202 protein-coding genes, 2 tRNA genes, 3 pseudogenes and 1 riboswitch (2 of these 208 only partly in view) are annotated in these 228,457 nt (G+C 72.0%); of the genes and pseudogenes, 114 read left to right on the forward strand and 93 right to left on the reverse strand.

Annotated elements, in window-relative coordinates; all coding sequences use genetic code 11:
- Nucleotides 1–1,580 carry the 3' portion of a hypothetical protein gene (locus ACZ79I_RS25845; protein ID WP_471499853.1) on the forward strand. The gene continues 808 nt to the left of window position 1, outside the view, so 1,580 of the gene's 2,388 nt are visible here — the last part of the coding sequence; the start codon falls outside the window, past its left edge; its stop codon occupies nt 1,578–1,580.
- Nucleotides 1,581–1,836: 256 nt separating this feature from the next.
- On the opposite strand, the gene ACZ79I_RS25850 is transcribed toward ACZ79I_RS25845, so the two are convergent.
- Complete coding sequence (locus tag ACZ79I_RS25850; protein ID WP_471499854.1) at nt 1,837–2,322, reverse strand: carboxymuconolactone decarboxylase family protein; 486 nt, start codon at nt 2,320–2,322, stop codon at nt 1,837–1,839.
- Between the two features lie 169 nt (nt 2,323–2,491).
- On the opposite strand from ACZ79I_RS25850, the gene ACZ79I_RS25855 reads away from it, so the two are divergent.
- Nucleotides 2,492–3,433 (forward strand): RNA polymerase sigma-70 factor, encoded by a 942-nt coding sequence (locus ACZ79I_RS25855; protein WP_471499855.1) that lies wholly within the window; start codon nt 2,492–2,494, stop codon nt 3,431–3,433.
- 281 nt (nt 3,434–3,714) lie between these two features.
- Here ACZ79I_RS25855 and ACZ79I_RS25860 read toward each other — a convergent pair whose 3' ends face one another.
- Complete coding sequence (locus ACZ79I_RS25860; protein ID WP_471499856.1) at nt 3,715–3,927, reverse strand: YgaP family membrane protein; 213 nt, start codon at nt 3,925–3,927, stop codon at nt 3,715–3,717.
- Nucleotides 3,928–4,153: 226 nt separating this feature from the next.
- On the opposite strand from ACZ79I_RS25860, the gene ACZ79I_RS25865 reads away from it, so the two are divergent.
- From ACZ79I_RS25865 to ACZ79I_RS25885, 5 genes are all read left to right on the forward strand, one after another.
- Nucleotides 4,154–5,389 carry a PAS domain-containing protein gene (locus ACZ79I_RS25865; protein ID WP_471499857.1) on the forward strand — a complete coding sequence of 412 codons (1,236 nt, stop codon included), beginning with the start codon at nt 4,154–4,156 and terminating at the stop codon, nt 5,387–5,389.
- Nucleotides 5,390–5,732: 343 nt separating this feature from the next.
- On the forward strand, nt 5,733–7,562 hold the full coding sequence (locus tag ACZ79I_RS25870; RefSeq protein ID WP_471499858.1) for an ABC transporter ATP-binding protein: 1,830 nt from the start codon (nt 5,733–5,735) through the stop codon (nt 7,560–7,562).
- Nucleotides 7,559–8,395, forward strand: coding sequence for a serine/threonine-protein kinase (locus ACZ79I_RS25875; protein ID WP_471499859.1), 837 nt, complete (start codon nt 7,559–7,561; stop codon nt 8,393–8,395). Before ACZ79I_RS25870 ends, ACZ79I_RS25875 begins: the two co-directional genes overlap by 4 nt.
- A 99-nt stretch (nt 8,396–8,494) precedes the next feature.
- Nucleotides 8,495–11,263, forward strand: a complete 2,769-nt coding sequence (locus tag ACZ79I_RS25880; protein WP_471499860.1) for a SpoIIE family protein phosphatase — start codon at nt 8,495–8,497, stop codon at nt 11,261–11,263.
- Nucleotides 11,264–11,478: 215 nt separating this feature from the next.
- Entirely contained in the window at nt 11,479–12,618 is a 1,140-nt protein-coding gene (locus tag ACZ79I_RS25885; RefSeq protein WP_471499861.1) for an ABC transporter substrate-binding protein, read from the forward strand.
- A 7-nt stretch (nt 12,619–12,625) separates the two neighbouring features.
- Here the strand turns inward: ACZ79I_RS25885 and ACZ79I_RS25890 are convergent, their stop codons facing one another.
- The 31 genes and pseudogenes from ACZ79I_RS25890 to ACZ79I_RS26040 all read right to left on the reverse strand — a co-directional run bounded on the left by ACZ79I_RS25890 (nt 12,626) and on the right by ACZ79I_RS26040 (nt 46,362).
- Nucleotides 12,626–13,858 (reverse strand): XdhC family protein, encoded by a 1,233-nt coding sequence (locus ACZ79I_RS25890; protein ID WP_471499862.1) that lies wholly within the window; start codon nt 13,856–13,858, stop codon nt 12,626–12,628.
- A 294-nt stretch (nt 13,859–14,152) separates the two neighbouring features.
- Nucleotides 14,153–15,328 (reverse strand): annotated as a pseudogene (locus ACZ79I_RS25895) (IS701 family transposase); the annotation flags it as partial.
- A 374-nt stretch (nt 15,329–15,702) separates the two neighbouring features.
- Entirely contained in the window at nt 15,703–16,362 is a 660-nt protein-coding gene (locus ACZ79I_RS25900; protein WP_471499863.1) for a TMEM175 family protein, read from the reverse strand.
- Between the two features lie 127 nt (nt 16,363–16,489).
- The gene (locus ACZ79I_RS25905) at nt 16,490–16,831 is read right to left on the reverse strand and encodes a nuclear transport factor 2 family protein (RefSeq protein ID WP_471499864.1); all 342 of its coding nucleotides are present in this window, start codon (nt 16,829–16,831) and stop codon (nt 16,490–16,492) included.
- A gap of 28 nt (nt 16,832–16,859) precedes the next feature.
- Nucleotides 16,860–17,294, reverse strand: coding sequence for a sensor histidine kinase (locus ACZ79I_RS25910; protein ID WP_471499865.1), 435 nt, complete (start codon nt 17,292–17,294; stop codon nt 16,860–16,862).
- On the reverse strand, nt 17,228–18,340 hold the full coding sequence (locus ACZ79I_RS25915) for a Crp/Fnr family transcriptional regulator (protein WP_471499866.1): 1,113 nt from the start codon (nt 18,338–18,340) through the stop codon (nt 17,228–17,230). The genes ACZ79I_RS25910 and ACZ79I_RS25915 overlap by 67 nt, the downstream gene beginning before the upstream one ends.
- Entirely contained in the window at nt 18,337–19,632 is a 1,296-nt protein-coding gene (locus ACZ79I_RS25920) for an MFS transporter (protein ID WP_471499867.1), read from the reverse strand. The genes ACZ79I_RS25915 and ACZ79I_RS25920 overlap by 4 nt, the downstream gene beginning before the upstream one ends.
- Nucleotides 19,629–21,581 carry a 1,4-alpha-glucan branching protein GlgB gene (gene glgB, locus ACZ79I_RS25925; protein ID WP_471499868.1) on the reverse strand — a complete coding sequence of 651 codons (1,953 nt, stop codon included), beginning with the start codon at nt 21,579–21,581 and terminating at the stop codon, nt 19,629–19,631. Before glgB ends, ACZ79I_RS25920 begins: the two co-directional genes overlap by 4 nt.
- Nucleotides 21,578–24,070: an alpha-1,4-glucan--maltose-1-phosphate maltosyltransferase gene (locus ACZ79I_RS25930; RefSeq protein ID WP_471499869.1), complete on the reverse strand. Its 2,493-nt coding sequence runs from the start codon at nt 24,068–24,070 to the stop codon at nt 21,578–21,580. The genes glgB and ACZ79I_RS25930 overlap by 4 nt, the downstream gene beginning before the upstream one ends.
- A gap of 99 nt (nt 24,071–24,169) precedes the next feature.
- The gene (locus tag ACZ79I_RS25935; protein WP_471499870.1) at nt 24,170–25,012 is read right to left on the reverse strand and encodes an FAD binding domain-containing protein; all 843 of its coding nucleotides are present in this window, start codon (nt 25,010–25,012) and stop codon (nt 24,170–24,172) included.
- Nucleotides 25,009–27,417: a xanthine dehydrogenase family protein molybdopterin-binding subunit gene (locus ACZ79I_RS25940; RefSeq protein ID WP_471499872.1), complete on the reverse strand. Its 2,409-nt coding sequence runs from the start codon at nt 27,415–27,417 to the stop codon at nt 25,009–25,011. Before ACZ79I_RS25940 ends, ACZ79I_RS25935 begins: the two co-directional genes overlap by 4 nt.
- A gap of 7 nt (nt 27,418–27,424) precedes the next feature.
- Entirely contained in the window at nt 27,425–27,934 is a 510-nt protein-coding gene (locus tag ACZ79I_RS25945) for a (2Fe-2S)-binding protein (protein ID WP_471499874.1), read from the reverse strand.
- Between the two features lie 33 nt (nt 27,935–27,967).
- Nucleotides 27,968–28,591, reverse strand: a complete 624-nt coding sequence (locus tag ACZ79I_RS25950; RefSeq protein ID WP_471499876.1) for an NADPH-dependent F420 reductase — start codon at nt 28,589–28,591, stop codon at nt 27,968–27,970.
- Nucleotides 28,592–28,848: 257 nt separating this feature from the next.
- Nucleotides 28,849–30,333 (reverse strand): aldehyde dehydrogenase family protein, encoded by a 1,485-nt coding sequence (locus tag ACZ79I_RS25955; RefSeq protein ID WP_471499878.1) that lies wholly within the window; start codon nt 30,331–30,333, stop codon nt 28,849–28,851.
- Nucleotides 30,334–30,474: 141 nt separating this feature from the next.
- Complete coding sequence (locus tag ACZ79I_RS25960) at nt 30,475–31,215, reverse strand: type 1 glutamine amidotransferase domain-containing protein (protein WP_471499880.1); 741 nt, start codon at nt 31,213–31,215, stop codon at nt 30,475–30,477.
- A gap of 179 nt (nt 31,216–31,394) precedes the next feature.
- Entirely contained in the window at nt 31,395–32,711 is a 1,317-nt protein-coding gene (locus ACZ79I_RS25965; RefSeq protein ID WP_471499882.1) for a sugar phosphate nucleotidyltransferase, read from the reverse strand.
- Between the two features lie 36 nt (nt 32,712–32,747).
- Nucleotides 32,748–33,497 (reverse strand): MinD/ParA family ATP-binding protein, encoded by a 750-nt coding sequence (locus ACZ79I_RS25970; protein ID WP_471499884.1) that lies wholly within the window; start codon nt 33,495–33,497, stop codon nt 32,748–32,750.
- Nucleotides 33,497–34,750 (reverse strand): PP2C family protein-serine/threonine phosphatase, encoded by a 1,254-nt coding sequence (locus ACZ79I_RS25975; protein ID WP_471499886.1) that lies wholly within the window; start codon nt 34,748–34,750, stop codon nt 33,497–33,499. The genes ACZ79I_RS25970 and ACZ79I_RS25975 overlap by 1 nt, the downstream gene beginning before the upstream one ends.
- A 10-nt stretch (nt 34,751–34,760) precedes the next feature.
- The gene (locus ACZ79I_RS25980; protein ID WP_471499888.1) at nt 34,761–35,210 is read right to left on the reverse strand and encodes an ATP-binding protein; all 450 of its coding nucleotides are present in this window, start codon (nt 35,208–35,210) and stop codon (nt 34,761–34,763) included.
- The gene (locus tag ACZ79I_RS25985; protein ID WP_471499890.1) at nt 35,203–35,514 is read right to left on the reverse strand and encodes an STAS domain-containing protein; all 312 of its coding nucleotides are present in this window, start codon (nt 35,512–35,514) and stop codon (nt 35,203–35,205) included. The genes ACZ79I_RS25980 and ACZ79I_RS25985 overlap by 8 nt, the downstream gene beginning before the upstream one ends.
- A 1-nt stretch (nt 35,515) precedes the next feature.
- Complete coding sequence (gene glgX, locus ACZ79I_RS25990) at nt 35,516–37,660, reverse strand: glycogen debranching protein GlgX (protein WP_471499892.1); 2,145 nt, start codon at nt 37,658–37,660, stop codon at nt 35,516–35,518.
- Entirely contained in the window at nt 37,657–38,001 is a 345-nt protein-coding gene (locus tag ACZ79I_RS25995) for an STAS domain-containing protein (protein ID WP_471499894.1), read from the reverse strand. Before ACZ79I_RS25995 ends, glgX begins: the two co-directional genes overlap by 4 nt.
- Complete coding sequence (locus ACZ79I_RS26000) at nt 37,998–39,833, reverse strand: AGE family epimerase/isomerase (RefSeq protein ID WP_471499896.1); 1,836 nt, start codon at nt 39,831–39,833, stop codon at nt 37,998–38,000. Before ACZ79I_RS26000 ends, ACZ79I_RS25995 begins: the two co-directional genes overlap by 4 nt.
- Nucleotides 39,826–40,257, reverse strand: a complete 432-nt coding sequence (locus ACZ79I_RS26005) for a VOC family protein (RefSeq protein ID WP_471499898.1) — start codon at nt 40,255–40,257, stop codon at nt 39,826–39,828. The genes ACZ79I_RS26000 and ACZ79I_RS26005 overlap by 8 nt, the downstream gene beginning before the upstream one ends.
- Nucleotides 40,257–40,871, reverse strand: coding sequence for a DJ-1/PfpI family protein (locus ACZ79I_RS26010; RefSeq protein ID WP_471499900.1), 615 nt, complete (start codon nt 40,869–40,871; stop codon nt 40,257–40,259). The genes ACZ79I_RS26005 and ACZ79I_RS26010 overlap by 1 nt, the downstream gene beginning before the upstream one ends.
- On the reverse strand, nt 40,864–42,465 hold the full coding sequence (locus tag ACZ79I_RS26015) for a GMC family oxidoreductase (protein WP_471499902.1): 1,602 nt from the start codon (nt 42,463–42,465) through the stop codon (nt 40,864–40,866). Before ACZ79I_RS26015 ends, ACZ79I_RS26010 begins: the two co-directional genes overlap by 8 nt.
- Nucleotides 42,466–42,476: 11 nt before the next feature.
- Nucleotides 42,477–42,857, reverse strand: a complete 381-nt coding sequence (locus ACZ79I_RS26020) for a nuclear transport factor 2 family protein (protein WP_471499904.1) — start codon at nt 42,855–42,857, stop codon at nt 42,477–42,479.
- 33 nt (nt 42,858–42,890) lie between these two features.
- A complete protein-coding gene (locus ACZ79I_RS26025) occupies nt 42,891–43,346 on the reverse strand; it encodes a nuclear transport factor 2 family protein (RefSeq protein WP_471499906.1) in 456 nt (151 codons plus the stop codon).
- A gap of 19 nt (nt 43,347–43,365) precedes the next feature.
- On the reverse strand, nt 43,366–43,809 hold the full coding sequence (locus ACZ79I_RS26030) for a nuclear transport factor 2 family protein (RefSeq protein WP_471499908.1): 444 nt from the start codon (nt 43,807–43,809) through the stop codon (nt 43,366–43,368).
- 37 nt (nt 43,810–43,846) lie between these two features.
- The gene (locus ACZ79I_RS26035) at nt 43,847–45,493 is read right to left on the reverse strand and encodes a thiamine pyrophosphate-binding protein (RefSeq protein ID WP_471499909.1); all 1,647 of its coding nucleotides are present in this window, start codon (nt 45,491–45,493) and stop codon (nt 43,847–43,849) included.
- Nucleotides 45,494–45,537: 44 nt separating this feature from the next.
- Nucleotides 45,538–46,362 (reverse strand): type 1 glutamine amidotransferase domain-containing protein, encoded by an 825-nt coding sequence (locus ACZ79I_RS26040; protein WP_471499911.1) that lies wholly within the window; start codon nt 46,360–46,362, stop codon nt 45,538–45,540.
- 293 nt (nt 46,363–46,655) lie between these two features.
- On the opposite strand from ACZ79I_RS26040, the gene ACZ79I_RS26045 reads away from it, so the two are divergent.
- From ACZ79I_RS26045 to ACZ79I_RS26075, 7 genes are all read left to right on the forward strand, one after another.
- Complete coding sequence (locus ACZ79I_RS26045) at nt 46,656–46,922, forward strand: UBP-type zinc finger domain-containing protein (protein ID WP_381092406.1); 267 nt, start codon at nt 46,656–46,658, stop codon at nt 46,920–46,922.
- Nucleotides 46,919–48,697, forward strand: coding sequence for an FAD-dependent oxidoreductase (locus ACZ79I_RS26050; protein ID WP_471499913.1), 1,779 nt, complete (start codon nt 46,919–46,921; stop codon nt 48,695–48,697). The genes ACZ79I_RS26045 and ACZ79I_RS26050 overlap by 4 nt, the downstream gene beginning before the upstream one ends.
- Before the next feature lie 141 nt (nt 48,698–48,838).
- Nucleotides 48,839–49,405 (forward strand): hypothetical protein, encoded by a 567-nt coding sequence (locus tag ACZ79I_RS26055; protein WP_471499915.1) that lies wholly within the window; start codon nt 48,839–48,841, stop codon nt 49,403–49,405.
- A gap of 183 nt (nt 49,406–49,588) precedes the next feature.
- Complete coding sequence (locus ACZ79I_RS26060; protein ID WP_471499917.1) at nt 49,589–49,924, forward strand: putative quinol monooxygenase; 336 nt, start codon at nt 49,589–49,591, stop codon at nt 49,922–49,924.
- Nucleotides 49,921–50,430, forward strand: a complete 510-nt coding sequence (locus ACZ79I_RS26065; RefSeq protein WP_471499919.1) for a group II truncated hemoglobin — start codon at nt 49,921–49,923, stop codon at nt 50,428–50,430. Before ACZ79I_RS26060 ends, ACZ79I_RS26065 begins: the two co-directional genes overlap by 4 nt.
- A 343-nt stretch (nt 50,431–50,773) precedes the next feature.
- Complete coding sequence (locus ACZ79I_RS26070) at nt 50,774–51,940, forward strand: PP2C family protein-serine/threonine phosphatase (protein WP_471499921.1); 1,167 nt, start codon at nt 50,774–50,776, stop codon at nt 51,938–51,940.
- A 143-nt stretch (nt 51,941–52,083) separates the two neighbouring features.
- Nucleotides 52,084–52,365: a hypothetical protein gene (locus ACZ79I_RS26075; protein ID WP_471499923.1), complete on the forward strand. Its 282-nt coding sequence runs from the start codon at nt 52,084–52,086 to the stop codon at nt 52,363–52,365.
- A gap of 36 nt (nt 52,366–52,401) precedes the next feature.
- On the opposite strand, the gene ACZ79I_RS26080 is transcribed toward ACZ79I_RS26075, so the two are convergent.
- Nucleotides 52,402–53,667 (reverse strand): baeRF2 domain-containing protein, encoded by a 1,266-nt coding sequence (locus ACZ79I_RS26080; RefSeq protein ID WP_471499925.1) that lies wholly within the window; start codon nt 53,665–53,667, stop codon nt 52,402–52,404.
- A gap of 95 nt (nt 53,668–53,762) precedes the next feature.
- On the opposite strand from ACZ79I_RS26080, the gene ACZ79I_RS26085 reads away from it, so the two are divergent.
- The gene (locus tag ACZ79I_RS26085; protein ID WP_381082474.1) at nt 53,763–53,990 is read left to right on the forward strand and encodes a DUF1918 domain-containing protein; all 228 of its coding nucleotides are present in this window, start codon (nt 53,763–53,765) and stop codon (nt 53,988–53,990) included.
- Nucleotides 53,987–54,211, forward strand: a complete 225-nt coding sequence (locus ACZ79I_RS26090; RefSeq protein WP_471499927.1) for a hypothetical protein — start codon at nt 53,987–53,989, stop codon at nt 54,209–54,211. The genes ACZ79I_RS26085 and ACZ79I_RS26090 overlap by 4 nt, the downstream gene beginning before the upstream one ends.
- A 29-nt stretch (nt 54,212–54,240) precedes the next feature.
- Here ACZ79I_RS26090 and ACZ79I_RS26095 read toward each other — a convergent pair whose 3' ends face one another.
- Nucleotides 54,241–54,666 (reverse strand): CBS domain-containing protein, encoded by a 426-nt coding sequence (locus ACZ79I_RS26095; protein ID WP_471499929.1) that lies wholly within the window; start codon nt 54,664–54,666, stop codon nt 54,241–54,243.
- A 303-nt stretch (nt 54,667–54,969) separates the two neighbouring features.
- On the opposite strand from ACZ79I_RS26095, the gene ACZ79I_RS26100 reads away from it, so the two are divergent.
- The 3 genes from ACZ79I_RS26100 (at nt 54,970) to ACZ79I_RS26110 (ending at nt 57,499) form a co-directional block, all read left to right on the forward strand.
- Nucleotides 54,970–55,362 carry an archease gene (locus tag ACZ79I_RS26100; RefSeq protein ID WP_471499931.1) on the forward strand — a complete coding sequence of 131 codons (393 nt, stop codon included), beginning with the start codon at nt 54,970–54,972 and terminating at the stop codon, nt 55,360–55,362.
- A 248-nt stretch (nt 55,363–55,610) separates the two neighbouring features.
- A complete protein-coding gene (locus ACZ79I_RS26105) occupies nt 55,611–56,042 on the forward strand; it encodes a DUF2267 domain-containing protein (protein ID WP_471499933.1) in 432 nt (143 codons plus the stop codon).
- 32 nt (nt 56,043–56,074) lie between these two features.
- Nucleotides 56,075–57,499: an RtcB family protein gene (locus ACZ79I_RS26110; RefSeq protein WP_471499935.1), complete on the forward strand. Its 1,425-nt coding sequence runs from the start codon at nt 56,075–56,077 to the stop codon at nt 57,497–57,499.
- Between the two features lie 39 nt (nt 57,500–57,538).
- Here the strand turns inward: ACZ79I_RS26110 and ACZ79I_RS26115 are convergent, their stop codons facing one another.
- The gene (locus ACZ79I_RS26115; protein ID WP_471499937.1) at nt 57,539–58,516 is read right to left on the reverse strand and encodes an SMP-30/gluconolactonase/LRE family protein; all 978 of its coding nucleotides are present in this window, start codon (nt 58,514–58,516) and stop codon (nt 57,539–57,541) included.
- A 146-nt stretch (nt 58,517–58,662) separates the two neighbouring features.
- On the opposite strand from ACZ79I_RS26115, the gene ACZ79I_RS26120 reads away from it, so the two are divergent.
- Nucleotides 58,663–59,103, forward strand: coding sequence for a MarR family winged helix-turn-helix transcriptional regulator (locus tag ACZ79I_RS26120; RefSeq protein ID WP_471499939.1), 441 nt, complete (start codon nt 58,663–58,665; stop codon nt 59,101–59,103).
- A gap of 6 nt (nt 59,104–59,109) precedes the next feature.
- Here the strand turns inward: ACZ79I_RS26120 and ACZ79I_RS26125 are convergent, their stop codons facing one another.
- Entirely contained in the window at nt 59,110–60,249 is a 1,140-nt protein-coding gene (locus ACZ79I_RS26125) for a threonine synthase (protein WP_471499941.1), read from the reverse strand.
- Between the two features lie 167 nt (nt 60,250–60,416).
- Between ACZ79I_RS26125 and ACZ79I_RS26130 the strand changes: the two genes are divergently transcribed.
- Entirely contained in the window at nt 60,417–61,991 is a 1,575-nt protein-coding gene (locus tag ACZ79I_RS26130) for a S8 family serine peptidase (protein WP_471499943.1), read from the forward strand.
- Nucleotides 61,992–62,022: 31 nt separating this feature from the next.
- Here ACZ79I_RS26130 and ACZ79I_RS26135 read toward each other — a convergent pair whose 3' ends face one another.
- Nucleotides 62,023–62,154, reverse strand: coding sequence for a hypothetical protein (locus ACZ79I_RS26135; RefSeq protein WP_471499945.1), 132 nt, complete (start codon nt 62,152–62,154; stop codon nt 62,023–62,025).
- Nucleotides 62,155–62,236: 82 nt separating this feature from the next.
- Here ACZ79I_RS26135 and ACZ79I_RS26140 point away from each other — a divergent pair, with 82 nt between their 5' ends.
- The 6 genes from ACZ79I_RS26140 to ACZ79I_RS26165 all read left to right on the forward strand — a co-directional run bounded on the left by ACZ79I_RS26140 (nt 62,237) and on the right by ACZ79I_RS26165 (nt 69,028).
- Nucleotides 62,237–63,409, forward strand: coding sequence for a DUF4190 domain-containing protein (locus ACZ79I_RS26140; protein ID WP_471499947.1), 1,173 nt, complete (start codon nt 62,237–62,239; stop codon nt 63,407–63,409).
- Between the two features lie 147 nt (nt 63,410–63,556).
- On the forward strand, nt 63,557–64,309 hold the full coding sequence (locus ACZ79I_RS26145; RefSeq protein ID WP_471499949.1) for a GntR family transcriptional regulator: 753 nt from the start codon (nt 63,557–63,559) through the stop codon (nt 64,307–64,309).
- Between the two features lie 387 nt (nt 64,310–64,696).
- Nucleotides 64,697–64,879 carry an SPOR domain-containing protein gene (locus ACZ79I_RS26150; RefSeq protein ID WP_471499951.1) on the forward strand — a complete coding sequence of 61 codons (183 nt, stop codon included), beginning with the start codon at nt 64,697–64,699 and terminating at the stop codon, nt 64,877–64,879.
- A 52-nt stretch (nt 64,880–64,931) separates the two neighbouring features.
- Nucleotides 64,932–65,327, forward strand: coding sequence for a (deoxy)nucleoside triphosphate pyrophosphohydrolase (locus tag ACZ79I_RS26155; RefSeq protein ID WP_471499953.1), 396 nt, complete (start codon nt 64,932–64,934; stop codon nt 65,325–65,327).
- A 324-nt stretch (nt 65,328–65,651) separates the two neighbouring features.
- Complete coding sequence (locus tag ACZ79I_RS26160; protein ID WP_471499955.1) at nt 65,652–66,083, forward strand: ATP-binding protein; 432 nt, start codon at nt 65,652–65,654, stop codon at nt 66,081–66,083.
- 305 nt (nt 66,084–66,388) lie between these two features.
- Nucleotides 66,389–69,028, forward strand: coding sequence for a SpoIIE family protein phosphatase (locus ACZ79I_RS26165; RefSeq protein WP_471499957.1), 2,640 nt, complete (start codon nt 66,389–66,391; stop codon nt 69,026–69,028).
- Here the strand turns inward: ACZ79I_RS26165 and ACZ79I_RS26170 are convergent.
- Complete coding sequence (locus tag ACZ79I_RS26170; protein WP_471499959.1) at nt 68,991–70,691, reverse strand: TPM domain-containing protein; 1,701 nt, start codon at nt 70,689–70,691, stop codon at nt 68,991–68,993. The genes ACZ79I_RS26165 and ACZ79I_RS26170 overlap by 38 nt on opposite strands.
- Before the next feature lie 140 nt (nt 70,692–70,831).
- Between ACZ79I_RS26170 and ACZ79I_RS26175 the strand changes: the two genes are divergently transcribed.
- Both ACZ79I_RS26175 and ACZ79I_RS26180 read left to right on the forward strand, forming a co-directional pair.
- Nucleotides 70,832–71,134 carry a hypothetical protein gene (locus ACZ79I_RS26175; protein ID WP_471499961.1) on the forward strand — a complete coding sequence of 101 codons (303 nt, stop codon included), beginning with the start codon at nt 70,832–70,834 and terminating at the stop codon, nt 71,132–71,134.
- Nucleotides 71,131–72,126: a phosphotransferase gene (locus tag ACZ79I_RS26180; RefSeq protein WP_471499962.1), complete on the forward strand. Its 996-nt coding sequence runs from the start codon at nt 71,131–71,133 to the stop codon at nt 72,124–72,126. Before ACZ79I_RS26175 ends, ACZ79I_RS26180 begins: the two co-directional genes overlap by 4 nt.
- Here ACZ79I_RS26180 and ACZ79I_RS26185 read toward each other — a convergent pair.
- The 4 genes from ACZ79I_RS26185 to ACZ79I_RS26200 all read right to left on the reverse strand — a co-directional run bounded on the left by ACZ79I_RS26185 (nt 72,101) and on the right by ACZ79I_RS26200 (nt 76,028).
- Entirely contained in the window at nt 72,101–72,877 is a 777-nt protein-coding gene (locus tag ACZ79I_RS26185) for a succinate dehydrogenase/fumarate reductase iron-sulfur subunit (protein ID WP_471499964.1), read from the reverse strand. The two genes, ACZ79I_RS26180 and ACZ79I_RS26185, sit on opposite strands and share 26 nt — an antisense overlap.
- Nucleotides 72,874–74,814, reverse strand: coding sequence for a fumarate reductase/succinate dehydrogenase flavoprotein subunit (locus ACZ79I_RS26190; protein WP_471499966.1), 1,941 nt, complete (start codon nt 74,812–74,814; stop codon nt 72,874–72,876). Before ACZ79I_RS26190 ends, ACZ79I_RS26185 begins: the two co-directional genes overlap by 4 nt.
- Nucleotides 74,814–75,650, reverse strand: a complete 837-nt coding sequence (locus ACZ79I_RS26195) for a hypothetical protein (RefSeq protein ID WP_471499968.1) — start codon at nt 75,648–75,650, stop codon at nt 74,814–74,816. The genes ACZ79I_RS26190 and ACZ79I_RS26195 overlap by 1 nt, the downstream gene beginning before the upstream one ends.
- Before the next feature lie 87 nt (nt 75,651–75,737).
- The gene (locus ACZ79I_RS26200; protein WP_471499970.1) at nt 75,738–76,028 is read right to left on the reverse strand and encodes a hypothetical protein; all 291 of its coding nucleotides are present in this window, start codon (nt 76,026–76,028) and stop codon (nt 75,738–75,740) included.
- A 362-nt stretch (nt 76,029–76,390) separates the two neighbouring features.
- Between ACZ79I_RS26200 and ACZ79I_RS26205 the strand changes: the two genes are divergently transcribed.
- From ACZ79I_RS26205 to ACZ79I_RS26235, 7 genes are all read left to right on the forward strand, one after another.
- On the forward strand, nt 76,391–78,487 hold the full coding sequence (locus ACZ79I_RS26205; RefSeq protein WP_471499971.1) for an ABC transporter family substrate-binding protein: 2,097 nt from the start codon (nt 76,391–76,393) through the stop codon (nt 78,485–78,487).
- 330 nt (nt 78,488–78,817) lie between these two features.
- Entirely contained in the window at nt 78,818–80,725 is a 1,908-nt protein-coding gene (typA, locus tag ACZ79I_RS26210) for a translational GTPase TypA (protein WP_471505220.1), read from the forward strand.
- A 637-nt stretch (nt 80,726–81,362) separates the two neighbouring features.
- Nucleotides 81,363–82,394 (forward strand): ABC transporter permease, encoded by a 1,032-nt coding sequence (locus ACZ79I_RS26215; protein WP_471499973.1) that lies wholly within the window; start codon nt 81,363–81,365, stop codon nt 82,392–82,394.
- A 137-nt stretch (nt 82,395–82,531) separates the two neighbouring features.
- The gene (locus ACZ79I_RS26220; protein WP_471499975.1) at nt 82,532–84,337 is read left to right on the forward strand and encodes an ABC transporter substrate-binding protein; all 1,806 of its coding nucleotides are present in this window, start codon (nt 82,532–82,534) and stop codon (nt 84,335–84,337) included.
- Nucleotides 84,338–84,431: 94 nt separating this feature from the next.
- A complete protein-coding gene (locus ACZ79I_RS26225; RefSeq protein WP_471499976.1) occupies nt 84,432–85,412 on the forward strand; it encodes an ABC transporter permease in 981 nt (326 codons plus the stop codon).
- A gap of 9 nt (nt 85,413–85,421) precedes the next feature.
- Complete coding sequence (locus ACZ79I_RS26230; protein ID WP_471499978.1) at nt 85,422–86,483, forward strand: ABC transporter ATP-binding protein; 1,062 nt, start codon at nt 85,422–85,424, stop codon at nt 86,481–86,483.
- Nucleotides 86,484–86,496: 13 nt separating this feature from the next.
- Complete coding sequence (locus ACZ79I_RS26235; protein ID WP_471499980.1) at nt 86,497–87,642, forward strand: ABC transporter ATP-binding protein; 1,146 nt, start codon at nt 86,497–86,499, stop codon at nt 87,640–87,642.
- Here the strand turns inward: ACZ79I_RS26235 and ACZ79I_RS26240 are convergent.
- Nucleotides 87,639–88,385, reverse strand: a complete 747-nt coding sequence (locus ACZ79I_RS26240) for a class I SAM-dependent methyltransferase (RefSeq protein ID WP_471499982.1) — start codon at nt 88,383–88,385, stop codon at nt 87,639–87,641. The genes ACZ79I_RS26235 and ACZ79I_RS26240 overlap by 4 nt on opposite strands.
- Nucleotides 88,386–88,532: 147 nt before the next feature.
- On the opposite strand from ACZ79I_RS26240, the gene ACZ79I_RS26245 reads away from it, so the two are divergent.
- From ACZ79I_RS26245 to ACZ79I_RS26255, 3 genes are all read left to right on the forward strand, one after another.
- Nucleotides 88,533–89,045, forward strand: a complete 513-nt coding sequence (locus ACZ79I_RS26245; RefSeq protein ID WP_471499984.1) for a DinB family protein — start codon at nt 88,533–88,535, stop codon at nt 89,043–89,045.
- 7 nt (nt 89,046–89,052) lie between these two features.
- Nucleotides 89,053–89,445: a VOC family protein gene (locus ACZ79I_RS26250; RefSeq protein ID WP_471499986.1), complete on the forward strand. Its 393-nt coding sequence runs from the start codon at nt 89,053–89,055 to the stop codon at nt 89,443–89,445.
- A 195-nt stretch (nt 89,446–89,640) separates the two neighbouring features.
- The gene (locus ACZ79I_RS26255; protein ID WP_471499988.1) at nt 89,641–90,156 is read left to right on the forward strand and encodes a hypothetical protein; all 516 of its coding nucleotides are present in this window, start codon (nt 89,641–89,643) and stop codon (nt 90,154–90,156) included.
- A 379-nt stretch (nt 90,157–90,535) separates the two neighbouring features.
- Here the strand turns inward: ACZ79I_RS26255 and ACZ79I_RS26260 are convergent, their stop codons facing one another.
- From ACZ79I_RS26260 to ACZ79I_RS26280, 5 genes are all read right to left on the reverse strand, one after another.
- On the reverse strand, nt 90,536–91,582 hold the full coding sequence (locus ACZ79I_RS26260) for an ABC transporter ATP-binding protein (RefSeq protein WP_471499990.1): 1,047 nt from the start codon (nt 91,580–91,582) through the stop codon (nt 90,536–90,538).
- 26 nt (nt 91,583–91,608) lie between these two features.
- Complete coding sequence (locus ACZ79I_RS26265) at nt 91,609–92,646, reverse strand: ABC transporter ATP-binding protein (protein WP_471499992.1); 1,038 nt, start codon at nt 92,644–92,646, stop codon at nt 91,609–91,611.
- A 45-nt stretch (nt 92,647–92,691) separates the two neighbouring features.
- Nucleotides 92,692–93,672: an ABC transporter permease gene (locus ACZ79I_RS26270; RefSeq protein ID WP_471499994.1), complete on the reverse strand. Its 981-nt coding sequence runs from the start codon at nt 93,670–93,672 to the stop codon at nt 92,692–92,694.
- Between the two features lie 99 nt (nt 93,673–93,771).
- On the reverse strand, nt 93,772–95,532 hold the full coding sequence (locus ACZ79I_RS26275) for an ABC transporter substrate-binding protein (RefSeq protein WP_471499996.1): 1,761 nt from the start codon (nt 95,530–95,532) through the stop codon (nt 93,772–93,774).
- Between the two features lie 91 nt (nt 95,533–95,623).
- Nucleotides 95,624–96,613: an ABC transporter permease gene (locus ACZ79I_RS26280; RefSeq protein ID WP_471499998.1), complete on the reverse strand. Its 990-nt coding sequence runs from the start codon at nt 96,611–96,613 to the stop codon at nt 95,624–95,626.
- A 528-nt stretch (nt 96,614–97,141) separates the two neighbouring features.
- Here ACZ79I_RS26280 and ACZ79I_RS26285 point away from each other — a divergent pair.
- Genes ACZ79I_RS26285 through ACZ79I_RS26305 form a run of 5 tightly spaced genes read left to right on the forward strand, consistent with a single transcriptional unit; the run spans nt 97,142 to nt 102,761 of the window.
- Entirely contained in the window at nt 97,142–98,764 is a 1,623-nt protein-coding gene (locus ACZ79I_RS26285) for a peptide ABC transporter substrate-binding protein (protein ID WP_471500000.1), read from the forward strand.
- A gap of 33 nt (nt 98,765–98,797) precedes the next feature.
- Nucleotides 98,798–99,721: an ABC transporter permease gene (locus tag ACZ79I_RS26290; protein WP_471500002.1), complete on the forward strand. Its 924-nt coding sequence runs from the start codon at nt 98,798–98,800 to the stop codon at nt 99,719–99,721.
- Complete coding sequence (locus ACZ79I_RS26295; protein ID WP_471500004.1) at nt 99,714–100,721, forward strand: ABC transporter permease; 1,008 nt, start codon at nt 99,714–99,716, stop codon at nt 100,719–100,721. Before ACZ79I_RS26290 ends, ACZ79I_RS26295 begins: the two co-directional genes overlap by 8 nt.
- 5 nt (nt 100,722–100,726) lie before the next feature.
- Nucleotides 100,727–101,707, forward strand: a complete 981-nt coding sequence (locus tag ACZ79I_RS26300; protein WP_471500006.1) for an ABC transporter ATP-binding protein — start codon at nt 100,727–100,729, stop codon at nt 101,705–101,707.
- A complete protein-coding gene (locus ACZ79I_RS26305; RefSeq protein WP_471500008.1) occupies nt 101,694–102,761 on the forward strand; it encodes an ABC transporter ATP-binding protein in 1,068 nt (355 codons plus the stop codon). The genes ACZ79I_RS26300 and ACZ79I_RS26305 overlap by 14 nt, the downstream gene beginning before the upstream one ends.
- Nucleotides 102,762–102,937: 176 nt before the next feature.
- Here the strand turns inward: ACZ79I_RS26305 and ACZ79I_RS26310 are convergent, their stop codons facing one another.
- Nucleotides 102,938–105,058 carry a S9 family peptidase gene (locus ACZ79I_RS26310; RefSeq protein ID WP_471500010.1) on the reverse strand — a complete coding sequence of 707 codons (2,121 nt, stop codon included), beginning with the start codon at nt 105,056–105,058 and terminating at the stop codon, nt 102,938–102,940.
- 204 nt (nt 105,059–105,262) lie between these two features.
- Between ACZ79I_RS26310 and ACZ79I_RS26315 the strand changes: the two genes are divergently transcribed.
- The 7 genes and pseudogenes from ACZ79I_RS26315 (at nt 105,263) to ACZ79I_RS26345 (ending at nt 112,139) form a co-directional block, all read left to right on the forward strand.
- A complete protein-coding gene (locus ACZ79I_RS26315; RefSeq protein WP_471500012.1) occupies nt 105,263–105,457 on the forward strand; it encodes a hypothetical protein in 195 nt (64 codons plus the stop codon).
- Nucleotides 105,458–105,507: 50 nt separating this feature from the next.
- The gene (gene mshB / locus ACZ79I_RS26320; protein WP_471500014.1) at nt 105,508–106,431 is read left to right on the forward strand and encodes an N-acetyl-1-D-myo-inositol-2-amino-2-deoxy-alpha-D-glucopyranoside deacetylase; all 924 of its coding nucleotides are present in this window, start codon (nt 105,508–105,510) and stop codon (nt 106,429–106,431) included.
- Entirely contained in the window at nt 106,428–106,847 is a 420-nt protein-coding gene (locus ACZ79I_RS26325) for a DUF6113 family protein (RefSeq protein WP_471500016.1), read from the forward strand. Before mshB ends, ACZ79I_RS26325 begins: the two co-directional genes overlap by 4 nt.
- 226 nt (nt 106,848–107,073) lie before the next feature.
- Nucleotides 107,074–109,248 (forward strand): hypothetical protein, encoded by a 2,175-nt coding sequence (locus tag ACZ79I_RS26330; RefSeq protein ID WP_471500018.1) that lies wholly within the window; start codon nt 107,074–107,076, stop codon nt 109,246–109,248.
- A 206-nt stretch (nt 109,249–109,454) separates the two neighbouring features.
- Nucleotides 109,455–109,927, forward strand: a pseudogene (locus ACZ79I_RS26335) (ATP-binding cassette domain-containing protein); the annotation flags it as partial.
- 365 nt (nt 109,928–110,292) lie between these two features.
- The gene (locus tag ACZ79I_RS26340; RefSeq protein WP_471505223.1) at nt 110,293–111,528 is read left to right on the forward strand and encodes a sensor histidine kinase; all 1,236 of its coding nucleotides are present in this window, start codon (nt 110,293–110,295) and stop codon (nt 111,526–111,528) included.
- The gene (locus tag ACZ79I_RS26345; RefSeq protein ID WP_471500020.1) at nt 111,525–112,139 is read left to right on the forward strand and encodes a response regulator transcription factor; all 615 of its coding nucleotides are present in this window, start codon (nt 111,525–111,527) and stop codon (nt 112,137–112,139) included. Before ACZ79I_RS26340 ends, ACZ79I_RS26345 begins: the two co-directional genes overlap by 4 nt.
- Nucleotides 112,140–112,467: 328 nt before the next feature.
- Here ACZ79I_RS26345 and ACZ79I_RS26350 read toward each other — a convergent pair whose 3' ends face one another.
- A complete protein-coding gene (locus tag ACZ79I_RS26350; RefSeq protein WP_471500022.1) occupies nt 112,468–113,319 on the reverse strand; it encodes a transglutaminase-like and tetratricopeptide repeat-containing protein in 852 nt (283 codons plus the stop codon).
- Between the two features lie 17 nt (nt 113,320–113,336).
- Complete coding sequence (locus tag ACZ79I_RS26355; RefSeq protein ID WP_471500024.1) at nt 113,337–114,386, reverse strand: GNAT family N-acetyltransferase; 1,050 nt, start codon at nt 114,384–114,386, stop codon at nt 113,337–113,339.
- 140 nt (nt 114,387–114,526) lie between these two features.
- Here ACZ79I_RS26355 and fdxA point away from each other — a divergent pair, with 140 nt between their 5' ends.
- Together fdxA and ACZ79I_RS26365 are read left to right on the forward strand one after the other, a co-directional pair.
- Nucleotides 114,527–114,847 carry a ferredoxin gene (fdxA, locus tag ACZ79I_RS26360; RefSeq protein ID WP_043443616.1) on the forward strand — a complete coding sequence of 107 codons (321 nt, stop codon included), beginning with the start codon at nt 114,527–114,529 and terminating at the stop codon, nt 114,845–114,847.
- Nucleotides 114,848–114,968: 121 nt separating this feature from the next.
- A complete protein-coding gene (locus tag ACZ79I_RS26365) occupies nt 114,969–116,060 on the forward strand; it encodes a bifunctional succinyldiaminopimelate transaminase/glutamate-prephenate aminotransferase (protein WP_471500026.1) in 1,092 nt (363 codons plus the stop codon).
- A gap of 64 nt (nt 116,061–116,124) precedes the next feature.
- On the opposite strand, the gene ACZ79I_RS26370 is transcribed toward ACZ79I_RS26365, so the two are convergent.
- Together ACZ79I_RS26370 and ACZ79I_RS26375 are read right to left on the reverse strand one after the other, a co-directional pair.
- The gene (locus ACZ79I_RS26370) at nt 116,125–116,589 is read right to left on the reverse strand and encodes an ATP-binding protein (protein ID WP_471500028.1); all 465 of its coding nucleotides are present in this window, start codon (nt 116,587–116,589) and stop codon (nt 116,125–116,127) included.
- Between the two features lie 387 nt (nt 116,590–116,976).
- A complete protein-coding gene (locus ACZ79I_RS26375) occupies nt 116,977–117,933 on the reverse strand; it encodes a heavy metal transporter (protein WP_471500030.1) in 957 nt (318 codons plus the stop codon).
- Nucleotides 117,934–118,028: 95 nt separating this feature from the next.
- Between ACZ79I_RS26375 and dapE the strand changes: the two genes are divergently transcribed.
- Complete coding sequence (dapE, locus tag ACZ79I_RS26380; protein ID WP_471500032.1) at nt 118,029–119,108, forward strand: succinyl-diaminopimelate desuccinylase; 1,080 nt, start codon at nt 118,029–118,031, stop codon at nt 119,106–119,108.
- 113 nt (nt 119,109–119,221) lie between these two features.
- Nucleotides 119,222–119,992: an LOG family protein gene (locus ACZ79I_RS26385; protein ID WP_471500034.1), complete on the forward strand. Its 771-nt coding sequence runs from the start codon at nt 119,222–119,224 to the stop codon at nt 119,990–119,992.
- 67 nt (nt 119,993–120,059) lie between these two features.
- Here ACZ79I_RS26385 and folP read toward each other — a convergent pair whose 3' ends face one another.
- Nucleotides 120,060–120,920: a dihydropteroate synthase gene (folP, locus tag ACZ79I_RS26390; RefSeq protein WP_471500036.1), complete on the reverse strand. Its 861-nt coding sequence runs from the start codon at nt 120,918–120,920 to the stop codon at nt 120,060–120,062.
- A gap of 148 nt (nt 120,921–121,068) precedes the next feature.
- Between folP and ACZ79I_RS26395 the strand changes: the two genes are divergently transcribed.
- Nucleotides 121,069–121,416, forward strand: coding sequence for a DivIVA domain-containing protein (locus tag ACZ79I_RS26395; RefSeq protein ID WP_471500038.1), 348 nt, complete (start codon nt 121,069–121,071; stop codon nt 121,414–121,416).
- On the forward strand, nt 121,413–122,006 hold the full coding sequence (locus tag ACZ79I_RS26400; protein WP_471500040.1) for a DNA-3-methyladenine glycosylase I: 594 nt from the start codon (nt 121,413–121,415) through the stop codon (nt 122,004–122,006). The genes ACZ79I_RS26395 and ACZ79I_RS26400 overlap by 4 nt, the downstream gene beginning before the upstream one ends.
- Before the next feature lie 88 nt (nt 122,007–122,094).
- On the opposite strand, the gene chcB is transcribed toward ACZ79I_RS26400, so the two are convergent.
- Nucleotides 122,095–122,898 (reverse strand): 2-cyclohexenylcarbonyl CoA isomerase, encoded by an 804-nt coding sequence (chcB, locus tag ACZ79I_RS26405; protein ID WP_471500042.1) that lies wholly within the window; start codon nt 122,896–122,898, stop codon nt 122,095–122,097.
- A gap of 378 nt (nt 122,899–123,276) precedes the next feature.
- On the opposite strand from chcB, the gene ACZ79I_RS26410 reads away from it, so the two are divergent.
- On the forward strand, nt 123,277–123,444 hold the full coding sequence (locus ACZ79I_RS26410) for a DUF3117 domain-containing protein (RefSeq protein ID WP_003966491.1): 168 nt from the start codon (nt 123,277–123,279) through the stop codon (nt 123,442–123,444).
- 105 nt (nt 123,445–123,549) lie between these two features.
- Here ACZ79I_RS26410 and ACZ79I_RS26415 read toward each other — a convergent pair whose 3' ends face one another.
- A complete protein-coding gene (locus tag ACZ79I_RS26415; RefSeq protein WP_471500044.1) occupies nt 123,550–124,344 on the reverse strand; it encodes an O-methyltransferase in 795 nt (264 codons plus the stop codon).
- Between the two features lie 129 nt (nt 124,345–124,473).
- Here ACZ79I_RS26415 and sigE point away from each other — a divergent pair, with 129 nt between their 5' ends.
- The 5 genes from sigE (at nt 124,474) to ACZ79I_RS26440 (ending at nt 129,610) form a co-directional block, all read left to right on the forward strand.
- Nucleotides 124,474–125,172, forward strand: a complete 699-nt coding sequence (gene sigE, locus ACZ79I_RS26420) for an RNA polymerase sigma factor SigE (RefSeq protein ID WP_381091534.1) — start codon at nt 124,474–124,476, stop codon at nt 125,170–125,172.
- Nucleotides 125,169–126,164 carry an anti-sigma factor family protein gene (locus ACZ79I_RS26425; protein ID WP_471500046.1) on the forward strand — a complete coding sequence of 332 codons (996 nt, stop codon included), beginning with the start codon at nt 125,169–125,171 and terminating at the stop codon, nt 126,162–126,164. Before sigE ends, ACZ79I_RS26425 begins: the two co-directional genes overlap by 4 nt.
- Before the next feature lie 136 nt (nt 126,165–126,300).
- Entirely contained in the window at nt 126,301–128,121 is a 1,821-nt protein-coding gene (locus ACZ79I_RS26430; protein ID WP_471500048.1) for a S1C family serine protease, read from the forward strand.
- Nucleotides 128,122–128,320: 199 nt separating this feature from the next.
- Nucleotides 128,321–128,764, forward strand: coding sequence for a sec-independent translocase (locus ACZ79I_RS26435; protein WP_471500050.1), 444 nt, complete (start codon nt 128,321–128,323; stop codon nt 128,762–128,764).
- Nucleotides 128,765–128,953: 189 nt separating this feature from the next.
- Nucleotides 128,954–129,610, forward strand: coding sequence for a hypothetical protein (locus tag ACZ79I_RS26440; RefSeq protein WP_471500052.1), 657 nt, complete (start codon nt 128,954–128,956; stop codon nt 129,608–129,610).
- Nucleotides 129,611–129,695: 85 nt separating this feature from the next.
- Here ACZ79I_RS26440 and ACZ79I_RS26445 read toward each other — a convergent pair whose 3' ends face one another.
- From ACZ79I_RS26445 to ACZ79I_RS26455, 3 genes are read right to left on the reverse strand one after another with little or no spacing between them, the layout of a single operon-like run.
- Entirely contained in the window at nt 129,696–130,829 is a 1,134-nt protein-coding gene (locus ACZ79I_RS26445) for an Mrp/NBP35 family ATP-binding protein (protein WP_471500054.1), read from the reverse strand.
- 43 nt (nt 130,830–130,872) lie between these two features.
- Nucleotides 130,873–131,487, reverse strand: coding sequence for a DUF1003 domain-containing protein (locus ACZ79I_RS26450; protein WP_471500056.1), 615 nt, complete (start codon nt 131,485–131,487; stop codon nt 130,873–130,875).
- Nucleotides 131,477–132,805, reverse strand: coding sequence for a magnesium transporter MgtE N-terminal domain-containing protein (locus ACZ79I_RS26455; protein WP_471500058.1), 1,329 nt, complete (start codon nt 132,803–132,805; stop codon nt 131,477–131,479). The genes ACZ79I_RS26450 and ACZ79I_RS26455 overlap by 11 nt, the downstream gene beginning before the upstream one ends.
- A gap of 173 nt (nt 132,806–132,978) precedes the next feature.
- Between ACZ79I_RS26455 and ACZ79I_RS26460 the strand changes: the two genes are divergently transcribed.
- Nucleotides 132,979–133,734 (forward strand): hypothetical protein, encoded by a 756-nt coding sequence (locus tag ACZ79I_RS26460; protein WP_471500060.1) that lies wholly within the window; start codon nt 132,979–132,981, stop codon nt 133,732–133,734.
- Between the two features lie 172 nt (nt 133,735–133,906).
- On the opposite strand, the gene ACZ79I_RS26465 is transcribed toward ACZ79I_RS26460, so the two are convergent.
- Both ACZ79I_RS26465 and ACZ79I_RS26470 read right to left on the reverse strand, forming a co-directional pair.
- On the reverse strand, nt 133,907–134,431 hold the full coding sequence (locus tag ACZ79I_RS26465; protein ID WP_471500062.1) for a hypothetical protein: 525 nt from the start codon (nt 134,429–134,431) through the stop codon (nt 133,907–133,909).
- A 22-nt stretch (nt 134,432–134,453) separates the two neighbouring features.
- Nucleotides 134,454–135,569, reverse strand: coding sequence for a magnesium and cobalt transport protein CorA (locus tag ACZ79I_RS26470; RefSeq protein WP_471500064.1), 1,116 nt, complete (start codon nt 135,567–135,569; stop codon nt 134,454–134,456).
- Between the two features lie 524 nt (nt 135,570–136,093).
- Here ACZ79I_RS26470 and ACZ79I_RS26475 point away from each other — a divergent pair.
- Entirely contained in the window at nt 136,094–136,678 is a 585-nt protein-coding gene (locus ACZ79I_RS26475) for a suppressor of fused domain protein (protein WP_471500066.1), read from the forward strand.
- 167 nt (nt 136,679–136,845) lie between these two features.
- Here the strand turns inward: ACZ79I_RS26475 and ACZ79I_RS26480 are convergent.
- A pseudogene (locus ACZ79I_RS26480) lies at nt 136,846–137,412 on the reverse strand (MFS transporter); the annotation flags it as partial.
- A gap of 239 nt (nt 137,413–137,651) precedes the next feature.
- Between ACZ79I_RS26480 and ACZ79I_RS26485 the strand changes: the two are divergent.
- The 3 genes from ACZ79I_RS26485 (at nt 137,652) to ACZ79I_RS26495 (ending at nt 140,054) form a co-directional block, all read left to right on the forward strand.
- Nucleotides 137,652–138,293 (forward strand): DUF6758 family protein, encoded by a 642-nt coding sequence (locus tag ACZ79I_RS26485; RefSeq protein ID WP_388368615.1) that lies wholly within the window; start codon nt 137,652–137,654, stop codon nt 138,291–138,293.
- 118 nt (nt 138,294–138,411) lie between these two features.
- A complete protein-coding gene (locus ACZ79I_RS26490; RefSeq protein ID WP_471500068.1) occupies nt 138,412–139,281 on the forward strand; it encodes a PHP domain-containing protein in 870 nt (289 codons plus the stop codon).
- 167 nt (nt 139,282–139,448) lie between these two features.
- Entirely contained in the window at nt 139,449–140,054 is a 606-nt protein-coding gene (locus ACZ79I_RS26495; RefSeq protein ID WP_471505228.1) for a MarC family protein, read from the forward strand.
- 90 nt (nt 140,055–140,144) lie between these two features.
- On the opposite strand, the gene ACZ79I_RS26500 is transcribed toward ACZ79I_RS26495, so the two are convergent.
- Nucleotides 140,145–140,297, reverse strand: coding sequence for a hypothetical protein (locus ACZ79I_RS26500; protein ID WP_471500070.1), 153 nt, complete (start codon nt 140,295–140,297; stop codon nt 140,145–140,147).
- Between the two features lie 246 nt (nt 140,298–140,543).
- On the opposite strand from ACZ79I_RS26500, the gene ACZ79I_RS26505 reads away from it, so the two are divergent.
- Nucleotides 140,544–141,440, forward strand: a complete 897-nt coding sequence (locus tag ACZ79I_RS26505; protein WP_471500071.1) for an NYN domain-containing protein — start codon at nt 140,544–140,546, stop codon at nt 141,438–141,440.
- Nucleotides 141,441–141,480: 40 nt separating this feature from the next.
- Here ACZ79I_RS26505 and ACZ79I_RS26510 read toward each other — a convergent pair whose 3' ends face one another.
- Entirely contained in the window at nt 141,481–142,347 is an 867-nt protein-coding gene (locus ACZ79I_RS26510; RefSeq protein ID WP_471500073.1) for an alpha/beta fold hydrolase, read from the reverse strand.
- Nucleotides 142,348–142,497: 150 nt separating this feature from the next.
- Entirely contained in the window at nt 142,498–144,894 is a 2,397-nt protein-coding gene (locus ACZ79I_RS26515) for a DEAD/DEAH box helicase (RefSeq protein ID WP_471500075.1), read from the reverse strand.
- A gap of 327 nt (nt 144,895–145,221) precedes the next feature.
- On the opposite strand from ACZ79I_RS26515, the gene ACZ79I_RS26520 reads away from it, so the two are divergent.
- A complete protein-coding gene (locus ACZ79I_RS26520) occupies nt 145,222–145,959 on the forward strand; it encodes a ferritin-like fold-containing protein (protein WP_471500077.1) in 738 nt (245 codons plus the stop codon).
- 182 nt (nt 145,960–146,141) lie between these two features.
- Here ACZ79I_RS26520 and ACZ79I_RS26525 read toward each other — a convergent pair whose 3' ends face one another.
- From ACZ79I_RS26525 to ACZ79I_RS26540, 4 genes are all read right to left on the reverse strand, one after another.
- Nucleotides 146,142–146,411 (reverse strand): hypothetical protein, encoded by a 270-nt coding sequence (locus ACZ79I_RS26525; protein ID WP_471500079.1) that lies wholly within the window; start codon nt 146,409–146,411, stop codon nt 146,142–146,144.
- A gap of 322 nt (nt 146,412–146,733) precedes the next feature.
- On the reverse strand, nt 146,734–146,961 hold the full coding sequence (locus ACZ79I_RS26530) for a DUF3107 domain-containing protein (RefSeq protein WP_381084851.1): 228 nt from the start codon (nt 146,959–146,961) through the stop codon (nt 146,734–146,736).
- A 199-nt stretch (nt 146,962–147,160) separates the two neighbouring features.
- Nucleotides 147,161–147,805, reverse strand: a complete 645-nt coding sequence (locus ACZ79I_RS26535; protein ID WP_471500081.1) for a TetR/AcrR family transcriptional regulator — start codon at nt 147,803–147,805, stop codon at nt 147,161–147,163.
- 268 nt (nt 147,806–148,073) lie between these two features.
- Nucleotides 148,074–148,295 (reverse strand): hypothetical protein, encoded by a 222-nt coding sequence (locus ACZ79I_RS26540; protein WP_471500083.1) that lies wholly within the window; start codon nt 148,293–148,295, stop codon nt 148,074–148,076.
- A 247-nt stretch (nt 148,296–148,542) separates the two neighbouring features.
- On the opposite strand from ACZ79I_RS26540, the gene ACZ79I_RS26545 reads away from it, so the two are divergent.
- The 7 genes from ACZ79I_RS26545 (at nt 148,543) to moeZ (ending at nt 157,610) form a co-directional block, all read left to right on the forward strand.
- A complete protein-coding gene (locus ACZ79I_RS26545) occupies nt 148,543–149,616 on the forward strand; it encodes an alpha/beta fold hydrolase (protein WP_471500085.1) in 1,074 nt (357 codons plus the stop codon).
- A gap of 8 nt (nt 149,617–149,624) precedes the next feature.
- The gene (locus ACZ79I_RS26550) at nt 149,625–151,328 is read left to right on the forward strand and encodes a DUF3152 domain-containing protein (protein ID WP_471500087.1); all 1,704 of its coding nucleotides are present in this window, start codon (nt 149,625–149,627) and stop codon (nt 151,326–151,328) included.
- A gap of 256 nt (nt 151,329–151,584) precedes the next feature.
- On the forward strand, nt 151,585–153,315 hold the full coding sequence (locus ACZ79I_RS26555; protein WP_471500089.1) for a DUF3492 domain-containing protein: 1,731 nt from the start codon (nt 151,585–151,587) through the stop codon (nt 153,313–153,315).
- On the forward strand, nt 153,312–154,484 hold the full coding sequence (locus ACZ79I_RS26560) for a hypothetical protein (protein ID WP_471500091.1): 1,173 nt from the start codon (nt 153,312–153,314) through the stop codon (nt 154,482–154,484). The genes ACZ79I_RS26555 and ACZ79I_RS26560 overlap by 4 nt, the downstream gene beginning before the upstream one ends.
- Nucleotides 154,485–154,671: 187 nt before the next feature.
- Entirely contained in the window at nt 154,672–155,631 is a 960-nt protein-coding gene (locus ACZ79I_RS26565; protein WP_471500093.1) for an NAD-dependent epimerase/dehydratase family protein, read from the forward strand.
- Entirely contained in the window at nt 155,619–156,368 is a 750-nt protein-coding gene (locus tag ACZ79I_RS26570; RefSeq protein WP_471500095.1) for a spherulation-specific family 4 protein, read from the forward strand. Before ACZ79I_RS26565 ends, ACZ79I_RS26570 begins: the two co-directional genes overlap by 13 nt.
- A gap of 63 nt (nt 156,369–156,431) precedes the next feature.
- Complete coding sequence (moeZ, locus tag ACZ79I_RS26575; protein ID WP_471500097.1) at nt 156,432–157,610, forward strand: adenylyltransferase/sulfurtransferase MoeZ; 1,179 nt, start codon at nt 156,432–156,434, stop codon at nt 157,608–157,610.
- Between the two features lie 71 nt (nt 157,611–157,681).
- Here moeZ and ACZ79I_RS26580 read toward each other — a convergent pair whose 3' ends face one another.
- From ACZ79I_RS26580 to ACZ79I_RS26590, 3 genes are all read right to left on the reverse strand, one after another.
- On the reverse strand, nt 157,682–159,211 hold the full coding sequence (locus ACZ79I_RS26580; protein ID WP_471500099.1) for an alpha/beta hydrolase: 1,530 nt from the start codon (nt 159,209–159,211) through the stop codon (nt 157,682–157,684).
- Between the two features lie 137 nt (nt 159,212–159,348).
- The gene (locus tag ACZ79I_RS26585) at nt 159,349–160,905 is read right to left on the reverse strand and encodes an alpha/beta hydrolase (protein WP_471500101.1); all 1,557 of its coding nucleotides are present in this window, start codon (nt 160,903–160,905) and stop codon (nt 159,349–159,351) included.
- A 279-nt stretch (nt 160,906–161,184) separates the two neighbouring features.
- Nucleotides 161,185–164,130 carry a lysylphosphatidylglycerol synthase domain-containing protein gene (locus ACZ79I_RS26590; RefSeq protein ID WP_471500103.1) on the reverse strand — a complete coding sequence of 982 codons (2,946 nt, stop codon included), beginning with the start codon at nt 164,128–164,130 and terminating at the stop codon, nt 161,185–161,187.
- 185 nt (nt 164,131–164,315) lie between these two features.
- Between ACZ79I_RS26590 and ACZ79I_RS26595 the strand changes: the two genes are divergently transcribed.
- From ACZ79I_RS26595 to nudC, 5 genes are all read left to right on the forward strand, one after another.
- The gene (locus ACZ79I_RS26595) at nt 164,316–164,681 is read left to right on the forward strand and encodes an MGMT family protein (RefSeq protein ID WP_471500105.1); all 366 of its coding nucleotides are present in this window, start codon (nt 164,316–164,318) and stop codon (nt 164,679–164,681) included.
- A gap of 314 nt (nt 164,682–164,995) precedes the next feature.
- Nucleotides 164,996–168,631, forward strand: coding sequence for an ATP-dependent helicase (locus ACZ79I_RS26600; protein ID WP_471500107.1), 3,636 nt, complete (start codon nt 164,996–164,998; stop codon nt 168,629–168,631).
- Nucleotides 168,632–168,738: 107 nt separating this feature from the next.
- The gene (locus ACZ79I_RS26605; protein WP_471500109.1) at nt 168,739–172,434 is read left to right on the forward strand and encodes an ATP-dependent helicase; all 3,696 of its coding nucleotides are present in this window, start codon (nt 168,739–168,741) and stop codon (nt 172,432–172,434) included.
- 10 nt (nt 172,435–172,444) lie between these two features.
- Nucleotides 172,445–173,848 (forward strand): dipeptidase, encoded by a 1,404-nt coding sequence (locus ACZ79I_RS26610; RefSeq protein ID WP_471500111.1) that lies wholly within the window; start codon nt 172,445–172,447, stop codon nt 173,846–173,848.
- Between the two features lie 164 nt (nt 173,849–174,012).
- Nucleotides 174,013–174,957, forward strand: coding sequence for an NAD(+) diphosphatase (gene nudC, locus ACZ79I_RS26615; RefSeq protein ID WP_471500113.1), 945 nt, complete (start codon nt 174,013–174,015; stop codon nt 174,955–174,957).
- Between the two features lie 87 nt (nt 174,958–175,044).
- Here the strand turns inward: nudC and ACZ79I_RS26620 are convergent, their stop codons facing one another.
- Nucleotides 175,045–175,287 (reverse strand): mycoredoxin, encoded by a 243-nt coding sequence (locus ACZ79I_RS26620; protein WP_471500115.1) that lies wholly within the window; start codon nt 175,285–175,287, stop codon nt 175,045–175,047.
- A 199-nt stretch (nt 175,288–175,486) separates the two neighbouring features.
- On the opposite strand from ACZ79I_RS26620, the gene ACZ79I_RS26625 reads away from it, so the two are divergent.
- The 4 genes from ACZ79I_RS26625 (at nt 175,487) to ACZ79I_RS26640 (ending at nt 179,042) form a co-directional block, all read left to right on the forward strand.
- Nucleotides 175,487–177,691, forward strand: a complete 2,205-nt coding sequence (locus ACZ79I_RS26625) for an ATP-dependent DNA helicase UvrD2 (RefSeq protein ID WP_471500117.1) — start codon at nt 175,487–175,489, stop codon at nt 177,689–177,691.
- Nucleotides 177,692–177,857: 166 nt separating this feature from the next.
- The gene (locus tag ACZ79I_RS26630; protein ID WP_471500119.1) at nt 177,858–178,178 is read left to right on the forward strand and encodes a hypothetical protein; all 321 of its coding nucleotides are present in this window, start codon (nt 177,858–177,860) and stop codon (nt 178,176–178,178) included.
- A gap of 175 nt (nt 178,179–178,353) precedes the next feature.
- The gene (locus tag ACZ79I_RS26635) at nt 178,354–178,722 is read left to right on the forward strand and encodes a WhiB family transcriptional regulator (RefSeq protein ID WP_471500121.1); all 369 of its coding nucleotides are present in this window, start codon (nt 178,354–178,356) and stop codon (nt 178,720–178,722) included.
- On the forward strand, nt 178,719–179,042 hold the full coding sequence (locus ACZ79I_RS26640; RefSeq protein ID WP_471500123.1) for a hypothetical protein: 324 nt from the start codon (nt 178,719–178,721) through the stop codon (nt 179,040–179,042). The genes ACZ79I_RS26635 and ACZ79I_RS26640 overlap by 4 nt, the downstream gene beginning before the upstream one ends.
- A gap of 113 nt (nt 179,043–179,155) precedes the next feature.
- Here the strand turns inward: ACZ79I_RS26640 and ACZ79I_RS26645 are convergent, their stop codons facing one another.
- Together ACZ79I_RS26645 and ACZ79I_RS26650 are read right to left on the reverse strand one after the other, a co-directional pair.
- Nucleotides 179,156–180,517 carry an ABC1 kinase family protein gene (locus ACZ79I_RS26645; protein WP_471500125.1) on the reverse strand — a complete coding sequence of 454 codons (1,362 nt, stop codon included), beginning with the start codon at nt 180,515–180,517 and terminating at the stop codon, nt 179,156–179,158.
- Nucleotides 180,510–181,733 carry a TOMM precursor leader peptide-binding protein gene (locus tag ACZ79I_RS26650; protein ID WP_471500127.1) on the reverse strand — a complete coding sequence of 408 codons (1,224 nt, stop codon included), beginning with the start codon at nt 181,731–181,733 and terminating at the stop codon, nt 180,510–180,512. The genes ACZ79I_RS26645 and ACZ79I_RS26650 overlap by 8 nt, the downstream gene beginning before the upstream one ends.
- 214 nt (nt 181,734–181,947) lie before the next feature.
- Between ACZ79I_RS26650 and ACZ79I_RS26655 the strand changes: the two genes are divergently transcribed.
- The 4 genes from ACZ79I_RS26655 (at nt 181,948) to ACZ79I_RS26670 (ending at nt 185,941) form a co-directional block, all read left to right on the forward strand.
- Nucleotides 181,948–182,544, forward strand: a complete 597-nt coding sequence (locus tag ACZ79I_RS26655) for a M48 metallopeptidase family protein (RefSeq protein WP_471500129.1) — start codon at nt 181,948–181,950, stop codon at nt 182,542–182,544.
- Nucleotides 182,545–182,794: 250 nt separating this feature from the next.
- Nucleotides 182,795–184,477, forward strand: a complete 1,683-nt coding sequence (locus tag ACZ79I_RS26660; protein WP_471500131.1) for a TerD family protein — start codon at nt 182,795–182,797, stop codon at nt 184,475–184,477.
- Between the two features lie 11 nt (nt 184,478–184,488).
- On the forward strand, nt 184,489–185,169 hold the full coding sequence (locus ACZ79I_RS26665; protein ID WP_471500133.1) for an AIM24 family protein: 681 nt from the start codon (nt 184,489–184,491) through the stop codon (nt 185,167–185,169).
- Nucleotides 185,170–185,185: 16 nt separating this feature from the next.
- Nucleotides 185,186–185,941 (forward strand): AIM24 family protein, encoded by a 756-nt coding sequence (locus tag ACZ79I_RS26670; protein WP_471500135.1) that lies wholly within the window; start codon nt 185,186–185,188, stop codon nt 185,939–185,941.
- A gap of 135 nt (nt 185,942–186,076) precedes the next feature.
- Here the strand turns inward: ACZ79I_RS26670 and ACZ79I_RS26675 are convergent, their stop codons facing one another.
- Nucleotides 186,077–186,598 (reverse strand): NUDIX hydrolase, encoded by a 522-nt coding sequence (locus ACZ79I_RS26675; protein WP_471500137.1) that lies wholly within the window; start codon nt 186,596–186,598, stop codon nt 186,077–186,079.
- Nucleotides 186,595–188,028 carry a zinc-dependent metalloprotease gene (locus tag ACZ79I_RS26680; RefSeq protein ID WP_471500139.1) on the reverse strand — a complete coding sequence of 478 codons (1,434 nt, stop codon included), beginning with the start codon at nt 188,026–188,028 and terminating at the stop codon, nt 186,595–186,597. The genes ACZ79I_RS26675 and ACZ79I_RS26680 overlap by 4 nt, the downstream gene beginning before the upstream one ends.
- A gap of 190 nt (nt 188,029–188,218) precedes the next feature.
- On the opposite strand from ACZ79I_RS26680, the gene ACZ79I_RS26685 reads away from it, so the two are divergent.
- From ACZ79I_RS26685 to ACZ79I_RS26700, 4 genes are all read left to right on the forward strand, one after another.
- A complete protein-coding gene (locus tag ACZ79I_RS26685) occupies nt 188,219–189,382 on the forward strand; it encodes an SDR family oxidoreductase (RefSeq protein WP_471500141.1) in 1,164 nt (387 codons plus the stop codon).
- A 272-nt stretch (nt 189,383–189,654) separates the two neighbouring features.
- Complete coding sequence (locus tag ACZ79I_RS26690) at nt 189,655–190,116, forward strand: molybdenum cofactor biosynthesis protein MoaE (protein WP_471500143.1); 462 nt, start codon at nt 189,655–189,657, stop codon at nt 190,114–190,116.
- Between the two features lie 160 nt (nt 190,117–190,276).
- Nucleotides 190,277–190,441: a hypothetical protein gene (locus ACZ79I_RS26695; RefSeq protein ID WP_471500145.1), complete on the forward strand. Its 165-nt coding sequence runs from the start codon at nt 190,277–190,279 to the stop codon at nt 190,439–190,441.
- An 82-nt stretch (nt 190,442–190,523) separates the two neighbouring features.
- Nucleotides 190,524–191,621 (forward strand): YlbL family protein, encoded by a 1,098-nt coding sequence (locus ACZ79I_RS26700; protein ID WP_471500147.1) that lies wholly within the window; start codon nt 190,524–190,526, stop codon nt 191,619–191,621.
- A 133-nt stretch (nt 191,622–191,754) separates the two neighbouring features.
- Here the strand turns inward: ACZ79I_RS26700 and ACZ79I_RS26705 are convergent, their stop codons facing one another.
- Complete coding sequence (locus tag ACZ79I_RS26705; protein ID WP_471500149.1) at nt 191,755–192,297, reverse strand: PPA1309 family protein; 543 nt, start codon at nt 192,295–192,297, stop codon at nt 191,755–191,757.
- A 164-nt stretch (nt 192,298–192,461) separates the two neighbouring features.
- On the opposite strand from ACZ79I_RS26705, the gene ACZ79I_RS26710 reads away from it, so the two are divergent.
- The 4 genes from ACZ79I_RS26710 (at nt 192,462) to ACZ79I_RS26725 (ending at nt 197,772) form a co-directional block, all read left to right on the forward strand.
- Nucleotides 192,462–195,446, forward strand: coding sequence for a UPF0182 family membrane protein (locus ACZ79I_RS26710; protein ID WP_471505231.1), 2,985 nt, complete (start codon nt 192,462–192,464; stop codon nt 195,444–195,446).
- 43 nt (nt 195,447–195,489) lie between these two features.
- Nucleotides 195,490–195,563: transfer RNA gene (locus tag ACZ79I_RS26715), tRNA-Met, on the forward strand.
- A 228-nt stretch (nt 195,564–195,791) separates the two neighbouring features.
- Nucleotides 195,792–197,609: a tetratricopeptide repeat protein gene (locus ACZ79I_RS26720; protein ID WP_471500151.1), complete on the forward strand. Its 1,818-nt coding sequence runs from the start codon at nt 195,792–195,794 to the stop codon at nt 197,607–197,609.
- 89 nt (nt 197,610–197,698) lie between these two features.
- Nucleotides 197,699–197,772 (forward strand) — tRNA-Met (locus ACZ79I_RS26725).
- 206 nt (nt 197,773–197,978) lie between these two features.
- Here ACZ79I_RS26725 and ACZ79I_RS26730 read toward each other — a convergent pair.
- The 3 genes from ACZ79I_RS26730 to hisN all read right to left on the reverse strand — a co-directional run bounded on the left by ACZ79I_RS26730 (nt 197,979) and on the right by hisN (nt 200,038).
- Entirely contained in the window at nt 197,979–198,395 is a 417-nt protein-coding gene (locus ACZ79I_RS26730; RefSeq protein ID WP_471500153.1) for a Fur family transcriptional regulator, read from the reverse strand.
- Nucleotides 198,396–198,564: 169 nt separating this feature from the next.
- Nucleotides 198,565–198,969: a CBS domain-containing protein gene (locus ACZ79I_RS26735; protein ID WP_471500155.1), complete on the reverse strand. Its 405-nt coding sequence runs from the start codon at nt 198,967–198,969 to the stop codon at nt 198,565–198,567.
- Nucleotides 198,970–199,237: 268 nt separating this feature from the next.
- On the reverse strand, nt 199,238–200,038 hold the full coding sequence (gene hisN / locus ACZ79I_RS26740) for a histidinol-phosphatase (RefSeq protein WP_471500157.1): 801 nt from the start codon (nt 200,036–200,038) through the stop codon (nt 199,238–199,240).
- A gap of 203 nt (nt 200,039–200,241) precedes the next feature.
- Here hisN and ACZ79I_RS26745 point away from each other — a divergent pair, with 203 nt between their 5' ends.
- On the forward strand, nt 200,242–200,850 hold the full coding sequence (locus tag ACZ79I_RS26745; protein WP_471500159.1) for a TetR/AcrR family transcriptional regulator: 609 nt from the start codon (nt 200,242–200,244) through the stop codon (nt 200,848–200,850).
- A 164-nt stretch (nt 200,851–201,014) separates the two neighbouring features.
- On the opposite strand, the gene ACZ79I_RS26750 is transcribed toward ACZ79I_RS26745, so the two are convergent.
- The 4 genes from ACZ79I_RS26750 to ACZ79I_RS26765 form a co-directional block, all read right to left on the reverse strand.
- Nucleotides 201,015–201,338 (reverse strand): DMT family transporter, encoded by a 324-nt coding sequence (locus ACZ79I_RS26750; RefSeq protein WP_381079519.1) that lies wholly within the window; start codon nt 201,336–201,338, stop codon nt 201,015–201,017.
- 103 nt (nt 201,339–201,441) lie between these two features.
- Entirely contained in the window at nt 201,442–202,452 is a 1,011-nt protein-coding gene (rsgA, locus tag ACZ79I_RS26755; RefSeq protein WP_471500161.1) for a ribosome small subunit-dependent GTPase A, read from the reverse strand.
- A 16-nt stretch (nt 202,453–202,468) separates the two neighbouring features.
- Nucleotides 202,469–203,785 (reverse strand): 3-phosphoshikimate 1-carboxyvinyltransferase, encoded by a 1,317-nt coding sequence (gene aroA, locus ACZ79I_RS26760; protein WP_471500163.1) that lies wholly within the window; start codon nt 203,783–203,785, stop codon nt 202,469–202,471.
- Between the two features lie 233 nt (nt 203,786–204,018).
- Complete coding sequence (locus tag ACZ79I_RS26765) at nt 204,019–204,747, reverse strand: M50 family metallopeptidase (protein ID WP_471500165.1); 729 nt, start codon at nt 204,745–204,747, stop codon at nt 204,019–204,021.
- Nucleotides 204,748–204,793: 46 nt separating this feature from the next.
- Here ACZ79I_RS26765 and ACZ79I_RS26770 point away from each other — a divergent pair, with 46 nt between their 5' ends.
- The 10 genes from ACZ79I_RS26770 (at nt 204,794) to ACZ79I_RS26815 (ending at nt 215,164) form a co-directional block, all read left to right on the forward strand.
- Nucleotides 204,794–205,609, forward strand: coding sequence for an SOS response-associated peptidase (locus ACZ79I_RS26770; RefSeq protein ID WP_471500167.1), 816 nt, complete (start codon nt 204,794–204,796; stop codon nt 205,607–205,609).
- Between the two features lies 1 nt (nt 205,610).
- Nucleotides 205,611–206,255: an alpha/beta hydrolase family protein gene (locus tag ACZ79I_RS26775; protein ID WP_471500169.1), complete on the forward strand. Its 645-nt coding sequence runs from the start codon at nt 205,611–205,613 to the stop codon at nt 206,253–206,255.
- A 309-nt stretch (nt 206,256–206,564) separates the two neighbouring features.
- Nucleotides 206,565–207,248, forward strand: coding sequence for an RNA polymerase sigma factor SigR (gene sigR / locus ACZ79I_RS26780; protein ID WP_471505233.1), 684 nt, complete (start codon nt 206,565–206,567; stop codon nt 207,246–207,248).
- Nucleotides 207,245–207,547, forward strand: a complete 303-nt coding sequence (gene rsrA / locus ACZ79I_RS26785) for a mycothiol system anti-sigma-R factor (protein ID WP_381079509.1) — start codon at nt 207,245–207,247, stop codon at nt 207,545–207,547. Before sigR ends, rsrA begins: the two co-directional genes overlap by 4 nt.
- Before the next feature lie 195 nt (nt 207,548–207,742).
- A complete protein-coding gene (locus ACZ79I_RS26790) occupies nt 207,743–209,197 on the forward strand; it encodes an HD-GYP domain-containing protein (RefSeq protein WP_471500171.1) in 1,455 nt (484 codons plus the stop codon).
- Nucleotides 209,194–210,474, forward strand: a complete 1,281-nt coding sequence (locus ACZ79I_RS26795; RefSeq protein WP_471500173.1) for an HD-GYP domain-containing protein — start codon at nt 209,194–209,196, stop codon at nt 210,472–210,474. The genes ACZ79I_RS26790 and ACZ79I_RS26795 overlap by 4 nt, the downstream gene beginning before the upstream one ends.
- A gap of 177 nt (nt 210,475–210,651) precedes the next feature.
- On the forward strand, nt 210,652–211,632 hold the full coding sequence (locus tag ACZ79I_RS26800) for a tetratricopeptide repeat protein (protein WP_381079503.1): 981 nt from the start codon (nt 210,652–210,654) through the stop codon (nt 211,630–211,632).
- A gap of 97 nt (nt 211,633–211,729) precedes the next feature.
- Nucleotides 211,730–212,380, forward strand: a complete 651-nt coding sequence (gene def, locus ACZ79I_RS26805; protein ID WP_471500175.1) for a peptide deformylase — start codon at nt 211,730–211,732, stop codon at nt 212,378–212,380.
- A 328-nt stretch (nt 212,381–212,708) separates the two neighbouring features.
- On the forward strand, nt 212,709–213,764 hold the full coding sequence (cyc1, locus tag ACZ79I_RS26810) for an epi-isozizaene synthase (RefSeq protein ID WP_471500177.1): 1,056 nt from the start codon (nt 212,709–212,711) through the stop codon (nt 213,762–213,764).
- Nucleotides 213,761–215,164, forward strand: a complete 1,404-nt coding sequence (locus ACZ79I_RS26815) for a bifunctional albaflavenone monooxygenase/terpene synthase (protein WP_471500179.1) — start codon at nt 213,761–213,763, stop codon at nt 215,162–215,164. The genes cyc1 and ACZ79I_RS26815 overlap by 4 nt, the downstream gene beginning before the upstream one ends.
- A 15-nt stretch (nt 215,165–215,179) precedes the next feature.
- Here ACZ79I_RS26815 and ACZ79I_RS26820 read toward each other — a convergent pair whose 3' ends face one another.
- Nucleotides 215,180–216,142: a GlxA family transcriptional regulator gene (locus ACZ79I_RS26820; protein WP_471500181.1), complete on the reverse strand. Its 963-nt coding sequence runs from the start codon at nt 216,140–216,142 to the stop codon at nt 215,180–215,182.
- Nucleotides 216,143–216,235: 93 nt separating this feature from the next.
- Here ACZ79I_RS26820 and ACZ79I_RS26825 point away from each other — a divergent pair, with 93 nt between their 5' ends.
- Nucleotides 216,236–216,490: a hypothetical protein gene (locus ACZ79I_RS26825; protein ID WP_471500183.1), complete on the forward strand. Its 255-nt coding sequence runs from the start codon at nt 216,236–216,238 to the stop codon at nt 216,488–216,490.
- Here the strand turns inward: ACZ79I_RS26825 and ACZ79I_RS26830 are convergent.
- The 6 genes from ACZ79I_RS26830 to ACZ79I_RS26855 form a co-directional block, all read right to left on the reverse strand.
- Nucleotides 216,403–217,428 carry a ribonucleotide-diphosphate reductase subunit beta gene (locus tag ACZ79I_RS26830; protein WP_471500185.1) on the reverse strand — a complete coding sequence of 342 codons (1,026 nt, stop codon included), beginning with the start codon at nt 217,426–217,428 and terminating at the stop codon, nt 216,403–216,405. The two genes, ACZ79I_RS26825 and ACZ79I_RS26830, sit on opposite strands and share 88 nt — an antisense overlap.
- Nucleotides 217,428–219,827 (reverse strand): ribonucleoside-diphosphate reductase subunit alpha, encoded by a 2,400-nt coding sequence (locus tag ACZ79I_RS26835; RefSeq protein ID WP_471500187.1) that lies wholly within the window; start codon nt 219,825–219,827, stop codon nt 217,428–217,430. The genes ACZ79I_RS26830 and ACZ79I_RS26835 overlap by 1 nt, the downstream gene beginning before the upstream one ends.
- A gap of 132 nt (nt 219,828–219,959) precedes the next feature.
- Nucleotides 219,960–220,071, reverse strand: a riboswitch (adenosylcobalamin-variant (AdoCbl-variant) riboswitch).
- A 75-nt stretch (nt 220,072–220,146) separates the two neighbouring features.
- A complete protein-coding gene (locus ACZ79I_RS26840) occupies nt 220,147–220,671 on the reverse strand; it encodes a GNAT family N-acetyltransferase (RefSeq protein WP_471500189.1) in 525 nt (174 codons plus the stop codon).
- Between the two features lie 72 nt (nt 220,672–220,743).
- Nucleotides 220,744–222,372, reverse strand: coding sequence for a monocarboxylate uptake permease MctP (mctP, locus tag ACZ79I_RS26845; protein ID WP_471500191.1), 1,629 nt, complete (start codon nt 222,370–222,372; stop codon nt 220,744–220,746).
- A complete protein-coding gene (locus tag ACZ79I_RS26850) occupies nt 222,369–222,635 on the reverse strand; it encodes a DUF3311 domain-containing protein (RefSeq protein ID WP_471500193.1) in 267 nt (88 codons plus the stop codon). Before ACZ79I_RS26850 ends, mctP begins: the two co-directional genes overlap by 4 nt.
- A 287-nt stretch (nt 222,636–222,922) precedes the next feature.
- Nucleotides 222,923–223,687: a GntR family transcriptional regulator gene (locus tag ACZ79I_RS26855; RefSeq protein ID WP_471500195.1), complete on the reverse strand. Its 765-nt coding sequence runs from the start codon at nt 223,685–223,687 to the stop codon at nt 222,923–222,925.
- A gap of 429 nt (nt 223,688–224,116) precedes the next feature.
- Between ACZ79I_RS26855 and ACZ79I_RS26860 the strand changes: the two genes are divergently transcribed.
- The 4 genes from ACZ79I_RS26860 to ACZ79I_RS26875 all read left to right on the forward strand — a co-directional run.
- Nucleotides 224,117–225,397: an extracellular solute-binding protein gene (locus tag ACZ79I_RS26860; protein WP_471500197.1), complete on the forward strand. Its 1,281-nt coding sequence runs from the start codon at nt 224,117–224,119 to the stop codon at nt 225,395–225,397.
- Nucleotides 225,398–225,472: 75 nt separating this feature from the next.
- Nucleotides 225,473–226,459 (forward strand): carbohydrate ABC transporter permease, encoded by a 987-nt coding sequence (locus tag ACZ79I_RS26865; protein WP_471500199.1) that lies wholly within the window; start codon nt 225,473–225,475, stop codon nt 226,457–226,459.
- Nucleotides 226,456–227,316, forward strand: a complete 861-nt coding sequence (locus ACZ79I_RS26870) for a carbohydrate ABC transporter permease (protein ID WP_471500201.1) — start codon at nt 226,456–226,458, stop codon at nt 227,314–227,316. Before ACZ79I_RS26865 ends, ACZ79I_RS26870 begins: the two co-directional genes overlap by 4 nt.
- A gap of 9 nt (nt 227,317–227,325) precedes the next feature.
- Nucleotides 227,326–228,457 carry the 5' portion of a glycoside hydrolase family 3 protein gene (locus ACZ79I_RS26875; RefSeq protein WP_471500203.1) on the forward strand. Its footprint extends 362 nt past the window's final position, so only the first 1,132 of its 1,494 coding nucleotides appear in the window; the start codon lies at nt 227,326–227,328; the stop codon falls past the right edge of the window.

Here is a 228,457-nt window from a genome sequence, read left to right on the forward strand (position 1 = left end):
TGGCCGACACCTACGGCGTGGACGGCCAAGGGCGGCCCCGCGTGACCGCCTACGAGCACCGCTCCACCAGCGTTCCCCGCTACACCCCGGTCAAGGGCGTCACGAGGAGCGACCCGAACTTCTCCGTCGGCGGCAACCGCATGGCCGGAGGCGCCTCCCGGACGATCGACCAGTCCCCGCCCACCCCGAAGGACCTGGCCGAACGTCTGAAGCGCCTCGGCGCCGACGGGCCCCGCGGCGTCGGCGTACGCGGCCCCGGCGGCGTGGACTTCACCACCCTCGACCTCGCCTATGTCGGCAGGCCCGTCAAGGGCCAGGGCCTGCCGTACGCCTTCTCCGCCGACAGCGTGCAGGACGAAAGCCCCGACTACGGGTGGGGAGGCAAGGCCAAGGCGCGGCTCATCTCCGACAGCTTCTTCGCCTGGCTCGCCCTGACGCCGGACAAGTTCTGGGTCAACCTGAACCCCGACCAGCCCGACAAGATCATGGACAAGGAGTTCGGGAAGACCGACGCCGGACGTGTCCTGCTCCAGGCCGACCTTCAGATGAAGCACGACTACGCGCGTGACATGGACCCGCGCCAGGGCGTCGGCAAGCGGTTCTGGGACGCCGCGCAGGCCGCGGGTCTGCCCTGCTCGCCCTCGATCCGACTGTGGATCGTGCCCAAGCAGGCCAAGGTCCGTGCCGACGACGACGGCCTCTACATCCTCGACGCGCCCCTGAAGGTCAACATCGCTCATCTGGTCGTCGAGCACCCCAACCCCAACGGGAAGTGCGACCTCACCGAAGACCAGGAGAAGACCGGCGAGGCCCTCGTCAGGCAGTACGTCGTCCCCGACATCGAGAAGAAGATCGACAGCGGCCCCGGCTACGCCGACCTGCGCCGCGTCTACAGCGCCCGTGTCGCCGCCGAGTACGTCCGCCAGGAGGACGCCCGGAAGGCCACCGACTACCGGTCGGTCATCAACAGCGACGACATCGCCCGGTGGCCCCTTCGCGCACCCAACCGGTCGTGGACGCCGAAGCAGACATGGGACGACTACATGACGTCCTACACCAAGGGCGACTACTCCTACCCGTGCGAGTACGCCGGTCAGCAGAAGACGTGCGTCATGGGCGGGGTCGACTTCTCCAAGGCCCCGAAGCGCAACGTCTCCCGCGTCGAGTTCCAGGCGCAGCACCCACGCCTGAAGACGTCGACCAAGACCGCCGTCCAGGCCCAGACCGACAGCGCCGACACCTCCACGGGACCCGACAGGATCGCCAGGACCGTCCTTCTCGGCGGTGGCGACCAGACCCAGTCCGGTGGCGGCGGCAGCACGCCGACCCCCACCCCCAGCCCCACCCACACCGGCGGAGGAAAGCCGACCGGCCACCCCTCCACCCCCGCACCCGGCCCCTCCGCCCAGCCCACCGGCGGGGGCCGGCCCGGCACACCGCCCGGTGAACCGGGTGGCGACCTCGCCCACACCGGTTCCGGCCTCCCGGTCGGCCTGATCATCGGCATCGCCGCCGCGATCATCGCCGTCGGCGGAGCACTGGTGTGGTGGATGCGCCGCCACAGGACCACCGCACGGTGACCTGACGGAACGCAGGCCCACGGCCCCGTACCCGGAACCCGCCGGGTACGGGGCCGTGGACCGTGCCGGCGCGGTCCGCACCGACGGCGCGACGGTGGCCGTGAAACTGCTGTTCGACGCGGGCGGCCGGGAAAACCGCCCGTGTCCGGGTGAACCGCCCCGGTGGCGCCGGCACTTGGTGGCTGCGCAGGCACGTCCGGTCCGGGCTTCGGCGCCGGGCGGGAGGGTCCCGGGCCGGGGCGGATGCGTCCGCCGGTCAGGTGAGCGCGGCGGCGAACGCGCCGGGCTCGTAGGAGCCTCCCTTCTGGTGCACGATCACGGCGAGCCGGTTGGCCGCGTTGATCAGCGCGACTAGGGAGACCAGCGCCGCGATCTGGTCGTCGTCGTAGTGCTCGCGTACCAGGGCCCAGGTCTCGTCGGACACGCCGTCGTGGGCGTCGGCGAGCCGGGTGCCCTCTTCCGCGAGCGCCAGCGCGGCCCGCTCGGCCTCGGTGAACACGGTGGACTCGCGCCAGGCGGCGACCAGGTTGAGCCGGACCGCGGTCTCACCGGCGGTCGCGGCCTCCTTGGTGTGCATGTCGATGCACCAGCCGCAGCCGTTGATCTGGCTGGCGCGCAGCGACACCAGCTCCTGCGTGGACCGGGGCAGCGGTGACTGGTGGATCACCAGGCCCGCGTTGGCGAACCGCTTGGCGAACCTGGCGGCGATCTCGTTGTCGAACAGGTCGAATCGGGCGTCCATGACGTCGTCCTCACTCGTGGTTTCGCACTGGACGACCACGAGATGCCGGGGCCGCGCCCGTTGTGACGGGACGGCCGTGTGACGTGCGCCACCGCTCATGGCTGTCACAGAGCGGCGGGGACCGGCGTCTTGTGCGCGTGACATCGTCGAGAGCGGACAGGAGCAGCCCGTGAAGAGCCGGCGCAGCGATCGCACAGAGGACACGGCCGGGCGGCCCGCCGACGGCGCACGCACGGACGCCGCCACCGAGGCGTTCGTGCTGCACCGCAACCTGCTGTTCACCGTCGCCTACGAGATGCTCGGCTCGGCCGCCGACGCGGAGGACGCTTTGCAGGAGACCTGGTTGCGGTGGGCGAGTGTCGATCTCGGCACGGTGCGGGACCAGCGTGCGTACCTGGTCCGGATCACCACGCGCCAGGCGCTGGGACGGCTGCGTGCGCTCGGCCGCCGCAAGGAGTCCTACGTCGGTTCCTGGCTGCCCGAGCCGTTGCTGACCACGCCGGACGTGGCTGAGGACGTGGAGCTGGCCGACAGCGTCTCGATGGCGATGCTGCTGGTGCTGGAGACGCTCACGCCCGTCGAGCGGGCGGTGTTCGTGCTGCGCGACGTGTTCGGCCTCGGGTACGACGAGATCTCCGAAGCCGTCGACAAGAGCCCGGCCGCGGTGCGCCAGATCGCACACCGGGCGAGGGCACACGTCGCGGCGCGCCGGCCGCGCGGGGCCGTGTCCCCGGGTGAGACCCGGGACGCGCTCGATGCGTTCCGGCGGGCGGTCGAAACGGGTGACCTGCAGGGCCTGCTCGACGTCCTCGCGCCGGACGTCGTCCTCCTGGGCGACGGCGGCGGAGTCAAGCAGGCCGTCCTGCGGCCCGTCGTGGGGGCCGGCAAGGTGGCCCGCCTGCTGGCCGCCGGGCTGGGCAGGGCCGGTGCCGCGGCGTCCCTGCGCACGGCTCAGGTCAACGGCCATCCGGCCCTGATCGTCCGGCTGGACGGCGCGCTCGACACGGTGGTGGCGGTGCGCATCGACGACGGCCTCATCACCGGGCTCTACGCCGTGCGCAACCCCGAGAAACTGTCGCACATGCGGCAGGAGACGACCCTGCGCCGCTGACACCGGGCCCGGCGAGTGCCTGACCCGGGTCTACGGCGCCGCGGGCACCGGGAGCTGCGCGGACCCGACCGCGTCGTGGACGGTCCGGAGTGCGTCGGGCCGCGGGTTCCCGCTCGTTTGCCGGCAGACCGGCCGGTGCCTGAGCGCGAACACGCTGGCTGGGCCACCTTCGTGGGCGGCGTGATCGAGCCGCCCCCTGCCGACGCCGGACGCCCAGCGGCGGTACCGCCGCTGGGCGCGAGCCGGTGTGTCGAGGTGTGTTCGGCCCGGTGGTGTGGGGCTCAGCGTCCGGCGCGCAGGGCCTTGCCCGAGACGGGCCGGCCCGCCAGCCCCGCGACCAGGCAGACGTCCAGGATGGCCGTCGCCAGCGGAAGCAGGCCCACCACGGCCAGGACCCACCAGGTCCCGCCCAGCGTGGCGCCGATGACGATGAAGGCCACACCCAGGATTGCCCGCACGGCGCGGCCGTTCTGGCTGCCGAGGAAATTCAGCATGCTCGTCTCACTCTCCCTGTCACAACGGGCGTCGGATCCCCCTCGGCCCCCGGAAGCACTGGCCGCAGCCGCTCCATCAGCCTCGTGGGACACGGTTCCTCCTCGGCGGGGGTGCACGACAGGGGCCGGACGGCCCCACCCCGGGGACTTCGGTCCCGAACGCGCCGGTCGTCGCCCGGCCCGTCTCCTGGTTGATTGCGTACGGGCCCGGGGCGACTCTGGAGTGATGGAGGAGCACCCCGTCGCGCCGCTGGCCGTGGCGGACGCGCGGGGGTGTGTCGTGGCGTGGAGCGCCGCCGCGGCCCTGCTCGTCCGCCGTGATGCCACGGAGGCCGTCGGCCGCTCGGCCGCCGATCTGCCGGGGGTGCCGGCCGACTGGCCGGCCGGCCCGGACGAGTGGCACGGCAGGGCCGAGCTCCGGAACCGGGACGGCCGCCGTCTGCGGGTTCCGGTCGCGGCCTGTCGATGCACGGGCGGCGACCGCGCCGGACCGCTGTGGCTGCTGCTCCGGGAGCGCGAGGAGGGGCTCGCGGCGGAGCGGGCGCTGGCCGGCTGGGTCCTGACCGGGTGCCCCGTGGGCGTGACGGTCTACGACACCCGCCTGCGCTTCGTGCGGCAGAACGAGACGATGCGGCGGATCACCGGCGTCCCGGACGAGGAACGGGCCGGGCAGGCCCTGTCCGCCGTCCTGAGTGGGACCGATGTCTCGGAGTGGGAGGCGCGGATGCGCCGGGTGCCGGAGACGGGGCGGGCGGAGGAGGGTGTCCTCGTCCGCGGGCGCACCAAGGGCGATCCCGCTCACGACCGGTGCTTCACCGCCTCCGCCTCGCCGCTGCGCGACCGGGCCGGCGGGGTGATCGGCCTGTGCGCCACGGTGATCGACTCGACCGAGCACTACGGCGCCCGGGAGCGGCTGGCCCTGCTGAACGAGGCCGGCACCTGCATCGGCAGCACCTTGGACGTGATGCGCACCGGACAGGAACTGGCCGATCTGGCGGTGCCCCGGCTCGCCGACGTCGTGAGCGTCGACCTGGTGGAGGCGCCGCTCAGCGGCGAGGAGCCGCCGCCGGGACCGGTCACGGGGGCCGTGGTGCGCCAGGTGGCGCACCGCTCCGTCCGGGAGGGCGAGCCGGAGGCCGTGGTCAGGATCGGCGACGTCGACGTCGTCACGGCGAACTCGGCACAGGCCCGCTGCCTGGCGACGGGGAGTTCCGGGCTGTACCGGACCAAGTCCGAGGCGGGAATCTCGACGCCGACCAGGTCGTCACCTGGGACGTGCCCGCCGTCCCCGAGGCGGTGTCCGGAGCCCGTGCGCCGGGCCCGGGTGTTCGGCGAGGGAGGCCGCGGCCTGCTGCTCGTCGCACAGCTCAGCCGGCGTTGGGGCACCCGGCAGACTCCGGGCGGCAAGGTCATCTGGTGCGAGCAGGCGCTCCCCGACTCCTCGGCGTGGACCCGCGGCTGACATACCGTCAGTTCGGTTGGCCGTGACACCGCCGGCCGCCGGACCCCGGCGCTCCCGCACGGAGCGCGGACCTCGGCGTGAAGGAATAAAATGGATCAAAACGCATCCCCGCAAGGCGAAACCGTCATGGAGGAGGGAACGAGATGTCGCTCTTCGGGCACCTGGCTCCTGCCATGGGCAACAACAAGCGCAACACGAACACGACGCGGAGAGGAACGAACACCGACCACCACAGAGGCGATCGCCACACCGACACCAGGTCGGATCACCGGTGACACCGGCGCCTCCGGGCCCGGAGGGCCCGGAGGACCGGCCGGTTCCCGGCCGTCCAGGGGCCCGGGGCGTGCGATCCGCCGTGCGGCGGCTCCTCACCGTCGTCGAGGGGACGGACGAACAGATCGTCGCCGCCGCGCCCCCGGTGCCGCCACGGGAGGTGTTCCGCCGCTTCTGGCCCTACACCCGCGGCGGGCGGCGCTGGCTGCTGCTCATCCTGGCCTTCTGCGTGATCGGCCCCGCCGTCGACGCGGCCCAGATCTGGCTGTTCAAAGTGGTGGTGGACGACGTCCTCGTCCCGCGCGACCTGGGCCCCTTCCTGCCGATCGCGGCACTGTACGTGGGGCTGAGCCTGGCGTCGGGCCTTCTGTCGTTCGCCGATGACGTGACGACCACCTGGGTCGGCGAGCGCTTCCTGCTCTCCCTGCGGTCGGACGTGTTCCGGCACGTCCAGGGCCTCCCACTCGGCTTCTTCGAGCGGCGACGGCTGGGCGACGTGCTCTCCCGGGTCACCGGTGACGTCGACACCGTGGAGACGTTCCTGCTCTCGGGGGTGTCCCGGGCCCTCTGGTACGCCATGCGACTCGGCGTCTTCCTGGGCCTGCTGTTCTATCTGAGCTGGGAACTGACGCTCTACGCCCTCGTCGTCGTGCCCCTGTTCTGGTGGGCGGCCCGGCACTTCGCCCGGCTCGCCAGGACCGCGTCCCGGGAACGCCGTCGGCGCAGCGGCGCGGTCAGCGCGGTCGCCGAGGAGGCGCTCGGCAACGTCGTCCTCGTGCAGGCGTACAACCAACAGGAGTGGGAGCACCGCCGGTTCCACCGGGAGAACCTCGGGCGCTACCGCGCCACCATGGCCTCGGCCAGGATCCGGGCCGTGTTCGGGCCGCTGGTCGACTTCATCGAGGTGGCCGGAGCCCTGTCGGTCCTGGGCCTGGGCACCTGGGAACTCACGCGGGGCCGCCTCACCCTCGGCGGACTGCTGGTCTTCGTGGGCCTGCTGAGCAAGCTCTACAGCCCGATCCGTGGCATCTCCCGCCTGAACAACACCTTCTACTCGGCGTCCGCCTCCGCGGAGCGCATCATCGAACTGCTCGACCAGCGCCCCCAGGTGAGCGAACCCGCCGCCGTCGTGCCGCTGGAACGCGCCTGCGGCGAGGTGGAGTTCGACGGGATCGGCTTCACCTATCCGGACAGCGACCGGCCCGCGCTGTGCGAGGTGTCGTTCCGCGTGTCGCCCGGTCAGGTCCTGGCGGTGGCCGGCGCCAGCGGAGCGGGGAAGACCACCGCCGTGAAACTGCTGCTGCGCTTCTACGACCCGGCGCGCGGCGCCGTCCGGCTGGACGGCACGGACCTGAGGGAACTGCGGCCGGCCGATGTCCGTGCCAACGTGGCCGTGGTGCTCCAGGAAACGCTCGTCCTGCACGGCACGGTGCGGGAGAACATCCTCTACGGCCGTCCCGGCGCGAGCGAGGACGAGATGATCGCGGCGGCCCGGGCCGCGGACGCGCACGACTTCGTCACCCGCCTCCCGGACGGCTACGACACCGTCGTGGGCCAGCGCGGCCGACTGCTGTCCGGCGGCCAGCGCCAGCGTCTGGCGATCGCCCGGGCCATGATCCGCGACGCGCCCGTACTCGTCCTCGACGAGCCGACCACCGGGCTTGACGCCGAGTCGGCCCGGCGCGTCATGGAGCCACTGCGCCGGCTGATGACCGGACGCACCACGATCGTCATCTCCCACAACCTGCTCACGGTCCGGGACGCCACCGAGATCCTGGTGCTGGATCACGGCCGGGTCGTGGAGCGCGGCACACACGACGATCTGCTCGCGCGGGGCGCCGCCTACGCCCGGCTGCACGCCGTCACGGCCCGGGCACCCGCGGTGGAGGCCGTCCCATGAGCCGGCCGCGCCCGAGGGCGGCTTCGGCCGAGCCCCTGCCTCCGGGGCCGGCCCCCGCCCCCGGCTACGAAGTCCTGGCGCACCTCGCGCGGACCGGCTGGCTCGACCTGTACGACGCATGGAGCCATGAGCGCGAGTGCCGGTGCGTGGTCAAGGTGCTGCGCCCGGACCGCCGCCACGAACGGCGGCTGCGGGAACGGCTGCTGCGCGAGGGCCGCTGGCTCCAGTCGTTCACCCACCCGCACCTGGTCCGCGCCTACGAGACCGTCGAGGCCCCCGAGCCGCTGGTGGTCCTGGAGACGCTGGCCGGAGAGACCGTCGCGCACCTCATCGACCGCCTGCGGCACCGGCTGTCCGCCACCGACCTGGCGTTCCTCGGCCTGCACCTGTGCTCCGCACTGCACTACCTGCACGGCCGCGGCCTGCTGCACCTGGATGTGAAGCCGTCCAATGTCGTCGTCGACTGCCGGCGCGCCAAACTGCTCGACCTCAGCGTGGCCCGTCCGCCTGGCCCCGCGAACGCCGGAATCGGCACGCCCCGCTACCTCGCCCCCGAGCAGGCGCGGGGCGGGACGCTCTCCGCCGCCGCGGACGTGTGGGGCCTGGGCGCCACCCTGTACGAGGCCGCCACCGGCGACATCCCCTTCCCCGCCGGCGACCACCGGTACCCCCAGCTGAAGGACCGCGCCCCGCTCGTCCGCACCCGACGCCGTCTGCCGGGCGGGCTCGCCGCCGTCATCGACGCCTGCCTCGAACCCGACCCGGCCGCCCGGCCGACGATCGGCCGCCTCGCCGAGACCTTCGACGCGCTGCTGCCCTCGCGCCGCCGGTGAGCGCCCCGCCGGTGAGCGCCCGCCGGTGAGCCTCCCGAGCGCCGCGGGCCGGCCGTGGCCGTCTCGTGGTCGGCGTCCCAGAAGCGATAGAAATAGAGCATGAGGGGAGTTTCGGGTCAATTCGGGCGCCCGGTGTCCGGTGCGCCCAGGGAGACCCGGTGGCGCCTGCGGTCCCTGCGGTCCCTGCTGAGCGTGCGCACCCTCGCCGGCCAGGTCTTCCTGCTGCAGCTGGCGGTCGTGGCGCTGATCGTCGCCGCGGCGCTGGTGGCTCTCGTGGTGCAGGCCCGGCGCGACACCATGGCGGACGCCCGCAGCAGGACGCTCGCCGCGGCGGAGACGTTCGCGAACGCCCCGGGGATCGTGGCGGCACTGCGCGGCCCCGATCCGAGCGCCGTGCTGCAGCCGCACGCCGAGGCCGCCCGGAAGGCCGCGGGCGTCGACGCCGTCATCGTGTACGCGCTGGACGGGATCACCCTCACCCACAGCGACCCGCGGCAGATCGGCAAGCACGTCATCGGCCCCTACGCGGAGGCGGCGGCCGGCAAGGCGTTCACCAGGACCTTCACGGGCACCCTGGGGCTTTCCGTGGTCTCGGCGGTCCCCGTCAAGGACAGCGGCGGCTCGGTCGTCGCCGTCGTCTCCGCCCCCGTGCGGGTCGAGAGGGTGCAGCACCGGCTGGACCGGCAGCTGCCCGTCCTGTTCGGCGGCGCGGCCGGGGCGCTCGTCATCGCCGCGGGCGGGGCCGGTCTGGTGAGCCGCCGGTTGCGACGGCAGACCCATGGCCTGGGCCCCGCCGAGATGACCCGGATGTACGAGCACCACGACGCGGTTCTGCACGCCGTGCGCGAAGGGGTGCTGATCGTCGGCGGCGACGGCCGGCTGCTGCTGGCCAACGACGAGGCGCGACGGCTGCTGGACCTTCCGGCGGACGCGGAGCACCGCCATGTCACCGCTCTGGGGCTGGAGGACGCCCTCGCCGGGCTGCTGGCCTCCGGCCGCCCTGCCACGGACGAGGTCCATCTGGCGGGCGACCGGCTCCTGGCGGTCAACAAGCGGCTCACCGCACCGCACGGGCCCCGCGGCAGCGTGGTGACGCTACGGGACACCACCGAGCTGCGGGCCCTTTCCGGCCGGGCCGAGGGAGCGCGGGAACGGCTGAAACTGCTCTACGACGCCGGGGTGCGGATCGGCACCACGCTTGATGTGCGGCGCACGGCCGGGGAACTGGCGGAGGTGGCGGTGCCCCGGTTCGCCGATGTCGTCACCGTCGAGCTGCTGGACCCGGTGCTGCACGGTGAGGAGTCCCTCGGCGCGAGCGCCGGGATGCGCCTGGCCGCCCTCGCCGGTCCCGGCGAGGGTCCGCTCCTCCACCCCGTCGGCGAGTTGATCCGCTCCGTCACCCCCCACCCCGTCGGTGCCGGGACGGCCGAGGGCGGGGCCGTCCTGGTGAAGGACCTGCGCACCGCCGACGGGCTGGGGGACCAGGACCCCGAACGGGCCCGGCGCATCCTGGACCACGGTTACCGCTCCCTGCTGGCGGTGCCGCTGCGGGCGCGCGGAGTGGTCCTGGGGACGGCGGCCTTCTGGCGGACGGACCCCTCCCCGCCGTTCGAGGGCGAGGACGTGTCCTTCGCCGAGGAGCTGGCCGCCCGCGCGGCGGTGTGCGTCGACAACGCCCGCCGCTACACCCGCGAACACACCATGGCCGTCACGCTGCAGCACAGCCTGCTGCCGCGCGGGCTGCCCGAGCAGAGCGCCCTGGAGGTGGCCTACCGCTATCTGCCCGCGCAGGCCGGGGTGGGCGGCGACTGGTTCGACGTCATCCCGCTGTCCGGGGCCCGGGTGGCGCTGGTGGTCGGAGACGTCGTCGGTCACGGCCTGCACGCGGCGGCGACCATGGGCCGGCTGCGCACCGCCGTGCACAACTTCGCCGGTCTGGACATGCCGCTGGAGGAGCTGCTGACCCGGCTGGACGAACTGGTGGACCAGATCGACGCCGACGAGGCCGCCGTGGGGGAGGACGGCCACGGGATCACCGGCGCCACCTGCCTGTACGCCGTCTACGACCCCGCCTCCGGCCGGCTGGCCGTCGCCACCGCGGGCCATCCGGGACCGGCGCTGGTCCGTCCCGACGGGACCGTGGACTTCCCGCCGGTGCCCGTGTCCCCGCCCCTGGGACTGGGCGTCGGCCTGCCCGTGGAGAGCGCCGAGCTGACCGTGCCCGAGGGCTCCCGGCTGGTGCTGTACACCGACGGCCTGATCGAGGACCGCCACCGGGACCCGGACGCCGGTCTGGCGGCCCTGCGCGATGCCCTGACCGGGCCCGACCGCGCCCCGGAGGCCACCTGCGCGGCAGTGATGGAGGCCATGCTGTCCGACCGGCCCCGGGACGACATCGCGCTGCTGGTGGCCCGCACCCGCCGGCTCGACCCCGCGCACATCGCCGAGTGGCAGGTGCCCAGGGAGCCCGCGGCGGTGGCCCCGGTGCGCGGGGCCTGCGCCCGCCGGCTGACGGAGTGGGGCCTGGAGCAGAACGCCTTCACCGCCGAACTCATCCTCAGCGAGCTGATCACCAACGCCATCCGCTACGGCGCGGAGCCCATCGCGGTGCGGCTGATCCGCGACCGTACGCTGATCTTCGAGGTCTGCGACGGCAGCAGCACCTCCCCGCGGCTGCGCCGGGCGGGCGTCACCGACGAGGGCGGCCGCGGACTCTTCCTGGTCGCCCAGTTCGCCGAACGCTGGGGCACCCGGTACACGCCCAACGGAAAGGTCATCTGGGCCGAGCAGCCCCTCCACGAGGGTGCCGCGCCGTCGGTGGAGGCGCTCGGCGAGATCCTGCTCGGGGGCGACGGCACGGCACTGTGAAGGGCACATGCGGGGGATCGCACCGGTAAAGGCGCAGCTCGCGGGCTCCCTGGGGTGGCTCCCATGATCGGGGCGGACGGGTACGCTGGCCTCGACGACCACGTCGTCGACGCAGGAAGCGCAGGAAGCGCAGGAAGCGCAGGAGGCCAGGAGGCCAGGAGGCACAGCGGAGGGCTGACCGCCCTCCTCCCACCACCCCACTCCCTGGAGTCGTCGTGACCGCACCGCGTGCCCGAGCAGCGGCCGTCGCCGGCTGCCTCGCCCTCACGGCACTGGGCGCGAACGCCTGCGAGAGCCCCTCGCCCGCCAGGCCCGAGAAGCCGTCGGTGGCCACCTCCGCCCGGAACGCGGGAGGCATGGGCGCGCTGATCGCCGCGGCGAAGCGGGAAGGCATGCTCAGGGCGATCGCGCTCCCGCGTGACTGGGCCAACTACGGCGGCCTCATCGACGGCTTCCAGAAGAAGTACGGGATCAAGGTCACGGTCGACGATCCGCTGGCCCACAGCGAGGACGAGCTCGACACCGTACGCAGGAGCGGGAAGCGGCCCACGGCACCCGACGTGATCGACGTGGGGGACACGTTCGCGCGGGCCGGGGCCCGGCAGGGGCTGCTCGCGCCCTACCGGGTCGCCGACTTCGACTCGATCCCCGGCGGCCAGAAGGACCGGAAGGCCCGCTGGGTCAACAACTACGGGGGCTACATCTCCATCGGCTGCGACGCCAACCGCGTCCGGCCCTGTCCCGAGACCTTCGCCGATCTGCTGAAGCCCGGCTACAAGGGCAAGGTCGCACTCGAGGGCGACCCGACCCGGTCGAACTCCGCCTTCGCCGCCGTCTATGCCGCCGCGCTCGCCACCGGCGGGTCGTTCGACGACATCCGGCCCGGTCTCGACTTCTTCGCCGAGCTGAAGAAGCGCGGCAACTTCAACCCCGTCGCCTCCAGCGCCGCGGCGGTCGCGGACGGCCGGACGCCGATCTCCGTCAACTGGGACTACCTCAACCTCGGCTACGCCGACCGGCTCCGCGGCGACGGTGTGAACTGGCACGTGGCGATCCCCTTCGACGGCAGCTTCGCCCAGTACTACGCGCAGGCGGTCAACAAGAACGCCCCCCACCCGGCGGCCGCCCGCCTGTGGCAGGAGTACCTCTTCGGCGTGGAGGGCCAGAACCTCCGGCTGTACGGCTACGCCCGCCCGGTGCTCATGGACGTGATGAAGAGGGACGGCACCCTCGACGAGGCCGCCGCCGCGCAGCTGCCGACGGTCGAGGGAACGCCGCGGTTCCCCACGGACGCACAGCTGGAGAAGGCGAAGGAGACGGTCGCCCGGGGATGGGCGAAGGCCGTCTCCGGCTGACGGGGCCTCAGGTCAGGAGACCGGCCGGGAGGCTCGTCGGTGCCGTCGGTGCCGTCGGTGCCGTCGGTGCCGTCGGTGCCGTCGGTTCCGTCCGCGGCGTCGGCCGCGCGGGCGGCGTGCGGTGGATCGGGGTCCCGGTGGCCGACAGCGGGACGCCCGTGCCGCTGTGCCGCACCGCCACGATCTCCGCGGCGATGGAGAGCGCCGTCTCCTGAGGGGTTCTCGCCCCCAGATCGAGGCCGATGGGGGAGCGCAGCCGGGCGAGGGCCTCCTCGGGGACGCCCGTCTCCCGCAGGCGCGCCAGGCGGTCGTGATGGGTGCGCCGGGAGCCCATGGCGCCGACGTAGCCCACCGGAAGGCGCAGCGCCAGGTCGAGCAGGGGCACGTCGAACTTCGGGTCGTGGGTCAGCACGCACAACGCCGTGCGCCCGTCGAGCCGGCCCGCCCGCGCCTCCGCGTCGAGGTACCGGTGCGGCCAGTCCACCACGGTCTCGTCCGCGTCCGGGAACCGTGCCGCCGTGGTGAACACGGGACGGGCGTCGCACACGGTGACGCGGAAGCCCAGGAACCGTCCGGCGTGCACCAGAGCGGCGGCGAAGTCGACGGCGCCGAAGACGAGCATCCTGGGCGGCGCCGCCGCGGACTCGACGAACAGCGTCACCGGCTCGCCGCACAGCCCGCCCTCGCTGCCCACGCGCACGGTCGCCGTGCGCCCCTGCGCGAGCAGGACCGCCGCCTCCGCCGCGGCCGTGGTGTCGAGCGCGGCGGTGCCCTGCAGGGCACCCTCGTACGTCCCGTCGGCACGCACGGCCAGAGCACCGCGGCCGGGCAGACCGGCGGGCCCCTCCACCACGCGGACCACCGCCGTGGTGCGTCCGTGCGCCACGGCGTCGAGCGCGGCCGACAGCGCGGCGCGGGAGGCGTCCGCGCGCCGCACCGGCACGACGAGGACGTCGAGCACACCGCCGCAGGTGAGCCCCACGGCGAAGGCGTCGTCGTCGCTGTAGCCGAAGCGCTGCAGCACCGGTACGCCGGTCTCCAGCACCTCCTGGCACAGGTCGTACACGGCGCCCTCGACGCAGCCGCCCGAGACGCTGCCGAGGGCCGCGCCCGTCTCGTCCACGGCCAGCGCCGCACCGGGGAACCGGGGGGCGCTGCCGGCCACCGCCACCACGGTGGCGAGCGCGAAGTCCCGCTTCCGCAGGCACCACTCGCGCAGCTCGGACGCTATGTCCAGCATGGTTCCACCTGACCTTCGGGTGAGATCCGGACCGGCTGGGGCTCAGGGGGTGAACTCGTGCTGCAGGGGCATCCGGATGACGGCGGTCGAGGCGGGCCCGGTCAGCGGGCCCGTCCGTTCCAGCCGCCCCGGCTGCCGCTCCCGCCCGGACCGGTGGGCCTCGTCGACTCTTTCCCCGTCGATCGCGCCGACTCCCCCCGCGCCGACGCGTCCGGGCCTGCGCAGCCTCCCGGCGCCGCCGACCCGCGCGGACGCGCCGTCGACGGGGGTCTGCGTGCCGTTGACCCGTGTCGCCGGATGGGGTGACGTCCGGGCCCTGGAGGCGAGCAGCGTGGCCGCATGGGCCACGCTGGCGAGGGTCATGTGGTGGTGCCAGCCCCGGAAGGACCGGCCCTCGAAGTCGCGGATGCCCACCGCCTCGCACACCTCGTCGAAGTCGAGTGCCACCCGGTCCGTCAGCTTCGCCAGCAGGAACAGCTGGGCCAGCGGCATGTCCTGGATGTTGGTGGTCCAGAACTCGGACGGCAGCGGATTCGCCGCCCCGGCCCAGGCCCCGAAGAGCACCAGCGGCTGGGCCGAGGCGGCCGTCCGGTCCTCGCCCGGCGTCGCGTACACGGCCGCCGCCGCGAGGGGCGTGACGGCGCCGTCGGCCCGGCCGTGCCTCGGCCACTCGACCAGACGCCGCTGTGAACGCAGCGAGTCGATCAGCTCGCGTGCGGACGTCGTGTACAGGGCGGGCTTGTGGCTTCCCGGGGTGGCCAGCGCGACGGGCAGCGACCCGTCGACCTTCAGCACGAAGGGGATGCCGTACAGCATGAACGTCTCCATCGTCTGCGGCAGGTCCGCGTTGGAGACCTCCATGACGACCGGACGCCGCTGCAACTGCCAGGCCTCCGCCATGCGCAGCACCGTGTGGACGGCGTCCTGCGCCGGTGTCCGCGACCGCGCGGTGTCCGGGATGCCGGCCCTGCGCCGGCGCAGCAGCTCCGACGTCCAGGGACCCGGCAGGGTCAGGCTCCACTCGACGGGGAAGCCGGCCTCGCTGGAGGCGAGCCAGACTCCGGTGGCCTGCTGGCAGTTGGCCATGCGGCCGAGCTGGGGAACGAACTGCCGGCCCACGCCGACCGACCGGTCCCCGGCCTTCTCGATGATCACGGGCTGGACCACCCAGGCCAGGGGCCGCTGCACGCTGCGTTCGAGGTGCTGGGCCAGCGAGCGGCGCACCGGCGTCCAATCCCAGGGGGACTTGCTGATGAACTGCTGCAGACTCTGCTCGACCGAACCCGCGTCCACGCCGGCGATATTCCGGATCGTTTTTTTACCCGCCGTTGACACAAGGCCGTTCAGATAGACCCGGGCCCACCTTCTCTGATCCCGCCTGGGTAATGATTCGAAGAACAGGGAAATCATCTCGTCCAGGAGCGCGGAGAGTTCTCTGGTCGAGTTTATCCGGAGCGTATCGCTCGGCATGTACGCCTCCCCCGCTAACGGCTTGATTGGTTACCCTACTTGACCAAATGCCACGGCTGTAGGCCGCTGCATATACTTCATGAGGTCACCCGTATCGTCCGGTTTTCACCCATCTCGTAAGAGGTTCATAACTGAACTACTTACGGAGGCCGGAAACGGCCCGGGGTCGCCGTGCGATCTTTCCGGGCGCGGCCGACCAGCGGTGATGCGGGTGCGGGTCGGATATGCGCGGCCCGGGAACTGCCCGGGATCTCGCGGGAATCGGTGCCCTGCCGCCGGGCGCACCGGCGCGTGCGGCGGGAAGCGGAACGGCCGCATCGCGTCAACGCGTCCGAAGACGTTCGGCGATGGCCGGAAAGGCGTCGTTGACGGAATCAGCGCGCGGTGGTCACGCGTTCCTCCGCTTCCTCTTCCGTCTCGTCTTCGCCGTCGTTGACCAGCGGGATGGGGATCTGGTTCGCCGCGTAGTACAGGGCGATGAGGCCATGGGCCGCCAGGGTCAGCGGGGCGGAGAAGAAGGAGAGCGCGAGAGCGCAGGGGTAGGCGATGCAGCCGAGGCCGAAGCGCAGCCGGGTGGCGCGCGCGCCGTCCCTGTCGACGTGGTCGTGGAAGAGGTGGCCGACGTGGGTGATGTACCACCAGAAGCCCAGGAACGCGGCGGCGTACACGACGGTGAGGGAGCTGTACAGGATCGCCGCGACCTTCGCCGACTCGGGATCCCTCAGGTGGTCGGCGAGGACGGCGGTGGTCCAGGGAATCACCGACACCACCATCAACACCATGAGATTCAGAAAGAGAAGAGGCCGGCTCACTCTTTTCAGATGGCCGAAAATCGTGTGGTGATTGACCCACATGACGCCGATGACGAGAAAGCTCACCACGTAGGCGGCGTAATGCGGCCATTGCTCGGCAAGTCCGTGCCAGAGGTGCGACCCTTCATCCTCGGGAACCTTGATCTCCAGGATGAGAATGGTGATGACGATGGCGAAAACACCGTCGCTGAACGCCTCGACCCGCCCGGTTTCCTTTTCCACGCCTTCCCCCTGGGTTTCTCGTGGAGTCGCCGACATGCACGGAGAGGCCCGCCGAAGCCTCCCCGTGCACGGTACCGGAGACGGTTGACTCTGTTGCCGGATCCGGGCAGGTGCCGAATCCGGTGGATCAGCTTCCGAATCCGGCCGTCTGCCGCCAGATACGGCCGTCCTTCACGACCAGCGTGCCGAACGCGTGCTCCGGCTCGCCGTTCAGATTCATGATCGCGCGGTAGAAGATGGTGTCGTCGGTCTCGACGTACTCCTGGAGTTCCACCAGGGCCGGCTTCAGCGTGAGATATCCGGTGAAGGTCTCCCGCACCGCCTCGATGCCCTCCGAGACACCCTCGAAGCGGAGCAGCACCGCGTCGTCGGTGTAGTTCTTCATGACCGCGTCGATGTCGAGCGCGGCCAGCGCCTCCATCTGGCGCTGGAAGACCGGGTGCAGCGTGGAGAGGTCGTATGTGGACATGGCTGACTCCTGTTCGGTGGTGGGCTGTTCACTCTTCAGGACGTGCACAGGCGACACCGTCGGTGGTGCCGCCCAGCGGAAGCCGGACGATCATGCGGGTGTCGCCCGGCACGGAGCGTGTGGTGATCGAGCCGCGATGGCGCTGGGTCACGATCCGGTAGCTGAGGTGCAGGCCGAGACCGGTCCCCTTGCCCACGTCCTTCGTGGTGTAGAAGGGCTCGAAGATGCGGGGCAGCGCCTTGGCCGGGATGCCGTGGCCGGTGTCCGCGACCTCGACCACCAGGCAACCGCCCTCGGCATGGGCGCGCAGTGTGAGCGTGCCCGCGCCGTCCATGGCGTCGACGGCGTTGTCGACGAGGTTCGTCCAGACCTGGTTGAGCTCGCTGGGGTAGCCCCTCAGCGGCGGCAGGCCCGGGGCGTACTCGCGGACGATCTGCACCCGGCCCAGCTTGGACCGCAGCATGGTGAGGGTGTTGTCGATGCCCTCGGTGACCGGGAACAGCTGCTCGGGGGCCCGGTCGAGGTTGGCGTAGTCGCGGGTGGCCGCGACGAGCTGGGAGATCCGGGGTCCGGCCGCGCGCAGTTCCGCGGTGAGCGCGCGGGTCTCCAGGACGGCCGCCAGATGGTCCAGGGCGGCCGGCAGGGCCTTTTCCCCGACCGCCGCCAGACGTTCGCCCAGCCAGTCGAGGTCCAGGCCCAGGTCGGCGATGCCCGCCGCGAGCGCGTCGGGGCGCCGGCGCCCGCCCGGTCGGCCCAGTCGCCGATCTCGTCCTCGGTGTCGGCCTGGTCGAGCGGGTCGATGCCGGTGGGCGGCGGCACGTCGTCCAGGTCGGCGATCAGGCGGTCGAAGGCGGCGCGTTCCCCGGGGTCCGCCGCGGCGCCCCAGTCCTGTGCGCCGGCGGTGAGGCGTTCGACGGCGGTGCCGAGTTCCTGGGCGGCGCGGGCCACCGCCGCCGCGGGGTTGTTGAGCTCATGGGCGAGCCCCGCGGCCAGTGTGCCCAGCGCCTCCACGGTCGCGCGGTTGCGCGCCTGCACCTCGGAGGACTTGATGCGCCACGCGAGCACCGGCAGCAGCACGGCGGCGACGCCCTGGCAGCGGGCGACCATCTCGAAGAACACCGCCTTGGGGTAGGCCAGCACGGTGGTCGCGCCGCTCGCGGCGACGGTCGCCACGTACCCGCCCTCGGTGAGCAGCGGCAGCTCCCCGGTGAAGCGGTGCGCGGCGGAGGGCTTGTCGTCGTGCTGCTCGGCCGGGTCGTCGTGGGTGGAGTGACGGGTCAGGACCTCCTCGCGGCCGTCGACGACCTTGGTGACGACGAGGCCGCCGTCCAGGAGGACGTAGAAGTGGGTCGCCTCGTCGCCGTCGTGGAAGAGGACCTCGCCGTCCTTGTACGCGGTGGGGTGCGACACCGAGGTGAGCCAGTCCAGCTGGTCCTCGGTGAGACCGGCGAAGATCTCCAGGGAGCGCAGGGCCGCGCGCAGTTTTCCACTCCGTGCGGATGCCGTCATGGTGTCCTCCGTTCCGGCGCGGGAGACGGCGCGCCGTCCGCCGGCGCGTCCCCCGCGGCGCCGTGCGCCGTGCGCCGCGCCAGCAGCACCGCACCCGTCAGCGCGAGCGCGCACAGGGCGGCCACGGCGGCCATGAAGCCGACGGAGGTGGCGCGCAGCCCGTAGGCGTTGCTCAGCATCCCGGCGAGCACGGCGGGCACGCTCATCGCGAGATAGCCGAACACATAGACGACGGCGGTGAGTTCGCCGCGCCCCTGCGGGGCCGCGAGCGCCATGAGCGCGCGGATGGCGCCGAGGAAGGCCGCGCCCCAGCCGCTGCCCAGCGCGGCCGTGGCGACGAGGAACAAGGCCGCCGAGCCGGCGCCGAGGGAGAGCAGCACCAGACCGAGGCCCGTGATCATCGCGATGAGCCCGAACACCGCCGTGGGCAGGGGACGCGCCCTGCCGAGCAGCAGCTGCGTGACGGTGGCCGCCCACGCGAGCAGACCGACCGTCGCCCCGCCCACCAGGTAGTTGGTGCTCCCCAGCAGGAGCAGGACGAGCTTCGGGCCGAGCGAGAGGTAGAAGCCGCCGACGGACCACACGGCGACGACGGTGAGCACCAGGACCAGGAACCGGCGTCGCACGGCGGCCGGGACGCGGACCCGGTGCGGTGCGAAGCGCGTCGGCCCGCCGGCCCCGGGCGCGGTCTCGGGCAGCCACGGCAGACAGGCCAGGGCGGCGGCGAAGGCACCGGTCAGCACGAGGAAGGTGAGGGACAGGGGAGCGGGCGCGTACTCCACCAGCAGTCCGGCGCCCAGCGCGCCGAGGCCGATGCCGACGGGCGGCCCCACGCTGTTGACCAGGGCCCCGAGCGCGGGCCGGGAGGCCGGGGCGAGTTCGAGCAGCGCGGCGCCCGTCGCGCCGGTGGCGAGCCCCACCCCGAGGCCCTGGACCACGCGGGCGACCAGCAGCCAGGCCAGGCCCTGGGCGCCCGCGAACAGCACCATGGACACGATCACGAGGACCAGCGACACCATGAGGACGGGCCGGCGCCCCAGGGTGTCGGAGAGCGCCCCGAAGAGCAGCAGCGCGATCAGCACGGTGACGGCGTAGACGCCGTACACCACCGTGATCGTGCCGGCGGACAGACGCCACTTCTCCTGGTAGAGGACGTAGAGCGCGGAGGGCGCGGAGGACGAGAACATCAGCAGCACCAGCACGGTGCCGACCAGCAGGAAACCGGCGCGGCCCGCGGACCGTACGGCTTCCCGGCCGGGTGCGCGGGCGGCGGTTCGAGGCGGTGAGGTCACCGTGGGAACTCCTCGGTACGCGGGGCCAGCCAGAGACCCGCCAGCGGTGGCACGACCACTCGGGCGTGCGCGGGCAGACCCCGGCTGGGGACGGGTACGGCACGCACGGTGCCGAGGTTGCCAGCACCACTGCCGCCGTAGCAGCGGGCGTCGGTGTTGAGGACTTCGCTCCATGCGCCGGCGCGCGGCAGGGCCAGGGTGAAGCCCTCGTGCACGACCGGGCTGAAGTTGAACACCCCCACGAACGGGGTGCCGTCGTCGTCGTAGCGGATGCAGGACAGGACGTTGCGCGGGGCGTCGTCCGGGTCGATCCAGCGGAATCCGCCCGGGTCGCCGTCGCGCCGCCACAGTGCGGGGTGGGCGCGGTAACCGGTGTTCAGGTCGCGGACCAGCCGCAGCATGCCGCGGTGCAGCACGCCCTCGGGGTGGGCGTCGCCGAGGACGTCCCAGGCGAGCCCGGCATCGTGCCACCATTCATCCGGCTGGGCGAACTCCTGCCCCATGAACAGCAGTTGCTTGCCGGGGTGGGTCCACATGAAGGCGAGATACGCCCGTAGCTGCGCGAACTTCCGCCACCGGTCGGCGCCGTGCATCTTGGTGAGCAGACTGCCCTTGAGGTGGACGACCTCGTCGTGGCTGAGCGCGAGGACGTAGTTCTCGGCGTAGGCGTACATCATCGCGAACGTCATGCGGTGGTGGTGGTACTGCCGGTCGACCGGGTCCTCGGCGAGATAGGCGAGGGTGTCGTGCATCCAGCCCATGTTCCACTTCAGGTCGAACCCGAGACCGCCGTCCGCGGTGGGCCGGGTGACGCCCTCCCACGCGGTGGACTCCTCGGCGACGGTCACCGCTCCCGGCACGCACGTGTGCACCGTGTCGTTGAGTTCGCGCAGGAACGCGATCGCGTCGAGGTTCTCCCGGCCGCCGTGCGCGTTGGGCGTCCAGTCGCCGGGGCCCCGCGAGTAGTCGAGGTAGAGCATGGAGGCGACGGCGTCCACGCGCAGCCCGTCGAGGTGGAACTCCTGCAGCCAGTACAGGGCGTTGGCGATGAGGAAGCCGCGGACCTCCGGGCGTCCGTAGTCGAATTCGAGCGTGCCCCAGTCGGGATGCTCGGCACGGCGCGGGTCGGGGTGTTCGTACAGCGGGCCGCCGTCGAAGCGGGCCAGCGCCCACGCGTCCTTCGGGAAGTGCGCGGGCACCCAGTCGAGGAGGACGCCGATGCCGGCCCGGTGCAGCGCGTCGACGAGACACCTGAAGTCGTCGGGGGAGCCGAGCCGTGCCGTCGGCGCGTAGTACGAGGTGATCTGGTAGCCCCAGGAGCCCCCGAAGGGGTGCTCGGCGACGGGCAGCAGCTCGACGTGCGTGAACCCCAGGTCCCGGACGTAGCCGGGGAGTTCCTCGGCGAGCCGCCGGTAGCCGAGGCCCTGCCGCCAGGAACCGGCGTGCATCTCGTACACGGCCATCGGCCGGCGATGGGCGGCTTCCCCGCGCCGCCGAAGCCACTCCCGGTCGCCCCATTCGTACGACGGGGTGTGCACCAGCGAGGCGGTCCCGGGCGGCGGCTGCGCGGCCCGCGCGAAGGGGTCGGCCTTGCGCCGGGTGTGCCCGTCGGCGCCGTCGACCTCGTACTGGTACGGGCACCCGTCCGGCACCGCGGGCACATGCAGCTCCCATACGCCGCTGTCCCCGACCCGGCGCATCGCGTGGGCGGCGCCGTGCCACCGGTTGAACGGGCCCACCACGCGCACCCCCCGGGCGTTCGGCGCCCACACCGCGAAGGTGACGCCGTCGCCCCTGCGGTGGGCGCCGAGCACCTGCCACAGCCGGCGGTGGCGGCCCTCGGCCAGCAGGTGCAGGTCCAGTTCGCCGACGAGGGGAGCGGGACGCGGGGGCGGGCCGGACACCGCGCGGCCCCCGTGCGCGGGGGTGTCCGGCACGGCCGTCGTCATCGGGCCACCGCCATCCCCGGCAGGCCCGGCCGCCCGGGGGAGGCCGCCCGGCGGATCGTCAGGATCCGCGCCACCCGGGCGCGCGGGTCGAGCCGGACCTCGTTGACGCGACCCCAGCGGTACCGTCCGCCGCCGAGGGCGTCGTGGACCATGAACGTCTCCGCGGGGCGCAGCCCCAGCGCCTCGGTGTCCAGGGTGATGCGGGCCCGCTGGGCGTGGTGCGGGTCGAGGGTGAGGACGACCAGCACGGTGTCCTCGCCGTCCGCGGTGACGACCCGCTTCGAGAAGCAGATCACCTGGTCGTTGTCGGTGGTGTGGAAGCGGAGGTTGCGCAGCCGGCGCAGCGCCGGGTGGCGGCGGCGCAGCCGGTTGAGCCGGGTGACCAGCGGTGCGATGCTGCGTCCCGCCGCTTCGGCGGCGGCGTGGTCACGGGGCCGGTACTGGTACTTCTCCGAGTCCTTGTACTCCTCGCTGCCGGGCGCCGCCGGTTCCGCCTCCAGAAGTTCGAATCCGGAGTAGACGCCCCACGTGGGGGAGGCCGTCGCGGCCAGCACGGCGCGGATCTCGAAGGCGGCGCGGCCGCCGGTGACCAGGTGGCCCGGGAGGATGTCGGGCGTGTTGACGAAGAGGTTCGGCCGCAGGTAGTCGGCGGCGGGACTGCCGTCGAGCCCGGCAAGTTCGCCCAGATAGCCCTCGACCTCCCCCTTCGTGGTGCGCCAGGTGAAGTAGGTGTACGACTGGTGGAAGCCGATCCGCGCGAGGCTGTGCAGCAGGGGCGGCCGGGTGAACGCCTCGGACAGGAAGAGCACGTCGGGGTCGGCGGCCCGGACGTCGGCGAGCAGCCGTTCCCAGAAGAACAGCGGCTTCGTGTGCGGGTTGTCGACGCGGAAGATGCGCACGCCCTGGTCCATCCAGTGCCGCAGCACCCGCAGGCACTCCCGGTGGATGCCCTCGGGGTCGGTCTCGAAGCTGATCGGGTAGATGTCCTGGTACTGCTTGGGCGGGTTCTCGGCGAAGGCGATGCTGCCGTCCGGACGGTGCGCGAACCACTCGGGGTGCTCCGTCGTCCAGGGGTGGTCGGGCGAGCACTGGAGCGCGAAGTCGAGGGCGATCTCGAGACCGAGGGCGCGTGCCCTGGCGACGAAGGCGCGGAAGTCGGCGAGGGTGCCCAGGCCGGGGTGGACGGCGTCGTGCCCGCCGTCGGACGAGCCGATCGCCCAGGGCGAGCCGGGATCGTGGGGTCCGGCGGTCAGCGTGTTGCCGGGGCCCTTGCGATGGGTGGTGCCGATGGGGTGGATCGGCGGCAGGTACACCACGTCGAAGCCCATGGCGGCGATCGCGTCCAGCCGCTCGGCCGCCGTGCGGAACGTGCCCGACCGCATCACCCCGTCGACGACGCGGGCACCCTCCGAGCGGGGGAAGAACTCGTACCAGGAACCGAACAGGGCCCGCTCCCGGTCGACCTGGAGCCGCAGGGCGGGGCCGCGTGTGAGGTGGTCCCGCAACGGGTGCCGGGCGAGGGCGCCGGCGGCCCAGGGACTCGTCGCCTCGGCCAGCCGCTCGGCGGCCGGGCGCGAGGAGTCCCGCAGGATGTCCGCGAGCTTGAGGTAGACGTCCCAGCGGTCGTCGCCCGGGTCGAACCCCCGGCGCCGCCCACGAGCCGCCCCCCGCCCGGACGGGACCCCGGCCGCACGCCCCGGCCCGCCGGTGGGGGCGGGACCGGTGGCCGGGCCGGGCGGCGCGGGCGTGTCGGGCGTGCCGCTGATCGCGACGGCGCGCTGCGGTCCGGGCGCGACGGCGCGCTGCGGTTCGGGCGTGGTGGCGCGCTGCGGTTCGGAGGCCGTGGTGGGTTGCGGTTCGGAGGCCGTGGTGGGTTGCGGTCCGGGCGCGGTGGTGGGGGCGCGGCCGGGCGGCACCGGCGTGCCCGGGGGCGCGTCGCTCGCGGCCGCTTCGGCGGGGCCGCTCGCGCGGCCGTGCGGCGGGGCGGTGGCGTCCTGCCGTGGGGTGCGTGCCCGCCGACCGGTGACGGAGCCGTCCGGCGGGAGCGCCGCCGCTGCCCGTTCCAGCAGCAACGCGCCCTCCAGCAGGGTGACTTCGGGCTCCACACCCGCCTCCACCTTGGCGCGGGCCGCGCGCAGCCACGTCGCCAGCGGGTCCGTCCATGCCTCGACCCGGTAGGTCCAGACGCCCTCGGCCTCCGGGGTGACGCTCGCGGTGAAGCGGTCGGTGCCGCGCACCGCCTCCGCCATGGGGGCCCGGTGCACCCGGCGACCCTTCCCGCGGGGGCCCGGTCCGCTCAGCACGACCTCGGCGGCGAGGATGTCGTGTCCCTCCTTGAACACGGTCGCCGCGACCTCGACGGTCTCCCCGGCCACCGCTCTGGCGGCCCGGGTACCCCCCTCCACCTGCGGGCGTATATCGGTGACCGCGATCCGGCCGATGCCGGACCGTGCGGACGGCTTCCGGGACGTGCCGGATGCGTGGCTCACCACTGTCGTGCCCCCCGTTCGTCTCGCCGCGGTGATCGGTACGTGGTGGCCCCGGTGGACCGGGCCGGACCGGCCGGTCCACCGGGGCGGGTGCCGGGATCAGCCGGCGGTCGCCCCGGCCAGGGCGCGCGCCGTGAGCACCCCGGCCAGGTGGCCCAGGTACTCGGCCGAGGCGCCCCGGCCGGGGACGAAGAGGTCCCCCGGCTGGGCGCGGAACGCGGCCAGCACCTCGTCGGTGCGGGCGGTGCCGCCCGTCAGCGACTCCTCGACCCCCGTCAGGCGCATGGCGCGCGCCGTGGCGCCGGTGACCGCGATCCGCAGGCCGGCCGCGGTGCCGTCGCGGCCCCGGGTCACCCGTACCGCCACCGCGCACAGCGGATAGCGGGAGGCGCGGTCGGTGGCCCGCTCGAAGACCTCGGCCTCGTCGGGCCCCTTCGGAGGCAGCTCGACGGAGGTGAGGAGGGTGTCCTCGGGCAGGCCCTGCCGCGCGTAGTCGCCGGCCGTCAGGGTGCGCTGTCCGCCGTGCCGGGCGACGTGCAGCGTCGCCTCGGCGGCGAGCACGGCGACGGGCAGGTCGGTGGCGCTCCCGGTCGCGGCGAGATTGCCGCCGAGGGTGCCGAGGTTGCGTACCTGCGGGTCGCCCCCCGCACGGGCCGCCGCGGCGAGGGCGGGCGCATGAGCGCGGACGAGCGGGTCCGCGGCGAGCTCCGCGAGCGTCGTGAGGGCGCCGACGGCGAGCCCTCCCCCGGCGGTACGGCGGATGCCGCGCAGGGCGGCGATGCCGCGGATGTCCACGAGCCGGGCCGCGGTGCCCTCGCCCGTCTTCAGATCGACCAGGAGGGACTGCCCGCCCGCCAGGGCGCGGCTGCCCGGCGCCGCGAGCAGGGCCGTGGCCTCCCCGAGTGTCGTGGGCCTGACGTAGTCGAAGTCGGTGAGGATCACTGGGCTGCTCCTGACGTCCCGTTCAGCGCGCGCCACACCTTCTCCGGCGTGATCGGCATGTCGATGTGCCGTACGCCCAGGTCGGACAGCGCGTCGACGACGGCGTTGGCGACCGCGGCCGCCGGCGGCACGGTGGCGATCTCGCCCGCGCCCTTGGCGCCGAGCGGATTGTGCGGGCTGGGTGTGACGGTCCTGCCGAGCCGGAAGAACGGCACGTCGGCGGCGCGCGGCAGGGCGTACGTACGGAGGTCCTTGGTGAGCAGGCGGCCGTCCTCGGCGTACTCGGCGGCCTCCATCAGGACCTGGCCGAGACCGTGGACGATGCTGCCCTCGATCTGGCCCTGCACGATCTTCGGGTTGCCGATGTTGCCCGCGTCGTCGACGGCCGTGTAGCTCACCACCGCGGTCTCACCGGTGAGTTCGTCGACCTCGACCACCGCGACGTGCGTGCCGAACGGGTAGTTGAAGTCCGGCGGGTCGAAGTGGGTCGTCTCGTCGAGGGCCGGCTCGATCCCGGGCGGCAGGTTCCAGCCGTACCACAGGGCCATGGCCAGGTCGGAGAACGACTTCCCGTTCTCCTCGTCGCCCTCGACGAACACCTTGCCGTCGGCGTAGACGACCTTGTCCTCGGAGACCTGGAACATCGCCGCCGCGGCCCTGCGCATCTTGTCCTTGATCTTCTGCGCGGTGAGCACGATCGCGGGTCCGGCCATGCTGTAGGAGCGGCTGCCGTAGGTGCCCTGGCCGTAGGGCGCCTTGAGCGTGTCGCCCTCCAGGACCTGCACGGTGGCCGGGTCGATCCCGAACTGGTCGGCGGTGACCTGTGCGAAGACCGTCCGGTGGCTCTGGCCGGTGGAGGCGGAGCCGACCGTGACGGTGACCTCGCCGGTCGGGTGGACCCGGATGTTGGCGCTCTCCCAGGTGCCGCCGAGCATGCCCTCCTGCGACATACGGGTCGAGGGGCCCACGCCGCAGACGGCGACATAGGTGGCGATGCCGACGCCGAGCCGCTTGCCGCGCCGGCGCGCCTCGGCCCGGCGCGTGTCGAGGTCGTCGTATCCGGCGAGCCGGAGTGCCTTGTCGAAGTTCTCGGGGTAGTTCCCCGAGTCGTAGGTCCAGCCGAGGCCGTTGTCGTACGGGAACCTGTCGGCCGGCACCAGGTTCCTGCGGCGCACCGCGGCCGGGTCCATACCGATCTCTCGGGCGTACCGGTCGACCAGCCGCTCCATGAGGAACGCCGCCTCGGCGCGGCCGCTGCCCCGCTGGGCGCCGAGCGGCACGGTGTTGGTGAACGCCGCGTACACCTCGCAGAACGCGGCGCCGATCTCGTACATACCGGTGATGCTGCGGCCCATCAGCGCGGTGGCGACGCCCGGGCCGATGGTCGACGGGTAGGCGCCCAGATTGGCGTAGCTGGTGCAGCGGACGGCGGTGATACGGCCGTCGCGGGTGCCGGCGATGACGGCGTGCTGGCGGTGGTCGCGGCCCTGAACGGTGGAGTTCATCAGCCCGGTGCGGGTGTCCACCCACCTCACCGGGCGCCGAAGCGCCTTGGACAGCAGCAGCACGAGCGGCATGTCGGGGTAGAGGTACCCCTTGGTGCCGAAGCTGCCGCCGACCGTCGGGGCGATGACGCGGAGCTTGGTGAAGGGGATGCCGAGGACCAGCGCGGCCAGCAGGAAGCGGTGGTTGTGCGGGCCCTGCGTGGAGGCGTAGAGCGTGTACTCGCCGGTGGCGGCGTCGTAGTGGCCGACGGCGCCGCGGGGCTCCAGTGGGCTGTTGATGGTGCGCTGGTTGACCAGGTCGAGCTCCACGACGACCTCGGCCTCGGCGATGGCGCGGTCGGTGCGCTCCTTGTCGCCGCACGTCCAGTACGCGTTGAGGTTCTTCGGTACGGCCTCGTGCAGTTGCGGGGCGCCGTCCTCGAGGGCGTGGTCGGCGCGGGTGACCACGGGCAGCGGCTCGTAGTCGACGACGATGGCCGCGGCCGCCGCGGCCGCCTGCTTCGGGGTCTCGGCCACCACGACGGCGATCGGGTCGCCCACGTGCCGCACGACGTCGCCGGACAGCACCGGGCGGGCGCCCGGCAGGCCGTACGGGTGCGGCGGGAAGTGGCTCTCGACGCCGCCGGGTATCCAGATGCACGGCAGCGGCATGACGTCGGGGAAGTCGGCGGCGGTGGCGACCTTCAGGACACCGGGCATGGCCTCGGCCGCCGCGGTGTCGATGCCCCTGATGCGGGCGTGCGCCTGGTCGCTGCCGAGGATGGTCATGTGCGCCATGCCGGGCAGCCGCACGTCCCCGATGAAGGCGGCCTCGCCGCGCAGCAGCTGCCCGTCCTCGCGGATGTCGAGCGGTGTACCGAGGAGGCCACCGGTGACGGAACGTTCCTCCGCTGTGGTCATGAGGTGATCACTCCTTCGCCGCCCGGCCGGCGGGCTCGGCCTGCTCTTCATCGGTCGGGGCGCCGGCGCAGGCGCGCCGCACTCCGCGGACCACGCCCTGGTAGCCGGTGCACCGGCACAGGTTGCCGGTGAGCCATTCACGGATCTCGGTCTCGGTGGGAGCGGCGCCGCCGTCTCCGACGAGTTCGCCGAGGGCCATGACCATGCCCGGGGTGCAGAAGCCGCACTGGGTGCCGTGTTCGGCCCGCAGCGCCTCCTGAAGGTCCGTCAGCCCGCCGTCGGGGCTGATTCCCTCGATCGTGGTGACATCGGAGTCGGCGGCCTGCACGGTCAGCAGCAGACAGCTCTTGACGGACCTGCCGTCGAGCCGGACGACGCACGTGCCGCACTGGCCGGTGTCGCAGCCGACCTTGGTGCCGGTCAGCCCGAGGCCGTCCCTGAGCCGCTCCACGAGGAGCTCACCGGGCTCGGCGTCGACTTCGTGCGGCGCCCCGTTCACATTGAGGGATACCTTCATGACCACGCCCTATTCCGACCTTCAATTGGTCTTTCAGAATCCGAGGACAGCATGGGCCTGCCGTTCGGTGAGCGGTTTGTTGAAGAGCGGTCCGCCGGGCTGCTGAAGCAGTCCACCGGTGTGCAGCGAACCCGTGTCGAGCGATGCGAATCCCAATTCGGAAATCATTCCGGAGACCTTCTTCTTGGCTTCCGGGTCGTCACCCGCGACATAGTGCGCCAGCCGGTCCCCGGCGCCGGCGGCGGTACGTCCCGCGGTTGCGAGCGTTGCGAAGTGCATGGTGTTGAGGGACTTCACGAGACGCGCCCCGGGGTACCACCCGGCGACCAGCTCGCTGGACCCACGGCCCCCCAGATCCAGCGGCCGGCCACCGTCGGCGAACGCGTTCATGGCGTCCACCAGGACCTTTCCATCCAGCGACGCCGGGGCCAGCAGGGTGCGGGCGCTGCCGAAGGGGACCATCAGGACCACCACTCCGGTCTCCCGCGCCACCTCGGCCGGGGTGCCCGCAGCCGCCGCGGGACCGAGTTCGTCCAGCAGGGGGGCCAGCCGGTCAGGGCCGCTCGCGTTCGCGACGCGCACCTCGTGCCCGGCGGCCACGAGCAGCCTCGCCAGCGTGGCGCCGATACGGCCGGCACCGATGACACCCGTCTTCATTCGGACAGCACCTCACTTGACTCGCGCATTGTGAAAGGTTGACGAAGTCTTAGTGCGGCGTGCCGCCGGCACCGTATGCCTGAATTCCTTTGGCCAACACATAATCGCGGAAGAATTGCGGTCCAAACCAGCATCACCGGGGATTTCGGCCACACTTGGTCAAGTCTGAAAGTACTTGGTGAAGTCCACCACGGAGGGCATGCCGGTGTGCCCCCGGCCGAAGCACGCGACGGGGGCACGGGGCGATGTGCTCGCCCTCAGTCCATGCCGATCCAGACCGACTTCGTCTGGGTGTAGCTCTCCAGGGACTCCGGGCCGCACTCACGGCCGAAGCCGGACGCCAGATAGCCGCCGTACGGGACGGCGGGATCGTACTGGTTGTAGCAGTTGACCCAGACCGTGCCCGCGTTGATCCGCGCCGCCACACGGTGCGCCCGGCGCAGATCGCGGGTGTGGACGCCGGCGGCCAGGCCGTAGGCGCTGTCGTTGGCGATCCGCACGGCCTCCTCCTCGGTGTCGAAGGGGATGACGCTCAGGACCGGGCCGAAGATCTCCTCCTGGGCGATCCGCATGCCGTTGTCGACACCGGTGAAGATCGTCGGCGGGAAGTACAGCCCGTCGGCCGGCAGGCCCCCGGGCGCGAACGGCTCGCCCCCGGTGCGGAGCACGGCACCCTCCTTCCGCCCCAGCTCCACGTACGAGCAGACCTTCTCGAACTGGCCGCGGTGGGCGAGCGGTCCGAAGAGGGTCCCGGGGTCGCGGGGGTCACCGGGCCGTAGGGCCGCGGCGCGTGCGACGAGCCGCTCCACCATCCGGTCGTGGACCGGGCGGTGCAGCAGCAGGCGGGAGCCGGCGGTGCAGATCTCGCCCTTGTTGTAGAAGATGCCGAAGAACGCCAGGTCCTCGGCCGCGTCCAGGTCGGCGTCCTCGAAGACGATGTTGGCGGACTTGCCGCCCAGCTCCATCGTGACCTTCTTCAGGGTCCCGGCGGCCCGGCGGATGATGCCCTGGCCCACGGCGGTGGAGCCGGTGAACGCGATCTTGTCGACTCCGGGGTGGGCGACGAGCGCCTCGCCGAGTTCGACGCCCGGCCCGGTGACGACGTTGAGGACCCCGTCGGGGACCCCGGCCTCCTGGAACAGTTCCGCGATCTTCAGTGCGGTCAGCGGTGTCGCCGGGGACGGCTTGTGCACGACCGTGTTGCCGGCCGCGAGCGCCGGCGCGATCTTGGTCATGGACAGCAGCAGCGGGAAGTTGAACGGTGTGATCGCGGCGACGACGCCCAGCGGCTCCCGCAGCGTGTAGGCCAGCTGCCCGCCGGCCGGGGACCGCGTGCCGCCGTCCACCCGGGTGGCCGCTCCGGCGTAGTAGTGCATCAGCCGGGCGGCCATCGGGACGTCGACCGTGCTGGAAAAGGCGAACGGTTTACCCATGTCCACCGTTTCCAGCAGGGCGATCTCGTCGTTGTCGCGCTCGATCAACTCCCCGACCCGGTGGAGCAGCCGAGCCCGTTCGTGGTCGGCCAGCCGGCGCCAGGGCCCGTCCTCGTACGCGGTGCGCGCGGCCTTGACCGCGGCATCGGCGTCCTGGTCGCCGGCCTGGGCGATGGGCATGATCTCCCGGCCGTCCACGGGGGAGAGGGTCGGTTCGGTACGGCCGTCACGGGCCGCCGTCCATGTGCCGTCGATGAAGAGCTTCCCGGGGTGGGCCAGGGGAGTGTCGCTGAGAACGAGCGTGCTCATGGTTCCCTTCCGGTGGGGGACGGACGGATCGGGTGGCCTAGGCCGGCGCGGCGATGGCCCGTGCGGTCCGGCAGCGCCCCGAAGGGGCGCGACCGGCCATGCCGCACCCGCGGACGGCGTACCGGACTTCCGGCGAGGCGCTCACGCGGCGCCGAGCTGCTTCAGGAAGGTCTCGGCGAGCGCCCTGGAGGAATAAGGGTTCTGACCTGTCGTCAGGTTTCGGTCCACCACGACGTGCGAGTCCCAGATCACCTCGGCCTTCTCGTAGCGGGCCCCGAGCCGGGTCAGCTCCACCTCCAGGACGAACGGCAGCCGTCCGGCCATGTTCGTGACCAGTTCCTCCGCGTGCGAGAACGCGGTCATCCGGTAGCCCTCGAAGGGCCAGCGGCCCTCGCCGTCGCGCAGGGCGAGGAGGGAGGTGTGGCCGTGGCAGACGGTCGCCAGCGGCTTGTTGCCCGCCAGCCACCAGCGGATGATCTGCGCCAGCTCGTCCGACTTGGGCAGGTCGCCGATGGCGCCGTGACCGCCGCTGACGTACAGGCCGTCGTAGCCGGCGATGTCCCGCTCGGTGAGGCTCTCCAGCGCCAGCGGCTTCTTCAGTTGCGGCGTGCTCTCGATGACCTCGACGTACTCGGCGGCGTTCGCCGCGTCGTGGTCCTCGGAGCCCTGCGGGCGGACCCACTGCAGGAACTGCGGGTCGATGCTGGTCTGGTCGACGGTCGGGGCCTTGCCGCCGATGGTGGCGACGTCCACGACGTGCCCGGCGGCCTTGAAGATCTGGTAGGGGACGACGAACTCCTCGGCCCAGAAACCGGAAGGGTGCTCCTCCCCGTCCAGGAGATGAAGCGTGGCCTTGGCCGTCATGACGACGAGTATCCTCATGGCTGTTCTCTCCTCCGTGAATTCCGGTGGGTGCTGCCCGGTCCGGCATTTTCGATGTGACCACGCCGTACCGGTCTTTTCGAGCGTCTTTGCGCAGACGCCCGATACTTCGTCAGGTGCGTTTCCGTGTTCCGCTCTTCAAACACGCGGATTCCGGCCCGGTAATCCGGTGTGCCCGTTCACAGGCACCGCAGCAGGTCGCGCACGCCGGACAGACTGGCGCCCCGCGGGATGCCGTCGCCGATCTCCAGCCGCGGGAAGACGCTCACGCCGCGCAGCCGGGTGCCCGGCCGCACCCGTACCTCGTCGCCGAGCGCGCAGTAGTCGTCCAGGACGACGGGCCGCGGGAGCGTGGAGCGCACGTCGACCATGGAGCCGAGGATCACATCGGTGAGGCGGGCGCCGGGCCCGACGATGCTGTGGTCGCCGCACGCGACCCCGCGCAGGGTGCTCTGCTCGCCGATGTCGACGCCGTCGCCGATGTCGGACTCGACGAGCATCACTCCGGGCCCGATCTCCACATCGCGCCCGATTCGCACCCCGGGGCCGATCCGGACGCTGCCGTCCTCGATCTTCTCCGCCAGGGTCCGCCCGCTGACCTGGTCCTTCATCTCCAGGCTGGAGGGGTGGACGCGGTGGCCGCCGCCGGGCCCGGCCGGCCGGCCGAGCTGCTCGCTCAGCCGGGGATACCGGTCCAGGAGCACGTCCTTGAGGGTCTCCAGGTAGTCCCGGGGACTGCCCAGGTCGCCGAAGCGCGCGATCGGATGGGCCAGCACCCGGTGCCCCCGCCGCACCAGGTACGGCAGCAGATCGCCGCCCCAGTCGAGTTGCCGCCGGGCGAGCGCGGCCAGGTCCGGCTCACGGGCGGCCATGCGCAGCCGGTCGCAGTCGATCAGGTACATCCCGGCGTTGGTGTGCACCGGATCGCCTGCGCTGCCCCAGGTCAGTGACCGGATGACGGCGAGGCTCGGCTTCTCCAGGAAGCCGCCGACCTGGTTGCCCGGTCCCAGTTCGAGCACCCCGTACTTGCCCGCGGCCTCCGCTCCGGGGCGCGGCACGGTGGCGACGGTGACATCGGCCCGGGCCGCGCGGTGGGCGCGGACCATGGCGCCGAGGTCGAAGTCGAACAGCGAGTCGGTGGGGAAGACCAGGGCCAGACCGGTCAGGTCCCAGTAGTCGAGGCAGCGCAGGGTGGCCTCGCCGCTGCCGGTGTTCTCGTGGTCGAACCGGGTCCTGGAGTAGCGCACGGTGATGCCGTGCCGCTCCCCGTGGGCCAGGATCCCCTTCGTCTGGGCCCGGTTCTCGCGGCCGTTGGCGACGACGTAGTACCGGTGCACCCCCTGGCTCCGCAGTGAGGTCACGGCCCATTCGATGAGCGGCTGACCGGCCACCTGCATGACCGCCTTGCTGCGGAGATAGTCGGGGGAGTTGAGGGTGATCGGCCGGGCCCGTACGCCCTTGCCGCCGGCCAGGGCAATTGCCGCTATTGATTCCATCTGCTTCCCTGTTTTCTCGCTCTCCTGCGCTTCCTTTTATCCCGCCGGGGTCTTCCGGGCGGGCGGAACGAGCACGGAAATGATCTTCCGGAATTCCGTCACCAGGGGATGACCGGGGTGGGCCCGGGCGAATATCCGCTCACCTCCGAGTGCCGCGAGCCGTGCGACGTACGGCAGAATTCCGGCCGTGGCCGCGCCGTAGGCGCCCTCGGCCCGCACCCGCACGGCGGAGGCGTCGACGCCCTCGGGGGCCATGCTGACCACCAGGGCGCGACGGCAGGCGAGTTGTCCGGCGAGCCGGGCGATCTCGTCGGCTCCCGCCAGGTCCATGCGGTCGGCCCGCACGACGATCACCAGCAGGTCCGCGCTCGCCATGGCGGTGACCGTCTCGTTGTTCAGCCCCGCGTGCGTGTCCAGCAGCAGGACGTCCAGGTCGTAGCCGGCCGCCAGCCGGTCGAACGCCTCGGGCAGCAGGCCCACGTCGTATCCGGTCGCCATGATCTCGGCGAGCGAGGAGGGTGATGTGCGGGCGGGGACCAGATAGAGGCCCTCCGGGCCCACCCGGTGCGCCGCGTCCTCGATCTCGCAGCGCCCGAGCAGATAGTCGGTCAGCGAGCACTCCCCGGGCCCCAGCCCGAACAGGACGTCCAGCGTCGGCGACTGGATGTCCGTGTCGACGAGGGCGACACGCCGCCCCTCGGCGGCGAGCAGCAGCGCCATGTTGGCGAGCATCGTCGACTTGCCGGTGCCTCCCCGGTGCGAGTACATCACGACGGTGCGCGCCATCACGCCACCGCCGCGGTGGCAGCGGGCGGCCCGGTGCGCGGGCGGTGCAGGGCGAGCATCGTGACGTCGTCGTGCTGCTCACCGTCGCCGGTGTGCGCACGCACGGCGCCGTCCAGGCGCTCCAGTACGTCCCGGCCGCGCGGCGCGGGGCCGGACAGCAGCCGCAGCATGCGGTCCTCGCCGAGGAACCGGCCCTGCGGGCAGCGGGCCTCGGGCACCCCGTCGGTGTAGACGAACAGCGTGTCGCCCGGGTCGAGCTGGGCGTACCCGAGGGCGTAGGAACATCCCGGCAGGACGCCCACGGCCGGGCCCGTGACCTCCAGCGGGGTCGGCGCACCGCCGTCCGCGTCGAGCAGCAGCGGCGGGTTGTGGCCGCCGTTGACGTAGACGAGGCTGCCGGTGGCCGGGTCGAGGACGCTGAAGAACAGGGTGGCGAAGTATCCCTGGCGCAGATGGTTGCGGGTGAGGTAGCCGTTGGTGGCGGTGACCGCGTTCAGCAGCGGGGTGGCGCCGACCACGGGAATGGCGGCGGGTTCGGCGGCCAGTGAGGAGCCGACGGCGACCAGGTGCTGCAGACCGCTGTTCTCGGCGGTGTGCCGCAGCAGACTGCGGATCAGCGCCATGAACAGCGCCGAACCCACGCCCTTGTCGCACACGTCGGCCACGACGATGGCCAGCCGCCTGCGGTGCACCAGCTCGAACACGTCGTAGAAGTCGCCGGAGACCTGGCGGGCGGGCCGGAACGTCACGTCGATCTCCCAGCCCTCGGGCACCGGGAGCGCGTCGGGCAGGAAGCCCGCCTGGATCTCCCGTCCGATCTCCAGCTCCCGCTCGTAGCGGATGAGTTCGGCGCGGGCGCCGGCCTCCTCGACGGTGCGGCCGAGCTCGGCGCGCTCCGAGCACCTGGTCAGCCGGGCGCCCACCAGGGCGGGCAGGAACGGCGGCACCAGGTAGTCGTGTCCGGCCCGCACATGGGGCTCCAGGGCCTCGAAGCCCTGTGCCGCGTACACGACGACGACCGGCCTCGCACCGCGTCCGCGCAGCCGGCGCACCACGTCCTGCACCGCCGCGGGCTCGCTCAGGGCCGGGGCCAGGAGCACGTCGGCCGTGGGCAGCGCGGTGGCGGGCTCGCTTCTGAGCTGGGCGAACGTCCGACGGGTCACAGTGGCGGCCACGTCGTCCAGGGCGGCGAGCAGGGCCGGGGGCGCGGGCGGGCGCTCGTCGACGACGAGCAGCACCGTCGAGATGGGCATGGGGCGTCTCCTAGGGGCATGTGAGCCCGGTTCGGATCGCGAGCGTGCTGATGTTCCGGCGGCCGCGACGGTCGTAGGCGAACTCGTCCACGCTGGTGAGCGCCAGGTGGATGCCGAGTCCGCCGACGCGCCGTCGTTCGAGCGGCACGTCCGGGGTGGGCGCGAGGAGGCCGTCGCGCGGGTCGAAGGGCGGCGCGGTGTCCTCGATGCGTACCCACACCCGGCCGTCGCCGGCGCCTGAGCTCACGACGATCTCGCCCGCCGCCCCGCCGTATCCGTGCACCACGACGTTGGTGGCGAGCTCGTCCACGGCGAGCCGCAGCCGGTAGACCGCGGAGTCGGTCAGGTGTGCCCGCCGCGCCAGGGCCACGACGTACTCGGCGATGTCGCCGAGCGCGGCCAGCGTGGCGGGCACCCGTAACCCGGGTGCCCGCTCGGCCAGTCGGGACCCCTCACTCATCGGCCAGCGCAATGCTGCGGTCCAGGCCGGCGGTCCGGATCGTGCGGGCGACGGGCTCGCTGGCGCCGACCACCCGGATGCTCACGCCGTCGGCGACCTTCTGCTGGGCGAAGACCAGCGAGCGCAGCCCGGCGCTGGCCATGTAGCCGACCTCGTGCATCCGGATCTCCACGGTCGCGGTGCCGTGTTCGGCGGCCTTCTCGATGGTCTGGTGGAATTCGGGTGCCGTACGGGCGTCCAGTTCCCCGGAGAGCTCGATCACCGAGATGTCGCCGTCGACGGACAGGGATACGGAAAGCGGCATGTCAGGCTCCTTGGCTGAGGGACGAGGGGGCGCGCCCGACGAGGACCACGACCGAGCGCGGCTGCATGAGATAGCTGCCGGGGTTCTGCAGTGCGGGCTCTGCGCCCAGCGGGTGCAGATCGTGGGGCGCCGCGGCCCCGGTGTCGGCGGACAGGTGCCAGGCGCGCCCGCCGGGCAGGCCGGGCAGCTGCAGTTCGTGGGCCTCCCAGTGGGCGTTCATGGCGACGTAGACGACGTCCTCGTCGCCGGGGCCGCTGCGCATCACGGCGAGCAGCCGGCTCTCGTCCGACCAGTCCGGCTCCCAGGCACGTGTGCCGTGCCAGCTGATGTCGGGAAGCCCGGTGGTGGCCACCGCCATGCCGGTGGCGTGCTGGGTGGTGCGCAGTTCGGGGTGCGCCGCCCGGAAGGCGATCAGGGCCTTGGTGAAGCGGAGCAGCTCGGCGTTGGTCTGCGTCAGGTCCCAGTTCATCCAGGACAGTTCGCTGTCCTGGCAGTAGGTGTTGTTGTTGCCCTGCTGGGTGCGGCCGATCTCGTCGCCGGCGAGGATCATCGGCACGCCCTGGCTGGTGAGCAGGATCGCCAGCGCGTTCTTCATCTGGCGCATGCGCAGCGCGTTGATCTCCGGGTCGTCGGTCGGCCCCTCGGCGCCGTGGTTCCAGCTGTTGTTGTCGTTGGCGCCGTCGTTGTTGTCCTCGCCGTTGGCCTCGTTGTGCTTGCCGTTGTACGAGACCAGGTCGGCGAGCGTGAAGCCGTCGTGCGCGGTCAGGAAGTTGACGGACGCGGTGGTGCCGCGGCCCGCGTACAGGTCCGGTGAGCCGGCGATGCGGGTGGCCAGGTCGCCGACCACTCCGGGGTCGCCCTTGAGGAAGCGGCGCACCGTGTCCCGGTACTTCCCGTTCCACTCGGCCCAGCGCCCGTAGGCGGGGAAGTTGCCGACCTCGTACAGCCCGGCCGCGTCCCATGCCTCGGCGATCAGCTTGGTGTGGCGCAGCACGGGGTCGTGGGCGAGCATCTCCAGCAGCGGCGGGTTGGGCAGCGGGGTGCCGTCGGGGGAGCGGCCGAGGATCGCCGCGAGGTCGAAGCGGAACCCGTCGATGTGGTAGTCGGCGACCCAGTGCCGCAGACAGTCCAGGACGAAGCCCCGCACCACCGGGTGGTTGCAGTTGACGGTGTTTCCGGTTCCGCTGAAGTTGAAGTAGTAGCCCTCGGGCGTGAGCATGTAGTAGGTGGCGTTGTCGAGCCCCTTGAAGGAGATCGTCGGGCCGTGCTCGTTGCCCTCGGCGGTGTGGTTGAAGACCACGTCGAGGACGACCTCGATGCCGGCCGCGTGCAGGTCCTTGATGAGGGTGCGGAACTCGTCGCCCTGCATCCCGTACCGGCCCGTGGCCGCGTAGCCCGCCTTCGGCGCGAAGAACGAGACCGTGTTGTAGCCCCAGTAGTCGTACAGCCGCTCCCCGGTCCCCGGGTTCCTGCGCGGGTTGTCCGTCTCGTCGAACTCGAACACGGGCAGCAGTTCGATGCAGTTGACGCCCAGTTCCCTGAGGTACGGGATCTTCTCCCGCAGCCCCGCGAAGGTGCCCGGCGCCCGCACCCCCGACGAGGGGTGCCGGGTGAAGCCGCGCACATGGGTCTCGTAGACGACCAGGTCCTCCGCGGGGATGCCGGGCGGGACGTCCCCGCCCCAGTCGAAGTCCTGGAGGCAGACCCGGGAACGGTAGGGGTAGACGTCGTCCCAGTCCGGTTCGGTGCCCCACACGTCCCGGCCGGAGATCAGCCGGGCGTAGGGGTCGCTGAGGATGCGCCGCGGGTCGAACCGGTGCCCCGAGACGGGGTCGAAGGGGCCGTCGGCCCGGAAGCCGTACTCGATGTTCTCGTGGTCCAGGCCGAACACGGTCATCGCGAAGACGCTCCCGGTCCGGAACTCCGGGGGGAACTCCAGTTCGGCCATCGGCTGCGGTTCGCCCCGCCGGAACAGGACGAGGGTCATCGAGGTCGCCTGGTCCGAGTAGACCGCGAAACTGACACCCCCGGGCACCACGTACGCGCCGAAGGGGTAGGGCTTGGCGGCGCGGACGCCGTAGCCGGCCACGCGGTGGGTCGGGTAGGCGTCGATGCGCTGCAGGGTGTCGGGGAACTCGGTGGTCATGTCGCGGCCCGTCCCGCCGCCCCGGTCGTGTGCGGTTCGCCGGCGTCGAAGAAGTCGAGGAACCCGGTCGCCGACATCACGAACCGGACCTCGTCCCCGACCCCGCTCAGCGTCACCGTGGCCCCCGAGTGCTGGGCCTCGCGGTAGACGACGAGCAGGGTGCGCAGCCCGGCACTGGAGACGTACGAGACGGCTTCGAGGTCGATGCGGAGCGTCTTCCCCGAGCGCACCAGCGGCAGCAGCCGCTCCAGCAGCGTCCCGGACGTCTCGCTGTTGATCTCACCGGTCAGTGCGACGACCGTGGCCGTCCTGGTACGCCGCTCCTTGAGAGCGAGAGTCATCGGTTGTCCTTCCCCCTGGAGACCGGACGCAGCCGCACCGTGACCCTGACCCGCTCCTGCACGTCGGGAAGCTTCACGGTGAGGTCGTCCGCGTCGAAGTTGTCGTACTCCTGTCCGTCGATCTCGACGGACGCGATGGTGATGGAGCCCGCCGGGAGCAGGTCGGGTGAGACCCGCAGGATCCGGCCCGGCAGATCGGACGGGTCGGGCTTGAAGTGGAAGTCCATCTCCCGCCCGTTGATGAGCAGGTTGTTGTAGACCGCGGCCAGGTAGCACAGTTCGGCCGAGTGGTACATGGACATCGAGTGGCTGCCCTTGAGCCGCTCGGTCCCCAGCAGGTAGGGCGTGCCGGCGGCCAGGACGTTGAAGTAGACGGCACCCTCGTCGTGGTCGAGGAAGAAGGTGTTGTAGAACGCCTCGGCCTGCCGCGCCTCGCGCCGGAAGTCCTCGCCGCCGAGCGTGCCGTGCAGGATCAGATAGGCGAGGATCGCCTGCTCCTGCTGCCACCACGCCTTGCGGTCGTGCCAGGCGAAACGGTACTGCTCCTCGCCGTCGCCCTTCAGGCGCTCGACGACGTCGTACCAGCCGCCGCGCTGCCGGTCGCTGCCCACCTCGGGCATCAACTGGCCGATCTGCGCGGCGAGTTCCCGGTACGCCGGCTTGGCCTTCAGCGAGTTCATCCGCATCAGGTTCCAGGCGATCTTGAGGTTGTGGCCGACGACGGCGCGGTTCTGCTGCCAGCTGTGCGTGGTGTCGTGCGACCAGTCGCGGTTGAAGCGCTCCTGGACGAACGGACTGCTCTTGTAGTCCGGGAACTTGTCCGCGATGGTGTCGAAGGTGTACTCGAGGAAGTCCGCGTACTTCTGCTCGCCAGTCGCCAGGTACAGGTTGATCAGGTACGCGGGGGCGTGGTCGCCCACCGAGTTCCAGTTCTTGCGCTCCCGGTTCTCGCCCAGCGACTCGTGGTCGGCGCTGAACAGGATCGGGTCGATGTGGGAGAAGTAGCCGCCCTGCTCCCGGTCGAGGAAGAACTTGTCGAACAGCCGGATCGTGGCGTCCGCGTCGTTCCTGATGCGGGCGTCGCCGGTGACCCGGTAGGTCTGGATCGGGCCGGCCAGCGCGTAGATCTGCTCGTACATCGGGATGGCGTCGTAGTCGTCGGAGAACTCCGAGGTGAACAGCTTGCGTTCGGAGTCACCGTCGACCTTGATGCCGTGGTACCAGTAGACGACGTCCTCCTCGGCGTCGACCACGCGCATGTGCTTGCGCAGGTACTCGGTGCCGCGCTCGGCCACCTCCAGGTACTCGTCCTTGCCCGTCAGCAGGTACGCCGACGCCATGCCGTAGACGAGCCGCGAGATGGTGTCGGTCTCCTGGACGTGGCTCGCGGTCTTGTCGCCGCCGAGCCGGATCTGGGTGCGGTACTCGGTGAAGTCGACCGGCCCGTCGCCGAACTGCGCCTTCCGGTAGAAGGCGGCGAGGGACTCGATCTGCTTGATCCACCAGCTGCCCTCCTCGAACCGGAAGTCCTCGGCGCCGCGGCCCAGGAACACCAGCCGCTTGGCCTCGAAACGGCCGCCGCCGTCCGGGTAGTGGATGCCGTACACGAACAGGAACCGGCCGGGCGAGAGCATCTCGTCGATGTGACCCGAGGCGTCGTGGTACGGCTCGTCGAGGTTGCGCACCAGTTCGGCGCTGGGCCCGCCGGAGAGCGAGACCTCGAAGCCGCGGCCGTCGGCCGTGCGCAGCCTCAGCGACCGGGTCTCGGAGTCGAAGTGGTCGACGTACCCGGCGATCGTGTCGGAGAAGGAGAAGGTCACGGCCTCAGCCATGTCGGACACCGTCCTTTGTGTCTGTGTCGTCGTCCTCGAAGCCCTGGCTGATCTCGACGATCACCCCGTCCGGATCGCGCACCCAGACCGTGCGCCAGCCGCAGATGAAGTCGTCGAAGTCCAGCGGGCCGAGGGTGATGTCGGCCTCGTCGCCCAGCTCGGCGAGGAAGGCGTCGACGCTGTCGGTCTGGAAGGCGAGATGACGCATGGCGCCGGGCTCCCCGGGCCCGTCGCCCGCCGCCACCGCCGCAGGACCGGACGCGGCCGGGAACAGCTCCAGATAGGCGTCGCCGCGACGCAGGAAGACGATCTCGGAGTCCCCCAGGCCGACGACCCGGGCCCGGGTGAAGCCGAACCAGCGGGTGTAGAACTCCTCCGTGGTCTTCTGGTCCCTGCAGTTGAGCCCCACGTGTGAGAAGCGCATCAGGAACCACCGCCCCGGCCGGCCCGCGCCGCGACGAGCTCGATGACCCTGCGCGCGAACAGATGGTGGTGCCCGCCCGTGCGCCCGGTGACCAGATCGCCGTCGACCACCACGTCCTCGTCGACGTACTCGGCGCCCATGTTGCGCACGTCGCCGACGAGGTTGTTGTGGCAGACGACCTTGCGGCCGCGGATCTTCCCGGGGATGGACGAGGCCAGCCACATGCCGTGGCAGATGATGCCCTTGAGCACGGTCGGCTCGTCGAACGCACGGCGCAGGAAGTCGGTGGCCGGGGCCAGCCGGTCGACGTCCTCGGTGTAGCGCAGCCGGTCGGAGACCATGCCGGAGGGCACGATGACGGCGGCGTAGCGGCGCAGCTGCTCGTCGCTCAGGCCCTCGAAGGTCTTGTCCGCGGTGAACGGGGCGCGGTACTCGTGGCCCTGGAAGGTGATCGAGTCGTTGCCCCACAGGCGGGTGAGGAAGTCGACCTCGGCGCCCTCCTCCGCGAACCTGCGCTGGTAGTAGGCGATCTCCGGCTCGAAGAAGTCGCTCTCGATGAGCACGGCGAGGCGGAGACCGGTCAGCGGCCCGTCGCGCAGCACCACGTCAGACACGACGGACCCCCTTGATGAGGTCGGACGCCCGCTCCGCGATCATCACGATCGCGGTGTGGCAGTTGCCGGAGGGCACGGCCGGCATGACGCTCGCGTCCACGACCCGCAGGCCGCGCACCCCGTGCACCCGCAGCTCGGGGTCCACGACGGACAGGTCGTCGACGCCCATGCGGCAGGAGCCGGACTGGTGGTGGTAGCTCTCCGACTTCTGCCGCACGAAGGCCCGCAGCTCGTCGTCCGTGACCGTGCCCGGGCCCGGCTGGAGCTCCTGCTTGTACCAGGGCTTGAAGGCGGAGGTGGCGAAGATCTCGCGGGCGATCTTCACGCCCTGCACCATGCGCTCCAGGTCCCAGCGGTCACCCAGGTAGTTGGGGTTGATCAGCGGCTTGGCCAGCGGGTCGCGGCCGGCGAGCCGGATCCAGCCGCGGGAGACGGGCCGTACGACACCGGGCAGGATGCTCACCGTGTTGGGGTGGCTCTGGCCGACGATCACGTCGAACGGCACGTGCACGAACGCGATCTGCAGGTCGGGGGCGGGCAGCCCCGGCTGCGAGGCCAGGAACAGGGCGCTCTCCGACAGGTTCTGCGCGGGCGGCGGGAGCTCCTGGGAGACCTCGGCCATCAGCCCGGTCAGCACGTGGTTGTGGAAGTTCTCGCCGACTCCGGGCACCGCCGCCGTCACCGGGATGTCGAACTCCCGCAGCCGGCCGGGGTCGCCGATGCCGGACAGCAGCAGCAGCTTCGGCGACTCGATGGCGCCGGCCGCCACGATCACCTCGCGCCGGGCCCGGACGGTGTGGGTGCCGGGGGCGACGCCGTCGCTCGGCAGGACGCGCCCCGGTACGCCGGCGGGCTCCTCGGTCTGCACGTACTCGGCGCCGACGCAGGTGTCGCCGTCGAAGAGCAGCCGGGTGGTCTGCGCGCTGGTGCGCAGGGTCAGGTTGGGGCGGGCCAGCGCGGGTTCCAGATAGGCGGCCAGGGTGCCCTGCCGCTTGCCGTCGGCGACGTCGACGTGGTGCCAGCCGGTGCCGAACAGGCCGCGGTTCGGGCCGTCGATGTTGAAGTCGGGGATCTCCTGGTGGCCGAGTTCGACGGCGGCGTCGATGAAGGCCCGGGAGACCGGGTTGGGGCCGTGCGCGCCCGCGTTGGTGACCCGCTGCGGCCCCTTGGTGCCGGTGGTGGGCGCGGTCACGTCCTCCTGCGCCTCCAGGAGCGCGAAGTACGGCAGCACGTCCTCGTAGCCCCAGCCCGCGGCGCCCTGGTAGGCCCAGTTGTCGAAGTCCGAGGCGTGGCCCCGGATGTGCATCATGATGTACAGGTTGCTGCTGCCGCCGGGGGCCTTGCCGCGCGGCTCGTACACGCTGCGTCCGTCGAGCCCGGGCTGCGGCACGCCGGTGTAGCCCCAGTCGATCGGCCCGCCGAGCAGCTTGTACCAGGACGACGGGTCGTCCACCTCGGGCGGGATGCGGTTGCCGCCCGCCTCCAGCACCAGCACCGTGGTGCCGGGGTCCTCGGAGAGCCGGCTGGCCAGGACGCTGCCCGCCGCTCCGGCCCCGATGACGATGTAGTCGTACTCGCTCACACGCTGCGTCATGGTCGGCTCCCTCAGACCTGCGACAGGACCTGGAACGGGACCGTGTCGTGGAAGTTCGCCATGTACGCGATCTTTCCGTCGACGATCCGGAAGAAGTTCATGACCTCCGCCTCGACGGCCTTCCCGGAGGTCCTGCTGACGGCGCTGAGGTGCGACACCACGGCGGCCTTCGAGCCGTCGGCGTCGACCACGACGTGCACCGGCTCGTTGCGGAACGCGGCGTACATGTCCCCCATGCCGGCCATCATCGAGCGCAGCTTGGCCAGCCCCTCGATGTGCCCGGCGAGCTGTTCGTCCATGACCTGGTCCTCGGCGAACAGGTCGCACCAGCGGTCCCAGTCACCGGCGTTGGCGTACTCGTAGTACCTGGTGAGCACCTCATGGGCGTCCACGGTGTGTCCCCTCTCCTCATGGTCGCGGTGCGGTCAGTCGGCGGTACGCGTCCCACCGGGGCCGAACGGTGCCCAGAACTGGCTGAAGGCGGCGGCGTCGTCGCCGAACAGGCCGTCGCGGCCCTCGACGATGCGGCCGTCGCGCCAGCGCATGAAGTGGAAGACGTTGCAGTCCATCCGCTCGTACGGGGAACCGCTGTCCTCGGGGGCACCGGCCCGCAGTCCGGCGTTGTGGCACACGTCGGCGGAGCAGTCGTCGCCGACGAGGATCACCTCACGGTCCATCCGGAAGGTGCCGCCGGTGAGTTTGCCGGTGCGGGCCATCAGGTCGAGGAACGCGTCCAGCGACTCGTACCAGCCGGCCAGCGGGTGGTTGCCGGGGACCAGCCAGCGCAGGTCCTCGGCGTAGTACTCCAGGATCCGGGCGCGTACGCCCGAGCCGAGCGCGCGGTAGGCGGCCTCGACCCGCTCCCGTGTCACCATCGTCATCGCCGTCGCCTCCCGCGCCTCAGAGGGAGCCCGAACCCGGCATCGGGTCCAGGGCGTTGACGATGTAGGTCGTGATCCGCGGGCCGTCGGGGCCCGGTACCACGATCCACGTCTGGTCGGCGTCGAAGCCGAGCCACTCGCTCCTGGCGGCCGGCGGCTTCCACACCTTGGCCTGCCAGTTGACGAGGACCCGCACGGTCGCCCGGTCGCCCTCGACGACGGGCTCCACCTCGGTGACGGTGTGCACCTCGTCGAAGAACAGGTGGGTGACGGCCTCGTACCAGCGGGCGAAGCCGTCGTGGCCGATGAAGGTGTCCTCCGGGACCTTGAACTCCAGGTCCTCGGCGAGCATCGGGAGCACCTCGGCCAGCGGAACGTGCCGGTCGAGTGCCGTGTACCAGTTCCCGGCGAAGGTGCGGATCGCGTCCTCGGTCAGCTTCTGCTGCTTCTGCGCGTCGGGCATGCGCGCGAACCTCCTCGTCGTGCGTAGGGATGGGGTGTCACACCTGCAGGTCGACCAGGAAGGGACCCGGGTGGCCGAGCATCCGCCGCACCGCGTCGGCCGCCTGGCCGGGCTTCTCGACCCGGATGCCGTCCGCGCCCAGGGCGCGGGCGAGCGAGGCGAAGTCGATCTCCGGGTGGGAGAGGTCGAAGGACCGCGGGAAGGCGTGCTCCGGGATGTCCCGTTCCTTCCAGTACTGCGCGATGTTGTCGTCGAGCAGCCGGTACTTGTGGTTGTTGCAGACGACGAACTTCGCGGCGATGCCGTACCGGGCCGCCGTCCACAGCGCCTGGTAGGTGTACATGGAGCCGCCGTCGCCGGTGAAGCCGACGACCGTGCGGTCCGGGTGCGCCAGCTTGGCGCCGATGGCGCCGGGGATGCCGACACCGAGGGAACCGCCGCGGGTCACGTGGTAGTCGCCGGGACGGTCCGGCGGGAGGTACGCGGTCACCAGCGGCGAACTGGTCAGTGCCTCGTCGAAGACGATGAGGTCGCCGCCGGTCTGCTCGGCGAGCGCGTGCAGGAACGCCTCGATCGGCGTGCCGTCGTGGCCGCCGCGGGCGAACTCCGCCCGGGTCCGGTCGCGTTCGGCGGTGCGGACGGCCAGCCGCCCGGCGGCGGCGGTGCGCCGCTCCGCGGTGAGCCGCCGCTCCAGCGAGGTCGCGAGGGCACGCAGGGCCGGCTTGGGGTCGGCGACGATGCCGAGGTCCACCGGGTGGTTCTTGGCGATCTCGTACGCGTTGAGGTCGATGTGGACGATCGCCGCGCCGTCCGCGAAGGGGCTCGCCAGCTCCGGGAACACCTCCGGGAACACATAGGTGCCGACGACGAGGACCGCGTCCGCCTCCCGCACCAGCTCCCTGCTGTGCTCGCCGAACATGTGCCCGGTGGCGCCGCGGTGCAGCGGGTGCGAGGCCGCCATGGTGACCTCGGAGTAGTCGACGTCCCACACATCGGCGCCCAGCAGCTCGGCGACGGCGGTGAGTTCGGCCTGTGCCCCGGCGGTGCTCACTCCGTCTCCGGCCAGGATCAGCGGGCGGCGGGCGCCGGCCAGCAGCGCGGCGGCCTGCGCGATGCCCGCCTCCGAGGGGGCGGCGTCGGTGCGCGGGACGGCCGTCGGGACGACGGGCTCCGGGTTGGGCGCGTCGAGGACGTCCATGGGCAGCGCCACGAAGACGGGGCCGCGCGGCGGCGTCAGCGCGATCTTCACGGCGCGGCGTACGGTCCGCAGCACCGAGGCGGGGTCGGTGACCCGGGTGGCGTACTTGGTGACCGGGCGCGCCATCGCGACCAGGTCGGACGCCATCTGGGCGTCCATCACGTCGTACTTGACGCCGGCGTCACCGGCGACGACGACCAGCGGGGTGTGGCCGCGCAGCGACTGGTAGAGCATGCCGATGCCGTTGCCCAGCCCGACCCCGGAGTGCAGCTGGAGCAGCGCCGCCCCGCCGGTGGCCCGTGCGTATCCATCGGCTATTCCCGCGGCCACCGTCTCCTGGAGCGAGAGGATGTACCGGAAGTCCTCGGCGGCGTCGGCCGCGTCCAGAAATCCCTGCTCCACGGTGCCCGGATTTCCGAACATGAAGTTCAGGCCGTCCGCCTTGAACTGTTCGATGAGCTTGGTCTTGCCCGGCTCTGCCGTCATGAATTGCCTCCGGATTCCCGCGGACTCTCTGTCATCTCCCGGAATTACCAGCCGTACCGGGTGAGGCCGTTCTCCAGGACCTCCACGATCTTCTGGCCCGTGAGATACGAGTCCGGGGTCGAACGGCCGGTGACGAACGGGTAGTCCACGATCACCGAGAGCGGGTGGCCGAAGTTCCCGTGATAGGCCCCGTCGGGTCCGGTGGCGTCACGGAGGATGTACTCCAGCGGGTACGGCGGCGGGCCCATGTTGAAGTCGGTGCCGAGGAATCCGGTGCCGTCCTTGTAGTCGTACTCCTTGCAGTGACCGGTGACGTGCTTGCCCCAGATGATGGACCTGCGGTCGCCCCAGTCGCGGGCGAAGGCGAGGCAGGCGACGCCGTAGCACTCGGCGGCGACCACCTTCCCGGCCTCCTTGAAGGCGAGGATCAGGGCGTGCACGCGCTCGTTGTTGGCGAGGTCGGCGATGGGGCCGCTGCCGCCGACGACGAGGATCGCGTCGTACTCCCGGACGTCCTCGGCGAGCCGGTCGAGGTCGCGGTGGTACTGCTCCAGCTTGCGCAGATAGTCCTCGTCGCTGGTGTAGGGCCGCTCCGGGACCCAGGCCGAGATGTCGACCGCCTTGTCGAGCCGGCCCCCCTCGTCGAACTCGCGGCCCAGCCGGGCGTTCTCGGCGGTGGTGACGCTGCGGCCGAGCGGCGGGTCGACGTAGTTCTCGTCGAGGCTGGGCGGAAGGGCGTGCGCCCGTTTTCCGGTGGGCGTCGCGAAGACGACCTCATAACCCTGTTCGTCGAACCTGGATACCGGGCCTATGAGTTCTTCGGCCCAATATCCGTGCTCGGAGACAATGACCAGAATCTTCCTGCTCACGGATCCTCCTGGCTGCCTTTGTCGTTTACCCAACCCACACTGCGCGGACCATGGGCCGGGGTCCAAGAGAACCGGTACGACTTCTTGAGGTAGAGATTTCGGCGCGGCCCGGACGTCAGGGAGTCGGCCGGCGACCTCAGGAAGTGGCAAGAGAACTTCAGGAAGTGACGCCGGGACTTCCTGAGGTCCGCAGGCATGCGGAAGGGGAGCGTGGCACGCGCACCTAGTGTTGATGTTGTCGCACCCCCGCCCAACGCAACGAAGTCTTCAGCCCCCGATCAGAAGGACTTCCGATGACCAGCAGGTGTACGCATCTGGAAGGGATGCGCCCGGTGACGGCCGGCACCGAGGGATGTCAGGAATGCCTGGCCCTCGGCGATGTCTGGGTCCATTTGAGGATGTGCCTCAGCTGCGGACACGTCGGCTGCTGCGACTCCTCCAAGAACCGCCACGCCACGAAGCACTTCCATGCCTCCGGGCACCCGATCGCCGCCTCGCACGAGCCCGGTGAGGCGTGGGCCTGGTGCTACGTGGACCGACTCATGATGGAGCTGGCATGAACTGGGGAAAGCACGGCAGGACGAGCCGCGGCTCGGGCGGGACCGTGACCGCCGAGCGCGACAGGGACCCCGGGTCCGCCGCGACCCGGCACGCCGCGACGGGCACCGCGGAGGAGAGCCGCAAGCCGGTGATCCTCGCGGTGGACGACGATCCGCAGGTGCTGCGGGCGGTGCGCCGCGACCTGCGCACGGCCTACGGCGACCGGTACCGGATCCTCGGCGCCTCCTCGGCCACCGACGCGCTGAAGATCCTCGACTCACTGGACGAGCGCGGCCACGATCCGGCGCTGTTCCTCGTCGACCAGCGGATGCCGGAGATCACCGGGGTCGAGTTCCTGCTGGAGGCGGTCAGCCGGTTCCCGGACGCCCGGCGGGTCCTGCTCACCGCGTACGCGGAGACCGAGGCGGCGATCACCGCGATCAACCAGGTGCGCCTCGACTACTACCTGATGAAGCCCTGGGACCCGCCGCACGAGCGGCTGTTCCCGGTCCTGGACGATCTGCTGTCGGACTGGCTGGCCAGCTACCGCCCGGCCTACGACGGCATCCTGGTGGCAGGCCACCTGGTGGCTCCGGGCACGCACGCGGTGCGGGACTTCTTCACCCGCAACGGCCAGCCGTTCAAGTTCCTGAACGTGGAGCGCGATCCGGAGGCCCTCGTCCTGCTGGCGGAGCGGCCCGGCGCCGCGCTGCCGCTGGTGCGGTTCCCCGACGGCGCGCTGCTGTCCGCGCCGACCGACGCCGAACTCGTCGAGCACCTCGGGCTGACGACGACCGCGTCACGGCCCCACTACGAGTGCGTCATCGTGGGCGCGGGGCCGGCCGGGCTCGCGGCGGGCGTGTACGCCGCGTCCGAGGGGCTGAGCACCCTGCTGGTGGACTCGCGGGCGCCCGGCGGGCAGGCCGGCACCTCCTCGCTGATCGAGAACTACCTCGGCTTCCCGTCCGGCCTGTCCGGCGGCGACCTCACCCGGCGGGCGACGGCCCAGGCGGCCCGGTTCGGCGCGGAGATCCTGCACCCCGTCGAAGTGGTCCGGCTGACCCGCGACGACCCGGCGAAGATCCTGACCCTGGCGGACGGCACGGAGATCAGCGCCGAGACGGTCCTGCTGTCCATGGGCGTCGCCTACAACCGGCTCCAGGCGCCGGGCGCGGAGAGGTTCGAGGGCGCGGGGCTGTACTACGGGGCCGCCACGACGGAGAGTTCCGCCTGCATCTCGCAGCACGTGTTCATCATCGGCGGCGCCAACTCGGCGGGCCAGGCGGCGGTGCACTTCGCCAAGTACGCGGCGCAGGTGACGGTCCTGGTGCGCGCGGACTCACTGTCCGCGAGCATGTCGCAGTACCTGATCGACGAGATCGGGCGCACCCCGAACATCGAGGTCCGGGTGCGGACCACGGTGAAGGAACTGACCGGCGGGGAACACCTGGAGCGGATCGTGCTGCACGACGCCGCAACCGGCGAGGACACCGAGGAGCCGTGCCGGTTCGTGTTCACGTTCATCGGCGCCCGGCCGCACACCGACTGGCTGGAGGGTGTCGTGGAGCGCGACGACCACGGGTTCGTGCTCACCGGCTCCGACCTCGTCACCAACGGGGGAGAGCTGCCCGCGGAGTGGCCCCTGGAGCGTGCGCCGTATCCGCTGGAGACCAGTGTGCCCGGCGTCTTCGCGGCCGGTGACGTGCGCGCCCACTCGGTCAAGCGGGTCGCCTCCGGCGTCGGCGAGGGGTCCATGGCGATCTCGCTGATCCACCGCTACAGGTCGATGGGCTGACCCGGTCCGTCCGACCGGCTCCCCGACCCCCGCCCCGACCCCCTCCCCGACCCCCTCCCCGACCGGCTTCCCGGCCGGTGTCCGCCGGGGCAGTCCCGGATTCCGCTTGCCGGGGCGACGCGTGCGAGTAACGTTGCTTACATGATTACACCGCAACAGCGCGAGAGGCTCCGCGGCTGGTTCGCGGGCCGGCTGCCGGACGACCTCTTCGAGAGCCTGGTGGAGGTGACGGTGGACCGCGAGGAGATCACCGTCGTCGGCCGCATCCCGGAACCACGGCTCGCCGACTCGACGTCGGACGCCGCTCGGGAGGCGGCCGTCCAGGGCCGCGTCCAGGAGTTCCGGGAGCGCACCCGCGAGGAGCGCATGGGCGTGGCCCGCGAGGCCGAGCAGCGGTTCCGCAGGAAGGTCTCGTGGGGCGTGGAGTGCGGCGGGCAGCGGGTCCTGTTCACCCATGTCGCGGCCCCCGTGATGACCCGGCTGCGCCAGCCGGAGCGCCAGGTCCTCGACACCCTCATCGCGGGCGGTGTGGCCCGCAGCCGCAGCGACGCGCTCGCCTGGTGCGTCCGGCTCGTCCGGCGCCACGCCGACGACTGGCTGAGCGACCTGCGGGACTCGCTGGAGCATGTGCAGCGGGTCCGCGCGCAGGGACCCGACACCGACACCGAGCCCGAGGAGGACGAGGCGCCCCCGCCGCCGTCCGGCTGATCGTTTGGCCGCCGCCGCCGCCGTCCGGCCGCCGCCGCCCGGCCGGGCCCGCCGCAGAGGCGGTCCCGACGAGGCCACCGGCGTGATCCGGACACGGTCCGGGAGGATGCCCGGACCGCCTGACGGACGGCGACAAACCGGGCAAGCTAGCCCTTGCACACCCGACGATAGGAGAGTCACAGCATGGCCACGACCGTCGAGTACATCCGCTACCGGATCGCGTTAGACGACCGGCCGGCCTTCGAGGACGCGTACCGCAAGGCCGCCGAGTCGCTGGCCGCGGCGCCCGAGTGCATCGACTACGAACTGGCGCACTGCCAGGAGGAGCAGGACCGGTACATCCTGCGGATCCGCTGGACGTCGGTCGAGGACCACCTCCAGGGTTTCCGCAGGGGCGAGCACTTCCCCGCCTTCTTCGGCGCGATCCGGCCGTACGTGTCGTCGATCGAGGAGATGCAGCACTACCTCACCACCGATGTCGTCGGCACGGGAAAGGCCGCGGGACAGGAGCAGCTGTGACCGAGCAGTCCGTCGTGGACGGCGAGCACGCCCCCGACAAGCCCGGCACGCCCACCCTCTACGAGTGGGCGGGCGGCGACGAGGCCCTGGGCCGCCTCACCGAGGTGTTCTACGGCCACGTCCTGAAAGACCCGCTCCTCGCGCCCCTGTTCGCCGGCATGGACAAGGACCACCCCCGGCACGTCGCCAAGTGGCTCGCCGAGGTCTTCGGCGGCCCCACGGCCTACACCGCCGAACGCGGCGGCCACCCGCACATGGCGCGCATGCATCTCGGCCGGGGCATCACCGAGGCGCAGCGCCGCCGCTGGGTGAGCCTGCTGCAGGACACCGCCGACGAGGTCGGACTGCCCACCGACCCGGAGTTCCGCGCGGTGTTCCTCTACTACATCGAGTGGGGTACGCGCATGGCGCTGATCTACTCGGGCGAGAACCCGCCGCCGGTGGACGCGGCCGAGGTGCCCCGCTGGAAGTGGGGCCAGACCCCGCCCTGGCAGCCGAACGGCTGAGCCGTCACAGGCCCCCGGCGGGAGGCGGCGGGGGTGCCGGGGCCCGGTCCCGGCACCCCCGCCGTGCGTGCCGCGGGCCGACGGGCCGCGGGGGACGACGGCCGTGGCGGGACCCCGGCGTCGTACGATTGCCCTGAAAGTCCTGACATGCCCGCCCTGGAGTCATGGTCGGGCCGAGCTGTCGAGCCGCCTCAGGACGCCCTCCTGACCAAGCTCTGCCAGGAGTTCTTGTGCACAGGACGCGTGAGTGGATCCGCGGGGGCTCTCCTCGGAACCCGCGCCCCACGGTGCGACCGCGCGCATCGAGGACCCCGCCGCCGCCCCGCCCCCACGGGAGCGGGCCGTGAGGTGGCCCGGCCGTCGCGCCGCCGGGCGCCGCCGGGCCGAGCGGGAGCGTGACAACGGCCTCCGGGCACCGGCGCCGCCCCTGTGGATGCGCTGGCTGCCGGCGATCTACGTCGCGGCGGTCCTGGTGCTCGAACCGATCACTCCCGTGGAGTGGCCGGTGAGCTTCCTGCTCATCGCGCTCCCCGTGGTCGCCGCCTACGCACACGGCCCCGTCGCCGTCGCCGCCATCACCGTCTTCGCCGTCGGGTTCGAGCTGGTCCTGGCCGGCACACCCTGCTGTGCCGGGCGCTATGTGGGGTACATGTGGGAGCGCCACTACGTCGGCGCCTACGTCTCCACGGCTCTGGTCGGCGTCCTCGGCACGATCCTCGCCGGCCACCGCACACGCCGGGAACACACCCTCGCCACCGTCCGCTCCGTGGCCGAGACCGCGCAGCGGGTGCTGCTGCGCCCGGTGCCCCACCGTCTGGGCCGGATCTGTGTCGAGGCGCTCTACCAGTCCGCCGCCGCCGAGGCACGCATCGGCGGCGACCTGTACGAGGCGGTGCCCACCGCGCACGGGGTCCGGCTGCTCATCGGCGACGTGCGCGGCAAGGGGCTGGTCGCGGTGGAGACGGCCGCGACGATGCTCGGCGCCTTCCGCGAGGCCGCCCACGACGAGCCCGACCTCGCGGGAGTGGCCCGCCGGGTCGAGCGCAGCATGAGCCGCAGGGCCGAGCAGCTTCCGGGCAGCGAGGTGGCGGAGCGCTTCGTCACCGCGGTGTTCGCCGAGATCCCCGAGCACGGATCCGTCGTCCGCATCGTCAACTGCGGCCATCCCCCGCCCCTGCTCATCGGCCGCGACGGGGTCACCGAACTGCAGCCGACCGACACTTCGCCGCCCATCAACCTCGGCGTCCTGGTCGGCGACGACTACCACGTCGACGTGTACCCCTTCCGGCCCGGCGACCAGCTGCTGCTGTACACCGACGGCGTGACCGAGACCCGCGACCGCACGGGGGCGTTCTACCCCCTCACCGAGCGCATCCGCCCCTGGGCCGCCCTGCCGCCCCGCGAGCTCCTCGACCGCCTGCACGAGGACCTGCTCGAGTACGGGGACGCGAGGCTCCAGGACGACATCGCCGCCCTCGCCGCCTACCGCCTGCCCGCCGACACCCCCTAGCGCCGCCGCCGAGCGGGCGTGCAAGGGACCGATCGGCCCCTGAGGATGGGACCCGTGGCCCAGGCGCCCGGACGGCCCCGCGGAGTCACCATGGGACAGGACCTCGCCCGAGGCACGCACGCTGCGGAAGGAAGGCTGACGGTATGGGCTGGGCATCATGGACGACGACGGGGGTGTTCGCCGGACGCGGGGGCGTCCGGACCGAGGAGGCCGGGATCGTGACCGGGGACCTGACCGTGCACACCACCTGGGACGGCAATCACGTGGATGTGGCGGTCCAGTACAGCGGTACCTCCTACTGGTTCACCCTCACCGGGAGTCCGGCGCCCTGCCTTTCCGAGCAGGACAGCCGGCACCTCCACCAGGCCGTGGTGGAAGCGGTGCGGGCCGGCGGCGGCGCCACCGTTCCGCAGTACCACCCCTAGGGAGCGCGCGAGGCCCGAAGCCCGGCGGCCCGTCCGTCACGGGCGGGACCCGGTGCCGGCGTAGCGCAGCAGTACGCCCACGCCCTCGCGCAGCCGCAGCCGCCGCTCCGGCACCACCACCAGTTCGGCCCGGGTGCCGACCAGGGCGCGCGCAAGGGCCGCGTCGGCGCGCTCCTCGCGGACCTCCCGGACGCCGTACGAGCGCAGTTCCTGCTCGCTGAGGGCGAGTTGGCCGGGTTCCGGGCCGACCCACAGCCGCAGCGGCGACTCGGGGTGGTTGTTGAGGAAGAGGGCCTTGACCCGGCCGGCCTGCAGCGCCGACACGGCGGCGGAAAGCCCCTCGGCCGACGCTCCGTCGCGGGCCCGCTGGGCGAGGAAGGAACCCAGCAGGGCCCGGTCGTGCGCGGCCATGCGCCCCCTGAAGAGGTCGTCGAGCCGGTGCTCCAGCAGCGCCCGTCGCGGCTCGGACTCGCCGGCGCCCTCGACGGTGACGACCCGCGCGCCGAGGAGGGCGGGAAGCCGGCGGACGAGGATGCCGCGGGCCCAGACGTCCCCCGCGACGACCACGGCTTCGGCCTCGATGCGCCGTGCGTGGCCCTCCAGCCTCCGGCCGAGCCGCTCCGCGGCGCGCAGCCAGTCGGCCACGGGGTACTCCTCGTCGAGGCGCTCTCCCGGAGTGACCTTGGTCAGGGGCCACACGCCGGCCTCGGCCTCCACGCGCACCGAGCCGCCGGCGCTCGTGGAGTGCGGGCCGCCGTAGTGCACGTGCACCGCCAGGTACGGGATGCCCGGCGCGTGCTGCACGATCAGCGGCATGGTGTCCGGCAGCGCGCCGAAGTGCGCCGTGTCCTGCGCGGGCGGGGCGGGCAGCTCGTCCAGCAGCACCAGCCGGCCCTGCGCGGTGAACACCGCCTGCCCGTGCGGGCCGGGGATGTCCGTGTCGCCGCCGACGATGTCCGCGACCGCGCCGGCGGAGTCCCGGTCCGCGCCTTCGGACAGCAGCGTGTCCCGCAGATGCCGCCGGCGCAGGTCGATGGCGGCGTCGGGATCTTCGACGGCGCTGTCGCGGGACGTGTCCAGATAGGCCGACGCGAAGGGACCGGGCTGCTTGTACAGGGGTTCGAGGAAGGAAAGCTTCATGGCGACTCCCGCGTACGGTGCCGACGCCCCGGACGGGCGGCCGGCCGCCTGACGTACCCGCTCGGGCGGGCGGCCGCGCCGGGGCTCGTCCAGCTCCAGGATGCCCCTGCGGGCCGGGCCCCGCCCGGCCGTCACGGCGGCGGTGGCCGTATCGGGTCCCATGGGCCCGAAGAGTGCCCGATCGGCCCATCCGCGCTCCGCTTCGCGGAGCGACCCTGGACCCGAGGCGGGGGCACTGCAGTAGGGAGTGAGCGAGGATGCACGCGGATGTGGGTGACGTTCTGCGGTTCACCGGCAGGGCCGTGGGAACGCCGGAGCACCATGCGACCGTCCTGGAGGTCCTCGGAACGAACGGGGAACCGCCCTACCGGGTGCGGTACGAGGACGGCCACGAGACGGAGATCTTTCCCGGCCCCGGGTGCGTGATCGAGACCCGTCCCGCGCAGCGGGCCTGGTCCGGGCGTCCCGGGCGGGAGGCCCGGTGACCAAGCCCTCCGGCAACGGAAAGGGTGCTCGGCGGGCCGGGTGCGGCGCCAGGCTGCCGTCGCACCGGGGCGCGCGTGCCCGGGGTGGCACCCGGGCGCCGGAGGCGGGCGGCGCACGGCAACGTGGCAAGGCGTCGGACGCCTCCGGCGGGTGGGTGCTGCTGCCCGGCACCGGCTGGAGGCGTGTCGACACGATACGGGTGCGCCGTCTGTTCGGCTGAGGCGCGACGCCGCCGTCGGCACGGCGCCGTCAGAGCGCCCGCGCCACCACGGCCTCGACGAACCGTCCGACCTCCTTGTCGGGCAGGTTGCGCGCCAGATCGGCCTCGGTGATGATCCCGACGAGCTTCTTGTTCTCGTCGATGACCGGCACGCGCCGGATCTGGTGCTCCTCCATCGTCTCCAGCACCTGCCTGACGTCCGTGTCCGCCGTCGCCGTGACCGGCTTGCCCCGGGCCAGCTCGCCCGCGGTGGTGGTCTTCGGATCGCCGCCCTGCGCCAGGCACTTCACCACGATGTCGCGATCGGTGACGATCCCGTGCAGCTTGTCGTCGTCACCGCAGACCGGAAGGGCACCCACATCGAGGTCCCGCATCCGGCGTGCCGCGGCATCGAGCGTCTCGTGCTCGCCCACGCACTGGGCTCCGGTGTGCATGATGTCTCGGGCGGTGGTCATGGCGGCATCCTCCCTGCCGGAGGGGATCGTGGTGGTGTCACGAGCGGCGGGTGTCCGTTCCCGCCCCCGGTGCCCTGACCCTGCATCCATTCTTCCGTGACCCGACGGGCCCTGCACCCGGGCGGCGAGCGCCCCTCCGGCGCGCCACGGGCCGCCGCCGGGGCCACGATGGAACGACGGCCGGTGTGGGGACGGGAGTGAGGGCCAGGGGTGACACGGGCGGGCGGACACGGTGCGGGGGCGGGCGACGGGAGGCGTGCGATGCGGCGGGAAGGCGCCATGCGACGCGGCGGTCATCGCAGCGTGCCCCACACCGCGGACCTGCGGGTGGAGGCATGGGCGCCGACCCGGGAGGAGTGCCTGGCGCAGGCCGTGCGCGGGGTGTGCGCGTCGTTCCTGGACCTCACCGGAGCGGTCGGCGTGCGCAGGCGGGACGTGGTGGTGCGGGGCGACCGGGACGAGGACGTGCTCGTGGCCCTGCTGGAGGAGGTCGTGTACTGGCTCGACACCGAGGGAGAGGTCCCGGTCGAGGTGGAACTGACCCCGGCCGCCGACGGCCTGCACGCCGGGCTGCACATGGCGGACGCCGGCGCGCTGCCGGCGACGGGCGCCGTGCCCAAGGCGGTCACGCTGCACGACCTGGCCTTCGGCCGCGGCGCACAGGGGTGGAGCTGTTCGGTGACGCTCGACGTCTGAGGCCCGGGCCTGCGCCGGGCCGCGGTGAGGCTGCCGACCGGTCCCCCGCGCAATACGATGGACGCCACGGGCAGGGACGAAGAACAGCCACATCGCGCAACGTCTTCTGCGCATGGGGGCCACGCCCCCGACGGTGCCGCGCGCACTTCCGTCAACCTCTGAACAACATGATCGTTCGCGGTGTTCGAGCACTGCCCGCGCCCTACGCGCCGCATCCCGTGAAGCGCATGGAGGGAAGGGGAAGATCCATGTCCGCCACACACCCGTCCGACTTCAACCACACCATCCACACGGCGAACATCTGGCTGAAATCGGTCTCCGAGAGCCTGGGGACCGAGGACCGCCACCTCGCCCACCGGGTCCTGCGCACCTGGCTGCACACCCTGCGGGACCGGCTCACCGTCGATGTGGCCGCCCACTTCGCCGCCCAGCTCCCCGAGTTGATGCGGGGCGCCTACTACGACGGCTGGGATCCCAGCATCGTGCCGATCAAGTACGACCGTGAGGGCTATGTGAGCCGCTTCGCCCACGAGGCCAGGATCACCGTCGAGGAGGTGCCCAAGACGGCCGCCGCGGTCACCGCCGCGGTACGCCAGCACGTCTCGCCCGGGCAGCTGGAGGCCGCGCTGGAGCAGATCCCGCACGACATCCGCTCCCTGCTCCTGCAGCCGGCGTCCTGAGGGTCGGCCGTCCGCGCCGGGCGGTGACGCGTATGGACATCACGCTGGTGCAGGAGAGCCCGTTCCGGTTCCGCATGGAGCGGCAGGGCCCGATGCGGGTGCCCGGAGTGGTCTTCGCGACACAGGACCTGCTGCCGCAGGCGGCCGGGGACAAGGCACTGGAACAGGTGGCGAACGTGGCGACCCTGCCCGGGATCGTGCGCGCCTCGTTCGCCATGCCCGACGTCCACTGGGGCTACGGCTTCCCGATCGGCGGCGTCGCCGCCACGGACATCGACGCCGGCGGGGTGGTCTCACCCGGCGGCGTCGGGTTCGACATCTCCTGCGGTGTGCGGCTGCTGGCCGCCGACGTCGACCGCGGACCCCTGGCTCCGAGGATGCGGCGGCTGATGGACATCCTCGGCGACACCATCCCGCGCGGCATGGGGCGCGGCGGGCTGTGGAAGCTGTCCGGCCGGCCCCAGATGGAGAAGCTGCTGGTCGCCGGCGCCGGGTACGCGGTCGAGCAGGGGCACGGCGTACCGCGCGACCTGGAGCGCTGCGAGGACCGCGGGGCGCTGGCGGGGGCCGATCCCTCCCATGTGGGACAGCGGGCCGTGGAACGGGGGCTGAACCAGGTGGGCAGTCTGGGCTCCGGCAACCACTTCCTGGAGGTGCAGGCCGTGGACCGGGTGTACGACGACGCCGTCGCGGCCGCGTTCGGACTGCACGCCGACCAGGTGTGCATCATGATCCACTGCGGTTCGCGCGGGCTGGGGCACCAGGTGTGCACCGACCACGTCCGCGTCATGGACCAGTCGCTGCGCGGATTCGGCATCGACCTCCCGGACCGGCAGCTGGCCTGCGCGCCGGTCGTCTCCACCCCGGGCCGGGCGTACCTCGGGGCCATGGCGGCCGCCGCCAACTACGGCCGCGCCAACCGGCAGCTGCTCACCGAGGCCGTGCGCCACGCCTTCACCACCGCCGCCGGGGCGGTGGTCGAGCTGGTCTACGACGTCTCGCACAACACCGCCAAGACCGAGACCCACGAGGTGGACGGCGTGCCGCGCCGGCTCTGCGTCCACCGCAAGGGCGCCACCCTGGCGCTCCCGCCGGGCCACCCGGACCTGCCGGCGGACCTCGCCGGCACCGGGCACCCCGTGCTGGTCCCGGGCACCATGGGCACCGCCTCGTATGTGATGGTCGGCGCGGCCGGCAACGACGCGTTCGCGTCGGCGGCCCACGGCGCGGGACGCGTGTGGAGCCGTCACCAGGCGCTGCACCGGGTGCGCGGCGAGCAGCTGCGCGCCGAGCTGGAGTCCCAGGGCATCTCCGTCCGGCCGTCCTCGTGGCGCGGGCTGGCCGAGGAGGCCCCCGCCGCCTACAAGGACGTCGACGAGGTCGCCCGCGCCACCGAGGGCGCGGGGCTCGCCCGGCTGGTCGCCCGCCTGGTGCCGCTCGGCGTCGTCAAGGGGTGACGACCGCCAAAGACCGCCCGGCCCCGGCGTGCGGACGCCTCAGATCCCGGACACCCAGGCCACCGTGAACGGCGTCCGCGGTGTGCCCGGACCCATCGGTCCCCCCTTGTCGAACTGGGAGCGGACGACGAGCAGACGCCCCTGGCTGCGGACCAGCGTGGTCGGGATCTGCAGCTCCTGCGAGGTGACACGGCGCTCCAGCCGGGCCGTGGCCCCGTCCGCCGACAGCCGCCAGCGGCTGATCGTGTTCGCCCGGTTCTGCGCCGCCCACAGGGTGCCGTGCACCAGTTCGAGGCCGTCGCCGTCGACCAGGTCGCCGCCGTGCAGTGCGACGGGTCGCGCGGCCCCGCTCGCCGGGTCGACCCGGTACAGACCGCCGCCCGTCATGTCGACCGTGAACAGCCAACGGCCCGAGGCGACGATCCCGTTGAGGGTGAACGCCCCCGACGGGTGCGGAGGCACGACGTCGCTCAGGTCGTGGCGCGGGACGAGATCGGCGCGTCCACCGAGGGCGCGGGCCAGGTCGGCGGGTGTGACGGCGTAGACGACGGGGCGCACGCTGTCCGTGAGGTAGGCGGTGCCGTCGCCGGCGATCGCCAGGTCGTTGACGAAGCGGGGCAGGCCGGCGGGGACCTCGAAGCGGGCCAGCAGCGCCCGGTCGCGGATGCCGTAGACGTCGACCCCGGTCGTCGAGTCGATCACCCACAGCCGGCCCGCGCGGTCCACCTTCAGACCGTTGGCGGTCGAGCGGCCGTCGGCGCCGGCCGGGAGGAAGACCTCGGCCGTGCGCCGGCCGGGCGTCGCGCGGTATACGGCGCCGGTCGCGTACGAGCCCACGTAGACCTGGCCGGTGCGGGGGTCAGCCGCGATGCCCTCGGGGTAGACCCGGTCGCCGGGGAGGTCGTACGCGGGGGTGATCCGGCTCCGCGCGGAGGCGGGGACGGCGGGCACCGCCGTCGCCGCGGCGGCCAGGGCGGTGGCGGTCAGGAAGGAACGGCGCTTGATCGAACGGGACACGTCGGTGCCTCTCGGTTCGGCTTCTCCTTTATGGACGAGTGCGAAGCTAGATTAGAGTTCTAATCATAGTCAACGTGTTAACGATCGATAGTGCTCTCGCGGTTGGGAGGGGGCTCACCGCCGTAAGGCGCCGCTACCATGCGGAGATGACGTCCATGCCCGTGTCCGAGCGCCTCGGCTTCCATATCAAGCGGGCCGAACAGGCTCTCGGTGCGACGAAGAACGCCGTCCTGAAGCCGTCCGGCGTCACCGTCGCGCAGTACTCGGCGCTGCTCCACCTCGCCGGGAACCCGGGCATCTCCGCCGCCGCCCTGGCCCGGTTGTGCGGCGTGACGCCGCCGACCATGAACACCGTCCTGAAGAACCTCCAGGACCGCGGCCTCATCGAGCGCACCCCGCACGCGTGGCACCGGAACGTGCTGGAGACCCGGCTCACCGACACGGGACGGGCGGCCATGGCGGACGCGGACGCACGGGCGGTGCGCGTCGAGCGGGCACTCGCCGCGGAGTTCACCGAGGAGGAGCGCGCCACGCTGGTCGCGCTCCTCGGCCGGTGCGTGGAGCTCCTGGAGAAGGAGCGGCCCTGAGCCGTCTCAGGCCAGTCCCGACTTCAGGCCGGCTCCGCACAGCGGCACCACGGCGGTCGGGGTTCCGCCACCGGAGCGGGTCCTGAAGTGGGGGAGCGCGCCCGGCGCCACCTCCCGCAGCGCCGCCCAGCACGTCACCCCGGTCGTCTCCACGAACAGGCCCCGCGAGGCCAGGTCCAGCTGCGCCTGCCGGATCTGATCCTCCGTCACCGTCAGGAACGTGCCGCCGGAGTCGCGCACCGCGCGCAGGATCTGCCGGGCCCGGGCCGGGCGCGGAACCGCGATGCCCTCGGCGGCGGTGGGGGCCGCGGGGGTCACGCCCACCAGGTCGTCCGCGCCCTCCTCCCATGCGTGCGCCAGCGGTGCGACCGCCGCCGTCTGGACCGCGTACAGGGCCGGCCGCCGGTCGATCAGACCCGCCGTGTACAGCTCGGCCACGGCGAGGGCGGCGCCCAGCAGCAGCGTGCCGTTGCCGACGGGCACCACGAGCACGTCGGGGAGCCGTCCGCCGAGGTCCTCCCACAGTTCGTGGACGTATGTCTTCGTGCCGTGCAGGAAGTACGGGTTGAAGACGTGCGACGCGTAGAAGGCCCCCGGGTCACCGCTCGCCGCCTCGCACGCCGCCCGTGCCGCCGCCTCGCGGTCGCCCTCGACCGTGCGCACCCGCGCCCCGTGCGCCGTCATCTGCTCCAGCTTCTTCGGTGAGGTGCGCTCGGGGACGTACACCGTGCACGGCAGGGAGGCGCGGGCGCAGTACGCGGCGATCGCCGTGCCCGCGTTGCCGCTGCTGTCGGCGAGCACCTGGCGGGCCTCCAGCCGCCGTGCCAGCTCGGCCAGCACCACCGCGCCCCGGTCCTTGAAGGACAGTGTCGGCATCAGGAAGTCGAGCTTGGCCAGGACGCCGTCCGTCAGCTCCACGAGCGGCGTACGGCCCTCTCCGAGGCTGACCGCGGGCGTGGCCAGCGGCAGCGTCTCCGCGTATCGCCACAGCGAATTCACCCGCCCCGCAAGGGACTTGAGCGGAGCGGGGGTGGGGGCGAAGTCCAGGTCCAGCGGGCCGCGGCAGACGGGGCAGCACCAGGCGAGCGACCCGGAGGCCACACGTGTGCCGTCCGCCGGGCAGAAACAGTCCGGCAAAGGTGTCATGAGGTCAGGATATTTGTCCGAGTCCTAACGCTATGTCATGATTGCCCGGCGTCAGGGGCGTTATGTCCATGCCCTTGCGTGTCCAGCGCCGTACTTCTCGCGCGTGCACCACCCGCACACCCCCGCCGGAACGGCGCCTGCACTCCAGCAATGAGGAGGACCCCCGCATGACATTGATGCGTCAGGCCCGGCGAAGACTGGCCGGGATCGGCGCGGCGGCCCTGGTCGTCGGCCTCGTCGGCGCCTTCTCCGCACACGCGGAGCCGGGCCCCGAGGGCTTGATCCAGTACGAGGGCGAGGCGAACTCCGTCCCCGACAGCTACATCGTCGTCCTGAAGGCGGATGCCGCGAAGGCCGACTCCGCATCGGGCCAGGCCCTCGCGGCGAAGTACGGCGCCACCATCGGGCACACCTACGTCAAGGCGCTCAACGGCTACGAGATCCACGCCACCCCCCAGGACGCGAAGCGGTTCGCCGCCGATCCGGCGGTCGCCTCGGTGGTCCAGAACCGCACCTACCGTGCCACCGACACCCAGGTCAACCCGCCCTCCTGGGGTCTGGACCGCATCGACCAGAAGACCCTGCCCCTGGACGCCAGGTACACCTACCCCGCCTCGGCCGGCCAGGGCGTGACCGCCTACGTCCTCGACACCGGCGTACGCATCACCCATCAGGACTTCGGCGGCCGTGCCTCGTACGGCTACGACTTCATCGACAACGACCCCGTCGCGCAGGACGGCAACGGACACGGCACGCACGTCGCGGGCACGGTGGCGGGTACCGCGTACGGTGTCGCGAAGAAGGCACACGTCGTCGCCGTCCGCGTCCTCAACAACGCCGGCAGCGGGACCACCGCCCAGGTCATCGCCGGCGTCGACTGGGTGGCCGCGCACCACAGCGGGCCGTCCGTGGCCAACATGTCCCTGCGCGGTCCCGCCGACAGCGCGCTCGACACGGCCGTGCGCAACGCCATCGCCTCCGGCGTCACGTTCGCGGTCGCGGCGGGCAACGACGGCAACGACGCCTCCAACTGGTCGCCCGCCCGCGTGACCGAGGCCATCACGGTCGGTGCCACCTCGACGAACGACGCCCGGGCCTTCTTCTCCAACTACGGTCCGGTGCTCGACCTCTTCGCTCCGGGCGTCTCGATCGGGTCCGACTGGAACTCCAGCGACACGGCCACGGCCGTCCTGTCCGGGACGTCGCAGGCGACGCCGCACGCGGCGGGCGTGGCGGCCCTGTACCTGGCGGACCATCTGAAGGCCGTGCCCTCGGAGGTCGCGAGCGCGCTGGTGGGCGCCGCATCCGCCGGCGTCGTCACCGACCCGGGCCCCGGCTCCCCCAACCGGCTCCTCAACGTCGTCGGCGCCGGCCCGACCCCGCCGCCGCCCCCGCCCGGGCCGCGCTTCGTGAACAACTGGGACTACCCGATCGCCGACTTCTCCACCGTGGAGTCGCCGATCAAGGTCGGCAACGTCTCGGGCAACGCGCCCGCGAACCTCGGCGTCGAGGTGCACATCAAGCACACGTGGATCGGCGATCTGCGGGTCCAGCTGATCGCGCCCGACGGGTCGGCCTACCTGCTCAAGGACTACGGCACCGGCGGCAGCGCGGACAACATCGACACGACGTACGTCGTCGACGCCTCGTCGGAACCGGCGGTCGGCGTCTGGAAGCTGAGGGTCAGCGACAACGCCGCGGCCGACACCGGGTACATCGACTCCTGGGCCCTGCAGTTCTGATCACCCGTCACACGCCCACACACCCACACGTTCATACGTCCATACGTTCGAACGCCCTCGTCCTCGCGCCGGGCAGCGGGTCGCCGACCCGGGCCGCCGCGAGGACGAGGTGTGAGGCGGAGGCCGCCGACCCGTCGACGGCCTCCGCCACCGCCCTCGTCACCCGCGTTCCGCCCCCGTCGGTTCCCCGCCTACCATGCGCCTCGTACATCAGTTCTGCACTCCGGACGAGGAGCACGGTACCCGTGTCCATACCCCCGCCCCCCGGGCCCCAGCAGCCCGAGGGCATGTACCCGCAGGGCCCTCACCAGCAGCCGTACGGCCCTCCGTACCAGCCGTGGGGGCAGGGCTACTCCCCGTACAACCGCCCGGCACCGGTCAACGGGGTCGCCATCGCCGCGCTCGTCCTCGGGATCCTGTGCTTCCTGCCCGCCGTCGGGCTGGTCCTCGGACTGATCGCGCTCGCACAGATCAGGCGGCGCGGCGAGCGCGGCCGGGGGCTCGCGATCGGCGGCATCGTGATGTCGTCCCTCGGGCTCGCCCTGCTGGTGACCGCCTTCGCGACGGGCGGCGCGCACGACGTCTGGGAGGGCGTCAAGGACGGGGCGCGCGACAGCGGAGTGACGTTCACCCTGAAGAAGGGGGAGTGCTTCGACGCGCCCGGCGGCTCCCTGTCGGGCGAGGCCTACGACGTCGACAAGGTCCCCTGCTCCGGCAGGCACCAGGCCGAGGTCTTCGCCGACTTCGCGCTTCCCGGCGGCCGTTACCCCGGTGACGACGCGATCACCAAGGCCGCCGAGGACAAGTGCTACGCCCTCCAGTACGCGTACGCCATGGACTCCTGGGCCGTCCCCGGCGACGTCGACATCTACTACTTCACGCCCACGCGCGACAGCTGGGGCTACGGCGACCGCGAGGTCGCCTGCATGTTCGGCAACACCGACGAGAAGGCCAGCCTCACCGGCACCCTGCGCCGCGACGCCCGTACCCTCACCGAGGACCAACTCGCCTATCTGCGGGCGGACACCGTGCTCTACCAGGCCCTGGACACCGCGCCCGACGCCGAGTACGTCGAGGACGACCTGCCGGGCCACCGCGCGTGGGCGGGCCGGGTCGCCACGGCCCTGGCCGACCAGACCCGGCAGTTGCGCGCCCACTCCTGGGGGGACGGCGTGGGCCGGCCGGTCACGGGCCAGGCCGCGGCCCTGGACCGGGCCCGCGAGGAGTGGCGGAAGGCGGCCAAGGCCACCGACGCCGACTCCTTCTACGCCCACTACGACCGCGCCGGCGCCCTGATGGAGGGCGACGCGGCGATCACTGCCCGCAAGGCTCTGGGCCTGGCTGTCAGCCCGCCGTCGGACATGTCGGACGGCAGCGGGGGCGCGGGCGGGGATACGGGGACCGGCAAGCAGGTGTGACGGTCGCTATAGCGGGGAGAAAGTGCCTGCGTAAAGCCCTTGGTGGTCCCTTGTCATCACATCGGGTGATTCTCTGGCCCGTGCTTGCACGGGACAACCCACGGTTGCCACTCTGTTGCTGTCTGTACATCCAGAGGGGAGCGGCCAGTGACTTTCGGTGAGCAGCCGGCGTATCTGCGTGTCGCGGGCGATCTCCGCAAGAAGATCGTCGACGGTTCGCTGCCACCGCACACCCGCCTCCCGTCCCAGGCCCGTATCCGGGAGGAGTACGGAGTCTCGGACACGGTCGCCCTGGAGGCCCGCAAGGTGCTGATGGCCGAGGGCCTCGTGGAGGGGCGCTCCGGCTCCGGGACCTACGTCCGGGAGCGGCCGGTGCCGCGGAGGATCGCCCGCTCCGGGTTCCGCCCGGACAGCGGTGCCACCCCCTTCCGCCAGGAGCAGGCGGACGCCTCCGCGCGCGGCACCTGGGAGTCGCGCAGCGAGCAGACCGCGGCGAGCGGCGCCGTCGCCGAGCGGCTCGCCATCCAGCCGGGCGACCGCGTGATGTGCACCAAGTACGTGTTCCGGGACGCGGGTGAGGCGATGATGCTCTCCACGTCCTGGGAGCCCCTCGCCCTGACCGGCCGCACCCCCGTGATGCTGCCCGAGGAGGGCCCGCTCGGCGGCATGGGCGTCGTCGAACGCATGGCGGCCATCGATGTGGTGGTGGACAACGTCACGGAAGAGGTCGGCGCCCGCCCCGGCCTCGCGGAGGAACTGCTGGCGCTGGGCGGCGTCCCCGGCCATGTGGTGCTGGTCATCCAGCGGACGTACTACGCCTCGGGCCGCCCGGTGGAGACGGCGGACGTGGTGGTGCCGGCGGACCGGTACCGGGTGGCCTACCACCTGCCGGTGAAGTAGCGTCCGCGCGCGGCGCTGCCCGGCGCTGCGCCCACCCCTGTTCTGCGGCGTGGCGGCGTCTCCGGGCCGTCGGCTCGTCAGATGGCCCTGCGCCGCGGCAGCCTGTGACACACCCGCACCCAGGACCGTCACCCCGCCCGCGGTGCGATCCGGTCGTTCTCGTGCCGTCGGCCGCGGGCGCTTCGTGCCGCTCTGGGTGCGCTGAGGGCGTTCCGCACGGCGCGTTCGACGGCGTGCGCCCCCTCCGTCATGGCCGGTTGCGTACCTCTTTGTGAAAAGCCGTATTCGCTGAGTAAAGGTAAGGCGTAGGCTCAGGCATATGCGCATTGCGGTTTCCTTGGTGGGCGGGGCACGGCGGGAGCCGGGGACGGGAAGTGGAGGGGCGCGATGAACGACAGCACGGTCACTCTTCCCTGGCTCGTCATACGGCAGGACGACAACGGCAACCGCTACCGCGTGGGCAGGTACGCGACCCGGGCCGAGGCCCAGAAGATCGTGGACAGCCTCGGCGCCCGCGGCCACAAGCAGTTCTACTGGGTGGAGCGCGTCGGGCCGGACGCGACCGAGTGAGCCGGCTTGCCGCCCCCGGTGCCCCGTCGTGCGCTCCCGTAGGCTCCGGCGCATGACGCAACCGATCGTGGTGGTCGGAGCCGCCCTCCTCAGCGGCGGCCGCCTCCTGGCCGCCCGCCGCAGCGCGCCCCCCGAACTGGCCGGACGCTGGGAACTGCCCGGCGGAAAGGTCGAACCCGGCGAGACCCCCGAGCGCGCCCTCGTACGCGAGTTGCGCGAGGAGCTGGGCGTGACGGCGGAGCCGGTCGCGCGGGTGCCGGGGGAGTGGCCCCCGAAGCCGGGGTACGTCCTGCGCGTCTGGACCGCACGCCTCCTCGCCGGCACGCCCGAACCCCTGGAGGACCACGACGAACTGCGCTGGCTGACCCCCGGTGAACTCTGGGACGTGGACTGGCTGGACCAGGACGTGGCGGCGGTCGAGGCCGTCCTCGCCCTGGGGAGGTGGTGACGCCGCCGCGTGCACGGTCGGCCGATGGACGCGGCCCGGCCGCCTTCAAACCGGCCGAATGTATGGAATCGGTAAAATCTGTGGGCCTGTTGTGAGGGGTGCCGGCGCCGCGCGGTCCGCGACGCCCCCCGGTCCGACGTGGGGGAAGGCGGCGGCAGGGGTGTCCTGGGTGCGCCCCGCCGGATGTGCGGGGCTGTGATGGCCGGGGGACTTGAGGCTGGAGGGGCTGGCGCCTCCTACGCCGTTCGTGCCACAGTGCGCCCCTGTGCGCGGTAAGGCGCCGCGGATATCGGGTATGTGCCCATTAACCCCATGAAACCGGACATGGGTGGGCTTCTGGCCTGGGAAGTGATCGGCGTGCTCGACACCCAAGGCGAAAGCGCCGAGTGGACGTTCCCCGCCGACCCGGGCGCGGTTCGGACCGCTCGCGCCGTTGTCCGGGGCCAGCTGCGCAGCTGGGGGCTCGACGAGCTCGGCGACGTGGCCGCGCTGCTGGTGAGCGAGCTGGTCACCAACTCGCTGCGCTACGCCACGGGTCCCATCGGCGTCCGTCTCCTCCGCGCCGGCGGTCTCCCTCCCACCCTGCTCGTCGAGGTCTCCGACCCGCTCCCCGACCCGCCCCACGAGCGCAACGCCCGCTGCGACGACGAGAACGGCCGCGGGCTCCAACTCGTCGCCCACGCCTCACGCCGCTGGGGCACCCGGCCCGGAGACGCCGGCAAGACGGTCTGGTTCGAACTGGCCGTTCCCGGCTGAGCGGGCCGCCCCGTGCCCGTCCGGCCCCGCGTCACCGCCGGGGCGGAGCTCCGCCGGCGCGGGGCGCGCCCTTCCGGTCGGGGCGATCCCGTACGGATCAGGCCAGGGCGCGGTGGCGCACTCTTTGATTCGATGGGCCACCACCTGGTTAGAAGACTGGGAGTATGGCGCAGCGGGTCCAAAAACCATCGGGACCGAGCTGTGATCGTGAACACCGTACTGCGGGGCACCGTAGTGCTGGATACTGCGGGCAGCCGCCCCCGGTGACCGGTGCCGGACGCGGTGAGCTGGAGGGGACGGTTCGCGTGAGCGAGATACCAGCGAAGGCCACGGAGTCCGAGGACCACTCGGGTGGCGCGAGGGGCGGAGCCGCGGTCGGCTCCGCCGCGCCCGCGGAACCCCCTGCCACGACGGGCGGCCCGATGTGGCAGGTCAGCCCGCCCGGCTCCATGTACGACTACATCAAGGTCGCCTCGTTCTCCATCGGCCCCGACGGGCACGTCGACCAGTGGAGCCTGCGCGCCGAACAGCTCTTCGGCATCTCCTCCGAGCGGGCCGTCGGCATGGACCCCATCGACGCGTTCGTCGCCCCCGATCTGCGTGAGCGCGGCCAGCGCAAGATGGCCGAGATCCTCGACGGCCGGGAGTGGACCGGTGTCATCCCCTTCCGGACACCCGGTCCGGAAGGGACCGAAGGGCTCGCCGAGGTCTATGTGATGCCCACCACGACCGAGGACGGCGAGAGGGCCGCCGTGTGCATCGTCGTGGACGTCCGCACGCTGCGCCGCATCGAAACCGACCTCGCCGCCTCGCAGGCGATATTCGGTCAATCTCCCTTCGGTTTCCTGCTGATCGACGCCGAGCTGCGGGTCCGGCGCGCCAACGAGCGGTTCGCCTCCACCTTCGGCGGCAGGCCCGCCGACCACCGCGGCCGCTCCGTCCACGACTACCTTCAGTCCCCGGAGGCCGAGCGTGTCGCCGCGACGCTGCGACGCGTCCTGGAAACCGGTGAGTCCATCACGGACATGCACGTCACGGGCTTCGTCCCCGACTCCGACGAGCGCAAGCACTGGTCCGTCAACCTCTATCGCGTGCACAGCGGCACCGGCCGTCCCATCGGCATCGCCTGGCTCGGCATCGACATCACCTCCCGCCGCGCCGCCGCGCGCGAGGCCGCCGCGGCCCGCCGCAACCTGGCCCTCCTGAACGACGCGGGCGCCCGCATCGGCAACTCCCTCGACCTGGAGACCACCGCGCGCGAACTCCTCGACGTGGTGGTCCCCGGCTTCTGCGACCTCGCCGCCGTCGATCTCTACCAGGGCCTGATGGCCGGCGACGAGACCCCGCCGGGCCTGGCCGACGGCAGCGCCGAGGTGCGCCGCGTCGCGTTCGCCAGCGCGGTCTCGGACGCGCCCTTCGCCGGCGGCCCCGGACCCGTCGCCGTCGGCGCCGTCCACCACTTCTCCTTCAACTCCCCCTGCGCGGACGCCCTGCGCACCGCCCGCCCCCGGCACATCCCCGCCACGGACGGCGGGCTGATCCAGTCCACGCTCGCGGTCCCGATGGTCGCGCACGACACCGTGGTGGGCCTCGCCCAGTTCTCCCGGACCAAGGGAAGCGAGCCGTTCGGGGAACGCGACCGGGCACTCGCCGTGGAGCTGGCCGCGCGCGCCGCCGTCTGCATCGACAACGCGCGCCTGTACCGCCGCGAGCACCAACGGGCGCTGATACTGCAGCGTTCCCTGCTGCCGCCCGGCGACCCGGAAGCCTCCGGCCTGGACATCGCCTGCCGCTACCTGCCGGGCAACGTGGCCACCGGGCGGCCGAGCGAGGTGGGCGGCGACTGGTTCGACGTCATCGAACTCCCCGGACACCGCACCGCGCTGGTCGTCGGCGACGTCATGGGCCGGGGGCTGCGCGCCGCCGTGGCCATGGGCGAACTCCGCACGGCCGTCAGGACGCTGGCGCAGCTCGACCTGGAACCGGCGGAGGTCCTCGCACAGTTGGACGAGATCGCGCGCGGCCTCGGCACCCCCGCGGGCACCTCCCAGGCATTCGGCTCCGGGGGAGGCGTCCAGCAGGCCACCCGCGCCGCCCGCCGGCCCCGCGAGGCCGACCTGTCCGAGGTGTACCTCGCGACCTGCGTCTACGCCGTCTACGACTCGGTGACGCGCCGCTGCACCTTCGCCAACGCGGGCCATCTGCCGCCGGTGCTCGTCGAACCCGGCGAGCCCGCGCTGATGCTGGACGTGCCGCCCGGGATGCCGCTCGGCGTCGGCGGCGAACCGTTCGAGGAGGTGGAGGTCGAACTGCCCGAGGGCGCGCTCCTCGCGCTCTACACGGACGGCCTCGTCGAGTCCCGCGACCATCCGCTGGACGAGGGCCTGCAAGCCTTCGTGGGCGCGCTCACCGACCCCTCGCAGCCGCTTGAGGACGTCTGCGACCACGTGCTCAACACCCTCGACACGCACCACGGCGAGGACGACATCGCGCTGCTGATGGCCCGTGTGCAGGGGCTGCCGGCCGACTCCGTCGGCGACTGGACGCTGCCGCGCGAGCCGCGCAGCGTGGGCCGGGCCCGCGAGTACGCCCGCGGCCGGCTGCTCACCTGGGAGCTGGAACCGCTGGTGGACACGGCGGAACTGCTGGTCAGCGAGCTCGTCACCAATGCCCTGCGGTACGGCGAGGGGGAGATCAGACTGCGGCTGCTGCTCGACCGTACGCTGGTGTGCGAGGTGTGGGACGCCGGACTGGTCCAGCCGCGCCGGCGGCGCGCCCGGGACACCGACGAGGGGGGCCGCGGCCTGCAACTGGTCGGGCTGCTCTCCGCCGCCTGGGGATCGCGCCGTACACCGCGCGGCAAGACGGTGTGGTTCGAACTGCCGCTGCCCGGCGGCGAGATGGGCGTCACGGATCCGGCGGAGGCGTTGCTGAGCCTGTTCTAGGCGGCGAGGGTCCCGCGCCCCCCTCCCGCGACGGCCGGAACAGCTCACCGCCGTCCCTGCGCCCCCGCGTGCCGGGTCCGCCGTAGCACGCGGGGCCGCCGTCGCCCGGGTGCCCCGCCCGTTCGCCCGGACGGCGGGGGCCGCCGTCGCCCGGGTGCCCCGCCCGTTCGCCCGGACGGCGGGGGGCGTCCAGCAGGATGCCGCCGAGTACGGCGCCGCCCGTGCCGATGCCCACGCCGTACGGCGTCCCGTACGCCCGTACGTCCCGCTCCGCGAGCTGCCGGGCCTGCCGGGCGAGCGCGTCGGCCTCGCGGGCGTCGGTGAGGGCGACGGACGGGGCCGGGACGGGCGGCACCTCCGTGTTCCCCGCCCGGCGCAGCCGCCACTCCGCCTCCGCGAGCCGCGTCCTCGCCTCGTAGCCGACGGCCCCCCGGTGGGTCGTCACATAGTCGGACGCGGCACCGACGCTGCTGCGGGCGGCGAGCAGCGCCCGTTCGAGCCGGCCCAGGACGTGCGGCCCGTCCGGCTCCCGCCACAGCGCCCGGTCGAGCCCCGCCGACGCCTGCTCGATCCTGCGGAGCGCGTCCACCGGGTCGTCCCGCCCGCAAGCCGCGGCCGCGGTCCCCTCCTCCCCGGCCGTCTCACCCCGCACCTGCGCCAGCACCGTCTCGCCGTAGGCGATCCGGCCCCGCAGATCCCCTCGGGCGGCCTCCGTGCCCAGCTGTCCGCGCGCCTCCTCCAGCGCGGCCTGCGTGTCGGACAGGGCGGCGGGCAGCGCCTCCGTCGCGGCGGTGAGGTCCGACGCGAGCCGCGCGATGCCGTCCACGAGGACCGCCGCCTGGTGGACTGCGGCCTCGGCCGCCCGCAGCTGGACCACCGCGGTCTCCGTGTCGCCCCGGTCCAGTGCCTGACGGGCCCGGTTGAGGCCGGACGTGGCGAACAGCAGCCGGTCCTTGGCCCGTTCGTCCTGGCCCACCACCGCCATGTACGCGGACAGGACGTACCGCTCGCGCAGCCCGGCGAGCGTGCCGTCCGCGTCCGTGACCCGCGCCGCCAGCTTCCGGAAGCGTCCTTCGGCGTGCTCCACCGCCTCCCGGGCCGTGCGCTCCAGCGCCCGTGTCCGGTCGAACCCGGCGGCCTCCGCGTCCAGCCGCCGCCCGGCCGCCGTACAGTGCGCCAGGATCTCCTCCAGCAGCTCCCTCGTTCCGCCCTCGCCCTCGTCGAGCCGCCGGCGCACCCGGAACGCGGCGGCCAGTTCCGTGGCGGCGAAGTCCACCGCGTCCGCGTACAGCCGTACCGCGTCGTCCCCCAACTGTGGTGCGGCGGACCTCAGTTCCTCCCGGCTCGTGCGCACGCAGTCGTCGATCCCGACCAGCGACCGCTTGGCCCGCCGGTCGAGTTCGTCCAGCGGTACGACCGTCGGCGCGGCGCCCCTGCCGGGCGTGGTGCGCGTCGTCATGCGCCTCCTGCGGCGCACTCCCGCGTACGCCGCCAGGGCCACGGCCGCGACCGCGGCGACCAGCGGCAGCACCAGGTCGTCGGCGGACGTCCGGTTGCGTCCCACCGCGACCACCAGCGCCGTCCCGAAGACGGCAGGCACCCACCGTACCGCTGCGTACGCGGCGGCCCGGCGCGGCCGGCGTCGACGGTGGGGCGGCGTCACATTTCGGAGCGTAGGGCCGATGACGCGGCTCCGCGACCGGGGTGCGCCCGATACGGCATGTCCGCGGAGTCACAGGGGGCGGGCCTGGCCGCGCGCGGACCGCGGTGCCATGATCAGGGCGAGGATCCAAGGGGGGTTCGGTGTTGCATGTCGTCTCGCTGATCGCGGTGGGGGTCGCCCTGGTGCTCTACGCCGGTGCGGGGGTGGTGGCCATCACGTCCGACAGGGTCCTTCCGTGGCTGGAGGGGCAGATCGCGCGGCCGCGTCTGTGGGGCTCGGGAGCCCTGCTGAGCTGTGCGGGAGTGGCGCTGTTCCGGTTCGGCGACACGGTGCGCGGCGACCTCACCCTCCTCGATGTCGTCTTCGGCGTCGGCATGGTCCTCTTCCTCACCGGCGCGGTGATGCAGTTCCGCGGCCGGCGCCCCGGCCGCACCCCCGTATGACGGCCGCGCGCAGGCCCCTCACCCGGGACGAGCTGGCGCCCCTGGCGCGCGCGGCGCTGGGGGCCGGGCGCCGCCTGGAGACGGTCCGGCGGCTGCGCGGCGGCAGCAAGAAGGGCGTCTACCGCCTCGGCCTGGACGACGGCTCCACCGCCGTCGTCTACGTCTGGTCGGCGGCCGAGGACTACTGGGACGAGCCGGCCGCCGACCCCCGCGACCCCTTCTCGCACGCCTCGGGCCTCGACCTGTTCACGGCCTCCCACGACCGTCTGGCGGCCCTCGGCGTGCGCACGCCCCGCCTCCTGCTCGCCGACCCCACCCACCGGCGCCTCCCGGCGGACGCGGCGGTCGTCGAGGACATCCCCGGCGGGGGCCTGGCGGAGCTGCTGGACGGCGATCCGCCCGCGGCGGCGGCCCCGCTGAGGGACCTCGCGACCGCCCTGGCCGCGCTGCGCGCCCACACGGCACCCGGCTTCGGCAAGGTCGCCGCCCTCGACCGCGGAGAGCGCGCCGACGGCACCTCCTGCGCGGCCCTCGTACGCGACAGGGCCCTGCGGGACATCGAGGAGGCCGCGGCCAGGGAGCCGCGGATCGCGGCGGTGCGCGAGCGGCTGGCCGCGCGCGTCGATGCCTGGGCGCGGGCCGTCCGCCCCCGCACCCGCCACACCCTCGTCCACGGCGAGCTGGGCCCGGACCACGTCCTGGTGGACGCGGACGGCCGTGCCGTGCTGATCGACATCGAGGGCCTGATGTACTTCGACGCCGAGTGGGAGCACGTGTTCCTGGAACTGCGCTTCGGCCCCCACTACGACGCCCTGCGCACCGGCGGCCTCGACGAGGACCGCCTGCGCCTCTACCGCCTGGCGATGCACCTCTCCCTGGTGGCGGGACCCCTCCGGCTCCTGGAGGGTGACTTCCCGGAGCCGGGGACGATGCGGGCGATCGCCGAGTACAACGTCGGCCGCACGCTCACCCTTCTGCGGGACGCCGCCTGATCTTCGACCCCAGCCACACCAGAGGGTCGTACTTGCGGTCGATCGCCCGTTCCTTCATCGGGATCAGGGCGTTGTCCGTGATCCTGATGCCCTCGGGGCACACGTCGGTGCAGCACTTGGTGATGTTGCAGTAGCCGAGGCCGTGTTCGTCCTGGGCGGTGCGCTTGCGGTCCAGGCCCCTCTCAGCCGCCGCGTCCAGGGGATGCATGTCGAGTTCCGCCACCCGCATCAGGAAGCGCGGGCCCGCGAACACCTTCTTGTTCTCCTCGTGGTCGCGCACGACATGGCAGACGTCCTGGCACAGGAAGCACTCGATGCACTTGCGGAACTCCTGCGAGCGGTCCACGTCCTCCTGCTGCATGCGGTACTCGCCCGGGCCCAGGCCGGCGGGCGGCACGAAGGCCGGGACCGCCCGCGCCTTCTGGTAATTGAAGCCCACGTCCGTCACCAGGTCGCGGATCACCGGGAAGGTGCGCAGCGGCGTCACCGTGACCGTCTCGTCCCGGCCGAACACCGACATCCGCGTCATGCACATCAGCCGCGGCCGCCCGTTGATCTCCGCCGAGCACGAACCGCACTTGCCGGCCTTGCAGTTCCAGCGCACGGCGAGGTCGGGCGCCTGGGTGGCCTGCAGACGGTGGATGATGTCCAGCACCACCTCGCCGTCGTTGACCTCGACCGCGAAGTCCTCCAGGCCGCCGCCGCCCACATCGCCCCGCCACACCTTGAAGCGGGCCTCGTAGCTGCTCACTCGTACAGCTCCTCTTCGGTGAGGTACTTGACCAGCTCCTCCTTCTCGAAGAGGGCGAGCAGGTCGGGGCGGATGGGCGGGGTGGTCTCGCGGGTGAGGCTGATCTGGCCGCGGACCGGGTCGGTCGCCGCCAGGCCGCCCGTGGGGTCGGTGAGCCGGCACAGCAGATTGACGCGGCGCCAGGCGCGGTCCATCGTCGGGTGGTCCTCGCGGGTATGGCCCCCGCGCGACTCCGTGCGCTCCAGCGCGGCCCGTGCCACGCACTCGCTGACCAGCAGCATGTTGCGCAGATCGAGGGCGAGGTGCCAGCCCGGGTTGAACTGCCGGTGCCCCTCGACGCCCGCCTTGCGGGCCCGTACCCGCAGCTGTGCCAGCTTCCTGAGCGCCTGCTCCATCTCCCCCTCGCGGCGGATGATGCCGACCAGGTCGTTCATGGTCTGCTGGAGTTCCTGGTGGAGGGTGTACGGGTTCTCCGGCGGACCCGCGTCCTGCTCGCCGGGCCGCGGCCCCTCCGCCGAGAAGGGGCGCAGGGCCTCCGCCGCCGCCGAGTCGACCTGGCCGTCGTCCACGCGGGGGCGCTCGGCCAGTCCGGTCGCGTACCGGGCGGCGTGCAGTCCCGCGCGCCGCCCGAACACCAGCAGGTCGGACAGCGAGTTGCCGCCGAGCCGGTTGGAGCCGTGCATACCGCCGGCCACCTCTCCGGCCGCGTACAGGCCCTCGACCCCGCGGGCCGCCGCGGTGTCGGAGTCGACCGCGATGCCGCCCATCACGTAGTGGCAGGTGGGCCCGACCTCCATGGCCTCGGCGGTGATGTCGACGTCCGCCAGCTCCTTGAACTGGTGGTACATGGACGGCAGCCGGCGCCGGATGACCTCGGCCGGCATACGTGTCGAGACGTCGAGGAAGACTCCGCCGTGCGGGGAGCCGCGGCCCGCCTTCACCTCGGAGTTGATGGCGCGCGCGACCTCGTCACGGGGGAGCAGCTCCGGCGGGCGCCGGTTGTGGTCCGGGTCGTCGTACCAGCGGTCGCCCTCCTCCTCCGACTCCGCGTACTTCTCCTTGAAGACGTCGGGGACGTAGTCGAACATGAACCGCTTGCCCTCGGAGTTCCTGAGCACCCCGCCGTCGCCGCGCACCGACTCGGTGACGAGGATGCCCTTCACCGACGGCGGCCAGACCATGCCCGTGGGATGGAACTGCACGAACTCCATGTTCAGCAGCGGCGCCCCGGCGAGCAGGGCCAGCGCGTGGCCGTCGCCCGTGTACTCCCACGAGTTCGACGTCACCTTGAAGGACTTGCCGATGCCGCCGGTCGCGATCACCACGGCGGGCGCCTCCAGGACGAAGAAGCGCCCGGACTCGCGTTCGTAGGCGAAGACCCCGCAGACCCGGTCGCCCTGCTTCAGGACCCGGGTGACGGTGCACTCCTGGAAGACCTTCAGCCGTGACTCGTAGTCCCCGGTCTCCTTCTCGTCCTCCTGCTGGAGCGAGACCACCTTCTGCTGGAGCGTGCGGATCAGCTCCAGGCCCGTGCGGTCGCCGACGTGCGCGAGGCGCGGATACTCGTGACCGCCGAAGTTGCGCTGCGAGATGCGCCCGTCCTTCGTACGGTCGAAGAGGGCGCCCCAGGTCTCCAGCTCCCAGACCCGGTCCGGGGCCTCCCGCGCGTGCAGCTCGGCCATCCGCCACTGGTTGAGGAACTTGCCGCCCCGCATGGTGTCGCGGAAGTGCACCTGCCAGGAGTCGTGCGGGTTGACGTTGCCCATCGCCGCCGCGATGCCGCCCTCGGCCATCACCGTGTGCGCCTTGCCGAACAGCGACTTGCAGATCACGGCGGTGCGGGCGCCGCGCTCGCGCGCCTCGACGGCGGCCCGCAGACCGGCACCGCCGGCCCCGACCACGACCACGTCCCACTCCTGCCGGTCGATCACGGACATCAGAAGAACCTCGGATCGTCGAAGGCGCCGGACGCCACCAGGTACACGTAGAGATCGGCCAGGGCCACGCTGAACAGGGAGGCCCAGGCCAGCTGCATGTGGCGGGCGTTCATCCTGCTGATGAGCTGCCACGCCCGGTAGCGCACGGGATGCTTGGAGAAGTGCTTGAGCCTGCCCGCGACGATGTGCCGGCAGGAGTGGCAGGAGAGGGTGTACGCCCAGATCAGCACGATGTTCACCAGGAAGACCACGGTGCCCAGGCCCATGTGGCCCCAGCGGTGGTGCTCGTCGCGGAAGGTGAGCACCGTGTCATAGGTGAGGACGCCCGCCACGAGCAGCGCCGCGTAGAAGAAGTACCGGTGGATGTTCTGCAGGATCAGCGGGAAGCGGGTCTCGCCGGTGTACTTCCCGTGCGGTTCGGCCACCGCGCAGGCCGGTGGCGCCATCCAGAAGCCGCGGTAGTAGGCCTTGCGGTAGTAGTAGCAGGTCAGGCGGAAGCCCAGCGGGAAGATCAGGATGATGATCGCCGGGGAGATCGCCCACCAGCCGCCGAAGAGATCGGCGTTGGGTCCCGCCTGCATGGTCTGGCACCGTGTCGCCAGACAGGGCGAGTAGAACGGTGAGACGTAGGGCGCCGCGTAGTAGTCCGCGTCGGCGAAGGCCCGCCAGGTCGAGTACACGACGAAGGCCAGCAGCCCTGCGACGGTGCCGGCCGGGGCCAGCCACCATCGGTCGGAGCGCAGATGCCGGGCGGCGATCGCGGCGCGCGTACCCGTTCGTACGCCGCCGCGGACCGCGTGGGATTCCGTGTCGGGGGGTTCCGTTCCAGTGGCCAACTTGGGACGCACTTTCTTCAGGGGCCCGGTTCGCCTCCGGGGCGCCGGAGTCACCGGCGCGCGCCGTCGGCGCCCGCGCCGGCGGGTTCAGGGGGCGTGGCGGCCCCGGGCGCCGAGACCCTCGTCGTCCGAGTCCGTCCACAGGGTGGTGTCGTACGGGGTGTCGGGGATCGTCACCAGATCGGGCCGCCGGGTCGCGGCGGGCGCGGCCGCGGCCTCGCGCAGCAGCGCCACGCTCTCGCGCAGGTGGTCGGCGTCGGCGCGGACGCGGCGTATGTCGAGCCCGCCGCTTCCCATCTGCTGCTCCAGGCGCCCCACCGACCGGCACAGGTCGTCGAGGCATCGCTGAACCGACGTCAGTTCATCTGACACTGACATGACGTGACCTCACTTCCACGGGTCCCTGGGCCCAAGGCGGCGACGTTCATGCGCCTGCGAGTGTTGCGCGTCACACCAGCCGGTGTGAAGGGACGTGCAGGGATTGGCCGATGCGCGCCGGTGCGTGCGGCGTGCGTTTCGGCTGATGCCCCTGGGGACTGCGCCCCCGGCCCGCCCCCGGCCCGCTCGGGCATTGCTCCGGACGGGTGGGGTTCCCGGGGTCCGCCGCCGTGTCGCTGCATGCTGCCGAAGCCTTTCCTCTTCAGTGGGCCCATACATCTGATCAGCTCCAAATACCCCCAAACCGGATCATAACCCCCGCTCATGCGATGAGCGGCTTCCCGGAGGTAGAGGTAGACGTGATGGCCCACGACGGCGTCGGACCCCGCGCGGTGATGCGCTCGGGCGCGTTCCTCACCGCGGGGATCCTCGCGGTGTCCGCGCTCGCCGCCTGCAGCGCCGACAAGGAGAAGACGAGCAAGCCGGTCGCCGCGCAGGACATCGCCGCGGCCCCCCGCAACCTCGTCGCCGACGGCGGCACCCTGCGCTGGGCCATCGACGCCGTGCCGCAGACCCTGAACACCTTCCAGTCCGACGCCGACGCGGCCACCACCCGCATCGCCGGCGCGGTCCTGCCCTCGATGTTCCGCCTCGACGCGAACGGCCGGCCGCAGCGCGACCCCGACTTCCTCCAGTCCGCGAAGGTCGTCTCGACCGAGCCGAAGCAGGTCGTCGTCTACCGGCTCGACCAGCAGGCCGTCTGGAGCGACGGCCGGGAGGTCGGCGCCGACGACTTCGCCGCCCAGTGGCGCGCCCTGTCCGGCAAGGACAGCGCGTACTGGACCGCCCGCAACGCCGGCTACGACCGCATCGAGAAGATCGAGCGCGGCCGGAACAACGCCGAGGTCAAGGTCACCTTCGCCAAGCCGTACGCCGACTGGCGGTCGCTGTTCTCGCCGCTGTACCCGAAGGACGTCACCGGCACCCCGGACTCCTTCAACGACGGGGCGCGCAGAAACCTCAAGGTCACCGCCGGGCCGTTCGCCCTCAAGGGGGTCGACCACAAGAAGGGCGACGTCACCCTCACCCGCAGTCCGCGCTGGTGGGGCCGGCCCGCCAAGCTCTCCGAGATCGTGCTCGTGGCCGTGCCCCGCGACGAGCGGGCCACGGCCCTCGGGGAGGGCAGGATCGACCTGGCGGACGTCGACCCGGAGGAGGCCGGACGGATCACGCTCGCCGCCCGCGACAAGGGCGCCACCCCCCTGCAGGGCCCCTCCGCCACCGCCGGGGAGGACGGGGAGGGGGGCGCACCGGAGTCCGGGCAGCGGTCCCCCCTGCGCGGCATCGAGATCCGCAAGTCCCTGGAACCCGCCTACATGCAGCTCGCCCTGAACGGCTCCCACGGCCCGCTCGCCGACGAGCGGGTGCGCCGGGCCGTGGCCCGCGCCCTGGACCGCACCGAGCTGGCCGGGCTGGTCCTCAAGCCGCTCGGACTGCCCGTGGTGCCGGTCGGCAGCCACCTGGCGCTCTCGGGACAGGACGCCTACCGCGACGGCAGCGGCTCCCTCGGCCGCCAGGACACCGGGCAGGCGCAGGCCCTGCTGGCCGACGCCGGCTGGGAGCGCGGCGGGGCGGTCCAGGAGCAGAAGAAGGCCGCCGGGCCCGAAGGCGGGAAGGCGTCCGGCTCCGAGGCCGGGGACGGCAAGGCGCCCGGGCGCGACGACCCCCAGGGCCACTCGGACAAGCACGGCGGGCAGCACGCCGACGACCGGGCCGGCAAGCACATCGACGGTGGGCTCCCGCAGGAGCACGGCCGGGAGGGAGGGATGCCGGGCGCCTACGCCCCGAAGGGCACCCCCGCTCCGGGCGCCGCCGCGGCCGGGACGCTCGTCAAGGACGGCAAGCCGCTGCAGCTGCGGTTCGTGCTGCCGTACGGGCCGGGCTCGGGGCCCCTGCGCACCGTCGGCGACCGTATCGCCCGCATGCTGGACAAGGTCGGGATCCGCACGGAGGTCACCAAGGTCCCCGACAACGGCTACTTCAAGGACCACATCGCGGCCGGCGACTACGACCTGGCCCTGTACTCGTGGCCCGTGACCCCCTATCCCGCCACGGACGCCCGGCCGATCTACGCCAAGCCGGTCCCCGGGACGGACGGCTCGCTGAACATCGAGCAGAACTACACCCGCGTCGGCACCGACCAGGTGGACCAGCTCTTCGACCAGGCGATCACCACGCTGGACGACGGCGAGGAGCGGAACCTGCTGCGCAAGGCCGACGCCCGCATCTGGGCCGGCGCGGCCTCGATCCCCCTCTACCAGCGCCCCCAGCTCACGGCCGCCCGCACCACCCTGGCCAACGCCGGCGCGTTCGGCTTCCAGACCCCCGTCTACGAGGACATGGGCTTCCTGAAGAAGGGGGCGCGCCCCGGGCCCGCGGCCAGTCCCACGGCGTCGTAGCCGCCGGGCCGCCTGGTTGTCGGCCGCCCCGCCGTGGGCCGCCGGGTCCGGCCGGGGGTCGGGGTGCCCCCGAGCGACCCGGAAAGCCCGTGCGGCAGCGCACCCCGCGGCCAGTCCCACGGCGTCCCGGCCGCCCCGCCGCCGGCACCCGGGCCCGGACCGGCGGCCGGGCCCCCACCGGGGCTGAGCTGCACCGCAGCGCCCCGGGGAACCCGAACGGCGGCGCACCCGTACCATGGGGTGAGGCCGTGGCATGTTCAGCCCGGCATGGCCCGCGTAACACAGACGTACGCGCAGGCCGTCCTCACCACTCCGGGAGTACGCCACACCATGGCCACGCGCCACGACATCCGCAACGTCGCCATCGTCGCCCACGTCGACCACGGCAAGACGACCATCGTCGACGCCATGCTGAAGCAGGCCGGCGCCTTCGCCGCCCACCAGCTCGACCAGGTCGACGACCGCGTCATGGACTCGAACGACCTGGAGCGTGAGAAGGGCATCACGATCCTCGCCAAGAACACCGCGGTGAAGTACCACCCGAAGGACGGCGGGGAACCGATCACGATCAACATCATCGACACCCCCGGCCACGCCGACTTCGGCGGCGAGGTCGAGCGCGGCCTGTCGATGGTCGACGGCGTCGTCCTGCTCGTCGACGCGTCCGAGGGCCCGCTGCCGCAGACCCGCTTCGTGCTGCGCAAGGCGCTGCAGGCCCGGCTGCCCGTCATCCTGTGCATCAACAAGACGGACCGGCCCGACGCCCGTATCGACGAGGTCGTCAACGAGGCGTACGACCTGTTCCTGGACCTCGACGCCGACGAGGACCAGATCGAGTTCCCGATCGTCTACGCCTGCGGCCGCGACGGCATCGCCTCCCTCACCAAGCCGCAGGACGGCACGGTGCCGGCCGACTCCACCAGCCTGGAGCCGTTCTTCTCCACGATCCTGGAGCACATCCCGGCCCCGGTCTACGACGAAAAGACCCCGCTCCAGGCACACGTCACCAACCTGGACGCCGACAACTTCCTCGGCCGCATCGCGCTGCTGCGCGTGGAGCAGGGCGAGCTGCGCAAGGGCCAGACCGTCGCCTGGATCAAGCGCGACGGGACGATCAGCAACGTTCGCATCAGCGAGCTGATGATGACCGAGGCCCTCACCCGCAAGCCCGCCGAGAAGGCGGGGCCGGGTGACATCTGCGCCGTCGCCGGCATCCCCGAGATCATGATCGGCGAGACCCTGGCCGACCCGGAGAACCCGGTCGCGCTGCCGCTGATCACGGTGGACGAGCCTGCGATCTCCATGGTCATCGGCACCAACACCTCGCCGCTGGTCGGCAAGGGCGGCACCGGCAAGGGCGCCAACGTGAAGGCGACCGTCAAGGACCGCAAGGTCACCGCCCGCCAGGTCAAGGACCGCCTCGACCGCGAGATGATCGGCAACGTCTCCCTGCGGGTCCTGGACAGCGAGCGGCCGGACGCCTGGGAGGTCCAGGGCCGCGGTGAACTGGCCCTGGCCATCCTGGTGGAGACGATGCGCCGCGAGGGGTACGAGCTGACGGTCGGCAAGCCGCAGGTCGTCACCAAGGAGGTCGACGGCAAGGTCCACGAGCCGGTCGAACGCATGACGATCGACGTGCCCGAGGAGCACATGGGTGCCGTCACCCAGCTGATGGGCGTCCGCAAGGGCCGTATGGACAACATGTCCAACCACGGCTCCGGCTGGGTGCGCATGGAGTTCGTGGTGCCCTCGCGCGGTCTCATCGGCTTCCGCACCGAGTTCCTGACCGGCACCCGCGGCACGGGTATCGCCCACTCCATCCACGAGGGCCACGAGCCCTGGTTCGGCCCCCTGCAGACCCGCAGCAACGGTTCGCTGGTGGCCGACCGCTCCGGCACCGTCACGGCGTTCGCGATGACGAATCTCCAGGAGCGCGGCACGCTGTTCGTGGAGCCGGGCACCGAGGTGTACGAGGGCATGATCGTCGGCGAGAACTCCCGCTCCGACGACATGGACGTCAACATCACCAAGGAGAAGAAGCTCACCAACATCCGGTCGGCCACGGCGGACATCGCCGAGTCGATCGTGCCGCCGCGCAAGCTGTCGCTGGAGCAGTCCCTGGAGTTCTGCCGCGACGACGAGTGCGTCGAGGTGACCCCGGAGGCCGTCCGCATCCGCAAGGTCGTCCTCGACCAGCGCGAGCGCGCCCGCGCCGCCAGCCGCGCCAAGCACGCCTGATCCAGGCGCGGTTCGGGCTCCCTACCGCCGAAGCCCGGGTGGCCCCATCATGGGGTGCGCCCGGGCTTTCGTGCGTCCGTGGCGCGTGTGGAAGCCGTGACGGCCGTGCCCTCGTGCGGATGGTGCGGAACCAGCCGTCCCCGCGGCCGCGCGCAACCGGTTTTTTCCCGTCCCGCGTGTCCGAAATGCAGAACCCTCGGACCGATAGGTATGTAACACGTCCGTTTCGCGGCCTTCTCTCTCGGATCACTTTGTCCAGATATTGGAAGATCTTCGGGCGAGCTGTGACTGAACCGAGACCTAAAGACTGTGGTCGGCATCTGGCTCATGGCAGATAGTTGGGCGCAACGCTCGGGTCAATGGGTCATGCGCTGTGGGGACAGCGTGGACTCACGAGCAGTGGTGGGGTGTTTGACCTTCCGTCAGGGGTGTCGGAGGGCAGACGGGTACCCCTCCTGTCCGTGCACCGGTTGAGTCAAGGAGGCGGCCACGATGCCAACTACGCGTGTTCATCTGCGGCTTGTCGCGCACCGCGACCGATAGGCAGTCGTCTTTCCTGATCCACGTGGTCCAAGCCGTGGCCCGCCCGTACCCTGTGGCGGTCACCGGCTCGGCGTACCCATGAATTGGACGCATCATGACGAGTCCTCTCGAGACCGAGGGCGGGACATCGGTCGTCGTGGACGACGAGAAGGCAGCGGGGAAGAAGCCCGAGGCCGCACAGCTGGAGGGCCGATCGCCCGGCCGGCTGATGTGGATCCGCTTCAGGCGGGACCGTACCGGGGTGATCTCCGCGTACGTCGTGGGTTTCTTCTTCCTGACGGGGCTGCTCGCCCCGCTGATCGCCAAGCTGTACGGCAAGGACCCGTACACCGTGTACGCGGACGAGCGCCCCGAACTGTTCGACAGCGCGGGCGTGCCCGTCCAGCCCAACGGCGGCATGAGCAGCGAGTTCTGGTTCGGACTCGAGCCCGGCAACGGGTACGACGTCTTCACCAAGCTGATCTACGGCATCCGCACCTCGCTGATGATCTCCTGCGCCGTCACGATCGCCGTCGTGCTCACCGGCATCGTCCTGGGTGTCACGGCGGGTTACCTCGGCGGCAAGGCCGACTACGCCATCAGCCGTGTGATCGACTTCCTGCTCGCCTTCCCGTCGCAGCTGTTCTTCATCGCGAGTATGCCGGTCGTGGTCTCCCTCTTCGTCAGCCCGAGGGATGAGACGCCGACCTATGTCCGCGTGGTTGCGCTGATCGCCGTCCAGTGGGCACTGGGCTGGATGAGCCTTGCCCGGATCCTCCGCGGTACGACCCTGAGTCTGCGGGAACGCGAGTTCATCGAGGCCGCCAAGGTGAGCGGCGCCTCCCCGTGGCGGATCATCCGCAAGGAGATCCTGCCCAACGTGGTCACGCCGCTGCTCGTGCAGGCCACCTATCTGCTGCCCAACTTCGTGACGATCGAGGCGGGTCTGTCCTATCTGGGTGTCGGGATCGTGGAGCCGACGCCCGACTGGGGCCAGATGTTCTCCAAGGCGTCCACGGAGCTGGTGCTCCAGAACGACATCACCTACATGTTCTTCCCCGGCATCTCGATGATCATCTTCGTCGTCGCGTTCAACCTGCTCGGGGATTCGGTCAGGGACGCCTTCGATCCCAAGACGGCGCGCTGACCGCCGGGTTGCGGGCCCGCGCCCCGATTCACGGACGCACCGTCACGGCGGCGTCCAGGCAACTTCACGCAACGCCGCACAACTCCGCGGCACTTGTAAACGCACTGGTGACACACAGATGGGTGGGAAACTGAGTGATGAGTAGGGGCGGACGCCAGGCATACGCCGCAATCTCGGTGCTCGCGGCCGGAGCTCTTGTGCTCACCGGTTGCAGCAAGGGCGGCAGCAGCAGCGACAACAGCAAGAAGGACGACGCGAACGCCAAGCGCCAGCAGTCGTCCATCAGTTTCGGGGACGCCAAGGATTCCACCGGCCCCGCCGCCCCGGTTCCCGGGGCCAAGAGCGGCGGCACGATGGAGGTCCTGCAGCGTGACAGCTACGCCCACCTGGACCCGGGCCAGATCTACGTGTCCGACGAGGGCTCGCTGGCGACCCTGATCCACAGAGGTCTCACCGGCTACAAGGCGACCAGCGACGACGGCAGCAAGCACGAGGTCGTCGGCGACCTGGCCACCGACTCCGGCACCACGACGGACGGCGGCAAGACCTGGAAGTACACGCTCAAGGACGGCATCAAGTTCCAGGACGGGACGCCGATCACCTCCAAGGACGTCCGCCAGAGCATCGAGCGGCTCTTCGCGCCCTTCATCAACCAGGGCCCCAGCTACCTGCAGCAGTGGCTGGCCGACACCCCGGGCGCCGACTACCGCAAGCTGCTCAAGGACGGCCCCTACAAGGGCAAGCACCTGCCGGACAGCATCCTTGAGACGCCGGACGACAAAACCGTCGTCTTCCACTTCAAGAAGCCGCACGCCGACCTGCCGTACGCGCTGGCCATGGCGGGCTACGCGGTGGTGCAGGCCAAGGGCGACACCAAGGAGAAGTACGACAGGGCGCCCGTGGCGTCCGGCCCGTACAAGATCCAGTCCTTCAAGTCGGGCAAGTCGATGGTCCTGGTCAAGAACGACCAGTGGGACCCGAAGACGGACCCGATCCGCCACCAGTACGTGGACCAGTTCAACTTCACCTTCAACCAGCAGTACGAGGCGTCCACCAAGGCGCTGCTGGCCGACAGCGGCGCCGACCAGACCGGCGTCAGCTTCAACAACCAGGTCGACGCGGGCAACCTCTCCAAGGTCCTCAGCGACCCGAAGTTCAAGCCCCGGGTCATCTCCGGCTACCAGCCGTACGTCGGCCAGATGAACATCAACATGAGCCACCCGGCGCTGAAGGACATCAAGATCCGTCAGGCCATCGCCTACGCCCTGCCCATCACGCCGTTCGTGCGCGCCTACGGCGGCAGCGCGGCGATGGAGGTCGCCGGCGGTCTGCTCAGCCCGACCGTCAGCGGCTACGACGCGTCGTTCGACCCCTTCGGCAAGAAGAAGAAGCCGGCGGGTGACCCGGACAAGGCCAAGAAGCTGCTGCAGGAGGCCGGCAAGGTCGGCATGAAGCTGACCTTCGGCTACATCAACACGCCCGAGGGCCAGCAGTACTCCACCGCCATGGCGGCGGGCCTGAAGAAGGCCGGCTTCGACGTCCAGCGCCAGGAGATCCCGGCCGAGACGTACTACGACCAGGTCAGCAAGCTCGACAACAACTACGACATCTTCCACACCGCGTGGGGTGCCGACTGGCCGTCCGCCTCGACCGTGCTCCCGCCGCTGTACGACGGCCGTACGATCGCCGAGGGCGCCCAGAACTACTCGCAGGTCAACGACGCGCACGTGAACAGCGAGATCGACCGCATCAACACCATCACCGACCCGGTGAAGGCCGCGGCCGAGTGGGAGAAGCTGGACAAGTACCTGCTCACGAAGGTCGTGAACGAGGTCCCGACCGGCTACTACAAGCAGGTCCAGATCGCCGGATCCAAGGTCGGCGGCCTGGTCTACGACGACGTGATCGGCGGCGTCGACCCGCGCCGTCTGTACGTCAAGTAATCCGCCATCCGCGCCCGGTGCCCGGTGCGGTCGCCCCACAGGGTGACCGCACCGGGCACGCCCGGCCCGCTGACGTCTGAGAGCTGCCCCTGCCATGCTGCGCTTCATCATCCGCCGGACACTCGGCGCCGCCGTCATCCTCTTCCTGCTGAGCATCATCACGTTCCTGCTCTTCTTCGGGATGCCACGGGACCCGGCGCTGCTGATGTGCGGCAAGACGTGCACGCCGGCCAACCTCGAGAACATCCACCATGTCCTCGGCCTGGACAAGTCCATCCCCGAGCAGTACCTGACCTTCCTGCACAACATGGTCCTGGGCAGCAACGACTTCGACCAGGGTCCGTGCCCGGCCCCGTGCTTCGGGTACTCGTACCACACCAACGAGCAGGTGTGGGGCACCCTGATGGACCGTCTGCCCACCACCGTCTCGCTGACGCTGGGCGCGGCCGTGTGCTTCCTCGTGGTGGGCCTCGGCACCGGCATGCTCGCCGCCTGGAAGCGCGGCACGATGGTCGACAAGACGGTCACGGCCGGCTCGATGGTGCTGAGCTCGATGCAGATCTACTTCCTCGGACCGCTGGCCCTGGCGGCGCTCGTCTACCAGTCGCACCTGTTCGACAAGCCCGCCTACAACGACCTCACCGCCAACCCGGCCACCTGGTTCACGGGCCTGATCATCCCCTGGGTGATCCTCTCCACGATCTTCGCCGCGCAGTACACCCGTATGGCGCGCTCGTCGATGATCGAGCAGCTCCAGGAAGAACATGTGCGCACCGCCCGCGCGAAGGGCATGTCCCGCCGCTACGTCTTCTTCCGCTACGCCTGGCGCGGTTCGCTGATCCCCATCGTGACCATCTTCGGCATCGACCTCGGCTCCCTGCTGGGCGGCGCGATCATCACCGAGTACACCTTCGGCCTCCCGGGACTCGGCCAGCTCGCCGTGCAGGCGGTGTTCTTCAGCGACCTGCCGCTGCTGCTCGGCGTGATGCTGTTCTCCGCCGCCATGATCCTGCTGTTCAACATCATCGTGGATGCCTGCTACGCGTTCATCGACCCGCGTGTGCGGCTCTCCTAGGAGCATTCCGTGACCACAGTGACCAAGGAATCGGGCGCTCCCGCCCCGGCCGGCGCCGGCGCCTTCCTCTCCGTGCGGGACCTGTACGTCAGTTTCCGCACGGAGGACGGCGTCGTCCGCGCCGTGAACGGGCTCTCCTTCGACCTGGAACGGGGCAGGACCCTCGGCATCGTGGGCGAGTCCGGCTCGGGCAAGTCGGTGACCAACCTGACCATCCTCGGGCTGCACAACCCGATGTTCACCACGGTCGACGGCGAGATCGTGCTGGACGGCCAGGAGCTGATCACCGCCCGGGAGTCCGAGCTGGAGAAGCTGCGCGGCAACAAGGTCGCGATGATCTTCCAGGACCCGCTGACCGCGCTGTCGCCCTACTACACGGTGGGCCGGCAGATCGCCGAGCCGTTCATGAAGCACACCGGCGCCTCGAAGCGGGCGGCCTGGGACCGCGCGGTGGAGATGCTCGGCAAGGTCGGCATCCCCAACCCCAAGGAGCGGGCCAAGGACTATCCGCACCAGTTCTCCGGCGGTATGCGCCAGCGCGCGATGATTGCGATGGCGCTGGTCTGCGACCCCGACCTGCTGATCGCCGACGAGCCCACCACGGCCCTCGACGTGACCGTCCAGGCCCAGATCCTCGACCTGCTCAAGGACCTCCAGCAGGAGTTCGGCTCGGCGATCATCTTCATCACGCACGACCTCGGGGTCATCGCCGACATGGCCGACGACATCATGGTGATGTACGCCGGGGAGGCGGTCGAGCGCGGCACGGTCGACGAGGTGCTGAGGTCGCCGCAACACCCCTACACCTGGGGCCTGTTGAACTCCATGCCGCGCCTCGACTCGGACCTCGGCACACCGCTCGCGCCGATCCCCGGGGCACCGCCGTCGTTGCTGAACCCGCCGTCGGGGTGCCGTTTCCACCCCCGGTGCTCCTTCCAGAGCGAGGTGGGCGGCACCCGGTGCGTGGACGAGCCGCCGGTGCTGCCGCCAGGCCGGGGTTCGGCCTGCCACCTCACGGCCGAGCAGAAGCGGACCATCTTCGTCGAGCAGATCAAGCCCCGGTTGCGGTAGGGAGAACACCGTCATGAAGGAAGAGGTCGTGGACCTCACGAAGGACGAGGCCACCCTGCCCGCTCCGCGCGACGAGGCCGCGGGCGCCCCGGGTGAGCCGCTGCTGGTGGTCGAGAACCTGGTCAAGCACTTCCCGGTCAAGGGCGGCTTCCCCATCCGCCGCACGATCGGCGCGGTGCAGGCCGTGGACGGCATCGACCTGACCGTGGGGGTGGGCGAGAGCTTCGGCCTGGTGGGCGAGTCGGGCTGCGGCAAGTCCACCACCGGCCGGCTGATCACCCGCCTGCTGGAGCCCACGGACGGGAAGATCTCCTACCGCGGCCAGGACATCACCCACGCCACCCGCAAGCAGCTCGCGCCGGTCCGCTCCGAGATCCAGATGATCTTCCAGGACCCGTACTCGTCGCTGAACCCGCGGCAGACGGTGGGCAAGATCATCTCCGGTCCGATGGAGATCAACGGCATCAACCCGCCGGGCGGACCGGAGAAGCGCGTCCGTGAACTCCTGGAGATCGTGGGCCTCAACCCGGAGCACTACAACCGCTTCCCGCACGAGTTCTCCGGCGGCCAGCGCCAGCGCATCGGCGTCGCCCGCGCCCTGGCCCTGGAGCCGAAGCTGATCGTCGCGGACGAACCGGTCTCCGCCCTCGACGTCTCCATCCAGGCCCAGGTGGTCAACCTCCTCCAGCAGGTGCAGAAGGACCTGGGCATCGCCTTCCTGTTCATCGCCCACGACCTGGCCGTCGTGCGGCACTTCTCCCAGCGCGTCGCCGTGATGTACCTCGGCAAGATCATCGAGGTCGGCGACCGCGACTCGATCTACCAGCGCCCCCGCCACCCCTACACCCACGCGCTGCTGTCCGCCGTGCCCGAGGTGAGCCTGGACGGCGCCGAGGAGGGCGGGCGCGAGCGGATCCGCCTCGCGGGCGACGTGCCGTCGCCGATCGCGCCGCCGTCCGGCTGCCGCTTCCGCACCCGCTGCTGGAAGGCGCAGGACAAGTGCGCCACGCAGGAGCCGCCGCTGGTCCGGCTCTCCGGCAACCGCGCGGGCCATCTGACGGCCTGCCACTTCCCGGAGGACCCGACGACCGAGGCACGGGACGAGGACATCGTCCTGGACCCGGCACTGGCCGCGCTGGAGGACGCCGCGGAGAACTAGGACTCCCGGGCCGGGCCGGCCACGGTGACGATCTCGGGGCTCGTGGGGGTGAGCGGCCCTCGCCCCCAGTCCCCGTACTGCTCGACGATCGCCAGCCCGGCCCCGGCCAGCGCCTGGGACAGACCCTCGGGCCCGAGGAACCGCAGAGTGCTGCGGCTGACCCGGGGGCGCTCCCAGCCGGTGCCGTCGAAGGTCTCGGTGAACGTCACCCGGTCCCCGTGCACCGGCGTCTCGACCTCGTGCCGGACCCGTACGACGCCGCCGTCGCCGCACGGCACCTCGCGCACCCGGTCCGGGGTCCACGCCTCCCAGGCGCGGGCGGCCGGGTTCCGGGTCTCGAAGACGAACCGCCCTCCGTCGGCGAGGGCCTCGTGCACGGCCCCCAGGCACACCCGTAACTCCTCGTCGCCGACGAGCGCCTGAAAGGCGTGCCCGGTCATCACGACCAGGTCGAAGGCGTCCTGCCAGCGCCGGGAAAGCAGATCGCCGAGCACCCACTCGACATCGGGGGCGCGGCGCCGTGCCTGCACGAGCATCGCGGCGGCGGGATCGAGGCCGCACAGCCGCCCGTCGTGCCCCTTCTCCCGGGCCTGTGCGAGCAGCGCGCCGGTACCGCACCCGATGTCCAGCACGCTCCGCGCGGACATCACGAGCGCCAGGTAGAAGTCGTCACCCGGCCCCCATGGATTGAGGCTGTCGTACAGCCCGGCGAGGGCGGCATCGGTGAACGCGCGGTCGGCCATCGAGGCAGTGTTTCACGTCCGTCCCGCGCCCGAACCGAGATGGGGCGGACTGTACCGGGACTTTGTCGAGACGCGGGCGGGCGCCCGTTTTCGGGCCGGGTTCTTATTCGTTCGACAGCCGACCGCCGCTTCGGGATGCTCCATGGGATGACGCGAACCGACACGCCTCCCGCCTGGGACGAGCGCACACAGCTGACCACCTTCCTCGACTACGTACGCGCCACCGCCCTCGCCAAGTGCGACGGCGTCTCGCCCGAGGACGCCGTGCGGGCGCCGCTGCCCGACTCACCGCTGATGACCCTGTGCGGACTGATCGGTCATCTGCGCTGGGTGGAGTACTACTGGTTGCACGTGGTGTTCCTCGGCGAGCAGGACGAGGCCCCGTACGTCCAGGCCACCGAGGACGACCCAGACCCGGAGATGCGCTTGGCCGTCGAGGTCCCCCTGCCTCAGCTCCTCGCCGAGTACGAGGAGCAGAGCGCCCGCTTCCGCGACCTCGTCGCTGCCCACGACCTGGACACCAGGGCGAAGCGCACCGTCCGCGACGGCTTCCGGGCCGACCTGCGCTGGATCCTCCTGCACCTCATCGAGGAGACCGCCCGCCACAACGGCCACCTGGACATCGTCCGCGAACTGCTCGACGGCACGAAGGGGGTCTGAGCCGACGATGGCAGACACGAACCCGCTCGGGCCGGTCATCCGCAACATCACCTTCGACTGCACCGGCGACCCGTACGATCTCGGCCTGTTCTGGAGCCGGTTGCTGGGCCGCCCCCTGGCCGACGACGACAAGCCGGGCGACCCGGAGGCGGTGATCGCCGACCCGGACGGAGGCCCCGCCCTGCTCTTCGTCCGGGTGCCCGAGGGCAAGTCCGCCAAGAACCGCATCCACCTCGACCTCAGGCCCCGCGGCCGCACCCGCGCACAGGAGGTGGAACGCGCCCTGAGCCTCGGCGCCCGCCGACTCGCGGACCACACCAGCCCGGACGGCAGCGGCTGGATCACCCTCGCCGATCCCGAGGGCAACGAGTTCTGCGTGGAGCGCGGGCAGGACGACTGACGCCCCGGCCGACGCCGGCCTGTCCGTGGCGGCGGGAGGCGGAGGTTCGCCGGAGCGTGGCGATCCCGGTGACCGCGGCCAGAGTCGGGCGTACAGCGCGACGGCCCCCATCAAGGCGGATGGAGGGCCGACCGCCGTTCCCCCGGCGCCGCCGGGGGTACCTTCGGAGTTGTCGAGACCCGAAGGATTCTCCTCATGCCCTACGCGGACGACGCAGCGGGCGAGCGAATCGGGCAGCGCATCGCCGAGGCACGTAAGGCGCGCGGCCTGACACTCGCCGCCCGGGCGGGGAACGGCCCAACCGCCCAGGCACATCTGGACGCCGCGGCGGAGGCCGCTCGGCGGCTCGGGTACGACGGCAATCACTACGGGCTGGAGTTCGGCCCGACCAACGTCGCCATGCACCGGCTCGGGGTCGCTGTGGAGATGCACGACGGACCGGAAGTCGTACGACGTACAAAGCGCATCCGCCTGCCCGCGCACGTGGCTCCGGTCCGAGCGGGCCGCTTCTACATGGACGCCGCGCAGGGCTGGCTGGACTACGGCAATCGGGAGAAGGCATTCGCGGCGCTCCAGGCCGCGCGCCGGATCGCACCCGAGCAGACCCGGAACCATCCACAGGTGCGAGAGACCGTCCAGACCCTGATCCGGCTGGAGCGGTACAGCAAAGAGTCCCTGTCGGGGTTCGCCTCATGGATCGGAGTCGCCTGAGGAGTTTTCACAAGCCGTGAAACTCACGGTGCACGTATCCGAGCAGCATGAACACGCGGACCCCGGCGAGGTGGTGAGACCTCCCGGGGCGTGGCCACAGCTGCGAGGAGCTGCGACATGACGAACCACAACCTGGGCGACTCCTTGTGCGTGCAGGGCCCCCTTCTGGTGCGTGCCGCCACTGAGCAGCACAAGGTTGTGGAACGCGCCCTGAACCTCGGTGCCCCCAACGCGTGGACCACACCCGCCCGGAGCAACCAAAAGGCCCGCACCCCGCGAGGGGCACGGGCCTCCGCCCCGGGAACCGGGCGTCCGGGCTCGGGTCAATGGGCCGTGAAAGCCGGGTTCCGGTGGCCGCGGGCTGACGGAACGGGGTGTGTCAGGCCGCGGCCTCGGGGGCCTCGGTGAGACGCGGTGCCGGGACCGTCTCCTGCGTCTCGGGGTAGTGGCAGGCGGTCAGATGGCCCGGCTTGTTGCCCTCCACCTGCACCAGCGGCGGCGTCTGCGACGCACACTTCTCCGTCGCCTTCCAGCAGCGGGTGCGGAAACGGCAGCCGGACGGCGGGTTCAGCGGAGACGGCACGTCGCCGGTGAGCCGGATGCGCTCGCGGGAGGGCGTGTCCTCGACCGTCGCCTCGGGGACCGCCGACAGCAGGGCGCGCGTATAGGGGTGGCGTGGGTTGCCGTAGAGGTCGTCGCGGTCGGCGATCTCCACGATCCTGCCGAGGTACATGACCGCCACGCGCTGGGAGAAGTGCCGCACGATCGCCAGGTCGTGGGCGATGAACAGGAAGGCGATGTCCAGGTCCTTCTGGAGCTTCTGGAGGAGGTTGACCACCTGGGCCTGGATGGAGACGTCGAGGGCGGAGACCGGTTCGTCCGCGACGATCAGCTTCGGCTCCAGGGCCAGGGCGCGGGCGACGCCGATGCGCTGGCGCTGGCCGCCGGAGAACTCGTGCGGGAAGCGGTTGTAGTGCTCCGGGTTGAGGCCCACGATCTCCAGGAGTTCACGGACGCGCTTCTCCGGTCCGCCCGGCGGGTTGATGCCGTTGATCTCCATCGGACCGGAGACGATCTTGCCCACCGTCTGCCGCGGGTTCAGCGAGGCGTAGGGATCCTGGAAGATCATCTGGATCTCGGAGCGGACCGGGGCGAGCTGCTTGCGGGTGGCGTGGGTGATGTCCTGGCCGCGGTAGGAGATCTTCCCGCCCGTGGGCTCCAGCAGGCGGGTGATCAGCCGGCCGGTGGTGGACTTGCCGCAGCCCGACTCGCCCACCAGGCCGAGGCTCTCTCCCTCGGCCACCTGGAAGTCGAGACCGTCGACGGCCTGGACCGCGCCGATCGTGCGGCGGATGGGGAAGCCTCCCTTGACCGGGAAGTGCTTGGTCAGGCCGGAGACGTCCAGGAGGGGGTTGGAGTTGCTCATGGTCGTGACATCCCGTCTCGTGTACGTCAGTGGGACCGGGGCGCGGCGAAGTCGGAGAAGAGATCGCGACGTTGGGCGGCCGAGAGGTGGCAGGCCGCCCCCCGGCCGTCCGCGAGCGTCAGCACGGGTGCTTCCGTGGAGCACAGCCCGCCGGCGACCTTCTCGGTGAAGGCGCACCGTGGGTGGAAGCGGCAGCCGGACGGCGGGTTCAGCAGCGACGGCGGTGAGCCGGGGATCGGGGTCAGCGGCACGTCGACCGGGCCTTCCAGGCTCGGCATCGAGCTGAGCAGGCCCCAGGTGTAGGGGTGCTGCGGCGTGCTCAGCACCTCCTTCTTGGTGCCCCGCTCCACGCATCGGCCGCCGTACATGACCAGGACGTCGTCCGCGATGTCCGCGATGACGCCGAGGTCGTGGGTGATGAAGATGATGGCCGTGCCGAACTCCTGCTGGAGGTCCTTGAGGAGGTCCATGATCTGCGCCTGGACGGTCACGTCGAGGGCCGTGGTCGGCTCGTCGGCGATCAGCAGCTCGGGGTCGCAGACCAGCGCCATCGCGATCATCGCGCGCTGGCGCATACCGCCGGAGAACTGGTGCGGGTAGTCGTCCACGCGCAGGTCGGGCTGGGGAATGCCGACACGCTTCAGCATCTCGATCGCGCGCTCGCGGGCCTCCTTCTTGGACACCCCGGTGTGCTTGCGGTACGTCTCACCGATCTGCTTGCCGATCGTGTGGTACGGCGAGAGCGAGGCGAGCGCGTCCTGGAAGATCATGGACATCTTGTTGCCGCGCAGCCGCTCCAGCTCCCGCTCGGACGCGGTCAGCAACTCCCGGCCGTCGAGCAGGATCTCGCCGTCGATGGTGGTGCGGGCGGGGTCGTGGAGGCCCAGGATCGTCAGGTTGGTGACGGACTTTCCGGAGCCGGACTCGCCCACGATGCCGAGCGTCTTGCCCTTCGCCAGGTCGAAGGAGAGCCCGTCGACGGCCTTGACGACGCCGTCTTCGGTGGAGAAGTGGACCTTCAGATCCCTGACGGACAGGAAGGGCTGCTGATCGGTGCTCGTCACGGGGACGCTCCTGAGGGTGATGCGGGGGTCGGGTTCGGCGGAGGGTCAGGCGAGCCGGATCCGCGGGTCGATGAGGGCGTAGACGGCATCGACGACGATGTTGAGGAACACGATGGCTCCGGCGGACAGCACGGTCACGCCGAGCAGCATGGGCAGGTCGCTCTTGTCCACGGACTGCACCGCGAGTCGGCCGACACCCTGCAGGCTGAAGGTGTACTCCGTGATGATCGCGCCGCCGATGAGCGTGCCCAGGTCGATGCCGAAGACCGTGACGATCGGGCCCATCGCACCGCGCCAGGCGAACCGGAAGAACACCGAGCGCCGGGACAGGCCCTTGGCACGGGCCGTGCGCACGTAGTCCTCGCTGAGCTGCTCCACCAGCTGGGAGCGGGCCATGCGGGTGTAGTTGGCGGTGAAGATGATGGCGAGGACCAGCCAGGGCAGCAGCAGGCCGGACGCCCAGGCGACCGGGTCGTCGGTGAGGGGCGTGTACGAGGGCTGGTCGAGCAGGTCCAGCTTCGCGACCAGGAAGTACATCGCGACGTAGCCGACGAAGTAGATCTGCAGCGAGGAGCCGAGGAGCGAGGCCGAACTGGCGAGCTTGTCCTGCCACTTGCCCTGCTTGACCGCGGCGAGCATGCCCGTGCCGACACCGAAGACGAGGAAGACGACGGCCGAGCCGAAGGCCAGCGACAGGGTCAGGGGGAGCCGGTCCAGGATCGTGCCGAGGACCGGCTCGCGGTTGGCGAAGGAGTAGCCGAGGCAGGGGGCGTCGCAGTGTCCGAAGCCGGCGTAGTCCCGCCCGACGAAGACGCCCTTGACCCAGTCCCAGTACTGGACCGGGATCGGGTGGTCGATGCCCAGGTTGTGCCGGACCCGCGCGAGCATGTCGGGCGTGCAGTTCTTGCCGCAGGACATCATGGCGGGGTCACGCGGGATGGCGTAGAAGAGCCAGAAGGTGACGGCGCTGATGATCAGCAGGATGACCAGCGCGCCGGTGACTCGGCGGACAAGGAAGCGGAACATGGGGCGTGACTTTCCGGACGGGGCGCCGTCGCCGGGATGGTGAGGGGGGTGGGCCGGTGGGGCGGCCACACGGATGGCCGCCCCGAGTGTCGTGCGCGCTTACTTCATGGCGTAGAGCTTGCAGAGCGCGACGCAGGTGTTGCCCGCGTCGTACACGACGTTGCCGACCTTGGACCCGTACATCCAGTTGCGGATGGAGTGGTAGTCCGGCACCACCGGGGCGAGTTCCATGATCTGGCGGTCGATGGCGCCCCAGGCCTTGTTGGCCGCCTCGGTGTCCGCGATCTTGGAGGCCGCCTCGATGGCCTTGTTCACGCTCGTGTCGTTCAACTGGGCGTAGTTGCTGCGGCCGTCGCCGATGTTGTGGCCGTCCCAGCACGGGTAGAAGACCGAGTAACCGTTCGGCCAGTCCGGGCTCCAGCCGGCGGCGAACACGTCGTAGTCGTTGTCGATCTTGCCGATCTGGGTGTAGAAGGTCGACTTGTCGACCTGCTTGTTGACGACCTGGAAGCCGGCGGCCTCCAGGGCGTTCTTGATGGCCACGGCCTGCTTCACCGCGTTGTCCGACTGCTGGTAGGCGATGACCAGCTTCTGGCCGACCTTGCCGGCCTCCTTCAGCAGGGCCTTGGCCTTGGCGGGGTCGCCACCCGGCTTCTTGTCGGTGCCGTACAGGTCGAACTTCTGGTAGCCGGGGGTCACCGGGCTCAGGATGGTGGTGGCCAGCTCACTGGTGGCCCTGCCGCCGCGGATGGTCTGCAGCTGCTGGTGCGGCCAGGCGTAGTTGATGGCCTGGCGGACCTTGACGTCCTTGATGCGGGTCGTGTTGATCGGCCAGTAGTAGGTGACCGTGTCGACCTCGGTGAGGACGCGCTTCTTGAGCGTGGCGTTGGTGAGGACCTGGGCGATCCGCTCGGCGGCGACCTCGTTGAAGATCGACATCGCGTACTGGTCGTTGCCCTTGTCCGCGACGTAGCGGTCGGTGGAGGCGATCGGCTCGAAGCCGAACTGGAAGACGTACTTGTCCGGGTAGTCGTTGCGGATCGAGTCCGTCTTCGGGTCCCAGTGCTCGTTGCGCACGTACGTCATCGACTTGCCGATCTGACGGCTCTCGATCTTGTAAGGGCCGCAGGAGAACGGGCGCTTGTCGTACTTCTCCTTGGTGTCGTGCTTCTTCGACACCAGGCCGTAACCGCGCATGGCGAGCGTGTAGTTGAAGTCGCCGCGGGCCTCGGTGAGCCGGAAGGTGATGGTCTTGCCGCTGATCTCGATGGAGTCGAGGCTCTTGCCGTCGTAGGGGCCCTGGTACTTGTCGCCGCCCACCAGCCACTGCTGTACGTAGCGCGGGCCCTCGGTGATGAAGGAGGCGAACAGGCGCTCGAAGGTGTGGCGGACGTCGTCCATGGAGACGTCCGAGCCGTCCTCCCACTTCAGGCCGTCCTTGAGGGTGAACGACCAGGTCTTGCCGCCGTCCTTCATGGTGCCGGCGTCGGTGGCGGCGTCGCCGACCAGCGTGCAGCCGCCCTTCTCGTCGATCTTGTAGCCGGTGAGGCCGCGCAGGATCGGGACGGTGATGGCGCCCTCGGTCGAGACGTAGATCTGGGCCGGGTCCATGTGGTCCATGTCGAACTGGTCCAGCGAGTAGATCGTCCCGCCCCTGACCGCACCCTTGACCTCCGGCGCCGGACCGGTCGAGTCGGCCTTGGTGCCCACCGGGATCTCCATGGTCTTGGAGCCGGTCACCGAGGGGGCCTTGTCCTGCGAGGAACCGCCGCCACCGCTGCTGCTGCAGGCGGACAGCAGGGGCGTTGAGGCCGCGGCCACACCGGTGGCGATGAGGAAGTTTCTGCGGGAAAAGGACATGGTGAGCCTGCCTAAGGTGGTCATCGGGACGGATGGGGCCGGCCGGACGTCGTTGAACCCGGCCGGGGTGGGAACGGGCGAGCGCTCGGGGCTACCGCTTGGACTTCGGGTCGAGTGCGTCGCGCACCGAGTCGCCCAGCAGGTTGAAGGCGAGGACGAAGATCACCATCGAGAGGCCCGGGAAGAGCATGAAGGTGAGGTCCTCGGTGTAGAACTGGGCACCACGCTGGATCATGACGCCCCAGTCGGGCGTCGGATCGATGATGCCGACGCCGAGGAAGGCGAGACCCGCCTCCGCGGTCACGAAGGCCGGGAGCATCAGCGTGGACTGGATGATGATCGGGGTCCACAGGTTGGGCAGCAGTTCCCTGAACACGATGCGCATCGGCGACGCGCCCGTGACCTTGGCCGCCTCGACGAACTCCCGCTCGCGCAGGCCGAGTACCTGGCCGCGCAGGAGGCGGGCGATGGAGGCCCAGCCGAAGGCGGAGAGGACCAGGATCAGGGCGGTGGCGCGCAGCCAGGTCGGGATGTCGTCGTCGGGAGCGACGAACAGCCCGTACACGACCGGCATGAAGGCGATGAAGAACAGCGTCGAAGGGAACGACAGCAGGATGTCGATGACCCGGCCGACGAGGTAGTCGGTCCTGCCGCCGAGATAGCCCGCGGTGATGCCGATGACGACGCCGAGCAGTGTGGTGAGCAGGGCGGCGGCCGTGGCGATGCCCAGCGAGGTGCGGATGCCGTAGAGCAGGAACGTGAAGACGTCCCGGCCGAGTTGGGGCTCGATGCCGAACCAGAACTCGGAGCTCATGCCGCCGTTGGGGCCCGTGGGGTACGCGAACGCGTTGAGCAGCTCCGGCCGCTGGCTGGCGTACGTCGTGTACGGGTCCTTGCCGTACAGCTTGGCTATCAGAGGAGCGGTGATCGCGATCAAGAAGAAGAAGATCACGACGTAGGCTGATATGACGCCCGTGCGGTCGCGCTTGAAGCGGCTCCAGGCGAGCCGTCCCGGTGAGCGGCTCTCGCTGCCCTTCGGGGTCGTGGAAGCGGTCGACTTCCCGACGCTCTCGTCGGTCACCTCGAGCGGTGCAGCCGCTGATGGAGTTGGGGGGGTCATGGTGCTCCAGGCCCTGGTGGGGTCAAGGGCTCCGCAGGGAGCTCCCTACGGGCTACGCCGGACTTTTTCAACGCAATTCGTTCACGGTCAATAAATTCTCGGCCGACTTGGCGGCGTCTTTGCGTTTTTTGCTTCCTCTTGATCGTTTTGTAGCTACACGGGTAGCGCGTTGTGATCAATCCGTGTCCTGCGGCGGGCCAACGGGGTGAATCGGTCGATGAGTTCGATATGCGGATGGAAGGATATCGACATGCGCACATCGGGGGCGTTCGGCTGAACGGTTCGGCATCGACGGGCGGCGATCCGTTGCGCGGTCCGGCCGCGGTCCGGGGTGGTGGCGGGGTGCTCGGTGTGCCTGCCATCCGAATGACGCACCCCTCCCGTGGTGCGTATGAATGGGCGTTATGTCGGCCGAGCGCCGATATTGGCCGGTAGCAGACAGCGACAGTGCCCGGCGCCGGAGGCCGGCGCACCCGGAGGAGGCACCGCATGCGTGGAGCCAGGCACGCCAGGTGGGCGGCGGCCGCCGCGGCGGCCGCCCTCGCGATGGCCGCCTGCGGCGGGGGCGCGGACGCCGGCGGCGCCCCCGGAGTGCTCAGCTCCTCCTGGGGCGACCCGCAGAACCCGCTGGAACCGGCCAACACCAACGAGGTCCAGGGCGGCAAGGTCCTCGACATGGTCTTCCGCGGGCTGAAGCGGTACAACCCCAGGACCGGGGCCGCCGAGGACATGCTCGCGGAGAGGATCGAGACCTCGGACTCACGGACCTTCACCATCACCGTGAAGGACGGCTGGACGTTCAGCGACGGGGAGCCCGTCACCGCCGCGTCCTTCGTCGACGCCTGGAACTACGGCGCCAGTCTGCGCAACAACCAGAAGAACGCGTACTTCTTCGGCTACATCGAGGGGTACGACAAGATCCACCCGGAGACCGGCACCCAGACCGCCGACACCCTCTCCGGACTCAGGGTGACCGGGCCCCGCACCTTCACCGTCCGGCTGGGCCAGCGGTTCTCGGCGTTCCCGGACACCCTCGGCTACGCGGCCTTCGCCCCGCTGCCCAGGGCGTTCTTCGACCACCACGCGGCCTGGCTGAAGAGGCCCGTCGGCAACGGCCCGTACCTCATCCGCTCGTACACCAGGGGCTTCATGATGTCCCTCAGGAAGTGGGACGGGTACCCGGGCGAGGACAAGGCGCGCAACAACGGGGTGGACCTGAAGGTCTACACCGACAGCAACACCGCCTACACCGATCTGCTGGCCGGCAACCTCGACCTCGCCGACGACGTGCCCGCCGCGCAGCTCAGGAACGTCAGGGCCGACCTCGGAGACCGGTACATCAACACCCCGGCCGGCATCATCCAGACCCTCGCCTTCCCCTTCTACGACCCGAGGTGGAACAGGCCGGGCACGGAGAAGGTCCGCACGGGACTGTCCATGGCGATCGACCGGGACCAGATCACCCGCACGATCTTCCACGGCACCCGCACCCCGGCCACCGACTGGACCTCCCCGGTGCTCGGCACGACGGGCGGCTTCAAGGACGGGCTGTGCGGCGACGCGTGCAGGTACGACCCGGGCCGGGCCAGAAAGCTGGTCCGGGAGGGCGGCGGGCTGCCCGGCGGACAGGTCAGGATCACCTACAACGCGGACACCGGCTCGCACCGGGAGTGGGTGGACGCCCTCTGCAACTCGATCAACAACGCGCTGGGCGACGACAGGGCCTGCGTCGGCAACCCGGTCGGCACCTTCGCCGACTTCCGCGGTCAGATCGGGAGGCACCGGATGCAGGGGCCGTTCAGGGCCGGATGGCAGATGGACTACCCGCTCATCCAGAACTTCCTGCAGCCGCTCTACTACACGGGCGCCTCCTCCAACGACGGCAAGTGGTCCGACAAGGACTTCGACAGGCTCATCGACCAGGCCAACGCCCAGACCGACCAGGCCGCGTCGGTGCGGCTGTTCCAGCGGGCCGAGGAGGTCGTACGCGACAAGATGGCCGCCATCCCGCTCTGGTACCAGAACGGCAGCGCCGGCTACTCCGCACGCCTCTCCCACGTGGCGCTCAACCCGTTCAGCGTCCCCGTCTACAACGAGATCAGGGTCGGCTGAGCCACCGGCCGCCCCCCGACCCCCGGAGGCCCCATGGGACGGTACGTCGTCCGGCGCCTGCTGCAGATGATCCCGGTCTTCGTCGGCGCCACCCTGCTGATCTTCCTGATGGTGAACGTGATGGGCGACCCCGTCGCCGGCCTGTGCGGCGAGCGGCAGTGCGACCCCGCCACGGCGGCCCAGCTGCGCCGGGAGTTCGGCCTCGACCAGCCCGTGTGGCGGCAGTACCTGACCTACATGGGCAGCGTCTTCACCGGCGACTTCGGCACCGCCTTCAACGGGCAGGAGGTCACCGAGCTGATGGCGACGGCCTTCCCGGTCACCATCCGGCTGACCGTCGTCGCCGTGCTCTTCGAACTCGTCGCCGGGATCGCGCTCGGGGTGCTCACCGGTCTGCGCCGCGGGCGGCCCGTCGACACCTCGGTCCTGCTGCTGACCCTCGTCGTCATCTCGGTGCCCACCTTCGTCACCGGTCTGCTGCTCCAACTGCTGCTCGGCGTCCAATGGGGCTGGATCCGGCCGTCGGTCCCCCCTCAGGCCGCCTTCGACGAACTGATCGTGCCCGGACTCGTCCTCGCGTCCGTCTCCCTCGCCTACGTCACCCGGCTGACCCGGACCTCCATCGCCGAGAACCGGCGGGCCGACTACGTCCGCACGGCCGTCGCCAAGGGGCTGCCGCGCCGCCGCGTGATCACCCGGCATCTGCTGCGCAACTCGCTGATCCCCGTGGTGACCTTCATCGGCACCGACATCGGCGCCCTCATGGGGGGCGCGATCGTCACCGAGCGCATCTTCAACATCCACGGGGTCGGCTACCAGCTCTACCAGGGGATCCTCCGGCAGAACACACAGACGGTCGTCGGCTTCGTGACCGTGCTCGTCCTCGTCTTCCTGGTCGCCAACCTGCTCGTCGACCTCCTGTACGCCGTACTCGACCCGAGGATCCGCTATGCGTGAGCAGCCGTACGAGCCCGAAGGGGCCATCGCCGGGACCGGCATGGGCGCAGGGATGGACCTCGCCGCGAGCGAGGCGACCACCCTGGAACGGAGGCCGTCCGCCGGACCGGGCGGACCCCGGCCCGAGGGGCGGCGGGGGGCGCCGGAGCGCGCCGGAGCCCGGTCCCTGTGGTCCGACGCCTGGCACGACCTGCGCCGCAACCCCGTCTTCATCGGCTCCGGGCTCGTGATCCTCTTCCTCGTCGTCATCTCCCTGTGGCCGTCCCTCATCGCCTCCGGCAACCCCCTCGACTGCCGCCTCTCCAAGGCCCAGGAGGGCTCGGCGCCCGGCCATCCGTTCGGGTACGACGGCCAGGGCTGCGACGTCTACACGCGCACCGTCTACGGCGCCCGCACCTCCGTGACGGTCGGGGTGTGCGCCACGCTCGGCGTCGCGGTCCTCGGCTCGGTCCTGGGGGGACTCGCCGGGTTCTTCGGCGGGGGGTGGGACTCGGTCCTGTCCCGGGTCACCGACGTCTTCTTCGCGATCCCCGTCGTCCTCGGCGGTCTGGTGCTCCTCTCCGTGGTGACCAGCAACACGGTCTGGCCCGTCATCGGGTTCATGGTGCTGCTCGGCTGGCCGCAGATCTCCCGCATCGCCCGCGGCTCGGTCATCACCGTGAAACAGAACGACTACGTGCAGGCCGCCCGCGCGCTCGGCGCCTCCCACTCCCGCATCCTGCTGCGGCACATCGCGCCCAACGCCGTCGCGCCGGTGATCGTGGTGGCGACCATCGCGCTCGGCACCTACATCGCCCTGGAGGCGACCCTGTCGTATCTCGGCGTCGGACTGAAACCGCCGAGCGTGTCCTGGGGGATCGACATCTCCGCCGCCTCCCCCTACATCCGCAACGCCCCGCACGCGCTGCTGTGGCCCTCCGGCGCCCTCGCGGTCACCGTGCTCGCGTTCATCATGCTCGGCGACGCGCTGCGCGACGCCCTCGACCCGAGGCTGAGGTGACGGCCGTGCTGCTGGAAGTGCGTGATCTGCACGTGGAGTTCCGGACCAGGGACGGGATCGCCAGGGCCGTCGGCGGGGTCGGCTACGCCGTGGACGCGGGCGAGACCCTCGCCGTGCTCGGCGAGTCCGGCTGCGGCAAGTCCGTCACCGCACAGGCCGTCATGGGCATCCTCGACACGCCGCCCGGCAGGATCACCCGCGGTGAGGTCCTCTTCCAGGGGCGGGACCTGCTCACCCTCAAGGAGGAGGAGCGGCGCAGGATCCGCGGCGCCCGGATGGCCATGATCTTCCAGGACGCGCTGTCCGCGCTCAACCCCGTGCTCACCGTGGGCGACCAGCTCGGAGAGATGTTCGTCGTGCACCGGGGGATGTCGAGGAAGGACGCGCGCGCCAGGGCCGTGGACCTCATGGACCGGGTCCGCATCCCGGCCGCCGCGCAGCGCGTACGGGACTATCCGCACCAGTTCTCCGGCGGCATGCGCCAGCGCATCATGATCGCGATGGCGCTCGCCCTGGAGCCCGCGCTGATCATCGCCGACGAACCCACCACCGCCCTCGACGTCACCGTCCAGGCGCAGGTCATGGACCTGCTCGCGGAGCTGCGGCGCGAGTACCGCATGGGCCTCGTCCTCATCACCCACGACCTGGGCGTCGTCGCGGACGTCGCCGACCGGATCGCCGTCATGTACGCGGGCCGGATCGTCGAGTCCGCCCCCGTGCACGACATCTACAAGGCGCCCGCCCACCCCTACACCCGGGGCCTGCTCGACTCCATCCCGCGCCTCGACCGCAAGGGCCGCCGGCTGACCGCCATCAAGGGCCAGCCGCCGAACCTCGTCGCCGTCCCGCCCGGCTGCGCCTTCCACCCCCGCTGCCCCCTCGCCCGGGACGTGTGCCGGACCGATGTGCCGCCGCCGTACGAGGTCTCCGAGGGCCGGGTGAGCGCCTGCCACTTCTGGAGGGAGTGCCTGCATGGCCGGGACTGAGCCGATTCTGGAGGTCGGCGGGCTGGTCAAGCACTACCCGCTCACCCGGGGCGTCCTCTTCAGGAAGCAGATCGGCGCGGTCAGGGCGGTCGACGGCGTCGACCTCGCCCTCGGCCGGGGCGAGACCCTCGGGATCGTCGGCGAGTCCGGCTGCGGCAAGTCCACCCTCGCCCGGCTGCTGGTCAACCTGGAGTCGCCGACGGCCGGTTCGATCAGGTACAAGGGCGAGGACATCACCGGTCTGTCCGGGCGCGCGCTCAAAACGGTGCGGCGCAACATCCAGATGGTGTTCCAGGACCCGTACACCTCCCTCAACCCCCGCATGACCGTGGGCGACATCGTCGGGGAGCCCTACGAGATCCACCCCGAGGCGGCGCCCAAGGGGGACCGGCGGCGGAGGGTGCGGGAACTGCTCGACGTGGTCGGGCTCGACCCGGACTACGTGGGCCGCTATCCGCACCAGTTCTCCGGCGGCCAGCGCCAGCGCATCGGCATCGCCCGGGGACTGGCACTGCGCCCGGAGATCATCGTCGCCGACGAGCCGGTCTCCGCGCTCGACGTGTCCGTGCAGGCCCAGGTGATCAACCTGATGGCACGGCTGCAGGACGAGTTCGGCCTGTCGTACGTCTTCATCGCGCACGACCTGTCGATCGTGCGGCACATCTCCGACCGGGTCGCGGTGATGTACCTCGGACGGATCGTGGAGAGGGGCAGGGACGCGGAGATCTACGACCATCCGACGCACCCCTACACCCAGGCGCTGCTGTCCGCGGTGCCCGTGCCCGACCCGGAGGCGCGGCGGCGCCGGGAGCGGATCCTGCTCAGCGGCGACGTGCCCTCCCCGACGGACATCCCCTCCGGCTGCCGCTTCCGCACACGCTGCTGGAAGGCCCGGGAGCGGTGCGCCCTGGAGGTGCCGGCGCTCGCGGTGCCCGAGGAGTTCCGCTTCGCGACGGGGCCGGCCGCGCACGACTCGGCGTGCCACTTCGCGGAGGAGAAGAGGCCGGTGCCGCCGCGGGATCCGGGGCGGGAGCCGTCGGAGGAGCCCGCGTAACCGCACAAAGCCGTACGAAGTGCGTTAACGCGCAGGCAACTTGACCGACGCGGTTCCGATATACGGACGCAGCACAGTGAACAGCGTACGGCCGTGCGGGTGCCGTAAACGGGCCGGGGTGCCGCCATGTCACCCCGGCCCGTTCTTTGCGGCTGAACCGGCGCCGCTCTCTCGGCTCAGCCCAGGCCGAGAGCGCGCCGCAGGAAGTCCCGCTGGAGCAGCAGCAGGTTCTCGGCGACCGTTTCCTGCGGGGTCATATGGGTGACCCCGGACAGCGGCAGCACCTCGTGCGGGCGGCCCGCGGCCAGCAGGGCGGAGGACAGGCGCAGGGAGTGGGCCACCACCACGTTGTCGTCCGCGAGACCGTGGATGATCATCATGGGCCGGGCCGGCTCCGCGGCGTCCACCAGGCCCGCGTCGTCGATCAGGGAGTTGCGGCGGTAAACCTCGGGCTGCCGGTCCGGGTGCCCCAGGTAGCGCTCCTGGTAGTGGGTGTCGTACAGCCGCAGGTCCGTCACCGGGGCGCCGACCACGGCGGCGTGGAACACGTCCGGGCGGCGCAGTACCGCGAGCGCCGCCAGATAGCCGCCGAAGGACCAGCCGCGGATCGCGACCCGGGTCAGATCGAGCGGGAAGTCGCCCGCCAGCGCGTGCAGCGCGTCGACCTGGTCCTGGAGCACCACCGCCGCCAGGTCGTCCTTCACCGCCTTCTCCCAGGCGGGGGAGCGGCCCGGCGTGCCCCGTCCGTCCGCGACGACCACCGCGAAGCCCTGGTCGGCGAACCACTGCGAGGTCAGCATCGGATTGTGGGCGGCCACCACGCGCTGCGCGTGCGGGCCGCCATAGGGGTCCAGGAGGACGGGCAGGGAGGTGTCACCGGAGTAGTCCGTAGGCATAAGCACGGCGCATGGAATTCGGCGTGCGCCCCCCTGGGTGAGCGTGACGCGCGGGGACAGACCGGGATGTTCCGCGTAGGACGCCACGGTTGCCGCCGGCTTGCCGTTGTGCAGCACCTGCACCTGGGCGCCCGCGCGGTCCGGTACCGAGGACACCAGCACGGTCACGCCCCCGGCCCGCACCGCCGAGTGCACACCCGGACCCTGCGACACGCGCTCCACGCCGAGTTCGTTGACACGGTACACATGGGCCTCGCCGATCTCCGGATCGGCGGCCGCCTCGCCCGCCGACGCCGAGACCAGCACGTCGTCGGCGGACACGTCCAGCACCGCCCGTACGTGCAACTGCGGTCCCGTCAGCGGCCGTTCGCCCACCGTCAGGACGCGTGCACCGCCCTCGTCGGCGATCCGCACCAGCTGTCCGGAGGGGCTCCAGCACGGCACCCCGGGGAAAAGTTCAAGCCAATGTGGATCTTCATCGGCGTGCACCATCCGGGTCGCCCCGGTGTCCGGGTCCACGGCCAGGTAGAGCAGGCTGCGCTGGTCGCGCGCCTGCACCAGGATCAGCGGCGCACCCGCCGCTGACCAGTGCACACGCGCCAGGTACGGGTAGCCCGCACGGTCCCAGACGACCTCCGTGCGCACCCCGTCGAGGCCCAGCACGAACAGGCGCACCTCCGCGTTGTCGGTGCCCGCCGCCGGATAGGCGACCGGCTGCGGCCGGCGGTCCGGATGCGCCGGGTCGGAGATCCACCACCGGCGCACCGGCGCGTCGTCCACGCGCGCGACGAGCAGCCGGTCGGAGTCCGGAGACCACCAGAAGCCCCGCGAACGGTCCATCTCCTCGGCCGCGATGAACTCGGCCGATCCGTAGGAGACCGACTCCGACTCCGGCTCCGCGAGCGCGCGGTCGCCCTCGCCCTCGGCGCCGGTCACGCGCAGCGCGCCCCGGGTGACGTACGCGATGTGCCGCCCGTCGGGGGCCGGGCGGGGGTCGACCACCGGTCCGGGCACGGGCAGTTCCCGTGTCGTGCCCGCCCGCAGCTCCGCCGTGAAAAGCCGCCCTGACAAGGCGAAAGAGGCCAACTCCACCGCGTTGTCGGTGGCGTAGCCGACGATGCCGGCGCCGCCCTCGCGGCTGCGTTCCCGGCGGGCGCGCTCCTCGGGCGGCAACTGCTCGGCGGCGCCCCCCAGGAGCGTTTCCGGATCGGCCCCCGGGCGCTCGGTGCCGTCCGCCATGTCGAGGACCCACAACCGGTGCGCCCGGTCCGTTCCGGACGCGGACCGCAGGAACACGACACGGGAACCATCGGGCGCGACGGTGAACGCACGCGGCGCGCCGAGCGTGAACCGCTGGGTCCGCGCGTGCCGTCGGGGGAAGGAAGCAGACTCGGTCGTCATGCCTTGACCATATTGGCCATGCGCCCCCTTGTGCGGCCGTGCGCCGATCGATGCGCGCGTACGGATAGTTATGATCACTAGCGCATCGTGGGTATGAACCCGCTGGCATCTGCGTGGACTCGTCCGCCTGGACATGTCCGCACGGATTCGTTACCCCCATAGTCCGACCCCCGCGCTCCTGTGGATCTCTGGAGGTGAGCCGCCGTGGCACTCTCGATTTCGGTGGTGGTGCTGCTGGCAATCATCGTCTTCCTCCTGGTGAAGAAGTCAGGACTGAAGACGGGGCATGCCGTCGTGTGCATGCTGCTCGGGTTCTACCTCGCCTCCTCGACCGTCGCCCCGACGATCAGTGAGCTGACGACCAACATCGCGGGGATGATCGGGAGCATCAAGTTCTGACCCCGGCCCGGTAGGGCGTGCGGCGCCGCTCGCCTCGTAGGGTGGACGCCATGAGGGACCTACCCGACCGGCGTCTGCTCCTGGTGCACGCGCACCCGGACGACGAGTCGATCAACAATGGCGCGACCATGGCCAAGTACGCGGCCGAGGGCGCCCGGGTGACGCTGGTGACCTGCACCCTCGGCGAGGAGGGCGAGGTCATCCCGCCCGCGCTCGGGCATCTCGCGCCCGGCCGCAGCGACGCCCTGGGCCCGCACCGCGCCGGCGAACTGGCCGCCGCGATGCGCGAACTCGGCGTCACCGACCACCGCTTCCTGGGCGGCCCGGGTCGCTACCGCGACTCCGGGATGATGGGCACCCCGCAGAACCACCGCCCCGGCGCCTTCTGGTCCGCCGTACCCGACGAGGCGGCCGCTCACCTCGTGGCGGTCGTCCGGGAGGTCCGCCCCCAGGTCCTGGTCACCTACGACCCGGACGGCGGCTACGGCCACCCGGACCACATCCAGGCCCATCGCGTCGCCGTGCGCGCCGCCGAGCTGGCCGCCGACCCCGGCTTCCGGCCGGATCTCGGGTCGCCCTGGGAGATCGCCAAGATCTACTGGAACCGGGTGCCGCGCCCGGTCGCGCAGGCCGCGTTCGCCCGGCTCGGCGAGGCGCTCGACAAGACCCCCTTCGCCAAGGCCGCGGCCATCGAGGACATCCCCGGCGTGGTCGACGAGGCGGTCGTCACCACGGAGATCGACGGCACGGCGTTCGCTGCCGCGAAGGCCGCCGCGATGCGGGCGCACGCCACGCAGATCGAGGTCGCCGAGCCGTGGTTCGCCCTCTCCAACGCCTTGGCGCAGCCCCTGTTCACCACGGAGTACTACCAACTGGTGCGCGGCGGGCGAGCCGAGGCCGGCGTTTCCCCGGCCGGAGCCCGGGCAGGCGCCGAGGACCGGGAGACGGACCTGTTCCAGGGAGTGGCCCCATGAGCTCGACGGGCAGACAGCAGAACGCGCTCGCACAGCCGCTGAGCGCCCCCTCGGGCGGGCGGATCGCCGTGTACCTGGGCCTCTTCCTGCTGGGCGCGGTGGTCGGCGCGGCGGGCGGCCTGGTCCAGTCCGGCTGGTTCCCCGGCGGACTGCTGCTCGCGCTCGCCGGCGCGGCCGGACTCTTCGTCGGCGGCGCACTGACCACCGGGGTACGGGCCGGGGCCCTCGCGCCCGCCGCCGGGTGGATGATCGCCGTGATCCTGCTCACCGCCAGCCGCCCGGAGGGGGACTTCCTGTTCGGCGCGGGTCTCGGCTCGTACCTCTTCCTGCTCGGCGGCATGGGCGTCGCTGTGATCTGCGCCACTCTTGCCCCGGGGTGGAAACCCCGGGACTCGGGCGCCCGACTTGGCAAGTGACGTACCACTTCGTCTCCGGGGCGCGGGATGTCCGCCCGCGAAACACGGCGCGTGCGTGGGGGTCCCGTGCGGGTTTCCCCGGCGGACGCGGTCTACGGGCCGCGAGCGGCCAGTATGGTGGTGCGCGCCGCCGAGCCTCCCCCAAGTTCTCGGCTTCGTTCGAGCGGGGGGAATTCCCACCTGTTGAGGTCGAAACAGGCGGTGGAGCCAACTGGGAGAACCTGCCTTGAGTCGTGAAACTGACAGTTCGTCCGCCGGGCCCAACGGGCGGGGCGGAGCCGCTTACCCGTCGGGGACGCCGCCGTACGGGACCCCCATGGCTTCCGAGAGCGGCCTCGACGCGAGCCGCGCGGCCGCGCAGCCGGAGGAGCGCAAGACCGAGACCACGCTGACGACCCGGATCCGGATCAACATCCCCGGCTCGCGGCCCATTCCGCCGGTCGTCGTGCGCAAGCCCGTCGCGGAGGCCGACACCGCGGACGACACGGGCGGCGACGTACAGCTCCAGGCCACCGGCCCGGTGAGCGCGCTCAGCGCCCTGGACACCTCCGCCGAGCCCGCGGCGCCGGCCGGGGAGAAGACCAGCGACTGGTTCGCACCCCGCAAGCCCTCGTCCGGCAAGGGACAGCCGGGCGGCGGGCCGGCCAACGGCGCCGGAGCGGCCGGGGCTTCGGGCATACAAGGCGCCAACGGAGCATCAGGCGCGCCCGGCGGCCCCGGCCCGGGCGATTTCCGCCCCGGTGCTCCGGGCGCGAACGGCACGGGTGGTGCGCGCCCCGGCGCTTCCGGTACGCCGGGCGCCCTGGGCGCCCGGCCCGGAGGCGGCCCGGGCGGCGGCGCAGGCCCGCTCGGCGCGGGCCCCGGCGGTACGAACGGCCAGGGGCTTCCGAGCGCCACCGGCGCGGGACCCGTCGCTCCCGGCCACGGCGGCGGCACCGGCTCCTTCGACGTCTCCGACGCGGTGGCGGCCAGCACCGCCTCGTTCCCGGCCATCGGCGCCGACGACACCGAGCCCCGCCGCGACGAGCTCCCCTATTTCGCCGAGGCGGGCCAGGGCGGCCCGTCCGGACCCACCGCGGGCCCCGTCACCGGCACGAGCCCCGGCGGGCCGGGTCTCCTGCCACCAGGCGCCCAGGGCGCGCCCGGCGCGGGCCGGCTCGGCGCCGGCGCACCGGGATCCGCCGCGGCCCAGGGCCGGCCCGGCGGCGGGCTCAGCGACGACACCGCGATCCTCACCCCGCAGAAGCCCGCCCCCGAGCCGGGTGGCCCGGGCTTCGGCACCCCCGGCGACAACGTCTCCGGGCACACCGTCACCAGCGGTATCCCCGTCGTTCCGCCCGGCGCCCAGATCGGGCCCTTCACGGGCTCCCACCCCGGCGGCCCGGTGCCGCACACCCCCCCGAAGCTGCCCGACCCGCCCAGGACCCAGAACTCCGCCGGCGCGCGGCCGGCCCAGAAGAAGGGCCGCAGCAAACTGGTGCTCCTGGCCGGCGGCGTCTTCGCCGTCGCGGGCATCGCCTACGGCGCCGGGCTGCTGATGAACCACTCCGACGTGCCCAAGGGCACCACCGTCCTCGGCGTCGACATCGGCGGCGGCACCCGCGACGAGGCGATCCAGAAGCTCGACGCCGCGCTCGGGGCCCGCACCGACAAGCCGCTGCAGCTGTCGGTCGACGGCAAGCAGGTCTCCCTGCGGCCCGACCAGGCGGGTCTCCAGCTCGACAGCAAGGCCACCGTCGCCGCCGCCGCGAAGAGCGACTACAACCCGGTGTCGGTGATCGGCTCCCTGTTCGGGCAGGAGCGCGTCGTCGAGCCCGTGATGCCCGTCGACGAGGAGAAGCTGCAGGCCGCCCTGGAGCGCGCCGCGGGCGGCTCCGGCTCCATGACCGAGGGCACGATCAGGTTCGAGTCCGGCAAGGCGGTCGCCGTGTACGGCAAGGCGGGCAAGGGCATCGACGTGGCGGCCTCGGCCACGGCCGTCGAGCAGGCGTACCGCACCCAGGTGGAGACCGACAACGGCACGCCCGTGAAGGTGCCCACGACCACCCGGCAGCCGGCTGTCTCCAACGACGAGGTCGACCGGATGATGAAGGCGTTCGCACAGCCGGCGATGTCGGCCCCGGTGACCGTGCGGACGGACGCGGCGCACTCCGTGCTGATGAGTCCGCAGAAGTCGCTGTGGAAGTTCCTCAGGGTGACGGCTGTCAACGGCAAGCTGGTCGACAAGCCCGACCTGGCCGCCCTGAAGGGGCTCTACGGTCAGACGTTCGACGGTGTGCTCATCGCCCGGGCCAACGGGAAGAAGACGCCCGTGACACCCGAGGACGTCTACGGCGCCCTGCGCCAGGCGCTGATGAGCACGACCAACCGGGTCGCCGTCATTGACACGAACCCGAGCTGAGCACCGGCGCCGCCCCCGGGGGGCGCCCACCGGGCGCCCCCGCAGCCGTGTCACCCGATCCGCATGACATCTGTCATCCCGCAGCCGGGATGCCCGGCACTGCCGGGCCCCGGCCGCGGTGGCCACCATGGACGCCATGACGACGACAGCGGCGACCACCGTCACCCCGGTGGTCGGGTTCGACCAGGTGAGCAAGACGTACGGGACCGTACGGGTACCGGGTCGCCGACGTCCTCGCCCGCGCGGGCATCACCCAGATCGCCGACCGCAAGGTCGACAAGCTCTCCGGCGGCCAGGTCCTGGGGGTGCCCCCAGGCCCTCAAGGCACTGGGGGAGCGTCCGCTTCGCCCTCGCCACCGCCGGCGCCAGCGACCTGATCGTGCTCGACGAGCCCACCACCGGCATGGACGTCTCCGCCCGCCAGGCGTTCTGGGCCACCGTGCGGGAGCAGGCCGACCAGGGGCGTACGGTCCTGTTCGCCACGCACTGCCTCGAAGAGGCCGACGCGATCGCGGACCGTGTGCTCGTGCTGCACCGCGGGCGGCTCCTCGCCGACGGCACCGCGGCCGAGATCAAGGCGAAGGCCGGCGCCCGCCGGGTCGCCTTCGACCTCCAGGGCCCGATCGACGAGGCCGCCCTGCGCGCGCTGCCCTTCCTGAACGCCGTCGACGCCTTGGGCCCGGGCGGCTACGCGGATCGCGTCCGCGGTCCGTTCCAGGCGGGCAGGTTCCCTGCACCGACTGAGCGAGGGCACGGCCAGAGGCTGCGGGGAGGCCCTGGCCCATCACTCCGGTGGAACAGGGGCCCCGCACGCCGGCGCCGCACCACGCGCCCAGCTCGCATCGGCGACGTGGCTGCCCACGCACGCCTACGCCCCCTGGGACAGGCGATCGAACAGAGCCGGGCCCCGCACGCCGCGGACCTCGCCGTCCTCGCCGTCCTCGCCGTCCTCGTCGTCCTCGTCGTCCTCGTCGTCTCCTTCGTGGTGTTCGCGGGTGGAGCGGCCTGGCTGTACCGGAAGGACACGCTGAAGGCGTGAGCGCCATGACGGAAGACCTGTGGACGGAAGAGGCCCGGACGGAGCGCCTGATGCGCATGGGGCAGTCGCCCCGCAACGCGCGCGAGGTCCTGCGCAAGTCGCTGTGGGTCGGCGTCTGGACCGTGTTCCTCAGCTCGCCCGTTCAGGACCTGGCCTCCGGCCGCCACACCACCGGCGGCACCGTGGCGGGCTGGCTGGGCCTGGCGGCCTTCGTCGGCGGCTATCTGACGCTGGTCTTCCGGAACCTGGGCCGTCCGTTCTCCCGGCGGTTCGTCGTCGGCGTCGTCGGCGTCATCGGCGTCATCGGCGTCATCGTCGTCCTCGCCGTGCTCGCCGTCGCGCTGTGCCTCACGCTCGGCCCGCACTGGCTCGGCCTGTTCGTGTACGTCTCCGTCGCCTGCGGGGCGACCCTGCCGCTGCGGGCGGCGTACTGGGCGATCCCGGCGACGGCCACCGTGATGCTGCTCGTCGGGCTGCACACCGGCGAGAAGGACGCGCGGAACCTGGTCCTGCTGGTGCTGCTCATCGGCTACGCCATGACCGGTGTCGGTCAACTGGTCCGCACCACGACCGAGTTGCGCAGGGCCCGTGCCACCGTCGCCCAGCTCGCCGCCAACGAGGAACGGCTGCGGCTCGCCCGTGACCTGCACGACCTGCTCGGCCACTCCCTCTCCCTGATCACGCTGAAGAGCGAGCTGGCGGGCCGGATGCTCCCCGGCCACCCGGAAAAGGCGGCCCAGCAGGTCGCCGACATCGAGAAGGTCAGCCGCCAGGCCCTGGTCGACGTCCGCGAGGCCGTGACCGGCTACCGGCGGCCCCGCCTGTCCGCGGAACTCGCGGGCGCCCAGGTCGCGTTGACGGCGGCCGGAGTCATCGCCCGGCTGCCCGCCGAGCCGGACCTCGCCGGGGTCCCCGAGGAGAGCGAGTCGGTGCTGGCCTGGGCGCTGCGCGAGGCGGTCACCAATGTCGTGCGGCACAGCGGGGCCCGGCGCTGCGCGGTGGAGCTGGTGTCCCGCCAGACCCTCGACGGCCCGATGCTGGAGCTGGTGGTGGAGGACGACGGCTCGGGCGGTCCGGGCGGCGGTCCGGGCAACGGGCTGACGGGACTGAGGGAGCGCCTGGAGAAGGCCGGCGGGACGCTGGAGGCGGGAGGTGCGAAGAGGGGGTTCAGGCTCGCCGCGCGGGTGCCGGTGACGGCCGGGACGGCCGTGCCCGGGAACGCCGTAGGATCCGGGGGATGAGCCGCACGATCAAGGTCCTGCTCGCCGAGGACCAGTCGATGGTCCGGGAGGCGCTGGCCGCGCTGCTCGGCCTGGAGGAGGACATCGAGGTCGTCGCCCAGGCCGCCCGCGGGGACGAGGTGCTGGCGGCCGCGCGCGCCCACGAGGTGGACGTGGCGCTGCTCGACATCGAGATGCCCGGCGCCACCGGCATCGAGGTGACCGCCGAGCTGCAACGGGAGCTGCCGGAGCTCAAGGTGGTCGTCCTCACCACGTTCGGGCGCCCCGGCCATCTTCGCTCCGCGATGGAGGCGGGCGCCGCCGCCTTCCTGGTGAAGGACGCGCCCGCGGCCCAACTCGCCGCGGCGGTGCGGAAGGTGCTCGCCGGGGAACGCGTCATCGATCCCACGCTGGCGGCGGCCGCCCTGGCCGACGGCGCCAACCCGCTGACCGACCGCGAACGCGAGGTACTGCGCGCGGCGGCCGACGGCTCGACCAACGCGGAACTGGCCGCGGCCCTGCACCTGTCCCAGGGCACGGTCCGCAACTACCTCTCCACGGCGATCCAGAAACTGGCCGTCCGCAACAGGGCGGAGGCGGTCCGCATCGCCCGGGAGAAGGGCTGGCTTTGACGCCCTCTCCTGCCCGAGGGCAGGAGATTCCGGTCCGTACCGCTCCGCGGTACCACCTCGGGTTCCTGTTTCACGGGCCACTGCCGTCCGGTGAGGGGCGGTCCTACACGGCCTCCGCAGGCCTGACTTCCCGCCCGTCCGGCGGTAGGTCCGTCAACTCCGTTGTCGGACCACGCGATCCTAGCCGTGCTTCCGCGGCCCTTCGGGCCGCTACGGGCAGGACGCCCTAGGACTCCACCTTGGAGGGTGGAGCGCCGGGCAAGTGTTCGGTAGCGGTCGACAGCACCCCCTGCCCGCCCCGGACCCGGCACCCGCCCCCGGTGCCCGCTCAGTTGAGCCGCGCCCGGGCCGCCCGCGCCTGCCCCCGCACCCGTTCGGCGGCCGTCTCGTCCACGGCCGACACCAGCTCGGCGTACGCGTCGAGCTCCGCAGCCCCTCGCAGGAAGTCGCCGCGCTGGACGAGGAGCTGGGCGTGCTCGTGGCGCAGCCGCGCCGGATGCGACGGCAGCAGCAGCGACAACTCGACGGCCCACAGGGCCACATCCGACCGTTCGGGCCGGGCGGCGGCCCATGCGCGGATGTTGTTGAGGATCCGCAGCACGACGTCGAGCGGATCGGCGGGCGTGAGCATCGACGGGTCGAGCGGCGCGCCCGTGGCCCCCGCGACCAGCAGCTCGGCGTCGCTTCCCGTCAGCACCCGGCCGCCGTCGAAGGGGTCGGCCAGCACCTGGTCCTCCGCCGGCCCGAACCCGACGACGAAGTGCCCGGGCAGGGCGACCCCGTACACCGGCGCTCCCGCCCGCCGCGCTACTTCCATCCACACCACCGACAGCAGGATCGGCAGCCCGCGGCGCCGCCGCAGCACCTCGTGCAGCAGCGAGGACTCCAGGCGCTGGTAGTCCGCGGCCGAGCCGTGGAAGCCGCAGCGCCCGCCGAGGACGTCCGCGAGCGCGGCGGCCCAGGCCCGCGGCCCGCCCGGCGCGAACGGCAGCAGCCCGGCCAGCCGGTCCAGCTCGATCTGCGCGGCGTCCATCCCGGCCTCGTCCAGCGTCCCGTCCGCCGCCGCGCCCACGAGCAGGCACAGGGTCACGAGATCGGGCCGTTCGGAGCGCGCCTCGTCGCCGAACCGCCGCCGCACCTCGTCGGCCCGCTCCGGCTCCGGGGGATGGGGAGGACGCATGGCAGTCCCGGCACCTCTCACGCCGCCGGCGCCGGGCCGGCGGCCGCCGCGCCACCCGCGTCCGGTCCGCGGGGGCTGTCCGGCTCCCTGTAGTGGTGATACGCGTGATGTGCCCGGAAGCCCAGCTTCGTGTACAGCACCCGCGCACCCTCATTGTCCGTCTCCACCTGGAGCCAGGCAGCCGAGGCGCCCTCCTGAAGGGCCTGCCGGGCCAGCGCCGCCATCACGGCCGAGGCCAGCCCCTGGCGGCGCCGGGCGGGGTCCACCTCGACCGCCGCGAAACCGGCCCACCGCCCGTCCACCACACACCGGCCGATCGCCGCCGGAGGGGCACCCGGCGCGCCCGGCACCGTCGCGAACCACACCGAGGGCCCGCCGCTCAGCACCTTCAGGGCCACCTCGCTCATGCCCCCCCGCCGGTAACGGGCGAGCCATGCCGCCTCGGCCGTGCGTGAGAGCACGACACCGGGGGCGTCACGGTCGGCCACCGGCGCCAGTGGCCCGGTCCACAGCTCGGCGGTCACCTCCCGCGTCCACCCGCGTGCCGCCAGCTGGGCGCACAGCGACTCCTGCGTGCCCTCGGCCCCGGTCGCCGTCTGCACGTACGCGGGCAGGCCCCGGGCCGCGTACCAGCGCCGTACGACCGCCAGAGCCTCGTCCAGCGGCAGTCCGGGGTCGCCGAGCGGCAGCACCGAGTTGGCCCGGCGGGTGAACCCCGAGGCGGCGCGCAGCTCCCACGCGCCGAGCCGGTCCCGCTCCACCGGCTGCCAGGCCCGGCCGGTGATCCGCACCAGCTCCCCGTACGAGGCGGCAGGACCCCGCCGGCGGACGGGTGCCGCGGGAACCACCTTGGCCGCGACCAGCGAGGACTCCTCGATGCGGACGCTCTCCCCGTCCCGCCGTGTGATCAGCAGCACACCGCCGTCCCATGATGTGAGAAGTCCGACCGTGTCGGTGAACTTCTCACTCTCGGCGGCATGTTCGTCCCACCGTCGTACAGACACGCGTTTGCCCACGTCAGCAGCCGTGATACGGACCTCGAACCGTCCGCCCCCAGAGATTTCCACGGGTCGGTTCACCCCTCCTGTTCGGATCATGCCCAGGAACGGAGATACTAGGTGCGGGCATCGACGACGCCGCGCTCCCGCGCGCCAGGCGGCGGAGCCTGAGGAGGCCCGCCAGCGCCCTACCGAGGAGGAACGACAGCGTGACCTACGTCATCGCAGAGCCTTGTGTCGACGTCAAGGACAAGGCGTGCATCGAGGAGTGCCCGGTCGACTGCATCTACGAGGGCCAGCGGTCCTTGTACATCCACCCGGACGAATGCGTCGACTGCGGAGCCTGTGAGCCGGTCTGCCCGGTCGAGGCGATCTTCTACGAGGATGACACTCCCGAGGAGTGGAAGGACTACTACAAGGCGAACGTCGAGTTCTTCGACGAGCTCGGCTCGCCCGGCGGTGCCAGCAAGCTGGGGCTGATCGAGCGCGACCACCCCTTCATCGCGGCGCTGCCCCCGATGAACCAGTAAGCGGCCGCACAATATGTGCCGTCTCGGTCCCGTACGGTGCTCGCGCCGCACGGGACCGAGGCGTTTGGCGCCCGTACGTCCCGCCGGGCGCCCGTCGTACCAGAAAGTGAGCCCGATCTCCGTGTCCGCACTCACCGACCGCCTTCCTGATTTCCCCTGGGACAGGCTGGAGCCGTACAAGAAGACGGCCGCCGCGCACCCGGGCGGGATCGTCGACCTGTCCGTCGGCACCCCGGTCGACCCGGTCCCCGAGCTGATCCGGAAAGCACTCGTGGCGGCGGCGGACTCCCCGGGCTACCCGACCGTCTGGGGCACGCCCGAGCTGCGGGACGCGATCACGGGCTGGGCGGAGCGCCGCCTAGGTGCCCGGGACGTGACCCACCGGCACGTGCTGCCGGTCGTCGGCTCCAAGGAGCTCGTCGCCTGGCTGCCGACCCAGCTGGGCCTCGGCCCCGGCGACCGGGTCGCGTATCCGCGCCTGGCCTACCCGACCTACGAGGTCGGCGCGCGGCTGGCGCGCGCGGACCACGAGGCCTACGACGATCCGACGCGGCTCGACCCGCGGAACCTGAGGCTGCTGTGGCTCAACTCCCCGTCGAACCCCACGGGCAGGGTGCTCGGCAGGCAGGAGCTGACCCGGATCGTGTCCTGGGCGCGGGAGCACGGCGTGCTGGTCTTCTCCGACGAGTGCTACATCGAGCTGGGCTGGGAGAGCGACCCCGTCTCGGTGCTGCACCCGGAGGTCTGCGGCGGCTCGTACGAGGGCATCGTCGCGGTCCACTCCCTGTCCAAGCGGTCGAACCTGGCGGGCTACCGGGCGGCGTTCCTCGTGGGCGACCCCGCGGTCCTGGGCCCGCTCCTGGAGATCCGCAAGCACGGCGGCATGATGACGCCCGCGCCGACGCAGGCGGCGGCGGTGGCCGCGCTGGGCGACGACATGCACGTCCACGAGCAGCGTGAGCGCTACGCGGCCCGCCGTTCGGCGCTGCGCGACGCCCTCGTGCGGCACGGTTTCCGCATCGAGCACAGCGAGGCGAGCCTGTATCTGTGGGCGACCCGCGACGAGTCCTGCTGGGAGACGGTGTCCCACCTCGCCGGTCTGGGCATCCTGGTCGCCCCCGGTGACTTCTACGGCCCGGCGGGCGAGAGGTTCGTCCGGGTGGCGCTGACGGCGACCGACGAACGCGTCGCGGCGGCGGTGGAACGGCTGTAGGACATGGCGCGGCGGGGTCCGGGGACGCCCCCGGGCCCCGCCGCGGCAGGAACCCCCCCGGAGCTCAGCCGCCCAGCGGCAGCCCCTGGAGAGGCAGCTGCTGCGTCGGCAGCCCGCCGCCCGTCGCCGTCGTCGCGGCGTCACCGAGCAGACCGCCGGTCTGCCCCGCCGCCTGCCCGGCCACCTTCTGCGCGACCGGCGCGGCCGTCCTGACGACCTTGGCGCCGGTCCTGTTCGCGGCGGGCATCGCCTGCTTGACCGCCTTGCCGCCGGCCTTGACCGCCGTGTCGCCGGCGTCACTCGCGATCCCGGTGACCTTCTGGGCCGCGCCGTCGACCTGGTGGGTGGCGCCGTCGACGGTGGTGCCGACCTGCGCGCCGTCCAGGGCGGTCAGCCCGCCGAGGTCCGGGGCGGCCGGCAGACCGGCCGTCGCCGCACTGGCGGAGCCGGCCGCACCGACCACGGGCGCCGCTCCCGCTGCGATCAGCAGCGCGGCACGGGCGATCCGACGGGTCAGGGGGAGGGACATGATGCTCCTTAGACGGAAGAGAACGATGAAGTGTCCGACTCCGCCCGGGAGTTCGGCCGCCGCTCGGTGAGCGGCGGCCGCTCGCGGCCGACTGGCGGTCGGCCGGTTCGGCTGTTGATCGTTCCGGGCTCGGACGCAGTGACTACCGCTCGAAGCCCGCGAAGGTTGCGGTGGCCCCGTGTAAAGAGTTGGTAATGCGTCGCATTATCGGCTGGGGAGGAAATCGGGCAAACGCCATCGGCGCGGAAAGACTGCCGAATCCTTACAGCTCCGTGTTTTCAAGGGATTCCACGGATGCCGCCGTGGCCGCGGGACAGGCGGCACGCCCCCTCGGCGAGGCGCGCCGCGTATTACCCGGACGAGTGAGGGCCCGTACTGCTGCCCGGCCTATTCCCCGGTGACGATCCGGACCTCGGCGGCCGGCGCCTTCGCGTCGGATCCACCGGTCGCGCGCCACTCGTGGGCATACCCTCCGCGCGACCACTCGCGGCCCTCGAAGGACACCCGCGCGATGTGCAGCGCCGAGGCGTTGGCCACGGCCCAGTGCGCCAGCTCCCAGCCGCGCCGGCGGGTGCTGTCCGAGGCGGTGGAGGACCGGGGCAGCGGGATGGTCACCGCGCCCGGGGCGGTTCCCGCCGTGGCCGTGGGGGACGGCGGCGACTGCCGGGCGCCCACCTCCGCGCCGGCCGTCTGCAGCACATCCCGCCCGAAGTCCCGTACGAGCGCGGCCCGCACCGCGTCCGGACCGCCGGTGCCGTCGCGCGCGGGGCGCCCCACACAGGTCAGGGTGGCCGGCGCCCGGCCGGTGAGCGCGGCGGCCAGCAGCCTGGCATCCGGCTCGTGCTTCGCGTACGCCTCCGGGTAGCCGCTGCGCTGCACGCGCTGGGCGGCGACGGTCAGCGGCAGGCTCCGGTAGCCGGGCACCTTGGCCAGGTGCTTGTAGAACACCCCCGCCGCGTACGTCGGGTCCATGATCTGTTTCCTGCTGCCCCAGCCCTGCGAGGGGCGCTGCTGGAACAGGCCGAGCGAGTCCCGGTCGCCGTGCTCGATGTTGCGCAGGCCCGACTCCTGCAGCGCGGTCGCGAGCGCGATGGTCACCGCGCGCTCCGGCATGCCGCGGGTGGTGCCGACGGCGGAGATCGTCGCCGCGTTGACCGCCTGCTCCGGCGTGAACTCGTACGACGCCCCGTCGCCCGTGCCCGACACGACCGTGCACTTCGGCGCGCCCGTGCCGGTGAGGTACTGGACGGCGAGATAGCCCGCGACGGCGAGCAGGACCACGACGGCCGCCCCGAAACGGAGAAAGCGGCTGCGCCGGACGGGAGAAGGCGACGGCTCTGGCACGCGTACAAGGTACTGGAGGGGTACCGACCAGTTGCCCGGGGCTGTGGACAACCGGTGTGGCGGGCCGGCCGGTCCGGCGCGTTAGGGTCGACGCCATGGCCGATACCCCGCTTGACCTCACCCTGGACGCCGCGCGGCTCACCGCGCAGCTCGTCGACTTCCCCTCCGAGAGCGGCGGCGAGAAGCCCCTCGCGGACGCGATCGAGACCGCGCTGCGCGCCCTGCCGCATCTGACGGTCGAGCGGTACGGCAACAACGTGGTGGCACGGACGCACCTGGGCCGCGCCGAGCGCGTGATCCTGGCCGGCCACATCGACACGGTCCCCATCGCGGACAACGTCCCGTCGCGGCTGGACGAGAACGGCGTCCTGTGGGGCTGCGGCACCTGCGACATGAAGTCCGGCGTCGCGGTCCAGTTGCGCATCGCGGCGACGGTGCCCGAACCCAACCGCGACCTCACGTTCGTCTTCTACGACAACGAAGAGGTCGACGCCCACCTCAACGGCCTGGGGCATGTGGCCGAGGCCCACCCCGAGTGGCTGGAGGGCGATTTCGCGGTGCTGCTGGAGCCCTCCGACGGCCAGGTCGAGGGCGGCTGCCAGGGCACGCTGCGGGTCCTGCTGAAGACCCGGGGCGAGCGGGCCCATTCGGCCCGCGGCTGGATGGGCGCCAACGCGATCCACGCCGCCGCCCCGATCCTGGCCCGCCTGGCCGCCTACCAGCCGCGGTACCCCGTGATCGACGGCCTGGAGTACCGGGAGGGGCTCAACGCGGTCGGCATCTCGGGAGGCGTGGCCGGCAACGTGATCCCCGACGAGTGCGTGGTCACCGTGAACTTCCGGTACGCCCCGGACCGCGGTGAGGAGGAGGCCGTCGCGCACGTCCGCGAGGTGTTCGCGGACTGCGGGGTGGAGGAGTTCGTCGTGGTCGACCACAGCGGGGCCGCCCTGCCCGGCCTCACGCACCCGGCCGCGGCGGCGTTCACCGAGGCGGTCGGCGGCACCCCACAGCCCAAGTACGGCTGGACGGACGTGTCCCGCTTCAGCGCGCTCGGCGTGCCCGCGGTCAACTACGGCCCCGGCAACCCCCACTTGGCGCACCGGCGCGACGAGCGCGTGGAGACGGCGAAGATCCTCGCCGGGGAGGAGCGGCTGCGGGCCTGGCTGACGTCCTGACCCGCCGTCCCCGGGACGGTATGGCGCTTCATGGCGGACATGCACAGGTCCCCCCTCCGTAACCCGCGTGGATCTACGCTGGGGTGGAACGACCCCCGAAGGGAGGGAGCGCCATGGCCACCGGCACACCGGAGGGCGGGAAGGTGCCACCGGAGGAGCAGCGGCTCGGTCCCGAGCTGCGCAGACGGGCCCAGGTGAAGACGAGCACCACGGACCAGCGGCTGCTGGACGCGGTCGGCCCCTCGGACTGGGTCCACACCGATCCGTGGCGCGTCCTGCGCATCCAGTCGGAGTTCATCGAGGGTTTCGGCACGCTGGCCGAACTCCCGCCCGCCATCAGTGTGTTCGGCTCGGCGCGTACGCCGGTCGACTCGACCGAGTACGAGGCGGGGGTGCGGCTCGGGCGCGGCCTGGCGGAGGCGGGCTGGGCGGTGATCACGGGCGGCGGCCCGGGCTCGATGGAGGCGGCGAACAAGGGCGCGTGCGAGGCGAAGGGGACCTCGGTCGGCCTCGGTATCGAGCTGCCCTTCGAGCAGGGCCTGAACCCCTACGTGGACATCGGCCTGAACTTCCGGTACTTCTTCGTCCGGAAGATGATGTTCGTGAAGTACGCGCAGGGCTTCGTGGTCATGCCCGGGGGCGTCGGCACCCTGGACGAGTTCTTCGAGGCACTGACCCTGGTCCAGACCCAGAAGGTGACGCGCTTCCCGATCGTCCTGTACGACTCCTCGTACTGGGGCGGCCTGGTCGACTGGCTCAAGAACACCCTGGTGGCGCAGGGCAAGGCCGCCGAGAAGGACCTGCTCCTGTTCCATGTGACGGACGACGTGGACGAGGCGGTGGCCCTGGTCTCCAAGGAAGCGGGCCGCGGGGCACCGGACTGAGCCCCGGGGCGCCACGCCGCCCGCCGGGGCGAGTAACCGCCCGCGCCCCCGTTCCACCGCCCGCCTTCTAGGCCAGCCCCCGTCGGGCCACCGCCGGCGGGCGGTGTCCGGCGATCGACGCCACCATGTCCAGCACCTGCCGTGTCTCCGCCACCTCGTGCACCCGGTACACCCGCGCCCCCAGCCACGCCGACACCGCCGTCGTCGCCAGGGTTCCCAGCACCCGCTCCTTCACCGGCTTGTCCAGCGTCTCGCCCACGAAGTCCTTGTTGGACAGCGACACCAGCACCGGCCACCCGGTGGCGACCATCTCGTCCAGCCGCCGGGTCGCCTCCAGGCTGTGGCGCGTGTTCTTCCCGAAGTCGTGGCCCGGATCGATCAGCACCGACTCGCGCGGCACCCCCAGGGACACCGCCCGCTCGGCCAGTCCCAGCGTGACCTCCAGGATGTCGGCCATGACGTCGTCGTACGCCACCCGGTGCGGACGTGTCCGCGGCTGCGCGCCCCCCGCGTGCGTGCACACCAGCCCCGCCCCGTGGCGCGCCGCGACCTCCGCGAGCCGTGGATCGACCCCGCCCCAGGCGTCGTTGAGCAGGTCCGCACCCGCTTCGCACACCGCCTCGCCCACCTCGTGCCGCCAGGTGTCCACGCTGATCACCACATCGGGGAAGCGGCGCCGCACCTCGGCGACGAAACCGACCGTGCGCCGCGCCTCCTCCTCGGCCGTCACCTCGTCGCCCGGACCGGCCTTGACCCCGCCGACGTCGATGATCGCGGCGCCCTCCGCCACGGCCTGCTCCACGCGCGCGAGGGCGGGCTCGTCGCGGAACGTGGCCCCCTGGTCGTAGAAGGAGTCCGGGGTCCGGTTCACGATCGCCATGATCACCGGCTCGTGCGCGCCGAATTCCCGCCTGCCCAGCCTGAGCATCCGCTGTGACCTCTCCCCGCGTCCGTTGCATCGCCGCCTGCGACCTTAGTTGTCAGCGTCCCATGGCACGATCGGACCCTGACACATTCGACATGGCACTTCCGCGTCGGCGCCCAGCGCGCCGGCACCGAGCGTGGGGACCTCAGTGATGTTCATGTTCTTGTTCCTGGTCGTCGCGCTCGCCGTCGTGGTGGCCGCGGTGACACTGGCCGTGGTGGGCGGCGGCGAGAGCGCTCCCCTGCCGGAGGCGGCACCGGAGCGGTTCGACGACCCGCTCCCGCCGGACCGCCCGGTCGGCCGGGCGGACGTGGAGAACCTGCGCTTCCCCCTCGTCCTGCGCGGCTACCGCATGGCGGACGTGGACGACGCCCTGGGCCGCCTCGGCGCCGAGATCGCCGAGCGGGACGCCCGCATCGCGGACCTGGAGGCCGCACTCGCCGGCGTGCACGCGGCGGGAGCCCGCAGGGACGAGCGGAACCGGGGGGAGCGGCAGTGAGCGGCCCGGCCCTGGCCGGACCCGACGGCGTGCTGCGCTGTGCCTGGGCCGTGTCGAGCCAGGACTACATGGCCTACCACGACGAGGAGTGGGGCCGCCCGGTCCACGGTGACGACGCGCTCTACGAGCGGCTGTCGCTGGAGGCGTTCCAGTCGGGCCTGTCGTGGATCACGATCCTGCGCCGCCGTGAGGGCTTCCGCGCGGCCTTCGCCGGCTTCCGGATCGCCGAGGTGGCCGCCTTCACGGAAGCCGACCGGGAACGCCTGCTGGCCGATCCGGGCATCATCCGCAATCGTGCCAAGATCGAGGCGACGCTCGCCAACGCGCGCGTGCTGGCCGGCTGGGCGCCGGGGGAGCTGGACGAGCTGATCTGGTCCCACGCCCCCGACCGGGCTTCCCGTCCCGTCCCCAGGACCCTCGCGGACGTCCCCGCGGTGACCGCCGAGTCGACGGCGCTGTCGAAGGCGCTCAAGAAGCGCGGCCTGCGGTTCGTCGGCCCGACGACGGCCTACGCGCTGATGCAGGCATGCGGACTGGTCGACGACCATGTGGAGACATGCGCCTCCAGGAGCGCCCCTTCCGGCGGCTGAACAGGCACGACGCGCGGGGCGGCCGGGCCGGGCGGCCGGCGCACGGGGCACAGCACCCGCGGCCCCGGTGCGCCCGCCCGGCGGCGGCTCATCGGCCCCGGTACTTGGGCCTCTCCTTGTCGACGAACGCCTGCACCGCGATCGCGTGGTCCTCGGAGGCCCCCGCCCGCGCCTGCAGTTCGTCCTCCTTCTCCAGGGTCTCCTCCAAGGAGTGCGTGAGGCCGTACGCCACCGCCTCCTTGATCGCCGCGTACGCCACCGTCGGGCCCTCGGCGAGTGCCCGCGCGACCTTCCCGGCCTCGGTCCGCAGCTCGGCCGCGGGAACGACCCGGTTGGCGATCCCGAGCTCGTACGCCTCCTGCGCGCTGATGCTGCGCGGGAAGAGCAGCAGGTCAGCGGCCCGGCCAGGCCCCACGACGCGCGGCAGCGTCCATGAGACGCCCGAGTCCGCGGTCAGCGCGACCCCCGCGAACGACGTGTTGAAGGACGCGGTGTCCGCCACGATCCGGTAGTCCGCGGCCAGCGCGAACCCGAACCCGGCCCCGGCAGCGACCCCGTTCACCGCGGCCACCACCGGCTTGGCGGCACCCGCCAGCGCCCGCACGATCGGGTTGTAGTGGTCGCGCACGGTGCTCATGGTCTGGCCGGAGCCCGTCTCCCGGTCGGCGGCCAGCAGCCCGATGTGCTCCTTGAGGTCCTGGCCCACGCAGAACGCCCGCTCTCCGGCCGCGGTCAGCAGGATCGCCCGCACTCCCTCGTCGTCCGCGGCGGACCGCAGCGCGTCCCGGAGGGCGACCTTGGTCGCGATGCTCAGCGCGTTCATCGCCTCGGGACGGTTCAGCGTGATCGTCGCGAGTCCGTCGCTCACCTCGTAGAGCACGGTGTCGGCCATGGTTGGTCCCCTCCGGTGTCGCGGCTCCGGCGTACCGGTCGGTACGCCCTGCGTCCGAAGACAGCATGGCGGAGATCACCGGTCATGGAACGGACCCGACGTGTGACCTGCGTCAAAGAATTTCCGTCCGTATCCGGCCCGGGGGACGTCGGTGCAGGGGCGAAGTATCACAGGCACATCGCCGAATTGAGTGGTTTTGCTCGCGCGTGTTGCCCAAGCGATGCCGACCGATGTTGGTCATCGGGTCCTGAGATGCGGGATAATGGCTTGGAAGCAATGTGTTCGATGCCGGTGTTCGCGCGTCCCCCGATGGACCGTGTGCCCCCTTGAGGGGGGTCGTCGGCAGACGATGAGCTGGTTTCAGGAAGGGGAACGAGCATGGCGGCCATGAAGCCGCGGACGGGCGACGGCCCGCTCGAGGTGACCAAGGAGGGGCGGGGCATCGTCATGCGCGTTCCGCTCGAAGGCGGCGGTCGGCTCGTCGTCGAGCTGACCCCTGACGAGGCCGACGCGCTCGGCGATGCCCTCAAGAAGGTCGTCGGCTGAGGCGCAACCGGACCCCATCTTTCGGCTGCCCCGGCATCGTAGACGGTGCCGGGGCGGTCTGCTGCCGGGGGCGGTCCGCGGACACCTCCCCTGCGTGCCGCGCGCTCAGCGCTTGACCGCGCACAGCAGTCCGTCGCCCACGGGCAGCAGCGAGGGCGCCAGATCCGGGCTCTCGCGGACCGTGCGCAGCAGCTCCCGCAGCCGCAGGACCTCCGTGGGCTGCGGTCCCGAGTCCACGGTGCGGCCGTGGGCGAAGACCCCCTCGAAGACGACGAGTCCGCCCGGACGCAGCAGGCGCAACGATTCAGCGAGGTAGTCCAGGACCTCGAGCCGGTCGCCGTCGCAGAAGACGAGGTCGTAGCCGGCGTCCGCGAGCCGGGGCAGCACGTCCAGGGCGCGGCCCGGAATGAACCGGGCGCGGTTGCTCGCGAAGCCGGCGGCGCGGAAGGCGTGGCGGGCGAACTGCTGGTGCTCCGGCTCCGGGTCCACGGTGGTCAGGACGCCGTCGGGCCGCATGCCGTGCAGCAGATGGATCCCGGAGACGCCGCACCCGGTACCGATCTCCGCCACCGCCTTCGCGTCCACGGTGGCGGCGAGCAACCGCAGGGCCGCGCCCGCGCCGGGCGACACCGAGCGCAGCCCCGCCTCGCGGGCCCGGTCGCGGGCCCAGCGCAGCGCGTCGTCCTCGGCGACATAGGCGTCGGCGAACGCCCAGCTCGTCTGCCGGTTGCCGGTAATGACCCTCTCCTGTCCCCGTGATTGCCTCGGCGTGACTGTATCCGTTGGCGGCGGGAACCAGCAGATGGGACCAGGCGTTGAGAAGGGTGGGAAGAGCAGTGGGGGCACGACGGGGGACGGCGGATGGACCTGGACGGCGAGCAAGTGCTGACGCAGCCGCATCAGCGCACATCAAATTCTCGTAAAACCGCTTATCCGGAGCTAACGGGCGAGGTCGCTATGGTAGGTGCTCCACTGGACACCACCAGAGCCGACAGGGGAGGTGCGGCTGCGCCTGTGGATCGGGGAGGAGTGCTGCGGCGCTTCCTCAGGCCGTCGGGTGAGCCGAAATCCGTGACCGACATCGCTGACACGCACCACGCTGCTGAGACCGCGCAGACCGCGACCTTCGCCACCGACGCGGACTCGCAGGCGTGGACTCCGCCCACCTGGGAGGAGATCGTCAGCACGCACAGCGGCCGGGTCTACCGGCTGGCGTACCGCCTGACCGGAAACCAGCACGACGCCGAGGACCTGACCCAGGAGGTCTTCGTCCGGGTCTTCCGCTCCCTGTCGACGTACACGCCCGGCACCTTCGAGGGCTGGCTGCACCGCATCACCACGAACCTCTTCCTCGACATGGTCCGGCGCAAGCAGCGCATCCGCTTCGACGCGCTCGGCGAGGACGCGGCCGAGCGGCTGGCGAGCCGCGAGCCCACCCCGCAGCAGGTCTTCAACGACGCGCACTTCGACGCCGACGTCCAGCAGGCCCTGGACACGCTCGCGCCCGAGTTCCGCGCGGCCGTCGTCCTGTGTGACATCGAGGGGCTGTCGTACGAGGAGATCGCCGCGACCCTGGGCGTCAAGCTCGGCACGGTGCGCTCCCGGATCCACCGCGGCCGCTCGCAGCTGCGCAAGGCCCTGGCGCACCGCTCGCCCGAGGCCCGCGCCGAGCGCCGCTCCTTCCTGCCCCGGGTGCCCGCGCTGGGGGGAGGGGGCGCGACCGCGTGAGTGGATCCCGTCGCCCCACACCGGCCGAGCAGCATCTGGGAGACCGACTCTCCGCCCTGGTGGACGGAGAGCTCGGCCATGAGACGCGCGAGCGCGTGCTGGCCCACCTGGCCACCTGCGCGAAGTGCAAGGCAGAGGCCGACGCGCAGCGCCGGCTGAAGAACGTCTTCGCGGAGGCGGCCCCACCGCCGCCCTCCGAGAGTTTCCTGGCCCGCCTCCAGGGCCTGCCCGCGGGAGGTGACCTCGACGGCGGCGGCACGCCGCTCGGCGGGGGAGGGCTCGGCAGAAGGTTCACGCCGGCCGCCGGGCTGCCCTCGCGCCCCGATGTCTTCGGGGTGAGCGGCGAGTCCTTCCGCTATGTCCCGTCGGGACCGCACGCCGCGGCGCTGTCGGCCGCCGAGGACCGGGCCCTGGCCGGAGAGCGCGGTTTCCGTATCCATCCCGTCGGCCGTCAGGACGAGCGGCCCTCCTCGCGGGGCCTGCGGTTCGCGTTCGCCGCCGCGGGCGCAGTGTCGCTGGCCGCGATCGCGCTCGGCGGTGTGTCGACGGGCGTGACGACCGACGCGGGCGTGGAGGCGCGCGGCGGCTCGGGCGCGGGAAGCAATGTGACCCCGATGCGCTCGCCGGGGACGGGCGGCGCCACGGCACCCGACACCCTGCGCCGGCGTACCGCGGGACCCTTCCTGGGACAGCGCACCCTCGGCCAGACGCCCGTCGCGTCCACGGCGTCCTCGGCCCCCCTGCTGCCTGTCGCCCCGGCCCCGGCCCCCGGTCTGCGGGACTCCCCGGAGATGCGTGCCCTGACCACCCCCGTGGTGGCCGGAGCCGCCGCCATGTCCCCGCTCATACGTCCGCTCGCCGAGACGGCACCGCTCACGCTGACCTCCTGGACGGCCACCCCGCAGCTCAGGGCCCCGGGACTGCTGGTCGCGCCGTTGCCTACCGCGTCCGCCGACCCGCGCCCCACGCCCACCCCGCACACCGCCCGCTGAACCGGTCTGCGCGGCGGCCCGGGAACCTGATTGAATCCATGGAGACCGCGCTCGTACGTGCGTTCCGGGTGCGGAACCGAGAAGTCAGCGGCGACCACCGGCGCCGCCGTGCCGCGGGCCGGGTGTTGGGGAGAGCATGAACGAGGGGAAGCCGGTCCCTGCGGACCCTGCGCGGGAAGCCGGGACGGGCTCGCACGAGGGGTCCGCCGGCGAGGGCGGGCCGGACCGTGCCACGGGCGCGCCGGTGCGCGGTCAGGCCAACGCCGAGGGCGACTTCGAGCTGGAGCGTCCGGCTCCGGCCCCGGTGAACCCCGGGAGCGGGGCCGCGGCGGGTGCGGCGGTGGCCGGTGCCGATGGCGCGGACGGCGGCGAGCAGGAAGGTTCCGCCGGGGATGACGGGGGTGTCCCCCGGCAGCCGGGCGCGGACGCGTACTCCACGCCCCCCGACCGTCCCCGGTCCCTCCACGACCCCGACCCCTACGGCACGCCGCCCTACGGCCAGCCGGGCCCCTGGGCCCCCGCGCCCCCCGTCCAGCACCCGGCGGCGACCCCCGCCCGCGGAACGGCGGTTCCCCCGGCCCCGGTGCCGTCCGGCACGCCGGACGCATCGGCCCCGGGCATGCCCCCGCCCGGCGCGGCGGTCCCTGCCGCCGTGCCGCCCCCCGACACGACGCCCCCGCCGCTCACGGCCGCCGTGCCGCCCCCCGTCGCGGCGACCACCCCGACCGCCCCGACCGTCCCCGCCTCCGCACACCCGGCCGCGTCCCCCTGGCAGAACTACGACCCCTGGGCGGCCCAGGCCCCCTTCCAGCAGAACGGCGCCCCGGTCGCCGACCGGGAGCAGCGCCGCAGGCGGGCCCGGAAGACGCTCGTACTCGGCGCCGTACTGATCGCGCTGGTGGCCGGCGGCGTCGGCGGCGCCGTCGGGGCCGCCCTGGAGCGCAACGGCGGAGTCGGTGAGGTCCGGCTGCCGCAGGCCGGCGAGGAGCCCAAGGGGCGCGCCCCGGACAGTGTGGCCGGGATCGCCGCCCGCGCCCTGCCCAGTGTGGTGACCCTGCACGTCAAGGGCACCGACACCGCGGGCACCGGTACCGGGTTCGTCCTCGACGAGCGGGGACACATCCTCACCAACAACCACGTCGTGGAGCCCGCCGCGGACGGCGGCCGGATATCCGTGACGTTCAACGGCGGTGAGAGCGCCAAGGCCACCGTCGTCGGCCGGGACAGCGGCTACGACCTGGCCGTGGTCAAGGTCAGCGGCGTCAGCGGCCTGCGGCCCATGCCTCTCGGCAACTCCGACAACGTCCAGGTCGGTGACCCCGTCGTCGCCATCGGGGCCCCCTTCGACCTGGCCGGCACCGTCACCTCCGGGATCATCAGCGCCAAGGAGCGGCCCATCACGGCCGGCGGGGAGAAGGGCGACGGAAGCGACGTGTCGTACGTCGACGCCCTGCAGACCGACGCCCCCATCAACCCGGGCAACTCCGGCGGCCCCCTCCTGGACGCCGAGGGCCGGGTCGTCGGCATCAACTCCGCCATCCGCTCCGCCGACAGCGCGTCGGACCAGAGCGGTCAGGCGGGATCGATCGGGCTCGGCTTCGCCATACCGGTCAACCAGGCCAAGCGGGTCGCCGAGGAGCTGATCAACACCGGCAGGGCCACTCACCCGGTGATCGGTGTCACTCTCGACATGGACTACTCGGGCGACGGCGCCCGCGTCGGCGCGAAGGGCACGGACGGCAGCCCCGCGGTCAACCCGGGCGGCCCCGGCGACAAGGCCGGCATCAAGCCCGGGGACGTCATCACGGAGGTCGACGGGGTGCGCGTCCACTCCGGAGAGGAGCTCATCGTCAGGACGCGGGCCCACCGCCCCGGCGACCGTCTGGAGCTGTCCGTCGCCCGCGACGGCCGGAACCGGACGATCACGCTCGTGCTCGGCTCCGCCGGCGGCGACTGACACGAACCCTGCGGGCGGGTGTCCGCGACCCGCCCGCCATGGCAAACAACCCGGAAAACCCGCCGTACACCCGCGGCCGGGATGCCGGTGCGGTACCGGTCCGGCGGGAACGCCGGGTACCGTGGATCCGGCCCGGACCACGGACGACCCGCACAGACCACCGAGGGCCGAGGACCGAGGACATCGCAAGGAGCTTCAGGTGTTCAATGACATAGGACCGCTCGAGCTGGTGACGCTCGTTGTCCTCGCCGTGCTCGTCTTCGGTCCGGACAAGCTCCCGAAGATGATCCAGGACGTCACGCGCACGATTCGCAAGATCCGCGAGTTCTCGGAGAGCGCCAAGCGGGACATCCGCGACGAACTGGGTCCGGAGTTCAAGGACTTCGAGTTCGAGGACCTCAACCCCAAGACGTTCATCCGCAAGCAGCTGGACAACGAGGACCTGGGGATAAAGGAGATCCGCAACGGCTTCGACCTGAAGAAGGAGATGGCCGAGGTCACGGACGCCGTGCACGGCCGCGAGTCCGAAGCGCCGTCGGCCTCGTCCTCCCAGGCGTCCGCCTCCGGTTCCGTCGACATGACGAAGAAGCCCGAGAAGACCGACGCGTACGAGCACCCGCCCTTCGACGCGGACGCCACCTGAGCCGTACGCGGACATGCGCGCGGTGGCCGTATTGCGACGGCCGGAGGGCCGTACGCGCCGGGCGTTTTCCTGCAGCTCCTAACGCTGTGGTTATGCTGCCGAGTTGTTGCGCGGACCGTTTGGGGAGCGAGGACGCCCGTGGGGGGCGGGCCGCTCGGGTCCGACGAGAGCGAGGAGGCGTCCGGGCACATGGAGACGACGAGTCGGGTGGGCGCACAGGCGCCGGCCGCGGAGGGCGAACGGCAGTTCCCCTTCGCCCGGCGCACGGTCGACGGCTACCTCCAGGCGTCCTTCCCGTGGTACGGCCTCGACGAGGCGTTCACGGGACCGCGCTGGCTGATGCAGGTGGGAACCTCGGGTGACGGTGCCGTGGAGCACGGTTCGGTCGGGCACGGCGACGAGCCCTCCGTGCGCAACGAGGCCACCGAGGACAAGGAGCGGTTCGCGGTCGTGGTGACGGTCGCGGCCAACCCCGTGCGGCGCAGCCCGGACGGCACGGGCCTGCTGGAGGCCACGTCGGTCTCCTCCGCGGCCTGGCTGGCGGGCGTGGGACTGCTGGCCTTCACCTGGCCCGGCCAGCTGGACCACAGCCTGCGGGACGACTGGCTGGACCAGCAGACCGAGACGGCGTGGGTCCTCGCGGACGACCTGGCCGGCCCGGCCTGGTCCACCCTCTCGCTGCCCGTGGACGGCGTTCCGACGCCCTTCCACTACCGCGAGTCCGAGTTCGGCTGGGTGCTCGCCGGCTCCACACAGGCGGGCGTGCACGTGGGGGCGTACGGCAGGGGCATGAGCGCCTACGGGCTCGGCTTCGCCGCGATCAAGGACATCGCCGCCTACGCTTAGGCGGTCCGCGCACAGCCGGAGGGGGCACCGCCGCACGGCGGTGCCCCCTCGTCGCAGGACATCGGTTCGCGCCCCCTGCGGGGCCCTAGAACTTGTTCTTCGGCGTGATCCCCAGGGACATGCCCGACAGGCCCCGCTGCCGCCCTCCCAGCTTGCCCGCGATCGCGCGCAGGGCGGAGCCGGCCGGGGACTGCGGGTCCGTGAGGACCACGGGCCTGCCCTCGTCGCCGCCCTCGCGCAGCCGGACGTCGATGGGGATGGAGCCGAGCACCGGGACCGTCGCACCCGTCGTCCGGGTCAGACCGTCCGCCACCAGCTGGCCGCCGCCCGTGCCGAAGACGTCGACCATCTCGCCGCAGTGCGGGCACGGCAGCCCCGACATGTTCTCGACCACGCCCACGATCTTCTGGTGGGTCTGGACGGCGATGGCCCCGGCCCGCTCCGCGACCTCCGCGGCCGCCTGCTGCGGCGTGGTCACCACCAGGATCTCCGCGTTCGGGATCAGCTGCGCGACCGAGATCGCGATGTCGCCGGTGCCGGGCGGCAGGTCGAGCAGCAGCACGTCCAGGTCGCCCCAGAACACATCGGCGAGGAACTGCTGGAGCGCGCGGTGCAGCATCGGGCCGCGCCAGACGACCGGCGCGTTGCCCGGGGTGAACATGCCGATCGAGATGACCTTCACACCGTTGGCGGACGGCGGCATGATCATGTTCTCGACCTGGGTCGGGCGGCCGTCCACACCCAGCATGCGCGGGACGCTGTGGCCGTAGATGTCGGCGTCCACGACGCCGACCTTCAGCCCGTCGGCCGCCATCGCCGCCGCCAGGTTCACCGTGACGGAGGACTTGCCCACGCCGCCCTTGCCGGAGGCCACCGCGTACACACGGGTGAGGGAGCCCGGCTTGGCGAACGGGACCTCGCGCTCGGCCTGGCCGCCGCGCAGCGCGGTCGCCAGCTCGCGGCGCTGCTCGTCGCTCATCACGTCGAGCGCGACGTCGACGCGGGTGACGCCCTCCACGCGGGAGACCGCCTCCGTGACGCGCTGCGTGATCGTCTCGCGCATGGGACAGCCCGAGACCGTCAGGTACACGGTGACCGCGACCGCTCCGTCCGCGCCGATCTCCACCGATTTGACCATCCCCAGTTCGGTGATGGGTCGCTGGATCTCGGGGTCGTTCACCGTCGCCAGTGCCTCGCGCACCGCGTCTTCCGTAGCCATAAGGACGATGGTACGGCGACCGGCGGGCCCCCCGGTAAGCCCCTCAGCGGTCTTCTGCGTCACGTCCCCGCGCCCGTTCCGCCGGGAACACGACATGTCCGTCACCGCGCCGCCGCTCCTCCAGGTCCTTCACGAAGTCCTGGAGCTCGGAGCGGATCCAGTCACGGGTCGCCACCTCGCCCAGGCCGGTGCGCAGCGCCGCGATCTCCCGGGTGAGGTACTCGGTGTCCGCGATCGACCGCTCGTTCTGCTTGCGGTCCTGTTCGAGGTTGACCCGGTCGCGGTCGGCCTGCCGGTTCTGGGCGAGCAGGATCAGCGGGGCCGCGTAGGAGGCCTGCAGGGACAGCATCAGCGTCAGGAAGATGAACGGATACGGGTCGAAGCGCAGGTGCTGCGGGGCGGCGATGTTCCACATCACCCACATCACGATGACGACCGTCATCCAGACGATGAACCGCCCGGTCCCCAGGAACCGCGCGATCCGCTCCGACAGACGGCCGAACGCCTCCGGGTCCCACTCGGGCAGCAGGCGGGTGCGGCGCGGCTGCGGCTGGTCGAGCCGGGGGCGATGGGGGTCCCGTCCGGCCCTGGCGAAGCCGGGAGCCCGGGCGCCGGCGGCGGTCGCGCCCGACGGGATCCTGTCGCGCTCATGCGCCATCGGAGGCCCCCTCCTCATCGAGCTCGAACTCCGTCTGGCGCCAGTCGTCGGGCAGCATGTGGTCGAGGACGTCGTCCACGGTCACCGCGCCGAGCAGGGAGCCGGACTCGTCGACGACCGGCGCGGCCACCATGTCGTACGTCGCGAAGAACCCGGCCACCACGGGCAGTGGCGCCTCCGGGGTCAGGGGCTGCAGATCGTCGTCGAGGATCGAGCTGACGAGCGTGTAGGGCGGGTCGCGCAGCAGCCGCTGGAAGTGCACGGTACCCAGGTACTTACCGGTCGGCGTCTCGTCCGGCGGGCGGCAGACGTACACCTGGGCGGCGAGCGCCGGGGACAGGTCGCGGTTGCGGACCCGGGCGAGCGCGTCGGCGACGGTCGCGTCGGGCCGCAGCACGATCGGCTCGGTGGTCATCAGACCGCCCGCCGTCTTCTCCTCGTACGCCATCAGGCGGCGCATGTCGGCCGCGTCGGAGGGCTGCATGAGGCTGAGCAGCCGTTCCTTCTCGTCCTCCGGCAGCTCGCCGAGCAGGTCGGCGGCGTCGTCCGGATCCATCGCCTCCAGGACGTCCGCGGCGCGCTCCTCCTGGAGCTTGCCGAGGATCTCGATCTGGTCGTCCTCGGGCAGCTGTTCGAGGACATCGGCGAGCCGGTCGTCGTCGAGGGCGGCCGCGACCTCGGCGCGGCGCTTGGAGGAGAGGTGGTGCAGCACATTGGCGAGGTCGGCGGGGCGGAGCTGCTCGAAGGTGGCCAGCAGGCTCTCGGCGCCCTGCCCGTGCTCCTCCAGGGAGAACCCGGTGACGGCGGACCATTCGACGGTGAGCGTCTCGCCCGCCCGTCTGCCGCCGCCCTTCCAGGGGAGCGCCGCGCGTCCTTTGTCCATGCTGCGCCGGAAGGCGCCGCCCTTCCCCTTGCGTACGAAGACCCGGTCGACCTCCCAGTCCCGGCGGGCCGGCAACTGCTGCACGGAGAGATCGAGGACCGTCACCTCCTCGCCGGTCTCGACGAGCCGGACGCGCTTGTCGAACAGTTCCCCGAAGACGAGCCGTTCGGTGGGCCGCTGCTCGAAGCGGCGGACGTTCATCACGCCGGTGGTGATGACCTGGCCGGACTCGACGCCGGTCACGCGGGTCATGGGCAGGAAGATGCGGCGGCGGGTGGTGAGTTCGACGACCAGGCCGAGCAGCCGCGGGGGGCGCCGTCCGACGCGCAGCATGACGACCAGGTCCCGCACGCGTCCCACGGGGTCGCCGTTGGGGTCGAAGACGGCGACGCCGGACAGGTGCGAGACGAAGATGCGAGGGGCGCTTGCCGCCATGCCCGCGCCTCCTGTTCCAGCCGTTTTGTCCGCTCGCGTGGGCTTCAGGCTAGCCCGTCCCGGTGCGGTATGCCCTGGCGAGTGGTGCGGACGGACCGGCTCCGGAAGGGCCCGCGGGCACCGGTACGCTGCCGTACGCCATGAGGACACCCGCACGAGAGGCAGCCCCACCCGTGACTGCAATTCCCCAGGGCCGTACCCGCCGCGCCGCGTTGATGAGGGCGATGTGCGCACTGGTCGCGACGGGTGCGGTCCTGACGGGGTGCAGTAGCGGCGATCCCGACGCCGGGACGAACGGCGTGGGCAAGCTGCCGGCCGAGAAGATCCAGAGCCGGACGCGCGCGGCGGCGAAGTCGGCGCCGACGGTACGGCTGTCCGGGACCGTGGTCAGCAACGGCAGCACCTACACGCTGGACATGCGGCTGAAGGGCGACGGCGGCACCGGGTCGGTCACCTCAAAGAACGGGGCGTTCCGGCTGCTGCGGGTGGGCGATCACCTGTTCCTGAAGGCCGACGCGGCCTTCTGGAACCAGGAGGGCGGTGCGGGGGAGGGCGGGGGCTCGACGGCCGCCGCGAACAAGCTGGACGGCATGTATGTGAAGGTGCCGACGCAGGATCCGGCCTACCAGCGCTTCAGCGGCTTCACCGACAAGGACGTGCTGCTGGACGGGCTCCTCACGCTGCACGGCACGCTGGCGACGGCCGGCCACCACGAGCAGGACGGCGTTCGCACCATCCGCATCACCGGCGACAAGGGCTCCGGCGGCACGCTGGACGTCTCCCTGGAGGGAACCCCCTATCCGCTGCGGCTGGTCCGCGCCGGCAACGCCGGAACGCTCCGCCTGTCGGACTGGGGCAAGGACTTCACCCTCCGGGAGCCACCGGAGAACGAGACGCTCGACTACGGGAAGCAACTGCCGTCGTCGTGAGCGCGCGGGACCCCGCCGGCCGCGGGCCGGGGTCCGCCGGCCGACATCGGCGGCCGGACTTCCGGGGCCGACGCCGAGCGGGCCCGGCGAAGTGCGGTGCGGTGGCTCTCCACCACGTTCGAGCAGGGGCCCCACCGCACCCGCAGTTGATGCACCGGACTTCCCGGAGCGCTCAGCGGCGTTTGCGCAGCAGGAGCCGGGGCAGGGCCGCGGGGACCGGACGGCGGGTCGTCGCCGGGGTCGGTGGCGGCGGGGCCGCGAGCGAACCCTCCGGCAGCGGCACCGTCGTGCCCCGCGGCTCCAGGCGCAGGACCCGGCACTCCCGGCGCCACCGCTCCGGCATCTCCTCCCCGTCGCGGGCGTTCAGCCGTTTGCCCTTCAGCTCGGCCACCGCACCCTCCCACTCGGGGGAGCCGGGTGCGAGTTCCACCACCGTCGCCGGCCAGGCCACGATCCGGCCGCCCTTGTCCTTGCTGCGGACGGTGACGACCGCGGCCCCGCCGTCGACCAGGCCGGGCAGCGGCTGCTCACCGGGACCGTCGCCCACCACGCACGCCGCGCCCTCGTGCCACACATGCCACAGCGCCCGCGCCACCCGGGGGCCCGTGGCGGACGAGGGCGCGCCCTGGACCCAGATCAGCCCGGACTTCTTGGTGGCCTCCTCGACGAGGGCCCGGTCGAGCAGCTCGCTTGTCATGCGCCCAGCCTAGTGGGGCCCCTCATAGCCAGCCGTTGCGCTTCAGCGTGCGGTGGATGCCCAGACAGATGGCCACCGTGATGGTCATGATCACCGGGTAGCCGTACTTCCAGTGCAGCTCGGGCATGTACGCGAAGTTCATCCCGTACACCCCGCACACCATCGTGGGCACGGCGATGATCGCCGCCCACGCCGTGATCTTGCGCATGTCCTCGTTCTGCGCGACGGACGCCTGCGCCAGATTGGCCTGGAGGATCGAGTTCAGAAGCTCGTCGAAGCCCGCCACCTGCTCGTGGACCCGGGCGACATGGTCGGCGACATCGCGGAAGTACTTCTGGATGTCGGGGTCGATCAGCCGCATCGGGCGCTCGCTCAGCAACTGCATCGGCCGCAGCAGCGGCGCCACCGCCCGCTTGAACTCCAGCACCTCGCGCTTGAGCTGGTAGATGCGGCTGGCGTCGGTGCCCCGGGGCGTGCCCTTGCGGCCCGGTGAGAAGACCTCCGTCTCCACCTCGTCGATGTCGTCCTGCACCGCGTCCGCCACCGCGATGTACCCGTCCACGACATGGTCGGCGATCGCGTGCAGCACGGCCGAGGGGCCCTTGGTGAGCAGCTCGGGGTCGTCCTGCAGCCGGTGCCGCAGCGCCCGCAGCGAGCCCTGTCCGCCGTGCCGGACGGTGATGAAGAAGTGCCGTCCGGTGAAGCACATGACCTCACCGGTCTCGACGACCTCGCTGTTGGCGTTCAGCCGGTCCTGCTCGACGTAGTGGATGGTCTTGAAGACCGTGAAGAGGGAGTCGTCGTACCGCTCCAGCTTCGGGCGCTGGTGCGCCTGCACCGCGTCCTCGACCGCGAGCGGGTGCAGCCCGAACTCACTGGCGATACCGGCGAATTCGGCCTCGGTCGGCTCGTGCAGCCCGATCCACACGAAGCCTCCGTCGCGCCGCACCAGCCGCATGGCCTCGTGCGGGGACAGCGGCTTCTGCGTCTCGACGCGGACGCCGTCGCGGTAGACGGCGCAGTCGACGACGGCGGACGCCGCCGCGGGGTCGCGCGTGGTGTCGTACGTGACGCCGTCCTTGCGCAGGGAGGGGCGGGAGGGACGGACCGCGGCGCGCAGGTCACGAATCATGGACATGGCGGGCTCCTTCGCAGCGAGCAGCGAAAGGCGCCGGGGACGGTTGGAACTGCCCGGAATGGGGACGTCCTGACAAGGCGTCTCCTCCCCCTTCTGGGAAGGATGTTTGGCACGTCCACAAAGCGGGGAGCACCGCACCGTCGCGGTGGCGGACTTTGCTGCTGATTCAGATCAGACAGATCAGGCAAGGCGAAACGAAGTGCTCTTCCGCGACGCACCGGGGTATCCGGGGCGGGTCCGGAGGGATCCGCGGGGAATCACGGCGCGAGTGTTGAGAGGCGGCAGCCAGCCAGAGCCAGAGCAGCTACATCAGCGGCCGGAAGAGCGGGTGGTACTGCACGGTCGACTTCGATCCATGACAGCCCCACCTCCTCCGGCCGGTCCCCCGTGAGGGAGTCTCATCGGCGTCGGGACTCGATAGCTCCGCTTCTGCGTGCTGCCCCGAACCACCGCGCAAGAGTATCAGCCGACCGAAGTGTCAAGGCGCCGCTTTGCCCGGTGCTGACGAGTTCTATGCTCGCGCCATGGCTGATGTCCTTCCTCTCGTCGAGGCCCGGTTGCGCACCGCGCTGGGTGAACCGGACGCGCGCGCCGCGGTCACCTTCCTCGGCACGGACCGCATCGAGGTGCTGCGTTTCCGGGAGGGCGACATCGTCCGCTACGCCACGCTCGGCATGTCCGCGTACCCCATGACGGACCCGGCGGCGACGCTCGCCGACCCCGTGAAGGGGCCGCGCGCCGAACTGCTCCTCTCGGTCCGCGCGGGCTCGGCCGACACCGGCAAGGTGCTCCGCCCGCTTGCCGTGCTCGCCGCGTCCCCGCAGGTCGAGGGGGTGATCGTGGCGCCCGGCGGCTCGCTGGACGTGGGCGGGCCGCTGTGGCCGGGAGCCCCGTTCACCTCGGTCCTGGTCGCCGAACCGGGCGGTCTGGTCGAGGACCTGGAACTGGAGGAGCCGCTGGAGCCGGTACGGTTCCTGCCGCTGCTGCCGATGACCGCGAACGAGGCGGCCTGGAAGCGGGTGCACGGCGCCCGGGCCCTCCAGGAGCGCTGGCTGGCGAACGGGACGGATCTACGGGATCCCTCCCGCCGTTCCGTCCCGCTGGAGTGACGAAGCTCACTGGCGCCCCGGACTCACCGGCACCCCGGCCGGAGCCGGGGCGGAGCCGAGGGCGTGCGGAAGGGTGAGCGCGGTGCGCCGTACGAGGATCACGAGCGCGCCCACGGCCGCCGGGGCCGCCGCGACCACGAACGGGACGCGGATGTCGCCCCACTCCGCGATCTTGGGCGCGAGGTACGGGGCTGCCGCAGGAAGGCCGTGATGCACAGGAAGCCGACGGCCGTCAGGAACGCGGTCCCGAAGAACGGGTAACGCCGGCTGGCGTCGCCGGGCAGCGCGCCCAGCAGCGGCCCGCAGGCCATGCCGAGGCCGAGCGCGGACTCGTACAGCGGGATCGCCGCGGCGCTGCCCCCGGCCGCCGCTCCGACGATGACCGCGAGGGTGGTGGAGACGAACAGCGCGTTGCCCAGCCCCCAGCCGGCCCGGAAGGCGACGAGCCGGCCGACCGGGTCCGAGGTGCCCGCGAGCCCCGCGAAGACCACGACGAACGCGAGGCCGAGCAGCAGGGTCCTGCGGCCTCCGATGCGGCTGGAGACGAATCCGGTCACCGGCACGGCGAAGGCGGTGATCAGGAAGTACGAGGTGAAGAGCAGGGAGACCTGGCTCGGCGTCGCCCGGAGGCCCCTGGCGATGGACGGCAGGATCGGGTCGACGAGTCCGATGCCCGTGAACGCGACGACGGACGCGCCCGCGGTTGCCCAGACGGCCGTCGGCCGGCGCAGGATGCCGCCCGCCCCGGGTCCAGGGGGTCCGTCGGGGCCGAGCCCGTGGCGGGGCCGGCTGTGCTGCTGCTCGTGCCTCTCCTCAGGGTTCTCAAGACGGCCGGCGCATGCACATATTAAGTTAGGGATTCTAATTAATGCGACGCACATCTACTTCGGCCGGTGGCGGCGGGTGTGACAGCACACGCCGGACGGGTGATCGTCCTTGACGCGGCGCTGGACGGGGAGGACCGTGGGGCCCTATGAGGGGCGAACCCAGTTGCCCGAAGTGTGGTGGCCGGGTCAGGGCTCCCGGACTCTTTGCCGACTCCTGGCAGTGCGATGTGCACGGGACCGTGCATCCGCTGCAGCCCGTGATCCCGCCCAGCGTCGAGGCCCTCAGCGTCGTGGTGCACCGCGCCCAGGTCCCGGTGTGGATGCCGTGGCCGCTGCCCGTCGGCTGGCTGTTCACAGGCGTGGCGTACGCGGGAGACGACCGCAGTGGCGGCCGTGCCACGGCCGTGGCCTGTTCGGGTCCGGGGCCGCTGGGCGGAGTGGGCGAGCTGATCCTCGTCGCCGAGGAGCTGGGAGTCGGGCTCGGCGCGCGCTACGCGGGCATGGACGGCCCCGACCCCGGCCCGTACATCAACGTCGAGAAGCCGCCCCAGGCCAAGGTGCTGGCCGCCGGACGCCCCACGCCGCTGTGGCACGTCTCGGGCACCCCCGACGACCGCGCGGTCTTCGCGGGCGAGGCGCGCGGCCTGTGGCTGTGGGCCGTCGTCTGGCCCGAGCAGTCGGGTCTGCTGATGTACGACGAACTGGTGCTGACGGATGTGCGGGACGCGGGTGCGGAGGTGGACCTGCTGCCCTGCGGGGCGCTGTCGCCGCGTCTGCTCGAACCGTGAGGCGGGGCCTGCGGTGCGTGTAGGGGGCGTACCGGGGTCACGGGTGTGACAGGAGGCCCTCAAGGCCCGTTATCCTTGAGCGTCCCCTTCCGTCCCGTCGCCGCCTGGAGTCCGCGTCGTGCGCATCGATCTGCACACCCACTCCACCGCGTCCGACGGTACGGACACCCCGGCCGAGCTGGTGCTGGCCGCCGCTGCCGCCGGACTGGACGTCGTCGCGCTCACCGACCACGACACCACGCGCGGGCACGCGGAGGCGATCGCGGCGCTGCCGGAGGGGCTGACCCTCGTCACCGGCGCCGAGCTCTCGTGCCGCCTGGACGGCATCGGCATGCACATGCTGGCCTACCTCTTCGATCCCGAGGAGCCCGGCCTGCTCGCCGAGCGCGAGCTGGTGCGGGACGACCGGGTGCCGCGGGCCCACGCGATCATCGCCAAGCTCCAGGAGCTGGGCGCGCCGGTCACCTGGGAGCAGGTGGCGCGCATCGCCGGCGACGGCTCGGTCGGGCGGCCGCACATCGCCTCCGCCCTGGTCGAGCTGGGCGTCGTGGGCAGCGTCTCGGACGCGTTCACCCCCAGGTGGCTGGCCGACGGCGGCCGCGCCTACGTCGCGAAGCACGAGAGCGACCCCTTCGAGGCGATCCGGCTGGTCAAGGCCGCGGGCGGGGTCACCGTCTTCGCGCACCCGGCCGCCTCGAAGCGCGGACGGACCGTACCGGAGTCCGCCATCGCGGACCTCGCCGCCGCCGGGCTCGACGGCATCGAGGTCGACCACATGGACCACGACCGGGCGACCCGCGCACGGCTGCGCGGTCTCGCGGACGAGCTGGGGCTCCTCGCCACCGGCTCCTCCGACTACCACGGCAGCCGCAAGACGTGCGCGCTCGGGGAGTACACCACCGATCCCGAGGTGTACGGGGAGATCACCCGGCGGGCCACCGGCGCGTTCCCGGTGCCGGGCACCGGCGGACGCCGCTCGACCCGCTAGCTCCCGGTCCCCGTCGGCACCGGGACCCGCCCTCCGCACGGCATCCGGATGCGTCCGGCATCCGTCACGTGCCCCACCGCTGCGTGCCCACGCGCGCAACGACCTCCCCGGCGGCCGCGGCCCGTCCGCTGCCGCGCGCCCAGTCCGTACTCCTCGCAAGGCCCTCCATGTTCGACGCCGCCGTCTTCGGTTCCCTCTTCCTCACCCTCTTCGTGATCATGGATCCCCCCGGGATCACCCCGATCTTCCTCGCGCTCACCGCCGGGCGCCCCGTCAAGGTGCAGAGGCGGATGGCCTTCCAGGCCGTCTGCGTGGCCGCCGGTGTCATCGCGGTGTTCGGCGTCCTCGGCCACCAGATCCTCGCCTACCTGCATGTCTCCGTGCCCGCCCTGATGATCGCGGGCGGGTTGCTGCTCCTGCTGATCGCCCTCGACCTGCTGACCGGCAAGTCGGACGAACCGAAGCAGACCAAGGACGTCAATGTCGCACTGGTGCCGCTCGGCATGCCGCTGCTGGCCGGGCCGGGCGCCATCGTGTCCGTGATCCTCGCGGTCCAGAAGGCGGACAGCGTGGGCACCCAGATATCCGTGTGGACGGCGATTCTCGCGATCCACCTCGTGCTGTGGCTGGTCATGCGCCACTCGCTGCTGATCATCCGCCTGATCAAGGACGGCGGTGTCGTGCTGGTGACACGGCTCGCCGGCATGATGCTCTCCGCGATCGCCGTGCAACAGATCATCAACGGCGTCACGCAGGTCGTCCACGGCAGCTGAGCCGCCCGGTGGGCCCGGTACGCGCAAAGCCCCGCACGGGCATCGCTGCCGTGCGGGGCTCTTGAGTCCGGCGTGCGCCTGTGCGGCGGATTACGAGGCGGGCGATTCGGCCGGGCGGATCCAGAGTCGCTGCCCGATGGCCGCGGCCTGCTGAACGATCTGCTTGACGGAGGCGGCGTCCACGACGGTGGTGTCCACGGGCGTGCCGTCGACGTCGTCGAGTCGCATGATTTCGAAGCGCAAGAGGCTTCTCCCTTCGTCTGGTCATCCTCCTGAGGAGAACTACTGGTGGGTGAGCGCGGAGAGTCGTCCTCCCGCTCCTGTATGCATACAACAGCACGCCCGTTGCAAACATTCCCTACGCTAAGGAAAATTTTTGAGTCGCTAATTACTGACAGGTAAGAGACCGGCCGTGTGCGAAGTGTGTTCACGGTGCACTGATCGGGACCGGTTGTGTTCGCAGTGTGACCGCCGGGACAATGGGGGCATATGAACGACGACCTGGTGGCGCTCGGCGCCCGCATCGACCGTACGAACGAGCTGCTCCAGCGCATGCTCGCCGAGGTGGCGAAGACGCCCTCGACCCATGCGATCTTCGTCGACGCCGGCTATCTGTACGCGGCCGCGGGACGGCTCGTCGCCGGCACCGAGGACCGCCGGGCCTTCGACCTCGACGCCGAGGGACTGATCGAGGCGCTCATCGACAAGGCGCGCACGATCTTCGCGGACAGCCGGCTGCTGCGCGTGTACTGGTACGACGGCGCGAGGCGCCGCATCCACACGGCGGAACAGCAGTCCATCGCCGAACTCCCGGACGTCAAGGTGCGGCTGGGCAACCTCAACGCGAACAACCAGCAGAAGGGTGTCGACTCCCTCATCCGCTCCGACCTGGAATCACTGGCCCGGCACCGCGCCATCAGCGACGCGGCCCTCATCGGCGGCGACGAGGACCTGGTGTCGGCGGTCGAGGCGGCGCAGGGGTACGGGGCGCGGGTGCACCTGTGGGGTGTCGAGGCGCCCGAGGGCCGCAACCAGGCGGAGCCGCTGCTGTGGGAGGTCGACAGCCAGCGCACCCTCGAACTCGACTTCTTCAAGCCGTATGTGTCCCGGCGGACGGCCCTGCCGCACGAGCCGTCGTCCGCGGCCCGCCCCACGCGCGAGGAGGTGCGGTTCGTCGGCGCGCAGATCGCGGCGAAGTGGCTGGCGGCGCGGGGCCGCGAGGCGCTGGTGGACCTGCTGCCCGGACACCCGTACCTGCCCGGCTCGGTCGACCAGGACCTGCTGGTCGAGGCGGAGGGGATGCTGCAGTACTCGCTCCGCGGTCAGCCCGACCTGCGGCGCGCGCTGCGGGACGGCTTCTGGGAGCACCTGCAGGCGCAGTACTAGCACGACGAGAGGCCGCGCCGGTCCCGGACCTGACCAAGTGTCAGAAGAGCAGCTCCCAGAAGCCTGTGAGGGCGCGGGCCGTCCGTTCGGGCTGGTCGGTGTTGGGGGAGTGCTCCGCCTGCGTCACCACGGTGCGGTGGGCGCCCAGCCGGACGGCCATGTCGTCCAGGAGCGGGACCGGCCAGGTGTCGTCACGCTCACCGGACAGCACGTGCACCGGCAGGCCGACGGCGGCCAGTTCGTCCACGCGGTCGGGTTCCATGCACAGCTGCCGTCCCGTGGCGATGAGCTGGGCGGGACTGTTGCCGAGCCAGCGGCGGCGCAGGTCCTCCCCGTCGAGGAGGCCCTCGTCGATGTCCCCGGGGTCGTCCGCCGGCGGCTCCACGGCCTGGATCGCCTCCCAGACCTGCGCCATGTCCAGGACGGCGAGCGCGTCGTGCAGCAGCTTCACGCGCTCCTGCTGCGGAACGGAGATCTGGGCAGGGCCGGAGGCCATGAGGGTGAGCGAGACGAACGGGGCGGCGTCGAGGAGCACGGCAGCGCGGGCGATCTGACCGCCGAGGGAGTGCCCGAGCAGATGCACGGGCGCGCCCACGGCGTGCGCCTGGGCGATCACGTCGAGCGCCAACTCGCCCTGCGCGTACGGAGCCTCGTCGTCCCGGGCGCCGGGCGACTCGTGCTGCCCCCGCCCGTCGACGGCGACCGTGCGGTATCCGGCCGCCGCGAGGAGCGGCTGCAGGGCGATGAAGTCCTCCTTGCTCCCGGTGAAGCCGGGCAGCAGCAGGACCGTCCCCCTGATGTGCGCCGTCACCGCGTCCGCCTCGAGCACGGCGAAGTCACCGCGCGCCGTACCGAGCCGGCGGGCCCGGACGCCCGGGGGCGGGGTGAAGGTGGGGGGACGGCTCATGAGGCTGAGGTTACCGGGCGGTCGGGGCCGGTGGGGGTGAGTGCGGTGGAGTGCGGAGGACATCACGGTGGGCAGAGCGCGGGGAGCCGCGGGAACGCCGACGGCCCGGCTCCCCGGGGCGGGTGAGCCGGGCCGTCGGTGACCGTCCCGTCAGCCTTCCGCGGGTTCCGCGGGTTCCGCGGGCTCCGCGGCCTTCCGCGTCCGCCGGCGGGGCTTCGCCGGAGCCTCGTCGGTCTGCACCGCAATCTCCGCCTCCGGGGCCACCGCCTTACGGGTGCGGCGCCGGGGCCTGACCTCGGCCTCCTCGGCCACCTGCGCGGGAATCGCCGCCTCGGCGGCGGGCGCCGTGTCCGCGGTCTTGCGGGTGCGGCGGCGCGGCTTGGCCTCCGCGGCCTCGGTGCCCTCGGCGGTGTCCACCGCGGCTTCGGCGGCCGCTTCGGCGGTCTTGCGGGTGCGTCGGCGCGGCTTGGCCGCCGGCTCTTCCGCCTCTTCCACGGGGGCGGCCTGCGCCGTCTTACGGGCGCGCCGTGGCTTCGCCGGCGCCTCGCCCTCCGTCACGACGCCCTCCGCCGTCTCGACCGCGGCCTCCGCCGCCTTGCGCGTACGACGGCGCGGCTTGGCCGGAGCCTCGGCGGCCGCTTCGTCCACGACGGCCGGCGCCTCGGCGGCCGGTGCCGTGTCCGTGGTCTTGCGGGTGCGGCGGCGCGGCTTGGCCTCCGCGGCCTCGGTGCCCTCGGAGGTGCCCTCGGCGGTGTCCACCGCGGCTTCGGCGGCGGCTCCCGCGGCGGCCGGAGCCGCCTCGGCGGTCTTGCGGGTGCGGCGGCGGCGCGGCGTGGCCGGCTCGGCCGGTGCTGCGGCTGCGGCACCCTCCGCCCTGTCCACGGCCGCTTCCGCGGCCTCCGGCGCCGTCGGCTCCACCGTCTCCGGCACCGGGGCGAGCGCCTCGGTCACCGGCGCGGCCGTCTCCGCCGGCGCCCCGCCGCGCGTGCGGCGACGGCGGCGCGGCGTGCGCCGCTCGACGGTCTCGGGCGTCGCCGCGGTCTCGGCCGTCTCCGCGGTGGCGGTGGCGGTGTCCGTGCCGGCCGGGCCGGGCGGCGTCTCCAGCGGTGTTCCGCCGCGCGTGCGGCGCCGGCGTCGCGCCGAGCGCGCCGGCCGCTCGCGCTCCTCGGACGGGCCCGAGGAGCGGCGGCCCCGCGGCCCCCGCCCGCCGGTCTCGCCGAGGTCCTCCAGCTCCTCCGCCGCCAGCCCGGCGCGGGTGCGCTCCGAGCGCGGCAGGACGCCCTTGGTGCCCTCGGGGATGCCGAGGTCGCTGAAGAGGTGCGGCGAGGTGGAGTACGTCTCCGGGGGGTCGCTGAAGTCCAGCTCCAGCGCCTTGTTGATCAGCTGCCAGCGCGGGATGTCGTCCCAGTCGACCAGCGTGATCGCCGTACCCGACGCGCCCGCGCGGCCCGTACGGCCGATGCGGTGCAGATAGGTCTTCTCGTCCTCGGGGGACTGGTAGTTGACGACGTGCGTGACGCCCTCGACGTCGATGCCGCGTGCGGCCACGTCGGTGCACACCAGCACGTCCACCTTGCCGTTGCGGAAGGCCCGCAGGGCCTGCTCGCGCGCGCCCTGGCCCAGGTCGCCGTGGACCGCGCCGGACGCGAAGCCGCGCCGCTGCAGCTGCTCGGCGATGTCCGCGGCCGTCCGCTTCGTACGGCAGAAGACCATCGCCAGCCCGCGGCCGTCGGCCTGCAGCATGCGCGCGACCATCTCCGGCTTGTCGAGCGAGTGCGCGCGGTAGACGAACTGCTTGATGTTCGCGACCGTCACGCCCTCGTCGTCCGGCGCGGTGGCCCGGATGTGCGTCGGCTGCGACATGTAGCGGCGGGCCAGGCCGATGACCGCGCCCGGCATCGTGGCCGAGAAGAGCATCGTCTGGCGCTTCGCCGGCAGCATGTCCATGATCTTCTCGACGTCGGGCAGGAAGCCCAGGTCGAGCATCTCGTCGGCCTCGTCGAGCACCAGGCACTTGACGTGCTTCAGGTTCAGCTTCTTCTGGCCCGCCAGGTCCAGCAGGCGGCCCGGGGTGCCGACGACGACGTCGACGCCCCTCCTGAGGGCCTCGACCTGCGGCTCGTAGGCCCGGCCGCCGTAGATCGCCGTGACGCGTACGTTGCGCACCTTGCCGGCCGTCAGCAGGTCATTGGTGACCTGCGTGCACAGCTCGCGCGTGGGTACGACGACAAGGGCCTGGGGGGCGTCCGTGAGGGCCTCGGGCCTGGCACGGCCGGCCTCCACGTCGGCCGGGACGGTGACACGCTCCAGGAGCGGGAGGCCGAAGCCCAGCGTCTTGCCGGTGCCGGTCTTGGCCTGGCCGATGACGTCGGTGCCGGAGAGGGCGACGGGGAGCGTCATCTCCTGGATGGGGAAGGGACGGACGATACCGACGGCTTCCAGGGCCTCGGCCGTCTCGGGAAGGATCCCAAGGTCTCGAAAAGTGGTAGTCAGGGTGCTGCCTCTTCTGTGTGCGCGATGCGAGGCGAGCGCGGGGGTCGTGACCATGCCGGATGACGTCGGCCTGCATGGGGGACGGGCCTGTGGCACGGGACCACGCCGACGCTCCAGCGCTCGTACCGCTGAGGGCCCCTCCGGATGCCGTACGCACTGTGACGTACCGGCGAGGAGGGCTTTCGGGTCGGAGCCGATCGGGCCACCGACCGGGCATCCTCATGCGTGCAGCCTGTCGGGATACGTCGACGTACCCAGCAGGCGCATTACCACCATACCCCGGAATCGCGCACACGCGATGGCCGATTCGGTCACGTAGCCGTCGTCACAGTGGTTGATCAGGGACTTCCCCGGGGCGGCGGGCGGGCTATTGTGCGCTTCATGACGACGCCTGACAACGCTCCCGACGCCTCCGCAGAACGCACCTCGGTCGCCGCCCAGGACTGGGCGAGGGCATCCGCCGACCCCCAGTACCGCGCCGCGGTGGTGGACCTGCTCGGCGCGCTCGCGTACGGGGAGCTGGCGGCGTTCGAGCGGCTCGCGGAGGACGCGAAGCTCGCGCCCACGCTCACGGACAAGGCGGAGCTGGCGAAGATGGCGTCCGCCGAGTTCCACCACTTCGAGCGGATCAGGGACCGGCTCACCGGGATCGGGGCCGAGCCGACGGAGGCGATGGAGCCGTTCGTCGCGGCCTACGACGGCTTCCACAAGCAGACGGCCCCGTCGGACTGGCTGGAGGGGCTCGTCAAGGCGTACGTCGGCGACTCGATCGCCAGCGACTTCTACCGCGAGGTCGCGGCCCGGCTCGATGCCGACACGCGCGGGCTCGTGCTCGCCGTGCTCGACGACACCGGGCACGCCAGTTTCGCCGTCGAGAGGGTGCGCGCCGCGATCGACGCGGACCCGCGTGTGGGCGGGCGGCTCGCGCTGTGGGCGCGGCGCCTGATGGGCGAGGCCCTGTCGCAGTCGCAGCGGGTGGTCGCCGACCGGGACGCGTTGTCGACGATGCTCGTCGGCGGCGTCGCGGACGGCTTCGACCTCGCCGAGGTCGGCAAGATGTTCTCGCGGATCACCGAGGCGCACACCAAGCGCATGGCGGCGCTGGGGCTGGCCGCCTGATCGTCACGGCGCCCTACGGGGGCGCCGCGACCGCCGGCACGGGCGAGCGGTCCGGGGCGCGTGTCACGGTGTTCGTCGTCCCGGCCGGCGCCGGAGCCGTCGCCCCGGCCGTGGCCACCGCCGGGGCGGACGGGGCCGCTCGCCGGGGGTGTCCGGGGCGGCGCCGTGCCCAGGGTGCGGCCTCAGGCCGTCGCCGACCTGCGGCGGAGTCTTTCCGCCGGCCGCAGCAGCAGCGACAGCGAGGCCGCCGAGACGGCCAGCGCACCGACGAGGATCACCGGGAGACCGGCCGAGCCCAGCGCGCTGTGGGTGAGGAACGCGCCGAAGAGAGCCCCCGCCGCACCCGTCGGCAGGACCATCGCGCGGGCAGGCAGCCGGTGCGGCAGCCGGCGCACGGCGGCCCATGCCAGGGCGAGCCCGAGGACGGCGGAGCCGAGCGCTTCCCAGAACATGACGAGTTTCCCTCCCGCACGGCTGCTGCCAGGGCAAATCGGTCGTAGCCGTCTTACCCGCGGCGTGCGGAGGACAATCCTCCCCTGTGCGGTGGATGTGCTCCTCCTGGGCGGCGGATGTGCTCCGTCCGTGTGGCCCGGAGCGGGGTCCCGCGCCCCGGGCGTTCACCTGTGCGCCCCGAGCCGCCGTGCCCGGGCGTCCGCCTGTGGCCGGAGCGGGGCCGTGCGGGATCGCCCGGCGGTACGGGATCACGCCCGGGCGCGGCAGCGGAGGGGCCCGGTGGCATGCGCCACCGGGCCCCTCCGCTTGTCACGGCGCGACCTACAGCGCGCCGAAGCCCACCTTGCGCGGGGCCGGCTCGCCGATCTCCACGTACGCGAGCCGGTCGGCCGGGACGAGGAGCTTGCGGCCGTGCTCGTCCACGAGGCTCAGCAGCCGCGACTTCCCGGACAGCGCCTCGGCCACGACACGCTCGACCTCCTCGGCGCTCTGACCGCTCTCCAGAACGATCTCGCGCGGCGCGTGCTGCACGCCGATCTTGACCTCCACGGCTTTGTCCCTCCGACGGTCAGTGATGTGCGCGGCCGTCCGCGCCGTACCAGCACACATTAGCCCGGTGAGGGGGCGCCCACGCTCCGCTCCGGAACGCCAGGAGCGAACACCCTGCGGGAACAAGGCCGCCGTACGGCTCCGCTCCGTGTGCGCGGTGCCGTACGGCTCGGGGGCCGGCGGTGCCCAGGGGCGCCGCTCAGTGGTGCTGATCGCTGCCGTGCAGCGGGAACCCGGCGATGCCCCGCCAGGCCAGGGAGGTCAGCAGCTGCACCGCCTGGTCGCGCGGCACGCTGCGGTCGCTGTGCAGCCAGGAACGCGCCACGACCTGGGCCAGACCGCCGAGACCCGAGGCCAGCAGCATGGACTCGTCCCGCGACAGGCCGGTGTCCTCGGCGATGACGTCGCAGATGGCCTCCGCGCACTCGATCGTGACCTTGTCCACGCGCTCGCGCACCGCGGGCTCGTTCGTCAGGTCCGACTCGAAGACCAGCCGGAAGGCGCCGCCGTCGTCCTCGACGTACGCGAAGTACGCGTCCATCGTGGCGCGTACGCGCTGCTTGTTGTCGGTCGTCGACGCGAGCGCGTTCCGAACGGCCACCAGCAGGGCGTCGCAGTGCTGGTCCAGCAGCGCCAGGTAAAGATCGAGCTTGCCCGGGAAGTGCTGGTAGAGCACCGGCTTGCTGACCCCGGCGCGCTCGGCGATGTCGTCCATCGCGGCCGCGTGGTAGCCCTGAGCCACGAAGACTTCCTGCGCGGCGCCCAGCAGCTGGTTCCGTCGGGCACGGCGCGGCAGGCGCGTACCCCGCGGGCGTGCCGCCTCTGTCTGCTCGATGGCTGTCACGCCGCCTCCCAAAATCGTCCACATGCGGTGTGCGCCGCGCCGCCATCGTACTTTTCGGTAACCGTGCTGTGCGCGGTGCGAGCGCAGAATTTCACGGACCGGACAACGGGGAAAGCCGCGCGCAGCGCGCCGAACGGGGGCGGGGCGGGTGGATGGGCGCCCCGGCACCGCCTGACGCCACGCGCTCTCTCACCGTGCGTACGCGTCCTCTTACCCGAAGTGATCCTTTTCGTGATCGTCCCGGTACCTCACCGATACTCACCGATACTCACCGATAGTCGTCCTCGTCGAGGGAGACGACGCGGGCCTGCTCCACGAGGTCCGCCTCGTTGGCGCGGAGGGTGTCCTCCTCGGCCACGGGCTCGTCCCGCTCCGGGGCGAGTTCCGCCTGCTGTGCGGCGGCGTCGTTCTCCGGTGCCTCGACGTCGAGCTCGGTGCCGCCGTTCCCGTCGTCGTCGAACGTCTCGGGATCAGTGGGGTCTACGGCCATGGCGGGCTCCCTTCCTGAGAACTCCTGGAACGTCCCCGAACGAGGCAGGGGCCACATACGGGTGCCCTGCTCCGAGCCTAGGAGACACCCGATCGGGACGCCATGTGTGATGAGGGGTCCCTGGGTGTGTCCGTCGCGCCGCGCCGTCGCGCCGGGCCGCTCTCTGCCTGCGGTCCCCTTGCGGTCAGGTCTGCCCTGTGACGGCGAACACATGAACCAGTGTGTGATCGCCTCGTAACATTGGCGCATGTCCTCGACCGAGTTGCCGTCCGTCCCGGCCGCCAATGTGCTCCCGAAGGTGGCGCCCCTCACGGTGCGCGAGGGCGAGCGCGTGAGGGCGGTGGGGCTGCCCGGCGTCACGCTGACGGTGCGGTCGAGACCGCCGGAGCGCGAGGGGCTGCCGCGGGCGCTGTACGTCCACGGACTCGGCGGTTCCTCCCAGAACTGGTCGGCGCTGATGGCCCTGCTCGACGGGCTCGTCGACGGCGAGGCCCTCGACCTGCCGGGCTTCGGCGACTCGCCGCCGCCGGACGACGGCAACTACTCCGTCACGGGGCATGCGCGCGCGGTCATCCGCTACCTCGACTACCTCGACGCGGACGGGCGTGGGCCCGTTCACCTGTTCGGCAACTCGATGGGCGGGGCCGTCGCGACGCGTGTCGCCGCCGTCCGGCCCGATCTCGTCCGGACGCTCACCCTGGTCTCGCCGGCGCTCCCGGAGATCTTCGTGCAGCGCGGCGCGATTCCGACGGGTCTGCTCGCGGTGCCCGGGGTCGCCTCCCTGTTCACCCGGTACACCAAGGACTGGACGGCCGAGCAGCGCGTCCGCGGGGTCATGGCGCTGTGCTACGGCGACCCCCGGCGCGTCACCCCGGAAGGATTTCAGAATGCGGTCGAGGAGATGGAGCGGCGACTGCGACTGCCGTACTTCTGGGACGCGATGGCCCGCTCGGCGCGTGGGATCGTGAACGCCTACACGCTGGGCGGACAGCACGGGCTGTGGCGCCAGGCGGAGCGGGTCCTCGCCCCGACGCTGCTCGTGTACGGCGGCCGGGACCAACTGGTGTCCTTCCGCATGGCCCAGCGGGCGGCGCGCGCCTTCCGCGACTCCCGGCTGCTGACCCTGCCGGAGGCGGGGCACGTCGCGATGATGGAATACCCGGACGTGGTGGGCGACGCCTTCCGCGAACTGCTGGCGTCGACGGGCGAGTTGCCCGGACGGGCCGGTGAAGGAGGCGGCGGTGGCGCCGCCGTGAGGGGCGTGTCCGGCCGCGGGACCACCGCGGCGACGGGTGAATCCGGCACCGTCGGGGGGAGCTGAGGCGCGGCGTGGGACGGCACAGCCGCAAGGGGCGGGGCAACAAGACGCATACGGACACCGGCGCGGTGCCGGTCATACCGGCGCAGGACACATCGGCACGAGACGCGGCGGCCCTGTCCGCCATGGATTCGGCGCTGCGCCCCGAAGCGGCGCCGCCGCCTCGGGGCCCGCAGGCATCGGCCCCCGTGCCGCCGGGGCCTGCCGCCCGCCGGCAGCGCCCGATGGAGGGCACACCGGCGCAGGGCACACCGGCGACGGGTGTTCCGCGCCATCCGGACGGCACACCGGCCCGGGGGGTTCCGCGCTATCCGGACGGGACGCCCGCTCGGGGGGTGCCCCGTGTCCCCGGTGCCACCCCGCCCCAGGGCGGACCGCGGCCGTCGGCCGACGGGACTCCGGCGCGCGGTGTTCCCCGCTTCCCGGACGGCACACCGGCCCGGGGGGTTCCGCGCTTCCCGGACGGCACACCGGCCCAGGGGGTTCCGCGCTTCCCGGACGGGACGCCCGCTCATGGTGTTCCCCGGTTCCCCGATGGGACCCCCGCCCACGGCACCCCCCACGTCCGCGGTGGCCACCCCCAGCAGCGCGAACCCGGCGGAGGCTGGGAACCGCTGGGGGGCAGGGCCGCGCCCACGGGGCCTTCCGGGGGCATGCCCCCGGGAAGCCCCGCCCCCCGCATCCCGCAGCAGAGGTCGCGGTCCGGGCCCCGTCAGGATTACCTCGACGCCTTCGACGAGGGCGACGACGTCTTCGCGCCCCGCAGCACCGGCCCCGCCGCCCGCCCTTCGCGCACCGGCGACCTCCGCGCGCAGGCGCAGGCCCAGACGCAGGCCCAGACGCAGGCCGGGCCCGGCGGGGACGGCGACGCGCCGGACAGCGGGTCCGGCGAGGCGGCGCCCAAGGGGAGCGGGAAGGGCCGTACCTACACCGGGATCGCGGCCGCCGCCGTGACCACCGTGCTCGCGGTGGTCGTCGCCGGCCAGATCGCAGGCGGCCAGGGCGGCACCACCGAGCGGGCACAGTCCGCCACCGACCGGGCCCGCGACGCCCACGGCGCCGCCAGCAGGGGCGACGGCCGCCCGACCCCCTCCCGCACGCCGAACGCGAGGACGCTGACCTACGAGCAGGCCATGAACGAGCGGTACCCGCTCAGCGCCGCGCTGAAGGGACCCGGGAAGTTCTCCGCCGTCCCCGGCTTCGACAAGGCACCCGGCACAGGGCGCAAGTACACCTACCGCGTCGATGTGGAGAACGGGCTCGGCCTCGACGGCGAACTCTTCGCCCAGGCCGTCCAGAAGTCCCTCAACGACGACCGCAGCTGGGCCCACCACGGCGCCCGTACCTTCGAGCGCGTCTCCTCGGGCAAGCCCGACTTCGTGATCACGCTCGCCAGCCCCGGCACCACGGCCGCCTGGTGCGCCAAGTCCGGCCTCGACACGACGGAGGACAACGTCTCCTGCGACTCGGCCTCCACCGAGCGCGTGATGATCAACGCCTACCGCTGGGCCCAGGGTTCGAAGACATACGGGGACCACATGTACGCCTACCGCCAGATGCTGATCAATCACGAGGTGGGCCACCGCCTCGGCTACGGTCACGTCACCTGTGACAAGGACGGCGAGCTGGCGCCGGTCATGCAGCAGCAGACCAAGTTCCTCGACCACGACGGCATCCACTGCCTGCCCAACCCCTGGCCCTATCCCCGGAGCTGACCGGAGCGGCCGCCCTGGTGCCGGTGAGCGCCCGCGGGGCGCTCGGCCGGGGACCGGCCGCCACCTCCCGAAACGTCACTGCATGATCTGCTAGCGCGGTCGAACGCGGTCCACGGGGGAAAGTTACGACCGTTCACCCCTTTTGGTGGCGCGATGGACAACCGTCCGTCGCGCCACCGTGTTGTCCGCATACGTTCGTCCCGCTGCGAGCCGCCGGGCAACGGCGGCTCCCACACGGGAGATCGGGGGTGCGCTCGTGCGCATCGGATTGCTTACGGAGGGTGGCTACCCGTATGTGGGCGGTGATGCCGGACTCTGGTGCGACCGGCTCGTACGCGGGCTCGGGCAGCACGAGTTCGACATCTACGCGCTCAGCCGCAGCGAGCGCCAGGAAGCCGGGGGACGGCTTCCGCTGCCGCCGCACGTCGGCCGGGTGCGGACGGCACCGCTGTGGAGTACGGCGGACGACGGCGTCGCCCACGGCCGTCGTGCCCGGCGCCGGTTCGCCGAGGCGTACGGGGAGTTGGCCGCCGCGCTCTGCACGGCACCGGAGCCGGGGACGCCACGCGGCGCCCCGGAGCCGTCCGGTCCTGAGGCGGACCGTTTCGGCAACGCCCTCTACGCGCTCGCCGAACTCGCCCGCGACGAAGGCGGACTGACCGGCGCACTGCGCTCCGAGGCCGCTGCCCGCGTCCTGGAACGCTCCTGCCGCGCGCCGGGCGCCCTCCGCGCAGCGCGAGCGGCGCGCGTCCCCGATCTGCTCGAGGCGGCCGCGGGGCTCGAACGCGCCCTGCGCCCCCTCTCCCTCGACTGGTACGAGGACGACGGGCTCGGATCGGCCGACCTCTGCCACGCCGCGACGGGGGGCGCCGCGGCCCTGGCCGGGCTGCTCGCCCGCCATCTTGCCGGAGTGCCGCTGCTGGTGACCGAGTACGGCGTGCACCTGCGCGCGCACTATCTGGGCGCGTCGGACGGGGCGCCCGCGGTGCGCGCGCTGCTCGCCTCCTTCCACCGCAGGCTGGCCGCCGAGGCATACCGGCGCGCCGCCTGCGTCACGCCCGGCAACACCCACGCCCGCCGCTGGCAGGAACGGTGCGGCGCCGACCGGGCCAAGCTGGTCACGGTCTACCCCGGCATGGAGGCGTCCCGCTTCACGGACGTGGGCGAGTCGGCCGACGGCGCGGACCCGTACACGCTGGTCTGGGTCGGCCGCATCGAACCCGGCAAGGACCTGATCTCCCTGCTCCACGCCTTCGCGGACATCCACAGGAAGGAGCCGAAGGCCCGGCTGCGGATCATCGGGTCCGCGGCGGGCGCCGACGGCACGGCCTACCTCGGGCACTGCAGGGCGCTGGCCGCCCAGCTCTTCCCCGACGAGGCGGAGGGCGTCCACGCCGTCGGCGACAACCCGGTGGCCTTCGAGGAGATCGGCGGCCCGGAGGTGCCCGACCTGGCGGAGGCGTACGCGGCCGGCGCCGTCGTCGTCCTCTCCAGCGTCGTCGAAGGGTTTCCGATCAGCCTGGTGGAGGCCATGCTCTGCGGCCGCGCGACGGTGTCCACGGACGTGGGCGCGGTCGTGGAGGTCATCGGCGGTACGGGGCTCGTGGTCCCGCCCCGCAACCCCCGGGCACTGGCCGGGGCGTGCCTGGCGTTGCTGCGCGACCCCCAGCGCCGTGAGCGCCTCGGCGCGGCCGCCCGCGCGCGAGCCCTGGAACTGTTCACCGTCGAGCAGAACATTGCGGCGTTCCGTGGTATCTACCTGGAGGTCCTCTCCCACTCGCCGGTGCGGCGGGTGCTCGTCGACGGAGCGGGCGAACCGCTGCCCTTCGGAGCGCCGGCGGAGGCCCATGTGCCCGGCCGCTGGACCGATCCGCGGCGCCTGCGCGCACGACCGCGCTGGGCGGGGGCGGAGCACGCCGCGCCGGACGCGGTGAGCGCCACGCTGCCCCTCAAGGAATCCGTCCCGGTGGCGGGGGTTGCGCGATGAGCAAGGCGGAAGAACTGCTCAGGGGCACGGAACCCGGGCGCGCGGACGCACACGGACCCGCGGCCACGGCCCGCAAGCCGGCCCGCCGTGGCGCCGCCGACCCGGTCAAGGCCCTGATGCACCACCACCGCGACCTGTGCGAGCGAGCCGTCGACCCACTGGAGATCGCGGCCGGACTCGAAGCCCACGGTCTGACCGACCGGACCGCCGCGCGCTTCCGGCACCGGGACGTCTTCTCCCTCGCCGAGGAGATGTACGCGCGCGCGCCCCGTGACGCCGCCAGGCACCCGCCGCGGCCCGCCACCACGGACGCCCCCCGCGAGCCCGGGGGATGGGCCGCCCTCGCCCTGCTCCCCGGCGCACTGTGCGCGGCGGCCGTGATCGGGGCGCGGCTCACCGAAGGCCGCGGCCGCCTCGCCGTCGCCGCACTCGGTGCCGTCGCCGTCATGCTCGGGCTGCGCGTGGCGCTCCGGCGTGGTCCGCTGCGCGTGGCGAACCACGCCACACCGGCCGGCGCACGCTTGGCGACCTGCTGGCTGCTCGCCTACGCCCTCCTCGGAGACGGGCTCCTGCGTGCCGCTCTGGACGGCGGCCCCGACGGTCCCTGGCCCCCGTCCGCCGCGCCCGTCGCGGCCCTCGCCCTGGCCTGCGGTCCGGCCGCCTGGTGCGCCCGCCTCTTCACGGTGCGCGCCCGCCGCGGACTCGCCGCCAGCCGCGGCCTGGAGGACTTCGCGTCCTCGGCCACCCCTCTGTTCCTCGGCGTGTTCGGACTCTTCCTGTGCGCCCTGGGGGCACTGCTGGCGCTGTGCGGGGCGCTGCTCGGGGGGCCCAGCGCCTCCTCGGGGCCCACCGCCTACGCGGGGCCCGGCGCCCTCGGCGTGCTCCTGCTGCTGGCCCGGCTTCTGGCCGCGCACGGTTTCGGACGCGCCCCGGCCGTGGTCCTCGGCGCCGCGGCCGCCACCGAGGCGACCGCCCTGGTCACGGTCTTCGCCGGCCGGCTCCCCGGCTGTGCGTCCCTGGACACGCCGGTCCAGGCCCTGGCAGGCGCCTGGGGCACCGACGCCGTCCAGGCCGCCGGCTGCGCCCCGGCCGCCCTGGTCCTGCTGGCCCACACGATCCGCACCCTGACCCGGGCCTCGGCCCACGCCCGTCCGCCCGGATCTCCCTGAGCCCCGGCCCATGGCACCCCCCACCTCCGACGCCATGAGCCGTAGCCACCGCCGGGGGCCTGGTCCCCGGCCCATCCGTCCCGCGGGGCCGACACCGCGGGCTCCTCCCATCCGATGGCACCACCCCTGAAGGAGAACGCCAGATGATCACCTCCCGAACCGGAGAATCCGCCCCGGGAGCCGCCCGATGAGGGTCCTGCTGATCGGAGCCAACGGATACCTCGGCCGCTTCGTCGCCGACCGCCTGCTCGCCGACCCCGCCGTCCAGCTCACCGCGCTCGGCCGCGGCGACGACGCCGATGTGCGCTTCGACCTCGCATCCGGCAGCCCGGGCGCGCTCACCCGCTTCCTGGACGCCGTGCACCCCGGGGTCGTCATCAACTGCGCCGGCGCCATCCGCGGCGGCGCCCGTGAACTCACCCGGCACAACACCGTCGCCGTCGCCACCGTCTGCGAGGCCCTGCGCCGCAGCGGCTGCGGCGCCCGTCTCGTGCAGATCGGCTGCGGCGCCGAGTACGGCCCGAGCCAGCCCGGCTCCTCCACGGCCGAGGACGCGGTCCCGCGCCCCGGCGGCCCCTACGGCGTCAGCAAGCTCGCCGCCACCGAACTGGTCCTCGGCTCCGGGCTCGACGCCGTCGTGCTCCGCGTGTTCTCGCCCGCCGGGCCCGGCACCCCAGCCGGGTCCCCGCTCGGCCGCCTCGCCGAAGCCATGCGCCGCGCCATGCAGTCCGGGGACGGCGAGCTCAAGCTCGGCGGCCTCGGCGTCCAGCGCGACTTCGTCGACGTGCGCGACGTGGCCCGCGCCGTCCACGCCGCCTCCCTCTCCGCGGCCCAGGGCGTGATCAACATCGGCTCGGGCCGCGCCGTGCGGCTCCGCGACGCGGCCGCCGTCCTCGCCCGCGTGGCCGGCTACGGCGGTGCCCTGCACGAACTCGACGGGCCTCCCGGCGCGGTGCGGGCGGTCATCGGCCACCCGCGTGGCGAATCGGAGCACGCGGCCCCGGTCGCGTATCCCTACCCGGACGGCTGCGGCAGCTGGCAGCAGGCCGATGTGCGCACCGCACGCGACCGGCTCGGCTGGCGGCCCCGGATCAACCTCGAGGAGTCCCTGGCCGATATCTGGATGGAGGCGGCATGCCGTATCTGACCAGCGCCACGGCGGGCACTCCGAGCACCGGACTGAGCCTGGGGCTGGGCGCCCCCGGCTATGCGCATCCCCTCGTCGCGCCCCTGGAGTGGCGTGAGCTCACCCGCCCGGGCACCCCCGTGCACTGGACGGTCCTCAACGTCAGCGGCGGCCCCGGCACGCGCCCCGACCCGCACTGCACGCAGGCCGCGGGACGGCTGCACACCGCGGGCGTCTGTGTTCTCGGTCACCTCGACGCCGCCTACGGCGCACGCGGCCTCGGCGAGCTGATGTCCGAGGCGCAGCGGTATCTCGACTGGTACCAGGTGGACGGCTTCCTCCTGGACCGCTGCCCCACGGAGCGTTCCGCGCTCGCCGAGGTCCGCCGCACGGTCACCGCGTTCCGCGCGACCCTCCACCGCGGTCATGTCGTCCTCGGGCACGGCACTCACCCGTATCCCGGATACGCCGAGGCCGCCGACCAGTTGGTCACCTTCTCCGGCTCCTGGAACGACTACCGCTGGTCGCAGGTGGCCGAGTGGACCGCCGAGCACCCGCCCGAGCGGTTCTGCCACTTCGTGCACGGCGTGCCGCGCGGTCATCTCGACGAGGCACTGCGCATCGCCCGGTGGCAGGGCGCCGCCACGATCTGGTTCACGGACCGCACGGGTCATGGCGGACGCGGTGATCCCTGGGAGGCCATGCCCGGCTACTGGGACGAAATCGTCTCGCGTGTCGGAACGGGTGTCTCGGAATGAAGAAGGGCGTGGCAGTGTTGCAAAGAGAACAACTGTAGTGATTGACCGACCAACGGAGTCCCCGTGTCGCTGCCACCCCTGGTTGAGCCGGCTTCTGAGCTCACCGTAGACGAGGTCCGCAGGTACTCCCGCCACCTGATCATCCCGGATGTCGGGATGGACGGGCAGAAGCGGCTGAAGAACGCCAAGGTGCTCTGTGTGGGCGCCGGCGGCCTGGGTTCGCCGGCGCTGATGTACCTGGCCGCCGCGGGCGTCGGCACGCTCGGCATCGTGGAGTTCGACGAGGTCGACGAGTCGAACCTGCAGCGCCAGATCATCCACAGCCAGTCCGACATCGGCCGCTCCAAGGCCGAGTCCGCGCGAGACACGGTCAAGGGCATCAACCCGTACGTGAACGTGATCCTTCACGAGGAGCGGCTCGAGGCCGACAACGTGATGGACATCTTCAGCCAGTACGACCTGATCGTCGACGGCACGGACAACTTCGCGACCCGCTACCTGGTCAACGACGCGTGTGTGCTGCTGAACAAGCCGTACGTATGGGGTTCGATCTACCGCTTCGACGGCCAGGCCTCCGTTTTCTGGTCGGAGCACGGTCCCTGCTACCGCTGCCTGTACCCGGAGCCCCCGCCCCCCGGCATGGTTCCGTCCTGCGCCGAGGGCGGCGTGCTGGGTGTGCTGTGCGCCTCCATCGGCTCGATCCAGGTCAACGAGGCCATCAAGCTGCTCGCCGGCATCGGTGAGCCGCTGGTCGGCCGGCTGATGATCTACGACGCCCTGGAGATGCAGTACCGCCAGGTCAAGGTCCGCAAGGACCCGAACTGCGCCGTCTGCGGCGAGAACCCCACCGTCACGGAGCTCATCGACTACGAGGCCTTCTGCGGCGTCGTCTCCGAGGAGGCCCAGGCGGCGGCCGTCGGCTCGACGATCACTCCCAAGCAGCTCAAGGAGTGGATCGACGACGGCGAGAACATCGACATCATCGACGTCCGCGAGCCGAACGAGTACGAGATCGTCTCCGTCCCGGGCGCCCGGCTGATCCCGAAGAACGAGTTCCTCATGGGCAACGCCCTGGAGGCCCTTCCGCAGGACAGGAAGATCGTCTTGTATTGCAAGGTGGGTGGCCGCAGTGCGGAAGTCCTCGCCGTTCTGAAGTCGGCGGGCTTCGCGGACGCGGTCCACGTGGGCGGCGGCGTGATCGGCTGGGTCAACCAGATCGAACCGGACAAGCCGGTGTACTGAGCCGAGGCTCACCACCCCGCTGCGATGGCGGGGGCTTCGGGCGCCGCGGATGCCCGAAGCCCCCGCCATCGTCATGAGCACACCTTGCCGTCCTTCGGGACGGTCCCCTTCAGCAGGTACGCGTCCACGGTCGAGTCGACGCAGTCGCTCCCGCTGCCGTAGGCCCCGTGCCCCTCGCCCTTCCAGGTGAGTTCCACACCGACACCCTTGCCCAGCCCGTCGGCCATCTTGCGGGCGCCCTCGTACGGCGTCGCCGGATCCCCGGTGTTCCCCACCACCAGCACGGGCGCGGCTCCCGGCGCGCTGACCTCCGGGTGGTCGAACTGCCCCGCCACCGGCCAGCTATGGCACCAGCCCGCCGCGTCCCAGCCCAGGAAGTCGCCGAACACGGGCGAGATCGTCTTGAACTCCGGCAGCAGCTTCTTCATCTCCTCCGGCGTGGGCCGCTGCCTGTCGTCCAGGCACGATATGACCCGCTGGGCGTGGGTCGTCGTGCCGTAGTGACCCGAGGCGTCCCGCTCGTTGTAGCCGTCGGCCAGCCTCAGCAGCAGGGAACCGTCGCCGGCCTCGGCCGCCTCCAGTGCGCTGGTGAGCGTGGGCCAGCCCTCCTTGCTGTAGAGCGGCAGCACGATGCCGGTGAGGGCCAGCGTCTGGGTGAGCTCGCGGCCGGACGACGTCGGCAGCGGCTTCGTGTCGATCCGCTTCAGCAGGTCCACGATCCTCTGGGAGCCCTGCTCCGGGTCCTGCCCCGTCGACTTGAGGTAGTCGTCCAGCGCGCGCTGGAAGCCGCGGGCCTGGTTCTTCGCGTGGCCCACGCTGTCGGCGGTCGGGTCCACGACGGCGTCCAGCACCAGGCGGCCCACGTTCCCGGGGAACAGGTGGGCGTAGACGCCCCCGAGTTCGGTTCCGTAGGAGATGCCGAAGTAGTGCATCGTGTCGTCGCCGAGGACCTGGCGCATCAGGTCCATGTCGCGCGCGGTGTCGGTCGTCGAGACGTGCGAGATCAGCTTGCCGGCGGCCTTCGCGCAGCCGCGGCCGAAGGCGACGGCGTCGTCGAAGTACGCCTTCTCCTCCGTGGCGTCGTCCGGTGTCGCGTCGATGTCCTCCGCGGCCTGGATCGCCTTGTCGCCGCGGCAGCGGACCCCCTCACTGGCGCCGACCCCGCGCGGGTCCCAGCTCACCAGGTCGTACCGCTCGTGGAGCTTGGCCACCGTGCTTCCGTACGACGGCATCATCGAGACTCCCGAGCCGCCGGGGCCACCGAAGTTGAACAGGAGCGAGCCGATCCGCCTGCCCCCGGTCGCCTTGGACCGGATCAGCGCCAGGCCGATCGTGCGGCCGTCGGGCTTCGACCAGTCCAGCGGCACCTTCAGCGTCGCGCACTGCCAGCCGGCGCCCGGCCCCGAGGTGCTCTTGCAGCGGCCCCAGTCGAGTTTCTGCGAGGTGAGAGAGGAGGGCAGCGTCGAGGAGGAGGCGGTCGCCTGTGCATCCGCGCCGTCCTTCCCCTCCTCGCTCCCGCCTGCGCCGGACGAACCGCTGCTGCAGCCGGTCATCAGCACCGCGGCGGCGAGCGCGGCCGTCCATCGTACGAACCGTGACATGCAAACCCCCCTCACGAGCTCTCCGCACGGAGCCGCGGGGAGCAGTCAGGCCATAGTAGGCGGATCGGGCCAAGCCCATGGCCGGCTGTGGATAACCGTCTGACCTGCACTTTTTCCGCACGGGTCGGCAGGTTGGGCTAGGAGCAGACGGTACCGGCCGCAGGAACCCTTCCGTTCAGGAGGTAGTTGTTCACGACGCTCTGCACACACGTGTTCTTGCTGTCGTAGGCGCCGTGCCCCTGGCCCCGGTACGTCAGCTCGACGCCGACGCCCTCGCCCAGCGCATCGACCATCCTCTTCGCGCCGTGGTACGGGGTGGCCGGGTCGCCGGTGTTGCCGATCACGAGGATCGGTGCGGCACCGGGCGCGCTCACGTCCGGGTGGTCGGCGGCTCCCGCCACCGGCCAGTGGACGCAGCTGACCATGCCCCAGGCCAGGAAGTCGCCGAACAGCGGGGACGCGGCGCGGAACTGCGGCAGTCTCGCCTTCACATCGGCGGCGGTGTAGCGGGGCTTCTCGTCGCCGCAGTTGATGGAGACGTTCGCGGCGGTGAGGTTGCTGTACTGGCCGTTGGCGTTGCGCCCGTTCATCGCGTCGGACAGCAGCATCAGCACCTTGCCGTCGCCGGCGTATGCCTGCTGCAGCCCCTGGGTGAGGTATGGCCAGAGGCTCTTCGAGTACAGGGACTGTGCGATCCCGTTGGTCGCGGCGGTCTGCGTCAGTCGGCGCGGGGGGATGCCGGGGATGGGTTTGCGGTCGAGGTCCTTCAGGAGAGCCGCGATCCGCTTCTCGACGTCCTGCGGCGTGCTGCCGACCGGGCATCCCGTGCTCTTCGACGTGCAGTCCCGGGCGTAGTTGTCGAGCGCGAGCTGGAACCCCCTGGCCTGTCCGAGCGAGATCTGCTCCGGGTTCTGGCTCGGGTCGACGACCCCGTCGAACACGGCTCGTCCCACGTTCTTGGGGAACAGGTGGGCGTAGACGCCCCCGAGTTCGGTTCCGTAGGAGATGCCGAAGTAGTGCATCGTGTCGTCGCCGAGGACCTGGCGCATCAGGTCCATGTCGCGCGCCGCGTCGGTGGTGCGCACATAGGGGAGCATCCCGCCGGAGTGCGCCCTGCAGGCGTCGTTGAACTGCCGGGTGTTGTTCAGGAACGTCCGCTGCTCGGCCGTGTCGTCGGGTGTCGCATCCTGCTGGAAGTAGGCGTCGAGCTGCCGGTCGTCCTCGCACTTGATGCCCGCGCTGCGGCCGACCCCGCGGGGGTCGAAGCTCACCAGGTCGTAACGGGTGCGCAGGGTCTCGTAGTCCGGGGCGAAGGAGGGCAGCGTGCTGACGCCGGAGCCGCCGGGGCCGCCGAAGTTGAAGATGAGGGAGCCGATCCGCTTGCTCGGGTCGCCGCTGGCCTTCGCCCGGATGAGTGCGATGTCGATGGTGCCCCCGGCGGGATCGTCCCAGTTGCGGGGCGCCTTCATGGTGGCGCACTGCCAGCGTTCGCCGTCCGGCAGCGGCGAGGGGGCGCTGCCGCCGCCCTCGGACGGGGAGGGGGCCGGGCAGTCCTGCCAGTTCAGCTTCTGGCTCGACAGCTCTCCCTTGATGACGACGAAGCGGCCGGCGCATCCCGCCACCGCCGCCAGGGAGGCTGCGAGGACGGCGGCGCCGGTCAGGGCCTTGGCGCGGATCCGAGGAGGGTTCGGCATGCTCCCATCGTGGGGCCGCGCGCGGCGGTGCGCGCGGGGCGCAGGCCGTGCGGGTGACGGCCGGCCACCGGCCGGGCGCGCCTCCTTGTGGAGGGTGCCCGCACCGGGGCCGGGCCGGCCGCATGCGGTACGCGCACGTGGGTGTGCCCGCGGGCGTGCGACGGCGAAGCCGGCGCGGGCGTGCGCCCCCGGTGTCGTGGGCGTCCCGGAGCGCTTCCTCGGGCACTTTGAGCGCCCATTGAGGCGCTTCCCGGGGGGCGCTTCCCCGGGGGCGCTTCCTCAGAGGGCTTCCTTGCGTGTCAGGTGGTTGAAGAACAGCCAGCCCGGCAGCACGGGCAGCCACAGGGTCAGGAGCCGGTACAGCAGGACCGCGGGCGCGGCGACCTCCTTGGGGAGGCCGACGGCGATGAGGCCGACCGTCAGGGTGGCCTCGACCGCGCCCACGCCGCCCGGGGTCGGGGCGGCCGAACCGAGCGCGTTGCCCGCGAGGAAGACGACCGCGACGCTGGCCAGGCTGAGCGTGGTCTTCTCCTCGTGCCCGAACGCCCGGATCGAGGCGTCCAGGCACATCACGAAGGACGCCGTCAGCAGCAGCATCCCGCCGATGCCGGTGACCAGCTTCTGCGGCCGCTGCAGCACATCGAGCATGCGCGGAACGACACCCGCGAACAGCGACCTCACGCGTGTGGCGACGAACTTCCGCAGGAACGGCACGGACGTGACCACCAGGATGAGCACCGCGACGGTCAGCAGACCGGCGATGACGGTACGGGAAGGCGACAGGGACGGCGTCTTCTCGGTGCCCGTGAGATAGCCGAAGGACAGCAGCATCAGGATGTGGCAGCCGAGCCCGAACAACTGGGAGGCACCGACGCTCGCCACCGCCAGGCCCGGCCGCACCCCGGCGCGCTGCAGGAAGCGCGTGTTGAGCGCGACACCGCCGACCGCGGCGGGCGCCACGATCTTGACGAACGACCCGGCGACCTGCGCCGCCACCGTTCGCAGGAACGGCACCCGCTCGGGCACGAAGCCCAGCAGCGCCATGGCCGCCGCGAAATAGCTCAGGGCTGAGAACAACACGGCCGCCGCCACCCAGCCCCACTCGGCGTTGGCGAACAGCGTGCCGAACTCGATGTGCGTGAGCTGCGTCAGCAGGAAGTAGGCGCCGATGGCACCGGCGATGAAACTGATCAGCGTGCGCGGCCGCACCCGCTCCAGGCGGGCCGGTTCGACCGGCGCCTGGGGCCGGATCCGCAGCACTTCGTGGCGGATCTGGGTGAGCAGGTCCTCCTCGCGCGCCTCCTCCAGCGCCTCGTCGATCGCCCGTTTCTCGGCCCGCTGCGCGGCACGTACCGACTTCTTGCCGGGCTTTTCGAGAACGACCCGGGTGTCCGCCCGGGCCTCCTCGGGACGGCCCGGTCTGGCCTGCCGGGAGGCCTCCAGGACCGCTTCCCGCTCGCGCTCGGCGCGCTCCCGGGCCAGTTTCCGCAGCGTCGCGCGCGTGGAGCGGGTCAGCGCGATCGGCTGCAGCATGGGCAGACAGTCCGCGACCGAGTCCGGGCCGAGCACCGCGACCGCCGACGCCACCGCGCGCTCGGCACCGACCCGCAGCCCGAGCGTGGCCAGCAGCTGTGCGATGTCCATCCGCAGGACCAGGTCACCCGCCGCGATCTCGCCGCTGCGCAGGTCCGTCAGGATGACGGTGCCCGAGGGGTCCACCACGATCGCGTCACCCGCGAGTCTGCGGTGCGCGATGCGCCGGGACTGCAGCGCTTGCACCTGGTGCCAGGTGCCGTGCAGCAGCTCGTCGGTGATCTCCTCGTCGGCCAGCTGGTCGAGGGTGCGGCCGCCGGTGTGCTGGTAGACGAGCATCACGGCGTCGGGGCCCAGCTCGGAGGTCGCGATGAGCTTGGGGGCGTTGGCGCCGGCCGCGATGGCCGCGTACGCGAGGAGCGCCTCCTGCTCCAGGGCCTGGCGCAGCGACTGCAGGCTGCGCCGCGTGGTGATCCCGCGCAGCGTCAGCCGGCGCCACACCCGGTAGAAGTAGCCCTGGGCCTGCTGCTCCCGGTCGACGACGGTGACGTCGAGGGGCGGCCCGTCCTCCAGGGTGACGAAGTAGCGGCGGCCGCGGTCCCCGTTCTCGGTGGTGTCGGGAGTCTCCTCGCGCGCCGCGCTCACGGGGTGGAAACCCACGGTGCGCAGGCCGGCCATCAGGGTCCGGCCGGTGGGCCGCACGTTCGGCGAGCCGACCGCGTACAGCGTCCCGGCGGCGACGCTCCAGCCGATCAGCACCGTCAGGATGATCGAGAACGGTGTGGTGTAGCCGGTGACGAGCATCGAGAAGGCGTCGAGCAGTAGCACCACCCACAGCACCGCGCGCCAGCGCGGTCTGCGGGACATGCCCACGGCCGTCATATAGGCGATGACGGGCGCGAGATAGCCGTGCACCGGATCGGTCAGGGCGTGGACGTCGCCGGGGGAGGGCTGTGTGAGCGCCTCCTGGATGGACTTCGGGGCCGCCCTGGCGACCCACAGGTCCGTGGCGAGCGTCACTCCGTGGGCGAGGACCGCCGCGAGGACGCCGTCGGCGATGCGCAGCCCGTCCCGTTTGATCAGCCGCTCGATGGCGAAGGCGACCGGCACCAGCAGGATCGCGATGCTCGACGCCAGACCCGCGATCTTGATCAGCAGATCGGGTGCCTGGCCGGTGCCCTTGTTGATGTCCTGTTCGAGACCGGAGGTGGTGCCGTGCGCGAACGCGGCGATGGCGAGCAGCACGACGATCGCGAGCACACCGACCAGCAGCCGCATGAGATCCGAGGGGCGGTGCACGCGCGCGGGGAGCAGTGGTTCGTCGCCCTCGACCGCGTCGTTGTGGGCGTCGGCACGGTCCTCGTCCGGTTCGGTCCCCCGGTGAGGGCCCGCGGCCCCCTGCGGCTCCCCGTTCTCGTACGTCTCCTGGTTCCCGTGCGTCTCCTGGTTCCCGTGCGTCTCGTCGTCCCCGTGCGTCTCCTGGTTCCCGGCCGTCGCCTCGTCCCCGTGCGTCGCCTCGTTCTCGCCGGCCTCCTCATGCGCGAGGCCGCTGCCGCGGGTCTTCTTGTGCGCGTCGTCGCCGGAGCGCCGTTCCGGGCCCGCGTCGCGGGCGCCCGGGTCCGCGGTGGCCGGGCGCGACGAAGCCTCAGAGGTGCCCTCCGCTCCGTCGGGGTGCACACCCTGCTGTTTCATCGTCTCTTCTTGATCTCGTATCACCGGTCACCGCCCGCACGATCGTGGCATGTCCACCCGACACACGGGGGCATGAGGTGCAAATGCGGGGGCGCACAGTCTGCCCGAAGCGCCGCGCCGGGGCGAGGGATGCGCCTGGTCTCGGTCACATCACATTGTCGGTGGGGTGGGGCAGGATGGGGCGGATGAGTGAGGAGAGCCTTCCGGTGGACGCCCTGCCGGAGTATGCGGAACGGGTCCTTGACGTGGCCGAACGCATTCCACCGGGGCACGTCATGACATACGGGGACGTGGCCGAGTGGCTGGAGGAGGGCGGTCCGCGTCAGGTGGGCCGCGTGATGGCCCTCTACGGGGGAGCGGTCCCCTGGTGGCGCGTCATCCGCGCGGACGGCGTGCTGCTTCCGGGGCACGAACTGGAGGCTCTCGGCCACTACCGCGAGGAGGGCACCCCCCTGCGCGAGGCCGGACGCGCGTCCGAGGGCCATCTGCCGCGCGTCGACATGCGACGTGCGCGATGGGACGGCGACGAACGCGCTGACGGTCATATCTGACAGCTTCGCCCATCCGGCGGGCCGATGGGGAACCAGTGGCCCGTACGGGGGCAGCGAGGCACCTTCGCGACATGCCGTACGTTCGTGCAGCGGGGGACACGAGTGACCCCCGGGACGGACGGGAACAAGGGGAAGCCCTGCTTCCGTGGCCCGCACGGGCGTAGCGTCGACGGCGCTCGTCCCCCTCATCCCGCGGCCACCGCCCGCCACGCGCGGCCGTCCTCCCACCCGTCGCCCGACCACCGCCCCGCAACGTCGGCGCTCCGCGCCGCCAGTGACAAGCCCGAGTACGACCACCAGGACCGGCGAACCACGTGAGCTCCTCTTCCTCCACCAGGCGCCTGCCGCACCCCCGGGTGCGGCAGGGGAGCCGTGGCGCTTACCGACTGGTGCGTACCCCGCCGGCCCGGATGGATCCCCCTCGACTGGACGCAGCACAGCGCACGGTGGTTGACCACGAGGCGGGTCCGCTGCTCGTTCTCGCAGGCCCGGGTACCGGCAAGACCACCACGCTCGTCGAGTCCGTGGCCGCCCGGATCGGCCGCGGCGTCGACCCCGAGCGCATCCTGGTCCTGACGTTCAGCCGCAGGGCCGCCGTCGACCTGCGCGACCGGATGGCCCTGCGCGCCGGCCCGGCACACGCCCCGCAGGCCACCACGTTCCACTCGTTCTGCTACGCCCTGGTCCGCGCCCACCAGGACAGTGGCCTCTTCGTCGAGCCGCTCCGCCTGCTGTCCGGACCCGAGCAGGATGTGGCGGTGCGCGAGCTGCTCGCCGGGCAGCCGGACCTGGAACGGCTCGGTCTTGCGCACGTGCGCTGGCCCGACGAGCTGCGTGCCTGCCTGACCACGCGCGGCTTCGCCGACGAGGTCCGCGCGGTGCTGGCACGCAGCCGCGAACTCGGACTCGGCCCGGACGCCCTGCGCCGCTTCGCCGAGCGCATCGGCCGCCCCGACTGGGAGGCCGCCTCCGCCTTCCTCGCCGAGTACCTGGACGTCCTCGACCTCCAGGGAGTGATCGACTACGCGGAGCTGGTCCACCGGGCGGTGCTGCTGGCGCGCCGTCCCCGGATCGCCGAGCGGCTGGCCGCCCAGTACGACGCGGTCTACGTGGACGAGTTCCAGGACACCGATCCGGCGCAGACGCGCCTGCTGCAGGCCCTCGCGGGCGGCGGCCGGACCCTGGTGGCCTTCGGCGACCCCGACCAGTCGATCTACGCGTTCCGGGGCGCCGACGTGGGCGGCATCCTCGACTTCCCGTACGCCTTCCGGCGCGCGGACGGCACCCCGGCTCCCGTGGAGGTCCTCAGGACGTCCCGCCGCTCCGGCGGCGCCCTCCTGGCCGCCACCCGGCTGCTGGCCCAGCGCATGCCGCTGACCCGCCTTCCCGCGGAGCAGGTGCGCGCCCACCGGCAGCTCGCCGCGGTACGGGAGGGGGGCCGTGTCGAGGCGTACACGTACCCGACGCCCGGCACGGAGCTGGACAACGTCGCCGACATCCTGCGGCGAGCGCACCTGGAGGACGGGGTCCCGTGGGGCGAGATGGCCGTCCTGGTGCGTGCCGGAGCGCGCACGATCCCGACGGTCCGCCGGGTCCTGACAGCCGCCGGGGTCCCCCTGGACATCGACGGCGACGACCTGCCGCTGCGGCATGAGCCGGCCGTGACCCCGCTGCTCACGGCCCTGCGGGCGGTGGCGCGGGCGGTGGTGTCGGGCGACGGCGACGACGTGCGCGCGCGTACGGGAGACCCGGCCGGCGGCGACGAGGCACGCGCGCGTGCGGGCGACCCGGCCGGCGTACGGGCGCCCGCGGAACGGAACACCGGGAACACCGGGAACACCGGGGAGACCGGGGACGCCGGGGAGCCCGGGGGCACCAGGGACGCCGCGGAGACGGGGGAGACCGGGGAGACGGGGGAGACCGGGGACGCCGACGGACCGTCGCCCGCCGGAACTCCCACCCCCGACGCCGGCGCACCGGCGCCCGCGAAGACGCCCGCCCCGGACGGCGGTGCGCGCGGCGGCCGGCCCGCGGACACGGCCCACGACGGTGGACGGCCACAGGAGTGCTGGCTGGACACGGAGACCGCGCTCACCCTCCTCGCCTCCCCGCTCGGCGGGATGGACGCCGCCGACCTGCGCCGCCTGGGCCGTGCCCTGCGCGAGGAGGAGCGGGCGGCCGGCAACCCCGTACCCCCGCCCTCGGACGAACTGCTCGCACGGGCGCTGGCCGAGCCGGAGCGGCTGGTGGCGCACGATCCGGCGTACGCGCGCGGGGCCCAGCGCCTGGGCGCACTGCTCAGGACGGCACGGGAGCGGCTCTCGGGCGGCGGCACGGCGGAGGAGGCCCTCTGGGAGCTGTGGGAGGGCACACCGTGGCCCCGGCGGCTGGAGAGCGCCTCCCGGCGCGGCGGTGCGGCCGGGCGCAACGCCGACCGCGACCTCGACGCCGTGTGCGCCCTGTTCGCGACCGCCGCGCGCGCGGAGGAGCGCACCGGCGGGCGGGGCGCCCTCAACTTCCTGGAGGAGATCGAGGCCCAGGACATCGCCGCCGACACGCTCACCCGCCGGGCCGTGCGCCCCGACGCAGTACGCCTGATGACCGCGCACCGCTCCAAGGGCCTGCAGTGGCGCCTGGTCGTCGTCGCGGGGGTCCAGGAGGGCCTGTGGCCCGACCTGCGCCGCCGCGGCTCCCTGCTGGAGGCCGACCGCATCGGCCGCGACGGGCTCGCCCAGCCCCTCACCCCGGGTGCCCTGCTGACCGAGGAACGACGCCTGTTCTACGTGGCCTGCACCCGCGCGCGTGAACGCCTCGTCGTCACCGCCGTGAAGGCCCCCGCCGACGACGGCGACCAGCCCTCCCGCTTCCTCACCGAGCTCGGCGTCGAACCCAAGGACGTCACCGGCCGCCCGCGCCGCCCGCTGTCCGTCGCCGCTCTCGTCGCCGAGCTGCGCGCCACGACCGTCGACCCGCACGCGTCCGACGCCCTCAGGCAGGCCGCCGCGCACCGGCTGGCCCGGCTCGCCGCGCTCACCGACGAGGACGGCCGGCCCCTGGTGCCGGCCGCGCACCCCTACCGCTGGTGGGGCATGTGGGACCCGACCGAGAGCAAGGTGCCGCTGCGCGACCGGGACCAGCCCGTCGTGCTCTCCGGAAGCGCCCTCGACCAGCTCGCGAACACCTGCGCCCTGCAGTGGTTCCTGGGCCGCGAGGTGAAGGCCGACGCGCCCGCGACCGCCGCCCAGGGCTTCGGCAACGTGGTGCACGTCCTCGCCGACGAGGTGGCCTCCGGGCGCACCCCCGCCGACCTCGCCGTCCTCATGGAGCGCCTCGACTCGGTGTGGAACGCACTCGCCTTCGACGCACCGTGGAAGTCCGAACAGGAGAAGGACAACGCGCGCGTGGCGCTCGAACGCTTCCTGAAGTGGCACGTCGACTCCAACGGCGCCCGGCCCGGGCGCACCCCGGTGGCGAGCGAGCACGACTTCGACGTCACTCTCGAAGCGGGCGACTACCGGGTGCGCATCCGCGGCTCCATGGACCGCGTCGAGGCGGACGCCGAAGGCCGCGCCTACGTCGTCGACTTCAAGACCGGCAAGCAGGCGCCCAGCGCCACCGAGGTGGCCCGCCATCCGCAGCTCGCCGTCTACCAGCTCGCCGTGCGCGAGGGCGCCGTCGACGAGGCGTTCGACGGCCGGCGCCCGGAGCCCGGCGGCGCCGAACTCGTGCAGTTGCGCCAGGGCGCCGCCAAGAAGGACGGTGGCGACACCCTCCCCAAGGTGCAGACCCAGGAACCCCTGGAGGGTGAGTGGGCCGGCCGGCTCCTGGCCACCGCCGCGGGAAAGGTCCTCGACGAGCGCTTCTCACCGACCGCCGGGCAGCACTGCACGCACTGCGCGTTCCGGGCCTCCTGCAGCGCGCGCCCCGAGGGCCGTCACGTCGTGGAGTGAGAACACCCCTGTGACGGACGGCACCATGCCGTCCGACCAGGGCCTCCGCCGGCCTGCCGGGGCGGCCGGACACGCGATGTCAGTGGTCGCGGCTAGCCTTCTGCGACATGCCCGCCCGTATCACCGATCCCGAGCAGCTCAAGGAGCTCCTCGGCATCCCGTTCACCGCGGAGCAGACGGCCTGCATCACCGCACCGCCCGCTCCGCAGGTGATCGTGGCCGGAGCCGGATCGGGCAAGACCACGGTGATGGCGGCCCGCGTGGTGTGGCTGGTCGGCACCGGCCAGGTCGCCCCGGAACAGGTCCTCGGCCTGACGTTCACCAACAAGGCGGCCGGCGAGCTCGCCGAACGCGTGCGCAAGGCGCTCGTCAGGGCCGGCGTCACCGACCCGGACGCGGCCGACCCCGACCACCCGCCGGGCGAGCCGGTGATCTCCACCTACCACGCCTTCGCGGGCCGGATGCTGACCGACCACGGACTGCGCATCGGGCTCGAACCGGCCTCGCGCCTGCTCGCCGACGCCACCCGCTACCAGCTCGCCGCGCGGGTGCTGCGCGAGGCCCCCGGCCCCTACCCGGCGCTGACCCGTTCCTTCCCCGACCTGGTCAGCGACCTCCTCGCCCTCGACTCCGAACTGTCCGAACACCTCGTACGACCCGAGGACGTGCGCGCGTACGACGCCGACCTGCTGCGCACCCTGGAGGGCGTCAGACTCACCAACGCCGACCTGCGCAAGGTCCCCGAGACGGCCGCCGCCCGCCGTGAACTGGCCCACCTGGTGGACCGCTACCGCGCCGCCAAGCGCGAACGCGACCTCCTCGACTTCGGCGACCAGATCGCCCTCTCCGCGGCCCTCGCCGCCCTGCCCGACGTGGGCCGCATCCTGCGCGACGAGTTCCGCGTGGTCCTGCTCGACGAGTACCAGGACACGTCCGTGGCCCAACGCGTCCTGCTGGCCGGACTGTTCGGCGGCGGCACCGGCCATCCCGTGACCGCCGTGGGCGACCCCTGCCAGGCCATCTACGGCTGGCGCGGCGCGTCCGTCGCCAACCTCGACGACTTCCCCGAACACTTCCCGCACGCCGACGGCCGCCCCGCCACCCGCCAGGCCCTCAGCGAGAACCGCCGCAGCGGCGGCCGGCTCCTCGACCTCGCCAACGGCCTCGCCGGACCGCTGCGCGCCATGCACGCGGGTGTGCAGGCCCTGCGCCCCGCCCCCGGCGCCGAGCGCGACGGACGGGTCCGCTGCGCCCTGCTGCGCACCCACGCCGAGGAGATCGACTGGATCGCCGACTCCCTCGCCCACCTCGTCCGCACCGGCACGGCACCCGGCGAGATCGCCGTACTGTGCCGCACCGCGACCGACTTCCCCCGGATCCAGGGCGCCCTCGTCGCCCGCGACATCCCGGTGGAGGTCGTGGGCCTGTCCGGGCTGCTGCACCTGCCCGAGGTGGCCGACCTCGTCGCCGTCTGCGAGGTGCTCCAGGACCCCGGCGCCAACGCCTCCCTGGTCCGCCTCCTCACCGGCCCGCGCTGGCGCATCGGCCCGCGCGACCTCGCCCTCCTGGGCCGGCGCGCCCGGCTGCTCGTGTCGCACACGCGCGTGGGCGCCGACGACGACCCCGACCGCCGGCTCACCGCGGCCGTCGAGGGCATCGACCCCTCCGAGGTGATATCGCTCGCGGACGCCCTCGACACCTTCCTCGAACTGCCGATGGAGGCCGGCCGGGAGGACGACGGGCTGCCCTTCTCGCCCGACGCGCGCGTACGGTTCGCGCGCCTGGCCGCCGAGCTGCGCGACCTGCGCCGCTCGCTGGCGGACCCGCTGATGGACGTGCTGCACCGGGTGCTCGCCGTCACCGGCCTGGAGGTCGAGCTGTCCGCGTCCCCGCACGCGCTGGCCGCCCGCCGCCGCGAGACCCTCTCCAACTTCCTGGACACCGCCGCGGCCTTCGCCGCCAACGACCCGGACGCCACCCTCCTGGCGTTCCTCGCCTTTCTGCGCACCGCCGCCCAGTACGAGAAGGGCCTCGACAACGCCCTGCCCGGCGGCGAGAACACCGTCAAGGTGCTCACCGCGCACAAGTCCAAGGGCCTGGAGTGGGACGTCGTCGCCGTTCCGGGCCTGGTCAGCGGCACCTTCCCGAGCACGCAGGGCCGCGAGAAGTGGACCGCGCAGGGCAAGGTGCTGCCCCACACCCTGCGGGGCGACGCCGCCACCCTGCCCGACGTCGAGACGTGGGACGCCCGGGGCCTCAAGGCGTTCCACGAGGCCATGAAGGACCACCAGCACACCGAGGAACTGCGCCTCGGCTACGTCACCTTCACACGCCCCCGCTCCCTGCTGCTCGGCTCCGGCCACTGGTGGGGCCCCGCCCAGAAGCGGCCCCGCGGGCCCTCGGACTTCCTCCGGGCGCTCCACGAGCACTGCGCCGCCGGGTACGGCGAGATCGAGGTCTGGGCCGACGAGCCCGGGGAGGACGAGGAGAACCCGGCGCTGCGGGAGGCCGCCGCCGACCACGCCTGGCCCCTCCCGCTGGACCCGGCGGCGCTCGCCCGCCGCCGGGCCGCCGCCGAGACCGTCCTCGCACACCTCGACCGGATCGCCTCCCCCGGCGGTGCCCACCGGGCGGCCCCCCACGACCCCTCGGCGCACGGCGACCCGGAATGGCCGCCCCCGCCGGACGAGGAAGACCTCTACCGAGAGGAGGCGCCCTTCGGGACCGGGGCGCCCTTCGAGACCGAGAGTCCCTACGACGTCAAGGCCCCGTACGACGCCGAGGCCCCGTACGACGCCGAAGTACCCCCGGACGAGTACCCCGAGGGCTTGGCCGATGGCGTCCCGTACGACGTCCCCGAAGACCTCCGCGAAGACCTCCGCGAAGACTTTCCCGAGGACGACGCCCCCGGCGACGCCATGGCGGAAGAGGCCCGCGCCGGCCAGGACCCCTGGAGCACCGGCCGCCCGGCGGAGGCGCCGGAGGCACCCCGCGCGCGCGTGCCCCTCGGCGAGGGCACCGCGACCGTCCCGCACGCCCGTCGGCGCCCGGCCGAGGAAGCCCCGGCGCTCACCCCCGAGGAGGCCCGCACCCTCGTCTCCTGGGACCGCGACCTGGACGCCCTCACCGGAGAGTTGCTGCGGGCCCGCGCGGGCGTCACCGACGTACCCCTGCCGTCGTCGCTGACCGCCTCCCAGGTGCTGCGCCTGGCCGAGGACCCCGACGGGCTCGCGCGCGACCTCGCGCGCCCCATGCCGCGTCCGCCGCAGCCCGCGGCCCGCCGCGGCACCCGTTTCCACGCGTGGGTCGAGGCCCGCTTCGAGGAACTGCGGCTGCCCATGCTGGAGCCGGACGAGCTGCCCGGCGGCAGCGACGCCGAGATCGCCGACGAACGCGACCTGGAGGCCCTCAAGGAGGCGTTCGAACGCACCCCGTACGCGCACCGCACCCCGTACCGCGTCGAGGCGCCCTTCCAGCTCGCCGTGGCCGGGCGCGTCGTGCGCGGACGCATCGACGCCGTCTACCGCGTGGACGACGGCGACGGGACGGCGTACGAGATCGTCGACTGGAAGACCAGCCGCGCTCGCACCGGTGACCCGCTCCAGCTCGCCCTGTACCGGCTCGCCTGGGCCGAACAGCAGGGACTGCCGCTGGAGGCCGTCAAGGCCGCGTTCCTGTACGTCCGAACCGGTGAGGTGATACGCCCCGAGGGGCTCCCGGACCGGGCGGCACTGGAGCGGCTACTGCTGCCGGAGCCCTCCGGCGAGGCACCGGCGGACCGGGCCGCCGGTGCGGGCCGATAGGCTCGCGACCATGAGCGAGACCCCGGACAGCGCCGTCCGCACGTACATCGACCACCACCGCGCCGCCTTCCTCGACGACCTCATGCAGTGGCTGCGCATCCCGTCGGTGTCCGCACAGCCCGAGCACGCCGCGGACGTGCGGAGCAGTGCCGAGTGGCTCGCCGCCAAGCTCCGGGAGACCGGCTTCCCCACCACCGAGGTGTGGCCGACCGACGGTGCCCCAGCCGTCTTCGCCGAATGGCCCTCCGACGACCCGCAGGCACCCACCGTCCTGGTCTACGGCCACCACGACGTCCAGCCCGCCGCCCGCGAGGACGGCTGGGACAGCGACCCCTTCGAGCCGGAGATCCGCGAGGGCCGCCTCCACGCGCGGGGGGCCGCCGACGACAAGGGCCAGGTGTTCTTCCACACGCTCGGGGTCCGCGCCCACCTCGCCGCAACCGGCCGCACCACCCCCGCCGTGCACCTGAAGCTGCTGGTCGAGGGCGAGGAGGAATCCGGCTCCCCGCACTTCCGCACCCTCGTCGAGGAGCACGCGGACCGGCTCGCCGCCGACGCCGTGATCGTCTCCGACACCGGCATGTGGTCCGCGGACACCCCGACCGTGTGCACGGGCATGCGCGGCCTCGCCGAGTGCGAGATCCGGCTCCACGGCCCCGGGCAGGACATCCACTCCGGATCCTTCGGCGGCGGCGTGCCCAACCCCGCCACCGCGGCCGCCCGCCTGGTCGCCGCCCTGCACGACGAACACGCGCGCGTGGCGATACCCGGCTTCTACGACGGCGTCAGCGACCTCACGGACCGCGAACGCGAACTCTTCGCCGAACTGCCCTTCGACGAGGAGCAGTGGCTGCGGACCGCCGCCTCGACCGCCACCCACGGTGAGGCCGGACACACCACCCTGGAGCGCATCTGGGCCCGCCCCACCGCCGAGGTCAACGGCATCGGCGGAGGCTACCAGGGCCCCGGCAGCAAGACGATCATCCCGTCCTCGGCCATGGTCAAACTGTCCTTCCGGCTCGTCGCAGGCCAGGACCCCGAGCACATCGAGAAGGCCGTCCGCGCGTGGGCCGCCGACCGAATGCCCCCCGGGATCCGGCATGAGATCACGTTCGGCGCGGCCACCCGCCCCTGTCTGACGCCCCTCGACCACCCCGCCCTCCAGTCCGTCGTGCGCGCCATGGGCCGCGCCTTCCAGCAGCCGGTCCGCTTCACCCGTGAGGGCGGTTCGGGACCCGCCGCCGACCTCCAGGAAGTCCTCGGCGCGCCCGTGCTGTTCCTCGGCATCTCCGTCCCCTCCGACGGCTGGCACGCCCCCAACGAGAAGGTCGAGCTGGATCTGCTCCTCAAAGGCGTCGAGACCGCCGCATACCTGTGGGGTGACCTGGGGAAGAACCGGCGCGATGGGGACTGACGATCTCGTGGGGCGGACGGCCGCCCGCCCGGGCCGCGCCGCGCGGCACACTGGAAGCACCACCCCACACGCCGCCAGCCCGCCCGACCCGGTCCCCTGCAGCCGTACGTCCCGCTGAACCGCCCGCCGAAACAACCGTTCCACCGGGGGAGTTGGAAGCACCCGTGACCACCTGGACCGACCACACCGCCGACCGGCCCATCTCGCTCACCGCCCCGAGCGGCATCGACCGGGCCGCCCACCACCGCCTCGACGAGGCATGGCTCGCCGCGGCGTGGAGCCACCCCACGACCCGCTGCTTCGTGGTCTCCGGCGGTCAGGTCCTCATCGACGAGACGCCCGACGGCCGGACCGAACTCGTCATGATCCCCTCCTTCGAGGCACCCCTCACGGAGGCCCACCGCTACTTCCTGGGCACCGGCGAGGACGGCGTGAGCTACTTCGCCCTCCAGAAGGACGCCCTCCCGGGCCGTATGGACCAGTCCGCGCGTCCGGCCGGCCTGCGCGAGGCCGGCCTGCTGCTGTCCCCGCGCGACGCGGGCCTGATGGTGCACGCCGTCGCCCTGGAGAACTGGCAGCGCATGCACCGCTTCTGCTCGCGCTGCGGCGAACGCACCGTCATCGCCGCCGCCGGCCACATCCGCCGTTGCCCCGCCTGCGGCGCCGAACACTACCCGCGCACCGACCCCGCGGTGATCATGGCCGTCATCGACGAGGAGGACCGCATCCTGCTCGGCCGCCAGGTGCACTGGCCCGAGGGCCGCTTCTCGACCCTCGCCGGCTTCGTCGAGCCCGGCGAGTCCATCGAGCAGTCCGTGCGCCGCGAGGTCTTCGAAGAGGCCGGCATCACCGTCGGCGCGGTCGAGTACATCGCCAGCCAGCCCTGGCCCTTCCCGTCCAGCCTGATGCTGGGCTTCCTCGCCCGGGCCACCTCCACCGACATCGACGTCGACGGGGACGAGATCCACGAGGCCCGCTGGTTCTCCCGTGAGGAACTGCGCGCCGCCTTCGACTCCGGCGATGTCCTGCCGCCCTACGGCATCTCCATCGCCGCCCGCCTCATCGAGCTCTGGTACGGCAAGCCCCTGCCGAGGAGAGCGACGGTCTGACACAGCCGAGCGCGGCACACGAAGAAGGCGGCCCGCGGGTCACCCCGGGGACCGCCCCGCGCGGCAGCGCCACCGCCCGGCGGCCGCCTACGCGCCGATCTTCCGCTTGACCTGCGCCAGTGACGGGTTCGTGAGCGTCGAACCGTCCGGGAACAGCACGGTCGGAACCGTCTGGTTGCCGCCGTTCGCCTTCTCCACGAACGCCGCGGACGCCGGGTCCCGCTCGATGTTGATCTCGTCGTACACGATGCCCTCACGGTCCATCTGGCTCTTCAGCCGACGGCAGTAGCCACACCACGAGGTGCTGTACATCGTCACAGTGCCCGGCATGTCAGTCGTGCTCCTTCAGGGCTTGGGGTGCGTGGTCGCTGAGGGGGGCAACATACGTGAACCTTCCAGCATTCCCGCCGCCCCGGACAGGGGCCCGCCGACTGCGTCACACGAGACGCCCGCCGTATTCGTACGACCGCAGACGCCTCCCTGTGGACAACCGCCGCACCCTTCTCCGTCGGCCTGGCAGCATGGCGGGGTGACAGCAGCAACGCACTCCCCCCTCTTCCCGCGAGTACCGGACTCGGCCGACGCGGTGCTCGAAGGGCTCGACCCCGAGCAGCGCGAGGTGGCCACCGCCCTGCACGGCCCGGTGTGCGTGCTGGCGGGCGCCGGCACCGGCAAGACGCGGGCCATCACCCACCGCATCGCCTACGGCGTCCGCGCCGGCATCCTGCAGCCCTCCAGCGTGCTCGCCGTCACCTTCACCAACCGCGCGGCCGGAGAGATGCGCGGCCGCCTCCGCCAGCTCGGCGCCGCCGGCGTCCAGGCCCGCACCTTCCACTCCGCGGCCCTGCGCCAGCTGCAGTACTTCTGGCCGAAAGCCGTCGGCGGCACCCTCCCGAAGATCATCGACCGTAAGATCCAGATCGTCGCGGACGCGGCCGCCGCCTGCCGCGTCCGCCTCGACCGCAACGAACTGCGGGACGTCACCGCCGAAATCGAATGGTCCAAGGTCACCCAGACGGTCCCGGCCGACTACGCGGCCGCGGCCGCCAAGGCGGGCCGCGAAGCCCCCCGCGACCCCGCCGAGATCGCTCAGCTCTACGCCGCCTACGAAGACCTCAAGCGCGACCGCGGCGTCATCGACTTCGAGGACGTCCTGCTCCTCACGGTCGGCATCCTCCAGGACCGGCACGACATCGCGGACGCGGTCCGCGCCCAGTACCAGCACTTCGTGGTCGACGAATACCAGGACGTCAGCCCACTCCAGCAGCGCCTGCTGGAGCTGTGGCTCGGCGACCGCGACAGCCTGTGCGTCGTCGGTGACGCCAGCCAGACCATCTACTCCTTCACCGGCGCCACCCCGGACCACCTCCTCGACTTCCGCATCCGCCACCCCGCGGCCACCGTCGTCAAACTGGTCCGCGACTACCGCTCCTCGCCCCAGGTCGTCCACCTCGCCAACGGTCTCCTCGCCCAGGCCCGCGGCCGCGCCGCCGACCACCGCCTCGAACTGATCTCCCAGCGCGCCTCCGGCCCCGAGCCCGTCTACAGCGAATACGGCGACGAACCCGCCGAAGCGGAAGGCACCGCCCGGCGCATCCGCGACCTGCTCGCCGCCGGCGTGCCCGCCTCCGAGATCGCGGTCCTGTTCCGCACCAACGCGCAGTCCGAGATCTACGAACAGGCCCTCGCGGACGCCGGAGTGCCCTATCAGCTGCGCGGCGCCGAGCGGTTCTTCGACCGTCCCGAGGTGCGCAAGGCGGGCATCGCCCTGCGCGGCGCGGCCCGTTTCGGTGCCAACGACACCCTCCTCGACGGCGCCGTCGACCTGCCCTCCCAGGTGCGCGCCGTCCTCTCGGGCGAGGGCTGGACCGCCGCACCGCCCGCCGGATCGGGAGCCGCCCGGGAGCGCTGGGAGTCCCTGGCCGCGCTGGTGAACCTGGCGCAGGACTTCGCCGCGGCCAGACCCGGTGCCACCCTCGCCGACCTCGTGGCGGAACTCGACGAGCGGGCCGGCGCCCAGCACGCCCCGACCGTACAGGGCGTCACCCTCGCCTCACTGCACTCCGCCAAGGGCCTGGAATGGGACGCCGTCTTCCTCGTCGGGGTCGCCGAGGGCATGATGCCGATCACCTACGCGAAGACCGGCGAGCAGATCGAGGAGGAGCGCCGCCTGCTCTACGTCGGCGTCACCCGCGCCAGGGAACGGCTCCATGTCTCCTGGGCGCTGTCCCGCTCACCCGGCGGCCGCCCCAACCGGCGGCCCAGCCGCTTCCTCGACGGGCTCCGACCCGGCTCGTCCGGCGCGGGCCGTACCCCGATCGGCGGTACCGGGGGGGCCGGCGGCGTCGAACGGGGCCTCGGCACCGTCGCTACGGCCGGCGTTCCGCGCCGTACCAGCAGAACCCCGGCCCGCTGCCGGGTCTGCGGACGCACGCTGTCCGAGGCCGGTGAGATGAAACTGATGCGCTGTGACGACTGTCCCTCCGACATGGACGAGGGTCTGTACGAGCGGCTGCGCGAGTGGCGGGCCGTCCAGGCGCACCGCAGCGGACAGCCCGCCTTCTGCGTCTTCACCGACCGAACCCTGATCGCGATCGCCGAGGCCGCCCCAGGCGACGAGCGCGAGCTGGCGCGTATTCCGGGGGTCGGGGTCCGCAAGCTCAACCGCTACGGGGCCGATGTTCTGGCCATCTGCGCAGGTCGCGATGGTGCGGCAGGGGACGGCGACGACTGATACGAACTCGTCGAGAAAATAGTTTGCGCATGCCCGGGCAATCCCCATAGGTTCTTAGGCACGGGAACGGCGGCCTTCTCGAAGGCCCCGGTTCCGTGCTGTACTTGCTACCCGTCGGACTGGCTTCACCTCCAGTCCCCCGAGACGCCGAGAGGAGGCGATTGAAGTGATCAGCATCACCACCAGCTCCATCCGCACCGTCAAAATGACCGATCGCTCGGTCGTCTCCACGTGTCTGCTCGGCGGCTTCGACCTGGGCACCGGTCTGTCCGGCATCCGTGCCGTCCGTCCGGTGTCCCCCATGTCTCTCGCGGATCTTCCCGTCCGTGAGCGCAATGAGCGACCGACCAAGGCACTGGAAGCAGTAGCGGCACAGGCACGGGCCTATGCCTTTGCGGCGGCCGGTGCCGGATTCCGGAAGCAGACGACGCAGCACCACCTGATGTGGGCCTTCCGTGGGCCAAAACCCTGGAGTGATCCAGCCTGATCGCCGATCAGGCCGGCGCCTTCAGGGCCGCGGAACCCCATCCGGGATCCGCGGCCCTTCTGTTTTCCCCGAACGGGGATGGCGGAGCGAAGGGGCCTCGGGACAGAGCAGAACCCGGTACCCAGCCGACAACCGGTCCAACAGGACCGGAACGACCAGACGAGGAAGACGAACCGTGCAACTCGAAGCGCACGCCCCGTCCGTACCGCCTTCCGACACGATCCCCCCGCCCGGCCTCACGGAGGACTCCACCTTGACCCCGCTCACCGCGCTCACCGCGCTCGACGACGCCATCGAGAACCTCGGCGTACCCGTCCCCTGCCGCTCCTACGACCCGGAGGTCTTCTTCGCCGAGTCGCCGGCCGACGTCGAGTACGCCAAGTCCCTCTGCCGCACCTGCCCGCTGATCGAGGCGTGCCTCGCCGGGGCCAAGGAGCGGCGTGAGCCCTGGGGCGTCTGGGGTGGCGAGCTCTTCGTCCAGGGTGTCGTCGTCGCCCGGAAGCGGCCGCGTGGCCGCCCGCGCAAGAACCCGGTCATGGCATGAGCACCGCAGGAACGATCGACCGCCCCCTCACGTACGACCCCACGAAGCAGGCCCCGATGAAGCCGTCCACCAGCGAGCCCGCAGGCTCCGCGATCCCAGGTGTCACCACCACCGGCGCGAGCGCCTCGCGCCAGAACAGGACCCGAGAGATGCAACTCATCCCAGAAGCCCTGGCTCGTGCGCATATGCACGAGCGGCTGCACGAGGCCGAGCGGGAACGACGGGCCGTGCGCCTGGCGGTGGCCCGCCGGATGCAGCGCCGGGCCGAGCGCGCCTCGCTGCGCGCCCGCCGTGCGCTCGCCATGGCCGTCATGCAGTAGCCCACGACGCGGGGCAGCAGGAGAGCGTGCGGGGGCCGGTCCTAACGGACCGGCCCCCGCGGTGCGTTGTGAGCGCCCAACGGCGCCGCGGCGACAGCGGTCGCCCGGCCCGCTCACGCCTCCGCGGCGGGTTCCTCCTCCGGCAGGAAGCCCGGCAGCCACTCTTCCAGTTCGTCGCGCAGACGCACCGTCGCGCCCAGTTGGCACAGGACCCCGATCGTGCTCAGCGTCACCCGGTGGATCAGGAGGTACGCCGGGGGAAGGTTCAGCCGTTTGCCGAGCTGGTAGGCGGGGGAGCGGGGGTCGGCGACGCGGGCCGCCTGGCTGCGCATCCAGCCCCGGGTGAAGGTGAACTCATCGGCCTGGGCGGGTTCGATGATCGGCAGGAGGTAGTCGAGGACCGCGTCGGGGTCGAGGTCGATGGAGTCCTTGACGAAGCCCTCCTCGCAGAGCAGTTCATAGACCGACTGGGCGTCACCCTCCAGGGTCAGGCGCAGGGAGTGGCCGATCGGTGTCGGCAGCCCCTCGGACAGGCGGTCGACCGTCCCGAAGTCCAGGACGCCCAGACGCCAGCTCTCCTTGCCGCCGGAACCGTCTGCGCCGGGGAGGAGGCGGAAATTGCCCGGGTGCGGGTCGGCGTGCAGGAGACCCGTGCGGGCGGGGCCGGAGAAGAGGAAGCGGGCCAGCAGCTGGCCGGCGCGGTCCCGCTGCTCCTGGGTGCCCTCGGCGATCACCTCCGACAGCGGTATGCCGTCGATCCACTCGGAGACGAGGACCTGGTCGCACTGGTGCACCACGGCCGGCACCAGGACATCCGGGTCGCCCGCGAACTCCTCCGCGTGCGTGCGCTGGGCCTGCGCCTCCAGCGCGTAGTCCAGCTCCTCGGAGACGCGATCGCGCAGCTCCGTGATCAACGGCTTGATGTCCATGCCGGGGACCAGGGGGCCCAGCAGGCGGGCGAAACGGCTGAGCTGGGTCAAATCGGAGAGCAGCGCGTCACCCGCTCCCGGGTACTGGACCTTGACCGCGACCTCCCGGCCGTCGTGCCACACCCCGCGGTGCACCTGCCCGATCGAGGCCGCCGCCGACGGCTTGTCCTCGAACTCCAGGAACAGCTCGTGCCAGTCCTCGCCGAGCCGCTCCTCCAGCACGGCGTGCACCGTGCGCGTGGGCATCGGCGGTGCAGCCTCCTGAAGCTTGGTGAGCGCGGCGCGGTAGGGGCCGGCGACCTCCTCGGGCAGCGCGGACTCGAAGACGGACAGTGCCTGCCCGAACTTCATCGCGCCGCCCTTGAGCTCGCCGAGCACCTTGAACAGCTGCTCGGCCGTCCGCTGCTGCAGTTCGCGGCCGACGATCTCCGCGGACTCGCCGACGATCCGTTTGCCGAGTCCCCAGGTGGCCCGCCCGGCGAAGCCGAGCGGGAGCGCGGCGAGCTTGGCGGTACGGGTGACCGCCTTCCGGGGAAGATCAGACATGCGCCCTCCAGGTCCCAGACAGCCGTGCCGCGTGTGCCCTGCGGGGCAAGGTCCTCGACGGCCATTGCTCCGCCATTGTCTCGTGCGGGCCCCCGTTCTTTGCGGTGTGTTCTCCCTTACCTTTGTCCGCCGCGCCGCATCCGCATGCGGAATGGGCCCATACCGGCCGGGCGTGCCAGTCCAGCCGGGGCACGGACGTCTCCCAGCGGGCGCCCGCGCTGGAGGGCGGTTCGCCGTCCAGGAAGGCGAGCGCGTGCCCGGCGGCGACTCCCGCGACCGCGGTCGCCAGGGCGAGGTCGCACGCCTGGACCTGCCGCGGCCGGCCCGAGCGCCACTGGGCGACCAGCCTCGGCCAGGTCTCGTCACGGTCGGCACGGGTCCGCTCCAGGCAGCCCGCGCAGCCCGTCCGGCCAGGCAGGACGAACGGGCCGACCACTCCCGTGCCCTCCACGACACCCGCGTACAGATGGGGTGTGCCGGAGCCGATCAGCGGCTCGGCGGTGAACGGGTCGGGCGCGTGGACGGCGAGGCCGTCGCGCGGCGCCAGGACCACCAGGGAGAAACCGGCGCCCGGGTCGTCGTGCGGACCGCGCCGTGATGCGCGCTCCCGGCGCGGTGGCCGGTCCGGGGCGGCCGCGCGTACCACGCGGCGGGCCGCCTCCTCCCTGCGCCGGCCGACCGAGTCCGCGGGCAGGCCGCCCGGTGCCACGTCCCATGGCTCGACGCAGCCCGTGTCGCGGACGTCGACCTCGCCGACGCCGGCGCCCGCCAGCAGCGAGGCGAGGACGGCCCCCACCCGTCCCGCGCCGCGGACCTGGACGCGCAGGGAGCGGCGTGCGGCCAGTCGCCGGGCGGGCTCCCCGGGTGTGCGGGTCACCAGGGACAGCGACGCGAGATCGGGGCGGAGGCGGTCCAGGACGGCCGCTTTCGAGCGGAGGGCGTCGGCCCGGGAACCGCCGCCCGTCGCGTCGTCCAGCAGGCCCGCGCCGGAGAGGCGGTCCACCAGCGCGTCCACGTGGCCGTCGGGCAGACCGGCGCGGCGGGCCTCCTCGCGCAGCAGCGGCAGCCCGCGGGTGCCGTCGAGCAGGCCGAGGAAGCTGCCCGTCGCCGTGTCCACCGGCCCCAGCACCATGGCGTGCGCGGGTGTCATCCCGAATTGCACGGTGTTCAGATCACGCCAGCCGCGCCGCAGCGCGGGCTTCATCATCGGATGCATGAGCGACCCCCGTCGTTTGTCGTGCGGTCCCGTTCGTCGGCGGATGTGCCGGTCTGCCGACGTATGTCAGCATGCCTGCAACGGCCGGGGGCGTGCGGGAAGTTGTCCACAGGTGGAAGTGTTCGTCGTACAAATCAAGCGCACGGGGTGTGGATCCGCACGGAACCGTCCCGGAGGCGGGACTTCCCCCGTGCGCAGCGGGTAACGTCAGGGCGTGCCCGCCGACCCACTGCACCGCGCCGGAACGCCACAGCGCAGCACGACGAGCCAGCCGCCGGGCGGCTCGGGGGCGAGCGCGATCGAGGTCCGCAGGAGCGCGCGACGGCGCAGAACGGTCTCCGCGTACCGCGAGGGCGATCGCACCGTCGTACTCATCCCCGCCCGGATGTCCGAGGCGGAGGAGCAGCGCTGGGTGAACGTCATGCTCGACAAGCTGGCGGCCCAGGAGAGCAAGCGGGTGATCGGCGACGCCGAACTGGCCGAGCGCGCCGAGCGGCTGTCGCTGCAGTATTTCGACGGGCGGGCGCGGGCCGCCTCGGTGCGCTGGGTCACCAACCAGAACACGCGCTGGGGGTCGTGCACCCCGTCCGAAGGCAGCATCCGTCTGTCGCACCGGTTGCAGGGCATGCCCGAGTACGTCGTCGACTACGTCCTGCTGCACGAGCTCGCGCATCTGCTCGTACCGGGACACGGGCCGCGCTTCTGGCGGCTGCTGGAGGCGTATCCGCGCACGGAGCGCGCCCGCGGCTACCTGGAGGGGGTCGTCGCGGCGGACCGGCTGCCACGCCAGGCCGCGCCGCGCGAGGAGTAGCCGCCACGGCCTTGCTTCGAACGCCTTGCTTCGAACGCCTTGCTTCGAAGGGTCCGCGTTGAACTCCCCGCGTTGAACTCCCCGCGTCGAACGGTCCGCGCACCGGCCGGTCCGCGCGGCGGGTGAGCCCGCGAAGCTGTCTGGAAGAGGCGGTTGTGTACCGGGTCTGTACCGGCTTCCTCCGTTCCCCGGGTTTGCCGTTAGCCTGGCGCGACGCACTCACATTCGGGATGGGGGACGGTCGTTACGCATGGCCAGGGAATTCCAGCGCGGCCACAAGGCCAGGATCAGTGACCTCACCACGGGCACGGATCTGTACATAGGCGTACAGATCTCCGGGCCCGGACTGACCTTCGACATCAGCTGCTTCGGTCTGGACGCCGACGAACGGCTTTCGGACGACCGGTACTTCGTCTTCTTCAACCAGCCGAAGACCCCGGAGGAGGCCGTCCAGCTCCTCGGTCCTCAGGCGGGCGACGCGGAGTCCTTCCGGGTCACGCTCGACAGGATCCCGCCGCAGATCCAGAAGCTGTCCTTCACGGCGACGATCGACGGCGCCGGGCAGATGTCGCAGATCTCCCCCGGATACCTGCGGATCGTCGCGGGCGGTGAGGAAGTGGCCCGCTACTCGTTCAGCGGTTCGGAGTTCACCACCGAGCGCGCGGTCATGCTGGGCGACTTCTACCTGAAGGACGTCTGGCGCTTCGCCGCGGTCGGCCAGGGCTTCGACGGCGGTCTTGAAGCGCTGCTGAGGAACTTCGGCGGCGAGGTCCTGGAGGAGGAGGCGCCCGCCCCGGCGCAGCAGCAGCCGGCCGGTGCCGCCCCGGGCTTCGCACCGCCCGCCCAGGCAGCCGCGCCCTCGTTCGCCGCCCCGGCCGCCCCGGCACCGGTCCCGGCCCCCGCCCCGCAGCAGCCGCAGCCCGCGCCGCAGGGCTTCGCGCCGCCCCCCGCGCCCGCGCCCCCCGCGCCCTCGGCCCCGGCGCCGTCGGTGCACGCCGCGCCGACCATTGTCGCGCCCTTGCACACCCCGCCCGGCGGGACCGTGCCGCCGCCGGGCCCCGCGCCGTACGCCCAGCCGCCCGGGCAGCCCGGGCCGCCGCCCGGCTACGGCCAGCAGCCGCCCGCACCGACGCCGCCCGGCTACGGTCAGCAGCCCCCGGCCGCGCCCCCCGGCTACGGCCAGCAGCCGCCGTACGGCCAAGCCCCGGGCCCGTACGGCCAGCCCGGCGCCCCCTCCCCGTACGGCGCTCCCCAGGGTGCCCCGCAGGGCGGTGCCGGAGTGGCCGCCGCACTGCAGGCCTTCAAGGAGACGCCCACCGGGCAGCGGTGGACGCAGCAGAACAAGAAGCTCGTCCGTGTCGACCTCGGTATCGGCGGCCAGCCGGTGCTGGCCCGCCAGGGCAGCATGGTGCTCTACCAGGGCAAGGTCGACTTCAGCTACAAGGGCGCCGGCTTCGCCGGGCGGATCGTGGGCAACGCCACCGGCCAGGAGATGCAGCTGATGCGCTGCACCGGCCAGGGCCAGGTGTTCCTCGCCGAGAACGCCACCCATCTGCACCCGATCGAACTCCAGGGCGACGCCATCTGCGTCTCCGCGGAGAACGTCCTCGCCTTCGACGAGTCCCTCCAGCACGAGGTCAGGCGCATCGAGGGACACGGCATTCCCGGCGGCGCGCTGTTCACGATGCAGTTCCAGGGCACGGGGACGATCGTCGTGAAGACGCACGGCACGCCCGTGGTGCTCCCCGTCACCCCGACGACGTTCGCCGACTGCAACGCGGTCGTCGCCTGGTCGGCCGCCGCCCAGGTGATCGTCTCCAGCCAGGTGCGCATGCGCCGCAACGCCTACCCCGGAGACACCGGGGAGAGCGTGAACCTGCAGTTCCGGGCGGCGCCCGGCAATTTCGTCGTCGTCCAGCCGTACGAGGTCTGAGGGAGCCCGTCATGAACCAGCCGCTCGCGGGCTACGCCCCCGCACCCGTCAGCGCCCGCATGGAGAACCACGGCAGCCACATGCTCAAGGTCGCCATGCAGACCGGGAACGACCTCCTCGCGCGTGTCGGATCCATGGTCGCCTACGAAGGGTTCATCCAGTACGAGCCCAACCCTCCGGCCGTGCGCCAGATCGCGCGGGACTGGATCACGGGCGAGGGCGCGCCGCTCATGAAGTGCTCCGGCGACGGTCTGCTCTACCTCGCCGACTACGGGGCGAACGTCGTCGTCATCAACCTGGGCGGCGACGCGATCTCCGTCAACGCCACCAACCTGCTCGCCTTCGACGCGCACCTGCAGTGGGGCGTCGAACGCGTCAAGGGGCTCGCCAAGTTCGCCGGGCAGGGCCTGTGGAACACGAAGATCTCCGGGCAGGGCTGGGTCGCACTGACCTCCCGGGGCAAGCCGATCGTCGTCGACTGCGGTGGCGGCGAGGACGAGACGTACGTCGACCCGGACGCCCTCGTCGCCTGGTCCCCGAACCTGAAGGTGAAGGGCAAGCGCAGCTTCAAGGCGCAGTCGCTCATCGGGCGCGGCAGCGGCGAGGCGTACCAGATGGCGTTCTCCGGGCAGGGCATCGTGGTCGTCCAGCCCAGCGAGGACAGCACCGACCGCCTCCGGATCCGGGGCTGAGGGGGAACCGCACACCATGCAGAGCACGCTTTTCGGCTACAACGAGCAGCAGACCCAGGAGCGCTACAGCCTGCAGAACACGCAGATGCTGCGCATCGTCCTGGAGGGCCACGACGACATCCTGGCGCGCAAGGGCACCATGGTCGCGTACCAGGGTCTCGTCGAGTTCGACGCCGAGTACCAGAACAGCAGCCAGCAGCGCGCGCGTGCGTACACGGGCGAGGGGCTGGACCTGATGCGCTGCCACGGGCAGGGCACCGTGTACCTGGCGAACCTCGCGCAGTACGTGCACATCATGGACGTCGAGCAGGACGGGCTCACCGTCGACAGCAGCTACGTCCTGGCGATGGACTCCTCGCTGCACCACGAGGTCATCGCCGTGGACAGCCAGTACGGCATCTCCGGCTCCGGCAAGTACCAGCTCAACATCACCGGCCGCGGCAAGGTCGCCCTGATGACGTCGGGCGCGCCCCTGCTCATGCAGGTCACGCCGGACAAGTACGTCAACTGCGACGCCGACGCCATCGTCGCCTGGTCCACCGGCCTGCGGGTGCAGATGCAGGCCCAGACGCACTCCTCGGGGGTGTGGCGCCGCCGCGGCAACACCGGTGAGGGCTGGGAGCTCAGCTTCATGGGCAGCGGGTTCGCGCTCGTCCAGCCCAGCGAGCTGCTGCCGCCGCAGAACGCGATGATCGGCCAGGGGCTGCGGGCCCAGTACGGCATGGGACAGCACGGGGCGCGCGCGCAGAACCAGGGCAACGTCTGGAGCTGACCGGACGGTTCCCGGGAGGCCGTCCGGGACGCACCGGCAGACGCACAGGTGAGGGGCCGGCCGCCGTCGCGGCCGCCCCTCACATGCGGTCGAGCCCCGCGGGCGAGCCCGTGTGGCCGAGACCCCGGCCGGGCGTCACAGCCTCGCGCGCGTGGCCTCCAGCAGGCGGACGACGGACCCGTCCGCCACGTCCGACACCTCGTGGTAGGGGAACCAGCGCACATCCAGCGACTCGTCGCTGACCGCGTACTCGGCACCGGGCGGCGCCACCACGGCGTACTGCACGTCGAAGTGCCAGTGGCACGGCGCGGGAATCCGGTGCCGGTCCAGACGCACCGGGCCGCCCGGAAGCGGCTCCAGCCCGGCGATGCCGGACTCCTCCACGGCCTCGCGCAGCGCCGCCGCGCCGAGCGTCGCGTCGCCCGGTTCGCAGTGGCCGCCCGTCTGCAGCCACATCCTCAGCTTCCTGTGCAGCGTGAGCAGCACCCGGCCGCGCTCCGGATCGACGACCAGCGCGCTGGCCGTGACGTGTCCGGCGTGGCACGACTTCCACACGCCGTCCGGATGCGCCGCAAGGTGGTCCAGATACGCCTGGCGCAGCTCCTGCTGGTCCTCGTACCCCTTGAGCACGAGGACCGCGTCGTCGTACAGGCTCACTCGGCGTCGTCGTCCTTGTGGAGGTCCGGCTTCTGCGCGGAGCCGCCGTCCGTCGCCGGGCCGCCGCCCGCCGCCTCGCCGAGCATCTTGTCCAGCTCCGAGAAGTCCAGCTGCTCGCGGTGCACGAAGCCGTCCGGGTCGTCCAGGTCGGAGGCCGTCGGCAGCATGTCCGGGTGCGCCCACAGGGCGTCACGGCCGTCCACGCCGCGCGCGTCCGTGAGCGACGCCCACAGGCGGGAGGCGTCCCGCAGACGGCGCGGGCGCAGCTGCAGACCGATCAGCGTGGCGAACGTCTGCTCGGCCGGGCCACCCGTGGCACGGCGGCGGCGCAGGGTCTCGCGCAGCGCGTCCGCGGACGCCAGACGCGGCTTCGCGGCCGCGTGCACCACGGCGTCCACCCAGCCCTCGACAAGCGCCAGCGCGGTCTCCAGACGGGCCAGCGCGGCCTTCTGCTCCGGTGTGTCCTCCGGCTGGAACATGCCCTGCTGGAGCGCCTGCTGCAGCTCCTCCGGATTCTGCGGGTCGAACTGGCCGACCACGTCCTCCAGCTTCGCCGTGTCGACCTTGATGCCGCGGGCGTAGCCCTCGACCGCGCCGAACAGGTGCGAGCGCAGCCACGGCACATGCGCGAACAGCCGCTGGTGGGCGGCCTCGCGCAACGCGAGATACAGCCGCACCTCCTCCATCGGCACGCTCAGGTCCTTGCCGAACGCCTCGATGTTCAGCGGCAGCAGCGCGGCCTTGCCGGACGGGCCGAGCGGCAGGCCGATGTCGGTCGAGCCGACGACCTCGCCCGCGAGCACGCCCACGGCCTGCCCGATCTGCGTACCGAACATGGCGCCGCCCATGGAGCGCATCATGCCGATGAGCGGGCCCGCCATGGCCTGCATCTCCTCCGGCAGGACATCGCCCATGGCCGCGCCGACCCGCTCGGCGACCGGGTCGACGAGCTCCTTCCACACCGGCAGGGTCGCCTCGACCCACTCCGCCCGGCTCCAGGCCACGGCGGAACCCGCGCCGGACGGCAGCGACGTCGCTCCGTCGAGCCACAGGTCGGCGAGGCGGACGGCCTCCTGGACTGCGGAGCGCTCGCCGGGGCTCACGCTCGCGTCCTTCGTGCCGTCCGCGGTGCCCTGGGAGACCGTCTGGCGGGCGATCTGCTTGGCCATGTCCCAGTTCACCGGGCCGCCCTCGTACGAGAGCATCTGGCCCAGTTGCTGGAAGGCGGCGCCCAGGTCGCTGGGGTTCAGGGATCCGAACATCGCGGCGAGCGGGTTGTCGGCGCCGGCGCCGCCGGCTCCGGACGGCCCGAAGCCGAACGGGTTGGCCGGACCCTGACCACCGCCGCTCTGCTGGTCCTTCTTCTTGCCCTCGTCGCCGTTCTCCGGCTCCTCCGGCGGAAGGCCGAATCCGAATGGGGTGTCACTCACGGGATTCCTCGGCTGGTAAGGCCACCGGCTCCTCCGGCGGCTGGCTGCCCGACAACACCACCCAGCGTAGACACCCCGGCCCGATCGGGCCTGAGTGCTTCGCCGACACCTGGCCTGCGGCAGGATGGATGCCACCTGGTACGCACGCGTGCACCGCGTCCGTACTGAAGACAACCGCTGGAGACGCCCGGTGAGTTCCCCAGATCCGCAGGTTCGCGCAGCGCGAAACCGTTCAGCCCGCCCGTCACCCGACCAAGGTCCCCGGGCGGCGCCGCTGCGCGCCGACGAGCCCACGGCGGTCCGCGGACCCGTCGTCGCGGTCACCGGCGCCGCGTCCGGCGTCGGCGCGCTGCTCACCGAGCGGCTTGCCGCCTGCGAGGAGATCAAGCAGGTCGTGGCGATCGACGAGCGGCGCGGGGAGTGCGAGGCGGCGCAGTGGCACATCCTGGACGTGCGCGACCCGGCGATCGCGGACAAGCTGCGGGGCGCGGACGTCGTGGTGCACCTGGCCCTCGACCTGGATCTGGAGACCGATCCGGCGGCCCGCACCGCGTACAACGTCCGGGGGACGCAGACCGTGCTGACGGCCGCGGCGGCGGCCGGAGTGCACCGGGTGGTGCTGTGCACGTCCGCGATGGTGTACGGCGCCCTGCCCGACAACGAGCTGCCGCTGTCCGAGGACGCCGAGCTGCGGGCGACGGCCGAGGCGACCGCGGTCGGTGACCTGCTGGAGATCGAGCGGCTCGCGCGGCGGGCGCCACGGGCCCACCCGGGACTGAACGTCACCGTGGTGCGGCCGGCCGTCCTGGTAGGCGGCACGGACACCGCGCTGACCAGGTACTTCGAGTCGCCGCGGCTGCTGGTGGTGGCCGGGTCGAGGCCGGCGTGGCAGTTCTGCCACGTCGAGGACCTGTGCAGCGCCCTGGAGTACGCCGTCCTGGAGAAGGTCGACGGTGAACTGGCCGTCGGGTGCGACGGGTGGCTGGAGCAGGAGGAGGTCGAGGAGCTGAGCGGGATCCGGCGGATGGAGCTGCCGTCGGCGGTCGCCCTGGGGGCGGCGGCCCGGCTGCACCGGATCGGGCTGACGCCCTCGCCCGCCGGGGACCTCGCGTACACCATGTACCCCTGGGTGGTGAGCGGCAGCCGGCTGCACGACGCCGGGTGGCGGCCGCAGTGGACGAACGAGGAGGTCCTCGCGGAGCTGCTGGAGGAGGTGGCGGGACGGCACACCGTCGCGGGCCGGCGGCTCGGCCGCAAGGACGCGACGGCGGCGGGGGCGGCCGGTGCGACCGTCGCCCTGCTGGGTGCGGCCGCGGTGGTGCGGCGGGCACGGAAGGCCCGGCGGCGCATCTGAGGGACCCGGCACCGGTCCCCCGGCGCGGGCCGCTGGATGCGCCAGGGCTCCGGGCCGTCGTGGCGCAGGGACACCGGAGGTGCGGTACGGCGTGGTGCGGCGGGACGGGCCGGGCCGGGCCGGAAGGGGCCTCGGCCGCGTGGTGCGGACCGCCCGAGAAGCCGGCGCAGGCCGCGCGCCGGCCGCAGGAGCCCCGCTCCCACGCGTGTGACTCGCGCGCAATCTGAAGAACCGCTGTTCCCGCCCTTCGCGGTGTGAGGCACGATGGGGCCATGGCACCAAACAGCGACCACCCCGGTGAGCGGGTGGCGGACGATCCCATCAAGCTGCTCGCGATCCGCGACACACCCCTATCCGTCGACGAGGTGTTCCGGGCCGTCGGGGACGACGCCGCCGGCGGCACCGCCCTGTTCGTCGGAACCGTGCGCAACCACGACGGCGGGGCCGACGTCGAGGAACTGGGCTATTCCTGCCATCCCACCGCCGAGGCCGAGATGCGGCGGATCGCCGAGAAGGTGGTCGCGGAGTACCCGGTGCGGGCGCTCGCGGCCGTGCACCGCGTGGGGGACCTACAGGTGGGCGACCTCGCGGTCGTCGTCGCCGTGGCGTGCCCCCACCGGGGCGAGGCGTTCGACGCCTGCCGCCGGCTGATCGACGACCTCAAGCACGAGGTGCCCATCTGGAAGCACCAGAGGTTCTCCGACGGCACGGAGGACTGGGTCGGCGCCTGCTGAGCCCGGCTCTGCGCGTCCTTTCGCCTCTCTTCCCATGGGCCCACCGATCTCTCACCGTCCTCCGGTTGCGTAACCGGACCCCTGGCGTGAGCGTTGAGACTGCGGATGATTAATCTGCTGATCAGTCAGTTGCGGTCGCTCATGGGGTTGGGAGGTCGGCATGGCGGCGCTCGCCTGGTTGCTGATTCCGTTTTTGGCCGCGATCGGCGCCGGACTGTGGGGCAGTTGGGTCAGCCGTCACCGCACGACGGCGGGTGACGGCTCCGAGCTCGCCGGGTACGCACGTTTCCGCGAGGCCATGGAGAAGTCCCACACGGGCGGCTGAGCGCCCGGGAACCCAGGGGGCCGTCCGCTCCTACGGACGGCCCCGACGGTGCATCGACGGGACTGTCCCGTACTGTCGTTCCATGCCACGCCGCACCGCGACGATGCTCGCCTCCACCCTGATGCTGATCGCGCTCCTGTGCGCGGGAGTGTTCATCCCCGTGCCCTACTCCGAGCTGTCCCCGGGCCCCACGGTGAACACCCTCGGCGAGCACGGTGGCGAGCCGGTGCTGCAGATCTCCGGGCGCAAGACCTATCGGACGACCGGCCATCTGAACATGACGACCGTCCGGGTCACCAGCGCCGACTACAGGATGAACCTCGTCGAGGCCGTCTACGGGTGGCTCGCGCACGACAACAAGATCGTGCCCCACGACACGCTCTACCCGGACGGCAAGACCGAGGAGCAGTCCACCCAGGAGAACGCGGAGGAGTTCAGCCAGTCGCAGGAGAGCGCCAAGGTCGCCGCCCTGAAGGAACTGGGCATTCCCGTGAAGTCCTGGGTGATCGTCTCCACCGTCCTCAAGGACTCGCCCGCGGAGGGCAGGCTGCACGCGGGCGATGTCGTCAAGGCCGTCGACGGAACGGCGGTGAAGGCGCCCGACGACGTCGCCAAGCTGGTCACCCGGCACAAGCCCGGCGAGGACGTCGTGTTCACGATCACCCCCGCCGGGGAGCAGGCCGCCGCCGAGAAGGCGCACAGGACGGCCACCGCGACCCGGGACGTGACGATCACCACGACGAAGTCCCACGACAGCGGGCGGCAGCGGGCCATCGTGGGGATCTCCGCCGGAACGGACCACACGTTCCCGTTCACCATCGACATCAAGCTCGCCGACGTCGGCGGACCGAGCGCCGGTCTGATGTTCGCGCTCGGCATCTACGACAAGCTCACTCCGGGGAGTCTCACCGGCGGCCGGTTCGTGGCCGGCACCGGCACCATCGACGACGGCGGCACGGTCGGCCCGATCGGCGGCGTCGAGATGAAGACCGTCGGCGCGCGCAGCAAGGGCGCCCAGTACTTCCTGACGCCCAAGGACAACTGCGCGGCCGCCGCCAAGGACGTCCCCGAGGGGCTCACGCTCGTCAGGGTCAACACCCTCGACGACGCCCTGAACGCCCTCAAGGACATCCGTACCGGCAGGACCGCGGACCTGCCGAAGTGCACCACCAAGGGCTGAACCCGGAGGTCCGCAGGCCCTGAGGACGGGATGCCCGCAGGACGGGATGCCCGCAGGACGGGATGCCCGCAGGACGGGATGCCCGCAGGACGGGATGCCCGCAGGGCCGGAAGGCCGGACGCCCCGGAGGGAATCAGTCCTCGAACGTCGCCGACAGCGCCTCCGCGAGGCCCGGCACCAGGTCCGGACCCGTCAGCACCTCCGTCGTGGAGTCCTTCTCGCGCAGCCGCAGCGCCGACTCGCGCGCGCCGTCCCGCAGGACCCCCACGGTCATCCGCACCTCCTGACGCTCGGGGTGACCGGCGACCCACCGCGCGAGCTTCTCGTCGCTGAGCCCTTCGGGGACCTCGGCCTCCGCGGACGGCGGCAGCATCAGCCGCTCCACCGTGAGTGCGCAGCCGGTCACCGCGTCGGGCCAGGCGATGGTGCCGAGGAACTCGTCCAGCGGCCTGTCGGCGGGGATCTCGTCCTGCTCGATCGGGGTGAGCCCGGCGGTCGCGGACTCGTGGGTCAGGCCGAGCTGGGCCGCGAGCGAGGGTTCCTGGGCCCGCAGTCGCGCGGTGTCTACCAGGGCGAACAGGCGGGCGGGCTGGTCCCAGCCGAGGCCGGAGGCGTACTCGTCGATCTCGAGCACGGCCCGGGTGAGGGGGCTCGCTGCCATGGGTGTGTTGGACATGGTCACAATCCTGCCTCGTTCTCACCCGGAAGCGGGAACCGAGTAAAGCGCCAGTAAGTTGCATAGGTGTGGCTCCCCGACCGTGGGGCCTCATCCATGGTCCGCGATCACGGGGGCCTGACGGATCAACAGCGAACTTCGAGGTGCGCACCTTGGCTTTCCAGATGCCGGACCGCGGCGGAGGCCCGACGGGACCGCGGATCAGAGTGGGCCGCCCGTCCCGGCGGGCCCGGACGTTGCTCATGACCCTGGGCATCCTCGCCGTCCTCGGCATGGCGTTCGTGATGTTCGCCGGCTTCTGGACGGACTGGCTCTGGTACCGGTCGGTGAAGTACTCGTCGGTCTTCACGATCACCCTGTGGACCAAGATCGGGCTCTTCTCCGTCTTCGGACTGCTGATGGCGGCCGCGGTCGGCCTCAACATCTGGCTCGCGCACCGGCTGCGTCCGCCGCTGAGCGCGATGTCCATGGAGCAGCAGAGCCTCGACCGCTACCGGATGGGGATCGCGCCCTACAAGAAGTGGCTGCTCCTGGGGATCACGGCCCTGGTGGGCCTGATCGCGGGGGCGTCCGCGTCCAGCCAGTGGCGGACCTGGCTGATGTGGGTCAACGGCGTGCCCTTCCACCAGAAGGACCCCCAGTTCCACCTGGACGTCGCCTTCTACGCCTTCGACCTGCCCTGGTACCGGTTCCTGCTCGGTTTCGGCTTCGCCGCCACCGTGCTGTCGCTGATCGCCGCCGCGCTCACGCACTACCTGTACGGCGGTCTGCGGATCACCTCTCCCGGGGCGCGCGCCACGGCCGCCGCGACCGGGCACCTGTCGGTGCTGCTCGGCGTCTTCGTCGCCCTGAAGGCCGTCGCCTACTGGCTCGACCGGTACGGACTCGCGGTCAAGTCCAGCGACTTCAAGGCCACCGACAGCTGGACGGGCCTCAGGTACGTCGATGCGAACGCCTATCTGCCGGCCAAGACGATCCTGTTCTGCATCGCCGTCATCTGCGCGCTGCTCTTCTTCGCCACCCTGTGGCGGCGCACCTGGCAGCTGCCCGTCATCGGCTTCGGCCTGATGGTCCTCTCGGCGATCCTCATCGGCGGCCTGTACCCGGCGATCGTCCAGAAGTTCCAGGTCCAGCCGAACGAGCAGGCGAAGGAAGCGCCGTACGTCGCGAAGAACCTCAAGGCGACCCGCGAGGCGTACGGGATCGACGGCGCCCAGGTCTCGGAGTACGCGGGCAGGAGCGGCACCGACGACAAGAGCAAGCTGCGCAACGCCGCCGACGCCACGGCGAGCATCCGCCTGCTGGACCCGAACATCGTCTCCCCGACGTTCCAGCAGCTCCAGCAGATGAAGAACTACTACGCGTTCCCGGCCAACCTCGACGTCGACCGCTACACGAAGGCCGGCAAGGACCAGGACACGGTCATCGGCCTGCGCGAGCTGAACCTCCAGGGCATCCCGAAGCGGAACTGGATCAACGACCACTTCCGCTACACACACGGCTTCGGTGTGGTCGCCGCCAAGGGCACCACCGCCGACGCCAACGGCCAGCCCGTCTTCACCGAGTCCGACCTGCCGTCCGCCGGTGACCTGGGGACGTACCAGCAGCGGATCTACTACGGCGAGAAGACGACCGCGTACTCGATCGTCGGCGGTCCCCAGAAGGAGATCGACTACTCCGACGACAGCGGCGAGAAGACCACCAGCTACCGGGGCGAGAGCGGGGTCAGCCTCGCCAGCCCGGTCAACCGGGCGGCGTACGCGGTGACGTTCAGCGAGCCGCAGATCCTCTATTCCGGTGCCATCGGCAAGGGCTCGCGGATCCTGTACAACCGCACTCCGAAGGAGCGCGTCGAGGCGGTCGCGCCGTGGCTGACCATCGACGGCGACGCCTACCCCGCGGTCGTCGACGGACACATCCAGTGGATCGTCGACGCGTACACGACGACGAACGGCTATCCGTACGCCTCCCGCACCACCCTCGGCGACACGACGGCCGACTCGCTGACCGCGGGCAACACACAGCGCGCGGTCATGGCCCAGCAGAACCAGGTCAACTACATCCGCAACTCGGTGAAGGCGACCGTAGACGCGTACACCGGTGAGGTCAGGCTCTACCAGTGGGACACCGAGGACCCGGTCCTGAAGACCTGGATGAAGGCGTTCCCGGGCACCGTGAAGCCCCGCGGCGACATCCCGTCCTCGCTGATGTCCCATCTGCGGTACCCGCAGGACCTGTTCAAGGTCCAGCGGGAACTGCTGACCCGCTACCACGTCAAGGACGCGCAGACGTTCCTCAGCGGCAGCGAGGTGTGGCAGGTGCCGGACGACCCGACGAACAAGTCGGGCAACGCGGTGCCGCCGTACTACCTGAGCATGAAGATGCCCGACCAGCAGGCGCAGGCGTTCTCGCTGACGACGACGTTCACGCCCAACGGGCGTGACAACCTCAGCGCGTTCATGGCGGTCGACGCCGAGGCGGGCAGCAGCGACTACGGCAGGATCAGAATCCTGAAGCTGCCGACGAGCACCACCGTCGACGGACCCAAACAGGTCCAGAGCCAGTTCAACTCCGAACAGGACATCGCCGAGTCCATCAGGCTGCTCAAGGGCGGCGACTCCGACATCGAGTACGGCAACCTGCTGACCGTGCCGCTCGACGGCGGTTTGCTGTACGTGGAACCCGTCTACGTACGCGGCGGCGGACTCAAGTACCCGTTGCTGCGCAAGGTCCTGGTGACCTACGGGGGCAACACCGCGTTCGAGGACACGCTCGACCTGGCGCTCAACAAGGTCTTCGGCGCGCAGGGTTCCACACCGCCGCCGGACACCGGCACCACCCAGCCGCCGGTCACCGGCAACCCGACGGTCCAACAGGCGCTCGACGACGCCCAGAAGGCCTTCGACGCGGGCCAGGAGGCCCTCAAACAGGGCGACTGGGGAGCGTACGGACGGGCGCAGAAGGACCTCGAAGCCGCGCTGAAGCGGGCCGAGGAGGCCCAGTCCAAGGCCGGCGCGACCACAGGCAGCGGCGGCAGCAAGGGCAACAGCAAGCCGTCCGCCGGTGCGAGCAACTCGCCCAGTGGTTCGCCGAGCAGCAGTCCGAGCAGCAGTCCGAGCGCCGGACCGGGCGGTTCGGGCGGCGGCTGAGCAAAGCCCCCTCCCGCGCCGTGGTACGGTTGCCGGACAACGGCGCGGGGTGGAGCAGCTCGGTAGCTCGCTGGGCTCATAACCCAGAGGTCGCAGGTTCAAATCCTGTCCCCGCTACTGAAGTCGAGGGCCCGGATCCTGATCAGGATCCGGGCCCTCGGCGTGTGTGCGACACGACGAGGCGTACACCGTGACCTGGCGACATTGCGTGAAGTGCGATTCCTTACGGGGGCAGTTGGCCGTTCTGTGTTTGACTTATCTCTCTGTGGGCATGTCGACAAAACGCTGAAGTGACCTCACTGGCTGCGGTATACCAGGTGTACCCAGGTTGCAGGTGGTGCGACGATGGACGTTATGGGGGAGAAGGCAACTCTGTTCGAGACAGGGCGATTTGTGCAGCCCGGCGACCAGCACGCCGATCGGGACGAGGCCGGCGAAGCGGCCGAGGAAGCACGGCAGCGGCTCGCCGCCGAGGCCGGGGACGTCGAGGCGATGAGCGTCCTCGGGGCCATGCTGCTGCGTCGCGGCGATCTCGACGGGGCCGAGCCCCAGTTGCGTGCCGCCACCGCCGCGGGCGACCGCGCCGCGGCCAACAACCTGGGCGTCCTGCTGCACCAGCGCGGATACGCGGAGGAGGCCGCGGGATGGTGGCGGATCGCCGCCGTCGCCGGCTCCGCCGCGGCCGCGCACGCGCTCGGACGGCACCACCGCGAGCGCGGCGACGAGCCCGCCGCCGAGTACTGGCTGCGCCAGGCCGCAGAACAGGGGCACACCCTCGGTGCTTACGCGCTCGCCGATCTGCTGGAGCACCGGGGCGACGGCGGGGCCGAGCGGTGGATGCGGGCCGCCGCCGAACGCGGGCACCGCGAGGCCGCCTACCGGCTGGCGCGGGCCTACGACCGCAAGGCCCTGCGCGCGCAGGAAGCCGGTGGCGACAACGGTGTCGCGCCGTCTCTGTTCGAGGAGGCCGAGCAGTGGTACCGGCGGGCCGCCGCGCGCGGGCATCGCCGGGCCGCGCTGCACCTGGGGGCGATCCTGGAGCGGCGGGGCGACCTCAAGGAGGCCGGGCGCTGGTACCTGACGAGCGCCAAGGACGGGGAGGCCCGCGCCGCCTGTGCGCTCGGCTTCCTGCTGCGTGACGCGGGCGACACCGAGAGCGCCGCCGTCTGGTGGCTGCGGGCCGCCCAGGAGGGCGACGGCAACGCGGCGAACGCGCTGGGCGCGCTGCATGCCGAGCGCGGCGAGACCCAGACCGCAGAGCGGTGGTACCGGGCGGCGATGGACGCCGGTGACGTCAACGGCGCGTACAACCTCGGGCTGCTCTGCGCCGAACAGGGACGGACCGCCCAGGCCGAGCAGTGGTACCGGCGGGCGGCGTACGCCGGGCACCGGGAGGCGGCGAACGCGCTCGCCATCCTGCTGCTGCAGGCCGGGGACCCGGCGGGTGCCGAACCGTGGTTCTCCAAGGCCGCGGAGGCGGGGAGCGTGGACGCCGCGTTCAACCTCGGGATCCTGTACGCGGGGCGCGGCGAGGCAGGGACGGCGCTGCGGTGGTACGAGCGGGCGGCGGCCGCGGGGCACACCGAGGCGGCGCTCCAGGTCGGGATCGCCCGGCTGCGCGACGGCGACGAGCGGACGGCCGAGCGGCATCTGCGCTGCGCCGCCGGGGGCGGCAGTCCGGAGGCCGCCTACCGGCTGGCCACCCTGCTGGACGCGCGCCGGCCGCCGGCGCGCGTCCATGAGCTGGGCGAGCCGTCGCACGACAAGAGCGAGTGCGAGGAGTGGTACGAGCGGGCGGCGTCGCAGGGGCACCGGCGGGCACAGGTACGGGTCGGGATGCTGGCCGCCGCGCGGGGCGACGTCGTGGAGGCGGCCCGGTGGTACCGGGAGGCGGCGGAGGGCGGATCGCGGAACGGGGCGTTCAACCTGGGTCTGCTGCTGGCGCGGGAGGGCAGCGAACCGGAGGCCGCGCTGTGGTGGACACGGGCGGCGGACGCCGGGCACGGCCGGGCCGCGCTGCGTCTCGCCCTGGTCCACGCGCGTCAGGGAGAGCTCGCGGAGGGGCAGCAGTGGGCCGACCGGGCGGTGTCGCTCGGTCCGGCGGAGGTCTCCGAGCGGGCGGCGCGGTTGAGTGACGCGCTGCGGCAGGAGCTGTCGGCCTGAGGGCGCGGCGTGACCGTGCGCCGCCTCCGTGCCGTTTCGTAAGTGATTTGCCTCTGTCCGCGTCGTTGACGTAGTGTTGCGTTCACCGACGCGGGGTGGAGCAGCTCGGTAGCTCGCTGGGCTCATAACCCAGAGGTCGCAGGTTCAAATCCTGTCCCCGCTACTGAAGGACGAGGGCCGGAATCCGTACAGGGTTCCGGCCCTCGGCCGTTCGTTCTTCTGGTCCGCCGCGAACCAGTGCCGACGGCGATATGACCGGCGATATGACGGCTCATCGGGTTCGGGAAGTCCGTACGCGGGAGCGGGCGCGCGCGCACGCCGAAAGGCCCCGGCGCCTCCGGGGTGCCGGGGTCCTGGGGTGGGTCGTGGTCAGGCCGCCGCGCAGCTGGGGCACAGTCCGCGGTACGTCACCTCGACGTCCGAGACCGTGAAGCCGAAGCGCTCCGAGTCGGGGAGGTCCGCCAGCGGGTTGCCTGTCGGGTGGACGTCCCGGATCGCGCCACAGCGGGCGCACACCAGGTGGTGGTGCGGCCGGTGCGCGTTCGGGTCGTACCGCTTGGCGCGCTTGTCCGTGGCGACCTCCAGCACCTCGCCGAGGGAGACCAGCTCGCCCAGCGTGTTGTAGACGGTCGCCCGGGAGATCTCGGGCAGCTTGGCGACGGCCCGGGCGTGCACCTCGTCGGCCGTCAGGTGGACGTGCTCACCGTCCAGGACCTCGGCGACCACGCGCCGCTGCGCGGTCATCCGCCATCCGCGTCCGCGCAGCCGTTCCAACAGGTCACTCATGCAGACCAGCCTAACAGCAGGGGGACCAGGTCCCGAACGGGTGTTACTTTGGATCACTGCTTGACTTAGACCTGGTCCATCATAGGATCGCGGCCGGCCCCGGCCAAGAGTCGCGGGGAACGGGCCGGAACCGCGCCGCCCGGGGTTCCGGCCCGTTCGCGCGCCCGTTCTAGGAGGCGGTCGCGACCGGGACGGGCTGCCGGGTCGATGTCCAGCAGCGGATGATGTCGCGGACCGAGACGATGCCGACCGGCTCGTCGCGGTCCAGGACGATCAGATGCCGGAAGCCGCCGTGGGTCATGGCGCCCGCGGCGGCATCGAGGGTCCAGGTGGGGGCGGCGAACACCACGTCGGTGGTGGTGTGGGCGTGGGCGTGCTCGGTGTCCGGGCTCTGTCCCAGGCCGACGGAGTTGAGGATGTCGCGCTCGGTGAGGATGCCGAGGCCGCCGGCGTCCGGGTCGAGGACCACGGCCGCGCCGACGCGACGGGCGGACATCAGGGCTGCTGCCTGGCGGAGTGTGTGTGCGGGGCCGATGGTGAGGACCACCGTGCTCATGGCGTCGCGGACGAGCATGGGTGCGGAGCCACCTCCTAGGGCGCACGGGCTCGGATTCCGGTGGCGGGGGTGCCGTCGGCCGGAGGACTTTGTTCCGTGCTTCACAAATTCACAAATGAGGGGACTTTCAGGGTCGCAGGCAAAGGCCGGGTCAACAAGGGGGCGCACGCAGTGAGTTCCGGGGCGCTTGGGGTGCACGAAAGCATGCGTGCGTTCGGAGGTGTACGCGAGCTCCCCTGCGCTCGGCGGGACGCGGGAGCGCCCCTGGTGTGCAGGGCGGGCGCTTCTAGTAGCGATCGTTCAGGTAGTCGAGCAGCGTGTCGTGCAGGAGACCGTTCGACGCGGCCGCGTTGCCGCTGTGCGGGCCCGGACGGCCGTCGAGTCCCGTGAAGGACCCCCCTGCCTCCGTCACGATGATCGCGTTCGCCGCCATGTCCCACAGGGACAGCTCGGGCTCGGCGCAGATGTCGACCGAGCCCTCGGCGACCATCATGTAGGGCCAGAAGTCGCCGTAGGCCCGCGTGCGCCACACCGCGCGCGTCAGATCCAGGAAGCCGCCCAGACGGCCCTGCTCCTCCCATCCCGACAGGGAGGAGTACGCGAAGGACGCGTCGGACAGCTTCGCGACCTGCGAGACCCGCAGCCGTGACGCCGAGGACAGACTGCGGCCCGTGAACGCGCCGTGGCCCTTCGCGGCCCACCAGCGGCGGCCCAGCGCGGGAGCGGAGACGACGCCGACCACGGGCTGGTAGCCCCCCTCGCCCGCCTCCATGAGGGAGATGAGCGTGGCCCACACCGGCACCCCGCGCACGTAGTTCTTGGTGCCGTCGATCGGATCGACGACCCAGCGGCGCGGGCCCGTGCCCTCGATGCCGTACTCCTCGCCGAGGATCGCGTCGCGCGGCCGGGCGCGCTGCAGCTGACCGCGGATCAGTTCCTCGGCGGCCTTGTCGGCCTCGCTCACCGGCGTCATGTCCGGTTTGGTCTCCACCTTGAGGTCGAGGGCCTTGAACCGGTCCATGGTCGCGGCGTCCGCGGCATCCGCGAGCACGTGGGCGAGACGCAGGTCATCGAGATAGTCGGGCATGACCGAACGGTATCTGCCCGGTTCACGGGAGGGCCATACGACCCGGGTGGATCTTTCGGCCGACCCCTTCGTATGACCGGGTGCGGTCGTGTCTTGACGGCGCGCGACGTCCGGAGCGCGCCGCCGGGGACGCCGCGAACCCTTGACAGTGCTGTGGGGCGCGTCAAATCTGTCCGTCAGAGCCGCCGGCCCCGAGGGAGGCGATGATGCCTGCAGCGCGGGAATCCCTACTGGACGCCGCCTACACGGCACTCGCGCGCCGGCCCTGGTCCGCCGTGCGCATGGTGGACGTGGCCGCCGCGGCCGGAGTCTCCCGGCAGACGCTGTACAACGAGTTCGGCAGCAAGGAGGGGCTCGCCCGGGCCCTGGTGCGCCGGGAGGCCGACGGGTACCTCGCCGGGGTCGAGCGCGCGCTGAGCGCCCACGCCGAGGCCCGCGAGCGGCTCGCCGCGGTCGCGGAGTGGACCGCGGCGGCGGCCCGCGCCAACCCGCTCGTCCGCGCCATGCTGACCGGCTGCTGGAGCCACCGCCTCCCCGCGCCGACCCTCTCGCCGGTGCCCTCGACCTCCGCGGTGCCCGCGCAACGCCGGGCCGACGGACCGCTGCCGTCGCCGGCGGACCTCGTCGCCCTGGTGTGCGACCGTGCCGTGGCCGCGATGGCCGGGCCCGGGACGAGCAAGGCGGACGCGGCGGACCTGGCCCACTCCTGTGAGCTGGTGGTCCGGCTCTCCCTGTCGTGCGTGGCGGCTCCGCCGGGGCAGGGTGGGGTCGCGGAACTGGTGCGCAGCGCCCTGCCCCCGCAGCCACGGTGAGCGGCGCACGCCCGCGCGCGTCTGACCGCGCAGTACTGCGGACCCTGCCGGCGCGGGACGACGGGCGCTCCTGCCGGCGCGGGACCAAGGACGCCACTGCCGACTCAGGACCATGAACGCCCCTGCCGACGCACCACGGGCATCCCGAGACGTGGCCACGGCCTCTAGCGGGCCGACCCCGACAGTTGCAGCCCGATCACGCCGATGATCACCAGCGTGATCGAGACGATCTTCAGGGTGGAGACCAGGTCGCCGAGGAAGGCCATCCCGTAGATCGCCGTTCCCGCGGCGCCGATGCCCGTCCACACCGCGTACGCGGGGCCCACGTCGAGCTTCCGCAGGGAGAGCGTGAGCAGGCCGAAGCTGCCGAGGGCGAAGGAGGCGAACGCGATCGTGGGCCACAGCCGGGTGAAGCCGTGCGAGAGCTTGAGACAGACGGCGAAACCGGTCTCCAGGAGCCCGGCCACGATGACCAGCAGCCATGCCATGTCTCGTCCTCCCGCGTCCCCACGCCGACTGCTCAGCTGGTCGGATCCCGCCCGGTGCGAGTAAGCATTTACCGGCCCGGCAGGCGGGCAAACACCGCGGAGGTCAGTCCCCTTCCCGCCGGTCCCGGGTGGCCAGCAGCCTGCGCAGGGAGTACAGCCGCGCCGGATCGGCGTGCCCGTCGGCCACCCACTCGTCCAGGGCGCAGTCCGGTTCGTCGTGGCTGCACGCCCGCGGACAGCCCTCCGTGCCGGGCTCCAGGTCCGGGAAGGCGTGGATCACCCGGGACGGATCGACGTGCGCGAGGCCGAAGGACCGTACGCCCGGGGTGTCGACCACCCAGCCGTCCGCGTCCCGCAGCGGCAGCGCGAGCGCCGAGGTCGTGGTGTGCCGGCCGCGGCCGGTCACCACGTTCACCTCTCCCGTCGTGCGCTGCCGGTCCTTTGAGACGAGCGCGTTGACCAGCGTCGTCTTGCCCACCCCGGAGTGCCCGACGAACGCCGTGATCTTGCCGTGCAGATGGGCGCGCACCCGGTCCGCTGCGTCGCCGTCGTCCAGCTCCTCGCGGCTGGTGACCACGTACGGGATGTCCAGCGCCCCGTACAGCTCCAGCAGCTTGTCGGGCGGGGCGAGGTCGGACTTCGTCATCACCAGGAGCGGGTCGAGGCCGCCGTCGTACGCCGCGACCAGGCAGCGGTCGATCAGGCGGGGGCGCGGCTCGGGATCGGCGAGGGCGGTGACGATGGCCAGCTGGTCGGCGTTGGCGACGACCACGCGCTCGTAGGGATCGTCGTCGTCGGCGGTGCGCCGGAGGACGGAGGTGCGCTCCTCGATGCGGACGATGCGGGCGAGGGTGTCCTTCGCGCCCGACAGATCGCCCACCAGGGCGACGCGGTCGCCGACCACCGCGGCCTTGCGGCCCAGCTCGCGGGCCTTCATCGCCATGACCGCACGGCCGTCGACGAGGCAGGTGAGCCGGCCGCGGTCGACGGTGAGGACCATGCCCTCGGACGCGTCCTCGTGCTTGGGCCGGATATTGGTGCGCGGCCGGTTGCCCCTGCGGTTGGGGCGCGTGCGGATGTCGTCCTCGTCGGTGTGCTTGCCGTAGCGGCGCATGGTCCCAGTCCGCCCGTCAGTTCCCCAGCATCCCGGTCCACAGGTCGGGGAAGTCCGGCAGGGTCTTGGCCGTCGTCGCGACGTTCTCGATCTGCACGCCCTCGACCGCGAGGCCGATGACCGCGCCCGCGGTCGCCATGCGGTGGTCGTCGTACGTGTGGAACACCCCGCCGTGCAGACGGCGCGGGCGGATGTGCAGCCCGTCGGCGGTCTCGGTGACGTCGCCGCCCAGCTCGTTGATCTCCTTGGTGAGCGCCGCCAGGCGGTCCGTCTCGTGCAGCCGCAGATGGGCCACGCCCCGCAGGGTGGACGGCGAGTCCGCGAGGGCCGCGACCGCCGCGATTCCGGGCGTCAGCTCGCCCACCTCGCCCAGGTCCACATCGATGCCGTGGATGGCACCCGAAGCGGTGAATTCGAGGCCGCGCTCGGTCAGTTCGCAGGAACCGCCCATTTCGGTGAAGATCTCACGCAGCCGGTCGCCGGGCTGCGTGGTGCGCGCCGGCCAGTCGGGGATGACGACCGTGCCGCCGGTCACCAGGGCGGCCGCGAGGAACGGCTGAGCGTTGGACAGGTCCGGCTCGACGGTCAGGTCGCGGCCGAGCAGGGCGCCCGGAGTGACCCGCCAGACGTCGGGCTCGCCGCCGGACTCGGGGGTGTCCACCTGGGCGCCGACCGCGCGCAGCATGTCGACGGTCATCCGGATGTGCGGCATCGAGGGCAGCGTCGAGCCGGTGTGGCGGACCTCGACGCCCTGGTTGAAGCGGGGCGCGGACAGCAGCAGGGCGCTGACGAACTGCGAGGACGAGGACGCGTCGACCGACACCGGGCCGCCGTCCAGGGCACCGCTGCCGAGCACGGTCAGCGGCAGTGCGCCGCGCCCGTCGTCGTCGATGCGGGCGCCGAGGACGCGCAGGGCGTCGATCACGCCGTGCAGGGGGCGCTCGTACGAACGCGGGTCGCCGTCGAAGCGGACGGGGCCGTCGGCGAGGGCGGCCACGGGTGGCAGGAAACGCATCACGGTGCCGGCGTTGCCGACGTCGACCGTGGCCGGGCCGTGCAGCGCGGCGGGGATCACGCGCCAGGTCTCTCCGGAGCCGTCGGGGCCGACCCCTTCTTCGATCCCGACGCCCATCGCGCGCAGCCCGGCGGCCATCAGCAGGGTGTCGCGGGAGCGCAGCGGGCGGCGCAGCCACCCGGGTTCGGAGGCGAGGGCCGCGAGCACGAGGGCGCGGTTGGTGACCGATTTCGACCCGGGCACGTGGACCGTCGCGTCGACGGCTCCGCTCGCGTGCGGGGCGGGCCAGAGGGCGGTGTGTGCGGGGTTAACGGTCATGCGCCCCACTTTAGTGGCTGGCCCGGTCCGGGGATCTTGATCAAAAGCGGCGAAATACGAGCGAAACCATGGTCTGATATGCGAGGCGGGATGTGCCGAGCATCTATGCGCGGTCAGAAGCGGTCGCGCACGGACAACCGGCCACGGACAACCGGCCACGGACAACCGGCCACGGACAACCGGCCATGGTCACGGCCACGGCCACGGGCGCCGCGTGCTCGTCGTCGGTCCGGTCACAGCCGCAGCAGCCACCGTCCGCCCCCGGTGAGCGAGCACAGCGACACCGCGTGGAACAGGAACAGCCACAGCCCCGCCGGCACATGGGTGAGCCGCGACAACTGGTCCGCGTCCGAGTCCCCGGCGCCGCCGCGGGACCGCTTCGCCTGCAGTTCGAACGCCGGGCGCACGCCGCCGACGAGCAGGAACCACACGACCGCGTACGCGAACGCCGCCTGTACCTGCGGGCCGGCCAGCCACGACACCAGCAGGAAGGCGCCCCCGGCGAGGACCACGGTCAGCACGCCGTAGGCGTTGCGGATCATCACCAGCATCACCAGGAGCAGCGCGGTGGCCAGCCACAGCAGCAGGGTGATGTGCCCGGCGGCGAGCAGCGCCGCGCCGCCGAGGCCGAGCAGCGGGGGAGCGGTGTAGCCCGCGGCGGCCGTGAGGATCATGCCGAGGCCGCGCGGCTTGCCGCGGCTGACCGTCAGGCCGCTGGTGTCGGAGTGGAGCCGGATGCCGGTCAGGGTGCGCCCGGTGAGTAGCGCGACCAGGCCGTGGCCGCCCTCGTGCGCGATGGTGATGGCGTTGCGCGATATCCGCCACACACCCGGCGGCACGACCACGGCGAGCGCGGCCCCCAGGGTGGCGATCACCACCCACAGATCGGGATCCGGCTGGCTGCCGAAGACCCGGTCCCAGAGGCCGGACAGCGAGAGCGAGGTCGAGGCGAGACTTTCCATACCGGGAGTGGCTCCTGGGCTCGTCGGATCTGGCAGGGTGGCACGCATGTGCGGACGGTACGCGGCGAGTCGCAGCCCCGAGGATCTCGCAGGAATCTTTGAGATCGAGAGGACGGAGCCCGAGGAGACCCTGGCACCCGACTACAACGTGGCCCCGACCAAGGAGGTGTACGCGGTCCTGGACCGTCCTGTGAAGGACGCCGGCGACGACCGGCCGGTTCGCCAGCTGCGCAGACTGCGGTGGGGCCTCGTCCCGTCCTGGGCCAAGTCGCCCGAGGGCGGCGCCCGGATGATCAACGCGCGCGCCGAGACGGTGCACGAGAAGCCGGCGTACCGCCGCGCCTTCGCCGCCCGGCGGTGCATCGTGCCCGCCGACGGCTACTACGAGTGGGTCACCGGCCGTCAGGAGCGCGACCTGGAGGTCGAGGGCCGCAGAAAGCGGCCGCGCAAGCAGCCGTACTTCGTGCTGCCCGCCGACGGCTCGGTCTTCGCGATGGCCGGGCTGTACGAGTTCTGGCGGGACAGGACCCTGCCGGACGACCATCCGCGGGCCTGGTGGGTGACCTGCTCGGTGATCACCACGGAGGCCGAGACGACCCCCCTGGCGGCGGCCCCCGGCGAGGGGCCGCGCTCCCTGGCGGACATCCACCCCCGCATGCCGCTGATGCTCACCCCGGACCGCTGGGACGCCTGGCTCGATCCGTCCCGCACGGACCCCGACGACCTGCGGTCCCTGCTTGAGCCGCCGCCCCCGGGCCTGATGCGTGCCTACCCGGTCTCCACCGCGGTCAGCAACGTCCGCAACAACGGTGCGGAGCTGCTGAAGGAGCTGGCTGCACCCGAAGAGGGCACACTGTTCTGACGTGACGGATGTGACGGATGTGACGGAGAGTGCCGAGACCGAGGCGGGCACGGCCCGCGTCACCTGGCACCGGGCACGGACGGCGCGGCTCGTGCTCGCGCTCGGCCACGGCGCCGGAGGGGGCGTCGAGGCGCGCGACCTGCAGGCGCTGGCCAGGGTGCTGCCCGCGCACGGCGTGAGCGTCGCGCTCGTCGAGCAGCCCTGGCGTGTCGCCGGGAAGAAGGTGGCGCCCGCGCCGAAGACGCTCGACCTGGGCTGGTGCGGCGTGTGGCCCGTCCTGGAGCGGCCCGGGCGGCCCGTGATCGCCGGCGGGCGCAGCGCCGGGGCCCGGGTCGCCTGCCGTACGGCCACCGGACTCGGCGCCCTGGCCGTCCTGGCGCTGAGCTTCCCCCTGCACCCGCCCGGCAGACCCGAGAGGTCCCGCGCGGACGAACTGCTCGGCGCGGGGGTGCCCACGCTGGTCGTCCAGGGCGGCAACGACCCGTTCGGGCGGCCGGAGGAGTTCCCTCCGGGGCCGTACGGCATGGTCGAGGTGCCCCACGGTGATCACGGCTTCGCGGTGCCGAAGCGCGCGGACATCACCCAGGAGCGGGCCCTGGAGACGATCACCGACGCGGTGCTGGCGTGGGCTGCGTCACTCGGGTGATGCCCGGGAATGCCCCGGGACGGGCCACTGTTGTGCGGGGCAGACAGCACCGGCCGTGCTGCACCGACCGTACGAGAGGAAGTCCGCCGTATGGGTTCGATCATCTGCCCTCCCGTCACCCACCACCACCCCGTGGGCGGGCTGCGCCCGGCAGGGTTCGATCCGAACCGTTGCAGCAGCGCTGACCTGGACTGGACGGTGCTGCACACGACCAGGACCGCTCCGATTCGAGCGGCGGCGGGCAAGGATGTTCGTCTATTCTCCGATTCCAGTGGGACCGGTTTCGGTCCTGCCACATCGCTGGAGGAGGTGGGTCCGGTCACCGGTACCGACGGAGGGACCGAACACGGCCAGGCGGAGCAGCCCGAGGGCCGGGGCACGGGTGTGGAATCGTCCACCGAGCGCAGCGCGCGCTTCGAACGGGACGCACTCGAGTTCCTCGACCAGATGTACTCGGCCGCGCTGCGCATGACGCGCAACCCCGCCGATGCCGAGGACCTGGTGCAGGAGACGTACGCGAAGGCGTACGCGTCCTTCCACCAGTTCCGTGAGGGCACCAACCTCAAGGCGTGGCTGTACCGGATCCTCACCAACACGTTCATCAACTCGTACCGCAAGAAGCAGCGCGAACCCCAGCGCAGCGCGGCCGAGGAGATCGAGGACTGGCAGCTCGCGCGCGCCGAGTCGCACATGTCGACCGGTCTGCGCTCCGCCGAGTCCCAGGCACTCGACCACCTTCCCGACTCGGACGTCAAGGAAGCGCTGCAGGCGATCCCCGAGGAGTTCCGCATCGCCGTCTATCTCGCGGACGTCGAAGGGTTTGCGTACAAGGAGATCGCGGACATCATGGGGACACCCATCGGTACGGTGATGTCCCGGCTGCACCGGGGCCGTCGTCAACTGCGCGGCATGCTCGAGGATTACGCCCGTGAGCGCGGGCTGGTCCCGGCCGGTGCCGGAGAGTCGAACGAAGCGAAAGGCTCGGGCTCATGAGCTGCGGAGAGCCGCACGAGACGGACTGCAGTGAGGTGCTCAAGCATCTCTACGAGTTCCTCGACCGTGAGATGCCGGACATCGACCGCACCAAGTTCGAGCACCACTTCGAGGAGTGCTCGCCGTGCCTGGAGAAGTACGGCCTGGAGCAGGCCGTGAAGAAGCTGGTCAAGCGGTGCTGCGGCCATGACGAGGTGCCGACCGACCTGCGGGCGAAGGTCATGGGCCGCATCGAGCTGATCCGCTCGGGCCAGACGCTCCCCGAGCACGACGTGACCGCGACGCCGCAGGAGTCCTGAACTCCAGTTCGGGCAACCCGCGGCCGGGCCGCGACGTGCGTCACCCGAATGTGCTAATCCGCGGGGCGTGCTCCCACGGATTCCCCCAAATGCCACCCTCGTGCGCCGCCCTCCCCTTTAGGCTCCGGAGCCTCAATGGGCATGTCCGGGCCCGCCCCGGTTCGGGGCCGGGCGCGGGTCCGGGGGAGGTGCGTCATGGGGCCGGTCCGGCCAGCGGTGCGCGTGTACGTCGGCTGCGCCGTGCTCGGCGCCCTCGTGTGCGTGGCTCCCGCCGCGGACCTCCGGGTCCCCTGGCGGGCGGTCCTCGCGCTCGCCGCGCTCTACGCCGCCTTCGAACAGATCCCGCGCTGCCGCCTCGGCGGCCGCGCGGCCCCCGAGGGCCTGGGCCCCTTCTTCCCCGTGCTGCTCGCCGGCGCCTTTCTGCTGCCGCCGCCGGCCGCCGCCCTCGTGCCGCTGCCCGGGGCGCTGCTCGCCCCCGTCGCCCGGCGGCCGCAGTGGCTGCGCCGGAGCTGGCGGGCCGCCCAGCTGGCGCTCGCCGTGGCGGCCGCCTCACGGGTCCACGCGGCGCTGGGCGGCCCGGAAGCGGCCGCCGCCCCCCGCTTCCCGTACGCGCTGCTGCCGGCCGGGGCCGCCGTGGTGGCGTTCTGCCTGGTGCTGACCACGCTCGACAGCGGGATCCTGGCGCTGGGAGCGGGCGTACCGCCCAGGTCCGCCGGACAGCCGGGGAGGGGCCGAGAGCTCGGGGGCGCCTGGCGCGGGCTGTTCCTGGGCTCCCTCGCGCCCGTCGCCGTGCACGGTCTCGCCGGGCTGATGATGGCGGTGCTGTGGCGCAGCCTGTACGGACCGGTCGCCGCGTTGTTCGTGCTCCTGCCCATGTACCTGTCGTGCTGGGTGTTCGCCCAGTACCACCGGGAGCGCGCCGCCCACCAGGCCACCATCCGCGCCCTCGTCCAGGCCGTCGACATCAAGGACGGCTACACGCGCGGGCACAGCGAGCGGGTGGGGCAGGCGTCGATGATGATCGCGCGCGAACTCGGCATGGACGACGAGCGCGTAGAGGTGCTGCGGTTCGCCGGGATCCTGCACGACATCGGCAAACTCGGCGTCCCCACCCGGCTGTTGAGGAAGGACGGGCCGCTCACGCCGGAGGAACGGCGGATCATCGAGCTGCACCCCGAGTACGGCCACGAGATGGTCCGCGGGATCGGGTTCCTCGGTGAGGCGCGGTCGGCGATCCTCCACCACCACGAGCGGCTGGACGGCAGCGGATACCCCTACGGCCTGATGGGCACTCAGATCCCGGAGTGCGCGCGGGTGGTGGCGGTCGCCGACGCCTTCGACGCCATGACCTCGACCCGCTCCTACCGGCGCGCCCGTCCCGTCGCTGCCGCGCTGCGGGAGCTGGAGCGGTGCGCGGGCGCGCAGTTCGACCCGGCGATGGTGCGGGCGCTGATCCGCGCGCTGGAGCGGTGGGGGTGCCCGGGCTCAGGGGGCTCCCCCCGATCGAGTGAAGCCGGGGGTGGGGGAGAGGCCGAGGGCGGCTGGTATCCGGCGGTGACCTCGGACGAGGAGCGTCCCACCGTGCCGTCGCCGGCCCTGCCCGTGCCCGGCCCGCTGGAGGGACAGCGACACGGCGGGGGCGGCGCATGACCGTGCGGGGGCTGCCCCTGGTGCTCGCCCATGCGGCCGCGGCGCTGCTCGCCGTCGGCTGCCTCGGCAGCACCCTCTGGCACGGCCTGGAGGAACCCTCCGTCGCCCTCGCCTTCGGGGTGCTCGTCGCCGTCGGGGAACTGTCCCGGTGGAGTGACGGAGGGGAGCGGGAGCCCGCGCCCCTCGGGGCGGCCGGGGCGCTCTCCTACGCCCTGCTCGGACAGAACGCCGGGCAGCCCACCCACCACGGGGTGCCCCAGGTCGTCACCGTGGTCCTCGCGGCCGCCCTGGCCGGCTGCGTCCCGCACGTGGCCCGCGGCCGCGGATCCACCGCCGACCACCTCACCCGTCGCCTCCTCACCGCCGGCTTCGCCGCCGTCTGCTTCCAACCGGTCTACGACCACGGCAGTTTGCACGGCGGGGGCGGACCCGCCTACGCGCTGCTCGTCGTCGCCCTGCTCGTGCTCACCACCCTGTGCGACGCCGTGCTCGCCGCCGCCCTCGCGCACTCCCGCACCGGCTGGCCGTTCGGGCCGCTGCTGCGCGACGAACTGCGGGCGAGGCTCGGCATCGACTCGGCGGTGTGCGCGACCGGCGCGGTGATGTCGCTCGCCGTCGGGGTCGTGGGCCTGTGGGCGCTGCCCGTCTTCTCGCTGCCGCTGCTGCTCACCCAGCTGTCCTACCGGCGGTACGCGGCCGTGCGCGCCACCTACCGGCAGACCATCGCCTCTCTGGCGCGGGCCACCGAGATCGCCGGGTACACACCCCCCGGGCACGCCCGCCGCGTGGCCGCGCTCAGCCGGGCCGTCGGCCGGGAGCTGGGCCTGTCCGAGCCGGAGCTGACCGTGCTGGAGTACGCGGCCCTCATGCACGACATCGGGCAGCTCAGCCTCGTCGACCCCGTGCCCGCCGGCGCCACCGCCGCGCTGCCCGCCGAGGAACAGCGGCGCATCGCGCTCCTCGGCGGTGCCGTCGTCCGCCAGACCGGGGTGGACGCCGCGGTGGCGGTCGTCGTGGAGCGGCAGGCGGACCCCTACCGGGAGCAACCGGTCAGCGCCAGGATCGTGCGGACCGTCAACGCGTACGAGGAGATGGCGAGGGAAGAGGCAGGACCGGGAGGACCGCTCAGCGCGCTGGAGCGCCTGCGGCTCGGCTGCGCCCGCGACTACCAGCCGGAGGTCGTGGAGTCGCTGGCCAGAGTGCTGCGGCACAGGGGCGGTGCAGCGGTCCACCCGGGCGGCCGGCTCCGGGGGAGCCCCGGGCGGGTGCCGTGGTGAAGAAGGACGGGCGGTCTGGTCGTGCCGTCATCGGGGTAACCCATGGGTAATGAGCGCCCGTCCGGCGGTACGTGGTTGGATGCGAGGAGAGGGGACCGGGGGCACGGCGCGGACGTGGCCCCGCGGACGCCGGGCGACCGGCAGACGGGAAGCGCAAGGGACTGGCAGGCGGGAATCGTGAGGATCTTCGGCAAGGGACGGCACCGGCCCTCCGCCTCCTGGCGGCAGGCCACCGACCGCGCGTTCACGCTGATCGGCGACGGGCGGTACGAGGACGCGGGGGCGCTGCTGACCCGTGCCGCGGACCTGGAGCCGTGGCTGTCGGAGTCCTGGTTCAACCTCGCGCTGCTGCACAAGTTCCGCCACGACTGGGAGCAGGCCCGCACCGCCGGGCTGCGCGCCGTCGCCCTGCTCGACCGCGAGACCGGGGCGCCCGACTGGTGGAACGTGGGCATCGCCGCCACCGCCCTGCAGGACTGGCCGCTGGCCCGCCGCGCCTGGCAGGCGTACGGCCTGCGGGTGCCCGGTGGCGCGACCGCCTCCGGAGAGCCCTTCGGCATGGAGCTGGGCAGCGCGGCGGTGCGGCTGTCGCCGGAGGGCGAGGCGGAGGTCGTCTGGGGGCGCCGACTGGACCCCGCCCGCATGGAGGTGCTCTCCATCCCGCTGCCGTCCTCCGGGCGCCGCTGGGGCGAGGTGGTGCTGCACGACGGCGTCCCGCACGGCGAGCGCACGACGGCCGCCGGGCACGCCTACCCCGTCTTCGACGAGATCGAGTTGTGGGCGCCCTCGCCGGTGCCCACCTGGGTCGTGCTGCTGGAGGCCGAGACCGAGGACGACCGGGACGCGCTGGAGCAACTGGCCGCCGACGCGGGCTTCGCCGCCGAGGACTGGTCCTCGTCCGTGCGGCTGCTGTGCCGGATGTGCTCAGAGTCGCGGATGCCGTCCGACGAGGGCGACGGCGAGCACCTGGACCCGCACGACCACAGCGAGCCCGGGCACCCGGGACCGCTGGGGCACCGCACGGACGGGCAGCTGTGGGTGCCCGAGCGCGAGTGCGGCATCGCGGCGCCCGCCTCCCTGGTGCGCGGGCTGCTCGACGGCTGGGTCGCGGACAGCCCGGACTCCCGGGACTGGCGGGACCTCGAAGAGGTCTGCTGACACCGTCCCGCCCCAGGATCCCGGGGAGGGCACCCGGCCCCGCCCCGTAGGCTGTACGGGCAGGTTTCTCCAAGGTTGCAGGAAGGCGTACGTCGTCATGGCGCAGCAGGACACCGATCAGCAGCACGCGGGCGTGCTCCCCGTGGACGACGAGGGCTTCGTCATCGACACCGAGGACTGCCCGGAGCGCGAGGCCGCCTGGCGCGAGCGCGGCACCTCGCGGCCGATCACGGTGGTCGGCAACCCGGTGCTGCACAAGGAGTGCAAGGACGTCACGGAGTTCGGCGAGGAACTGGAGCGGCTGGTGGCGGACATGTTCGCCAGCCAGCGCACCGCCGAGGGCGTGGGACTCGCCGCCAACCAGATCGGCGTCGACCTGAAGGTCTTCGTCTACGACTGCCAGGACGACGAGGGCGTCCGGCACGTCGGCGTCGTCTGCAACCCGCGGCTCGTGGACCTGCCCGCCGACCGGCGCCGCCTGGACGACAGCAACGAGGGCTGCCTGTCCGTGCCCACCGCGTACGCGCCGCTCGCCCGCCCCGACTACGCCGAGGTGACCGGGCAGGACGAGAAGGGCAACCCCGTCAAGGTGCGCGGCAACGGGTACTTTGCCCGGTGTTTGCAGCACGAGACGGACCACCTGTACGGCTACCTCTACATCGACCGGCTGTCCAAGCGGGAGCGCAAGGACGCCCTGCGGCAGATGGCCGAGAACGCGCCGCGCTACCCCGTGGTGGCCAACGACTGAGCCGGCCGAGGGGGCGGAAGAGCCCCGGACGCCGCTACCGACGCCGACGCCTGGCCGGGTTCTCCCGGCCAGGCGTCGTTCATATGTGCGACGCACATTCGAGCCCTTGGACATACCAGCTGATCCATAATCAGTCACCGGGGGAGCATTCTCGGCACAGTGGGGTAGTGCGTGGAGCAAATCCGTTCCCACGGCGGTCAGTTGTGGTGCTGAATGGAAAGCGCTGAGATACGCAACGGGCGCACGCCCGGCACGGCAGGGGGCGGAGCGCCGACTGGCGGCTGAGAGGGGTTTGTCCGTGCCAGCTTTCCCGCACAGCACTTCATCCATGACAAGGGTGGTCGCGGTTCCACCGGCGCTCTCCCTGCCGGTGATCGAGACCGCGTTTCCCCGCCGACTGCACCCGTATTGGCCCCGTCTGCAGGAGAAGACGCGTTCCTGGCTGCTGGAAAAGCGGCTCATGCCGGCGGACAAGGTCGAGGAACACGCCGACGGCCTGCGCTACACCGACCTCATGGCGGGCTACTACATCGGCGCGCCCGACGACGTCCTGCAGGCGATCGCCGACTACAGCGCGTGGTTCTTCGTCTGGGACGACCGTCACGACCGCGACATCGTCCACCGGCGGCCCACCGCCTGGCGGAGGCTGAAGCGGCAGCTGCATGCCGCCCTCGACTCCCCACGGACCCACCTGTACCACGCGGATCCCCTGGTCGCAGGGCTCGCGGACAGTGTGATGCGGCTGTACTCGTTCCTCAGCGACAAGTGGAACGCCCGCTTCGCCCGGCACTTCCACGCGGTGATCGAGGCGTACGACCGCGAGTTCCGCAACCGCACCTCGGGCACCGTCCCGACCGTCGACGCCTATCTCGAACTCCGGCGGCTCACCTTCGCCCACTGGATCTGGACCGATCTGCTTGAGCCGAGTGCGCGGCACGAAATGCCCGACGCCGTACGGAAGCACCCCGCATACCGGCGGGCGGCACTGCTGAGCCAGGAATTCGCCGCCTGGTACAACGACCTGTGTTCGCTTCCCAAGGAAATCGCGGGCAAGGAGGTCCACAATCTCGGAATCAGTCTCATTCACCATCGGGGACTGACACCCGAAGAGGCCGCCGAAGAAGTCCGCCGAAGGATCGAGGGCTGCATATCCGATTTCCTCGCCGCGGAGAAGGAGGCGCTGCGGTTCGCGGACACACTCGCCGACGGGACCGTGCAGGGAAGCGAATTGAGCACCGCCGTGAAGAGGATCGTCGCGAATATGCGGAACTGGTTCAGCACCGTGTACTGGTTCCACCACGAGTCCGGCCGGTACATGGTCGACAGCTGGGACGACCGCTCGACACCCCCGTACGTCGACAACCAAGCGGCAGGTGAGAAATGACCCGGAAGTCCTCTCCCAACCCCCCGGCTCCCCCCGGCGAGCCGGCGCCCCCGCGGCCCGGTCCGTCGGCTGAGGGGCGGATTGCGCCCCTCGCGGCCGGCGGTGTCCCCGGGCTCGGACACGGCTGGAAACTGGCCCGCGACCCACTGGGCTTCCTGTCCCGGCTGCGCGACGACGGCGACGTCGTACGGCTGAGGTTCGGCCCGAAGACGGTGTACGCCATCACCACCCCGGCGCTCACCGGGGCGCTCGCGCTGAACCCCGACTTCCACGTCGGCGGCCCCCTGTGGGAGTCCCTGGAGGGCCTGCTCGGCAAGCGGGGCGTGGCCACCAGCAACGGCCCGCTGCACCAGCGTCAGCGGCGGGCGATCCAGCCCGCCTTCCGGCAGGACGCCATTCCCGGCTACGGACCGGTCATGGCGGAGGAGGCGCACGCGCTCGTGGAGCGCTGGCGGTCCGGCCGGCCCTTCGACGTCACGGCGGAGGCGTTCCGGGTGGCCGTGCGTGTCACCGCCCGCTGCCTGATGGGCGGCACATACATGGACGCGCGGGCCGACCGTATCTGCGCCGCCCTCGCGACGCTCTTCAGCGGCATGTACCAGCGGATGGTCGTGCCGCTCGGGCCGCTGTACCGGCTGCCGATTCCGGCCAATCGCGAATTCAACCGGGCTCTGGCCGATTTGCATCTCCTGGTCGACGAGATCGTCGCCGCCCGCCGGGCATCCGGTCAAAAACCGAACGATTTGCTGATGGCTTTGCTGGAGGCGAAGGACGAGAATGGCGAGCCCATTGGGGAGCAGGAGATCCACGACCAGGTCGTCGCGATAGTCACGGCCGGCAGCGAAACAGTCGGCTCCATGGTCATGTCGCTCCTCCAGGTCCTCACCGATCACCCCGAACAGGCGGACAAGATCCACGACGAGGTGAAAACCGTCGTGGGTGACCGGACGGTCGCATTCGAGGACATCGGGAAGCTGACGCACACCGCGAATGTCATCGTCGAGACAATGCGTTTGCGCCCGGCCGTATGGATATTGACGCGGCGGTCGGTCGCCGACACGGAACTCGGCGGGTATCGCATTCCGGCCGGGTCGGACGTCGTGTACAGCCCCTACGCGATCCAGCGCGATCCACGGTCGTACGAGCGTCACGCGGAGTTCGACCCCGACCGCTGGCTGCCGGAGCGGGCCAAGGACGTGCCCAAGTACGCGATGAGCCCCTTCGGGGTGGGCAACCGGAAGTGCCCGGGCGACCACTTCTCGATGGCCGAACTCACGCTCATCACGGCGGCGATGGCGTCGGCGTACCGCTTCGAGCAGGCACCGGGCTCCGACGACAGGCTCCGTATCGGGATCACGCTCCGCCCGCGCCGGCTGCTGCTGAAGGCCCTGCCCCGGTGAGGTGCGGGCGCACGTTCAGGCGGCCTGCGGGCCCCTGAACGTGCGCCTGTAGGCGTTCGGCGTGGTGCCCAGGGCGCGGACGAACTGATGGCGCAGCGCCGCCGCCGTGCCGAAGCCGGTGCGGTCGGCGATCGCGTCCATCGTCTCATCGGTGCGTTCCAGCAACTCCTGGGCCAGCAGTACCCGTTGGCGCAGGATCCAGCGGTACGGGGTGGTGCCGGTCTCCTGCTGGAACCGGCGGGCGAAGGTGCGCGGCGACATATGGGCGCGGGCGGCGAGCTGCTCGACCGTCACCTCCTCGTCGAGGTGCCGCTCCATCCACGCCAGCACCTCCGCGACCGTGTCGCACTGCGACCGCGGCAGCGGCCTCTCGATGTACTGGGCCTGGCCGCCGTCGCGGTGCGGCGGCACCACCATGCGCCGGGCGATCCTGTTGGCGACGTCCGGCCCCTGCTCCTTGCGCACGATGTGCAGGCAGGCGTCGATGCCGGCCGCGGTGCCCGCGGAGGTGATCACCGGATCCTCGTCGACGTACAGCACGTCCGGTTCGACGACGGCCCGCGGGAAGCGCCGGGCGAGTGTGTCCGCGTGGCGCCAGTGCGCCGCGCAGCGCCGCCCGTCCAGCAGCCCGGCGGCGCCCAGCACGAAGACGCCGGAACAGACGCTGAGCACCCGGGCCCCGCGCCCTGCGGCCCGGCGCAGCGCGTCCAGGAGCTCCGGCGGGTACGACCGCGACACATAGGTCTCCCCGGCCGGCACGGCGATCAGGTCGGCCTCCTCCAGCCGTTCCAGCCCGTGTGCGGTGGACAGGGTGAATCCGCAGTCGGTACGGAGCAGGGGTCCCTCGGCCGAGGCGACCGCGAAGTCGTACACGGGCAGTCCCTCGTCGCTGCGGTCGATGCCGAACACCTCGCAGACGACGCCGAGTTCGAAGGGGTGCACGCCGTCGAGGAGGACGGCCGCCACGTTCTTCAGCATGGGACCAGTGTGCCGCGGAAGTGGCAGTAATTCGAGGGTGTGCGGCAGTCCTGCCACTCACGGTAAGGGGCATCCGGCGGGACAGTGGTGTCCATGGATACGACACACGCGGAAGCCCTCACCGGAATGCTCACCGTCCTCGGGATCCTCGTCCTCCTCGTCCTGCCCTCACTGATCGGCATCGCGCACGAACGCCGTGTCGACCACCGGATCAGGCAGGCCGAGGAGGCACGCGAGGAGGCAGGCGAGGAGGCAGGCGGTCAGAAGTCCTCGTCGAGGTCGACGGTCCCCTCCACCGCGACCTGGTACGCCGACGGACGCCGCTCGAAGAAGTTGGTCAGCTCCTGAACGCCCTGGAGCTCCATGAAGGAGAAGGGGTTCTCCGAGCCGTACACCGGGGCGAAGCCCAGGCGCGTGAGGCGCTGGTCGGCGACGCACTCCAGGTACTGCCGCATCGAGTCGGTGTTCATGCCCGGCAGGCCGTCGCCGCACAGGTCGCGCGCGAACTGCAGCTCGGCCTCGACGGCCTCCCGCAGCATGCCGGTGACCTGCCGCCCCAGCGCGTCGTCGAAGAGGTCCGGCTCCTCCTTGCGCACGGTGTCGACCACCTCGAAGGCGAAGCCCATGTGCATCGTCTCGTCGCGGAAGACCCAGTTGGTGCCCGTGGCCAGACCGTGCAGCAGGCCGCGGCTGCGGAACCAGTAGACGTACGCGAAGGCCCCGTAGAAGAACAGGCCCTCGATGCAGGCCGCGAAGCAGATGAGGTTGAGGAGGAAGCGGCGGCGGTCGGCCGCCGTCTCCAGCCGGTCGATCCGCTCCACCGAGTCCATCCACCGGAAGCAGAACCGTGCCTTCTCGCGGATCGACGGGATGTTCTCGATCGCCGCGAAGGCGGCGGCCCGCTCCTGCGGATCGGGGAGATAGGTGTCCAGCAGCGTCAGATAGAACTGGACGTGCACGGCCTCCTCGAACAGCTGGCGGGACAGGTACAGCCGCGCCTCGGGGGAGTTGATGTGCTTGTACAGGGTCAGCACGAGGTTGTTGGCCACGATCGAGTCGCCCGTCGCGAAGAACGCGACCAGCCGGCCGATCAGGTGCCGCTCCGCGGGGGTGAGCCTGGCGAGGTCGGCGACGTCCGAGTGGAGGTCGACCTCCTCCACGGTCCAGGTGTTCTTGACGGCGTCCCGGTAGCGCTCGTAGAAGTCGGGGTAGCGCATGGGGCGCAGGGTCAGTTCGAAGCCCGGGTCGAGCAGGTTCGCGCTCTTCTTCGGCGGGTGGAGGGACATCACTGGCACGCCTCGCAGGACTCGGGGTTCTCAAGGGAGCAGGCGACCGCGCCGGGGTCCGGGGCGGCCTGCTGCGCGGGGACGGCCGCCCGGGCCGCGCGGGCGATGCGGGTCGCCGGGCGCGAGCGCAGGTAGTACGTCGTCTTCAGGCCCCGCTTCCAGGCGTACGCGTACATCGAGGAGAGCTTGCCGATGGTCGGCGTCTCCATGAACAGGTTCAGGGACTGGCCCTGGTCCAGGAACGGGGTGCGGGCGGCGGCCATGTCGATCAGCCCGCGCTGCGGGATCTCCCACGCCGTGCGGTACAGCGTCCGCACCTCCTCGGGGATCCAGGCGAAGTCCTGCACCGACCCGTTCGCCTCGCGCAGCGCCTCCCGGGTGCGGGCGTCCCAGACGCCCAGCTTCTTCAGGTCGTCGACCAGGTAGGAGTTGACCTGGAGGAACTCCCCGGACAGCGTCTCGCGCTTGAACAGATTGGAGACCTGCGGCTCGATGCACTCGTACACGCCCGCGATGGACGCGATGGTGGCGGTCGGCGCGACGGCGAGCAGCAGCGAGTTGCGCATGCCGACGGCCGCGATCCGTTCCCGCAGCGCCGCCCAGCGCTCCGGCCAGGCCGGTTCGACGTCGTAGTGGTCGGGGTGCAGCACACCCTGGGCGGTGCGGGTCTTCTCCCAGGCCGGCAGCGGGCCGTGGACCTCGGCGAGGTCGGCGGAGGTCTCGTACGCGGCGAGCATGATGCGCTCGGCGACACGGGTGGACAGCGCCTTCGCCTCGGGTGAGCCGAAGGGCAGGCGGAGCTTGAAGAACACGTCCTGCAGACCCATCACTCCCAGGCCCACCGGGCGCCACTCGGCGTTGGAGCGGCCCGCCTGCGCGGTCGGGTAGTAGTTGATGTCGACGACGCGGTCCAGGAAGGCGACGGCGGTACGGACCGTGGCGTCCAGCCGCTCCCAGTCGAGGTCGCCGCTCGCCGCGTCGGCGAACGCGCCGAGATTGACCGACCCCAGATTGCAGACCGCCGTCTCCCCGTCGTGCGTGACCTCCAGGATCTCGGTGCAGAGGTTGGAGGAGTGGATGACGTGGCCCGGCCGTGCCGTCTGGTTGCCGGTGCGGTTGGCGGCGTCCTTGAAGGTCATCCAGCCGTTGCCGGTCTGGGCGAGCGTGCGCATCATACGGCCGTACAGATCGCGGGCCGGGATGGTCCTGCGGGCGAGCCCGGCGGCCTCCGCCGCGCGGTAGGCGGCGTCGAACTCCTCGCCCCAGAGGTCGACCAGCTCCGGCACGTCGGACGGTGAGAACAGCGACCACGGCCGGTCGGCCTCGACCCGGCGCATGAACTCGTCCGGGACCCAGTGCGCGAGGTTGAGGTTGTGGGTGCGGCGGGCGTCCTCACCGGTGTTGTCCCGCAGTTCGAGGAACTCCTCGATGTCGGAGTGCCAGGTCTCCAGGTAGACCGCGGCGGCGCCCTTGCGCCGGCCGCCCTGGTTCACCGCGGCGACCGAGGCGTCCAGGGTCTTCAGGAACGGGACGATGCCGCCCGAGTGCCCGTTGGTGCCGCGGATGAGGGACCCGCGGGAGCGGATGCGGGAGAACGACAGCCCGATGCCGCCGGCGTGCTTGGAGAGGCGGGCGACCTGGTGGTAGCGCTCGTAGAGGGAGTCCAGCTCGTCCTTCGGGGAGTCGAGGAGGTAGCAGGACGACATCTGGGGGTGCCGCGTGCCGGAGTTGAAGAGCGTGGGGGAGGAGGGGAGGTAGTCGAGGCGGCTCATCAGCCGGTAGAGCGCGGCGACCTCGTCCACGGTCCGGGAGCCGGACTCCGGGCCGGGCACCGTGTCCCCGGCGAGGCCGCAGGCGACGCGCAGCATGAAGTACTGCGGTGTCTCGACGGTCTTGCGGGTGATCGGGTGCCGCAGGAGGTAGCGGCTGTGCAGGGTGCGCAGACCGAAGTAGCCGAAGCGGTCGTCGGCAAGGGGGTCCACGAGTGCGTCGAGCCGGTCGGCGTGCAGGCGCACGAACGCGGCGGTGCGGTCGGCGATGAGCCCTTCCCGGTGTCCGGTGGCGATGGACTCCGTGAACGACGTGACGCCCTGTGACGCGGCCTCGGCCCGGATCCCGATCGTCAGCAGCCGGGCGGCCAGCCTTGAGTACGCGGGATCCTCGGAGACGAGGCCGGCGGCCGCCTCCATGGCCAGTTCGCGCAGCTCCGCCTCGTCCGTGTGCGCCGACCGGCCGCGCAGCGCGGCGGCGGCGACCCGGCCGGGGTCGGCGTCCGGAAGGTCGGCGGTCAGCTCGGTCAGGGTCCGCAGCAGCGCGGCACCGGGACCGTCCCTCCCGTCGGTCACCGCCGGTGTCGCGGACGGAGTCGCTGACACCGGGTCGGCTGGCGCGATGGTCACGTAGGGCTCTCCCTCGCTCGGCACGGGGCCTTGCGGAGGGTGGGGCGGCTCACGAGCGCACGCGGCGTCGCGTCCACCGGCCCATTCCACGAGGCCCGGACGTCAGGGCGCCGGGCCGGACGGCCGGGCGCGCTGTCGGCAGGCCCTCGGACTGACGCTCGTACGCGCACGCGGAGGCGAACACGCAGAAGTACACCGTTGCGGGACAGTTCCGGATTCGCACCGGATTCCCCTGCGGCGACAGCGAGCATGAGCATACATCTTGTGCCGGGGTTCGATGTCACCCCCAGATGTTGTGTCCTGTCGGCTTCGGGGTGTGTCAGAGGGGCAACTCATAGGTGAGGAGGGCGAGGTCGAGGTGCGGGATCGGGTTCCAGTCGCGCCCGGGGGTGCGGACGAAGCCCAGGCGCTCGTAGATGCGGTGGGCGGTGCGCATCGTGTGCTGGGTCGACAGGACGATCCGCACGCAGCCGTCCGTGGCCCGCGCCCGGTCGACACAGGCGCGTACGAGGGCCTCGCCGATCCCCCGGCCCCGGGCCGCGTGGGAGACGGCGAGCATCCGTATCTCGGCCTCGCCGGGGCGGGCGATGTCCGCCATGGGGCCCCCGTCCGGCACGAAGGTCACCCCGCCGAGCACGCTCCCCCGGGCAGCGGGGACGCTCGTGCGCCCGATCGCCACCAGCACCTCTGCGGCGGCGGCCCGCTTGGCCACGTCCCTCAGCTCGCCGAGGTACTCGTCGCTCTCCCCGAAGTCCAGGAGGCCGTCTCGGAGGTACGCCTGTGCGGTGATCTCCCCGAGCGTCTCGTAGTCGCCGGGTTCCGCCCGCCGGATCACGATGTCCATGAGGGTCAGTGTGCAGGACGGGTACGACAACGGGCCGCCGGATCACTCCGGCGGCCCGTCCTCAGGTCCGGCTCAGTGTGCGGTGTCCGCCGTGGCCGGCGGCAGTTCCACCTGCACCCCGGGGTCGCCCGCGTCCGCCGTGTAGTCGCCCGGCTGGGTCTCGTCGACGCCTTCCGGAGCCTTGACCGCCTTCAGGACGAGGGTCAGCACCACGGTGACCGCGACGTTCAGCACGAACGCCGTCAGGCCGATGTAGCCCATCTCGCCGATGCCGGGGATCTCCTTCGCCGAGCCGCCGAAGTGCTTCTGGGTCGGGGAGGCGACGCCGTACGCGGCGATCGTGCCGTACACCATGCCGACCGCCCAGCCCGCCAGCAGCGCCCAGCGGTGGAACCAGCGGGTGAACAGGCCGCCGACCATGGCCGGGAAGGTCTGCAGGATCCAGATACCGCCGAGGAGCTGGAAGTTGATGGCCACCGTCTTGTCCATCGTCAGGACGAAGACCAGGGCGCCCACCTTCACCAGCAGCGACACGATCTTGGAGACCCTGGTCTCCTGGTGGGGCGTGGCATCCGGCTTGATGAAGTCCTTGTAGATGTTGCGGGTGAAGAGGTTCGCCGCCGCGATGGACATGATCGCCGCCGGGACGAGCGCCCCGATGCCGATCGCCGCGAACGCCACGCCCGCGAACCAGTCCGGGAACATGTCCTCGAACAGCTGCGGGATCGCCAGCTGGCCGTTCTGCACCTTGACACCGGCCGCGATGGCCATGAAGCCGAGCAGCGCGAGCAGACCCAGCATCAGCGAGTACAGGGGCAGGATCGTGGTGTTGCGGCGGATCACCTCACGGCTGCGTGAGGACAGCGTCGCGGTGATCGAGTGGGGGTACATGAACAGCGCCAGCGCCGAGCCCAGCGCGAGGGTCACGTATGTCCACTGGCCCGCCTCCGGGGTCACCAGCGCCCCGCGCGGCTTGCCCGTCGCCGGGTTCGTCTGCGAGAACGCCTGGCCGGCCTTGGTGAAGATGTCGTCGAAGCCGCCCAGCTTGATCGGGATGTAGATGATCGCCACCGCGATGACGATGTAGATCAGCGCGTCCTTCACGAACGCGATCAGGGCGGGCGCCCGCAGACCCGAGGAGTACGTGTAGGCCGCCAGCACGCCGAAGGCGATCAGCAGCGGCAGGTCCTTCACGAACCAGTGCGTGCTCGTGCCGCCGCCCACGCCCATCACGTCCAGCACGGCCTGGATGCCGACCAGCTGGAGCGCGATGTACGGCATCGTCGCCAGGATGCCGGTGACCGCCACCGCCAGCGACAGGCCCTTCGAGCCGAAGCGGCCGCGCACGAAGTCCGACGTCGTCACGTAGCCGTGCCGGTGCGACACCGACCACAGACGGGGCAGGAACATGAAGATCAGCGGGTAGACCAGGATCGTGTACGGCACCGCGAAGAAGCCCATCGCGCCCGCCGCGTAGATCGCCGCCGGCACGGCCACGAAGGTGTACGCCGTGTAGAGGTCGCCGCCGAGCAGGAACCAGGTGATCCAGGTGCCGAACGACCGTCCGCCCAGGCCCCATTCGTCCAGGGTGTGCTCGTTGTCGGCCTTGCGCCAGCGTGCCGCCAGGAAGCCCATGACGGTCACGGCCAGGAAGAAGAAGACGAAGACGCCGAGCGCCACGCCGTTCACGCCGTCCTTCATTCCGCCGCACCGCCCTTCTTCGAGGCCTGGGCGCGCTGGTCACGCTGCCACAGCTTGTACGCGATCATCGTCAGCGCCGTGGAGATCAGCACCCACAGCATCTGGTACCAGTAGAAGAAGGGGATGCCGATGAAGGCCGGGTCCGTCTTGGCATAGGACCCGACCCACAGCATCGCGACAAAAGGAGCTAGGAGGCAGAGGGCGATGACGACGCGCACAGGCGTCACCACCGCCGTCCCTCTTGCGGTGGGCTCGTTCGACATGGGCGGCTCCGTCTCCTCACTGATCACTGGGGGTAACGCGCAGGCAATGTAGGTGACGGTGTCTGGAATGCGGAAGCCCCCTCCGCATATCGGTTTCCAACAGCAATAGAAACCCCCGGGGGTATATACCTCTGGGTCGTCCGTACGCACCCGTGTGAGTACGCAGCGTGACGGAACGGGGGCCGGGAAACGTTCTGGGTGGGCACCGGGCCGTCCTCCCGTCCGTGCGGCGACGGGAGGACGGTAGAGCAGCTTCGGGGGCGGCGCCATACCGCCCGCACGTTGTTCTACTCGGTGGGCCTCTTCAGCCTCGCCACGAACTTGTAGCGGTCGCCGCGGTAGACGGACCGCACCCACTCCACCGGCTGGCCCTGCCGGTCCAGGGAGTGCCGCGAGAGCATCAGCATCGGCAGGCCCACGTCCGTGCCGAGCAGGCCGGCCTCGCGCGGGGTGGCCAGCGACGTCTCGATGGTCTCCTCGGCCTCGGCGAGGTGGACGTCGTAGACCTCCGCGAGCGCCGTGTACAGCGAGGTGTACTTCACCAGCGACCGGCGCAGCGCCGGGAAGCGCTTCGCGGACAGGTGCGTCGTCTCGATGGCCATCGGCTCGCCGCTCGCCAGCCGCAGCCGTTCGATGCGCAGCACCCGGCCGCCGGGCGAGATGTCGAGCAGTCCGGCGAGCATGTCGTCGGCGGTGATGTAGCCGATGTCCAGCAGCTGCGAGGTCGGCTCCAGGCCCTGGGCCCGCATGTCCTCGGTGTACGAGGTGAGTTGCAGCGCCTGCGAGACCTTCGGCTTGGCGACGAACGTGCCCTTGCCCTGGATGCGCTCCAGGCGGCCCTCGACGACCAGTTCCTGCAGGGCCTGGCGCACGGTCGTGCGTGAGGTGTCGAACTCGGCCGCCAGCGTGCGCTCGGGCGGCACCGGCGTCCCGGGCGGCAGCGTCTCCGTCATCTCCAGCAGATGCTTCTTCAGACGGTAGTACTTAGGCACGCGCGCGGTGCGGACGGTCGCCCCGCCCTCGCTCTCCGCACTGCTGACGTCGGTGCTCATGCTCTGCCTTCCCGGCTCCGGATGCCGAAGCGACCGACAGGCCCGTCGGTCACGGCTCACATCGTGGCACGGCTTCACGGGGGCGGATGCCCCCGGACGCTTCGTGATCCCCGTTACGCGGCCGGGGATCCCCTCTGTATACCGTCGGCGTCCCGGATGGTCTAGTCCACCCCGTCCATGTGGTCCAGTCGGACCCGCCCCTCCGGACCGTGCCCGTTTTTGCTGGGTTCCTACTTAAAGGTCCTTGCATATGTAGGTCCCGTAACGGACGCCGGGAGCGCTCCGTGCACCCTTGACACACCTATTGGTCTGGGCCAAGCTCCCCGGTACTGGTCTACACCATTGGTCCAGTCCCGGCCCCACGTGCCGTACTCGTCGTCAGTCGCCGCGGGGACAAGGGGGGTTTGTGGCATCCCTGAGGAGGGTGGCGTGAAGCGCAAGCTGACAGCCGCGATCGGTATCGCGGGAATGATGGTCTCCATCGCGGCGTGCGGGGGCGGTGACGGCGGGTCCGGGGACGAGGGAGCGGACGCCAAGGAGCTCACCGTCTGGCTGACGGTCGACGCGCAGAACAACTGGCCGGCACTGGTGAAGGCCGCCGACGACGCGCTGGTGAAGAAGCACCCCGGTCTCACGATCAAGCACGAGTACTACGGCTGGCCGGACAAGAACACCAAGCTCGACGCGGTCCTCGCCACCGACAAGGCCCCCGACGTGGTCGAGATGGGCAACACCGAGATGCTCGGCTACATGGTCAAGGGCGCCTTCGCCCCCGTCGACCCGGCCACGTTCGACAACTCCGCCCAGTGGCTGGACGGCCTCAAGGCGTCGGTGACGTACGACGGCAAGACCTACGGCGTCCCGTACTACGCCGGCGGCCGCGTCGCCAACTGGCGCAAGGACATCGCCGCTTCGGCCGGTGTGAAGACGCCCCCGAAGACGTACAAGGAGCTGACCGCCGCCCTGGACAAGATCCAGAAGCGGGAGGGCGGCACGTTCAACGCCTGGTACCAGCCGACGCGCGACTGGTACGCGGCCATGTCCTTCGTCTACGACGCGGGCGGCTCCATCGCCACGGAGGAGGGCGGCCGGTGGAAGGCCGGCCTCTCCTCGCCCGAGTCCCTCAAGGGCCTCACCGAGTTCAAGACGATCGTCGACAAGTACATGCACGGCGACAAGACCAAGGACGAGTCCGACCGCTACATCGTCTACGGCCAGGGCAAGTCCGCCATGATCTTCGGCGCCGCGTGGGAGGGCGCGACGGCGGCCGACCCGAAGAACGACAAGACCGGCAAGCTGAAGAACAACCTCGAGAACTTCGTGATGCCCGGTCCGTCCGGCAAGAACATTCCGGTCTTCCTGGGCGGTTCGGACCTCGCGATCCCCGTGAAGTCCAAGGCGCAGGCGCTGGCCGCCGAGTGGATCAACGCCTTCACCGGCTCCGGGGGGCAGAAGGGCCTGATGGCCAAGGGCAACCTGCCCAACAACAAGACCGACCTCGCCACCCTGAAGAACGACCCGGCGACGGCGGTCCCGGCCACCGCGGCCGAGTCCAACTGGTTCGTCCCGATGGCACCGGGCTGGGGCCAGGTCGAGAAGGCGCAGATCCTGCAGACCATGCTGCAGGCCATCGGCACCGGCAAGAAGTCGGTCGAGGCCGCCGCGAAGGACGCGGACGCCGCCATCGACAAGGTCATCAACACCAAGTGACGGCAGCGCGGGGCCCGTTGACCCGGGGGGTGTTCGGGGCGGGCCCCGCACCGTACGGCCGCTGAGGAGCGCGCGATGAGTGCCGCAGACACGACCACCCCTGCCAAGCTGCCGCCGCCGCGGCCGGCGCCGCCACCGGACGCCGTCGTCAGGCCGCGCAGACGGCGGACGCCGGGCGGGTCCGCCGTCCCCTGGGCGCTGCTCGCCCCCTGTCTGCTGGTCCTCGCCCTGGTGATGGGCTATCCGCTGGTGCGCCTGGTCACCCTGGCCTTCCAGAAGTTCGGCCAGTCGCAGCTGTGGGGCTTCCAGCCCCCCGAGTCGGTCGGCCTCGCCAATTTCACCGGCGTCCTCGGTGACGGCGAGTTCTGGGCGGTCGTGGTGCGCACGATCCTCTTCGCCGCCGGCTCGGTGGTCTTCACCATGGTCGCCGGCATGCTGATCGCGCTGCTGCTCCAGCGGGTCTCCGGCTGGGTGAAGACGCTCGTCAACATCGTGCTCGTAGCCGGCTGGGGCATGCCGGTCATCGTCGCGACCACGGTCTTCAAGTGGCTCTTCGACTCGGACTACGGCGTCTTCAACGCGCTGCTCAGCAAGCTGCCCGGGGTCGACATGATCGGCCACAACTGGTTCGCGAGCGGCCCCCAGGGGCTGGCCGTGATCATGCTGCTCGTGGTGTGGGGCGCCGTCCCGTTCGTGGTGATCACGCTCGGCGCCGGCCTCACCCAGGTCCCGAAGGAACTCCAGGAGGCGGCACGGCTCGACGGCGCGGGCTCCTGGGGCGTCTTCCGCCATGTCACCCTGCCGGTCCTCAAGCCGGTCGTCGTGATGCTCACCACCCTGTCCGTCATCTGGGACATGGGCGTCTTCCCGCAGGTCTTCGTGATGCGCGGCGGCCACCCCGAGGCCGAGTTCCAGTTGCTCACCACGTACTCGTACGACAAGGCGTTCGTCGTCAACGACTACGGGCAGGGCTCCGCGATCGCGCTGCTCACCGTGCTGCTGCTGCTCGGCGTCGTCGCCGTCTACATGCGTCAGATGCTGAAGATCGGAGAGGTGGAATGAGCGCGACGGCGCTGTCCGGGCGCACCGCCGCCCGCCGCCGGGAGACCTCAAGGCTCGGCTGGAACCTCCTCGGCCTGCTGGTCTTCGTCACCGCGGGCTTCCCCGTCTACTGGATGGCCGACACCGCCTTCAAACCGGCGAAGGACGCCATCGACCCGGACCCCAGCCTGCTGCCGACCGCGGTCACGCTGGCCAACTTCCGCCGCGCGCTGACCATCGCGGACTTCTGGGGGCCGGTCGCCCGCAGCCTGATCGTGTCGTTGTCGGTGGTCGTGATCGGCATCGTCGTCGGCATGCTGGCCGCGCTCGCCATCTCCCGCTTCGCCTTCCGCGGCCGGAAGATCGTTATCGTGGGCATCCTGGCGGTCCAGATGATCCCGCTCGTGGCCATGATCATCCCGGTTTTCCTGCTCCTCAACGACCTCGGCCAGTACGACAGGCTGTCGGGCCTGATCATCACGTATCTGACCTTCATCCTTCCGTTCACGGTGTGGACCCTGCGCGGCTTCATCGTCAACATCCCGCGCGAGCTGGAGGAGGCGGCGATGGTGGACGGCTGCTCACGCACCGGCGCCTTCCTGCGCGTGGTCTTCCCGCTGCTCGCCCCCGGCCTGGTCGCCACGTCGGTCTACGGCTTCATCCAGGCGTGGAACGAGTATCTGTACGCCCTGATGCTGATGAGCCAGCAGAACCAGACCGCGACCGTCTGGCTGGGTAACTTCACCACCAAGCACGGCACCGAGTACGCCCCGATGATGGCCGGTTCCACGATGATGGCGGTGCCGATCGTCGTCCTCTTCCTCCTCGTCCAGCGCAAGATGGCCGCGGGTCTCACCGCGGGCGCCGTGAAGGGATAACGCCACCCGATGACGACATTCGCCAGCGGTACCGAGACCCTCACGCGAGACGCGCTGACGGTCCTCCAGCCCGGCTTCACCGGCACCACCGCCCCCGACTGGCTGCTGCGCCGCCTCGGCGAGGGGCTGGCGTCGGTGGGCCTGTTCGGCCGGAACATCGCCTCGCGCGAACAGCTCGCCGCCCTGACCGCGCAGCTGCGCGCCGAACGCGACGACGTGCTCGTCGCGATCGACGAGGAGGGAGGCGACGTCACGCGCCTGGAGGTGAGGACCGGGTCGTCCTTCCCCGGCAACCACGCCCTGGGCGCGGTGGACGATGTGCGGCTGACCCACCGGGTGGCGCACGAACTCGGCCGCCGCCTCGCGGAGTGCGGGGTGAACCTGAACTGGGCGCCCTCGGCCGATGTGAACTCCAATCCCGCGAACCCGGTGATCGGCGTACGGTCCTTCGGAGCCGACACCGCGCTGGTGGCCCGGCACACCGCCGCGTACGTCACCGGCCTGCAGTCCGCCGGTGTCGCCGCCTGCACCAAGCACTTCCCGGGGCACGGCGACACCGCCGTGGACTCGCACCACGCGCTGCCGCGCATCGACGCGGAGCCGCCGGTGCTCCAGGAGCGCGAACTGGAGCCGTTCCGCGCGGCGATCGCCGCCGGCACGCGCGCGGTGATGACCGCGCACATCCTGGTGCCGGCCCTGGACCCGGACCGCCCCGCGACGCTGTCCCGGAAGGTACTGACCGAGCTGCTCCGCGGCGAACTCGGCTACGACGGCCTGATCGTCACCGACGGCATGGAGATGCGGGCGATCGCCGGGACCTACGGCATCGAACGCGGCAGCGTGCTCGCCATCGCGGCCGGCGCGGACGCCATCTGCGTGGGCGGCGGCCTCGCGGACGACGAGACGGTACGGCGGCTGCGGGACGCCCTGGTCACGGCCGTCCGCTCCGGGGAACTGGCCGAGGAGCGGCTCGCGGACGCGGCGGAACGCGTGCGGGTGCTGGCACGGTGGACGGCTGCGGCGCGGCCGCAGGAAGCCGCACCGCAGCCGGCCGCCGGCACCGACGTCGGCCTGGTCGCGGCCCGGCGCGCACTGACGGTCACCGGCGCGGAGGGCTTCGTCCCGCTCAGCGAGCCGCCGT

This window comes from Streptomyces sp. PSU-S4-23, from assembly GCF_055632315.1.

Bases quoted from the DNA above. Each gene is read 5' to 3' on its own strand.
- ACZ79I_RS26745 (WP_471500159.1), top strand. From the start codon at position 200,242: ATGATGCCTGCAGCGCGGGAATCCCTACTGGACGCCGCCTACACGGCA.
- ACZ79I_RS26430 (WP_471500048.1), top strand. From the start codon at position 126,301: ATGAACGAGGGGAAGCCGGTCCCTGCGGACCCTGCGCGGGAAGCCGGG.
- ACZ79I_RS26700 (WP_471500147.1), top strand. From the start codon at position 190,524: ATGCCACGCCGCACCGCGACGATGCTCGCCTCCACCCTGATGCTGATC.
- ACZ79I_RS26610 (WP_471500111.1), top strand. From the start codon at position 172,445: ATGAGCGAGACCCCGGACAGCGCCGTCCGCACGTACATCGACCACCAC.
- ACZ79I_RS26660 (WP_471500131.1), top strand. From the start codon at position 182,795: ATGGCCAGGGAATTCCAGCGCGGCCACAAGGCCAGGATCAGTGACCTC.
- ACZ79I_RS26095 (WP_471499929.1), bottom strand. From the start codon at position 54,666: ATGACCACCGCCCGAGACATCATGCACACCGGAGCCCAGTGCGTGGGC.
- ACZ79I_RS25960 (WP_471499880.1), bottom strand. From the start codon at position 31,215: ATGAGGATACTCGTCGTCATGACGGCCAAGGCCACGCTTCATCTCCTG.
- ACZ79I_RS26240 (WP_471499982.1), bottom strand. From the start codon at position 88,385: ATGGCCGACCGCGCGTTCACCGATGCCGCCCTCGCCGGGCTGTACGAC.
- ACZ79I_RS26865 (WP_471500199.1), top strand. From the start codon at position 225,473: ATGAGTGCCGCAGACACGACCACCCCTGCCAAGCTGCCGCCGCCGCGG.
- ACZ79I_RS26370 (WP_471500028.1), bottom strand. From the start codon at position 116,589: ATGTCCCTCCCCCTGACCCGTCGGATCGCCCGTGCCGCGCTGCTGATC.
- ACZ79I_RS26505 (WP_471500071.1), top strand. From the start codon at position 140,544: ATGAACGACGACCTGGTGGCGCTCGGCGCCCGCATCGACCGTACGAAC.
- ACZ79I_RS26310 (WP_471500010.1), bottom strand. From the start codon at position 105,058: ATGACGACCGAGTCTGCTTCCTTCCCCCGACGGCACGCGCGGACCCAG.
- ACZ79I_RS25875 (WP_471499859.1), top strand. From the start codon at position 7,559: ATGAGCCGGCCGCGCCCGAGGGCGGCTTCGGCCGAGCCCCTGCCTCCG.
- ACZ79I_RS26560 (WP_471500091.1), top strand. From the start codon at position 153,312: ATGAGCAAGGCGGAAGAACTGCTCAGGGGCACGGAACCCGGGCGCGCG.
- ACZ79I_RS26525 (WP_471500079.1), bottom strand. From the start codon at position 146,411: ATGTTCTGGGAAGCGCTCGGCTCCGCCGTCCTCGGGCTCGCCCTGGCA.
- ACZ79I_RS26050 (WP_471499913.1), top strand. From the start codon at position 46,919: ATGAACTGGGGAAAGCACGGCAGGACGAGCCGCGGCTCGGGCGGGACC.
- ACZ79I_RS26850 (WP_471500193.1), bottom strand. From the start codon at position 222,635: ATGTCGAACGAGCCCACCGCAAGAGGGACGGCGGTGGTGACGCCTGTG.
- ACZ79I_RS25995 (WP_471499894.1), bottom strand. From the start codon at position 38,001: ATGACTCTCGCTCTCAAGGAGCGGCGTACCAGGACGGCCACGGTCGTC.
- ACZ79I_RS26180 (WP_471499962.1), top strand. From the start codon at position 71,131: ATGACGGCCGCGCGCAGGCCCCTCACCCGGGACGAGCTGGCGCCCCTG.
- ACZ79I_RS26035 (WP_471499909.1), bottom strand. From the start codon at position 45,493: ATGACGGCAGAGCCGGGCAAGACCAAGCTCATCGAACAGTTCAAGGCG.
- ACZ79I_RS26495 (WP_471505228.1), top strand. From the start codon at position 139,449: ATGTTCGACGCCGCCGTCTTCGGTTCCCTCTTCCTCACCCTCTTCGTG.
- ACZ79I_RS26415 (WP_471500044.1), bottom strand. From the start codon at position 124,344: ATGCGGCTGCGTCAGCACTTGCTCGCCGTCCAGGTCCATCCGCCGTCC.
- ACZ79I_RS26260 (WP_471499990.1), bottom strand. From the start codon at position 91,582: ATGAGCAACTCCAACCCCCTCCTGGACGTCTCCGGCCTGACCAAGCAC.
- glgX (WP_471499892.1), bottom strand. From the start codon at position 37,660: ATGACCACCGAGTTCCCCGACACCCTGCAGCGCATCGACGCCTACCCG.
- ACZ79I_RS26350 (WP_471500022.1), bottom strand. From the start codon at position 113,319: ATGCGTCCTCCCCATCCCCCGGAGCCGGAGCGGGCCGACGAGGTGCGG.
- hisN (WP_471500157.1), bottom strand. From the start codon at position 200,038: ATGCCCGACTATCTCGATGACCTGCGTCTCGCCCACGTGCTCGCGGAT.
- ACZ79I_RS25955 (WP_471499878.1), bottom strand. From the start codon at position 30,333: ATGAGCACGCTCGTTCTCAGCGACACTCCCCTGGCCCACCCCGGGAAG.
- ACZ79I_RS26710 (WP_471505231.1), top strand. From the start codon at position 192,462: ATGCCGGACCGCGGCGGAGGCCCGACGGGACCGCGGATCAGAGTGGGC.
- ACZ79I_RS25945 (WP_471499874.1), bottom strand. From the start codon at position 27,934: ATGAAGGTATCCCTCAATGTGAACGGGGCGCCGCACGAAGTCGACGCC.
- ACZ79I_RS26155 (WP_471499953.1), top strand. From the start codon at position 64,932: ATGACGCAACCGATCGTGGTGGTCGGAGCCGCCCTCCTCAGCGGCGGC.
- ACZ79I_RS26720 (WP_471500151.1), top strand. From the start codon at position 195,792: ATGGACGTTATGGGGGAGAAGGCAACTCTGTTCGAGACAGGGCGATTT.
- ACZ79I_RS26015 (WP_471499902.1), bottom strand. From the start codon at position 42,465: ATGACGCAGCGTGTGAGCGAGTACGACTACATCGTCATCGGGGCCGGA.
- ACZ79I_RS26475 (WP_471500066.1), top strand. From the start codon at position 136,094: ATGGCTGATGTCCTTCCTCTCGTCGAGGCCCGGTTGCGCACCGCGCTG.
- ACZ79I_RS26120 (WP_471499939.1), top strand. From the start codon at position 58,663: ATGACGTCCATGCCCGTGTCCGAGCGCCTCGGCTTCCATATCAAGCGG.
- ACZ79I_RS26605 (WP_471500109.1), top strand. From the start codon at position 168,739: ATGCCCGCCCGTATCACCGATCCCGAGCAGCTCAAGGAGCTCCTCGGC.
- ACZ79I_RS26515 (WP_471500075.1), bottom strand. From the start codon at position 144,894: ATGGTCACGACCCCCGCGCTCGCCTCGCATCGCGCACACAGAAGAGGC.
- ACZ79I_RS26085 (WP_381082474.1), top strand. From the start codon at position 53,763: ATGCACGCGGATGTGGGTGACGTTCTGCGGTTCACCGGCAGGGCCGTG.
- ACZ79I_RS26645 (WP_471500125.1), bottom strand. From the start codon at position 180,517: ATGTCTGATCTTCCCCGGAAGGCGGTCACCCGTACCGCCAAGCTCGCC.
- ACZ79I_RS26455 (WP_471500058.1), bottom strand. From the start codon at position 132,805: ATGGCGGCAAGCGCCCCTCGCATCTTCGTCTCGCACCTGTCCGGCGTC.
- ACZ79I_RS26130 (WP_471499943.1), top strand. From the start codon at position 60,417: ATGACATTGATGCGTCAGGCCCGGCGAAGACTGGCCGGGATCGGCGCG.
- ACZ79I_RS26395 (WP_471500038.1), top strand. From the start codon at position 121,069: ATGTTCATGTTCTTGTTCCTGGTCGTCGCGCTCGCCGTCGTGGTGGCC.
- ACZ79I_RS26075 (WP_471499923.1), top strand. From the start codon at position 52,084: ATGGGCTGGGCATCATGGACGACGACGGGGGTGTTCGCCGGACGCGGG.
- ACZ79I_RS26340 (WP_471505223.1), top strand. From the start codon at position 110,293: ATGACGGAAGACCTGTGGACGGAAGAGGCCCGGACGGAGCGCCTGATG.
- ACZ79I_RS26545 (WP_471500085.1), top strand. From the start codon at position 148,543: ATGTCCTCGACCGAGTTGCCGTCCGTCCCGGCCGCCAATGTGCTCCCG.
- ACZ79I_RS26640 (WP_471500123.1), top strand. From the start codon at position 178,719: ATGAGCACCGCAGGAACGATCGACCGCCCCCTCACGTACGACCCCACG.
- ACZ79I_RS26450 (WP_471500056.1), bottom strand. From the start codon at position 131,487: ATGGCGCATGAGCGCGACAGGATCCCGTCGGGCGCGACCGCCGCCGGC.
- ACZ79I_RS26595 (WP_471500105.1), top strand. From the start codon at position 164,316: ATGAGTGAGGAGAGCCTTCCGGTGGACGCCCTGCCGGAGTATGCGGAA.
- dapE (WP_471500032.1), top strand. From the start codon at position 118,029: ATGGCCGATACCCCGCTTGACCTCACCCTGGACGCCGCGCGGCTCACC.
- ACZ79I_RS26445 (WP_471500054.1), bottom strand. From the start codon at position 130,829: ATGGCTACGGAAGACGCGGTGCGCGAGGCACTGGCGACGGTGAACGAC.
- ACZ79I_RS26470 (WP_471500064.1), bottom strand. From the start codon at position 135,569: ATGTCCATGATTCGTGACCTGCGCGCCGCGGTCCGTCCCTCCCGCCCC.
- ACZ79I_RS26440 (WP_471500052.1), top strand. From the start codon at position 128,954: ATGGAGACGACGAGTCGGGTGGGCGCACAGGCGCCGGCCGCGGAGGGC.
- ACZ79I_RS26295 (WP_471500004.1), top strand. From the start codon at position 99,714: ATGCGTGAGCAGCCGTACGAGCCCGAAGGGGCCATCGCCGGGACCGGC.
- ACZ79I_RS25890 (WP_471499862.1), bottom strand. From the start codon at position 13,858: ATGCTGGACATAGCGTCCGAGCTGCGCGAGTGGTGCCTGCGGAAGCGG.
- ACZ79I_RS26190 (WP_471499966.1), bottom strand. From the start codon at position 74,814: ATGTCCGTGATCGACCGGCAGGAGTGGGACGTGGTCGTGGTCGGGGCC.
- ACZ79I_RS26465 (WP_471500062.1), bottom strand. From the start codon at position 134,431: ATGACAAGCGAGCTGCTCGACCGGGCCCTCGTCGAGGAGGCCACCAAG.
- ACZ79I_RS26235 (WP_471499980.1), top strand. From the start codon at position 86,497: ATGAAGGAAGAGGTCGTGGACCTCACGAAGGACGAGGCCACCCTGCCC.
- ACZ79I_RS26060 (WP_471499917.1), top strand. From the start codon at position 49,589: ATGGCCACGACCGTCGAGTACATCCGCTACCGGATCGCGTTAGACGAC.
- ACZ79I_RS25910 (WP_471499865.1), bottom strand. From the start codon at position 17,294: ATGCTGCGGTCCAAGCTGGGCCGGGTGCAGATCGTCCGCGAGTACGCC.
- ACZ79I_RS26325 (WP_471500016.1), top strand. From the start codon at position 106,428: ATGAGCTCGACGGGCAGACAGCAGAACGCGCTCGCACAGCCGCTGAGC.
- ACZ79I_RS26705 (WP_471500149.1), bottom strand. From the start codon at position 192,297: ATGTCCAACACACCCATGGCAGCGAGCCCCCTCACCCGGGCCGTGCTC.
- ACZ79I_RS26770 (WP_471500167.1), top strand. From the start codon at position 204,794: ATGTGCGGACGGTACGCGGCGAGTCGCAGCCCCGAGGATCTCGCAGGA.
- def (WP_471500175.1), top strand. From the start codon at position 211,730: ATGGCGCAGCAGGACACCGATCAGCAGCACGCGGGCGTGCTCCCCGTG.
- ACZ79I_RS26215 (WP_471499973.1), top strand. From the start codon at position 81,363: ATGACGAGTCCTCTCGAGACCGAGGGCGGGACATCGGTCGTCGTGGAC.
- ACZ79I_RS26245 (WP_471499984.1), top strand. From the start codon at position 88,533: ATGACGCGAACCGACACGCCTCCCGCCTGGGACGAGCGCACACAGCTG.
- ACZ79I_RS25985 (WP_471499890.1), bottom strand. From the start codon at position 35,514: ATGCCGCTTTCCGTATCCCTGTCCGTCGACGGCGACATCTCGGTGATC.
- typA (WP_471505220.1), top strand. From the start codon at position 78,818: ATGGCCACGCGCCACGACATCCGCAACGTCGCCATCGTCGCCCACGTC.
- ACZ79I_RS26585 (WP_471500101.1), bottom strand. From the start codon at position 160,905: ATGCCGAACCCTCCTCGGATCCGCGCCAAGGCCCTGACCGGCGCCGCC.
- ACZ79I_RS26270 (WP_471499994.1), bottom strand. From the start codon at position 93,672: ATGTTCCGCTTCCTTGTCCGCCGAGTCACCGGCGCGCTGGTCATCCTG.
- ACZ79I_RS26160 (WP_471499955.1), top strand. From the start codon at position 65,652: ATGGGTGGGCTTCTGGCCTGGGAAGTGATCGGCGTGCTCGACACCCAA.
- ACZ79I_RS26025 (WP_471499906.1), bottom strand. From the start codon at position 43,346: ATGACGATGGTGACACGGGAGCGGGTCGAGGCCGCCTACCGCGCGCTC.
- ACZ79I_RS26830 (WP_471500185.1), bottom strand. From the start codon at position 217,428: ATGTCCCTCCACCCGCCGAAGAAGAGCGCGAACCTGCTCGACCCGGGC.
- ACZ79I_RS26815 (WP_471500179.1), top strand. From the start codon at position 213,761: ATGACCCGGAAGTCCTCTCCCAACCCCCCGGCTCCCCCCGGCGAGCCG.
- ACZ79I_RS26255 (WP_471499988.1), top strand. From the start codon at position 89,641: ATGCCCTACGCGGACGACGCAGCGGGCGAGCGAATCGGGCAGCGCATC.
- ACZ79I_RS26055 (WP_471499915.1), top strand. From the start codon at position 48,839: ATGATTACACCGCAACAGCGCGAGAGGCTCCGCGGCTGGTTCGCGGGC.
- ACZ79I_RS25950 (WP_471499876.1), bottom strand. From the start codon at position 28,591: ATGAAGACGGGTGTCATCGGTGCCGGCCGTATCGGCGCCACGCTGGCG.
- aroA (WP_471500163.1), bottom strand. From the start codon at position 203,785: ATGACCGTTAACCCCGCACACACCGCCCTCTGGCCCGCCCCGCACGCG.
- ACZ79I_RS26665 (WP_471500133.1), top strand. From the start codon at position 184,489: ATGAACCAGCCGCTCGCGGGCTACGCCCCCGCACCCGTCAGCGCCCGC.
- ACZ79I_RS26650 (WP_471500127.1), bottom strand. From the start codon at position 181,733: ATGCATCCGATGATGAAGCCCGCGCTGCGGCGCGGCTGGCGTGATCTG.
- ACZ79I_RS26670 (WP_471500135.1), top strand. From the start codon at position 185,186: ATGCAGAGCACGCTTTTCGGCTACAACGAGCAGCAGACCCAGGAGCGC.
- ACZ79I_RS26735 (WP_471500155.1), bottom strand. From the start codon at position 198,969: ATGCTCGTCCGCGACGCCATGAGCACGGTGGTCCTCACCATCGGCCCC.
- ACZ79I_RS26220 (WP_471499975.1), top strand. From the start codon at position 82,532: ATGAGTAGGGGCGGACGCCAGGCATACGCCGCAATCTCGGTGCTCGCG.
- cyc1 (WP_471500177.1), top strand. From the start codon at position 212,709: ATGACAAGGGTGGTCGCGGTTCCACCGGCGCTCTCCCTGCCGGTGATC.
- ACZ79I_RS26290 (WP_471500002.1), top strand. From the start codon at position 98,798: ATGGGACGGTACGTCGTCCGGCGCCTGCTGCAGATGATCCCGGTCTTC.
- ACZ79I_RS25860 (WP_471499856.1), bottom strand. From the start codon at position 3,927: ATGCTGAATTTCCTCGGCAGCCAGAACGGCCGCGCCGTGCGGGCAATC.
- ACZ79I_RS26870 (WP_471500201.1), top strand. From the start codon at position 226,456: ATGAGCGCGACGGCGCTGTCCGGGCGCACCGCCGCCCGCCGCCGGGAG.
- ACZ79I_RS26790 (WP_471500171.1), top strand. From the start codon at position 207,743: ATGGGGCCGGTCCGGCCAGCGGTGCGCGTGTACGTCGGCTGCGCCGTG.
- ACZ79I_RS26570 (WP_471500095.1), top strand. From the start codon at position 155,619: ATGCCGTATCTGACCAGCGCCACGGCGGGCACTCCGAGCACCGGACTG.
- ACZ79I_RS26045 (WP_381092406.1), top strand. From the start codon at position 46,656: ATGACCAGCAGGTGTACGCATCTGGAAGGGATGCGCCCGGTGACGGCC.
- ACZ79I_RS26410 (WP_003966491.1), top strand. From the start codon at position 123,277: ATGGCGGCCATGAAGCCGCGGACGGGCGACGGCCCGCTCGAGGTGACC.
- ACZ79I_RS26005 (WP_471499898.1), bottom strand. From the start codon at position 40,257: ATGCGCTTCTCACACGTGGGGCTCAACTGCAGGGACCAGAAGACCACG.
- ACZ79I_RS26520 (WP_471500077.1), top strand. From the start codon at position 145,222: ATGACGACGCCTGACAACGCTCCCGACGCCTCCGCAGAACGCACCTCG.
- ACZ79I_RS26565 (WP_471500093.1), top strand. From the start codon at position 154,672: ATGAGGGTCCTGCTGATCGGAGCCAACGGATACCTCGGCCGCTTCGTC.
- ACZ79I_RS26855 (WP_471500195.1), bottom strand. From the start codon at position 223,687: ATGAGCACCGACGTCAGCAGTGCGGAGAGCGAGGGCGGGGCGACCGTC.
- ACZ79I_RS25880 (WP_471499860.1), top strand. From the start codon at position 8,495: ATGAGGGGAGTTTCGGGTCAATTCGGGCGCCCGGTGTCCGGTGCGCCC.
- ACZ79I_RS25850 (WP_471499854.1), bottom strand. From the start codon at position 2,322: ATGGACGCCCGATTCGACCTGTTCGACAACGAGATCGCCGCCAGGTTC.
- ACZ79I_RS26730 (WP_471500153.1), bottom strand. From the start codon at position 198,395: ATGAGTGACCTGTTGGAACGGCTGCGCGGACGCGGATGGCGGATGACC.
- ACZ79I_RS25865 (WP_471499857.1), top strand. From the start codon at position 4,154: ATGGAGGAGCACCCCGTCGCGCCGCTGGCCGTGGCGGACGCGCGGGGG.
- glgB (WP_471499868.1), bottom strand. From the start codon at position 21,581: ATGACGACGGCCGTGCCGGACACCCCCGCGCACGGGGGCCGCGCGGTG.
- ACZ79I_RS26580 (WP_471500099.1), bottom strand. From the start codon at position 159,211: ATGTCACGGTTCGTACGATGGACGGCCGCGCTCGCCGCCGCGGTGCTG.
- ACZ79I_RS26485 (WP_388368615.1), top strand. From the start codon at position 137,652: ATGAGGGGCGAACCCAGTTGCCCGAAGTGTGGTGGCCGGGTCAGGGCT.
- ACZ79I_RS26200 (WP_471499970.1), bottom strand. From the start codon at position 76,028: ATGTCAGTGTCAGATGAACTGACGTCGGTTCAGCGATGCCTCGACGAC.
- ACZ79I_RS26820 (WP_471500181.1), bottom strand. From the start codon at position 216,142: ATGCTGAAGAACGTGGCGGCCGTCCTCCTCGACGGCGTGCACCCCTTC.
- ACZ79I_RS26150 (WP_471499951.1), top strand. From the start codon at position 64,697: ATGAACGACAGCACGGTCACTCTTCCCTGGCTCGTCATACGGCAGGAC.
- ACZ79I_RS26080 (WP_471499925.1), bottom strand. From the start codon at position 53,667: ATGGGACCCGATACGGCCACCGCCGCCGTGACGGCCGGGCGGGGCCCG.
- ACZ79I_RS26225 (WP_471499976.1), top strand. From the start codon at position 84,432: ATGCTGCGCTTCATCATCCGCCGGACACTCGGCGCCGCCGTCATCCTC.
- rsrA (WP_381079509.1), top strand. From the start codon at position 207,245: ATGAGCTGCGGAGAGCCGCACGAGACGGACTGCAGTGAGGTGCTCAAG.
- ACZ79I_RS26750 (WP_381079519.1), bottom strand. From the start codon at position 201,338: ATGGCATGGCTGCTGGTCATCGTGGCCGGGCTCCTGGAGACCGGTTTC.
- ACZ79I_RS26385 (WP_471500034.1), top strand. From the start codon at position 119,222: ATGGCCACCGGCACACCGGAGGGCGGGAAGGTGCCACCGGAGGAGCAG.
- ACZ79I_RS26840 (WP_471500189.1), bottom strand. From the start codon at position 220,671: ATGGACATCGTGATCCGGCGGGCGGAACCCGGCGACTACGAGACGCTC.
- ACZ79I_RS26765 (WP_471500165.1), bottom strand. From the start codon at position 204,747: ATGGAAAGTCTCGCCTCGACCTCGCTCTCGCTGTCCGGCCTCTGGGAC.
- ACZ79I_RS26690 (WP_471500143.1), top strand. From the start codon at position 189,655: ATGGCACCAAACAGCGACCACCCCGGTGAGCGGGTGGCGGACGATCCC.
- ACZ79I_RS26285 (WP_471500000.1), top strand. From the start codon at position 97,142: ATGCGTGGAGCCAGGCACGCCAGGTGGGCGGCGGCCGCCGCGGCGGCC.
- ACZ79I_RS26795 (WP_471500173.1), top strand. From the start codon at position 209,194: ATGACCGTGCGGGGGCTGCCCCTGGTGCTCGCCCATGCGGCCGCGGCG.
- ACZ79I_RS26030 (WP_471499908.1), bottom strand. From the start codon at position 43,809: ATGCCCGACGCGCAGAAGCAGCAGAAGCTGACCGAGGACGCGATCCGC.
- ACZ79I_RS26205 (WP_471499971.1), top strand. From the start codon at position 76,391: ATGGCCCACGACGGCGTCGGACCCCGCGCGGTGATGCGCTCGGGCGCG.
- mctP (WP_471500191.1), bottom strand. From the start codon at position 222,372: ATGAAGGACGGCGTGAACGGCGTGGCGCTCGGCGTCTTCGTCTTCTTC.
- ACZ79I_RS25975 (WP_471499886.1), bottom strand. From the start codon at position 34,750: ATGCCCATCTCGACGGTGCTGCTCGTCGTCGACGAGCGCCCGCCCGCG.
- ACZ79I_RS26000 (WP_471499896.1), bottom strand. From the start codon at position 39,833: ATGGCTGAGGCCGTGACCTTCTCCTTCTCCGACACGATCGCCGGGTAC.
- ACZ79I_RS25915 (WP_471499866.1), bottom strand. From the start codon at position 18,340: ATGACGGCATCCGCACGGAGTGGAAAACTGCGCGCGGCCCTGCGCTCC.
- folP (WP_471500036.1), bottom strand. From the start codon at position 120,920: ATGCTCAGGCTGGGCAGGCGGGAATTCGGCGCGCACGAGCCGGTGATC.
- ACZ79I_RS26275 (WP_471499996.1), bottom strand. From the start codon at position 95,532: ATGTCCTTTTCCCGCAGAAACTTCCTCATCGCCACCGGTGTGGCCGCG.
- ACZ79I_RS26105 (WP_471499933.1), top strand. From the start codon at position 55,611: ATGTCCGCCACACACCCGTCCGACTTCAACCACACCATCCACACGGCG.
- ACZ79I_RS26305 (WP_471500008.1), top strand. From the start codon at position 101,694: ATGGCCGGGACTGAGCCGATTCTGGAGGTCGGCGGGCTGGTCAAGCAC.
- ACZ79I_RS25980 (WP_471499888.1), bottom strand. From the start codon at position 35,210: ATGAGTGAGGGGTCCCGACTGGCCGAGCGGGCACCCGGGTTACGGGTG.
- rsgA (WP_471500161.1), bottom strand. From the start codon at position 202,452: ATGCGCCGCTACGGCAAGCACACCGACGAGGACGACATCCGCACGCGC.
- ACZ79I_RS26125 (WP_471499941.1), bottom strand. From the start codon at position 60,249: ATGACACCTTTGCCGGACTGTTTCTGCCCGGCGGACGGCACACGTGTG.
- ACZ79I_RS25970 (WP_471499884.1), bottom strand. From the start codon at position 33,497: ATGGCGCGCACCGTCGTGATGTACTCGCACCGGGGAGGCACCGGCAAG.
- ACZ79I_RS25905 (WP_471499864.1), bottom strand. From the start codon at position 16,831: ATGTCCACATACGACCTCTCCACGCTGCACCCGGTCTTCCAGCGCCAG.
- ACZ79I_RS26540 (WP_471500083.1), bottom strand. From the start codon at position 148,295: ATGGCCGTAGACCCCACTGATCCCGAGACGTTCGACGACGACGGGAAC.
- ACZ79I_RS26110 (WP_471499935.1), top strand. From the start codon at position 56,075: ATGGACATCACGCTGGTGCAGGAGAGCCCGTTCCGGTTCCGCATGGAG.
- ACZ79I_RS26825 (WP_471500183.1), top strand. From the start codon at position 216,236: ATGGATACGACACACGCGGAAGCCCTCACCGGAATGCTCACCGTCCTC.
- ACZ79I_RS26590 (WP_471500103.1), bottom strand. From the start codon at position 164,130: ATGAAACAGCAGGGTGTGCACCCCGACGGAGCGGAGGGCACCTCTGAG.
- ACZ79I_RS25940 (WP_471499872.1), bottom strand. From the start codon at position 27,417: ATGACCACAGCGGAGGAACGTTCCGTCACCGGTGGCCTCCTCGGTACA.
- ACZ79I_RS26510 (WP_471500073.1), bottom strand. From the start codon at position 142,347: ATGAGCCGTCCCCCCACCTTCACCCCGCCCCCGGGCGTCCGGGCCCGC.
- chcB (WP_471500042.1), bottom strand. From the start codon at position 122,898: ATGGCCGACACCGTGCTCTACGAGGTGAGCGACGGACTCGCGACGATC.
- ACZ79I_RS26620 (WP_471500115.1), bottom strand. From the start codon at position 175,287: ATGCCGGGCACTGTGACGATGTACAGCACCTCGTGGTGTGGCTACTGC.
- mshB (WP_471500014.1), top strand. From the start codon at position 105,508: ATGAGGGACCTACCCGACCGGCGTCTGCTCCTGGTGCACGCGCACCCG.
- ACZ79I_RS26345 (WP_471500020.1), top strand. From the start codon at position 111,525: ATGAGCCGCACGATCAAGGTCCTGCTCGCCGAGGACCAGTCGATGGTC.
- ACZ79I_RS26250 (WP_471499986.1), top strand. From the start codon at position 89,053: ATGGCAGACACGAACCCGCTCGGGCCGGTCATCCGCAACATCACCTTC.
- ACZ79I_RS25965 (WP_471499882.1), bottom strand. From the start codon at position 32,711: ATGGAATCAATAGCGGCAATTGCCCTGGCCGGCGGCAAGGGCGTACGG.
- ACZ79I_RS26695 (WP_471500145.1), top strand. From the start codon at position 190,277: ATGGCGGCGCTCGCCTGGTTGCTGATTCCGTTTTTGGCCGCGATCGGC.